Raw genomic sequence first — 192,329 nt, 5'->3', positions numbered from 1 at the left:
CGGACGTGTTCGCCGGGGGCGTGGCGTCCGTTGTAGAGGTTCCACAGTTCGGGCCGCTGGCGGCGGGGGTCCCACTGGGAGAACTCGTCGCGCAGCGAGAACACCCGTTCCTTCGCGCGGGCCTTCTCCTCGTCGCGGCGTCCGCCGCCGAAGACGGCGTCGAACTTCTCGCTCTGGATCTTCTCGGTGAGCGGGACGGTCTGGAGCGGGTTGCGGGTGCCGTCGGGGCGTTCCTTGAGGATGCCGCGGTCGATGTAGTCCTGGACGGAGGCGACGTGCAGGCGCAGTCCGTGCTTGTCGACGGTCCGGTCGCGGTACTCCAGTACCTCGGGGAAGTTGTGTCCGGTGTCGACGTGGAGGAGGGAGAAGGGGACCGGGGCGGGGGTGAAGGCTTTCAGCGCGAGGTGGAGCATGACGATGGAGTCCTTGCCGCCGGAGAAGAGGATCACCGGCCGTTCGAACTCGCCCGCGACCTCGCGGAAGATGTGCACCGCCTCGGACTCCAGCGCGTCCAGGTGCGAGAGGGCGAAGTCGTTCACACCAGCCCCCGCTCCGCCAGCACCGCGTACACGGTGTCGGCCGACTCCGCCGGAGTCTGCTCCTGCGTCCGCAGCACCAGCGCCGGGTCGGCCGGCGGCTCGTAGGGGTCGTCGACCCCGGTCAGCCCGGTCAGCTCACCCGCCGCCTGCTGGGCGTACAGCCCCTTCACATCGCGCTCGCTGCACACCTCGACCGGCGTGGCGACATGCACCTCGATGTACGGCGTCCCGCTCGCCTCGTGGCGCTTGCGGACCGCCTCCCGGCTGTCGGCGTACGGCGCGATCACGGGGACGACGGAGAGCACGCCGTTGCGGGCGAGGACCTCGGAGACCAGACCGATGCGCTGCACATTGGTGTTGCGGTCCTCCCGGGAGAAGCCGAGGCCCGCCGAGAGGAAGCGGCGGATCTCGTCGCCGTCGAGCACCTCCACCCGGCGTCCCTCCGCCTTCAGCCGGTCACCGAGCAGCCGGGCGATGGTCGTCTTGCCCGCGCTCGGCAGCCCGGTGAGCCAGACGGTGGCTCCCAGCGGTCTTGCCGTGGTGGTCATGCGCAACAGTCCTCTTCTCGTTCTCTGCCCCCGTGGACGACCTCACGGACGGTAGGTAAGAAACTTGAGAAGAGGCACAGAGAAACCTGAGGGTTGCGTGAGTGACGCGCGTTGTGCGTGAGGTCACAGGACCATGTGGCCAGGTCATAGGGTCATGTGGCCAGGTCACAGGACCATGTGGTCAGGTCACAGGTCCGCGAAGACCGCCCCCGCGTCCCGCAGCCGCGCGTGCAGCGCCCGGAACACGGCGGCCGAGCGGGCGCCCGGCCAGTCGTCCGGCAGCAGGCGCGCGGGCAGGCCGGGGTCGGCGTAGGGCAGGCGGCGCCAGGAGTCCAGGGCGAGCAGGTAGTCCCGGTAGGCGTCCTGGGGCGGGGTGTCCGGGCGTTCCTCCCAGTCGCGCAGTACGCGCGCGTGGCGGTCGAGGAACGCCTCGTGCTCCTTGGCGATCGCGGCCAGGTCCCACCAGCGGGCCACCGCCTCGGCGGTCGGCGCGAACCCGAGGTGCTCGCCGCGGAAGAAGTCCACATAGGTGTCCAGCCGCAGCCGGCCGAGGACGTGCCGGGTCTCCTCGTACAGCCGGGCCGGGGCGATCCACACCCCGGGGGCGGCGGTGCCGAAGCCGAGGGCGGCCAGGCGCGAGCGCAGTATGTGCCGCTTCTGCCGTTCCGACTCCGGCACCGAGAACACGGCGAGCACCCAGCCGTCGTCGGCCGGGGGATCGGTGGCGTAAATGCGCCGGTCGCCGTCGTCGAGCAACTGCCGGGCCTCGTCGGACAGTTCGTATCCGGCCGCGCCCCGGGCGGTGCGGGCGGGCAGCAGCAGGCCGCGCCGTTTGAGACGGGACACCGACGAGCGCACGGACGGCGCGTCCACCCCCACCGCCGCCAGGAGCCGGATCAGCTCGGCGACGGGGACCGGGCCCGGCGCGTAGCGGCCGTACGCGCCGTAGAGCGTGACGATCAGGGACCGTGGTGCATGCTGGTCGGACACGTTGATCATCTTAGGTCGTCGGCATCACTGCCGGTCACCCCCTGTTTCCCTGCCGGTCGGCGACTCCGCGTCCCCGCGGGCCGATGGTTCCGCGTACCCGTCGGCCGGCAGCCGGAACCGCTGGAGTTTGCCGGTCGCCGTGCGCGGCAGCGCGGTGCGGAACACGATCTCGCGCGGGCACTTGTACGGCGCCAGCTCCGCCCGTACGAAGGCGCGCAGCGCCTCGGCGTCCCGCTCGGCGCCGTCCTTCAGTACCGCGAAGGCGACCACGACCTGCCCGCGCCGCGCGTCCGGCCGCCCCACCACCGCCGCCTCGACCACGTCCGGGTGGCGCAAAAGCGCCTCCTCCACCTCCGGCCCGGCGATGTTGTACCCGGCCGAGACGATCATGTCGTCGGCGCGGGCGACGTACCGGAACCAGCCGTCGGGGTCGCGGACGTAGAGGTCCCCGGTGATGTTCCAGCCGCCGCGCACGTACTCCCGCTGCCGCGGATCGTCGAGATAACGGCACCCCACGGGCCCGCGCACCGCGAGCAGCCCGGGCTCCCCGTCCGGCACGGGGCGGCCGTGCGCGTCCTGCACCTCGGCCTGCCACCCCGGCACCGGCACACCGGTCGTGCCGGGCCGGATCAGCTCGTCGGCGGCGGAGACGAAGATGTGCAGCAGTTCGGTGGCGCCGATGCCGTTGATCAGGCGCAGCCCGGTGCGCTCGTACCAGGCCCGCCAGGTGGCGGCGGGCAGGTTCTCCCCGGCGGAGACACAGCGCCGCAGCGACGACAGGTCGTGCGGGCCCGGTGCGGCGAGCATCGCGCGGTACGCGGTCGGCGCGGTGAACAGCACCGACACCCGGTGCTCGGCGATCGCGGGCAGCAGCTCCCGGGGCCCGGCCCGCTCCAGCAGCAGGGAGCAGGCCCCGGCCCGCATCGGGAAGATCACCAGCCCGCCCAGGCCGAAGGTGAAGCCGAGCGGCGGACTGCCGGCGAAGAGGTCGTCCGCGCGGGGCCGCAGGACGTGCCGGGAGAAGGTGTCGGCGATCGCCAGCACGTCCCGGTGCAGGTGCACGCACCCCTTCGGGCGCCCGGTGGTCCCCGAGGTGAACGCGATCAGCGCCACGTCGTCGGCGGCGGTCTCCACGGCCGGGTACGGCGTCGAGGGCGCCGGACGGCGCAGCAGGTCGTCGGGGGAGTCACCGCCGTACGTCGTGATTCGCAGCCCCGGGACCCCGGCCTCGGCGAGGTCGCCCACGCACCGTATGTCGCACAGGGCGTGCCGTACGCGGGCGATCGCGCACATCCGGCTCAGCTCGGACGGCCGCTGCTGCGCGAGCACGGTCACCGCGATCGCGCCCGCCTTGAGCACCGCCAGCCAGCAGGCGGCCAGCCAGGGGGTGGTGGGGCCGCGCAGCAGCACCCGGTTGCCGGGGACCACGCCGAGGTCACGGGTGAGCAGGTGCGCGAGCCGGTCCACCCGGGCGCGCAGCTCGCCGTAGCTCCACACGTCACCGGACGGGGTGCGGAAGACCGGGCGGCCGGCACCGGCACCGCCTTCGAGCAGTTCGGTGGCGGCGTTCAGGCGGTCCGGGTAGCGCAGTTCCGGCAGGTCGAAGCGGAGGTCGGGCCACTGGTCGGGCGGTGGCAGCCGGTCGCGGGCGAAGGTGTCGACGTGGGCGGTGGCGGTGCTCCGGGGATTCATGACGGTGCGCCCCCTGCTCGTGGTGAGCTCGCGTCCGCGCAGCGTATCGCGTCCGTGACGGCGGTCAATACGCCGCGATAGCCTGGGAGTTGGGGCCCGGCAGGCAGAGCAGATAGAGCAGACGGAGCAGACGGAGCAGACGGAGCAGACAGACAGGGAGACCGTCGATGGGGGACCGCCGATGACGGCATTCGCGCTCACGCCGGAACAGTCCGCCTGGTGCGCCGAGTTGCGCGCCCTGGCCGCCGAACGGCTGCGCCCGCTCGCCGACCGGGGAACGCCCGGCCGGGTCAACCGCCCCCTGGTCGCCGCCCTCGGCTCCCTCGGCCTGCTCCCGCGCCTGTTCACCTCCCCGGCCCTCGACCTGTGCCTGATGCGCGAGTCCCTCGCGTACGCCTGCACGGAGGCCGAGACCGCCCTCGCCCTCCAGGGGCTGGGCGCCCATCCGGTGCACGCCCACGGCACCGAGGCCCAGCGCGCCCACTGGCTGCCGCGCGTCGCCGACGGCACGGCGGTGGCCGCCTTCGCCCTCACCGAACCGGGCGCCGGCTCGGACGCGGCGGCCCTGTCGCTGGCGGCCCACCGGGACGGCCCGGCCGGCTGGCGGCTGACCGGCGAGAAGTGCTGGATCTCCAACGCCCCCGAGGCCGACCTCTACACCGTCTTCGCCCGGACGACCCCCGGCGCCGGCGCCCGCGGCGTCACCGCGTTCCTGGTCCCCGCCGACCGCCCCGGCCTCACCGGCACCCCCCTGGAGATGCTCTCCCCGCACCCCATCGGCACCCTCGCCTTCGACGGCGTACCGGTGACGGAGGACGACGTGCTGGGCGAGCCGGACCACGGCTTCCGGGTGGCGATGGACACCCTGAACCGGTTCCGCCCCAGCGTCGGCGCCTTCGCCGTCGGCATGGCCCGGGCCGCCCTGGACGCCACCGTGGCCCACACCCGCGCCCGCGACGCCTTCGGCGGCCCGCTCAGCGCCCTCCAGGCCGTCTCCCACCAGGTCGCCGAGATGGCCGTGCGCACGGAGGCGGCCCGCCTGATGGTGTACGCGGCGGCGACGGCGTACGACGCGGGGGCGCCGGACGTCCGCGCACGCGCCGCGATGGCCAAACTGCTGGCCACGGAGACCGCGCAGTACGTCGTCGACCGCGCCGTCCAACTGCACGGCGCGCGCGCCCTGCGCCGCGGCCACCTCCTCGAACACCTCTACCGCGAGGTGCGCGCCCCCCGCGTCTACGAGGGCGCGAGCGAGGTCCAACGGGACATCATCGCCCGCGAGTCGTACACGCGAGCCGAGGGGGACGCATGAGCGCCGAGCGCGTGAACCCGCCCGCCCTCGCCCCGCCCGCGGGCTTCTCGCACGCCGTCGTCGCCACCGGCACCCGCGTCGTCTTCCTGGCCGGCCAGACCGCGCTGGACGCCGAGGGGAAGGTGACCGGACGGACCCTCCCCGAGCAGTTCGACACGGCACTCGCCAACCTGCTGACGGCCCTGCGCGCGACCGGCGGCACCCCCGCCGACCTGGCCCGGGTCACCGTCTACGCCACCGACGTCGCCGCCTACCGCGCCCAGGCCGCCGTACTGGGCCGGATCTGGCGCGAGCGGATGGGCCGCGCCTACCCGGCGATGGCCGTCGTCGAGGTCGTCCGGCTGTGGGACGAGACGGCGCTGGTCGAACTGGACGGGTTCGCGGTCCTGCCGTAGCACCGTACGGGCGTACGGGCATACGGGCATACGGGTGCACGGGTGTACGGGGTTCAGGCGGCGGCCGTCAGTCGGCCGGCGTGGACGCCGGTGCGGTCGCGGCGCGGGGACACGACCGGCACGGTCCGGCGACGCCGCCCCCCTCACGAGGGACGCGCCACCGAAGGGGTGACGGTCACACCGAGTGCCGCACCCGGCGGGTACCAGTGGAAACCCCACTCTTCAGGAGGTTCCCGTGTCCTTGAAGTCCGCGCTGGCGCGTCCCGCCCTGTGCGCCGCCCTGCTCCTGCTGACCGCCGCCCCCGTGGCCCAGGCCGCCCCCGCCGAGCAGACCGGCACCGTCCCGCCCGCCGTCGTCCCGTCCGGCAGTGGCACGGTGACGGTCGACCCGACCGGCCGCATCGCCCCCGACGGCACCGTCACCCTCGCCGGCACCTACCGCTGCGACGCCGCCCGGGGCCTCGCCTTCGTCAGCGCCTCGGTCAGCCAGGACGCCGGCACCGTACGGTACGGCCTGCGCGGCACCCGGGCGGTGTGCGACGGGCAGGTGCACCCCTGGGCCGGCTCGGGCAGACCCACGTCAGCGAACGCCGCACCGGCCCTGAAGCCGGGGCCCGCCCAGGTCGAGGCGACCGTGGTGGAACTGCGCCCCCTGATCCTCCCGCTGCCCACCATCCACGCCTGGCAGCGGCAGGACGTGACCCTGGTACAGGGCTGACGGAAGGCGGCCCCGGCCGGCGGGACCGTCGCCGCCGGCCGGACCGGTCAGCGCTCCCGCGCCACGAGGTCCCGCGCCGCCGGGTGCGGCAGGACGGTCGCCGCCGGGGCCCCGTAGATCTCCTGCCGCCACAGCGCGTCGCACAGCCGGGTGATGCCTCCGGTCAGGTGTCTGCGGTACGTGCTGAAGGGCAGTCCCAGTCGTTGGGCGACCACCTGCTGGGTGGGCATGCCCTTGGTGAGGTAGGTCCGGGACACCGCGCGGTAGTACTTCTCGCCGCCTGCTTCCGAGCGCAGGCCCTCGACCGCGTCCGCCAGGATCTGGGGGAGGGTGCGGCCGGTGCCCGCTGTCAGTCTGCTGCGGGTGAGCGGGTTCGCGGACCATTCCCGGGGGCGGAAGAACGTGCGGAGCGCGTCGCGCAGCGCGGCGTCGAACTCGGGGCGGGACAGGACGGTGAACTCCGCGTCCGGCGGCACCTCCTCGCCGCCCGTCCCGACGGTGCGCGACCCGTCCCGGACGTGGGACAGCATCAGCCGGGTCTTCTCCTCCGCCCAGGCCCACACCGGCTGGACCCGCCAGTCGATGGCGAACAGCGTGTAGGTCAGGGCGCCCACCCGGGGCCGCTCCGCGACGGGGCGCAGCCCGAGGCTGGTCATGTACGGCGTCCAGAACGTCCCCGTCCGTACGGCGACGTACATCCACGCCACCCGGCCCTCGGACTTCGCGGCCTCGGCCAGGGTCCGCCACTGGTGGAGGTTCTCGACCGGGGAGATCTTCGGGTACTCCGGCGCCGTCACCGAGAAGCGGGCCAGCGCCACGTGCTCGCCGTCGCGGAGCGGCCGGGTGGCCCGCGCGTGGTTCCAGGCCGCCTCGGCCACCGGGTCGTGGAACGCGCGCGGGGCCTCGTCGAGCCGCAGCCAGGCGGAGAAGCCGACCGCCTTGTTCTCACGCGCGGTGCGGCACATCCGGAACGCGTCCGGGCGGCGTTCCAGCCACGCCGCCGCCAGGGCGGCCGACTCCTCGCCCTCGACCTCGGTCACCAGTGCCTCGACCCGCCGCCGGTCCTCCGCCTCGTACGGGGTGAGCCGTACCTCGCCCGCCTCCCGCCAGCTGTTGAAGTCGGACATGTACCGGTCGTCGCGGTACAGGAAGAGGAAGGAGCGCACGGCGGACAGCGTCCCGTCCGCGGGTGTGGTGCGGATCTGCTCGAACAGGTGCCGGCCGAGCCGCCCGTGCAGTTCGGCGTAGCCGTCCGGGTCGCGCCAGCGCAGGTCCTCCTCCAGCGCCTGGCGGACCACGTCGTGCGGGAAGAGGCCGTCCTGCGCGGACTCGATGAACGGGAGCGTGCGCAGCCAGGCGAACAGGGCGGCGGCGTCGTCGCCGAGGACGACCCGCAGCAGTGTCTCCGTGGTCACGTGGACGCGGGCGCACACCTCCAGCGCCCGGCGGTGCAGCGGTGAGGGGACCTCGCCGACCAGCCGGGAGAGCAGGGTCGCCACGACATCCATGCTGGGTTTCCAACGGGTGGCGGTAGGGGCGGGTTCGCGCACCGCCACCGCGGCGGCCAGGGCCAGGGCGAGCGGATGCCCGCCGGTGAAGGCCAGCAGCCCGGCCTGGTCCCGCCGGGGTACTCCTCGGGCGCTGAGCAGGGCGGTGGCCTCGTCCGGGGACAGATTGCGCAGTGCCATGCGGTACAGCAGGTCCGCCCACCCCGGGTCGGAGGTCCACTCCGTGTCCGGTGCCTGCCGTCCGGCGATCACCGCCACCGCGCCGTCCGGCAGCCTGGGCAGGAACCTGTCCCGCAGCCAGCCCTCCAGCCCCTGGCAGCGTTCGAAGGTGTCGATGACCAGGACCGTGCCGTCTTCGGTGAGCGCCGCCCCGGCCTCCCGCTCGAACGCCTCCGGCGTCGGCTGGACCGTACGGCCGTCGATCTCCAGCACCGGCCGGCCGCCTGCCCGCGCCTCGGCCGCGAAGCGACGCAGCAGCATCGACTTGCCGATGCCCCCGGGCCCGTGCACGAAGAGCACGGCCGGGGCTCCCTCGTCACCGGCCAAGGCGGCGCGGAAGACGGCGAGTTCCGCTGTCCGCCCGGTGAACCCCCGGTCACGTCCGCGCCGCAGGCGGCCCGCTATGACGTGGGGAGCACTGCCGGTCACGTGGGTCTCCTCCTGCCGTCGCCGCTCGCTCACTGGTCGTCGGCGTTACTGACTTCGCATCATACACCGATCAGAGGGGTTACTTGTGAGGGGTAACTCGCGCAATGTCTATGGTGGTTGGCGCGCCTGGTGCAGGAATGAGCGTCTTGGACACCTCCTTAGTGGGTGTCCTGATCATGGTCAGGCGTTGTCCAGGGCCGCGAGGACCTCCTTCGCGGTGGTCGCGCTGGACTGCGGGTTCTGCCCGGTGATCAGGTTGCCGTCGACGACGACGGTGTCCGACCACGGCGCGCCCGCCCGGACGTGCGCGCCGCGCTCGCCGAGGCGGTCTTCGACGAGCCACGGAGCGGCGTCGCCGAGGCCGCCCTGCCGCTCCTCCTCGTTGGTGAAGCCGGTGAGGCCGCGGCCGGCGAACAGGAACGCCCCGGCGCTGTCGGTGGCGCTGAGCAGGGCGGCGACGCCGTGGCACAGCGCGGCGACGGTCCGGCCCCGCTGGTCGGCCTCGGTGAGCAGGGCGCCCAGCGCGGGGTCGTCCGCCAGGTCGGTCATCGGGGCGTGCCCGCCGGGCAGGTAGAGCGCGTCGTAGTCGGCGGCCTCGACCGTGCCCAGGTCGAGCGGCGCGTCGAGGTCGGCGGCGATGGAGTCCAGGTAGGCGCGGAACTCGGCCCCGTCGGCGGCCCGCACGCCGCCGCGCTCGTCCAGCGAGACGGGGTCCACGGTGGGGCGCGCTCCGGCGGGGGTGGCGATGTCCACCTGGTGGCCCGCCTCGACGAGCACCTTGTGGGACACGGCCACCTCCTCCGCCCAGTAGCCGGTGGGGTGGGCGCTGCCGTCGGCCAGCACCAGGGTGTCCGCGGCCGAGACGATCATCAGGATCTTCGCCATGACGGTTTCCTCCGGGTTCGGTTCGGGTTCGGTGGGTGTCGGAACGCCATCCACTTTCCATCAGGATCCCGTTGGCGTCAGAAGCCTTCCATAAGCCTTCTTATGTACGGTGCTTGCATGAGCGACCTCGATCTGCTGGCGAGCTTCCTGGAGATCTACCGCCGCGGATCACTGACCGCCGCTGCCGCCGCCCTCGGCGTCTCCCAGCCCGCCGTCAGCGGGCAACTGGCGCGCCTTGAGGAGCAGATGGGCACCGTGCTCTTCGAACGCTCCCGGCGCGGGGCCGTGCCGACGGCGCGTGCGCACGACCTCGCCCGGCGCGTCACCGCTCCCCTGGACCAGTTGCGCGGTGCCCTGGCCCAGGACGCCGACGGCCAGGCCCATCGGGGTACGGTCCGGCTCGGCGCGGCGGGGGAGCTGACCGCCTCCCGGTTGATACCGGCCCTGGCGCCGCTGGCCGGCGGCGGCCTGCACCTGGACATCACCCTCGGACTGGCCGAGGACCTGCTCACCGCCCTCGCCGACGGGGAACTGGACCTGGTGGTCTCCTCCGTCCGCCCCTCGGCCGGCCGGCGCGGACTCGCCGCCGTGCCGTTCGTCGACGAGGAGTTCGTTTTGGTGGCGACCCCCACGACGGCCCGCTCGGTGGATCAGGACTGGCTGGCCGAGGATCCCCTGGCCGCCCTGGCCCACCTGCCGATCGTGGCCTACAGCCGGGAACTGCCGATCGTCCGCCGGTACTGGCGCAGCGAGTTCGGCCACCGGCCGCCCAACCCGGTCTCGGTGATCGTGCCCGACCTGCGGGCCGTGCTGGCCGCCGTCGTCGCCGGCGCCGGGATCTCCGTGCTGCCCCGCTACCTGGCCGACCCCGCCCTGGCCGCCGGCTCGCTGGAACTGCTGCACCACACGCAGATCCAGCCGCTCAACACCCTCTATCTCGTCACGCGTTCCGGTCCCACGCCGGCGCCCGTGGTCCTGGTGCAGCGCCAGTTGCACCGGCAGGCCGAGACCTGGGGGCCCCTGTGAGGCGGACCGTCCGCCCCCGGTGACAGACCGGCCGACGCGGGCGCGCTCACCGGGTCAGGCGGCGCAGCTCGCCCTCGTACAACTCGGCCGGGTCGAAGCCCATGCCGGTGAAATGGCCCGCCAGTTCCAGGGAGAGGAGGCCGTGCAGGCGGGTCCAGAAGACCAGGGCGCGGCGCAGGGCGGCCGGTGGCGCCGGGTGGTCGGCGGCCCATTGCCGGTGCTCGGCCAGGTGGGCCTCCAGGCGGGCGTCGGGGCCGGTGTCGGAGCCGGGGCCGGAGCCGGGGCCGGGGCGGCCGTCGGCCGGGGTGCCCACGGCCGTGCCGGTCATGCGCTGGGCGGCGTCGAGGAGGGAGGCCATGATCTCCGCGGCGATCGCGGTGATGTCGTCGGGCGCGTGGTAGCCGGGGACCGGTGTGCCGTAGACGAGGAAGTAGCGCTGGGGGTCGTCCAGTGCCCAGGCGCGCAGCGCGTGTCCCAGTACGGCCAGATCCGAGCCCGGCGCGGCGGCGGCGGAGCGGACGGCGTCGGCGAGACTGCGGTACGCGTCGCGGATCAGCTCGGTGATCAGCTCGTCCCGGCCGGCGAAGTACCGGTAGAGCGCGGGGCCGCTCATGCCCATCTGCTTGGCGATGGCGTTCAGTGACAGCCCCGGCGCCCCCGCCGCGGCGATCTGCTCCCAGGCGCGCTCCTTGATCTCGGCCCGGAGCTGGGTCCGGTAGCGCTCGCGGGGGGTCTCCTTGCCGACGGCGGTCATGTGCTCGTCCCTTCCCTGTCGGATCACCGGCTCACCGGCTCCCGGGGCCGCACGAGCGGTTCGCACACGCTCATGGTTAGACCCTATTACGAAAGCTCTTGACCGTCACTCCGCGATGGAGTTATAACCTCTAGCGAAAGTACTAGCCGCTAACCGCCGCTGGTGAGGGGTCGATGGAGGTCGCCATGAACACTGGGGAAATGATCGAGGTCGTGCTGCCGGGCAAGGTCGAGCCGGAGGGACTTCAGGTGCGGCGGGGAGCCGTCCCGGCCCCCGGTCCGGGCCAGGTCGTCGTCCGCATGGAGGCGACCGGCGTCTCCTTCGCCGAGCAGCAGATGCGCCGCGGCCGCTACTACGACCAGCCGCCGTTCCCCTTCGTCCCCGGCTACGACATGGTCGGCACCGTCCTCACGGCCGGAGACGGGGTCGCGCCGAGCCTGGCCGGCACCCGGGTGGCCGCGCTGCTCAAGGTCGGCGGCTGGGCCAGCCACGTGGTCGTCGACGCCGCCGACGTGGTGCCGGTGCCGGACGGGATCGGCGCGGCAGAGGCGGAGACCCTGGTCGTCAACGGCATCACTGCCTGGCAGATGCTGCACCGTCAGGCCCGCGTCCGGGCCGGGCAGACCGTCCTGGTGCACGGCGCCAACGGGGGAGTCGGCTCGGCCCTGACCCAGCTCGCCCGGGCCGCGGGCGCCGACGTGATCGGCACCGCTTCCGCGCGCCACCACGACGCCCTGCGGGAAAGGGGAGTGACCCCGGTCGACTACCGCACCGAGGACATCCCCGCGCGCGTCCGCCAACTCGCCCCGGGCGGCGTGGACGCCGTCTTCGACCACGTCGGCGGCCGCGGCGTCGTCGACTCCTGGAGGCTGCTCGCGCCCGGCGGCACGCTCGTCTCCTACGGCACCGCCTCCACCCGCGACGACGAGGGCTCCAAGCAGTGGCCCGTGCTCAAGCTGCTGGGCCGGGTGTGGCTGTGGAACGCCCTGCCCAACCGCCGGCACGCCTACTTCTACAACGTCTGGGCCGGCCGCGCCCTGTCCAAGGACCGGTTCCGGGCCCGGCTGCGCGCCGACCTCACCGAGGTCTTCGAGGCGCTCCGGCGCGGCGACATCACCGCCCGGATCGCCGCGGAGCTGCCCCTCACCCAGGCCGCCGAGGCACTGCGGCTGGCCGAGTCCGGCACCGTCGCCGGCAAGGTCGTCCTGCGCGCCTGACGCCCCGACGCGCAGCACGGACCGGCACCGCGGACCCGTATCGCGGACCCGTATCGCGGACCCGTATCGCGGACCGGCACCGCGGACCCGCATGGCGGACCGGTACCGCGGACCCGTATCGCGGACCGGCACCGCGGACCCGTATCGCTGACCGGTACCGCGGACCCGAAGCGCGGACCGGAACTGCGGGCCCGCACAACGGACCGGCCCGGCACCGCGAACCGCACCGCGAACCGCACCGCGGACCGCACCGCGGACCGACCCCGAACGGTCAGCCCGCCGTCTGCCGGCGCCTGCGGTAGTTGGCCACCTTGTGCCGGTTGCCGCACTCGGCCATGCCGCACCAGCGCCGGTTGCCGGACCGCGACAGGTCCACGAAGAGACGGGTGCACTCCTCGTTGAGGCACTCCCGCACCCGGGCGAAGTCGGCGCCGCCCAGCAGATCCACGGTGTCCCGGGCCACCGCGCCCAGCACCTCGTCGACGCCCCCGGTACGGGCGAGGCGACCGTCCTCGTCGAGCTGGTGCCTCGGCAGCGGCAGCCGGGCCGCCTCGTTCACCTCGGCGAGCGCCTCCCGTACCTCGCCGTCCGCGGCCGGCGTCAGGGGCCACGCGCGGACCAGCGCGTACACGGCCTCTCGGAGGCGGCACGTCCTCGACAGGGCGCGTCCGTCCAGCGGACCGGGCGCGTCGAGCAGCCCGGCCTGCTGGATCCAGCGCCCCAGGTCGTCAGGCGAGCGCAGGAGTTCGATGCGCCGGCTCCGCCGCCACAGCAGGGTGCCCGCGAGGTCCAGGGACAGCCGCCCGCTGACAAAGACGAAGTCATCCACCCCCTCATGGTGCCAGGTGGCCCCCGGCACCGCCGTCACCCTCCCTCCCGCCCAGCGCCTCGACGACGCGGCCGAGGACCTCCTCCAGTACGTTCCGCGAGGTGGCGAAGTTCAGCCGGAGGAACCCGTCGGCGCCCGGCCCGAAGGGGGCGCCGCCGTCGAGCAGGACCCGGCCCTCCCGCAGGACCTTCTCCACCGGCGGCTCGTCCAGCCCGAGCGGCCGGGTGTCCAGCCACGCCAGGTACGTCGCCTCGGGCAGACGGTGGCGGACCAGGGGGAGCCGGTCGCGCACCACCTCGTGGACGCGCCGGCGATTGCGGTCCAGCACGGTCAGCAGCTCGCGCTGCCAGGCGTCGCCGTGCCGCCACGCGGCGAGGGTGGCGACGACACCGAGCGGGGAGACGGTGCCGTACAGGTCGGGCGGCTGCGCGTCGCGCAGCGCGAGGAGGCGGTCGGGGCCGTAGTGCGTGACGGCACAGCGGATGGCCGCCAGGTTGAACGCCTTGGTCGCGGAGGTCAGGGTCACCGTGCGGCGTGCGGTGGCGTCGGACAGGCTGGCGAAGGGGATGTGCCGGTGCGGGGCGTAGGTCAGCTCGGCGTGGATCTCGTCGCTGACGACGAGCAGGTCGTGCCGTCGCGCGATGGCCGCGATCTCGCCGAGTTCGTCCCGCGTCAGCACCCGGCCGGTGGGGTTGTGCGGGTTGACCAGGACCAGCGCGGTGCAGCCGGACCGCTTCACGGCGGTGTCCAGGGCGGCGAAGTCAATGCGCGGTCCGTCGTCCGTGTCCTCCATCGGCACGGGCACGATACGGCGGTTCATCGTCCGCAACGTCGCCAGGAACGGCGGGTAGTTGGGAACCTGCACCGCCACCGCGTCCCCGTCCGACGTCGCGAGGTGCAGGACGAGTTGCAGGCACTGGATCAGGTCGGTCTGCTCGCGCACCCGGTCCGCCGACGCGGCCCATCCGAACCGCCCGGCCATCCGCTCGGCGAAGGCCGTACGCAGCGGACTGCCGTCCGGCCAGTCCGGGTAACCGAGATCGCGGCCGTCGACCGCCTCGCGCAGCGCGGCCACCACCGGCGGCGGGGTGGGGAAGTCCATGTCGGCCACCCAGGCGGGCAGCACGTCCCGCTCCGGGCGGTGCCACTTCACGCTGCCGCGAGCGCGCAGCCAGTCCATGCCGAGGTCGTCGAAGCCGGGCACCGCCCGAGCCGGCGCGAGCTTCATGCCAGGGCTCCCGTCCGCAGCAGATCGCGGGTGATCTCCACCTGTCCGTGATGCTGGGCCAGTTCCTCCAGGACATGGAGCTGGACGCCCCGCACACTCAGGGGGCGCTCCGGCCCCTCGAAATCGGCGGGCGGTACGTTGCGCGGCGGCTGTGACGGCAACGCCTCGCGGAGGTCCGCGTCCAGCCGTACGAAGAGCGCGTCGACCTCCTTGCGCAGCTGTCGCGCGTTCCCCCTCGCGGTGAACTCGGAGGGCCGGTCACGATCGACCCTGCGCCCCGCGACCACGTGCCCCAGCCAGTAGTCGGCCACCGCGACGCAGTGGTGCGCGATGGCGTAGGGGGAGTTGGCGCCGGGCAGCGGCGGCGCGGTGTTGCCGAGGTCGTCGCCCAGTCGCTCCAACTCCTCCAGCGCGCCGAGCAGGCCGTCGAAGGCGCGGTGAAGGAAGTACAGGTACTCGTCGTGATCGTGCACGGTTGCCTCCTCATCGGTAGGAGCATCAGCATCATCACGACGAGGACACCGGTCAAGCTGGTGTTTGAAAGAAGGTGAAATGTTCAATATGAGGCATAAACAATGGAGAAGCGAAGATCCAAGGCGGTCTTCCGTAACCACTTAACCTGGTGTCTCCTCCCGAGGAGAACCGTGCCGTCCGTCGTGGTCAGCCGTACTCCGCCAGAACTCACGCAGGGCCAGGGCGAGTGCCTCGGGTACCTCTTCGGCGATGTGGTGTCCAGAGGAGATCGGGCCGCCGACCAGGCGGCCGTCCGCCCAGTCGCGCCAGATGCTCAGCACGTCACCGTAGAGGTCGGTCATGTCGTCGCGGTCGGCCCACAGCACGTGCAGCGGGCAGCCGATGCGGCGGCGGGCCCGGCGGTCGGCGTCGTCGTGCTCCCGGTCGATGCCGAGTCCGGCCCGGTAGTCCTCGCACATGGCGTGCACGGTGGCCGGGTCGTGGATCGCGCGCCGGTAGTCCTCGTACGCTTCAGCGCCCATCTGCTCGGGAGTTCCCTGGTACCAGGCGTCGGGGTCGGCGTCGATGACGCGCTCGGCGGGCTTGTCGGTCTGCCCGAGGAAGAACCAGTGCCACCAGCTCGCGGCGAACGTCGCGTCACAGCGCCGCAGTGCCTCTCCGATGGGAACGGCGTCCAGCACGCTGAGGGCGGACACGGCCCCCGGGTGGTCCAGGGCCAGTCGTGTGGCCACGTACGCGCCCCGGTCGTGCCCGACGACGGCGAACCGCTCGTGCCCGAGGCGGCGCATGACCGTCAGGCAGTCGCCGGCCATGGCGCGCTTGGAATACGGACTGTGCCGCTCGTCGGTCGGCGGCTTGTCGGACGCGCCGTAACCCCGCAGGTCCGGGCAGACCACCGTGTGCCCGGCCGCGGCCAGCAGCGGCGCGACGCGGTGCCAGGTCGCGTGCGTGCGCGGATGGCCGTGCAGGAGCAGCACCGCCGGGCCGCTGCCGCCATGACGCACCCGCAGGTGAACGCCGTCTCCCTCGCACCGCGTCAGCTCGAAGCCGTCGAACACGTAGCCTCCCGCGCCTCGGACATCGCGGCCCGTCTGCCCCGGAGCGCCCTTCGCACACGCCGAGGCCTGGGGTGGCGGGCCGGAGGCCGGCCGGAGCGGCGGGGGCCGGGGGCCCCGTACCCGCGCCGGGGCCCGGTGCCCGCGCCGGGACTCCGTTGCCGCGCCGGGCCGCAGGGCCCGTGCCAAAATGGGCATGCCGTCCGTTCCGCTGTCCATCGAGGTTTCCCCGTGCCCAAGCCCGTCGCCCGCGTTCCCCAGCGACGTAATGCGCGGTCCAACCGGGCGCGCATTCTGGCCACGGCGCGGCAGGAGCTGGGGCGCAACCCCGACATCACCCTCGAAGAACTGGCCCGGGCGTCCGGTGTCGTACGGCGCACCCTGTTCGGTCACTTCCCCGGCCGGGCGGCGCTGCTGGAGGCGCTGGCCGAGGAGGCGACCGAGAGCCTGCGCGACGCCATGGCGGCCGGTGTGCGACCGGCGGAGCGTGCCGAACTGGCCCTCGCGTACTTCACGTTGTCGCTGTGGCCCGTGGGGGACCGCTACCGGATGCTCCTGGCGCTGGCCCGCCGCGACCTGGGCGAAGAGCGTGTCGCCGAGATCCTCAGGCCGGCGCGGGAAGAGATCGCGGCCATCCTGGAACGCGGTCAGCGCGACGGTGTCTTCCACACGCATCTCCCGCCGGAGGCGCTGAGCGCCGGCCTGGAGGCGGTGACGGTCGCGCTGCTCGAAGCCGTCAACAAGGGGACGCTGGAGGACGACGGCACCCGGTCCACCACCGCCTCGCTGATCGCGGCCGGTGTGCCGGACCAGCAGGCGCGCGCGGTGGTCGACGAGGCCGTCTCCCTGATGGCCGCGCGGACCGCGGCCGAAGACTGAGCCGAACGGGCGGCGTCACCGCCCTGATTGTCATGGCCATGACCTCCATCCAGAGTGCCTGGCGGTGTTATTTGCGCACCGATGTGCAGACAACTACGCTGCTCATGAATGTGCAAATAACGTCCCCTCGGGAGTCTCCGTGCCTCTGCTGGCCAACACACCTGTCGACAGGACGGCAGGGCCGTACCCGCGGCGCTGGTGGGCGCTGGGCGTTCTGTGCCTGAGCCTGCTGATCGTGGTCATGGCCAATACGTCCCTGATCGTCGCCGCCCCCGACATGACCCGGGATCTGCGGCTGAGCAGCAGTGATCTGCAGTGGGTGATCGACGGCTACACCGTTCCGTACGCCGCGCTGATGCTCGTACTCGGGGCGATCGGCGACAAGTACAGCCGTCGCGGTGCCCTGGTGACGGGCCTGGTGGTCTTCGCCGGCGGTTCCGTGCTGGGCAGCGTGGTCGACGAGACCGGGCTGGTCATCGTCGCCCGCGCGATCATGGGGGTGGGGGCCGCGGTCGTCATGCCCGCCACGCTCTCCCTGCTGGTGGCCATGTTCCCCCAGGGTGAGCGGGCCAAGGCCATCACCGCCTGGACCGCGACCTCCGGTCTCGCCATAGCCGTCGGCCCCGTCGTGGCCGGCTGGCTGCTGGAGCGGCACGCCTGGGGCTCGACCTTCCTGATCAACGTGCCCATCGCGGTGGCCGCCGTCATCGGCGCCTTCGCCCTCGTACCGCCGTCGAAGGCGGAGGGCATGGGCCGGATCGACTACGTGGGCGGTCTGCTGTCGATCGTCTCCGTCGGCACGCTCGTCTACGCCATCATCGAGGGCCCGCACTTCGGGTGGGGCACCGGCCCGGTCGCCGCGGTTGTGGTCGCGGGCGCCGGCTTCGTCGCCTTCACCCTGTGGGAGCTGCGGCACCCGCACCCGATGCTGGACGTGCGGAAGTTCAGGCTGCGCGGCTTCAGCGGCTCGATGCTCGCGGTGCTGTTCTTCTTCTTCGGCACCTTCGGCTCGATCTACTACGCCACCCAGTTCCTGCAGTTCGTGCTCGGCTATGACGCGCTGGAGACCGGCGTCCGTCTGCTGCCGCTGGCCGGGGCCGTGTTCGCCGGTGCCGCGGCCACCGGGAAGCTGACCCCGAGGCTCGGGGTGAGGGCCGTGATCGTGCCCGGTATGGCGATCGGGACGGTGGCCGTGTTCCTGCTCACCCGGATCGACGCGGGCTCGACGTACGGCGACTTCCTGCCGTCGCTCCTGCTGCTGGGCTTCGCGATCGGCCTCAGCGTCTCCCCGGCCACCGACACGATCATGGGCTCCTTCCCCGAGTCCCAACTGGGCGTCGGCGGCGGTGCCAACGACACCTCGCTGGAACTGGGCGGTTCCCTCGGCATCGCCGTCCTCGGCTCCCTGCTGGCCACCGCGTACCAGGACGAGCTGGCCGACCTGGTCGGCGGCCGGCTGCCGGCCGCGGCACTGGAGGCGGCCCAGGACTCGGTGGGCAGCGGCCTGGCCGTCGCCGAACAGGTCGCCCAGGACCCGGCCGGCGGGGCCCAGCAGGCCCGGACGCTGGTGGGTGCCGTACACGAGGCGTTCGCCCACGGCGTCGCGCACACCAGCCTCATCGGCGGCATCATCATGGCCGCCGGAGCCATGATCGTCCTCGCGGTCCTGCCGGGCCGCCGGCCGCCTCGCGAGGAGACGCAGGAGATGCAGGAGACGCAGGAGACACCGGCGGCAGCCGCGGACGCGGTGGACACCGGGGCGGGGCTGCACCGCGCCGGGCGGTAGGGGGACGGGCCTGGCTTCAGGTGCCGCCGGTAGGCCACCGGGAGGGGGCGGACGCGACGTGGAGTACGTGGAGGTCTGGTCCTGGCTTGAAGCGGGGTCCCAGAGGAGCAGCCGTGCGTCTTCCAGGCCCGTCAGCCAAGAACGCCCGCATCCGTCCCCGCGCCGCACAAAGACGGGGAGCGCCCTTCGGCCGGGCCTTCCGGGATGCCGACGACCTCAACCGTCACTCCGCGCGCCGCCAGGGCCTTCGCGGTCTGGGCGATGGTGATCTGCGAAAACCCATAGACGGAGTCCGGTGTCAGGCTTCCGCGGTTCTTGAGGAGCACGGCGAGGACGATCCGCTTGGGCGTGTAGTCATCCGGAAGCAGAAACGCGCCTCCGCTCAGCCGGGCCGCCTTCGCCACGAGGTCCGCACGGACCTGGGCGGACTCCTGGAGCAGTTCCACCGCCACCCTGGCCTGGTTGAACAAGTGGCTCAGCGGACCAGAGCCGTCTGCACGCTTGACGAGGACCAGGGTGCCGTCAGGCATGAGCAGGTCGCAGATCTCGACCTGGTCCCGGCGGCGAAGTGGGTTGGCGATGTTCTTGGTGTCGAGGCAGAGCCAGCCAGGCCGGTCACCGGCCACCCTGTTGTTGTACGTGTTCTCCGACTCGCCGTCCCTCCAGACCGGAAAGGAAACGGTCGGGGCAGCAGGGAACAGCGTGCTCACGGTGGCCCGGCACTCGTCGACGTATGCGGCCCCGGCCTCGTACCACTCCCCGTCCATCAGGAAGAACCGCCTGGAGCCGAGTGAGACGCTGGTCTCCAGCCAGCCCAGCGCGCTGGTGACGGCGAGGGTGTCGACAACTCGTGCCCCGCGGTCCCTGGCCAGGGTCACCGTCCCCTCGCGCAGCACCCTGAGACGTCGGCCGGGAGATGCCAGTCGAGCCCGGGCGAGAACGTATCCGAGGTCGAAGTCATCGGAGCGCAAGGCGCCCCGGCTGTTGATCTGCGTCAGGTACGAGGTTGCCTTCGCGTGCACCTCGTGGTGTTCGGAGGGGACGGAGACGGAGATCAGTCCATCCGCGGGCCGGCCGAGACGGTCGTCCAGAGCCCGGTCGAGGTCGTCGAGGGTCTCCGTGTCGCTGACCGGCACGATGTGGTCGACGAACTCCAGTTCCTGGTGGGGGATGTCCTCGCGGCAGATCCTTGCGATGGTCCGCAGGTCGGAGAGCAGGGCCTCGGGCTCGACTCCGAGAGCGATCCGCAGCCCGCGTCCGCCCTGGGCGCTGACGGCCTTTCCGCGCCTGTACCGCGACCGGGTGAGCGGCAGGTCGTCGAGGTACCCGCCCAGGCTCCGCACGATGCGGGAGTGGTCACGAATGCCCAGCAGTGGAACCGGGGCGCCTTGCGGCACCAGGGAAATGTCGGTGCGTGCCTGTCCGAGGGACCTCGATACAGCTCCGCGGATCAGGTTCGGGTCCATCTGCCGGATGGCGAAGGAGAGCCCGAAGCGCTTGTCCTTGAGGTGGTCGGGGATCAGCCGGTACCCCTGGTCACACCCTATGGCGTACACCGTGGCGTCGACGGCCAGCAGGAGCAGGGCGGCGGTGCGGCGGACGCTCTCACTGACCGTGATGCCGGTGGTGCGTGACATGGGTTCGCACCAAGGGGCCTCGGTGCGTTCCATCGCGCAGGTGACGTACACGCCCGGGACCCTCAGCGCCTCGGGCTCGTGCAACTCGGCGCCGAGTCCGTCCAGCAGCTCGAGATCGAGGGCGCGGAGCATGCCCTCCGTAGTGGGAGAGACGCCGGACAGGCGGTAAACGGTGCGAACTTGTGTGAGCGATGCCAAGGGGAATGCCTCCACGGGCAGGCCGGGCCGCGACGCGTTGTGGTGAACACCGGTCAGCGAGGGGACTGTGTTCACATCAATGTCACCATCAATGTGTGTACGTTGTCAACGCGCGACCCTCTAGAGGATGAGTGATCGTCCGTATACGCTGGGGCTATGACAGACACTGCCGCTTCAACGGCCGGCCCCCTGGTCACCGGCGCCGAGATCGCTCGGCTGGCCGGAGTCACCCGGGCCGCTGTCTCCAACTGGCGTCGGCGCCATGACGACTTCCCCGCGCCGGCTGGAGGTGCCGCTAACAGTCCGCTCTATGCCCTCGCGGAAGTACAGGCGTGGCTGGACAGGCAACGCAAAGGCCAGGAGGTCTCACCCGAGGTCGAGTTGTGGCAGGCGCTGAGGGCTGTGTACGGCGAGCAGATGATCGCGGGCTTGGCGCAGGTCGCCAGGGTGCTGACCGGAGAGGCCGGGGCCGAGGTGCCGGACGACATCTCCTCCCGGGTGCGTGGCCTGGCCCGGACCGAATCGCCCGCCGACCTGGTGAACGGTCTGACCGAGCGGTTCGTGGACTCGGCCCGACGTGCCGGTTCCGATCAGGTGACGCCCGAACGCGTGGTGCGTGCCGTGTGTCACTTCGCTCCGCAACTGCGTCCCGGCGCCACGGTCTTCGACCCCGCCTGCGGGATCGGGGTGCTGCTCCTGTCCGTCGCCTCGGAGGCCGGGACGCGTTGCCGGGGACAGGAGATGGACGCCGACAGCGCCCGTTTCGCACAGCTCCGTGCCGATCTCCTGGGCCGCTCGGGCGTACGCGTCGTCGCGGGGGACTCACTGCGCGCGGACGAATGGCCGGACCTCAAGGCCGATCTGGTCGTCTGCGACCCCCCGGCCGGCGTGACCGAGTGGGGACGGGAGGAACTGCTGCTGGACTCCCGCTGGGACCTCGGCACCCCTTCGAAAGCCGAAGGCGAGCTCGCATGGCTTCAGCATGCCTACGCGCACACCGCGCCCGGCGGCCACGTGCTCATGGTCATGCCGGCCTCGGTCGCCTACCGCAAGGCGGGCCGGCGTATCCGGGCGGAGCTCGTACGCCGCGGCATCCTTCGTCAGGTCGTCGCCCTGCCGCCGGGTATGGCGACCTCGCACGCGCTGCCTGTCCATCTATGGTCTCTGCAGCGCCCCGAGAACGCGGCAGGCATGGACACGCACCGCACGGTGCGCATGGTCGACCTGACGGACAACCGTCCCGACGGGGATCTGGAACCGCGCCCGGACCAGGTCGCCGACGTATCGCCGATCGAACTCCTCGACGACACCGTCGATCTGACACCCGGGAGCCATCTCCGTCCCCGACACCGCGACCACCCGGGTGAGTACGCCGCTCTGCGCAGGGAACTGGAGGACCGGATCCGTCGACTGGCCGCCCTCCTGCCCGAGCTCGCCGCGGGCGGCGGGCCGGGCTCGCTGGACGGAGCCACCACCAGCGTCGCGGATCTCGCCCGCGCCGGGCTCGTGGCGTACGACGGCCAGGAGCCGGTCTCGGCCAGCGAGCAACTGGACACGGACTACCTGCGAGGGTTCCTGCGCAGCTCCGCCAACGCCCGCAGATCCACAAGCGCGAGCGGGACCTACCGCTTCGACGGCAGGGGTTCACGCATCCCGCGTATGGGCATCGACGATCAGCGCCGGTACGGCTCTGCCTTCCGGGCTCTGTCCGAGTTCGAGGAGGGGATGCGCGAGGTCGAGGAGCTGAGCCGGCAGCTCGCCGAGGTCGCCCGGGACGGACTCGCGACGGGCGGCCTGGCACCGGAGGAATGAGGACAGGGCGGGCGGCCGGTCAGGCCACGTGCGCGAGGAACGGGCTGGCCGGTCCGCTCCACGTCACGCTCAGGGTCTCGCGGGCACGGGTGCAGGCGACGAAGAGCAGACAGCGCTCACGGAGCAGGTCGGCCTCGTGCTGGAGCGGGTCCGCCTCACGCGGGGTGATCTCACGGGCGAACGGGACGGCGCCCTCGGCGGCGCCGAGCACGGACACCGCGCGGAACTCCAGCCCCTTCATCGCGTGCATCGTCGCCAGCCGTACACCCTCGGCTCCCCGCGCGACCTGGCCTTTGACCCGCAGTACTGGGATGCCGGCGGCGGCCAGCTTCTCCGCGGCCGTGTCCAGCGACAGGTTGAAGCGCGCGCACACCCCGATCTCGTGCGGGGCGAGGCCTTCGTCGAGCAACGACCGGACCCGCGCCACCAGGGCCTCGGTCTCCGCCTGCCGGGTGGCGTACCCCTGAGCCTGCGGCCGGCGGCCATGGAGCAGGGAGCGGTATCCGGCCAGCGAGTCCGTACCCTCGCCCTCAAGAGCATCGACGGTGACGGGTGCGAGGAGACGGGCGGACCAGGCGAGGATCTCCTCCGTGGAGCGGTAGTTGACACGCAGCCGGAAACTGCGGCCGGCCGTGGTGACGCCGAGGGAACCCAGCGACACCCGGGAGTCGTAAATACGCTGATGCGGGTCACCGGTGAGGAACAGGTCGTCGGGGCCTGGGGAGACGGCGGCTCGCAGCACACGCCACTGCGCGGGATGCAGGTCCTGTGCCTCGTCGACAACGACATGGGTGTACGGGCGCGGACGGCCGGTGAGGAGTTCCGCCGCACGGGCGCAGACGCGCAGGTGGGTGGTCTCCCCGCGGTCGCGCAAGATCTGTTCGAACCGTTCCACTCCTCTCCACACCTCCCGGCGGCGCGCGGGGCCGAGGCCGATGCCGCGGCCGCGGCGGCTCGCGCCGAGATACGCGTCGAGGTCGCGGAGGTCCTGGCCGAGGACGACGTGCCGGTACTCCTGCGCCAGGAACTGGGCGGTGAACGGCAGGCCGAGCTGCTTGACCGTCTTCTCCCACAACTGACGCTGTTCCCGGTCCCCGATCGGCTGGGGCGCGGCAGCCGAGTCGGCGCGCACGACACCGTTCGCGAAGGCGTCGACGGTCGTCACGTCCACCCGCGACAGCAGCTGCTCGTCCCCGTCGAGGAGCAGGCCGAGCATCTCGCGCAGTCCGGCGGCGAGCGCGTTCGTGTATGTGGTGAGCAGGACGCGGCCGTCCTCGGAGCGGCCGAGCAGATGCCTGACGCGATGCAGGGCGGCCACAGTCTTGCCCGTGCCGGGCCCACCGGTGACCTGGACGGGACCGCCGTACGAGGCCCGGTAGGCGACGCGACGCTGGGAGGGGTGGAGGAAGACCCGCCACGCCGCGAACGGCTTCTCCAAGACCTCCTCCAACTCCCGGGGGCCGGTGACCAGCCGGATCCGCGCCGGTGTGTTGGCGATGACCGTGGCCAGGTCCTCGACCGGTTCGGTGGGCGCGCCGGCCGGACGGCGGACGGCTACGACGTCCCGGTACACCTCCTCCGGGCCGAACCCCTCGGCGAGATACTGAAGCACCTCCAGCTGGTCCTCCGGCAGCAGGGTTGCGAAGGCGTCGAGCTGCGCCTTGTCCACCAGCGAACGGGCCGCGCGCAGTACCTGGTCGTCGATACCGAGTTCGCGCAGGGTGCCGTCGGAGACGTCCGCGAACAGCAACCGGGGAGCAGTGCGCGCGGCCGTCTCGTACAGCGGCGTCAGCTCGTCCAGAGCCACGGCGTCTCGTACCTCCAGGGCCCGCGTGGCGGAGTTCGCGCTGTACAGACGCTTCGCCGCCCAGGTGTAGGCATCGTCGTGCGGCAGGACGTTGACGAGGAGGAAGGTGTCACTGCCGTCATCGGGAGCGAGGACGACACCCCGCCAGAAGTCGGTGACGCGAATGGTGCGCATGCGTGGGTCGCGGGCCTTCTCCACGGACTCCAGGTGCAATCCCTTGTCGGCGTTGAGCCCGGCGACGCTCATGGCCTGGAACTTCGCCATGGCCTTGCGTACTCCGGCGCGGACCGGCTTCTCCAGGGTGTCGTAGCCGTCCCAGAAGCTCTGGGCGAAGGCGAGCCGGGGCATCAGTTCTCTTCCTTTCTTCCGGACGCCAGTCGTCCGGCGATCCTGCGGAAAGCTGTGAGGAGTTGTTCTGGTGCGCGGGAGAGATCGAGGCTGTGCTGGTGAATTCGCACTCCCCGTCCGTCCGGTCCCGCTGCCGTTCCGCGCACCTCGTGGCAGCGCTCAGGCTGCCGTCCGGCCGCGTACACCAGGTGTGCCTCGCGCAGCCCGAGCACGGTGGCGTACGCAAGCGCCTGGTACAGGTCGGCGTTGAGGAGCCCGTCGGCCTTCTCGATCTTGTACTTGGCGTCGACGACGGCGAGTGGGGTACGGCCGTCACCGGTGCGGACGACCAGGTCGGGGCGCATGCCCACGAGACGCGCGACGTCGAGGTGATGGGGGTCCTGGAGGCGCGCGGTCAGGCCGTGCTCCCTGAGTGCCTCGCGCAGGGCGACGGTCACGAAGTCCTCGAACAGCTTGTTCATGTCGAGGAGGAAGCCGTCCACGGTGAGCGGCTCGGTCCCGGCCGGCCGGTGCTCCGGCGAGGTGCCGCGCAGTACGGCTTCGGCGAGCCGCAGCGCGGGCTGGTAACGGGAGTTGAGCCGTGACGGCTGCCAGTGCGGCAGTTCCTGGCCCCGTATCAGCGGCAGCGCGTCGGCCAGCCGCACCCGCTGATGACCCAGGCGGCGCCGGACGGGACCGGGAACGCCCGGCAGCCGCAGCAGCCGCTCGACGGCGGCGCGCAGGATGCGGTTCTCGGCAGTGTCGGCGGTGTACGCGTCGTAGGCGATCTCCACGGGCGGCGTACGGCCGAAGTGCCGCCGGATCTGCTCCGCCTCACGCACCCTGCCGCGCACCACGAGCGCCGACTCCTCGACTTCCCGGTAGCCCTGCAGCACCCCCAGCCGCAGCGCGGCGTCGATCTGCCGCTCCACGGCGTGGGCGAGGGCGGGCACCACATCGTCGTACGCACCGGTGTCGACCGTCCCCGCTTCACTGTGACGCCAGGCGCGGGCCGGGTCGAGGCTGAATCCGAGGAGGAAGAACAGCCTGGTCACCGGCGTCTTCGGCATGATCCGTACAACCGGACCGCCGGGCACGCGCACGGCGCCGACCCGGCTGCCCGCGCGCAGCAGCCAGTGCCCGGCCCGGCCGATGTCGGGGGTCGCACTGCGGAGGATGCCTGAGGCGGCCAGTGCCCGCCCGGCTGCGGCGTCCAGTGGGACGGAAACGGCGGGTCCGTACTCGCGCAGCGACACCTCGGCTACGGGCTCGGTCGCGGGCACGGTCACGGGTGCTGCTCGCGCAGCGCGTCGAGGCCGTAGCGTGCGGTGACGTCGAGGCTCTCGCCGTAGTGGTGTTCCTCCAGCAGTGGCAGGATCTTCGTGCGCCAGGTCCGTTCGAGACCGCCGTCGCGGTACACGCCCGGTTTCATCAGGTACGACGGTCCGATGGCGAAGTCGGCGTCGTTGACACGGGCGTTGAGGGTCTCGAGAAGGCGGGCGGGCTCCACGTTCTTGCCCTCACGCTTCAGCCAGCGCGCGAGCAGACCGGCGGTCGGCTCCGTACGTGGGGACAGCTCCACGAAAGCGAACCGGCGCCGCATCGCCGCGTCCACCAGGGCGATCGACCGGTCGGCGGTGTTCATCGTGCCGATCACGAAGAGGTTGGGCGGCAGCGCGAAGTCGTCGCCGGAATAGGTGAGACGAACCGACTTCTTCCGGTACTCCAGGAGGAAGTACAGCTCGCCGAAGACCTTCGCCAGGTTGGCGCGGTTGATCTCGTCGATGATCAGGAAGTGCGGAACGTGCCGGTTGCCTTCGCGCAAGGCGAGATCGGCCAGCTCCCGCAGCGGCCCCGCCGTCAGCCGGAAGGCCACCTCTCTCGTCTCGGGGTCCTCCACGGGCCGGAACCCCTCGAAGAAGTCCTCGTAGGCGTACGAGGGATGGAACTGCACGATCTTGACCTGCTCCGGACCACCGCCGAAGTACTCGGCGAGCTTCATCGCCAGATAGGTCTTGCCGGTGCCCGGTGGACCGTAGAAAACCATCTGCCGCTCGTCGATGAGGAGCTCACGTATCTCCTCCAGCCAGGCACGGTCATGGACGAGCAGGTCGTCGGCGAGCGCCTCGGTGACGTGCGGCAGCGACAGCTCCCGCGGCGCCGGCCGCTCCGTGGCGGGTTCAGCACCGGGTGCCGCCGGAGCCGGGCCCTCGTCGCGCCCGGTGAGTCCGTCGAACACCTCCAGCACTCCGGTCAGGTCGACGACGTCGTGCTGGACGGACAGCTTCTGCTGTACTTCCTCCGGCAGGTCCTCGTACGCATGGCTGCGCGGCAACCACTCGGCGGTCCTGCGCACATTGGACAGCCCGTCCGGCGACGAGGTCTGTACGGCATCCCCGGTGACCCGCCCGATGTGCAGCCGTCCGTCGCTGATGGTGGCGACGGTGTCGCCGACGCGCATCTGAGTGAGGAAAGCGTGCAGTTCGTCGACGAGGCCGCGCTTCTGATTGTACGAAGCCGCTCCCTCGTACCCCTCCTCGACGTAACGGCGCAACGTGCTTTTGGTCGGGTCGGTCTCCTCCACAGGCGGCAGATGCGCGGCCGCGAGCGAGATGAAGCCCTCCTGCAGCCATAGGTGCCGCACCAGGTTGTGCCCGGAGACGTTGGAGCCGCGTACCAGCCACGCCTTGCGCGGAGGGCGCCAGCCGGTGGACAGGTAGTCGGCGAGCGGGTGGCCCTCAGCTGTACGCCACGACTCGGGGCCGGAAGCGTCGTAGCCGTACACGAGTGCGGCGGCGGCCGAGGAGGAGTTGCACTCGATGTCCCGAGTCGCCACCCAGCGCCGCTCCGCCTGTGCCAGGCCGGGACCAGTGGGAGCGTCGACCAGGTCACCGCTCGCCCGCAGATCCGTGCGGATGCGGCGGGCGTGGTCGCCGAGGCCGGGCCACGCGTCGGCGGCCACTACGGAACCTTCCCTCAGGAGGAACTTGTACGTTCCGTTGCCGCCGAACTGGGCGAGCAGATGTCCGTGCGCCTGGCCGCCGCCCTTGGGAAGCGTGATGCGGAAGTCGGGCGTGCCGGGGAGGCGGTCGGGCTGTGGCATGGGTGACCTTCCGGGCGGTGAGGCCGGCGGGAACGCCACGTACCTTACCTGTTGACGTTGTCAATTGGTGTTCGAACGCCGACAGTGAACCTGTTGACGACGTAAACGTGCCAGCCATAAGGTGCAGGTGTGTCCGGTTGGCCCTTCTGGTGTGACCGGGTGCTGGACGCTCAAGTGGGGGGGCGCTATGGGTGGGGAGCCGACGGCCGAGGCCAAACGGCGCACGATCGAGGCGGAGTTGCCGTCGGTCATCGAGGGGCTGAGGCGCTCCGCGTCTCGTTCGGGCCTCGTGGGTCATCGGCGTTCGCCCTCGGCCTGTGTGTGAAGCCCTCGCGGCGCAAAGGGCCGCGCATCTCCGCCGTGGAATGGGTCGCAGTGCCGGCTCCGCGGCTGTGGGGACCGTGTCGCCGCCGCAGAAACGGCCGAAAGTCGCCCCCGAACCCGCGCCCGTCCCCAGCGAAGCCGCCGGACGGCCGGCCCGCTATCCGACGCCGACGGCACGGTCGGCAAGCTCGCCCACGACGGCGCCGTACCGCTCCACGGGCTCAGTCCGTCTGAAAACGCGCCCCGCTGCGACCCCTTCAAAACGTGACGACCCAAGCATGACCACACGAGGAGTTCAAGGCATGTCAACAGGTGTTACTGACGAGCCGGAGCCGGCGGAGCCCGGGCGGGGGCAGCGAGTCCTCGCCTTGCTGGACAAGGCGATCGCCGTCCAGAGTCCGCTGGTGACCAAGAACATCGTCCGGGCCCGTCAGCGGAACCCGGAGGCGACACCGGCCCAGGTGATTCGCAACCTGGAGCGGATGTACGTCAGCGCCCTGACCGGAACGGGAGCAGCGGTCGGCGGAGCCGCAGCCGCGCCGGGCGTCGGTACCGGAGTGGCACTGGCCCTGTCGGCGGGCGAGACCCTCTCGTCCCTCGAACTGAGCGCCCTCTTCGCCCTCTCGCTCGCCGAAGTCCACGGTGTTCCCCTCGACGAGTTGGAGCGCCGCCGGACGATCGTGATGGGAGTCATGCTCGGCGGGTCCGGCTCCGCCACCATCGGCAAGGTCGCTGAGCGCACGGGGCAGCACTGGGGACGTCAGGTGGTCGCCAAAGTGCCTGTCGAGACGTTGCGTCAGATCAACGGGATCCTGGGGAAGAACTTCATCACCAAGTACGGGACCAAGCAGGGCATCCTCGTTCTCGGCCGAGTGGCACCGTTCGGCATCGGCGCCGTGATCGGCGGCGGTGGCAACGCCGCACTCGCCGCCTTGGCTGTGCGGGCCGGCCGTCGCGCGTTCGGCCCGCCACCGGCGTCATGGTCAGGGGCTGACGCGTAGCACACCCCGGCCCCGAGAGAGGGGCCACCGAAGGCGGTGCAGGACCGCATACGCCCTGCACCGCGCCACATGGGAGCCGCCGGTCAGCGCTTCGACGGCAGGACGCTCCCGGAGGCGGACGGAACACTCCCCTCCGCGAGCTGGCCACGGCCCCGTTCGGCGAGGCGTCCGAGACGTACGAGTTCGGTGTCCTGGGCGGACTGGTCCCCGCGTTCCACGGCGTGCCGCAGCGCGTCGCGGGCGGCCAGGACCTCCTTGCGGAGCGTCGCCGGGTAGGAGTCCTGCTCCGCCAGGCGGATGGTGACGAGCGAGGTGCGGACCGCCGGGTCGAGCCCGGTCCACAGATCCTCGGCCCGTTCCGTGGCGGCCCGCAGCCCGTCGAGGTCCATGGTTCGGCGCGCGTCCATGACCGCTTCTTTGGCCTTCCGCAGGTCCTCCACGAGCCCTTGCGGCAGCAGTCCGCGTCCGCTCCCGGCGACGACGCCCGCCCGGGCGGCGGCGTCCCGGGCACGGGAGCACAGGTCCAGGGTGTCGCGAGCCGTGTCCAGCAGTCCGTCCAGCGAGCGGCCCACGGTCTCTCCCCTGGTGAGGGCCGCCAGGTCCGCCTCGATCTCGGTGAGGACGTCCAGCTCGGCGGGAGTGACCTCCTTTTCCCAGTCCTTGAGGAACTTGCGGTACGCGGTGTGGAGCTCGGACGCCTTGCGGGTGATGGCGGCGGGGACGGTGGTGCGCCGCAGCCGGGCTTGCTCCCAGTCTCCGGAGCCGAGACGGTACCGCAGGTCGAGGGTCCGGTCGGGGTCGAGCCGCACCTCAAGGGTGAGCGGTACGTCGCCGCCGAGCCCGTCGGCACGCTCGTGGACGAAGCCGCCGCAGAACTCGTTGCGCTCCGCCGAGCGCAGGTGAGGGCCCTCCCAGAGGCGGAACCACACAGGGCCGTCGCCGTGGTCGCGGACCGCGAGGTCGTCCACCCGGTGCCACTCGGTCGGGTACGGCGTGCCGCCGGGGAAGAGCACGTGCACGGTGCCGTCCGTGAGCTGGAGCCCGAGGTGCTGCGCGGTGACCTGTTGGGGCACGGCGGTACCGAAGTGCCCGCCGCAGAACGAGCAGGAATCGAGACCGGCGGCGTTGGTCATGCCGCAGCCAGGGCACTTCAGCCCGTCCGGGGCCAGCGGCGCGTCGCAGTCGAGGCAGACCGCCGCTGAGGCGGGGTTGTCGTCCCGGCCGCACTCCCGGCACTCCGCGCGGCCGGCCACCGGAGCCGTCGCGCGCAGGCCGGACAGGTCCGTGGCGCACACGGGGCAGGCGACGGTCAGCTCGGGGGCGGGGACGTGGCAGACCGGGCAGTCCACGGTGGCCGCCCCGATGAGCGGAGTTGCGCAGGACGGGCAGGCGTCGGCGGCGACGGGGATGCCCTCGACGGTGCAGGTCTCGGAGGGACAGGTGAGGGTGCTCAGAAGCCCGGCCTCCACGGCGGCGCCCTGAGCGACGGCCGTCATGGGGTCCACCGCGTGCGACACCTTGTCCGCACCGAACAGTTCCTCCAGGCCGCGCCGCACGGCGGGGACGCGAGTGGAACCGCCCACCAGCAGCACATGCTTGATGTCCTCGGGCAGCGCGTCGCCGTCCTTCAGCACCGACTCGACCTCGCCCCGCATCCGGCGCAGGTGTGTGGTGAGGAGTTGCTCGAAATCCTCGCGGCGCACGCCCCCGGACCAGGACCCTCCTTGGCGCCCGAGCGGGGCGAGCGTCACCTCGGAGACGTCGCGCGCCGACAGTTCGATCTTCGCGCGCTCGGCGGCGGCCCGGATGCGGGAGGCGTCGCCCTCGCCACCGTGGTCCCGTCCGCCGAGCCGCTCGCGCAGGTGACGGTCGAGCAGCGCGTCGAAGTCGGTGCCGCCGAGGAGGTTGTCGCCGCCCAGCTTGCCCACCGTGAAGTAGCCCGGCCCCATCCACAGAAGTGACACGTCGAAGGTGCCACCGCCCAGGTCGAAGACGAGCACGGTGGCGTAGTCCTCGGTGCCCCCCGCACCGGGCATGACCCCGAAGGCGTGGGCGGCGGCGGTCGGTTCCTCCACGATCCGCGCGACGTGGAACCCGGCCAGCCGCCCGGCCTCCCGTACCGCGGCGAACTGCGGTTCGGCGAAGTACGCCGGAACGGTGATCACGGCACGGCCGAACGGGACGCCCGCGGCGCTCTCGGCGTCCTGCTTGAGCCGCCGCAGCAGGATGGCGGAGACCTGCACCGGGGAGAGGTAGTGCGCACCGAGCCGGATCTCCACCGCCCCTCCGGGGCCCTCCCGGACGGGCGGCGCGTCGGCGGGACGCGCCTTCAGCGCCTTCTGCACCGACTCGTCCTCCCAACGCCGTCCCATCAGCCGCTTGACCTCCGTGATCACGGACGCGGGCGCCGCGTCACGCCAGTTGAGGGCTTCCCGCCCGACCAGCAGGGCGTTGCGGGAACCGACCCCGAGGGCCGAGGGGGTGGCCTGTTCGCCATGTCGGTTGGGCAGGACGACGGGGACACCGTCGTGCAGCCAGGCCGTGACGGAGTTGGTGGTGCCGAGGTCGATGCCGAGGGTCCGGTGCATGGAGGGTGCTTCCCGATCGTCATGGGCGTGGGCGTGGGCGTGGTCATGGGACGGGCGAAACCGGCGCGGGTGCCGTCGCTGTGTCAGCCGCGCCGTGGGCGCCGCTTGCGGCGGGCGGAGGGCTTGCGGGGCAGACCCCGCCGGGAGCGCGGGGTACGGCGTGGCTGCGTCCGCTCGCCGCGGACGGGGCCGGGGGTCTCGGGTGCCGCCGGGTTCGGGCCGTCGGCCGCCACCGAGGTATCCAGCTCGGGCTCCGGTGCGGGGCCCGGGACCGCGACGACCACCTGTGCGGGCCGCAGGACCGAGGTGCCCAGGCGGAAACCGGTCGCCTTCTCCCTCAGCACGGTGCCGTCCGGGACGGTCGGGTGGGGCTCGGCGCCGACCACCCGCATCTGAGCCGGATCGGCCGCCCTGCCCACCACCTCCATCGGGACCACGTCGTGCCGGGCGAACTCGCTGCGCAGCATCATCTGCGCCGCGTCGATCTGCTCGCTCAGCGCCACGGCCACCGAGGCCGTCTCGCGGGCGGAGCGCGTCTCGTGCAGGCCGCCCGCCCGGCGCCGGGTGTCGGCGAGCAGGTCGTCCAGCGGCAGCAGGGACGTCAGCAGGGCGCGCAGCCGGTCCTCGGCCTCGACGCGTTTGCGGGACAGGGCCTCGACCCTGCGTCGCAGTCTCTCGAGTTCGGAGAGCGGACCGGCGGGGCTCGCCGGAGGGGCACCGTTCACGGGCGGTCCTCGGGGTCGGGGCGGGGCAGCGGAGGGGTGAGCATTTCGGCGACCAGGGCGGCGACAGCACCGTGCGAGGCCTGGTCGGCACGGCGGAGGCGGTCCTGCCGGACCGGATCGTGCCTGGCGGAGGTGATGGCCCGGGCCGCCGTGGTACGGATCGCCGAGGACCGCGCACCGGGGGCGAGGCCCGGGACGAGTTCGTACAGCGTGGGACCGAACCAGGGCAGCGGCGGCGATACGACTTCCTCGCCCCGCGGAGCGGACGCGCCGGGCGTGTCGGTGGTCAAAAGAGGGCTTCCTGTCCGGTGTCGTCGAAATCCTGCCACTCCGGGGCGGGGCCGAACAGCAGACCTTGGTCCGGGAGCCCGGCCCCGATCCGTTCCGCGCACGCGCGATCGTGCCGCGCCCCGCCGAGGTCCCCCGCTTCCTCCCGGGCCCGGGCGCGGTGCAGGTAGGCGGCTTCCACGGTCCGGTCGAAGCGCGCGCTCACACCGGTCCGCATCAGGTCCCGCAGGAACAGTGCGATGACGTCCGACGGGGACGCGGTGGCTTCCAGATGCTCCGCGAGTCGGAGGACCGCCGTGTCGAGTTCCTTCCTGGCCTCGTCGAGGACCGGGCCGGAGAACGTCAGGGCCACGCTCAGCAGATCGACGCGACGCTCCAGGCCGGCCCGGCCGTCCCCGGCGCCGGATCGCCTGGCCGCGTCGACCAGGAGGTCGACGAGCACCTGGTCGACGTACTCGTTGCCGTAGCAGTCCGTATAGCCGTCGTACAGGAGCAGCTTGTTCACGGCGGACCGTGCAGTGGAGGTATGCCCCCGGGACGCGGCGGACACGGCGCGTGTCATGTAGTAGTCGACGAGCCAGCTCCGGGCCGGTTCGCAGTCCGGGTGGCGTCTGAGCAGGCCCTGTACGTCGCTCACGCGCAGCTTCTCTCCCCGTCGCGTCCCGTCGAGCGCCCGGTCCAGGTCCGCCATCAGATGCTTGTCGAGACCTGACCGGGCGTCCCGGTCCCGGGGGGCCAGTTCCAGGGCGCGGCGGTAACGGTTCCGGCTCTCCTGGGGATTGCTGTCCAGGACTTTGGTGCCCTGCCTGACCAGCTCGGCGGTGAGTTCGGCGGTCAGCGATCGCTCCTCCGGCAACAGCGCGTGGGCCAGCTCCAGGCCCTGGATGCGCGTGACGGGGGAGTATCCGTACCCGTTGCGGCTCCGGCCGACATTGTTCGCCGCCTTGAGTACGTCCGCCCTCTCCCCGGCGCGCAGGGTGTGCCCGAGCCGTGCCGCCCGGTCGATGTCCGCGAGGGACTCGCTCCACTCGCCGGCCCGCACACGGGTGCTGCCCCGCTCGGCCAGGGCCCGGCCCAGCGCCTTGGCGCACGCGCGGTGCTCGGCGGAGTCGGCGGTCCAGGTGCCGGGGTCGGGGTGGCGTGCGGTGTAGGCGTGGAGAAGGGCGAGATGACGCCCCTGGACGGCGAGATGCCAGGCGGCGCGTTCGACCGGGAGCAGGCCGTCGGGCCCCGCGTCCACGGGATCGACCGCGGGGGCGACACACTCGGCTTCCCAGGCCGTCTCCCAGGCGGCGAGGACGTCCCGGCCGGCTCGGACGTCCAAGGCGTGCAGCAGAGCGGTGACGCGGCTGAGCAACTGCCGACGGGCGTCGTCCCAGAGCTCGTCGGCTACGGGGGTGCCGCGGCGTTCGGTGAGCACCGCGCGGAAGTCTCCCGGGTCCTCCTCGTCCAGGAGGTAGGCCCACAGCACGATCACCAGGGCCGCGGTCCCGGGCCCGGTGCCGCTTGCCTCCTCGCCGAGCGCACGCAGGGCGGCCAGCGCGAGGGCGTGCACGACTCCGGTCTCCGCCGCGTCCAGATCACCGAGGTCCGGACACTGCCGCACAGCCTCGCCCCAGTTCCCGGCCCGCGCGGCCAGCGCGGCGCGCAAAGCGCAGTACCGCACAGCGTCCCTGTGGACGGAGGGCATACCGAACTCGCCCTGCACACGCCGCAGAATCGGCCGTACGACGTCGAACTCGGCCCTCAGAAAGGCTTGCTCGGCAGTGGCCAGCAGGAGATCCGCCGTGACGGCCCGGCCGGTCGCGCCGGTGTCGTGCACCCGCACGGTCTGTCGTCTCCCCCCTGAGGACTGACGCTGCAACACCCACCGTAGAGAAGTCTGTTGGCGACGTCAACGCACGACAGGAATGCGGATGTGGCCACTGAGCTGAATACGGAGGGTAAGCATATTAATGCAAAGAGCGAGCGGCGTGGCAGGCGGTGCGTCACCCTGTGTGAGTAAGTGAGGGCTATCGGTGAAACTGCCGTGGCGAAGGACGGGCAAAGGGTGGCGTATGGACATCATCGACGGAGCCGGGGTCGAGGACGAGCGGGCGGTCGCGACGGGGGAGTGGGGGCGGGAGCCCCACCGGTCGGGCAGCCTGCGCACGTTCGGCGCGTTCCTCCAAGCCCTGCGCGAGTTCCAGGGGCTCAGCCGGGCCGAGTTGGGCGCCCTGACCCAGTACTCGAAGCACACCGTCGCCTCGGTGGAACTGGGCCGCCGGATGCCGGACGACATCTTCGTGGACCGCGCGGACACGGCACTCGGCAACACGGGCGCGCTGCGGAAGGCGGCCCGGCATCTCGGCCGGGGTGGCAAGGGGCTCGCGGAGTGGTTCCGGGAGTGGGCCCGGCTGGAGCGGGAGGCGGTCAGTCTGTGTACGTACGAGTGCCGGCTGGTGCCGGGGTTGTTGCAGTCGGAGGCGTATGCGCGGGCGGTGTTCGACAACAGCATTCCGCTGCTGACCGAGGAACAGACGGAGATCCAGCTCGCCGCCCGGCTGAAGCGACAGGCGATGATGCGGGAACGGTCGACCGTGCCGTTCAGTTTCATCGTGGAGGAGTCGGTGTTCCGGCGGCGACTCGGTGGCGCACAGGTGCAGTGCAGCATGCTCGACCTGGTGCTCGACATCACGGCGCCGCGCAATGTGACGCTTCAGGTCGTGCCGCTGGAGTTGGAGTTCCATGGGTGCTTGGACGGCCCTGTGCGGCTCTTGGAGACCAAGGAAGGGAAGCGGATCGCCTACTCCGAAGGGCAGCAGAACGGTCGGCTGATCTCCGACCCGAAAGAGGTGAGTCTGCTCTGTCGCCGCTATGACACACTGCGCTCGCAGGCCCTGAACCCCAAGGAATCCCGGGACCTGCTGGAGCGACTTCGAGGAGAGCTATGAGTAGCGGAACGACGGGACTCGCCTGGTTCAAGTCCAGCTACAGCGGCACCCAGGGAGACGACTGCGTAGAGATCGCCATCGCTGAACAGGCCGTGCACATACGGGACTCCAAGGACACGACCCGCGCGGCGTTCGCGGTGGGGCGCGAGGAGTGGGCGCCCTTCGTGCGGTTCGTGTCGGGTAGCTGAGCCTCTGGCGTGCCGCCCGGCGTGCCGGGCGGCACATCTTCCGGGTTGGCCTCAGGTGAGGGTGTTGCGCAGGTGCGGGCCGAGGTAGCCGACGTAGACCTTTCCGGAGCGAGGGCAGTCGTCGTAGAAGTGCAGGCGCGGGGCGATGGTGTTGCCTCCGCCGATTTTCAGGTGGGCCTGCATGAAGACCCGGCCGTCGGGATCCACCGCCTCCGGAACCGGGAGCATGCGCTCGGCGCGCAGTTTCGCTTTGCGGGCGACGGTGTCCGACTCGCGCATGGCCACCTTGGCCGCCGGGAACGGAAAGGTGCTGGAGGCGTCGGACTTGCACCAGCTCAGGAAGTCGCCGGAGGTCGCGCCGTCTGCGGAGGACCGGGCGAAGTGATCCAGAGCCAGTAGCCCGTCCCAGGCGACGTGCAGCCAGTTGTCCACCGACTGGCTGTCGAGGGACCGGGTGATTTTCGGGTTCCCGGTGAACGAGATGCCGGGCAGCTCGCCCAGCCCGTCGAGCAGCTCGGAGAACGTCGTCGGGTAGGTGATGTCCGCGGCGACGGCCGGCGTGTGCGCGTCGGTGAACTGCCCCGCCTCCTGGAGCCGGTCACGCAGGAAGCGTATGAGCCGCTGGGACTCCTGAACCTTGTCGTACAGTTCTTCGTTCTCGCCGCGCAGTTCGTTGCTGGCCTGGTCCGCCTTCGCGAGTTCCGCGTACAGGTCGTTGATCTCGTCGACCCGGATGGCTTCCGCAAGCTCCGCCTCGTCCACCAAGGCGGTCAGCACCGCGTTCTCGGAGCGGAGCTGAACGACGTCCGTGCCGTCCGCGGTCGAGCGGGGGCGAGTGCGGTGGCGCGGGATGCTGAGCAGCGCCGGGGGCAGTGGGTGCCGTGAGGACAGGCGTTGGGGGAGGGCCGCGAGTAGGGAGGCGGCACGGCGAGGGGCGGCCTCGATGGTGCGGCGCGACATGACGGGGTGACGTTGTGCGTCGGGTTTCCAGGCGGGATCGAGCCCCGGCAGGTAGGTGCGGACGCCACCTCCGAACACGGGGTGGTACTCCAGCGCGGCGTTGAACTTGGCCTGTGCTTCGGGTGTGAGCACGTACAGTACGGCCAGTCCGTGCAGATAGTGGAAGAGTGGTTCGACGACCGTCCGCGACCAGTCGTCGGGGTCCTTCCCGTACGGCACCGTGGCGATGACGACGGGCATCCGCCGGTTGCTGTCGCACAACTCCTCGATGGCGTCGTCGACGTCCTCGGCCTCGATGAAGGTGGGCGCGGCAGCGACGTCGGCGTGTGCGTCACGTGCCTCCAGCGCGTCCAGGAGAGAACGGACGATGTTCGGTGTGTTGGCGCGCTTGGGAACGACTCCTTCGCGGGCCGGCTGGTGCTCGATGTCGACCTGCACCCACGTACGGCCCGCGTCCTCCTCAAGACCGGAGCGCACGATGAGCGTGGACTGCCAGGTGCCCGAGGTCGCGGTGGGTGTTTCGCGCATGCGCCACCGGCTGTACGCGCCCTTGCGGCCGCCTTCCGAGTCACGGTCGAGAGTGGCGTGCGGGGCGATTTCGGTCCGCCCCTCGTCCAGCCCGGACGGGTCGTACCCCTTGCCGCGGATCCAGTCGAGCAGGTGCCGCTCCGCTATGCCGCATGCCTTGACGTAGTTGAGTTCGGTCGAGACCACCATGCGGTAGCCGCGTGGTTCCATGAGCGCTCCTCGCGGGGGTTGGGTTCGAGGCGGGCGAGCTTGACGTTGTCTCAGGCCTTGTCGGTCGGTTCGTAGCCGAGGGCCGCACGGCTGATGAAGCGGTCGCCAAGCTCGCGAACAGGGGCGGGTTTCGGCTTCTGCGTCGTGCGCTTCTTCACTTTTGTACGCCTGGCTGGTGCTGGCTTGGCTTGCTTGGCGTTCTTCGTTGCCGGGGTGTTGCGTGCCGCGTACTTCTTGCGGAGCGCCGAAAGGTGCTCGCGCTCCTGGACGGCCACGTTGCCGGGAAGGGCGTTGGCGAGGGCCCGGGCCCGGCTGAGCGCGTAACGCGCCTGGTGCCACCGCTTGTTGTTGATCGCCGTACGAGCGATTCCGATGGTCTGCTGCAATGCCTTGATCTTCGCTGGCTGACGCCGGGGGATCGGCGACTCGGCCCCACTGCTGCGCCGTTGCCCGGCCGCACGGGTACCCCAGTCCGCGCCCGAGGTCAGGACGACGACCGAGCGCGGGTTACTGGACTGACTTCTGCGGACCACCTTCGGTCGCCCTCCCTACCCGTGCCGGGGGCCCTGGCCGGGGGGCGGGGTGAGGGTGGAGCGGTAGGTGCCGGCGTTGCTTTCGGCGAGCGGCCTCTCCAGGGACAGACCGGCGTCGGCCATGCGGTCGTACTCGGCGAGGACGAGCCGCTTGGTGCGGTACTCGCCGAACTTGGCGATCTCGTTGTTCTTGAGGCCGCCGGTCGGTGACTGGAAGGACTCCAGGACGTAGTCGGTGTCCTCGCGGGAAATCCCGTAGAGGTGGAAGAAGTAGGCGTCCAGCTCGGCGCGCAGGTGGGCGCGGCGGGTCTCGTCCCAATGGAACGGTTCGCCTTCGTCGCCCAGGTCGCGGGCGAGGGGCGTCATGTCGTACGCCGTGTAGACGAGTTCGAGGACGCGGGGGAGGAGGAAGGGGAGGTGGGGTTCGAGGGTGGTGGGGGTGGGGACGGGGAGCTGCTTCCAGGTATATAGCTTCATGTGAGCGCCGTTGATTTTCTGACGGCTCACGAAGTCAAAAATCAGAGAGGACTGAGCGGCGATCAGCGCAGATACCAAGGATGGAGATACCTCAGGCAACATGAGCGGGAGCGTTTCGACCACCGCTGTCCTCGGAAGGAAAGCCGGGATGGCCGTTCGTTCATCCGTCGTGCGGCATACATCGCGCCAGCCGAGGAGCCACTCGTGTCGCCAGTGCATGTCAGCCAGACGTTCACCGACGGCGCGCTCCTCCGTAACCTTGCCCTTGCGCACTGTGGAGATGGGGCCGTTTTCAAGGACCCAGTACCGCGGATCAGCGTACGCCGCGGGATCGGATTTCTCGGAGCCGCCGATGCGACGGTGCTCCTCGTTGCCTGTACCGGTGTACGAGTTCCAGCGATGGTCGAAAAGATGGACCATCTTGCCCTCGTACAGCGGCAGCATCCGTTCCTTGCCCCGCTCGAAGACGTTACCCCGCAGCTCCCATCCCTCGGCCTCAAGCCGTTCTCGGCTTCGGAATAGGTCAGAGTCGTCTGTTGTATGGAAAAAGGTTGCTTTGAACGCCATGTTCCAAGGGTTTCCGTCTCTGCGCTTCTCGTTCCGCAGCACGGGAACACGCCGATACACGCCAGCCGTAATGTCTGCGTCGCGCTGAGTCCGAAACACTGGCAGTGTGCCCGTGTTGGGATTGATCCTGGCGAGATCGTCCGGGTCGAGAGCGAATACCCGGTTCGGGTTCTCCAGGTCCGTGACGTCGGACAGGAAGAAGCCGACGCGACTGGCGTCCGCCTGCGCGGCCCGGCCGGTGAGGGTGAGCAGGCAGAACTTGTAGCGGGAATCTACGCTCTCGAACCACTTGCCGCCCTTGGGCAGCACCGCTGACTTCGGTCGCCGGTTCTCGAAGTCGTAGAGCGAGGCCAGAACCCCCCGCCGCGTGAAGTCACCGAACAGATGCTGGGAACCCGCGCCCGTTGCGATTACCGTCGGCAGGATCACGCCGAACCGTCCCTCGGGCGCGACGACGGTGGCCATCCGCTCAGCGAACAGGGTGTCGGTCTGGATCATGGTGACCCCCTTGACCGTCAGCCCCTTCGCGCACAGCGGGAACACCCCCGAGTCCCCCGCGAAATGGAACGTCCCCTTGACCGCGCGCCGCGCCTCCCGGTATCGCTTCCCGGCCTCCGGGTGCTCCTGCTCCCACTCGGCGATACGCGTACGCCGGGCCGTGCCGGCGATCTCCGCGATGTCGGGGTTGACGACGCTGAAGTACTTCTTGTCCTCGAAGTCAACCTTGTCCCACGGCGGATTCCCCACCACGCAGGAGAACCCCCCGGCCCACCCCGTCACCGGATCGACCGCCCCCGTACCCGCCGACGCGTCGCCGTCCTCCGGGACCGTGAACACCTCGGGGAACTCCAGGTGCCAGTGGAAGAAGGCGTACTGGTCCCGCAGGCGCTCGATCTCGACGTGCGTCGACTTGGGCGCCGCGTCGCCCTCCGGGTCCTCCAGCCCCCGGAACATCTTGTGGGTGACGGCCGGCGGCGCGTCCTCCCGCTTGTGCCAGACGAAGGCCGCGCACCACGCGTTCGCGACGTGCAGGGCGTGCCGGTACTCGGCCGAGTCGGACCACTTGCGGAAGTCGGCCTCCTTGCGGCGGACGGCGGCGAGATCGCCGTCCGGTGCGGCGGTGATCCGGCGCAGTCCCTGGGCGAAGGACGCGTTGGCGACCTTGGTCTCCGTCTCGATCTCGAACAGGCCGCCCTGACCCCGGCGTTCCTCCGTGTTGCGGGCCATCAGCTGCCGGGCCCAGCCGTCGTCGTCACCCTCGGTCTTCTTGAACGCCCGGTCCGGGATGCCGTCCCGCATCAGGGCCGGGGTCGCCCCGATGAGGCCGTTGCCGTGCTTGATGTGGGAGTCGAGGAACCCGAGGGGGCGGCCGGCCTTCATGGCCTCCAGCCACAGGGACACCTTGGCCAGCTCGACGGCCATGGGGTTGAGGTCCACGCCGTACAGGCAGCGGGCGACGACCTCCCGGAGAGCGTCCGCCACCGCGTCCGCCGTGGGCTCGGGGTTGCGTTCGCGGACCGCCGCCACCCGCTTGGCGATCCGGCGGGCCGCCGCCACCAGGAAGTGGCCCGAGCCGCAGGCGGGGTCGCAGACCGTGAGGGAGAGGAGTTCCTCGACGATCGTGTCGGCGGGGTCGACGCGGCCCTCGGCGCTTGCGCGCTGCTCCCCGCGCTTGACGGCGTCGTCTATCACCGGGTTCAGCGTCGAGTCGAGGAGCGTCTCGGTGAGCGCGGTCGGGGTGTAGTAACTGCCGGTCTTCTTGCGGTCGTTGCCGATGCGGTCGACGAGTTCGAAGGTGCGGTCGGCGGCGCTGTGCTTGGGCACCAGCTCCAGCAGTGCCTCGTAGACCGAACCGAGTTCCTCGGCGCCCATGTGCAGGTAGTCGACGGGGCGCCAGCGGGCCGAGCCCGCGTCACGCACCCGGGCCAGGTGCTTGACAGCCTCGAACAGGTGGCGGTTGGCCAGCCGCGCCCCGCGCAGGGGCTCGTCCGCGGGGGTGTCGTTGAAGAGGCCGCCGAGTCCCTTCAGGCCCAGCTCGGGGCGGCCCTTCTCCGAGCCCAGCGCCTCGATGAGGAGCTCCAGGGCGCGATAGCGGTCGTCGTGGGCGGTGCCCAGGCGGCGCAGGGCGTGGCGGCGCAGCCGGGCGGTGGAGAAGTAGCGGGCGAAGCGGTCGCGGGTCAGGTCGTCCGCGTCGGGGTCGAGCAGGGCGTTCCGGTCCTCGGCGACGAAGAGGAAGATCATGCGGTAGACGAGCCGGAGGAGGGCCGTCTGGAAGGCGTGGACGTCGAGGTGTTCGCGGAGCCGGGCGTTCTGCGGGTGGCTCAGGAAGCCGGTGCCCAGCACGGTGAGGGCTGCCTGGACGCCGTCGCGGAAGTGGTCCAGCGCCCGGCTGCCGGACTCGATGGCGACCGTCCGCCACTTCTCCAGCCAGCACCCCGAGGGCGCCGCCCCCTCCGCCACCGCGAACCGCGACGCGTGCAGCACGCAGTACAGCAGTACGAACTCGCTGAACAGCTCCCCGTCGAAGATCGCCTCCAGGTCGAACTCGACGTACGCGGCGGTGGCGAAGGACGACGAGTCGCGCAGCAGGCGCAGGCTGCGGCCGTTGGTGAGGGCCGCCCAGAGGTGGGACTCCGTGCGGTTGAGGCAGTCCTGGAGCATGGACTGGGCCGGTACCTCGCCGGGGGAGGGGCGCTTGTCCAGCTCCTGGTTCCACGGGATGAGGTGGAGGAGGGCGGGGCCGTGGCGGTGGGAGACCGGGAAGCGCTTGTCCGGGTCGGAGTCGGCGGGGATGCCGGTCGGGTCGACCTCCGTCAGTGCGCCGAAGTCCAGCTTGCGGAAGAGCTGGGCGAGCCAGTCGGTGCCGGCCCGGCCGGTGGGGTCGGCGGCGGGGGCGCCGGTCTTCGGGTCGGAGGGCAGGGCGGTGCGCAGGTCGCGCCAGAGCGGCTTGAGGTACTCCCAGGCGCGCTCGGCCTCGTCGCGGACGGCGACGGAGGCGGGCAGGCCGTAGTCGGCGGATCTGGTGCCCGGCAGGTTCCGTGCCTCGGCGATGCGCAGCAGCATGTCGGGGGGCAGCAGACCGCCGACCGTGGTGACGGCGGTGAAGGTCAGGGCGGTGCGAGGGGCGGCGGACATCAGGCTTCGGCTCCGGAGGCGGTAGAGGCGGCGGGCGGCAGGTAGACGTAGACGCCGAGGACGTCGGCGGACTCCTGCGGGACGACTTTCAGGCCGCGGACGATCTCCTCGTTGGCCTTGCGGACCCGGCGGTGCGAGGCGTCCAGCTCGGCGGCCAACTGGGTGCCGTACTCGGTGAGGTGCGCGGACAGCTCCGGCAGGCCGGCCAGGGTGCGGCCGATCTGGTTGCGGACCCGCTGCTCGTGCGTGTTCGCGGTGGCCCGCGCCGACAGCAGCGCGTCCGCCGCGTCGTCGTCCAGCCAGCGGGCGCGGGCCGGCATGCCCTCGAAGGCGAGGAGCCGCGCGTCCTCGGCGACGATCTGCCGGTCCCCGCTCCGGGAGGGCAGCGTCAGATGGAAGCGGTAGCGGACCAGCAGGAGGGTCGTCAGTTTTGTCACCGCGTCCGTGGTCACCACACCGCAGCGGCGGGCCGGGCGCGGGCCGAGGGCGTTCGCGTCCAGCGCCGCGTCGAGGACGTACGAGGCGACGGCGCCGATCGCCGGGTCGGTGCGGACCAGCGCGACCTCGCCGCGGGCGATGGCCGGCGTGGTGCGGAACGGGATCGCGCGGTCCTCCTCGACGGGCCGGCTGCCCAGCGCGGCGGCGAGCGCGTCCCGCAGACCGGCCGGGGTGCCGCCGACCTGGGCGGTGAAGTCGCCGGTGCCGTCGCGGGGGTCGCGGACCACGGCGTCCAGGTCGCGCAGCGCCTCCAGGGCGAAGTCGCGGACCTCGTCGGCGCCACCCAGTGCGGCCCGTACGGCGGCCACCTCCCGGGCCACCTCCTCGGGGTGGATGGCCCGCTGGGCGTACTTGGAACGGGACGTCTTCTCCCGCTCGGCCGCCGAGGTCCACTCCCGCTCGATCCGGTCGAAGGACTCCTGCCGGGTGTCGAGGTCGAACAGGCTCTCCTGGCTGCCCTGCCGCCCGTGCAGCAGCAGCCACTCCACGACGGCGTCGGTGACCCCGGACGCGGTCTCGTCAGGAACGGAGACGGAGATGCCCAGGTCCTTCTTGATCTGCCGGTGCTTCTTGAACAGCACCTCCAGGACCTTGCCGTCGATGCCGTTGTCCTCGCCGTACATGGTGATGACCCGGACCTGGTCGCGCTTCTGGCCGTAGCGGTCGACGCGGCCCTCGCGCTGGTCGTGGCGGGTCGGGTTCCAGGCCAGGTCGTAGTGGACGACGGCGTCGAAGTGGTGCTGGAGGTTGACGCCCTCGGAGAGGCAGTCGGTGGCGATCAGCACCCGGCGTACGGCCGGGTCGCCGTCCTCCTCGGCGGCTTCGGCGGCCAGCTGCTCGATGCGCGCGAGGCGTTGCTGCGGCGACAGCGTGCCGGTGACGGCGGCGAGCTTCGTCTTCTTGCCGAGCTTGCCGTCGAGCTGCTCGGCGAGGTATTCGGCCGTGGGGATGTAGCGGCAGAAGACGATCGGGTGGTAGCCGTCGGCGATCAGGCTCTTCAGGTGCCGGGTCAGGGCCTTCAGCTTGGCGTCCTCGGCCGGACCGACGAGCGCCTCCGCCCGCTCGGCCAGCTCCAGCAGCCGGGCGCCCGCTTCCTCCGACTCGGCGGCGCCCGGGGCGACATCCATGCCCTCCAGCCGGTCGTTCTCCGCCGAGTCGGCCGCCACCGGAGCGCCCAGCACGTCCGCTTCGATCGCGGTGCGGGCGGCGGCCGACTCCGAGCGGGTCTTCAGGGTCTGCGCGGCGGCGGCCGGCGAGGACACCATCGAACGCAGCAGCGCGATCACCGACCACCAGGCGATACGGGCCTCCCGTTTGCCCTGCTCGTCCGCCGCCGCGACCCGGTCCCGAGCGTAGGCGATGGCGTCGTCGAGCAGCGCCCGGTAGGCGGGGGACAGCTTGTACGGCTCGTCCTTGGTCCAGCGGTCCGACGGGAAGGCGGTCCGCTCGGCCAGGGAGTCGTCGGCGAGGCCGTCCTCCTTGGTGAGGTAGTCGCGGACGTCGGCGCGCTTGCGGGCCACGAAGTGCTCGGCGAGCCTCGCCCGCCCGGCCGCCGTCTCCAGGTCCAGCGTCGCCAGTTCGGGCCGTACCAGGCCGAGCAGGTTGCGGAACGCGGACTCCTTGCCGGAGTGCGGAGTCGCCGTCAGCAGCAGCAGATGACGATCGGCGTCGGCGGAGATCCGGCGCAGCAGTTCGTACCGGAGCTGGTTCGAGGCCGACGACGTGCCCTGCTGCCCGGCTTCGTCGGCGGCCACGCACGCGTGGGCCTCGTCGACGATCACCAGGTCGGGGCAGTGCTTGACGAAGTCCTCACGGTGCCGGGTGGACTTGATGAAGTCCGTCGAGATGATCGTGAACGGGTGCTTGTCGAAGAGCGACTCGCCCAGCTGCAGCCCCCGCTCCAGACGCGACACCGTGGAGGCCAGGACCAGTTCGGCGTCGATGCCGAACTTCTCCCGCAGCTCGGACTGCCACTGCTCGGCGAGGGCCGGGGAGCACAGCACGGCCAGCCGGGCCGCCTCGCCCTGCGCGAGCAGCTCCTTGGCGATCAGACCCGCCTCGACCGTCTTGCCGATGCCCACGTCGTCCGAGATCAGCAGGCGCACCGTGCGCTGCCGCAACGCCATCAGCAGCGGCACCAGCTGGTAGGCGCGCGGCTCCACGGCGATCGACGCCAGGGAGCGGAACGGGCCCGCGCCCGACCGGAACCCGATGCGCAGCGCCGTGCGCAACAGGCCGGCGGCGCGCTGGTCGCCCAGGTCGGCCGGGCTCGGCGCCGCGAACTCGGCCGAGCGCACGTCCTCGAACGCGGGGAAGACGGCCGCGATGTCGTCCTCGCTGCCACCCAGCGGACGCAGCACCAGCATGTCGGTGCCGCTCTCGGGCAGGACGACCCATTCCCGGCCACGGGCGGCGACCAGCGAGCCGGCTGGGTAAGTGACGCTCATGAGATCTCTCGGTTCCTAGGTAGGGGTGATCGAGGGCGGCCGGCCGTCAGCGGAGGCGGAAGTAGGCCGCGTTGAGGTCGATGATGGCGTCCCAGTCCGCGTCCGCCGGGAAGCGCAGGACGTCCCATCCGGCCTCCTCCAGCCGGTAGCCCGCCTCGATGTCACGGGTGGAGTCGGCCGGGTGGCCGGGCAGGTCGACGAAGACGGCGAGGTCGGCGCCGTCCAGGTGGAAAACGAGGTCGGGGCAGGCCCCCGCCTCCGGGACGAGCACGCCCGCCTCGTCCGGCAGCCGGTACCCCTTCGCCCGCAGCCACCCGAGCAGGTCGCCCCGCGCCACAAGAGCGGCCAGGTCCGCCTCCACGGGGGTGGGCGAGGACGGCGACGTACCGGTGGACGCGCTTGCGGCCGCCGAGCCGCCGGCCGTGGCGGACGTGCTCGCCGGCGACGTACCGCCGGAGACCGCGGGCGCGTTCTCCACCGCCGGGGCCAGCCTGCGGAACCGCTCGCTGCGGGACTCGCCGCGGTCCTCCCGGACCGTCCGGGCACCGGCCAGCCGCAACAGCAGCGGGCGGGCGGCGTGCCGGCTCAGCTGACGGTGGTGGGTCTGGTTGGCGTAGGTCAGCAGACAGGCGTAGCAGCCGCGGGCACACCGCTCGTCCTCGGTCGGACCGCCCGTGTCCTCGCCCGTGTCCGGATCGAAGTGGCAGATCTCCAAGGCGGTCCGGGCGGCCTTGGCGAGGGCGTCCTTGTCATGCTGGATGCGGCGCAGCACCCCCGCGCCGCCCTCGGCGGCCTCCGTGAACAGCAGACGGCGGCGCGGGCCGTCGTCCGGGGGCAGCAGCTCCGCGGTCAGCTCGGAGTCCTCCAGCTCGAACGCCGCCTCGATGCCCCGCTCCAGCGCGTACAGGAACGAGAGCGCCACCGGCTCGGGCTGTGGCTCGTCCAGGGTGACCACGAGGATGTTGCGGCGGTCCTCGACGTAGGGCAGGACCCGCTTCTTGCGACGCTTCTCGTTGCCGTCCTCGTCGACCACCGGCATGCCGGTGCCCTCGATGGCGTCTGCGGCGGCCCGGTCGTTGAGCCAGCGGCCGTCGCCCAGGTCCAGCCAATAGCCGTCCGGCTCGCCCTCCTTGTCGCGGACGCGGCCGAGGTTGGTGATGCGAACGGTCGCCGAGTCGCCGTAGTCCAGGTCGAGTACGGGCGCGTCGTCGGCGTCGGTGACGTGCGAGGTGAGGCGGCCCTTGCGGACCCCGTGGTCCTGGAACGCGTACGACGTCTCCAGCCGGAAGCCGGCGCGGCGGCGCTCCTCCTCGTCGGAGGAGATCCGCTCGCGTGGCGTGGTGTACACGGTGTGCAGGTGGAGCAGGCCGGTGCGCTTGGTACGCAGTTCCTCCCCGCACATCGCGCACTTGTCGGAGCCGGGCTTCACTGCGTAGTGGTAACCGCAGCCGCCGCAGCGCCGGGCTTCCGCCGTCGCCAGTTCGCCCGAGGCGTCCGGCGGCAGCTGGACCCGGGTGACCTGGTAGCGGGCGCCCTCGTGGTAGATCAGCGCGCCGGGGCCGAACTCGCGGATCGCGAGGAAGCGGGGACGCTGCAGATAGTCGCCGTCGGCGTTGCGGCGGTTGCCGGAGCGCGGGATGTAGGCCGCCAGCGGCAGCCGCGGGAAGCTGTAGCCGGGCAGGAAGCCCTCGGAGGCCAGATAGCGGTACGGGTTGAAGTCACTCATCATCGACTTGCTGTCGACCGAGCGGTTCAGCAGCAGGTTCGTCTGTGTCTCGGCTTCCCGGCGGCGGGTACGCGCCCGGGTCTGCTCGCCCTGCGAGAGGGTGTGGTCGACGACGCGCCGGTTCTGTTCGTACTGGTCGATGACGGCCGCCCGGAACAGGTCCCGCCACCGGTCGAAGGCGGCGTCGAACTCGCCCGGGGCCCGCTCGACCCGGTCCTCGATCCACTCGTCGTACCACCAGGTGGTCGACTCGAAGTCCGCGATCAGCGGGGCGAGGACGGTACGGGCGGTGACGACCGCGCGGGCACGGGCGTCCTCGTCCCAGCACCTGTCGCTGATGTGGGAAAGGAGAGGCAGCGGCATCCGCGGGTCGGGCCGGTCGCCGCCGTCCGGGTCGTAGGCGACGTCGATGACCTCCGGGATCGCCTTGCCGAGCTTCATACCGGTCGCCGCCAGCCAGATGCCCTGCAGGTGGGAGCGGACCAGGTCCTCGTTGGCGAGGTCCAGGCGCGGCGGGGCCACCTGCCCCGACACCATGTCCTTGGACTTGCGGAAGTAGTACTGGTCGTGGCTGTTGCCCGTTGCGCAGTACGTGGTGACCAGCGCGGGCTGACCGGAACGGCCGGCCCGGCCCGAGCGCTGCGCGTAGTTCGCCGGGGTCGGCGGCACGTTGCGCATCATGACGGCGTTGAGCGAGGAGATGTCCACGCCCAGCTCCATGGTCGGCGAGCAGTACAGCAAAGGGAGTTCGGCTTTGCTGAACTGCTGCTCCCGCTCCCGCCGGTCCTCCGGAAGGACCTGCGCGGTGTGCTCCCGCGCGTACAGGCCGGCCAGTTCCGCGGCGGCGGTGCGGTACAGGTCGCGGAAGAACGGGTTGACGCGCGGGCCTTCGCCGCTGCTGTAGGTGCGCGCCAGCGGATCGACCGCGCCCCGCTCACCGGTTCCGGCCCGCCAGACCAGGGCGGCGGCCGACACCCGGTAGCCGGTGCGCTTCTGCCCCGCACGGCGGCGGAAGGCCGGACCGGAGTGCTCCGGAGCCGCGTCCACCTCACGTACCAGCTCCGCGTCGCGCAGCACCTTGAGCAGATCGTCGATGACGGCCTGGACGTCCTCCAGGGAACCCTTGGGCTCGCGCAGTTCGGGCATGTTCCGGCGCAGGTACTTGCCGAACTTGCCGCGGGCCGACAGGAACAGCGCGGAGCGCTCCATGCCGGGCCGGGAACCGTACGGGTAGGCGGTGCCGACGGCCGGCCGGTCGCTCTCACCCAGCACCCACGGTCCGGCCAGACGCTCCTCGCTGGCCCGCTGGAGGGTGTCGAAATCGTCGCGGAAGTACTGCACGTCGATGGCGAGTGCGCGCCGCATGAAGTCGAGCAGCGTACGGGAGACCTCCGCGCGCAGAGCCGGGTCGGCGTCTCGCAGCACGGCGTGCGCCGCCTGCCAGCGCCCGTCCTGGGCGGCGATCCAGTCCAGGTCCTCGTAGTCGATCCGCAACAGCCCCGTCTGCTCCAGGTTCGGCATCGTGACGCGCCAGCCGCGCTCCAGGTCGCGGTAGAGGCGGTAGCCGACGACGTCCCGGAACACCTTCAGAGCCCTGCGCTCCAAGGACGGCGGCAGATCCGTACCGAGTGCGTACTCACGGGGCGTCAGGCCCATCACCGTGGTGACGGCCTCGGCGAGGTCGTCGTGCCGCAGGCCCTCCTCACCGGCGTCCGCCGCGGCCCGGTACAGCGCGCCGCGCAACTGGGTCACCTGGGCGAAGTCGTTGAAGTGCCCGGCCTGCAGCGAGGCGTCCTGCCGGTTGTCGACGAAGGTGAGGAGCTTGCGCGCCTCCTTGCCCAGGCTCTCCTTCGGCACCGCCCGCAGGGACTTCACGATCGACGCGGAGATCAGCGAGGTCGCCGACGAGCGGCCCTCCTGGTCCAGCGTGGCCAGCTTGGCGAAGTCCCGGCCGCGGGTCTGCTCGTAGGAGACCTGGCAGTGCAGACAGAAGAGGAAGGGCGCCGGGACGAACGCCGCCACCAGGCCCTCGCCCGACTCGTCCCCACGGGCGTCCACGACGACGCGCTTGGGTACCCGCGGCCGGTAGGACTTCTTGACGACCGTCAGACCCTGGGCGTCCTGCTCCAGCCACGACTCGGGCAGCCGCCGGTCGTCCACCGCGATCTGCGGATCGGCCGGCCACTCGTAGTCCTCCCCGGGCACGCCCACGTACAAGTACCCCTCGCCCGCCCGCCCGCCGGACGCGGAGGTGTCCCGGCGCGGCTCGTACCGGAACGTGCCGCCCTCCTCGGTGCGCCAGACGGTCAGATACTCCTGGCCGCACTCACGGCAGAACGCCAACGGGAACAGCGGCTTGCCGTCACTGTCCGGCTGCTCCAGCTGGTAGACGCGGGTGAGCGGCCTGGCGAGCGGATCCTCAAGGGTCGTGTACACGGTGTCACCCTTGGAGAGGAACTGGTGCAGGCGGAACGCGAACAACGGCCGCTCCGTCACCGGATGCTTGGCCTGCGCACCCGCCTCCAGGGTCGTGCGGATCGCCTCCCGCACGCTGTCCTCGGCCACCCCGGACTCGGCGGCCAGCTCGGTGGCCGCCTTCTCGATGGTGTCCGGCGCACAGCGGCGCAGCCGTCCTGTGCCCTTCTCGCGCTCCAGCCCGAACCGGGATTCCACCCAGCGGGCCAGCGGGTCCTTCGTCAGCGCCTCGTACGAGCGGGGCGCCGCCGGCACCCGCAGCCGCTCGGCGGGCACGGTCTCGGGTGCCTCCCCGGTCGCCCGCACCAGGGTCTCGCCGATGATCCGCTTCGGCAGCACCGTCGTACCGAACAGCCGGCCGGCGACCCTGGCCACCTCGCGCCGCTGGTCCTCCCAGGAGCCCTCGGTGGACATGGTCGCCGAGGTGCCGATGCATTGCAGGGTCGCCGAGGCCCGGCACGCCTCCCGGACCCGGCGGATCAGGAACGCCACATCCGCGCCCTGCCGGCCCCGGTAGGTGTGCAGCTCGTCGAAGACGAGGAACTGCAGCCCCTCGGCCATGTGGATCAGGCTGTCCCGGTCGTCCGGCCGGGTCAGCATCAGCTCCAGCATCACGTAGTTGGTCAGCAGGATGTCCGGCGGGTCCTTGCGCAGCTTCTTGCGGTCCTCCTCGGACTCCTGGCCGGTGTACCGGGCGAAGGTGACCGGCTCACGGCCCGCCCCGAACCCGTACCGCAGGTACTTCTCCAGCTCACCCAGCTGCGAGTTGGCCAGCGCGTTCATGGGGTAGACGACGATCGCCCGCACCCGGCCGCCCGCGTCCGGCCCCGCTGCCTGACGCTCCCTCAGTACCCGGTCGACGATCGGGACGATGTACGACAGGGATTTGCCGGAGCCGGTGCCGGTGGTGAGGACGTAGGAGTCGCCGGCCTGTGCGGCCTCGATCGCCTGCCGCTGGTGGAGGTGGAAGGTCAGGGGGCGGCCGTCCGGGCGCGGTGATGTCTCCTCCTTGCCGGCCTGGAAGATCTCCGCGCATCTGGGATGCAGTACCCCGTCCCGCACGAGGTCGGTGACCTGGCCGCCGTCGGCGAAGAACGGGTTCAGCGACAGCCACGGGTCGGGCCACTGGGACTTCGCAGCCAGGTCGTCCTCGACGAAGCCGGCGATACGCGCGTCCCGGATGACCGTCGCGCTTTTGGTGAAGCTCTCGTACTCACCGATCAGGTCGGCATGGATACCGAAGACGTCCATCGCCTCGGGCAGCCGCGGCTCCCTGCGTGGCACGGGCGCGGGTGCCGCCGCGGTGGGCGGGGGGACCAGGGCGCGCAGCCGTGCCACCGGGTCCGTCACCTGCCAGTGCGGGGCCAGCAGGGCCGGCGTGTCGTCCGGCGCCGACGCGAGCGGGAGCAGTGCCTCACGGACGAGGGAGGCATGCTCGGGGCGGTGTTCGGCGTCCTTCTCCAGGAGCCGGTTCACCAGCCGGACCAGCTCGGCAGGCAGGTCCGGGCGGACCAGGCTCAGCTGCGGAGGCTTCTCGTGCTGGTGCTGTTCGGACAGTTCGTAGGGGGTCCGGGCGGAAAACGGCGGACGGCCGATCAGCAACTCGTACAGGATGCAGCCGAGCGCGTAGAGGTCCGCGGAGGCCGAGATCCGTTCGGCGCGGAACTGCTCGGGCGCCATGTAACGGGCCGTGCCGACGCTGACGCCCGTGCTCGTCAGCCGCGTCTGGTCGGGGTCGTCCACGACCGAGCCCATGCCGAAGTCCAGGATCTTGACGGTGCCGTCGCCGGTCAGCATCACGTTCGCCGGCTTCAGGTCGCGGTGGACGACCCCGGCGGTGTGCGCGGCCGTGAGCCCGGCGGCGATCTGCGCCCCGATGGCGGCGACCCAGGAGACCGGCAGTTGCGGTTCCTCGTCGATGAGGTCCGCGAGCGGATGACCGTCCAGCAGTTCCATGGCCAGATAGGGCAGGCCGCTGCCGCCCGGCGCCGGGTCCACGCCGCCGTCGATCAGCAGGGTGAGGTTCGGGTGGCCCTGGGAGAGCATCCGCATGATCCGCACTTCGCGGCGGAAGCGGTCGATCTCCTTGCCGGACCCGGAAGCGGCGACGGCGACACCCGTCCGGCCGCGCAGCACCGTCTTGAGCGCGACCTCCCGGTGAGGGGAGTCCGGAGCGGCGCGGAGGTCTTCGGCCCGGTGCACCTCGCCCATGTTTCCGCGCCCCAGGATCCCCACGATCCGGAACCGTCCGTCGACCGTGTCCAGCCCCACCGGCCCTCCCCCTTCACCCGTCGTATACCTGGCAGGTACATCCCGTAGGGAGCGTATACCGTCGCCAGTCGACGAGGATGGCAGGTGTCCGTTGACGTTGTCAACGCATGCAATATCGAGGTCCGATTAGCGGCAGGCTCCCGACGAAGCGGGAGGGCTACGATCGATCCATGACGACCTCGGACATCCCAGAGCCGCCGAAGATCACGGAGGAGCACTTCCTCGACACGGGTACCGGAGTCGAGGCGGAGACCGAGGCGGACGACGCGCCACCGGAGATCGACCGGCCGTGGGACCCGGAGCAGATCAGGGTCAACACCAAGCAGTTCTCCCTGCGCAACGCCCTGGACATGATCGAGGACGGGTCGCTGGAACTCGCCCCGGACTTCCAGCGCGGGCGGGTGTGGAAGCCGGTGCAGAAGTCCCGTCTCATCGAGTCCGTGCTGCTGCAGATCCCGCTGCCTGCCTTCTACTTCGCCGAGGACACCGACGGGCTCATGCGTGTGGTCGACGGGTTGCAGCGCCTGTCGACCATCCATGACTTCGTGCGTGGGGGAGACGAGCGAGGATTCACGCTGCAGCGCCTGGAGTACTTGCAGAGCGCGGTGGAGGGAAAGCGCTTCGAAGACCTCCCCGCCCCGTGGAAGCGGCGCATCTACAACACCCAGATCGTCACGAATGTGATCGACCCGACGACTCCCGCGGATGTCATGTACGACATCTTCAAGCGCATCAACACGGGCGGTACGCCACTGAACGCGCAGGAGATCCGACACTGCATGAGCAAGAAGAGCAGCCGGACCATCCTGCGGATGATGACCACCACGGTGGAGTTCAACGCGGCGACCAATCACATGGGTGGCCACATCCGGATGAACGACCGGGAGATGGCCCTGCGTTTCGCCGCGTTCTGGCTGATGGGAGCCGAGGGGTACGCGAAGTACGCCGCGATGGACTCCTTCCTTCAGCGCACCACCACCGTGCTGGACAGTGTCGAGCACACGGACGCCAGGATCGACGCGCTCCTGTCCGCTTTCCGCAAGGCCATGGAGAACGCGCGGCTGGTCTTCGGCGACCAGGCGTTCCGCAAATGGCCGCTGTACGCGATCGGCCGGAACCCTATCAACCGGGCCCTCTTCGAGACCTGGTCCATCACCCTCGCCGAGTACGAGGCCGCGGACCTGGAGCGGCGTCGCGAGGCGATCGTCGCGGCCGCCCGTGAATTGATGACCAACGATTACCGCTACCTGGAGGCCATCACCTCCTCCACGGGCGACGTCAGCCGGGTGAGGTACCGGTTCGAGGCGACCGCCCGCGCAGCCGAGGCCGGCAAGTGATCACCTCCCTGCGCGTCCGGCATTTCAAGCGTTTCACTGACGCCTCCTTCTCGCTGCGCCCTCTCACCGTGCTCACGGGTCTCAACGGCACGGGGAAGAGCACCACCATCCAGAGCCTGCTCCTGACCCGCCAGCTCGTGGACGCACCGATCGGCGGAGTGGTCCAGCTCAACGGTCCTTACGGACTCGCCCTGGGGGAAGCACACGAGGTACTGCACCCGGATGCCCCGGACTCGACCATCGTGGTGGAAGTCGGCGGCGACGACGGTGGGCCGCCGAGCACGCACCGATTCACCGTCCCCGACGAGCAGGCGCTCTATCTGGAAGCCGCCGACGAAGTCAGTGCGCTGCCACCGGGCGGACTGCGGGGCCTGGGAAGCGCGTTCACCTATCTGTGTGCCGAACGGCTGGGACCGCGCGATCAGCTGGGAGTCTCAGCGGACCACCCCGCCTTACTCGGAGTCGGGGTGCAGGGTGAATACACCGCCCAGGTACTGGCCCTGCACGACACCCGGGCCGTGCGTGAACCACTGCTCCACCCCGCGACCCGGTCTACGCACAACGTCACCACTATGCGGACACAGGTGGAGACCTGGGCCTCCGACATCATCCGGCCTATCAAGATCACCGCGCAGTGGCCGCCCGGCATTACGGCCAGCACCATCCGCTTCCACGAACCGGGGCTGCTGGGCGAGCCCATGCGCCCGGCCAACATGGGATTCGGGTTCTCCTATGCCCTGCCCGTGATCGTGGCCGGTCTTCTCACTGCTCCCGGGGACCTGCTGATCGTCGAGAACCCGGAGGCACACCTCCATCCCGGCGGTCAGTCGAAACTGGGCCGGTTCTTGGCCCGGGTGGCCGGTGCCGGAGCCCAGGTGATCGTCGAGACGCACAGTGATCATGTGCTCAATGGAGTCAGGCTGGCCGTGGCAGAGGAACGGGTCCTGCGACCCGAGGACGCGATCGTGCACTACTTCGGTGCGGAAGAGGCCGGTTCCGTACCCATCGAGTTCACCATGAAGGGTGAACTGACTGAGTGGCCGCAAGGATTCTTCGATCAGATCGAGCAGGACCTGGGGAGGCTGGCACGTGCCAGGCGCAGGGGGCGGTGAACCGTACCGGGTCGTCGTGGACGAATCGTCCTTCGACTTCAGGGGGCTGACGGAGGAGCGGTTGACGGATCTGCTCGACGACTTCAGCGATGCGCTGGAGACAGTGTCGGAACAGCAGACGGTGGCTGCATCACCGTTCTGGATGGAGGTGGATTGCGCCGACGACCGGGAGCTGTACGACGTACTGTACGAAGGCCGGACGCCGCGCGCCGGACGTGACGCACGGCTGAGAATGATCCGCCTCATGGACCGCTGCCCCGCCTGGGACGCGGATGTCCCTGGCCTGCCCGACCAGGTCGAGGTGGCGGGGACTGCGGAGGAACTTGCCTGGTCCCTCTGCTACGCCTGGTCGTGGGCACGGCAGGGCCGACACGTTGCGTGCCTCGGTTTCCCGGCCAGGGACCGGCGCGGCTGGCTCCTCGTGTCCGCGGCCGACGGGACGACGGGTGAGCCGGTCGGCCTGGAGGTCTTCCACCTCGTCGATGCCTCTGCCCTCTGCGAGTTCTGGCGTGACCTCTTCGCGCGGGAGGACATCGCGGAGCCGGACTTCCTGGCCCGTGCCCGCCAAGCTTTCCCGCACCTGGTCTTCGCCGACTCCCTCACCTTCCGTAAGTTCGACGGCACGTACTCCGAAATGCGTGACTGGGTTGTACGGGTCCTGTGCGTGGTGCACGACCATTTCGCCGATGCTCTGGTACGGCACTCCGGGCAGCCGCACCAGGTGCAGGCGGAACTGGGACGCTTCGGCCTGGACCTGTCTCCCGAGAGTCCCAACACCAGAGCCAAACCGTCGGTCATGAGGCAGCGGGATGTCGACCACGAGGGGGAGACCTATCGCTGCGAGTGGCACGGCAAGAAGGAGCGGCACCGCAATCGCGTCCACTTCAGCCTGCCCGACACGCGCCTCGGCGGTCGCGTCCTCATCGGCATCTTCGCGGATCATCTGGACACCTGAATGCTTCGCGGGCTCCGCCGGCCCGAGGGACTGACGCTTTCCCAAGCCCTGCTGCCGGTGGGCAAGGTCAACGGAGGTTGCGGGGAGGACTTGGCCGCTCGGTCGGGCTACGAGGTCCTCACCGAGCCGTCCGGCTGGATGTGCAAGGTAGGCGGGCGCGACGCTTCCGAGAAGGAGCCCTCGCTCGCCGCCACCTCGACCTGAGTCTGCATCGCGGCGTGGACGCGGGCCACAGAGCACCCCTCGACCGTCAGCCACATGGTCTTCCCGGCATCCAGCGTCGCGGTGACGCCGTCGCTGTCCGCGGCTCCGCACGGTGCGAGTTGCTGGATGCGCACATATCCGAGACGTAGCCGCAGTGCCTGGCGTCCACCGGCAGTGCGCGCCATGACACCGAACTGGACCGAGCCCTCGGTGACGCGTGCGCAGGGAGTCCACTCCACGGACCCCTACGGCCTGCACACGCGTGGCGCAGTGAGATCGGGGTTGGACGGCAGAGAGGCCGAGTCGGTGACTGCTCCCGGCCGCCTGCTCACGGGCGTCTCGACGATCGGCTGTCCGGCGATGTCGGAGGGACGATCCTGGTCGTCGCCGAACCAGCCCGTGGCCCAGGTCCCGACTACGCCGGAGACGATGCCGGGAACCAGCAGGACCACTGCTTTGTGCCACCACGACGACCCTTGCGGGACGGGCTCTGGGCGATCGGCCGCCCAATAATCTCCTCGTGGACGTCCTCTTGGCGTTCCTCCCCGTGGCTGGGCGGACACGGGAAAGCGGGCGGATAGCCGAGCTTCTCCAGCACGTGTTCCTCCCAGCTGAGGACTTCTGCGCCGACTCGGGGGACGGCGGCGACGCCGACCACGGTCGCGGGTTCTCGGTGGAGACGTCGAGGTTCTGGCTGAAGTGGTTCACGAGTCGGTGCGCTGCACGGCGTATCCACCGGAGAAAGCCAGTGGATACGGGGAACTGAGCGTGATCGCATCCGCCAGGCTCCAGCGATTGCCGCCGGGAGGCTTCGCCCGGCAAGTCCGGCCGTTGGACGAACCAGCCGCCTGATTCCTTGCGCTCAGTGGTGCGACCACGCGACTTCTCTTGCTGCACTGCCCTGGGATCGCCCCCGTGTGCCCGATGAGCCGCTCGATTTCACACAACGCCTGTGTACATAGGCCCACTTGGCATGCCAGATGACGGTAGCGGTGTTCTGAGCGACCGGGATGACACCAGTGCTGCCAAACCCAGACTGCCGCCACACCCGCCCTGACCCCCTCATGTACGCAGGGCAGGCCGGATGCGGCAGCAGCAGCCCTCAGATATCCCGGAAGATCTCGATCTGCGCCCCGATCGAGTTCAACCGCTCCGCCAGATCCTCGTAACCCCGGTTGATGACATACACGTTCCGCAGCACCGACGTCCCCTCCGCCGCCATCATCGCCAGCAGGACCACCACCGCCGGGCGCAGGGCCGGCGGGCACATCATCTCGGCGGCGCGCCAGCGGGTCGGGCCCTCTACCAGGACGCGGTGGGGGTCGAGGAGTTGGAGGCGACCGCCCAACCGGTTCAGGTCCGTCAGGTAGATCGCGCGGTTGTCGTAGACCCAGTCGTGGATGAGGGTCTTGCCCTGGGCGGAGGCGGCGATCGCCGCGAAGAACGGGACGTTGTCGATGTTCAGGCCCGGGAAGGGCATGGGGTGGATCTTGTCGATCGGCGCCTCCAGTTTGGAGGGGCGGACCGTGAGGTCGACCAGGCGGGTGCGGCCGTTGTCGGCGAAGTACTCCGGGGTGCGGTCGTGGTCGAGGCCCATCTCCTCCAGGACCGCCAGCTCGATCTCCAGGAACTCGATGGGGACGCGACGGACCGTCAGTTCCGACTCCGTGACGACCGCCGCGGCCAGCAGGCTCATCGCCTCGACCGGGTCCTCGGAGGGGGAGTAGTCGACGTCCACGTCGATGACCGGGACGCCGTGCACGGTGAGGGTCGTGGTGCCGATGCCCTCGACCCGCACGCCCAGTGCCTCCAGGAAGAAGCAGAGGTCCTGGACCATGTAGTTGGAGGAGGCGTTGCGGATGACGGTGACGCCGTCGTGGCGGGCGGCCGCGAGGAGGGCGTTCTCCGTGACCGTGTCGCCGCGTTCGGTCAGGACGATGGGGCGGCCGGGGCGGACGCCGCGGTCGACCACCGCGTGGTACTGGCCCTCCGTGGCGGCGACGTCCAGGCCGAAGCGGCGCAGCGCGATCATGTGCGGCTCGATGGTGCGGGTGCCGAGGTCGCAGCCGCCGGCGTAGGGCAGCTTGAAGCGGTCCATGCGGTGCAGCAGCGGGCCCAGGAACATGATGATGGAGCGGGTGCGCACCGCCGCCTCGGCGTCGATGGCGTCCATGTCGAACTCGGCCGGCGGCACGATCTCCAGGTCCACGCCGTCGTTGATCCAGCGGGTGCGCACGCCGATGGAGTTCAGCACCTCCAGGAGGCGGTAGACCTCCTCGATGCGCGCGACCCGGCGCAGTACCGTGCGGCCCTTGTTGAGCAGCGAGCCGCACAGCAGCGCCACACACGCGTTCTTGCTCGTCTTGACGTCGATGGCGCCGGAGAGGCGCCGGCCGCCGACCACCCGCAGGTGCATCGGTCCCGCGTAGCCCAGAGAGACGATCTCGCTGTCCAGCGCCTCGCCGATCCGGGCGATCATCTCAAGGCTGATGTTCTGGTTGCCGCGTTCGATCCGGTTGACCGCGCTCTGACTGGTGCCGAGCGCCTCCGCGAGCTGTGACTGCGTCCAGCCGCGGTGCTGCCGGGCGTCGCGGATGAGCTTGCCGATGCGTACGAGGTAGTCGTCTGCCATGAGGTTGAGGCTATCTCAGATATGAGATGGCGCCTCTTGGGGGGTCTGTTCGGGTGGCGAACGTGGGATCGGCGAGGTGACGGTCGGTCAGCGGCGCCCGGTGGTGCGGGTGCGGCGCCAGCCGAACGGTCCGGGCAGATCCATCGACGTCGTACGGCGTCCCGTGCTGCTGTGGGTGTGGCGGGGGCCGTTCCGGCCGCCGGTGGTGATGGACCAGGACCGCTTGTTGATGTTCAGGCGCACTCCGGGAAGTATCCGGAAACTCTTGCGGAACGTGAGGGGCATCGTGCCTCCTTCCGAGTCGCGCCGGGGGACCCCGGCACAAGTCGGTTACCCCCGTTCGGCGTACTGATGGCCCCGTGGGTCACCCGGGCAGGGGTGGGTGTGGGGCGCACGCCACACCGGGTCCGGGCATGACCGTTCCGCCCCCATGTACTAGAGTTATCTCGACATCGAGATATCTGCCGAGGCGTACTGCGGTCGCCGCCCCGGACCCGCTCCAGTAAGGGTTACCTAACTTAGCCTTACCTTAGCGGATCCGCCAGGGCGGCGTGGCGGCAGGATGCGGTGGTACGCGCACATGAATGAAGGAGACTGTCGTGTCGGCGAACAGCTTCGACGCCCGCAGCACGCTGCAGGTGGGCGACGAGTCGTACGAGATCTTCCGGCTGGACAAGGTCGAGGGCTCCGCGCGCCTTCCCTACAGCCTGAAGGTGCTGCTGGAGAACCTGCTCCGCACCGAGGACGGCGCGAACATCACCGCCGACCACATCCGCGCCCTCGGCGGCTGGGACTCGCAGGCCCAGCCGTCCGAAGAGATCCAGTTCACGCCCGCCCGTGTGATCATGCAGGACTTCACCGGCGTCCCCTGCGTCGTGGACCTCGCCACCATGCGTGAGGCCGTCAAGGAGCTGGGCGGCGACCCGAACAAGATCAACCCGCTCTCCCCGGCCGAGATGGTCATCGACCACTCCGTCATCGCCGACAAGTTCGGCACCCCCGACGCCTTCAAGCAGAACGTCGACCTGGAGTACGGCCGCAACCGCGAGCGCTACCAGTTCCTGCGCTGGGGCCAGACCGCCTTCGACGACTTCAAGGTCGTCCCGCCGGGCACCGGCATCGTCCACCAGGTGAACATCGAGAAGCTCGCCCGCGTGGTGATGGTCCGCGATGGCAAGGCGTACCCGGACACGCTGGTCGGCACCGACTCGCACACCACCATGGTCAACGGCCTCGGCGTCCTCGGCTGGGGCGTCGGCGGCATCGAGGCCGAGGCCGCGATGCTCGGCCAGCCGGTCTCCATGCTCATCCCGCGCGTCGTCGGCTTCAAGCTGACCGGTGAGCTCAAGCCCGGCACCACCGCCACCGACCTGGTGCTCACCATCACCGAGATGCTGCGCAAGCACGGTGTCGTCGGCAAGTTCGTCGAGTTCTACGGCGAGGGCGTGGCGGCCACGAGCCTCGCCAACCGCGCCACCATCGGCAACATGTCGCCGGAGTTCGGCTCCACCGCCGCGATCTTCCCGATCGACGACGAGACCCTGAACTACCTGCGTCTGACCGGCCGCAGCGACCAGCAGGTCGCCCTGGTCGAGGCGTACGCCAAGGAGCAGGGCCTCTGGCTGGACCCGGCCGCCGAGCCCGACTTCTCCGAGAAGCTGGAGCTGGACCTGTCGACGGTCGTCCCGTCGATCGCCGGCCCGAAGCGCCCGCAGGACCGCATCGTCCTGGCGAACGCGGCCGAGCAGTTCAAGCAGGACGTCCGCAACTACGTCGACAGCGTGGACGAGGCGGGCCAGGAGTCCTTCCCGGCCTCCGACGCCCCCGCCGTCACCAACGGCGTGCCGTCCAACCCGGTCCAGGTGACCGCCCCCGACGGCACCACCTACGAGCTGGACCACGGTGCGGTGACGGTCGCGGCCATCACCTCCTGCACCAACACCTCCAACCCGTACGTCATGGTCGCCGCCGCGCTGGTCGCGAAGAAGGCCGTGGAGAAGGGCCTGACCCGCAAGCCGTGGGTCAAGACCACCCTGGCCCCGGGCTCCAAGGTCGTCACCGACTACTTCGAGAAGGCGGGCCTGACCCCCTACCTCGACAAGGTCGGCTTCAACCTCGTCGGCTACGGCTGCACCACCTGCATCGGCAACTCCGGCCCGCTGCCGGAGGAGGTCTCCAAGGCGGTCAACGACCACGACCTCGCCGTCACCTCGGTCCTCTCCGGCAACCGGAACTTCGAGGGCCGTATCAACCCCGACGTCAAGATGAACTACCTGGCCTCCCCGCCGCTGGTCGTCGCCTACGCGATCGCCGGTTCCATGAAGGTGGACATCACCAAGGACGCCCTGGGCACCGACCAGGACGGCAACCCGGTCTTCCTCAAGGACATCTGGCCGTCCGAGGCGGAGGTCGAGGAGGTCGTGGCCGGCGCCATCGGCGAGGACATGTTCTCCAAGTCCTACTCCGACGTCTTCGCCGGTGACGCCCAGTGGCAGGCGCTGTCCATCCCCACCGGCAACACCTTCGAGTGGGACAGCGAGTCCACCTACGTCCGCAAGCCCCCGTACTTCGAGGGCATGACGATGGAGACCACCCCGGTCTCGGACATCTCCGGCGCCCGCGTCCTGGCCAAGCTCGGCGACTCGGTGACCACGGACCACATCTCGCCCGCCGGCGCCATCAAGGCCGACACCCCGGCCGGCAAGTACCTCACGGAGCACGGCGTCGAGCGCCGCGACTTCAACAGCTACGGCGCCCGCCGCGGCAACCACGAGGTCATGATCCGCGGCACGTTCGCCAACATCCGCCTGCGCAACCAGATCGCGCCGGGCACCGAGGGCGGCTACACCCGCGACTTCACCCAGCCCGACGCCCCGGTGTCGTTCATCTACGACGCCTCGCGCAACTACATCGAGCAGGGCATCCCGCTCGTCATCCTGGGCGGCAAGGAGTACGGCTCCGGCTCGTCCCGCGACTGGGCCGCCAAGGGCACCGCGCTGCTCGGCGTCAAGGCCGTCATCACCGAGTCGTACGAGCGCATCCACCGCTCCAACCTCATCGGCATGGGCGTCCTGCCGCTCCAGTTCCCCGAGGGCCAGTCCGCCGACTCCCTCGGCCTGACCGGTGAGGAGACCTTCTCCATCTCCGGCGTCACCGAGCTGAACAACGGCACCACCCCGCGCACGGTGAAGGTCACCACCGACACCGGCGTCGAGTTCGACGCGGTCGTCCGCATCGACACTCCCGGCGAGGCGGACTACTACCGCAACGGCGGCATCATGCAGTACGTGCTGCGCAGCCTGATCCGCAAGTAAGCGGTCGGGCAGCGCGGCCGAGGGCCGTGTCCTCCGGTGCCGCCGGAGGACACGGCCCGTCGTGTGCGACACCCCCCACCCTCAGGAACGGCGCGATGAACCGACGTATCCGCCTGGCACTCGTCCTGGCGCTGGGCGCACTGCTCAGCGGATGCGGCACCGCCCCGGCGGACCCCTCCTCCGCCCCGGACGCCGAAACCCCTTTCTGGCAGGCCGAGTTCGACGGGGCGAAGGGCGCCCGGCCGGCGGCGGCGTCCTGGAACACCGAGACCGGGAACCAGGAAGCCGAAGGGTGGGGCAACAACGAACTGCAGTACTACACCGACGACGCGGCCAACTCCGCCCTCGACGGCACCGGCCACCTCCTGATCTCGGCCCGGCCCGCCCCCGACGGCTCCGAACTGCCCTGTCACACGCAGCGGTTCTGCCCCTGGACGTCGGCCCGCCTGACCACCGAGGGCAAGGTCGCGCTCAGCCGAGGACGCGTCGAGGTCCGCGCGAAGATACCCACCGGCACGGGGCTGCTCCCGGCGATCTGGATGCTGGGCGACAACGGAGTCGAGTGGCCCGGACAGGGCGAGATCGACATCTGCGAGGTGGTCGGCGGCGAACCGCGGACGGTGTACGGCACCGCGCACGGGCCGACGTACTACAACGAGAACGGCATCGGCGGCTCCACCACCCTCCCGGCCGACGCCTCGGAGGCGTTCCACACCTACGCCGTCGACAAGGAGCCGCACCGGATCACCTGGTCCGTCGACGGAGACCCCTACCTCACGCTGACCCCGTCGAAGCTGCCCGACCCCGACGACTGGGTCTTCGAGCAGGACATGCACCTGCTGCTCAACGTCGCCGTCGGCGGCGACTGGCCCGGCGACCCCGACGACTCGACACCCGCCCCGGCGACGATGACGGTCGACTACGTGCGCTTCTACGGCGAGGGCCACGCCTGACTCCGCGACCTGCGCGGACGGCCCGCCCGGTCGCACCGGAAGGGCCCGCCCGGCCGCCGCCGGGCGGGCCCTCCTGTCCGCCGCCCGGACTCAGGCGAGCAGCTCGATCTCCGCGACCGTCGGCTCACCCGTGAAGACCAGCCGGTACTTCGCGTACGTCCCCGGCGACTTGACCGAGAAGACCCGCGTCTGCCGGTCCCAGGCGAAGGACTCCCCGGACCGTTCGTCCAGGGTCTGCCACGCCGTTCCGTCGGCCGAGCCCTCCAGCTTCCAGCCGGCCGGAGCCGACGTGCGGTCCTTCGGGGACGTCAGCGTGTACTGGACCGCCTTCGTCCCCTCGGCGACCGGCAGGTCCACCGCCGAGGTCACCGCCGCCTCCGTCGCCGACGTGTCGTCGAACAGGGCGCCGTCACCGGAGACGGCGTCCGCGCGCGGCGTCGGTACCTCGTCACCGGTCGTGATCGAGACCGGCGCGGCGTTCTTGCCGGTGCCCCACGAGGACGGCCGCGACCCCATGTCGAACTCCAGGACGCCGCCCTTGGCGAGCACGGAGTGGGGCAGGGACGTGGAGTTCCAGGAGCGCCCGTTGACCTTCAGCCCCCGCACGTAGACGTTCTTCGCGTTGTTCTTCGGGGCCTTGACCACCAGCTCGCGCCCGTTCTCCAGGTGGACGGTCGCCTTGGTGAACAGCGGGGAGCCGATGGCGTACTCGCCGCTGCCCATCACCAGCGGGTAGAAGCCGAGCGCGGAGAAGAGGAACCAGGCCGACTGCTCGCCGTTGTCCTCGTCGCCGTGGTAGCCCTGGCCGATCTCGCTGCCGGTGTAGAGGCGGGAGAGCACCTCGCGGACGTTCTTCTGCGTCTTGTACGGCTGCCCGGCCGCGTCGTACATGTACAGGGCGTGGTGGGCGACCTGGTTGGAGTGCCCGTACATGCCCATCCGGACGTCGCGCGCCTCGACCATCTCGTGGATGACCCCGTTGTAGGAACCCTTCAGCTCGGGCGAGGCGGTCTCCGGGGTGGAGAGGTACTCGTCGAGCTTGTCGGCGAGGCCGGAGCGTCCGCCGTAGAGGTTGGCCAGGCCCCGGCTGTCCTGCGGGGCGGTGAAGGCGTAGCCCCAGCCGTTGGTCTCGGTGTAGTCGTAGCCCCACACGCGCGGGTCGTACTTCTCCGAGTCCACGCGCCACTTGCCCGAGGTGTCCTTGCCCTGGAAGAAGCCGGCCTGCTCGTCGAACAGGTTGACGTAGTCCTGGGCGCGGTCGAGGAAGTAGGCGGACTCCTCCTTGTAGCGCTTCTCGCCGGTCTCCTGGTAGAGCTTGGCGCCCATCCGTGAGATGCCGTAGTCGTTGAGGTAGCCCTCCAGCGCCCAGGACAGGCCCTCGTGCGTCTCGCTGGGGGTGTAGCCGAGGAAGGGGGAGGTCTCCATGCCCTTGCGGCCCACGCCCGAGGACGGCGGCACCACGGTGGCGTTCTTCAGCGCCGCCTCGTACGCCGCCTCCGCGTCGAAGTCGACGCCCTTGACGTACGCGTCGGCGAAGGCGACGTCGCTGGAGGTGCCGGTCATCAGGTCCGCGTAGCCGGGGGAGGACCAGCGCGAGGTCCAGCCGCCGTCCTTGTAGTGCTGAACGAACCCGTCGACCAGCTCACCGGCGTGCTGCGGGGTGAGGAAGGAGTACGCCGGCCAGGTCGTCCGGTACGTGTCCCAGAAGCCGTTGTTGACGTACACCTTGCCGTCGACGATCTTCGCGCCGGTGTGGGTCGGGGTGTCCGGCTCGGGCATCCGCTGGAACGGGGAGGCGTACTTGTACTCCCCGTCGACCTTCTCGAAGCCCGAGTTCGGGTACAGGTACAGCCGGTAGAGGCTGGAGTACAGCGTGGTCAGCTGGTCCTGCGTGGCGCCCTCGACCTCGACCTTGCCGAGGATCCGGTCCCACTGCGCGCGGGCGTCCTTCTTCACCTTCTCGAAGGAGGTGCGCGCGCCGATCTCCTGGCGCAGGTTGTCCTTCGCCTGGTCGACGCTGATGAGGGAGGTGGCCAGGCGCAGGGTGACCGTGCGGTCGTCGCCCGCGTCGAAGGTCAGGCTGCCCTTGACGCCGCTGGAGCCGCCGCCGGTGACCTTCTTGTCGAACTCGCCGTAGACGAAGAGCCGGGTCGCGCCCGCCGAGCCGCCGGACTTCACGTCCGAGTAGCCGGTGAAGGTCCCGTTCTCCTCGTCCAGGGTCAGGCCCGCCTCGTCGGTGGCGTTGTCGAAGACGACGCTCGCGTCGTCGCCGGGGTAGGTGAAGCGGAGCATCGCCGCGTGGTCGGTCGGCGCCATCTCGGCCCGCAGGCCGTTCTCGAACGTGACGCCGTAGTAGTACGGCCGCGCGGTCTCGTTCTCGTGCCGGAACGGCAGCTCGCGGGCCTCCCGGCCGGTGGCCGGGGTGCCGGACGCCGCCGACGGCATCACCTGGAACGTCTGCCGGTCCCCCATCCACGGGCTCGGCTCGTGGCTGGCGCTGAACGCCTGGATCGTCGGCAGGTTGTCGTCGTTGTTGTCGCGCGCGTACTCGTACAGCCAGCTCAGCGACCCCGCGTTGGTCACCGGCGTCCAGAAGTTGAAGCCGTGCGGGACGGCCGTCGCGGGGAAGTTGTTGCCGCGCGAGAAGCTGCCGCTGGAGTTGGTGCCGCGCGTCGTCAGCGCGTAGTCGGAGAGGTGGGCCTTGGGCCTCTCGGGCTCGGCCCGCTCGATCGACACGTCGTCCAGCCAGCCCCGGAACTTCGCCGGGCCCTTGGGGGAGTCGTACGCCACCAGGATCCGGTCGACCGTCTTGCCGGCCGCGACCGACCCGATGCCCGACTGCACCGCGTTCCACTGGTTGACGTAGAGGATCTTCGCGTCGCCCTGTCCGCGCGGGGTGAGCGGGAAGCCGTGGGCGTCGGTGGCACCGAGGCCGCTGAGGTAGGTGCCGTCGGTGAAGGCGAGGTCGACGGAGACGTTGGTGGCGTCGTAGTCGAGGGCGCCGTCGGCCATCGCCGGGAAGATCTTGTAGGAGAGTTCGCTGCGCCGGTCGACCTTGACGTTCACGTCGAAGACCTTGTTGTACGAGTACGCCCGGCCGTCGGCCGTGTGCCGGCCGGCGTAGCGCAGGGCCCGCTCGCCGGTGAAGCCCGCGCGCGCCTTGGCCGTCGGGGAGCCGGTCGGGCCCTCGTCGACGAGGGAGAGCATGTCCTCGGGGGCGGGTACCTCGCTGCCGCCCGTGGACAGCTGGACGTCCGCCAGCTGGAGGGCGTCGCCGGCTCCGTTGTTCTTGGTGAACTCCACCCGGAAGTGCTGGTATTCGGCCGTCTCGGCCAGGTCGTACGTCTTGGTCTGGTACCGCTCGGGGAAGGACTCGCCCGAGCGGGTGTCCAGCGTCGTCCACTGCTCGCCGTCCGCCGACCCCTTGAGCGTCCAGTCCACCGGGTCGCGTTCTTCGTGGTCGTTGGCGGAGGTGAGCGCGTACCGGGTGATCGGGGCCGGTGCCTTCAGGTCGAACTCCACCCAGCCGGTGGGCGCGAAGGTCAGCCACTTGGTGGAGGGCTCGGTGTCGGCCAGGTTCTCCTTCACCTCGCCGCCGCCCGTGTTCTCCCCGCTGGCCCGCACGCCCGTGACGTCACCGCTCACGTTGCCGGGGATGCCGGTGCTGTACCCGCCGTCCACGCCCGCGGCGCGCTTCTCGCCGTCCGGGCCGGTGTCGACGGTGTTCAGCCAGTCCGGAGCCGGGTCGTCCGCCTCGAACGAGGACGTGAACTCCCGGTCCGGCGCGGCGGCCGCCCGCGGCAGCGCGACCGCCGCGCCCTGCGAGCCCACCGCCAGTGCGAAAGCGGTCGTCACCACGACCGCCGGACCCCATCTGTGCCGAGTTCTGCGCTGCATCTCCCAGGACCCTCCCTGCACGCCGGACAACGTTGTCAAATCGTGTGCGCAGGGTCCAGTAGTGGGTCAAGTGGCAAGTGATGTCAAGGGTGTTGGTAGCGGCGTTCGTGGTTTATGTCGCGGATTTTTCCGGCAAGCTGCTCACAGGCCTCTCACATGTCCGCCAGATCTCAACTCGGAAAAGACCCGTGGCCAACCTTGCGTTCGATCTTGCCCCGGCGACGGGAAGTGGACTATACCTGTCGGCCACCGGAGCGTTGTGAAGACGCGAGATCCGCACGGCCTGCACGACCCAGCGAGACCGAACGCGGTGCCGGGAGGATCCGGTTCACCGCCTGAGTCCTGGAGAAGGCGAGGACTTGAGCAATGGGATCCACTTCCGCCGAGAACACCGGTACCACCGCCGAGAACGCCACTGCGCCCGCCGACGGCGCCGGTACCCGCGCGGGCACCGGCCGCCGCGACCTGATCAAGAGGGCCACCGCGCTCGGTCTGCTCGCCGTCCCCACGATGAGTTTCCTGTCCGCCTGTGCCAGCGGTGGCGGCGGTGACGACCAGGACAAGGCGGAGGCGGGCGAGAAGACCGCCGAGAACCCGCTCGGCGTGAACAACAGCGCCCAGCTGGAATTCGTCCTCTTCGACGGTGGATTCGGCAAGGAGTACGCCGAGGACGCGGTGCAGGTCTACGAGAAGAACTTCCCCGACGCGACCGTGAAGTTCTCCGCCACCCAGAAGATCCAGTCCACCCTCCAGCCCCGTTTCAACCAGGGCACCCCGCCCGACCTCATCGACAACTCCGGCGCCGAACAGATGGACATGGGCGTCCTGGTCGGAAAGAAGCAGCTCGCCGACCTCACCCCCCTGCTCGACGCCCCCTCCTACGACGACCCGGACAAGAAGGTCCGCGACACCCTGCGCCCCGGCATCGTGGAAATGGGCCAGTTCGACGGGGACCAGGTCTGGATCTTCTATTACGCCTACACCGTCTACGGCGTCTGGTATTCGCAGAAGGCACTGGACTCGCTGGACGCCGCATACCCGAAGACCTGGGACGAGATGCTCGCCCTCTGCGCCAAGGCCAAGAAGAAGGGCATGGCGGGCTGGACGTACGCGGGCAAGTACCCGTACTACCTCCCCTTCTCGCTCTACCCGATGATCGCCAAGGTCGGCGGCGTGGAGGTGCTGGACGCCATCGACAACCTGGAGCCGAACGCCTGGAAGCACCCGGCGGTCAAGGCGTGCTTCGAGGCGTACTACGAGCTGTACAAGAAGGGGTACGTCCTCCGGGGCACCCCGGGTCTGGACCACATCCAGTCGCAGACCGCCTGGGCCAAGGGCGACGCCCTGTTCCTGCCCAACGGCTCCTGGGTGGAGAACGAGTCGGCCAAGGTCATCCCCGACGGCTTCGAGGTGACCGTATCCGCCCCCTCCGGGCTGGACTCCTCCGACAAGCTGCCCTTCGGCACCCTCTGGGCCTCCGGCGGCGAGCCGTTCATCGTCCCCGCCAAGGCGAAGAACGGCACCGGCGGCATGGAGCAGCTGCGCATCATGCTCAGCGAGGCCTCCTCGAAGAACTTCACCTCCAAGGTCAAGTCGCTCTCCGCCTACAACGGCGGCACCGACGGCATCGAGCTGACCCCCGGCCTCAAGTCCGGCGTCGCGGCCCTCGAACTGGCCGGCGACAACGTGGTCAACCCCCGCCTCCAGGACTGGTACGTGAAGCTCCAGAAGGAGCAGATCGGCGTCGGCGGCCTGGGCGAGATGATGGCCGGCCGGCTCACCCCCGCCGAGGCCGTCAAGAAGATCCAGGGCTACGCCGACGACGCGGCCAAGGACTCGTCGATCAAGCACTACAAGCATCGGTAGGGACGCCGGATCGGGGTCGGTTGGCAATGCAGCACGGCAAGTACCGGTTCATCGCGGGGTTCCTGGCGCTGCCGCTGGGGATCTACGCCCTCTTCGTCGTCTGGCCGTTCGTCCAGTCCATCTACTACTCGTTCACCGACTGGACGGGGCTGAGTCCCGAGTTCGAGATGGTCGGCTTCGACAACTACGCGCGGATGCTCGACGACGACGTCTTCTGGAAGTCGCTGTGGCACAGCGTGCTCTTCGCGCTGCTCGTCCCCCTGGTGACGCTCGGCCTGGCGCTCTTCCTCTCCTTCATGATCAACGTCGGCGGCCGGAGGCGGAAGGGCGGCCCGGTGGTCTCCGGGGTCCGCGGCTCCGCCTTCTACAAGATCGTCTACTTCTTCCCGCAGGTGCTGTCGATCGCCATCGTCGCCCTGCTGTTCCAGTTCGCGTACAACCCGGACAGCGGCGCGGTCAACTCCCTGCTGCGCGGGATCGGCCTGGACTCCGTCCAGCCGCTGTGGCTGGGGGACCCGAACCTCGCCCTGTGGTGTGTCATGGCGGTCCTCGTCTGGTCCACGGTCGGCTTCTTCGTGGTCCTCTTCTCCGCCGGCATGGCCTCCGTCCCGGCGGAGCTGTACGAGGCCGCGCTGCTGGACGGGGCGACCCGCTTCACCACGTTCTTCCGGGTCACCCTGCCGCTGCTGTGGGACACCGTGCAGTCCGGCTGGGTCTACATGGGCATCCTCGCGCTCGGCGCCGAGTCCTTCGCGGTCGTCCAGATCATGACCGTCGGCCCCGGCGGACCGGACTACTCGACCACCGTCATGGTCCTGTACGTGTACCAGAAGGCGTTCCGGGACGGTCAGGCCGCCTACGCCACCACCATCGGCGTCGCCCTGCTCGTGGTCACCCTGGCCTTCGCGGCCGTCGTGATGCGGCTGGGCCGGCGCGAGCGGCTGGAGTACTGAACCGATGAAGACGACCGACACCCCCGCCGAGCCGACACCGAAGAACGAGCCGACACCGAAGAACGAGCCGAAACCGAGGAAGGAGCCGGAACCGAGGAAGGAGGGCGGCGCCCTCGACGTCTTCTCCCACGGCGTCCTCGTCATCTGGGCGATCATGGTGGTGCTGCCGCTGGTGTGGGCGGTGATGACGTCCTTCAAGGACGACGCCTCGATCTTCGGCTCGCCCTGGTCGCTGCCGGACACCCTGCACTTCGACAACTGGTCCAGGGCCTGGACCCAGGCCCACATGAGCGACTACTTCCTCAACACCGTCCTGGTGGTGGGCGGCTCGCTCGCCGGCACCCTGGTGCTGGGCTCGATGGCCGCCTACGTCCTGGCCCGGTTCGACTTCCCCGGCAACCGGTTCGTCTACTTCCTGTTCGTCGGCGGCATGAGCTTCCCGATCATGCTCGCGCTGGTGCCCCTGTTCTACGTGGTGGACAACCTGGGGCTGCTGAACACCGTCCACGGGCTGATCCTCGTATACATCGCCTACTCGCTGCCCTTCACGGTGTTCTTCCTGACCGCGTTCTTCCGCACCCTGCCGACCTCGGTGGCGGAGGCCGCGTTCGTCGACGGGGCCTCGCACACCCGGACGTTCTTCCAGGTCATGCTGCCGATGGCCAAGCCGGGGCTGATCAGCGTGGGGATCTTCAACTTCCTGGGGCAGTGGAACCAGTACATGCTGCCGACCGTGCTGAACACCGACCCCGACCAGCACGTCCTCACCCAGGGCCTGGTGCAGCTCGCGGTCAGCCAGGGGTACAAGGGCGACTGGTCGGGACTGTTCGCGGGCCTGGTGATGGCGATGCTGCCGGTGCTGGCGGCGTACATCCTCTTCCAGCGGCAGGTGGTGCAGGGACTGACCGCCGGTGCCCTGAAGTGACGGCCGCGCGGAGGGCGCGGGCACCCGGATGCGGTTCAACCTCTTGACGGGAGGCGACCCGAACGGCTCAGCTTAGAGTTCACTAGTTGGACATGGACGGGGCCTCGTCGACGCGGCCCCGGCGCAGGAGGTCGTCGTGGAGACTCCGGGGTCGCAGTCGTCGCTGCACCGAGCCAACCTGGAGAGGGTCGTACGCGCCGTACGGCTGGCCGGGTCGCTCACGCAGGCGGAGATCGCGAGGACGACGGGGCTGTCCGCGGCGACCGTCTCCAACATCGTCCGGGAGCTGAAGGACGGCGGGACCGTCGAGGTCACGCCCACCTCGGCGGGCGGCCGGCGGGCCCGCAGCGTCTCGCTCAGCGGGGACGCCGGGATCGTGATCGGTGTGGACTTCGGCCACACCCACCTGCGCGTGGCGGTCGGCAACCTCGCCCACCAGGTGCTGGCCGAGGAGTCCGAGCCGCTGGACGTGGACGCCTCCTCGGCCCAGGGCTTCGACCGGGCGGAACAGCTGGTCAGCCGGCTGATCGAGGCGACCGGCGTCGACCGGTCCAAGATCGCCGGGGTGGGCCTCGGCGTGCCCGGCCCGATCGACGTGGAGTCCGGCACGCTGGGGTCCACCGCGATCCTGCCCGGCTGGAGCGGCACCCGGCCCGCCGAGGAGCTGCGGGGGCGGCTCGGCGTGCCCGTGCACGTCGACAACGACGCCAACCTCGGCGCCCTCGGCGAGCTGGTCTGGGGCAGCGGCCGGGGGGTGCGGGACCTGGCGTACATCAAGGTCGCCAGCGGCGTCGGAGCCGGGCTGGTGATCAACGGCAAGATCTACCGGGGACCCGGCGGCACGGCGGGCGAGATCGGGCACATCACCCTCGACGAGGCCGGCCCGGTCTGCCGCTGCGGCAACCGCGGCTGCCTGGAGACCTTCACCGCCGCGCGGTACGTGCTGCCGCTGCTCAGGTCGAGTCACGGCACCGGTCTGACGATGGAGGGCGTGGTGCGGATGGCCCGGGACGGCGACCCGGGCTGCCGCCGGGTCGTCGCCGACGTCGGCCGGCACATCGGCAGCGGCGTCGCCAACCTCTGCAACCTGCTCAACCCCAGCCGGGTCGTCCTCGGCGGCGACCTCGCCGAGGCCGGCGAGCTGGTCCTCGGCCCCATCCGGGAGTCCGTGGGCCGCTACGCCATCCCCAGCGCCGGACGCCAACTCTCCGTGCTTCCTGGGGCACTTGGCGGCCGTGCCGAGGTGCTCGGCGCGCTCGCCCTCGCCCTGAGCGAGATGGGCGATTCGACCCTGCTGGACGGCAGCGCGGCCGGCGGTCTGCCCACCGCGGCCCCCGTCTTCACTTAGAGAACGGATGGCACCGTTGCCATCTCGTTAAGGATTTACTTCTTGACGTCGCACGTGTGGCCGAGTTGACTTCCAGCCACCTCGGCCGCAACGACGCGGCCTCGTCAGGGAGGTTTCTGAAGTGAACACGCGTATGCGTCGTGCCGCCGTTGCCGTAGCCGCCACCGCGATGGCCGTCTCACTCGCCGCCTGTGGCAGCGCCAAGGAGTCCGGAGACAACGCCGACTCGTCGGACGACTCCGCCAAGAAGGGCGACGCGATCAAGGTCGGCCTGCTCCTTCCCGAGAACCAGACCGCTCGCTACGAGAAGTTCGACAAGCCCTTGATCGAGAAGAAGGTCAAGGAGCTGACGAACAACAAGGGCGAGGTCATCTACGCCAACGCCAAGCAGGACGCCAGCCAGCAGGCGCAGCAGGTCGACACGATGGTGACCAACAAGGTCGACGTGCTGATCGTGGACGCGGTCGACTCCAAGGCCATCGCCGGCTCGATCAAGAAGGCCAAGGACCAGGGCATCCCGGTCGTCGCCTACGACCGCCTGGCCGAGGGCCCGATCGACGCCTACACCTCGTTCGACAACGTGACCGTCGGCAAGACGCAGGGCGAGGCGCTCCTGGAGGCGCTGGGCGACAAGGCCAAGGACGGCCAGATCGTCATGATGAACGGTTCCTCCACTGACCCGAACGCCGCCCAGTTCAAGGAGGGCGCGCTCTCCGTCCTCAAGGGCAAGGTGAACATCGGCCGCTCCTACGACACCAAGGAGTGGAAGCCGGAGAACGCCAACGCCAACATGGAGGGCGCCATCTCCGCCCTGGGCAAGGACAAGATCATCGGCGTCTACTCGGCCAACGACGGCATGGCGGGCGGCATCATCACCGCCCTGAAGGCCGCCGGGATCGACGACATCCCGGTCACCGGCCAGGACGCCGAGCTCAACGGCGTGCAGCGCATCCTCACCGGCGAGCAGTACATGAGCGTGTACAAGTCCTACCCGCAGGAGGCGGCCACCGCGGGTGAGATGGCCGTCGCCCTCGCCAAGGGCGAGTCGCTCGACTCCCTCGCCACCAGCGAGTCCGACAGCGCCACCACCAAGGGCATCCCGACCGTCCTGGTCCCGGTCGTCTCCCTGACCAAGGACAACATCAAGGACACCGTGGTGAAGGAAGGCTTCTACACGGTGGACGAGATCTGCGCCGGCAAGTACGCCTCCGCCTGCTCCAAGGCCGGCCTCAGCTAAGCAGCCCCGCCCCTGAGCAGCTCCGTCTCCCGCGGCGCGCGACACGCGCCCGGGACCGGCTGCCCCAGTTCCTCCGGCGCCCCGCACACACCAGCCCCGCGAGCTAGGCGGGGCGCCGGACGGACCACCCCCCAAACTTCTGCACAACCTCCCGCCGGGTCAGGCGGCGAAGGAGTTGGTTCACGTGTCCGCTACGCCCGTGCTGGCGTTGCGCGGGGTCTCCAAGCGGTTCGGTGCCGTCCAGGCGCTCACCGACGTAGAGCTTGAGGTCCACGCCGGTGAAGTGGTCGCCCTGGTGGGCGACAACGGTGCCGGAAAGTCCACGCTGGTCAAGACGATCGCCGGCGTCCACCCCATCGACGAAGGCGCCATCGAGTGGGACGGCAGGGCCGTCACCATCAACAAGCCGCACGACGCCCAGAACCTGGGCATCGCGACCGTCTACCAGGACCTCGCGCTGTGCGACAACATCGACGTCGTCGGCAACCTCTACCTGGGCCGGGAGATCCGCAAGCGCGGCGTCCTGGACGAGGTGGAGATGGAGCGCCGCAGCCGCGAGCTGCTGGACACGCTCTCCATCCGCATCCCCAGCGTCCGCATCCCGATCGCCTCGCTCTCCGGCGGTCAGCGCCAGGTCGTGGCGATCGCCCGCTCCATGCTCGGCGAGCCCAAGCTGGTCATCCTCGACGAGCCCACCGCCGCCCTCGGCGTCGAGCAGACCGCCCAGGTCCTCGACCTGGTCGAGCGGCTGCGCGAGCGCGGCCACGCCGTCATCCTCATCAGCCACAACATGGCCGATGTGAAGGCGGTCGCCGACAAGGTCGCCGTGCTGCGGCTCGGCCGCAACAACGGCATCTTCGAGGTCAAGTCGACCTCCCAGGAAGAGATCATCTCCGCCATCACCGGCGCCACGGACAACGCCGTGACCCGTCGTGCGGCGCGCACCAATGGGGAGATCCAGAAGTGAGCATCGACAAGACCTCCGCCGCCGCCACCGAGCCGGCGGAGAAGACCGCCGCCGCGGCGGTCCCCGCGGTCGACCCCCGCCTGCTGGTGCGCGAACAGGGCTTCGCGGGCTACTGGAGCGAGTTCAAGCGCAAGATGAAGGCCGGCGACCTCGGGTCCCTCCCGGTCGTCGTGGGCCTGCTGGTCATCTGGGCCATCTTCACCAGCCTGAACTCCAACTTCCTCACCGCCGGCAACTTCTCCGACATGTCGGTCGCCATGGTCGGCACCGGCCTGATCGCCGTCGGCATCGTCTTCGTCCTGCTGCTCGGCGAGATCGACCTGTCGGTCGGCTCGGTCAGCGGTGTCGCGGGCGCCACCTTCGCGGTGCTGAACATCACGCACGGGATGAACGAGATCCTGGCCCTGGTGCTGGCGGTCCTCACCGGCACCGTGGCGGGCGCCATCCACGGCTTCGTCTTCGCCCGCATCGGCGTCCCGGCCTTCGCCGTCACCCTGGCCGGCCTGCTGTTCTGGCAGGGCTTCATGCTCCGGATACTCGGCGACAACGGCACCATCAACCTGGACGCCGACGGCATCGTCGTCAACCTGACCAGCTACTACTTCAGCGACGTGGCCGCCGCCTACGGCCTGGCGGTCGTCGTGACCGCGGGCTACTTCCTCTCCGCGTACTTCGGCAACCGCCGCCGCGAGGCCGCCGGGGTGCCCTCCCGGCCGCTGAGCGAGATCGTCGTCCGTACGGTGCTGCTGGCGGTGCTCGCCTTCGTCGTGGCGTTCGTCTTCAACCAGTACAAGGGCCTGCCGCTGGCCGTGGTGATCTTCCTGGCGTTCCTGCTGCTCACCGACTTCGTGCTGCGCCGCACCGCCTACGGCCGCAAGGTGTTCGCGCTCGGCGGCAGCGTCGAGGCGTCCCGCCGGGCCGGCATCAACGTGGAGCTGGTGCGGATCTCGGTCTTCGCGATCGCCGGCACCTTCGCCGCGATCGGCGGCCTGTTCGTCGCGTCGAAGATCGCCTCCGCCAACCAGGGCGCGGGCACCGGTGAGTTCCTGATGAACGTCATCGCCGCGGCCGTCATCGGCGGCACCTCCCTCTTCGGCGGGCGGGGCCGCACCTGGGACGCGCTGCTCGGTGTGATGGTCATCGTCTCCATCCAGTACGGCCTGGCCCTGGAGGGCATCGCCTCCCCGGTCCAGTACATGATCACGGGTGGCGTGCTGCTGGCCACGGTCGTCATCGACGCGGTCACCCGCAAGACCCAGAAGACGGCCGGCCGCGCCTAGCGCCGCCGCTTCTGAACCGACCTGTGCCCGGTACCAACGGCGGTACCGGGCACAGCCGTGTCACAGCTCCTGCCATACCCGGGGCCCGTGGTGGGTACAGCCGAACGCGTGACGTACGACGCACCGCCCGGACACCGACCACCGGAGCGGAACATTAGACTCGACAGGCCCGGCAACAGCTCTACTGCAAGGAGGCACGGGTGCCGCTGCTGACCCGCATCACGGGACCGCGCGATCTGGACCGGCTCAGCCTGGAGGAGCTGGACCAGCTGGCCCAGGAGATCCGGACCTTCCTCGTCGAGGCCGTGTCCAAGACCGGCGGCCACCTCGGCCCCAACCTCGGCGTGGTGGAGCTCACCATCGCCCTGCACCGCGTCTTCGACTCACCGAAGGACAAGGTGCTCTTCGACACCGGCCACCAGTCCTACGTGCACAAGCTGCTCACCGGCCGGCAGGACTTCTCCAAGCTGAAGATGAAGGGCGGCCTGTCCGGCTACCCCGCGCAGGCCGAGTCCGAGCACGACGTCATCGAGAACAGCCACGCCTCCACCGTGCTGGGCTGGGCCGACGGCATCGCCAAGGCCAACGAGATCCTGAAACAGGACCGGCACGTCGCCGCCGTCATCGGCGACGGCGCGCTCACCGGCGGCATGGCCTGGGAGGCGCTGAACAACATCGCCGCCGCCAAGGACCGCCCCCTGGTCATCGTCGTCAACGACAACGAGCGCTCCTACGCCCCCACCATCGGCGGCCTCGCCAACCACCTGGCCACCCTGCGCACCACCGACGGCTACGAGCGCTTCCTGGCCCGCGGCAAGGACCTCCTGGAGCGCACCCCGGTCGTCGGCCGCCCGCTCTACGACACCCTGCACGGCGCCAAGAAGGGCCTGAAGGACTTCATCGCCCCGCAGGGCATGTTCGAGGACCTCGGCCTGAAGTACGTCGGCCCGATCGACGGCCACGACATCGAGGCGCTGGAGTCCGCGCTGACCCGCGCCAAGCGGTTCGGCGGCCCGGTCATCGTGCACTGCCTCACCGAGAAGGGCCGCGGCTACCAGCCCGCCCTGGCCGACGAGGCCGACCGCTTCCACGCCGTCGGCAAGATCCACCCCGACACCGGTCTGCCGATCTCCACCTCCGGCGCCGACTGGACCTCCGTCTTCGGCGAGGAGATGGTGAAGCTCGGCACCGAGCGCGAGGACATCGTCGCCATCACCGCCGCGATGCTCCAGCCGGTCGGCCTCGACAAGTTCGCCAAGCGCTTCCCCGACCGCGTGTACGACGTCGGTATCGCGGAGCAGCACGGCGCCGTCTCCGCGGCCGGCCTCGCCCACGGCGGCCTGCACCCGGTCTTCGCCGTCTACGCCACCTTCCTCAACCGCGCCTTCGACCAGGTCCTGATGGACGTGGCCCTGCACAAGTGCGGCGTGACGTTCGTCCTGGACCGGGCCGGCATCACCGGCACCGACGGCGCCTCCCACAACGGCATGTGGGACATGTCGATCCTCCAGGTCGTGCCCGGCCTCAGGCTCGCCGCCCCGCGCGACGCCGACCAGGTCCGCGCCCAGCTCCGCGAGGCCGTCGCCGTCGACGACGCGCCGACCGTGGTCCGCTTCTCCAAGGGCGCCGTCGGCCCCGCCGTGCCGGCCGTCGGCCGCGTCGGCGGCATGGACGTCCTGCGCGAGCCGGGCACCGAGCACCCCGACGTCCTCCTGGTCTCCGTCGGCGCCCTCGCCCCGATGTGCCTGGAGATCGCGGACTTGCTCGACAAGCAGGGCATCACCACCACCGTCGTCGACCCGCGCTGGGTCAAGCCGGTGGACGAGGCGATGGCCCCGCTGGCCGAGCGGCACCGCGTCGTCGTCACCGTCGAGGACAACTCCCGCGTCGGCGGGGTCGGCTCCGCCGTCGCCCAGGCCCTGCGCGACGCGGGCGTCGACGTACCGCTGCGGGACTTCGGCATCCCGCCGCGCTTCCTCGACCACGCCTCCCGCGCCGAGGTGCTCGCCGAGATCGGGCTGACCGCCCCGGACATCGCCCGCCAGGTCACCGGACTGGTCGCCAAGCTCGACGGCCGGTACGAGCGGGCCGGCGCCGAAGCGGTGGAGGCCACCCGCGACTGACGCGCGGCGGCTCCGACGGGCCGGTCCCGCCACCCGATGCGGTGGCGGGACCGGCCCGTCCGCGTGAATCCCCGCCCGCCGGGGCATACGTACCGCGCCCCCTTCGATCATGCCGAGGGCGACCAGCGTGGGAGGTCCCGTGAGCAGCACCCTCTTCCGGACGAAGAAGATCGAGCAGTCCATCCAGGACACCGAGGAGCCCGAGCACGCCCTCAAGAAATCCCTGTCCGCGCTCGATCTGACCGTCTTCGGCGTCGGCGTCGTCATCGGCACCGGCATCTTCGTGCTGACCGGCACGGTCGCCAAGAACAACGCGGGACCCGCCACCGCCCTCGCCTTCGTCGTCGCCGGCGTGGTCTGCGCGCTGGCCGCCCTCTGCTATGCAGAGTTCGCCTCCACGGTCCCGGTGGCCGGGTCGGCGTACACCTTCTCCTACGCCTCGCTGGGCGAGCTGCCGGCCTGGATCATCGGCTGGGACCTGGTCCTGGAGTTCGCGCTCGGCACGGCGGTGGTGGCCGTCGGCTGGTCGGGGTACATCCGCTCGCTGCTGGACAACGCGGGCTGGCAGTTCCCGGACTACCTCGGTGGCCGGGACGGCGCCGACGGCTTCGGCTTCGACATCCTCTCCGCCGCCCTCGTCCTCGTCCTGACCGCCATCCTCGTCCTCGGCATGAAGCTCTCGGCCCGGATCACCTCGGTCGTCGTCGCCATCAAGGTGGCGGTCGTCCTCATCGTCATCATCGCCGGGGCCTTCTTCGTCAAGGGCGCCAACTACGACCCGTTCATCCCGAAGTCCCAGGAGGTCGAGGCGGGCAGCGGTCTGCACTCGCCCCTGATCCAGCTGCTGTTCGGATGGGCGCCCGCCAACTTCGGCGTGATGGGCATCTTCACCGCCGCCTCCATCGTCTTCTTCGCCTTCATCGGCTTCGACATCGTCGCCACGGCCGCCGAGGAGACCAAGAACCCGCAGCGCGACATGCCCCGCGGCATCCTCGGCTCCCTGTTCATCTGCACGATCCTGTACGTCGCCGTGTCCATCGTGGTCACCGGCATGCAGCACTACAGCGAGCTGTCGGTGGACGCCCCGCTCGCCGACGCCTTCAAGGCCACCGGGCACCCCTTCTTCGCCGGCGTCATCAGCTTCGGCGCGGCGGTCGGCCTGACCACCGTCTGCATGATCCTGCTGCTCGGCCAGACCCGGGTCTTCTTCGCCATGAGCCGCGACGGACTGCTGCCCCGCTTCTTCTCCCGGGTCCACCCGAAGTTCAAGACCCCCTACCGCCCGACCATCCTCCTCGGCGTCGTCATCGCGATCGTCGCGGGCTTCACCTCCCTGAGCGAACTGGCCGAGCTGGTCAACATCGGCACCCTCTTCGCCTTCGTGATCGTCGCCTTCAGCGTGATCATCCTGCGCCGCACCCGCCCCGACCTGCCCCGCGCCTTCCGCACCCCGCTGGTGCCCGTCCTGCCGATCGTGTCCGTGGCCGCCTCGCTGTGGCTGATGCTCAACCTGCCCGCCGAGACCTGGCTGCGGTTCGGGATCTGGATGGCGATCGGCATCGTCGTCTACTTCCTCTACGGCCGCGGCCACAGCCGGCTGGGCCGCGGCGAGACGGAGAGCGGCAACAGCCGGTGACCGCGCGAGGCCGCTAACGTGCGGATGTGCCGCTCTCCCCGTCACCCTCCGTGTCCGCTTCGCGGACGCGGAGCGGCTACTGGACCCGCCTGCTGCCCCTGCTCGCGCTCCTGGCCTGCCTCACCCGCCTCCCCTCCTTCGCCCGCCCGCTGTGGAACCCCGACGAGGGCTATCTCGCCGTACAGGCCCGCCTGCTCGCGGACGGCGGCCGGCTCTACGAGACGGTCGTCGACCGCAAGCCGCCGCTGGTGCCGTGGCTCTACGAGGGCGCGTTCGCGCTGACCGGCTCGGAGTCGCTGGCGCCGGTACGCGTGCTGGCCGTCCTCGCCCAGCTCACCACGGCCGCCCTCCTCGCCTCGCTGGCCCGCCGCCGCTGGGACGACGGACCCGGGCGCACCGCCGGGGTGCTGTACCTGCTGGTCTCCGTCGGCCTCAACCCCGAGGACGCCCAGGCCGCCACGTTCGAGGTGTTCATACTGCCGGGCACGGCCGCCGCCCTGTGGTGCGCCGACCGCCGCCGCTGGAGCGCCGCCGGGGCCGCCGTCGCCTGTGCCTTCCTGGCCAAGCAGACCGGCGCGGCGGTCCTGCTGCCGGTGCTGTGGCTCAGCGGGTTCCGGCGCGGCCCCCTGCTGCGGCTGGCGGCGGGCGCCGCACCTCCCGTCCTGGGCGCCGCCCTCGCCACCGACCCGTCCGGCTTCCTGTTCTGGACGGTCACCGGCTCCGGCTCCTACGCCTCCTTCTCCGGCTCCTGGACGCATGCCCTGGCCCGCGCCCTGGGCAACGCGGCGGTTCTCGCCGTCGGCTGCGCCGCGCTGCTGCCGCCGCTGGTCCGCCGGGCGCCCGGCCGGACCGGCCTGTGGGTGTGGCTCGCCGCGTCGGCCGGGGCGGTCCTCACCGGCCTGCACTTCTTCGGCCACTACTACCTCCAGCTGCTGCCGCCGCTGACCCTGCTGGCGACCGCCGCGCTGCACGCCCTGCCCCGCGAGCGCACCGCCCGCGCGGTCCTCGTCGCGGCCTGCTGCTGCACGCTGTTCCTCACCTGGGGCCTGTTCGCCCCGCGCACCGAACTGGACCACGCGCGGCGGCTGGCCGACGCCGCCGCCCGGGCCACCGGCCCCGACGAGCGCGTCCTCGTGTGGGGCATACACCCGGAGACGTACTGGCTCGCCGACCGCGCCCCCGCCACCCGCTACCTCACCGCCGGCCTGCTCACCAACCACAGCGGCGGCCGCTCCGGCGCCCGGGTCGGCGAACGGCAGGCCGTCGCGGGCGCCTGGGACGTCTTCCGCCGCGAGACCACGGCCCGCCCACCGGCCCTGATCGTCGACGACTCGCGCGGCGCCCCGTACGCCCCGGAACACCTGCCGACCCTGCGACGCCTCCTCGCGGCCCGCTACGAGGAGGCGGGGACGGTCGACGGGGCGGTGCTGTACGTGCGGACGCGGGGCCGCTGAGCGGGGCCGTGGGGCGGCTCATGCCCGCGGCACCGCTGAGCGGACCCGCGTATCGGACGGCTCAGCCCTCCGGCGCCAGTGAGCGGGCCCGCGTCGGACGGCTCAGCCCTCCGGCGCCGCTGAGCAGGGCCGCGTCGGACGGCTCAGTCCTCCGGTGCCGCTGAGCAGGCCCGCGCCGGGCGGTTCAGCCCTTCGGTGCCGCTGAGCAGGCCCGCGCCGGGCGGTTCAGCCCTTCGGCCGCACCGTCCGGGGTCCCGCGACCTCTGCCCCCGACTCCGTGACCCTGCGCCGCAGTTCCCGGTCGGCGGTCACCACCAGTACGTCCCGCCCGCGGGCCCGCCCGACCAGGTCGACCATGTGGTCGTCCCCGCTGCCGGGCGCGTCCTCCACCCGTACGCCGGGCACGGACGCCACCCCGCGGGCCGCGCCCTCGACGACCAGCACGATCTCCACGGGCCCGGCGTGCCCCGGCACCCCGTCCGCCGCCAGCCGGTCCCGCAGCCGCTCGGCGGCGCCGCGCCGGTCCCGCCACCAGCCGTCGGGCACCGACCCGACCACGTTGGCGGCGTCGACGATCACGAGCAGCGGGGCGTTGTCCTCCATACCGTCAGGGTCCCACGGCCGGGCCGGCCCGATCCCACCCGACCGGTGCCGACCGGGCCGCGCCGCTTAGAGTGAACCGGTGAACGGCGACTGGCTCCTACGCGGCCGCGACGGCCGCCTCTGCGTCTATCTGCCGTCGGGCGACGCGATCCTGTGCCGTGCCGAGCTGGGGCCCGACGGCCCCTGGGAGGCCCCCCGCCGGATCGGCGGCGACCAGAAGCTGCGCCCCGGCCTCGCGGTCGGCGTCGGCGCGGACAGGTACGCCCATCTGGTCGCGTGGCGGCCCACGGGCCGGGGACAGTCCGGGCTGGTGCACTCCACGCACTTCCGGCCCCGGCTCGCCCCGCTGGACTGGAGCCCGGTCGGCCACCCGGACAAGAAGGGCGCCCGCACCGGCACGCCCGCCGTGGCCGTCGACGCGCAGGGCCGCGCCCATGTCTTCGTCCGGAACGCGGGCGGCGGGATGAGCCTGCTGGCGCAGAAGGAGAAGGGCGGCTGGGAGCCCTGGCAGGACCTCGGGGGAGCGGACGTCCAGGAGGAACCCGCCGCCGTCACGGGGGAGTCCGGCCTCGTCGAGCTGTACGCCGCCGCCGACGGCGTACTGCTGCACTGGCGGCAGGAGAAGCCCGGCGCGCGGCCGGTCCTGGACGCGCGGGCCGACGCGACCGTCCGCCCCGGCACCCTCCGGGCGCTGGCCACCTCGGCCGAGCACACCACCCTGTTCTTCACCGACGGCTCCGGGACCCTGTGCGCCTGGCGTCCCGGCGGCGCGCCCGTTCCGCTGGTCGCCGCCGCGGGCCCCGGTCCGGCCGTCGCCGTGCGCTGCGCCATGGAGGGGCACGACTGCACGCTGCTGGGCCAGCGGTCGGCCGGCGGCCGGGTGGCCTTCGCGGCCTACCCGACCGAGCAGGAGGAGGCGGGCGCCTGGTGGACCGAGTCCGGCCCCGCGCTCGCCGACGACACGGAACTGGCTCTCGCCGTGGACGAGACGGACCGGGTGGTCGCGGTGACCCTCTCCCCGTCGACCGGCCGCCTGCTGCTGACCCGCCGCAAGGACGAGCCCGGCCTGGCGCTGCGGGCCTGGCAGGAGGTCTGAGCGAGGACCCGGACCGGGGCGGTGGGGAAACGGAGAGGGGGCGGGCCGCGTTCGGCCCGCCCCCTGGCGTTGCGCCTACGCCGGGACGCTCGCCACGCCCGGCTCCAGGAACCGCTTGCCGTTCACCCGCTCGGCGACGCCCGACCGGTCCAGGTACGGCGTGACACCGCCCAGGTGGAAGGGCCAGCCGGCACCGGTGATCAGGCACAGGTCGATGTCCTGGGCCTCGGCGACGACGCCCTCGTCGAGCATCAGCCCGATCTCCTGCGCCACCGCGTCCAGCACCCGGTCGCGGACCTGCTCCTCGGTCAGGACGGTGTCGCCCTGCTTCAGCAGCGCGGCGACCTCCGGGTCCAGCTCGGGCTTCCCGCTGTCGTAGACGTAGAAGCCGCGCTTGCCCGCCTCGACGACCGCCTTGAGGTTGGGGGAGACGGTGAAGCGGTCCGGGAACGCCTTGTTGAGCGTCTCGGAGACGTGCAGGCCGATCGCCGGGCCGACCAGTTCGAGGAGGACCAGCGGGGACATGGGCAGGCCGAGCGGCTCGACCGCCTTCTCCGCCACGGCCACCGGGGTGCCCTCGTCGATGACGTTCTGGATCTCGCCCATGAAGCGGGTCAGGATGCGGTTCACGACGAACGCCGGGGCGTCCTTGACCAGGACGGCCGTCTTCTTCAGCTTCTTGGCCACCGCGAACGCGGTCGCCAGCGACGCGTTGTCGGTCTGCTCGCCGCGCACGATCTCCAGGAGCGGCAGCACGGCGACGGGGTTGAAGAAGTGGAAGCCGACGACCCGCTCGGGGTGCTTCAGCTTCGACGCCATCTCGGTCACGGAGAGCGAGGAGGTGTTGGTGGCGAGGATCGCGTGCGCCGGGGCGACCGCCTCGACCTCCGCGAACACCTGCTGCTTGACGCCGATCTCCTCGAACACGGCCTCGATCACGAAGTCGGCGTCCGCGAAGCCCTCGGCCTTGTCCAGCACGCCGGTCACCAGGGCCTTGAGCCGGTTGGCCTTGTCCTGGTTGATCCGGCCCTTGCCGAGCAGCTTGTCGATCTCGGCGTGGACGTGCCCCACGCCCTTGTCGACCCGCTCCTGGTCGATGTCGGTCAGCACGACCGGCACCTCCAGGCGGCGCAGGAACAGCAGCGCGAGCTGGCTGGCCATCAGACCGGCGCCGACGACACCGACCTTGGTGACCGGACGGGCCAGGCTCTTGTCGGGAGCACCGGCCGGGCGCTTGGCGCGCTTCTGGACGAGGTTGAACGCGTAGAGACCGGCGCGCAGTTCGCCGCTCATGATGAGGTCGGCCAGGGCCTGGTCCTCGGCGTCGTAGCCGGCCTGGAGGTCGCCGTCCTTGGCGGCGGCGATGATGTCCAGGGCGCGGTAGGCGGCCGGGGCGGCGCCGTGCACCTTGGAGTCGGCGATGAACCGGCCGCGCGCGACGGCCTGGTCCCAGCCCTCACCGCGGTCGATCGCCGGGCGCTCGACGGCGATCTCGCCCTTGAGGACGGCCGCCGTCCAGGTCAGCGACTGCTCCAGGAAGTCGGCGCCCTCGAAGATCGCGTCAGCGATGCCGAGTTCGTGGACCTGCGCGCCCTTGAGCTGCTTGTTCTGGTTGAGGCTGTTCTCGATGATGACCGAGACGGCCTTGTCGGCGCCGATCAGGTTCGGCAGCAGCGTGCAGCCGCCCCAGCCGGGGACCAGGCCGAGGAAGACCTCGGGGAGCGAGAACGCGGGGACGGCCGACGACACCGTGCGGTACGCGCAGTGCAGGCCGATCTCGACGCCGCCGCCCATGGCCGCGCCGTTGTAGTACGCGAAGGTCGGCACGGCCAGCTTCGACAGCCGCTTGAAGACGTCGTGGCCGCCCTTGCCGATGGCGACCGCGTCCTCGTGCCTCTTCAGCAGCTCGACGCCCTTGAGGTCGGCGCCGACCGCGAAGACGAACGGCTTGCCGGTGACGCCGACGCCGACGATGTCGCCGTCCGCGGCCTCCTTCTCGACCTGGTCGATGGCGGCGTCGATGTTGGCCAGCGACTGCGGGCCGAGGGTGGTCGGCTTGGTGTGGTCGTGACCGTTGTCCAGGGTGATCAGCGCGAAGCGCCCGGCACCGAGGGGGAGGTCGAAATGACGTACGTGTGCCTGCGTGACGACCTCGCCGGGGAACAGCTCGGCCGCACCCTTCAGCAGCTCAGCGGTGGTGCTCACTTGTCCCCCTCGAAGTGCGGGTTCTCCCAGACGACCGTCGCGCCCATGCCGAAGCCGACGCACATGGTGGTCAGGCCGTAGCGGACGTGCGGCTGCTCCTCGAACTGACGGGCCAGCTGGGTCATCAGCCGGACGCCGGAGGAGGCGAGCGGGTGACCGAAGGCGATGGCGCCGCCGTACTGGTTGACGCGCGCGTCGTCGTCCGCGATGCCGTAGTGCTCCAGGAAGGCGAGCACCTGCACGGCGAACGCCTCGTTGATCTCGAACAGGCCGATGTCGTCGATGGACAGCCCGGCCTGGGCGAGGGCCTTCTCCGTCGCCGGGATCGGGCCGTAGCCCATCACCTCGGGCTCGACGCCCGCGAAGGCGTAGGAGACCAGCCGCATCTTGACCGGCAGGCCGTTCTCCCGGGCGAACTCCTCGCTCGCGATGATCGAGGCGGTGGCGCCGTCGTTCAGACCGGCCGCGTTGCCCGCGGTGACCCGGCCGTGCACCCGGAACGGCGTCTTGAGGTTCGCCAGGTTCTCCAGCGTGGTCCCCGGCCGCATCGGCTCGTCGGCGGTGACCAGGCCCCAGCCCGTCTCACCGACGTCCGAGTTGGTACGACGTACGGACACCGGCACCAGGTCGGCCTGGATCTTGCCGTTGGCGTACGCCTTGGCGGCCTTCTCCTGGGAGCGCACCGCGTACTCGTCGGCCCGCCGCTTGGTGATGCTCGGGTAGCGGTCGTGCAGGTTCTCCGCGGTCATGCCCATGAACAGGGCGGACTCGTCGACCAGCTTCTCGGAGACGAACCGCGGGTTGGGGTCCGCGCCCTCGCCCATCGGGTGCCGCCCCATGTGCTCGACACCGCCGGCGATGGCGACGTCGTACGCCCCGAAGGCGACCGATCCGGCCACGGTGGTGACGGCGGTCAGCGCGCCCGCGCACATCCGGTCGATGGCGTAACCGGGCACCGACTGCGGCAGGCCCGCGAGGATGCCGGCCATGCGGCCGATGGTCAGTCCCTGGTCACCGACCTGCGTGGTGGCGGCGACGGCGACCTCGTCGACCTTCTTGGGGTCGAGGCCCGGGTTGCGGCGCAGCAGCTCCCGGATCGCCTTGACGACCAGGTCGTCGGCACGGGTCTCGTGGTAAATGCCCTTCGGGCCCGCCTTGCCGAACGGGGTGCGGACGCCGTCGACGAAGACGACGTCCCTGACGGTACGAGGCACGATGGCTCTCCTCCAGGGTGCGGGACGCTGAGCGCTTGCTCAAGCCATGCTACTTACCAGTAACGTAGCTGCCCAGTCCCAGGGGGTACAGCGGCGCAGGTCACACCTTTTCGGGGGGAGCGGTTGAGCCGCGCGGAGTCAGCACCGGCGTCGGCACCGGGTGCGACTCGGCGCCCTTCCCCGCGGTGACCTCGAACAGCGTCCGGGCCACCTCCGCCCCGAACCCGTGCACGTCATGACTCATCGCCGACAGCGTCGGATGCGTCAGCCGGCACAGCTGCGAGTCGTCCCAGGCCAGCAGCGACACGTCCCCCGGCACCCGCAGCCCCATCTCCGCGGCCACCGACAGCCCCGCCACCGCCATGATGTCGTTGTCGTACACCACCGCCGTCGGCCGGTCCGCCGGCGGTGCCGTCAGCAGTGACCGGGTGGCCCGCGCCCCCGCGTCCCCCGAGAAGTCCGTGGCGACCTGCCGGGCCCCGGTCAGCCCCAGCGCCCGCGCCGCCGCGTCGAAGGCGGCCGTACGGATCGCGGTGTGCCCGAGCGCCGCCGCGCCGCCCACCCGGGCGATCCGCCGGTGCCCGAGCGCCGCGAGGTACCGCACCGCCTCGGTCACCGCACAGGCGTCGTCGGTCCACACGGAGGTGAGCGATCCGGTCAGCGAGGGGTGCCCGACCGCGACCGCCGGTATGCCGAGCCGCTCCACCGGCTCCACCCGGGGGTCGCCGTCCCGGAAGTCGACCAGGATCGCCCCGCCGATCCGCCGCCCCCGCCACCAGGACTCCAGCAGCCCCGCCTCCTCCTCCGCGCCGCGCACCAGCCGCAGCAGCAGCGAGCAGGAGTGCTCCGTCAGGACGCTCTCCACGCCGGAGACGAACTCCATGTAGAACGGTTCCAGACCGAGCAGCCGGGCGGGCCGGCAGATCGCCAGCCCCACCACGTCCACCCGCGATCCCGCCAGCGTCCGGGCGGTGGAGTCCGGCGCCCAGCCCAGCTCCCGCGCGGCCCGGAAGATCCGGTCCCGCGTCGCCTCCGAGAGACCCGGCTTCCGGTTGAAGGCGAGGGACACGGCCCCCTTGGACACGCCGGCGCGGGCGGCGACGTCCTTGATGGTGACGCGGGGGCTGGTCATCGAGAGGGCTCCAGGCAGTACAGGGCCGACCGGGCGGCGTGCGCGTCGGGAGTCCGCCAGCCGCGCACGCCGATGGTCACACTTTCACCGGGCAGCAGGGTGACCAGCCCCCGGTCGGCGCGGGCGGCCGCGTCCAGCCGGTCGGCCTGGAGGAGCAGGTCCCGGACCAGGGTGCGGGCGGTCACCGTGACGCCGCCGGGCGCGAGGGCGACGTCGAACTCCGGGCGTACGTAGGGGATGTCACGGTCGGGGGCGGGGAAGCGCAGGGCACGCAGCCCGTCGGCGTCGGCGACCAGGAACTCCTTCGGCCCGTCGGGCTCCAGCCCCGCGGGGACCGCGACCCGCCCCACCGCCCGCCGCCCCACCGCGAACCCCACCTGAGCCTGCCCCAGCACCGCGCCCTCGACGGACATCCGCCGCAGTACCGCCGTCCCGGCCCACTCCTCGGCCCCCTGGTTCACCACGGACAGCAGGCCCTCCCGCAGGACCAGCAACCGGTCCGCGTACAGCCGCCGCAGCTCGTGGTAGAGCGGCTTCTCCCGGCCGTCGCCGTCGATCGCGGCCCAGCTGGTCACCGGCCAGCAGTCGTTGAGCTGCCAGACGACCGTGCCCGCGCACACCGGCCAGTGCGACCGCCAGTGCTCGATCCCGGCGGCGACCGCGCGGGCCTGGTTGACCTGGGTGAGGTAGTGCCAGCGGTCGAAGTCGCCGTCGTCCGGCAGTACGAAGTGCCGCTCCAGACCGCGTGCCAGCTTGCCGTTGCCGTCCTCCGCCTTCTGGTGGTGCAGCATTCCGGGGGAGTCCGGCGCGAGCGCCTCACCGGGCAGCGCGCGCCGCAGCGTGGCGTACGCGGGCGGCGCCTGCCAGCCGAACTCGGCCACGAACCGCGGCACGCTCGCCCCGTACGCCGCGTAGTCCTCCCGGTTCCACACCTCCCAGGAGTGGTGCGTGCCGTGCGCCGGGTCGTTGGGGTGGTGGTCCCAGGACCCGGACCAGGGGCTGCCCGCCGTGTAGGGCCGCGTCGGGTCCAGTTCCGCGACCACGCGCGGCAGCAGTCCCAGGTAGTACCCCTCGCCCCACGACTCCCCGGCCAGCCGCGGTTCCCACCCCCAGTCCCGGAACCCCCACAGGTTCTCGTTGTTGCCGTTCCACAGCACCAGCGAGGGGTGCGGCATCAGCCGTACGACGTTCTCCCGCGCCTCGGCCTCCACCTCGCCCCGCAGCGGCTGCTCCTCGGGGTAGGCGGCGCAGGCGAACGGGAAGTCCTGCCAGACCAGCAGCCCCAGTTCGTCGCAGGCGTCGTAGAAGTCCTCGCTCTCGTAGATCCCGCCGCCCCAGACCCGCACCAGGTCCACCCCGGCCCCGGCCGCCTGCGCCAGCCGCTCCCGGTAGCGCGCGCGGGTGACGCGGGAGGGGAAGACGTCGTCGGGGATCCAGTTGACGCCCCGCGCGAACAGCCGCTCCCCGTTGACGACCAGGGTGAAGCCGGTGCCGTGCGCGTCGGCGGAGGTGTCCAGCTCCACCGTCCGGAACCCGACACGCCGCCGCCACGCGTCCAACGGCACGTCCTCGTGCAGCAGCGTCAACTCGACGTCGTACAGCGGCTGTTCGCCGTACCCACGCGGCCACCACAGCTCCGCGTCCGGCACCCGCAGCCGTACGGTGCCGTGGGTGCCGTCCAGTTGGGCGCGGGCGGTGACCCCGGCGACGCGCGCCTCGACGGTCAGCGGCGCCTCCACGCGGGCGCGCTCGACGTCGACGCGGAGTTCGACGACGCCGGTGCCGTCCTCGACGGTGACCAGCGGGCGGACCCGGGCGAGGCGGGCCGTCGACCAGTGCTCCAGGCGGACCGGCCGCCAGATCCCGGCGGTCACCAGGGTCGGCCCCCAGTCCCAGCCGAAGGAGCAGGCCATCTTGCGCACGTACTGGTAGGGCTCGGCGTACGCGGCCGGACGCTCGCCCACCTTCCCCCGTACCGCCTCGGCCTCGGCGTACGCGGAGGCGAACCGTACGGTCAGCCGCCCGCTCAGTCCGGTGACGTCGAAGCGGTGGGAGCGGTGCATGTTCCGGGTCCGCCCCAGCGGCCGGCCGTCCAGCAGGATCTCGGCGACGGTGTCCAGGCCGTCGAAGACCAGGTCGCTCTGCTCGTGCCCGGAGCCCGCGTCGAGACGGCGCTCGTACGTCCACTCCCGGCGGCCCACCCACGCCACCTCGGTCTCGTCGCGGCCCAGGAACGGGTCCGGGATCAGTCCCGCCGCCAGCAGATCGGTGTGCACACAGCCCGGCACCGTGGCCGGCAGCGTGCCGCCGGCGCCGTCGGGGTGTCGCAGGGTCCATCCCTCGGTGAGCGGTGTCGCCTGAAGCATGCACACTCCCTTAACCGGTTCACAGCGACGGTCGTATGGACGGTATGGACGCTCACATGTTCTGAGCAGTGTTGGCGGAAACGAGACTTTACCGGTTCAGTACGCGCTGTCAGAGTGCGGAACCGGCCAACCACATGCGTGCTCGTCCGCCCGAAACGGAGCTGATGCACATGAACCGCCGCCACTTCACCGCCGGAGCACTCGCCGTCCTCGCCCTGCTGGCCTCGGCCTGCACGGGCACCGGGTCGAGCTCCGAGGGAGCGGACGCCGAGGCGCCCGGCGACCCGGCGAACGTCTCCGGGACCATCACGGTCCTCACCCACCGGACCGACCTGGTGCAGGACGGGACGATGAAGAAGTACGCAGCCGAGTTCAACAGGACCTACCCGAAGGTGAAGGTCGAGTTCGACGGCCTCACCGACTACGAGGGCGAGGTCAAGATCCGCATGAACACGGAGGACTACGGCGACGTCCTGATGATCCCGGCGGTGGTGCAGAAGAAGGACTACCCGCGCTTCTTCGCCTCCCTGGGCAGCCAGGACGAGCTGTCGCAGAAATACCGCTTCACCGGCTACTCCACCGTCGACGGCAAGGTCTACGGGCAGAGCCCGATCGGTGTCGTCCCGGGCATGGTCTACAACAAGCGGGTCTGGAAGCAGGCCGGCGTCACCGACTGGCCCACCACCCCGGCCGAGTTCCTCGCCGACCTCAAGGCCGTCGAGGCGAAGACCGACGCCGTGCCGTACTACACCAACTTCAAGGACATGTGGCCGCTGACCCAGTGGACCAACGTCAACGGCTCGGTCGGCTGCGACACCGGGGCCACCAGCAGGCTCGCCGAGGGCGACCCGTGGGCCGAGGGCGCGGATCTGCGGGTGGGCGACACGCTGCTGCACGACATCGTCAGCGCCGGGCTGATCGAGAAGGACCCGACCACCACCAACTGGGAGGGCTCCAAGCCGAAGCTGGCCAAGGGCGAGATCGCCACCATGTGGCTCGGCTCCTGGGCCGTGATCCAGATGCGCCAGGCGGCCGAGCAGGCGGGCACCGATCCGGACGACATCGGGTTCATGCCGTTCCCGGCGCAGCAGGACGGCACGTTCTGCGCGGTGACCTCGCCCGACTACCAGCAGGCCGTCAACGTGCACTCCGAGCACAAGGAGGCCGCCCGCGCCTGGATCGACTGGTTCACCGACAAGTCCGGCTACGCGGCGGCCAACCTGGCGCTCTCTCCGCTCAAGGACGCCCCGCTGCCCGGCCTGCTCAAGCCCTACCAGGAGGCGGGCGTCAAGCTCATCGACCTCGACGACAGCAAGGGCGCCGAGGTGAAGGCCATCGACAACGCCTCCGAGGTCGGCATCTACCAGCCCGACTACCGCCAGGACCTCGTCGACCTGGCCCGGGGCGCGGCCGACGGCGACCTGGAGAGCTTCTTCGGGCGGCTCAGCGAGAAGTGGAACGAGGCCCGGAAGACGGCGGGTTCCTGATGACGGACATCACCGAGCGGGCGCCGGTTCCCGTCTCCGTCCCGCGTCCCCGAGGGCGCCGGTGGACCCCTACCCCCTGGCTGTTCCTGCTCGCCCCCCTCACCCTCCTGATCGTCTTCACCTACGCGCCCATCGCCAACATGGTCGCGTACAGCTTCACCGACTGGGACGGCGTCAGCCCCGAGCTGCACTTCACCGGCGCCGGCAACTACGCCGAAATCTTCACCCGCGAAGACCTCTTCCGCGTCTTCTTCGTCAGCGGCTACTACCTCGCCGCCTCCGTCGTCCAGATCGCCGCCGCGCTGTACTTCGCCACGGTGCTGAGCTTCGACGTGCGCTTCCGGAACTTCTTCAAGGGCGTGCTGTTCTTCCCGTACCTGATCAACGGCGTCGCCATCGGCTTCGTCTTCCTGTACTTCTTCCAGGACGGCGGCACCCTCGACTCGGTACTGAGCCTCTTCGGCTACGACGGCGACCGCGCCTGGCTCGGGACGTCGACGTCGGCCAACGTCTCGCTCGCCGGGGTGTCGGTCTGGCGCTACACGGGCCTGAACTTCGTGCTCTTCCTGGGCGCCATCCAGTCCATCCCGGGGGAGCTGTACGAGGCGGCCGAACTGGACGGGGCGAACCGGTGGCAGCAGTTCCGGTACATCATCGCGCCGAGCATCCGGCCGGTGATCGGACTGACCGTGATCCTGTCCGTCTCCGGTTCCCTGTCGGTCTTCGAGATCCCGTACATCATGACCGGCGGGGCGACCGGCACCGAGACCTTCGTGATCCAGACGGTGAAGCTGGCGTTCCAGTTCAACAAGACGGGGCTCGCCTCGGCGGCGGCCGTGGTGCTGCTGCTGATCGTGCTCGCGGTGACCTGGGTGCAGCGGCGGCTGGTGCCGGACGACCCCGACGAGAAGTCCGAGCGGAAGGCGGAGCCGGTATGACCCGCCGCGCCGTGGCCCGTGCCCTGGTGTACCTGTCGCTGGCGGGCGCCGCACTGGTGGTGCTGCTGCCGCTGACCGTCGTCCTGCTGACCTCGCTCAAGACGTCCGGGGAGATGGCCGACGGCTCGGGCGCGCTGGACCTGCCCGACGACCCGCTCAACCTCGCCAACTACGTGACCGCCTTCCAGGACGGCCGGATGCTGCCGGCCTTCGGCAACACCGCCTTCGTCCTGCTGTTCGCCATCGGCGGGACGGTGCTGATCGGGTCGATGGCCGCGTACGCGATCGACCGCTTCGCCTTCCGCATGAAGAAGGCGGTGCTGGCGCTGTTCCTGGTGGCCGCGCTGGTCCCGGGGGTCACCACCCAGGTGGCGACCTTCCAGATCGTCAACAGCCTCGGCATGTTCGACAGCCTGTGGGCGCCGGTCCTGCTCTACATGGGCACGGACATCGTGTCGATCTACATCTTCCTGCAGTTCGTCCGGTCCATCCCCGTCTCCCTGGACGAGGCGGCCCGGGTGGAGGGCGCCAACGCCTTCACGATCTACCGGAAGATCATCTTCCCGCTGCTGAGGCCCGCGATCGCGACCGTCGTCATCGTCAAGGGGATCACCGTCTACAACGACTTCTACATCCCCTTCCTCTACCTCCCCTCCGAGGATCTTGGCGTGATCTCGACGTCGCTGTTCCGTTTCAAGGGGCCCTTCGGGGCGCACTGGGAGACGATCTCGGCAGGAGCCGTGCTGGTCATCCTGCCGACGCTGATCGTCTTCCTCTTCCTCCAGCGGTTCATCTACAACGGCTTCACGCGCGGGGCGACGAAGTGACGGCGCTCAGGACTCCTTCGCCAGCGCCGCCACCAGTACGGGCGTCACCTGCTCCACCTGCCAGGGCCGGGCACCGTGCGCGGCCAGCGCCGCGGCCACCGACCCGGCGTCGGCCGGCGCCGGGGGCTCCCAGCAGACCCGGCGCACGGTGTCCGGGGTGATCAGGTTCTCCTGCGGCATGTTCAGCTCCTCGGCCAGGGCCGTGATCGCGGCCCGCGCCGCGGAGAGCCGGGCCGCGGCGGCCGGATCCTTGTCGGCCCACGCACGCGGCGGCGGGGGACCGGTCACCGGCTGCCCCGGCTGCGGCAGCTGGGACTCCGACAGCTCCCTCGCCCGGTCGACCGCCGCCTGCCACTGCTCCAGCTGCCGGCGGTTGACCCGCCCGAAGCCGCTCAGCTGGGCCAGCGCGTGCACGTTGGGCGGCAGCGCGAGGGCCGCCTCGACGATGGCCGCGTCCCCGATCACCTTGCCCGGCGAAACGTCCCGCCGCTGGGCGATGCGGTCCCGGGTCTGCCACAGCTCCCGGACGACGGCGAGCTGCCGGCGCCGGCGCACCTTGTGCATGCCCGACGTACGGCGCCAGGGGTCCTTGCGGGGCTCGGCCGGCGGCGCGGAGGCGATGGCGTCGAACTCCTGCCGGGCCCACTCCAGCTTGCCCTGCCGGTCCAGCTCCTTCTCCAGCGCGTCCCGCAGGTCGACCAGCAGCTCCACGTCGAGGGCGGCGTAGCGCAGCCAGGGCTCGGGCAGCGGACGGGTGGACCAGTCGACGGCGGAGTGGCCCTTCTCCAGGACGAAGCCGAGGACGCTCTCGACCATCGCGCCGAGGCCGACCCGCGGGAACCCGGCGAGCCGCCCGGCCAGCTCGGTGTCGAACAGCCGCGTCGGCACCATCCCTATCTCCCGCAGGCAGGGCAGGTCCTGGGTGGCGGCGTGCAGCACCCACTCGGCGTCCTTCAGCGCGTCGCCGAGCCCGGACAGATCGGGGCAGGCCACCGGGTCGATCAGCGCGCTCCCGGCGCCCTCGCGGCGCAGCTGCACCAGGTAAGCGCGCTGGCCGTAGCGGTAGCCGGAGGCGCGCTCGGCGTCGACGGCGACGGGCCCGGACCCGGCGGCGAAGGCGGCGGTCACCTCGGCGAGCGCCTCCGCGTCGGCGATCACCGGCGGAATGCCCTCCCGTGGCTCCAGCAAGGGGATCGGCGCCTCCGTAGCAGAAGTTCCGGTCTCGTCCGGAGGGGCGCCTCCGGTGGTGTGCGGTGCACGGTCTGCTGCGGTTTCGTGGGCGTCGGTCACCTGTCAAGGGTATCTGCCCCGGACGCTCTGCTGACCTGCGGTTTCGGTCGAAAGTTCGGCTGACCTGCGAAAACGACTTCTCGGTACTTGTCGCCGCTATGGGGTGATTCTCGCCCCCGCGAGCCCAGCGGGAGGCCGGTGGCGGGCGTCGGCGGACACCTCCCCGTTCCCGTCGGGCGCGCCGGTCCTCGCCGGCGATCCTGCCGACCAGCGTGTCGACGAGATCGTCGGCGCGGATGCCGCCCCACTTCTCATGCGGCGGCCGGCCGCTCGCCTCCGGGCCGGCGCCGGCCCCGAGGAACTCGGTCCGACCGCGCTCGGCCGCACCCGACCGGATCCGGCCGGGCCGCGGCGGGGCGGCACGCGTGACGGGCCGGTCCAAGTCCGCCGGCCGCCCCCGGCCGCCGGCCCTAGGAGGCGGGGGCGGCCGGGCGGAGGGCGGAGACGAAGGTCTGGAAGTCCTCCAGGACGTCCCCGAGCTGGCTCGTCCTCGCCGTCAGCGCGATCTCGATCTCGACGCGTTCACCGCGCTTCCGCTTGTTCTCCAGCACCAGCAGGAACTGGCTCTGCGCGAGTTCCATCGGCTGCCCGTCGACGGTGGCCTGGATACGCACGTTCTGCACGATCCCGGGGGCGTCGATCAGGCCCGGCGCCGGTGAGGTGCCCACCTCGGTGCGCTTGACGACATCGACGGCACCGACGTTCTCGCGCAGCCGCCGCACCGACTCCTCGGCGAGGCCGTGCAGGCTCACCGAGCCCTGGAGGGTGTGGCCGGTGACCGTGATGTTCGGCATGAAGCCCTGGCCCCGGGAGGCCGTGTGCAGGGCGACGAAGGCGGCCTGCGGGGCGCCGACCTCGTCCGGGGGCGCCGAGTGCCAGCCCGGCGGAAGCTCGATCTCGAGCGGCACCGGAAGTGTGCCCGGCATGGTGGATCAACTCCTTGCGGTACGGGTGTCCGACGGTACGGGAAGGGGGCGGGTGAGGCGGACGGGGCTTCCCCGCGACAGGTCAGTCGCCCCAGTCCCCGATGGCGTCCCAGGCGTCGCCGAGTGTGTCGGTGATCTTGCCCGGGTCGATCTCCACCTGGGCACCGAGCTTGCCGCCGACGCCGAGACCGACTCCCAGGTCGCCGCCGATGACGAACTTGCCGTCCTTCATCCCGGCGTCCAGGTGTGCCTCGGCACCGGCACCGGCCCATGCTTCCGCCGTGCCGCCGACGCCGACACCGGCGACGGAGGCGTGTCCCTCCGCGGTGGCCTTGGCGCCGGCGAAGGCCTCGCCGCCGACGTGGACGCCGTCCGTGCCGACGGAACCCTTGACACCTGCCTCGGCGCCTCCGAACACCTCGGCCTTGCCGGACGTCGCGAACAGACCGGCCTCGTACTTGCCCTCGGCAGTGGCCTGGGCCAGGTACGCCTTGCCGGACGCCTGCGCGGTGGCGTTCCCGTCGAGGAGGCCGACCCCGGCGGAACCTTCGACGCCGAGGAGGCTGACACCGGCCGTACCGGAGACGTCACCGCCCGCGAACGCGCCGTGGCCCTTGGCCTCGGCGCCCCAGACCTTGGCGTTGCCCGAGGCGGAGGGGCCGGCCACGGCGATGCCCGGTCCCTTGTGCTCGCGCAACGCGTCCCGCTGCTCTTGCGTCAGGTTCCTCTGGTTGCCCCAGGCCCCCAGATCGCGCGGCTCGGGTGCCCTTTCCAGCTCGGCGAACTGCCGAGTGGTCAGACCCGAGTCGTCCTGCGCCGCTTCGGACGCGAAGAAGAGCCAGTCAGGTGCGTCGTCGCTTCCACCGCCCTGCGCCTTGAACTTCCCCGCGGCCGTGTCACCCGCCGACTCGACACGGCCACGCGCCGTCTCCAGCAGTCGCTCGCTGCCGTCCTCGTCGCCCGCCTCGTACAGCAGGATGGCCTGTTCGGCCTGCCCCTGAGCCCACTCCAGTACCCCGGCGTAGTCACGCAGAGCCCGCGCGGCCGCGCCCAGCGCGTCCGCGCTGCGGTACCACTTCGTCTTCTGGCCGGAGAAGTCCTCCCAGAATGCCTCGCTGGCCTGTCCTTGCCATCCGGGGACGCGGACGGAGCCCAGCTCATCCCCGATGCCGTCCAGGGTCGTCGCGTGTCCGTCGAGCCGGTCGGCGTCGCCGCTGAGCTTCGACGGGTTGCCCGGGATCAGTTCGCGCGGGTCCCGGGTCTCGCCAAGTCGTGCCGCCATCATTCCCCGTCAGTGGATGCCGGGGCCGACGATCGCGGGCCCGGTGAAGTTGTTCTGGGACAGTCGCTCGGCCTGCTCGTAGGAGGCGGCGTTGGCGTCAAGCTTGTCCGCTGAGTTGTCCGCGTCCTCCTTCATCGGGCTCTTGATGGCTTCCGTCCAGGTTGCCATCAGCAGACCGAACTCCTCCGCCGCGTCACCGTGGCCGAAGTCGTCGCTGGACTTCCCGAGTTCGGCGAGCTTGACGCCGTCGCTACGGGCTGCGGCGTCCCTGATCTTTTCGGCGGCTGACCGCAGTTCGGACGGCTCGACATCGAACTGGCCCATCCATTTCCCCCTTTTTTTGAGCGCGTTGACGATAACGCAGGCGCACTACGGCGCCTGCGCGGGGCGGCCGGGCGCCCTGATCCCCATGACGTTGGCGGCGTCGACGAGATAGTCCAGAGGATCGATGAGAGTCTCGGAGCTCAGTGCGGTCCGCTCGCGCCAGGCGAACAGGCGGCCGTCGGACAGGTGGAGCTGTAGTTCGGGAGCACGACGGTCGGACATCAGGAACTCCGCCAGGCCACCGAGCAGTACGGCACGGGCGCGCTCCTCATCGCGGGAGACGATGTGGAAGTCCTTGTCGAGTTTCGGGATGCCCACCTTCATGGCGCGTCCGTGCTCCAGCGTGTCGAGCAAGCCGTCGCGGTGGACGCGCAGGTCCGGAACGTCTGTACCTAGCTCCAGGCACCAGCAGGAATGGACGCTGACTGTCTTGACGGTGTCGTCCATGTCGTTGTGGTTCTGATGGACTTCGTAGGCCCGGAAGTCGAAGCCGAGGTGGGTCCCACTGACGACGTTGTTGCCCTGAACGCCTGTGGTCCGGTGCCACCACCGCCCGCCTCCGACGAGGCGCTCCACCACTTCCTCGTAACTCCAGCCCCGTCCCTCGGCGAAGGTCCGCAGCTCCTCGTGGGAGTCCCGTGCCTCCCGCTTCTTGCGGGCCTTGCGCCGGGACACCCACACGACGAGAGTCGCGACACCAGCCCACCACACCAGCATGACGACTGCTTCGATTCCACTCATGCGATCAGCTTCCCCCATGCCCTCTCGCGGAGCCCGTCCGGTCCCGTTCAGGAAACCGTCTCGTCGGCCTGGATGTCGTACTTGATCGTGTCGCCGTCGACGGAGGTGACCTCGACGGTCACGCCGAGGCTGGTGCCGTCGGTCGCGGTGAGCTCGCAGCGCATCGTGGTGCCGACCTTGCCGGCCAGGTCCTCGGGGCAGGTGACGTCCGGCTTCGGCTGGCCCGTCGCCGCGGCGAGCTTCTCGGCCACCTGGTCCGCCACCTCGTCCTTGGACAGCTTGGCCTCCGACCCGACTGTCACCTCCGCCGAGCAGCCCGCCAGCAGTGCGACGGCGGCCGCGGCGGCAAGGCCCCAGGAAGTCGAGACGGACAAGGGCTTGGGCACGACGGCTCCGTTCGAGGGGGAGGGGGAGGCAGCGCGAGGGCCGTGAGGTGACGCTCGCCGATGCGCATTTCTATCAGGGCGCGCGGCCGGTCCGACGGGTTTTCACGTCCTCCCGTGCCCGCCTGCCAATGATCTTCACGTCGTGACATGCCTGGTGCCCGCCGACGGAACGTTCCGTCGACGGGCACCAGGTGGGTCGGGGGCGGGTCGGGTCAGTGGATGATGCCGGTGCGCAGGGCGACGGCGACCATGCCGGCGCGGTCGCCCGTGCCGAGTTTGCGGGCGATGCGGGCGAGGTGGCTCTTGACGGTCAGGGCGGACAGGCCCATCGAGACGCCGATCGCCTTGTTGGACTGGCCCTCCGCGACCAGTCGCAGCACCTCGACCTCGCGGCCGGACAGTTCGCGGTAGCCGCCCGGGTGGCTCGGGGCACCCGGGGGGCGGCGGTGGAGGCGGGCGGCGGCGGCGCCGATGGGGGCGGCACCGGGTCGGGTGGGGAGCCCGACGTTGGTGCGGGTGCCGGTGACGACGTAGCCCTTGACGCCGCCGGCGAGGGCGTTGCGCACGGCGCCGATGTCGTCGGCGGCGGAGAGGGCGAGCCCGTTGGGCCAGCCCGCGGCTCGGGTCTCCGACAGCAGGGTCAGGCCGGAGCCGTCGGGGAGGTGGACGTCGGCGACGCAGATGTCGCGGGGGTTGCCGATGCGGGGACGAGCCTCCGCGACGGACGAGGCCTCGATGACGTCGCGCACACCGAGCGCCCACAGATGACGGGTGACGGTGGAACGGACGCGGGGGTCGGCCACGACCACCATGGCGGTCGGCTTGTTCGGGCGGTAGGCGACCAGGCTTGCGGGCTGCTCAAGAAGAACGGACACCAGGCCTCCTGGGTGCGGGGACGGGGCCGGCTCATGGGGAAGAAGCCGGGACGAACCGTGCTTTCAAGGTCACAGTCGTCTTCGGCATCAAACCTGTCGTCCTTTAGAGAATGATCACGATCTGGTGAGTAACAATCCGAGCAATTCGGACAGGCGATCGATCATTCGAAGACCGAACGGTTTCGGTCTGCGTCGTTACGCGCCCGGAAGTGGCCGTATCGACAAAGTGACCTGACCTGTTCGAGGGAAAAGAAGGGAAAAAGGAACGGAGGGTACGGCGCAAGCCGTACCCTCCGTTCCTCTGCCTCCGGCTAGCGGGACTGCGGCCCCCGGCGCTGCGGCAGCGTCACCACCGACGCGTCGCCCGGACCGGCCGGCGGCAGTCCGCCGACCTGGGCCAGCAGATCGCACCAGGCGCCCAGGTGCGCGGCCGTGTCCGGCACCCCGCCCAGGCCCTCGCGCGGGGTCCAGGAGGCGCGGATCTCGATCTGCGAGGCGGCGGGGCGCGCGGACAGGCCGCCGAAGTAGTGCGAGCTGGCGCGCGTCACCGTGCCGCCGGCCTCGCCGTAGGACAGCCCGCGTCCCTGGAGGGCGCCGGTGAGCCAGGTCCAGCACACCTCCGGCAGCAGCGGGTCGGTGGCCAGCTCCGGTTCCAGCTCCGCGCGCACCAGCGTCACCAGCCGGAAGGCGCCCTGCCAGGCGTCGTGCCCGGCCGGGTCGTACAACAGCACCAGACGCCCGTCCGCCAGGTCCTCGTCGCCGTCGACGACCGCGGCCTCCAGCGCGTACGCGTACGGCGCCAGCCGCTGCGGCGGGCGGGTCGCCTCCACCTCGACCTGCGGGCGCAGCCGCGTCGCCCGCAACGCGTCGACGGCGGCCCGGAACGGCAGCGGAGCCGTACTGTCCGGATATCCGACGCCGTCCGCACCGTCCTTGTCGTCCTTGGGTTCGTCCATTCCGCCCGTGCCGTCCGACAGTCGTCCCTGAGCCGCAGCCATGCGGGGAAGATTAAGCGGAACGCGGCCCCGGCGCAGGGAGGACACCCGCGACAGGACGCGATGTCCGGATCACGCGGCGCACGGACGGAGAGGGCGGCGCACGGCCCGGCGCGGCACCAGGGCCGCCCGCCCCGGTGCGCCCCGCGGTCCGGGACGGTGGCCGGGGCGTGCGAGACTTTCCGTCGTGAGTGCCAACCAGAGCCCCGACCAGAGCCCCGCGGGCCAGCCGCCGACCGCCACGTACGACTCCGCCTTCCTCAAGGCGTGCAGGCGTGAGCCGGTGCCGCACACGCCCGTGTGGTTCATGCGCCAGGCCGGACGCTCGCTGCCGGAGTACCGCAAGGTGCGCGAGGGCATCCCCATGCTGGAGTCCTGCATGCGGCCCGAGCTGGTCACCGAGATCACCCTCCAGCCGGTCCGCCGGCACGGAGTGGACGCGGCGATCTACTTCAGCGACATCGTCGTCCCGCTCAAGGCCATCGGCGTCGACCTCGACATCAAGCCCGGCGTCGGCCCGGTCGTCGAGAACCCGGTCCGCACCCGCGCCGACCTGGCCCGGCTGCGCGACCTGACCCCCGAGGACGTCTCCTACGTCACCGAGGCGTTCGGCCTGCTCACCGCCGAACTCGGCGCGACCCCCCTGATCGGCTTCGCGGGCGCCCCCTTCACCCTCGCCAGCTACCTCGTGGAGGGCGGCCCGTCCCGCAACCACGAGCACACCAAGGCGATGATGTACGGCGACCCGCAGCTGTGGGCCGACCTGCTCGACCGGCTCGCCGAGATCACCGCCGCCTTCCTGAAGGTGCAGATCGAGGCGGGCGCCAGCGCCGTCCAGCTCTTCGACTCCTGGGTCGGCGCCCTCGCCCCGGCCGACTACCGCCGCTCGGTGCTGCCCGCCTCCGCCAAGGTCTTCGACGCCGTCGCCGGCTACGGCGTCCCGCGCATCCACTTCGGCGTCGGCACCGGTGAGCTGCTCGGTCTCATGGGCGAGGCAGGCGCGGACGTGGTCGGCGTCGACTGGCGGGTCCCGCTGGACGAGGCCGCCCGCCGCGTCGGCCCCGGCAAGGCGCTCCAGGGCAACCTCGACCCGGCCGTCCTCTTCTCCTCCCGCGAGGCCGTCGAGACCAAGACCGACGAGATCCTCGCCGCCGCCGAGGGGCTGGAGGGCCACGTCTTCAACCTCGGCCACGGCGTCCTGCCGACCACCGACCCGGACGCCCTGACCCGCCTCGTGGAGTACGTGCACACGCGCACCGCGCGCTGACGTCCCCGCGCCCGCGGACCGCCCCGGCCGCGTCGCCTGCCCGACAGCAGGTGACGCGGCCGGAGTGTTTCCGGGTGCCCTCGCGTTCTCACACCGCCCGCCACCGGCGCGCCCGCCTCCCGAAGAGGATGCCGGGCGGGTCCGGCGGCGGGGGAGTGCCGGGCTTGAGGGGCCAGGCCAGCAGCAGACCGGCCACGAAGCCGACGACGTGGGCCACGTAGGCCACGGTGCCGGCGTCGGAGAGGCCCTGGCCGGCGGAGTAGAACGCCTGGAGGACGAACCACAGGCCCAGGACGATCCAGGCGGGCAGCCGCAGCGGCAGGAAGATCAGGAACGGGACGAGGACCCAGACGCGGGCCCTCGGATAGAGGAGCAGGTACGCGCCGAGGACGCCGGCGATCGCCCCCGACGCGCCGATCAGCGGGGCGCCCGAGCCGGCGTTCAGCAGGGCGAAGCCGTAGGTCGCCGCGTAGCCGCAGACGCCGTAGAAGAGGAGGAACCGCAGGTGGCCCATGCGGTCCTCGATGTTGTTGCCGAAGATGTACAGGAACAGCATGTTGCCCAGCAGGTGCGGCCAGCCGCCGTGCAGGAACATCGCCGTCAGGACGCTCAGCTCCGGGGACTTGTCGTAGTCCGGCGGGGCGATCACACAGCCCGGCCCCTGGGTGCCGACGCCCACGTCGCCGGTGGGCACGAGCCGGGGCAGCCGGTGGTGGATCAGCTCCTGGGGGACGGCCGCCCAGTGGTCCAGGTACGCCTGGAGATGGCACTGCTGGACCAGGCCGCCGGCGCCGGTGAGCGAGTCGGCCATGCCGGGCATGGACAGGAACACCGCGAGGTTCGCGGCGATGAGCGCGTAGGTGACCCACGGGGTGCTGCGCACCGGGTTCACGTCATGGACGGGGATGACCACGGATGACTACTGCCCCGGGCGGCGCCGGCGAAGCAGCCGCTGGGCTGAACGCCGCCGCCCGGTGACGCGTATGACTCACCGACCGGCCGCGGCACGGCGCAGGCGTGCCGCGCGGACGAGGTGAGGAGCAGGCGATGGACGACCGAGTGACCCCCGCACCGCGGGCCCTGCCCGACGGCGAGGCGGAGATCGCGCTGGTACTGCGGCTGCCCTGGGAGGACGTCGCCCGGCTCGGCCAGGAGGCCGGGCGGCTGGCCGCGCAACGGCAGCGGCCGGTCACCCTGGACGAGGCCGCGAGCCACCGGCTGCGCTCCGCGCGGGCCGCCGCCCACGCCCGGCAGGCCGGGGAGCAGCCGCCCCCGGTCGCCCAGCCGGCGCCGGCCCCCGTGTCGTCGCTGCCGGCCCGGCCGCCGGAGCAGGCGCGGCAGGTCATCGACCGGATCAACGGCACGGCGTGAGGCGTCAGTCCGCCTGCTCGACCGCCCGCGCCGCCTTGCGGGCCGCCACCAGCACCGGGTCCCACACCGGCGAGAACGGCGGGGCGTAGCCCAGGTCCAGCCCGGTCATCTGCTCCACCGTCATGCCCGCCGTGAGGGCCACCGCCGCGACGTCGACCCGCTTGCCCGCGCCCTCCCGGCCGACGATCTGCACGCCCAGCAGCTTGCCGGTGCGGCGCTCGGCGAGCATCTTCACCGTCATGGGGGAGGCGTCCGGGTAGTAGCCCGCGCGGCTGGTCGACTCGATGGTGACCGCGACGAACTCCAGGCCCACCCGGCGGGCGTCCTTCTCGCGCAGCCCCGTCCGGGCGATCTCCAGGTCGCAGACCTTGCTGACGGCCGTGCCGACCACGCCCGGGAAGGTGGCGTACCCGCCGCCCGCGTTGGTGCCGATGACCTGGCCGTGCTTGTTGGCGTGGGTGCCGAGCGCTATGTGCCGCGACTGCCCGGACACCAGGTCCAGGACCTCCACGCAGTCGCCGCCCGCCCAGATGTCGGTGTGCCCCCGCACCCGCATCGCCCGGTCCGTCAGCAGACCGCCGTGGCCGCCCAGGGGGAGCCCGGCGGCCCGGGCGAGCGAGGTCTCCGGGGTGACGCCGATGCCGAGCACCACCACGTCCGCCGGGTGCACCGCGTCGCCGGCGACCACCGCGCTCACCCGCCCGTCCTCGCCGGTGCGCACTTCGGTGACCTCGGTGTCGTTCACCATGGTGATGCCGAGGCCCTCCATGGCGTCGTGCACCAGGCGGCCCATGTCGGGATCGAGGGTGGACATCGGCTCCCGGCCGCGGTTGACGACCGTCACCTCGTAGCCGCGGTTGATCAGCGCCTCGGCCATCTCCACGCCGATGTACCCGGCGCCGACGACCACCGCGCGCCGGCCACGCGCGCGTGCCAGCGTGTCCAGCAGCGCCTGCCCGTCGTCCAGCGTCTGCACGCCGTGCACCCCGGGGGCGTCCGCGCCGGGCAGGTCGGGCCGGACCGGCCGCGCGCCGGTGGCGATGACGAGCTTGTCGTACGCCGTCCAGGACTCGGCGCCGGAATCGACGTCACGCGCGCGTACCCGCCGGCCTGTCACGTCGATCTCCGTGACCTCGGTGCGCATGCGCAGGTCGATGTGGCGGGCGCGGTGCTCCTCGGGGGTGCGGGCGATCAGCCGGTCCCGGTCGTCCACCTCGCCGCCGACCCAGTACGGGATGCCGCACGCCGAGTAGGAGGAGAAGTGGCCGCGTTCGAACGCCACGATCTCCAGCTCGTCGGGGCCCCTCAGCCGGCGTGCCTGCGACGCCGCGGACATCCCCGCGGCGTCGCCGCCGATCACCACCAGCCGCTCACGTCCACCCGTCGCACCGTTCATGTCCATGCGGACACGCTACGGGGGCGGGGCGTCCGGGTCCCGCTCAGTCCTCCTCCCGCTCCTCCGTCCGCGCCTCCTCTGCAGGCCTCTCCGGCGAGCGAGCCGGCCGCGGCGCAGGGCGGGCCGTCGGCAGCGGGCCCAGGGCGGTCGTCGCGGGCGCGGGTGCCGGGCGGCGCGGCAGCCGGGGCCGTACCAGCCGCACCCACAGCAGCACGACGAGCGCCGTCACCGCCGCGAACGGCAGCACCGCGCCGAACACCACCGCCAGCCAGCGCAGCATCGCCACGAACGCGTCCCAGCCGCCCGCGAGGGCGTCGGTGAACCCGGGGTCGTCGTCCGTGCCGTCAAGGCGGGGCGGCGTCTCGGTGAGGGAGAGGGTGATGGTCGCCAGGGCGGCGCGTTCCTTCAGGGACGCCTGCCGGGCGAGCAGCGACTCCAGCTCGGCCTGACGGGTGCTCAGCTCGCCCTCCAGCGTCACCACGTCGCTCAGCCGCTCCGCCCGGTCCATCAGCTCGCGGATCCGGGCCACGCTGGCGCGCTGCGAGGTGATGCGGCTCTCCACGTCCACCACCTGGTCGGTGACGTCCCGCGCCTTCGTGTTCCGTTCCAGGAGCGTGCCGGTGCCCGCGAGGCCGGTGAGGACCCGGTCGTAGGCGTCGGCGGGCACCCGCAGCACGACCTCGGTGTGCTCGTCGCCGTCCTCGTCGCGGCCGGTGGTCTCCTCGCCGACGTAGCCGCCCGCGTCCTCGGTGACGGTACGGGCCTCGGCGAGCGCCTTGGGTACGTCCCCGACCCGCACGGTCAGGGAGGCGGTACGGATGATGTGCTGCGCGGGGAGCTTCGCCGGGGCGGTCGCCTCGGAGCCCTTCGCGGCCCCGGCACCGGCACCGGCGCCCTGCCGGGCGCCCTGCTCCTGGCCGGCCGCCTTGTCGGCGCTGCTGCTTCCGGCGGAGTCGTCACCGCCGGCGCTGCATCCGGTGAGCGCGAGGGCGGCGGCCAGCAGAAGCCCGGCCAGGGCCGGAACGGGTCGTGCGGAACGGTGTGCGCGCATGCGGGTCTCCCCCGGGGACGTGACGACTGACGCTCCTTCGACGCCGGGGCGGGCCGGAACGTTGGCGTGCGCGGATCCCGATGCGGTCACGGTCCGGACGCGCGCCGGACAACGGGGGGCGCGGGTACCGGGCATCCGGGGTCCACGGGCATCCGGGGTCCACGGGCACCCGGGGTCCACGGGCACCCGGGGCCCACGGGCACCCGGGGCCCACGGGCACCCGGGGTCCGCGGGTGCCCGGCACGGGCGTGCGCCGGATGCCGGGCGCAGGGGTTTTCGCGCCGCCGGATGCGCCCGCGAGTCGGGGCGGCCGGCGCGCGCGGGACACCGGGGCGGCCGGCGCGCGCGGGACACCGGGGCGGCGCCGCCCGTGCCGGACACCGGGCCCCTTCGGCCCCTGTCAGTGGGGTCTGAGAAGGTGGGAACATGTGCGCAAGTCGGACCCGTGCGGGCACGGGGCATGTCGTCGTCGTCGGAGCCGGGATCGCCGGTCTGGCCGCCGCCCACCGGCTGTCGGAGCGGGGCGCGCGGGTGACCGTGCTGGAGGCGTCGGACCGCGTCGGCGGCAAGCTGCTGCCCGGCGAGATCGCGGGCGTGCGCGTCGACCTGGGCGCCGAGTCGATGCTGGCCCGCCGCCCCGAAGCGGTCGGCCTGGCCCGTGCGGTGGGCCTCGGCGACCGCCTCCGGCCGCCGGCCACCGCGACCGCCTCGCTGTGGACCCGCGGCGCCCTGCGGCCCATGCCCAAGGGCCACGTCATGGGCGTCCCCGGCACCGCCGCCGCCCTGTCCGGCGTGCTGTCGGACGAGGGGCTCGCCCGCGTCGAGCGCGACGCCGAACTGCCCCCCACCGAGGTCGGCGATGACGTGGCGGTCGGTGCGTACGTGGCGGCGCGGGTCGGCCGCGAGGTGGTCGACCGCCTGGTGGAGCCCCTGCTGGGCGGGGTGTACGCGGGTGACGCGTACCGCATCTCGATGCGCTCGGCCGTACCCCAGCTGTTCGACGCCGTCCGCGCGCACACGTCGCTCACCGAGGCGGTCCGCGCCATCCAGGGCCGTACGGCCGCCGCCCCGGGCCCCGGCGGCCCCGTCTTCATGGGCATCGAGGGCGGCATCGGCACCCTGCCCCCGGCCGTCGCCGACGCCGTCCGCGCCCGCGGCAGCGAGATCCTGCTGAACAGCCCCGTGACCGAGCTGCGCCGCACCGCGCCCGCCGGGTGGCGCGTCGTCGCCGGCGACCGGGTGCTGGCCGCCGACGCGGTGATCGTCGCCGTACCCGCCCCGGCCGCCGCCGCGCTGCTGGGCGCCGAGGCGCCCGCCGCCGCGGCCGAGCTGGCCGCCGTGGAATACGCCTCCATGGCGCTGATCACCCTCGCCTACCGCCGCGCCGACGCCGCCGCGCTGCCCGAGGGCAGCGGCTTCCTGGTGCCGCCGGTCGACGGACGCACCATCAAGGCGTCCACCTTCGCCTCCCGCAAGTGGGGCTGGATCGACCGCGAGGACCCGGACCTGGTCGTGCTGCGCACCTCCGTCGGCCGCTACGGCGAGACGGAGATCCTCGGCCGCGACGACGCCGGACTCGTCGCCGTCTCCCGGCACGACCTGGAGCGGGCCACCGGCCTGACCGCCGCGCCCGTCGCCACCCGCGTCACCCGCTGGCAGGACGGCCTGCCCCAGTACCCCGTCGGCCACCACGCGCGCGTGGCCCGCGTCCGCGAACACCTCGCCGGGCTTCCCGGCCTCGCCGTGTGCGGCGCGGCGTACGACGGCGTCGGCGTCCCGGCCTCCATCGCCAGTGCCCGGGCCGCCGCCGACCAGGTCCACGACGGCCTCGGGGGTGTGGAGGAACTCACCACCGACCCGGTGCGGAGCCCACAGAATGGAGCGGGAGAATAAGGTCATGAGTGACGACGCCTCCACCCCCGCGGCCGAGCGCATCCCCAACAAGGGCAAGCTGGCCAAGGACCTCAACGAGGTCATCCGCTACACCCTCTGGTCCGTCTTCAAGCTGAAGGACGCGCTCCCCGAGGACCGCGCCGGGTACGCCGACGAGGTCCAGGAGCTGTTCGACCAGCTCGCCGCCAAGGACGTGACCGTGCGCGGCACCTACGACGTCTCCGGGCTGCGCGCCGACGCCGACGTGATGATCTGGTGGCACGCCGAGACCAGCGACCAGCTCCAGGAGGCGTACAACCTCTTCCGCCGCACCAGGCTGGGCCGCGCCCTGGAGCCGGTCTGGTCGAACATGGCGCTGCACCGCCCCGCCGAGTTCAACCGCTCGCACATCCCGGCGTTCCTCGCCGACGAGACGCCGCGGAACTACATCAGCGTCTACCCCTTCGTGCGCTCCTACGACTGGTACCTGCTGCCCGACGAGGACCGCCGCCGCATGCTCGCCGACCACGGCAAGATGGCCCGCGGCTACCCCGACGTGCGCGCCAACACGGTCGCCTCCTTCTCGCTGGGCGACTACGAGTGGATCCTCGCCTTCGAGGCCGACGAGCTGTACCGCATCGTCGACCTCATGCGCCACCTGCGCGGCTCCGAGGCCCGGCTGCACGTCCGCGAGGAGGTCCCGTTCTACACGGGCCGCCGCAAGGACCTGCCGGAGCTGGTGGCCGGGCTGGCCTGACCAGCAGCCGGAATCAGAGGCCCGGTCAGCTCTCCGGCGCGGGCACCGGGGCCGGGCGCGGGGCGCAGGACGCGTCCCGCGCCGGGAGGCGGCCGTCGAGCAGATACGCCTCCAGGTGCGCGTTGACGCACGCGTTCGGGCCGCCAGCGATGCCGTGGGAGCCGGCGTCCCGCTCGGTGACCAGCACCGAGCCCGACAGCCGGCGCCGCAGCTCCAGCGCCCCGGCGTAGGGCGTGGCCGCGTCCCGCTCGGCCGCCAGGATCAGCACCGGCGGCAGCTCGCCCGGCGCGGTGCGCACGTCCAGGGGCCGCTGCCGGGGCGCCTGCCAGAAGGCGCACGGCAGGTTGGTCCACGCGTTCTCCCAGGTCTCGAAGGGCGCCCGCCGCGCCAGCCGCGTGTTGTCCCGGTCCCAGACCGTGAGATCCGTCGGCCAGGGCGCGTCGTTGCACTCCACGGCCGTGTACACGGCGCCGGCGTTCTCCGTCTCCGCGGCCGTCTCCGGAAGCGGCCCCGCCAGCTCCACCAGCGGCCCCGGGTTCCCCTTCAGATAGGCCGACAGGGCCCGCGCCCGGTGCGGCCAGTGGTCGTCGTAGTACCCGGCGCGCAGGAACGACTTCTGCAGCTGCGCCGGTCCGACCGTGCCGCCCGCCGGGCGCGCCGCCAGCGACCGGCTGGCCCGCTCGTAGCTGTCCCGCACCGCGCTCGGCGTGCTGCCGAGCCCGTACACGTCGTCGTGCGCGGCGATCCACGTCCGGAAATCCCGCCAGCGCCGCTCGAACGCCGCCGACTGGGCGAGGTTGTTGCGGTACCAGATCCCCGCCGGGTCCGGGTTCACCACCGAGTCGAACACCATCCGCCGCACCCGCCCCGGGAACAGCTCCGCGTACAGCGCCCCGAAGTAGGTCCCGTACGAGGCGCCCATGAAGGTCAGTCTCTCCTCACCCAGCGCGGCCCGGATCACCTCCAGGTCCCGGGCGTTGTTGAGGGAGTGGTAGTGGCGCAGCGCGTCGCCCGCCCGCTCGGCGCAGCCGCGCGCGTACGCCGCGGCCTCGGCGGCACGTTCCTTCTTGTACGCCGCGGAGGGCCGCGTCGGGGACGGCCGGGGGCCCTGGACGGAGCGTTCCGGGTCCTGGCAGCTCAGCGGGGCGGAGGGGGCGACGCCGCGCGGCGCGTAGCCGACCAGGTCGTACGCCGCCGCCAGGCGCTTCCACTCGGGCACCATGCCGATGAGGGGGAAGTGCAGCCCGGAGGCGCCCGGCCCGCCCGGGTTGTAGACGAGGGCGCCCTGCCGGGGCACCGCCCGCCCGCTGCCCTTCGGGTCCTTGCCGGTGGCCCGGACCCGGCCGACGGTCAGCTCGATCCGCTTGCCGTCGGGGCGCGCGTAGTCGAGCGGGACGGTGACCGTGCCGCAGCGCATGCTGCCCGGCAGTTCGTCGGCGTCCGGGCAGTCGCCGAACCCGACGCCGGCCGCCGCGGCCCGTGCGGCGGCCACCTCGGTGCCCCGCCGCTCGGCCGTATCCGTACGCGTACCCCGGTCCTCCGGGGCACCGTCGGCGCCGTCGGCGGGGGCGGCGGTGAGGGCGGCCAGGAGCAAGGAGCCGACGGCCGAGTAGAGGGCGGCTGCTCTCATCGCGTGTCCCTTCGGTGCGCAAAGTGCGACAAAAGGGATGTTTCGTTCGGAGGTCGGGGAAGGCAAGCACCCCGGCGGGTGTCGGCGCCGCGTCTTTCCGGGGAGTGGCCGGGCGCGGCCCCGACGGGTCAGTCCCGCAGGCCCTCGTACTCCTCGCGGTGCGCGAAGGCCGCGCGCAGGTCCGGTTCACCGATCGCCCGGACGCCGCGGACGGCGACCGAGGTGAGATCCGCGGCGTCCCCGGGCCGGCCGGCCCGCCGGGCGAACGCGTACAGCAGCCGCTGTCCGGCCGGTGACGCCCACGCCGAGTACGGGTGGACCTCGATGCGGGCTATCGCCAGGCAGCTCAGCGTCAGGGCGAGCGGCAGCGCGAACCACAGGGCGATCAGGTAGCGCGGCACGTCGCCGGAGGCGGGCAGGGCCAGCGCCGCCGCGCCCAGCGCGCACACCGCCAGCGCGGCGAGCCGCACCCGGCGGACCGCGGCGGCGACCGTGCGGACGCCGTCCGGTACCGCCAGGCCCGCGCCGACCAGCCGCTCGGCCAGCCCCCGCACCGCGTCCGCCGCCGCGGCCGAGGCCCGTACCGGCGCGATCCGGGACTGTCCGCCGGGACCTATGGCCCCGATCACGGAGCGCTCCATCTCGTCCTGCCCGCGCGGGTCGACGACGGTCGCCCAGCCGGTGTGCGCGAGCAGGAGCCGGCGCTGGCGGGCCATGGACACCATCGTCAGGTCGGCGACCCGCGCGGGGCCGCCCGACAGGAAGGCGGCCTCGTAGAGGTCGAGTTCACGCCCGCGGACCGCGTCCGCGCCGCCGTCCGCCGCGCGGGCGGCGGCCAGACACAGTCGCGTGCACGCCGTACCGGCGACGGCCCAGGCCGGCAGCAGGAGGAGGACCCAGAACATGCCGTTTTTCTATGCCAAGGAGAAGGGCCCACGCCACGCTCTGTTCAGCATCCGGACCCAGTGTTGCCGGTATGTGACGTTCCGTTCCGGGAAGTTCAGCGCCCCAGCAACACCCGTCGCGTGGCCCGCACCAGTCGCACCGCCGGACGCCGCGAAGGGGGCACCGGTCCCGACCGCTCCCGCCACCACCGCCGTACCTCCCGCCGGACCCGGGCGTCCGCCACGGTCCCGCTCCGCACCAGGTGCGCGGCGAAGTCCAGGGCGTCCCGGCGGTAGCCCCCGGTCATCGGCCTCTCCCGGGCGTACGCGAGGAAGGCCGGACGGTACGCCGGGCCCAGCAGCCGCGGCAGTTCGGGCGCGACCTTCGCCACCACGCCGGCCCGCTTCCCGGCCAGCGCCCGGGCCTGCACCTCCAGCCGCGCCCGGTCGAACCCCTCGGGCGCGGGCGTCCCCGCGACCAGCGAGGAGAGCAGGGCGGTCTGGGCGAGGGCGAGCCGCCTGCGGGTGCCTTCGCCCGCAGCCGCAGTCCGCGCCCCGATGTGCGCCGCCCCGCTGCCTGCCGCCGCGCTGCCCGCCGCCCCGCCCGGCAGCCGTACGGTCTCCCGGCCCCCGGCCGCCCGCCCCTTCTCCACCGCCGCCCCGATCGCGGCCAGTTCCCCTTCCAGCTCGGCCGGCTCGGGAAAGTCCTCGTCCCGCTCCAGCAGCACCCCCGGCGGCGCGACCCGCGAGGCGAGGTCGGTCAGCACGTCGAGCACCGGCTGGGTCACGGGGTGGGCGTGGCTGTCGTGCCAGACGCCGTCGCGTTCGAAACCGCCCGCGACATGGACGTAGGCGAGCGCCTCCAGCGGCAGCGCGGCGAGCGCCTCGGCCGGATCCTCGCCGCGGTTGACGTGGTTGGTGTGCAGGTTGGCCACGTCGATCAGCAGCCGTACGCCGGTCCGGTCGGCCAGTTCGTACAGGAACTGCCCCTCCGTCATCTCCTCGCCGGGCCAGGAGAAGAGCGCGGCGATGTTCTCCACGGCCAGCGGCACGGGCAGCGCGTCCTGCGCGATGCGGACGTTCTCGCACAGCACGTCCAGGGCGTCCCGGGTACGCGGCACGGGCAGCAGGTGCCCCGCCTCCAGACGCGGTGAGAAGGTCCCGGGGCCGCCCGCGCGGACGAACGCGATGTGCTCGGTGACCAGCGGTGACCCGAGTACCTCGGCCCGCTCGGCCAGCGCCGCGAGCCGCCCCGCGTCGGGCCGGTCCGCGCCGCCGAGGCCGAGGGAGACACCGTGCGGCACCACGGTGACGCCCCGCTCGCGCAGCCGCAGCAGCGAGGCCGGGAGGTGTCCGGGGCACACGTTCTCGGCCACCACCTCGACCCAGTCGATGCCCGGCATCGCCTCGACGGCGTCCGCGATCTCCGGGCGCCATCCGATACCGGTTCCCAGTCGGTGCACGGCCTCCACCCCCTCTCCTGCGTACATGCCGGGGGTATCGCCGCCGCGAGCGGGGCCGAACCATGGAACGCGGGCGTTCAGAGCAAGATTTGAGGTTCGGCGCGCGCCATCACGTCACCCGCACCGCGTCACCGCAGCTCCGGGTGGTCCGCCACCACCGTGCACGACCCCGGCGCGATCTCCGTGTACCCGGCGTCGCGGACCACCGGCAGGCCGCCCGCGGTGAGGCGGGGCCAGTCGGCTGGGGACGCGGTGCGGACGGCGAGCGGGAAGCCCGCGTCACGCCAGGCGGCGCGCTGCTCGCCGGTCAGTTCCCACCAGGCGAGCTGGGCGCCGTGCCCGGCCTGCGCCATCGCCTTGCCCGCCGACATCTCGACCTCGGGACTCATCCACAGCACCGGCCCGGACCGGTCGGCGTCGCCCGGCGGTTCGGGGTCGTCGAGTTCGGTGCCGGAGACCTGGAGCTTGGCCAGCTCCTTGGGCCAGCCGTCCAGCGGGACCGGCGGGAAGACCCGCACCTCAGCCGACTTGCCGGTGACCGTGATGCCGGGCAGCCCCTCGGCCCGCCGCCACTCGGCGCCGCGCGCCCGCCGCACCACCTTGCGGATGCGGGCGTCCTGCCAGTCCCGCATCGCCCGCGCCCATTCCCCCTCGCCCACCGACCGCTCGTCGGCGAGCATCACCAGCACCGCCCGGGCGGCGGTCTCCAGCGCGTCGGTACGGGCCGGCGGCGCCGCGCGCTCGATGCGGACCACCAGCGGCAGCACGAACTGCGGGGCGAGGTCCCGGTCCCCGGGTCCGGCGCGGAACGGGCTGTCGGCGGCGGGGCCGCCGGGTGCGGAGCTGTCGGGAACGGGTGTCGCGTCGTTGTTCACGCGCCCAGTCTGCCAAGCCGCCGCGGACCCGGGAGAACACGGGCCATGCGACGTGAGCCACGGCCGACGGGGTGGGCCGTCGCTACGGCGATGGGCCGGTTCACCCTGGACACGCGGTCCGCTGCGCCTCCAGCCACTCGCAGGCCGGGCAGAGGGTGACGCCCTTGTACGACTCCGGGTACTCCGTCGGCTCCCGGCACAGGAAACTCCCCCGCTCTCGGCTTCGCTCGAGCGGGAGGGACCCCCATCGCGTACGGCGGCCCCTCCGCCTTCGGCGGCCTGCCCGCGTCGTCGATCAGGCAGTAGTCGTTGTCGCTCAAGTCTCCGGCGTAGAACCGTCAGGTCCGCCCGTTCGCGGCGCCGACCAGCTCGGAGACCTTGACGAAGCGGTAGCCCTGCCGACGGAGTTCGGGCACGATCGTCCGCACCGCCCGCTCGGTGACGGGGGCGGCGCTGCGGGTGCAGTGCAGGACCACCACCGACCCCGGCCGGACCCCGTCCAGCACCTGCCGGGCCACCGCGTCCGCGTCGGTCGCGAAGGCGTCGCCGCTCACCACGTCCCACTGCACGGCGGTGACTCCGGCGGCCGTCAGCTCCTTCAGCGCCGCCGGGTCGTGGCACCCGCCCGGGAAGCGGAAGTACGGCATCGGGTCCTGGACCCCGGCCTTCCGGAACGCCGCGTACGCCCGTTCCACGTCCGCCCGCATCCGGTCGCGGGACACGGCCGGCAGGCCGTAGCAGTCGTCGGTGAAGGCGTAGTGGCTGTAGGAGTGGTTGGCGACCTCGAAGAGCCGGTCCCGGCCGATCGAGCGGGCCTGGTCCGGGTACTCCTCGGCCCACCGCCCGGTCATGAACACCGTCGCCGGCACCTTCAGCTCCCGCAGCGCGGCGATCAGCTCCGGGTTGTCGAACCGCTCGCCCGCCGCCGCCCGCGGCCCCTGGTCGGCGGTCATGTCGGCGTCGAAGGTCAGCGCCACGGTCCGCTCGCCGGCGCGCGGACCGTGCGAGAAGACCGGGGTGAGCCCGGCCGGACCGGGCGCGAGAGTCGGAACGGACGGCGCCGGAGCAGAGGAAGAGGAGGAGGCGGCCGGGCGCCGCGGTGCCTCGGCGGTGCCGCAGGCGGCGAGGGCGGCGCCCAGGAGAGAGACCAGGACCGCACGACGTACGAGAGTGATCATCGTACGAACGTATGGGTGGCTTCGTCGGTTTCCCCGCCGCCGGGCGCCGACCCGGCCGTACGGTCACCCGGCCGGGCGGCCGGTCAGATCTCCCGCCGCTCCAGCGGCTTCGTCGCCGGGCCCTCGATGACCTTGCCGTCCGTGTCGAAGCGGGAGCCGTGGCAGGGGCACTCCCAGGCGCGCTCGGCGGCGTTGAAGCCGACCAGGCAGCCCAGGTGGGTGCAGCGCGGGGAGACGGCGTGCAGGGCGCCGGCCTCGTCGCGGTAGACGGCGACGCGGTCGCCGCCCGCCCGGACGACCGCGCCCTCGCCGGGCGGCAGGGCGTCCACGGGGGGCGCGGGCCTGAGCCGGTCGCCGACGAAGTGCCGGGCCACCTCGGCCTGCGTCTGGAGGAACTGCGGCGCCTCACGGACCTGGGTGCGCAGCCGGCGCGGGTCGTACAGCTCGCTCCACGGGCTGCCGGCGCCCGTGATCTGCGCGGTGAGCAGCAGGCCCGCCATCATGCCGCCGCTCATCCCCCAGCCGCCGAAGCCGGTGGCGACGTAGGTGTGGTGCGCGCCCGGGTGCAGCGGGCCCACCATCGGCACGGTGTCGGTGGGGTCGATGTCCTGGGTGGCCCAGGCGTGGGTGAGGGTGACGCCGGGGAAGTGGCCGCGGGCCCAGCCGGACAGGCGCTCGAACCGCTCCCGGGTGTCGCCCGTGCCGGGGGTGAAGTGCTCCCCGGTGACGATGAGCAGACGCCGGCCCGTGTCGTCGAGGGGCGCCGTGCGGGCCGAGCGGGTGCCCTCGTCCGGGGTGATGTACATGCCGTCGATGTCCTGGCCGGCGTCGAGGGGACCGGCCACGACCAGCTCGCGGCGCGGGGAGAGCCGGGTGAACAGCAGCGCCCGGTCGAAGATCGGGTAATGGGTCGCCACCACCACGTCCCGGGCCCGCACCGTCGCTCCCGTGTCCGTCGACAGCCGGCAGGGCTCGCCCTCGTCCAGCCCGTGCACGACGGTGTTCTCGAAGATCAGGCCGCCGCGCGCCAGCAGGTCCCCGGCGAGGGCCAGCAGGTACTTGCGCGGGTGGAACTGGGCGCCGCCCGCGACCCGCACGGCGCCCGCGACCGGGAACGGCAGCCCCGTCTCCGTCACGAACTCGGCCGGCAGCCCCGCCTCCTTCGCCGCAGCGGCCTCCGCCCGCACCTCGTCCACCCGGCCCGCGTCGCAGACGTAGGTGTACGCGCTCCTGGGCTCCCAGTCGCAGTCGATGCCCAGCTCGTCCACCAGCGCCGCGGCGCGCGTGATCGCCTCGGTCTGGGAGCGGGCGTACAGCCGGGCGCCCTCGGGGCCCCGGGTGCGGCGCAATTTGTCGTAGACCAGGGTGTGCTGGGCGGTGAGCTTGGCGGTGGTGTGGCCGGTGACGCTCGCGGCGATCCGCCCGGCCTCCAGCACCGCCACGCTCCGCCCGGCCCGCGTCAGCTCGTACGCCGCGCTCAGTCCCGCGACGCCGCCGCCGATCACGGCGACGTCGACGTCGAGATCCTCCGTCAGCGCGGGGTGGGGTTCACCCGGTGCCGTCTCCAACCAGTACGAGCCGCTGGGCCGCGCGTTCTCCGTCATGCGGCTCCGGGTACCCCGCGCCGCGCCGCGTTCACCCGGTGGCCGCCCGCCAGGGTCCCGTCACCGCGAACGTCGTCCCCGGCGTGTAGCAGTTGACGTACATCGTCCCGCCGTCGGGGGAGAACGTCACCCCGGCGAACTCGCCCCACTCCGGTTCCCCGGCCGTCCCGATGTTCTGCCGGCCGCGGGCCATCGCGTACACCTCGCCCTTGCGCGTCACCCCGAAGACGTGCTGGGCGCCGCCCCCGTCCTCGCAGACCATCAGGCCGCCGGAGGGCGCCAGGCAGATGTTGTCCGGGGACTCGCCGGGCAGCCGTACGTCGGTGTCCGGGCCGAAGACGATCACCAGGGTGAGCCGGCGCCGCTCGGGGTCGTAGCGCCAGATCTGGCCGTGGTGGTCGGCCGCCGAGCCGTCCGCGCCGCGGGCGAAGGACGACACGAAGTACACGCAGCGCCCGCCCCAGTAGCAGCCCTCCAGCTTCTGGGCGTGGGTGATGCCGCCGCGGCCGAAGTCCTGGAAGCGGATCGGCGTCCCGGCGGCCAGAGGATCGGGGACGTCCACCCACGCGATGCCGTCGAACGTCGCGCCCGTCTCCTGGATCGTGGACAGGTCGGGTACGCCCGGCACCCGCATCGCCTGGAGCCGGCCGCCCGCGCGCAGCGACCCGGTGCCGCCGAGCGGTTTGTCGGGCAGGAAGCGGTAGAAGAGGCCGAAGGGGTGCTCGAAGGCGTCCTCGGTCTCGTAGACCACGCCCCGCCCCGGGTCCACGGCGACCGCCTCGTGCTGGAAGCGGCCCATCGCGGTCAGCGGTACCGCGCCGGTGCGGTGCGGGTCGGCGGGGTCGACCTCGAAGACGAAGCCGTGGTCCTTGGTGTAGCCGTCGGTGCCTGCCTTGTCCTCGGTCTCCTCGCAGGTCAGCCAGGTGTGCCAGGGGGTGGGCCCGCCCGCGCAGTTCACGGCCGTACCGGCGATCGCGACCCGCTCGGACAGCACCCGGTTGCCGGAGTCCAGGGTCAGCGCCGTGCAGCCGCCCTGGCCGGCCGGGTCGTAGGTGAGGCCCTCGACGGCGGGGACGGGGACGCGGCCGTCGGCGCGGTTCTCGTGGTTGCGGACCAGATGGACGCGGCCCCGGGCGGCGGGGAAGGCGGACATGCCGTCGTGGTTCGAGGGGACCGGCCCTTCGCCCGACCGCAGGGGCTCGCCCTCCCGGGACAGCACGCGGTAACGGAAGTCGGCGGGCAGGTCGAGCAGCCCGTCGGGGTCGGGGACCAGCGGGCCGTATCCGGTGTGGCCCAGGGACTGCGCGGCGGCGGTGCCGGTGAAGAGTTCGGTCAGGGCGCCGGAGAAGACGATGCCCGCTCCCAGGGCACCGGAGCGGGCGAGTACGTCACGTCGGGACGCCGGGCGAGGGTTCGCCGGACGCGGGGACACGGACATGGGGAAACCTTCCTGCTGGCGGACAGGACTGTGACCCGCTGTGTTTATCACTTCACAGAAGACCCGGGAACCACGTGCGGCGCAGGTGGCAGGTCCGGGCACCCCACGGGGGCGCGTGGAGTGCCCGGACGTCTCAGCCGGGCGTCAGCCCGCCGGTTCGGTCACCCCGGCCGGTTCCTTCACCTGGGCCTGTGCCCCCACCTGCGCCGGTTCCGTCACCTTCACCGGGTCCGTGCCGGTGGCGCTGTGCCGCTCGGCCCAGTTCTCCAGGGCGGTACGGCAGGCGTGGTCCAGGTGGTGCAGTCCGGACAGGTCCAGCTCGATGGGCCGGTCCTGCGGGAGCGACTCCAGGCTGTCGAGGATCTTCGGCAGCCGCAGGAAGGTGGCGTTCCCCGACAGGTACACCTGGATGGGACCGGCACCCTTGTCGACGATCTCCGTCTTCAGGTGCGAGGCCTCCCAGGCGGTCTTGACCACCGACAGGGCCAGACCGATCAGCACGCCCTCGAACATGTTGACGGCGACGATGGACAGGGCCGTGACGATCAGGATCAGCGCCTCGCCCCGGTGCGTCCGCCACAGCGTCACCAGCGGACGGAACGGGATCAGCTTCCAGCCCGCGTGCACCAGGATGCCGGCCAGCGCGGGCAGCGGGATGTAGGCCAGCGCGGCCGGGAGCAGCGCCGCGAACAGCAGCAGCCACACACCGTGCATGACCCGGGACGCCTTGGTCTTGGCGCCCGCGTTCACATTGGCCGAGCTGCGCACGATGACCGCGGTCATCGGCAGCGCGCCGAGCACTCCGCAGATCGCGTTGCCCGCGCCCTGCGCCATCAGTTCCTTGTTGTACTCGGTGCGCGGACCGTTGTGCAGCCGGTCCACCGCGGCGGCGCTGAACAGGCTCTCGGCGGAGGCGATCAGGGTGAAGGCGATGATCGTGCCGATGATGCCGACGCTCGCCAGTTCGCCGAAGGCGTCGGCGCCGGGCGGCTGGATGGAGTCGAACAGGCCGTTGACCTCGACCGTGGCGACCGGCAGCCCGAAGGCGAGGACGGCGAGCGTGGCCAGGACGACCGCGGCGAGCGCGCCCGGCACGGTCTGGGCCTGCTTGGGCAGCTTCTTCCAGCCGACCATCACCGCGATGGTGCCCGCGCCGATCGCCAGCGAGGCCAGCGCGTCGGTGGAGCCGAACGCGTCGGCCGCCGCCCCCGGCAGCCCGGCGATCTTGCCGAGTCCGGAGGCGGGCGCCTCCAGGCCCGCCGCCGCGTAGAGCTGGCCCGCGATGATGACGAGCCCGATGCCGGCCAGCATGCCCTCGACCACCGACAGCGAGATGGCCCGGAACCAGCGCCCCAGCTTCAGGGCGCCCATGCCGAGCTGGAGCAGCCCGGCCGCCAGCACGATCACGCCGAGCGCGGGCAGGCCGTAGGTGTCGACGGCCTCGTAGACCAGGACGGTCAGTCCGGCCGCGGGGCCGGACACCTGGAGGCTGCTGCCGGGCAGCAGACCGGTGACGATGCCGCCCACGATGCCGGTGATCAGGCCGAGTTCGGCCGGGACGCCGGAGGCGACGGCCACGCCCACGCACAGCGGCAGGGCGACCAGGAACACGACGAGGGAGGCGGCGAAGTCCTGCCGCAGGAACGGGTACTTGGATATTCGGGACACGGCGGCGCTCACAGGACGTCGAACGTGTCGGTGTCCGCCTGGTGTGCGTGCACGGTGCCGGTGTGCACCTCGTAGTACCAGCCGTGCAGCCGGAGGCTGCCCTCGGCCAGACGCCGCTCGATGCACGGGTAGGAGCGCAGTCGCAGCAGCTGGGCCAGTACGTGGTTCTGCACGGGCTCGGCGACCGCCGGGTCGGCCGGGTCGGAGCACTTCGGCTGGTCCGCGCCGTAGCTGAGCCAGTCGCGTACGGCCGGTACGGCGTTCAGGTCGTCGCCGCGGACCATCGCGCCGACGGCCCCGCAGTGCGAGTGGCCGCAGACCACGATGTCGTCGACGCCGAGCACCTGCACGGCGTACTCGATGGTGGCCGCCTCGCCGGTGGGGCGCTCCGCGGTGTACGGCGGGACGACGTTGCCCGCGGTGCGCAGCTCGAAGAGCTGGCCGGGCCGGGCGCCCGTGATCAGCGCGGGTACGACCCGCGAGTCGGAGCAGGTGATGAACAGGACGTCGGGGGACTGGCCTTCGGCGTACCTGGCGAACTCCTCAGGGCGCTGTCCGTACGTGCGGGCGTGGTCGATGAGGGGTTGCATGAGGGTGTTTTCCTCCTGGCGCGCGTGGGGGCGCGTCGGACGGTCGATGACAGAGGTGGGGCTGCTGCTCCGGACTGTCAGCAGCGGAACACCTGGAGTGCCGCGGGGGAACGGTCCGCCGGGGATCTCGGCGGCCGTGAGTGCCCGATGCCGGACTGGACCTGCTCGAAGACGGCCGGGATGCGCTGCCTCAGGAGCGGTCGCTCGGCCGACCGGGGTTCCGGGGCGGTGGCGGTGCGGTGCCGGTCGCGGACCCGCGGGGGACCGGTCGGGTCCCCGGGCCGGCCGGCGTCGTGGCACGTGACGGTCTCGATGCGCGCCACCCATCCGGAAGGGATGGTTCCGGACTGGGTGTCGGCCACGACATCACGGCTCGTGTGCGCGGTTGCGAAGGACGCGCTGGGTGCGAACAGCTGGAAGGTGAGCAGGGCGGCGGCGAGGAGTGAGATCACGGTTCTGGCCGTCGTACCTCGTGGCATATGCCCCCCTTCGCTCACCTCGAACGTTTTACAAGAACCAACACTTGGTCAATGGCTGGTCAAGAAAGACGTTAACCCGGCACAGTCCTTTGCAGGGTTAATTCGGTGTTTCGTGTCTGAGGAGAGCCTGAAAAGAGTGGGCGCCTGGCGTGAACGCCCTCTTGACTTCAGGGGGTTGGGGCGCGGCCCGCCGCTCAGCGGGTGTCGGCCAGGCGTGCCGCGTCGCGCGCCAGTGCGGTCAGCCGGGAGATCGCCCGGAAGTACTTCTTGCGGTAGCCGCCCTTGAGCATGTCCTCGCTGAACAGCCGGTCGAAGGGCAGCCCGGAGGCGAGCACCGGCACCTCCCGGTCGTACAGCCGGTCCGCGAGCACCACCAGCCGCAGCGCCGTCGACTGGTCCGGCACCGGACGCACCCCGGTCAGGCACACCGCCGCGAGGCCGTCGGTCAGCGCGCCGTAGCGGCTGGGGTGGACCCGGGCCAGGTGGTCCAGCAGGTCGGGGAAGGCGTCCAGGGAGGCGCCCGCGGTGGCGTGCGCGGCCCGGGTGACCTGCTCGTCGGAGTACGGCGCCGGGGCCTCGGGCAGGCCGCGGTGGCGGTAGTCCTCGCCGTCGATGCGCAGGGTGCGGAAGTGCGCCGACAGGCCCTGGATCTCGCGCAGGAAGTCGGCCGCCGCGAACCGGCCCTCGCCGAGCTTGCCGGGCAGCGTGTTGGAGGTGGCGGCCAGCGCCACGCCCGCCTCCACCAGCCGGGAGAGCAGGCTGGAGACCAGGACGGTGTCGCCCGGGTCGTCCAGTTCGAACTCGTCGATGCACAGCAGCCGGTGCCCGGACAGCGTCCGCACGGTCTGCTGGAAGCCGAGGGCGCCGACCAGGTTGGTCAGCTCCACGAAGGTGCCGAACGCCTTGCGGGACGGCTCGGCGTCGGTGGCGTGCCAGAGGGAGGCCAGCAGATGGGTCTTGCCGACGCCGTAGCCGCCGTCGAGGTAGACGCCGCGGGGGCCGGCCGGGGTCTTCGGCGCCTTGCTCCGCCCGAGACCGAACAGGCCGCGCCTGCCGCCGCCCGCCGGTGCCGCCTGGCCGAGCCCGGCCGCGAAGCCCTCCAGCACCCGTACCGCCTCGCTCTGGCTGGGCTGGTTCGGGTCCGGTACGTAGGTGTCGAACCGGACCGAGTCGAACCGCGGCGGGGGCACCATCTCGGCCACCAGCCGGTCGGCGGGGACGTGCGGCTCACGGGAGCACAGGGACAGCGGGGCGGTGCCCGCGGTGCCCGCTATGGGTGCGGAGCCGGAGGCGGCGGGGCCGGAGGCGGGGGAGGGAGACGACACGGTTCATCATGGTAGATGGCGTGGAACACTGCACCGCATGCGACGCCTGTTCCCTGTGACCGACCAGACAGCAGCGGCAGAGACCACCGAGGGGGCCCCGGGAGGGGGCGACCGGGGTGACCGGGAGTGGAGCCTGGCGGAGCTGGCCGCCGCGTACGCCTATCCGGAGCCGGAGCCGGAGCCGGAGCCGGAGCCGGAGCCGGAGCCGGGTTCGGGTTCGGGGTCGGGGTCGGGTTCGGGTTCGGGGCCGGATCGCGGTTCCGGGGGCGGCGGGCCGGGCGTGTGGCTGCGGGCCAACATGGTCTCCACGCTCGACGGGGCCGCCCAGCACGACGGCCGCTCCCAGCCCATCTCCAGCGCCGCCGACATGCGGATCTTCGGCACGCTGCGGGCGCTCGCGGACGTGATCGTCGTCGGCGCCGAGACCGTACGCCAGGAGGGGTACCGGCCGGCACGCGCGCGTGCCGAGTTCGCGGCGGCCCGGCAGGCCGCCGGGCAGGGCCCGGTGCCCGCGATCGCGGTGGTCAGCGCCGGCCTCGGCCTGGACTTCTCCCTCCCGCTGTTCACCTCGCCCCTGGTCCCCACGCTGGTCCTGACCGGCGCCGCGGCGCCCGCCGACCGCGTCGCCGCCGCCGAGCGGGCGGGCGCCCGGGTGGTGGTCGCCGGGGACGGGCCCGGCGTGGATCCCGCGCGTGCCGTGGAGGCCCTCGCGGCCCTGGGCCACCGGCGGCTGCTGACCGAGGGCGGGCCGCGGCTGCTCGGGCAGTTCGTCGCGGCCGGGGTGCTGGACGAGCTGTGCCTGACCGTCTCCCCGCTGCTGACGGCGGGGGACGCGCAGCGGATCGCCGGGGGGCCGTCCGTCCCGGTGCCGCGGCGGTTCGAGCTGGCCTCCCTGCTGGAGGAGGAGGGCTTCCTCTTCAGCCGGTACCGGAGGGTCTGACGCGCCGTGTGTACGGGGCGCGGCAATACTCGGAATATTCCGTTCCGCTTGGCTGGGGACGGGCACACTGATTCCGGCAGTACCTGCGCGATCACGGGGCAGGATGGTTTCGGCAGGGCCGGACACGGCTCACGGAGGGTTTGGGGCCCGCGGGCCCGCGAGGGAGAAGGGGCGCCTGGTGTTCACAAGCGTTTTGATGATCGAGAAGGCCCTGACGTCCGCCGACGTGGAGTTCGTCACCACCTTGCACGGGGACGAGGCCGTCTCCTTCTACGTGCTGCTCCAGCCGCGCGGCGACCAGGCGGACCGGCTGCTGCGCGCCATCGACGACATCGCGCTCGGCGAACTGGACGAGGCCGTCCGCGAGGGGGAGACGCCCGAGGGCGAGGAGGCGCTGACCACGGGACAGCGGGCCCTGGAGGTGTCCCTCACCGCGCTGCGCGCCTCGGGCCACGAGGCGGTGGGCCGGCTGATCGACGAGCACCCGCTGGACGCGCTGAAGACCCTGGTGGAGGAGATCGGCGCCGACGAGGTGATCGTGCTGACCGACCCGCACTACGTGGAGGAGTTCTTCCACCGGGACTGGGCCTCCCGGGCCCGGCACAAGGTCGGCGTCCCGGTGCTGAAGCTGTTCTCGCACAGCAAGGCGTGAGCCCTCCGGCCGGTCGGCGGGTGCGCGGGGAGCCGCGCACGGCTGCGCGGCGTGCCCCGGCCAGGTCGGCGACGGCGCCCGGCACCGCATAGGCTGACCGGCGCAGACAGGCACGTACAGAACCGCACGCACAGAACCGCACGCACAGGGAGACAACATGGCACCCGGCCTCCCCACCGCCATGGACCGACCGCACTTCATCGGCATCGGCGGCGCCGGAATGTCGGGGATCGCCAAGATCCTCGCGCAGCGCGGAGCCAAGGTGGCCGGCAGCGACGCGAAGGACTCCGCGACGGCGCAGGCGCTGCGCGCGCTGGGCGCCACGGTCCACATCGGGCACGCCGCCGGGCACCTCGCCGACGACGCGAGCTGTGTGGTGGTCTCCTCCGCGATCCGCGCCGACAACCCGGAGCTGGCCCGCGCCGCCGAACTGGGCGTCCCGGTCGTCCACCGCTCGGATGCCCTCGCCGCCCTGATGGACGGCCTGCGTCCGCTCGCGGTGGCCGGCACCCACGGCAAGACGACCACCACCTCCATGCTGGCGGTCGCCCTGTCCCACCTGGGCCTGGACCCCTCGTACGCGATCGGCGGCGACCTGGACGCGCCCGGCTCCAACGCCCTGCACGGCGACGGCGAGATCTTCGTCGCCGAGGCGGACGAAAGCGACCGCAGCTTCCACAAGTACGCCCCCGAGGTCGCCATCGTCCTCAACGTCGAACTCGACCACCACGCCAACTACGCCTCGATGGACGAGATCTACGAGTCCTTCGAGACGTTCGCCGGCCGGATCGTGCCCGGCGGCACGCTGGTGGTCTCCGCCGACCACGAGGGCGCCCGCGAACTGACCCGCCGCCTGGCCGGCTCGGTGCGCACGGTGACGTACGGCGAGGCGGCCGACGCCGACGTCCGCATCCTCTCCGTCGTCCCCCAGGGCCTGAAGAGCGAGGTCACCGTCGCCCTCGACGGCACGGAACTGACCTTCACCGTCTCCGTCCCCGGCCGCCACTACGCCTCCAACGCGGTCGCCGCCCTGGCCGCGGGCGCCGCCCTCGGCATCCCGGCCGCCGAACTGGCCCCCGCCCTCGCCGCCTACACCGGCGTGAAGCGGCGGCTCCAGCTCAAGGGCGAGGCGGCCGGCGTCCAGGTCATCGACTCCTACGCGCACCACCCCACCGAGATGACCGCCGACCTGGAGGCGATGCGCGCGGCGGCCGGCGACGCGCGCATCCTCGTCGTCTTCCAGCCGCACCTGTTCTCCCGCACCCAGGAGCTGGCCAAGGAGATGGGCCAGTCCCTCGCCCTCGCCGACGCCTCCCTGGTCCTCGACATCTACCCGGCCCGCGAGGACCCGATCCCCGGCGTCACCAGCGACCTGATCGTCGAGGCCGCCCGCGCGGCCGGCGCCGACGTCACCCCGCTGCACGAGGCGGCCGGGGTACCGGAGGCGGTCGCGGGAATGGCACGGTCCGGTGATCTCGTTCTCACCATGGGCGCGGGCGACGTCACCGACCTCGGCCCGCTGATCCTGGACCGTCTCAAGCAGCAGCAGAAGCAGCAGAAGCAGTAGAAGAAGAAGCAGGGGAGCTGAGCACTCATGGCGTACGACGTCGAGAAGCCGGACGAGCAGTGGCGCGCGGAGCTGTCGCCGGCCGAGTACGCCGTCCTGCGGCAGGCCGGCACGGAGCCCGCGTTCACGGGTGAGTACACCGACACCAAGACGACGGGCGTCTACTCCTGCCGCGCCTGCGGAGCGGAACTGTTCACCTCGACCACGAAGTTCGAGTCGCACTGCGGCTGGCCGTCCTTCTACGACCCGAAGGACTCCGCCGCGGTCGAGCTGATCGAGGACCGCTCCCACGGCATGGTCCGCACGGAGGTCCGCTGCGCCCGCTGCGGCTCCCACCTCGGCCACGTCTTCGAGGGCGAGGGCTACCCGACCCCGACCGACCAGCGGTACTGCATCAACTCGATCTCGCTGCGGCTGGAGCCGGCCGAGAACGCGGGCTGATGCGGACCCGGTCTCTGCGGCTCGGTCTCTACGGCGACGCGGAGGGACTGGCGTGGGCCGGCGGTGTCGTCGACGAGGCCGTGGCCGTCCGAGGCGCCCGCGTCGTCGAGCGGACCGTCGTGACAGCCCTCCCGGAGGACTACGACCACCTGGTGGAGCAGTGGGCCTGGGAGCACCCGGGGGAAGACCCCGGGCGCCGGAAGGTGGTCGAGCTGTACGTCCGCCTGCGGTGCTCCCTGCGCGTGTGGCGGGCGGTCCGCAAGGCGGTACTCCGGGGACTCTGTCCGGAGGGCGACCGGCCGCACGTGTGCCGGGTGCCCTGGTCCGCCTGAGTCAGTACGGCCGGAGGGCGAGGCAGGCCCACACCGTCTTGCCGGACGGCGGGTACGGGGCCGTGCCCCAGCGGTCGGCCAGCGCCGCCACCAGGAACAGGCCCCGGCCCGATTCCGCGGTGGCGTCGAGGCTGGTGCCGAGGGGCGGGAGCGGACGGTCGCCGCGCGGGTCCGCCACCTCGACGCGGAGCGTTTCCGGCACGTCCACCGTGAGGGAGAGCCGGAAACAGCGGCCCTCCAGGCGTGCGTGCGTCACCGCGTTGGCGGCCAGCTCGGCGACGACCAGGGCGGCGTCCTCGCTGACCGGGCAGGAAGGCGGCCAGCCCCACTCGCTCAGTTGCTGCGTGGTCAGCAGCCGGGCGAGACGGGCACCCCGGGGCGTGGCGCTGAGGAGCTGGGTGAACTTTCGGGTGGAGATCTGCGACTTCACCTCACCGAGCGTGGCCGCACCGCTCTACCCTGACCAGGAATTCCTTCGGTACGGAGGGTTTGCGTACCGGTGCGGAGCGTGAGCGGTACCGGTGCGTCGGTCGTCACACGACGGGGCACGGGACATGTCCGACGAGGGTGAGCTGAGCGCCGACTTCATGCGGGCGATCGGCAAGCAGGTGAAACTGCTGCGGGAGCGGGCCGGGCTGACGCAGAAGGAGTTGGGGGACCGGCTGGGATACAGCGAGGACCTCGTCTCCTCGATCGAGCGGGGGAGACGGACGCCGCAGCCGGACTTCCTGAAGGCGGCGGACGAACTGCTCGACGCGGGCGGCCTGTTGAAGGCCGTCATCGAGGACATCGAGAAGGCCAAGGCGAAGGCGCGGGTGCGGCATCCGGCGTGGTTCAAGGACTACGCGCGGATCGAGCGAGAAGCCGTTGAGATCAACTTCTACAACAACCACGACGTCCCTGGCCTGTTGCAGACCGAGCGACGGATTCGGGCGCTGTACGAGATGCGCAAGCCGCTGCTGGACGACGCGACCATCGAGCAGAGGGTGGCGTCTCGGATGAGTCGCCAGGAGATCCTGACTGGTTGGCCACCGCCGATGATCACCGCTGTCGTCGAAGAGACGGTGATCCGGCGACCGCTCGGCGGGCCGGAGGCCCACAAGGAGCAGCTGCAACAGCTGCTCACGCTTGGAGAGTTGCGCAACGTCGAATTGCAGGTGATGCCGACCGAGCGCGCCGAGCACGCGGGAATGGGCGGCTCGTTCGTCCTGCTGACGCCCAAAGGCAAAGGTCAGTTGGGGTACACCGAGGTCCAGAGTTCCAGTCGGCTCATCACGGACCCGGAGGAAGTACGTATCCTGGCCGCACGTTTCGGCAGCATCAGGGCGCAGGCGCTCACCATGCGCGAGTCCCTCACCCTGATCGAGAACTCGCTGGGGGAATGATGACCGACCTCACGTGGATCAAGAGCAGCTACAGCGGTAACGAGGGCGGCGAGTGCCTGGAGGTAGCCACAGAACCCGGCACCGTCCACGTGCGCGACTCCAAGGCCCCGACCCGCGCGCAGTTGGCCCTCAGCGCCTCGGAGTGGTCCGTTTTCATACGGTCCGTAGCATGCGAGATTCCCTCATCCTGACCGAAACGCGCGCTGGGAGAACGATGAGCAACCTCACCTGGGTCAAGAGCAGCTACAGCGGCAACGAGGGTGGAGCCTGCCTGGAGATCGCCACCACACCTGGCACCGTCCACGTGCGCGACTCCAAGGCCCCCGCCCGCGCCCGTCTGGCCTTCCGCCCCACGGAGTGGTCCGCGTTCATACGGTTCACCGTCAGGGATTCAGCGGCAGCGTCACGCTGAACACCGTCGCCCCCGGCTCGCTGTCCAGTTCCACCGTGCCGCCGTGGGCGAGGACCAGGGAGCGGACCACGGCCAGGCCCAGCCCGCTGCCGCCGCGGTCGCGGGTGCGGGCCTTGTCGACGCGGTAGAAGCGGTCGAAGACCCGTGCCCGGTCGGCGGGCGGGATGCCCGGGCCCGCGTCGGCCACCTCGACCCGGGCCGTCTGCGTGTCGTGCGTGACGCGCAGGGTCACCTCCGTGCCGGGCGGGGTGTGCACGGCCGCGTTGGTGAGGAGGTTGTCCAGTACTTGGCGGATGCGTTGCGGGTCGAGCCGCAGCCGTACCGGCTCGGCGGGAGCCGTCAGGGTCAGCGGACGCCCCGGATGCGAGGCGCGGAACGCGTCGGCGGCCTGGCGGGCCAGGTCGGTCAGGTCGGTGTCGGCCATCCGCAGCGGGGTCTCCACCTCGGCCGCGTCCAGCCGGGCGAGGAGCAGCAGGTCGTCCAGGAGCACGCCCATCCGGGCCGCCTCGGCGCGCAGCCGGGCCAGGTGCTTCTCCCGTTCGCCGGGTTCGTTGGCCGCCGCGTACTGGAAGAGGTCGGCGTAGCCCCGTACCGACATCAGCGGGGTGCGCAGTTCGTGCGAGGCGTCGGCGACGAACCGGCGCAGCCGCCGCTCCGCCTCGGCGCGTACCGCCAGGGAGTCGTCGATGTGCTCCAGCATCGCGTTGAACGCGGTGCGCAGCTCCGCCACCTCGCGCCCGCCGTCCCTGCCGGAGTCCCGCAGCGGCAGCCGGGCCGCGGACTCGGTCAGGTCGTGCGAGGCGATGCCGTGCGCGGTGTGCGCCATGTCGCTCAGCGGCTGCAGCCCGCGCCGCAGCATCCGCCGCCCGAACACCACCAGCGCCAGCAGCGCGAGGCCGAAGGCGACGACCTGTACGGCGATCAGATGGTCCATGGTGTTCTCGACGTCGCCCAGCGGCGCGGCGCTGACCAGCACCACCCCCGGCTCCACCTCGCAGGCCCGCAACAGGTACGGGCCCCGCCCGTCGATCCGGACGGTGCGCGTGATGTCCTCGTCCGCGTCGGCCATCTCCTCGGCCAGCGCGGTCAGCGCCCCCGGGTCCGAGGGCACCTCGGCGGGCTTGCGCAGGTCGGCCGAGGAGCCGGAGACGTCGTAGACGGCCGTGTACCAGCCGTAGTACGGCTTGCGCTGCACCGTGCCGTGCTCGGCCGCGTCCTTGGTCTGCACCACCTGCGCCAGCTTCATCTGGTCGACGAGCCGCGCCTCCAGGTAGTCCCGCATGTACGTGGTCAGCGCCGTGCCGACCACGGCGAACGCCAGCAGTGACAGCGCGCCCAGGCCGAGGGCGAGACGGGTGCCGAGCCGCGAGCCGTGGTAGGCCCGCCACAGCCGCCGTACCGGCCGGGCCGGCCGTATCACGGGGCCGCCCGGCGCAGCGCGTACCCGAAGCCGCGCACCGTGTGGATCAGCTGCCCGCCGCCGCCCGCCTCGTCCAGCTTGCGGCGCAGCCGGCTGACGACCAGCTCGACGACGTTGGACCGGCCGCCGAAGCCGTACTCCCACACGTGGTCCAGGATCTGCGCCTTGGTCAGCACGGTCGGGGACTTGCGCATCAGGTAGCGCAGCACCTCGTACTCGGTGGGGGTGAGGGACAGCAGGGTCTCGCCGCGCCGCACCTGGCGGGTGTCCTCGTCCATCGTCAGGTCGGCCACGCTCAGTACGGAACGCTGGAAGCCGGGTCCGGCGCTGCGCCGCAGCACGGTGCGCAGCCGGGCCATCAGCTCCTCCACCGCGAACGGCTTGACCAGGTAGTCGTCACCGCCCCGGGTCAGCCCCGCCACCCGGTCGGCGACCTGGTCGCGGGCGGTGAGGAACACCACCGGCACCTGGGTCCCCGAGCGGCGCAGCCGGTCCAGGACGCCGAAGCCGTCGAGGTCCGGCAGCATCAGGTCGAGCACCACGATGTCCGGACGGAACGCGGCGGCGGTGCGCAGCGCCTCCTCGCCGGAGTGGGCGGTGACCGCCTCCCAGCCCTCGTACCGGGCGACCGTGGCGACCAGGTCGGCGATGGGCGGGTCGTCGTCCACGACCAGGAGTCGTACTTTTTCCACCCGCCCATAGTGCGTCACCCGGGACGCACAGCCGAGTCCCAGGTCATCGCCGTACCAGGATCGATAACCAGTCGAAAGCCGTCCGACAGGAAAACGACAGGGCGCACGGGTCAAGCTCAGGGGCGTGACCACTGCCCCGCGCGCTCCCCGTGTCGTCCAGCCGCCCCCCGCTCCGGCTCTCCGCCCCCGGGTGGTGGCCCGTACCGGCCTGTACGCGCTGCTCGCCGCCAACGCGGCCGTCGTGGCCGTCCTCTTCGTCCAGGGCGGCTTCGCCTCCAACGCGCTGATCGTGCTGGGCCGGCTGGCCGGGCTGTACGGCGCCCTGTTCATGGCGTTCCAGCTGCTGCTGGTCGCCCGGCTGCCCTGGCTGGACCGGCGGATCGGCATGGACCGGCTGACGTCCTGGCACCGCTGGACCGGCTTCGGCGTGCTGTGGACGCTGCTGGCCCACGTCGTGCTCATCACCTTCGGGTACGCGCAGGCGTCCTCGCTGGACCCGCTGAACCAGCTCGTCGACCTCGCCGAGACCGTCGAGGGCGTGCTGCGGGCGGTGGTCGCCTTCGCGCTGCTGCTGGTGATCGGCGGTGCCTCGGCCCGTGCCGCACGGCGCCGGATGGCGTACGAGACCTGGCACTTCCTCCACCTGTACACCTACGTCGCGGTGGTGCTCGCCTTCACCCACCAGGTCGCCGCCGGGACCAGCTTCGCGTCCTCGTCGTGGGGGACGGCGTACTGGTACGTCCTGTGGGGCGGCGCGCTGGGCGCGGTCTTCGCCGGCCGGCTGGCGCTGCCGCTGTGGCGCAACGGGCGGCATCGGCTGCGGGTGACGGCCGTCGTGCCGGAGAACGACCAGGTGGTGTCCGTGTACGTCACCGGGCGGGACCTGGAGCGGCTGCCCGCGCGGGCGGGGCAGTTCTTCCTGTGGCGGTTCCTGACCCGGGACCGTTGGTGGCAGGCGAACCCCTTCTCGCTGTCCGCCGCGCCCGACGGCCGCGCCCTCCGGCTCACCGTCAAGACGGCCGGGGACGGGACGGCGGCGCTACGGCACCTCAAGCCCGGCACCCGGGTCTTCGCGGAGGGTCCCTACGGCGCCTTCACCGCGCTGCACCGCACCCGGCCGGACGCCGTGCTGATCGCGGGCGGCGTCGGCGTCACGCCGATCCGGGCACTGCTGGAGGAGCTGGACGGGCACGCCGTCGTCGTCTACCGGGTCACCGCCGACCGGGACGCGGTCCTGTACGACGAACTCCGCGACCTCGCCGCCGCCAAGGGCGCCGAACTGCACCTGGTGACCGGGCCGCCGGTGCCCGACCGGCTGGCCCCGGCGGAGCTGGCCCGGCTGGTCCCCGACCTCACCGGCCGCGACGTCTTCCTGTGCGGACCGCCGCCCATGATGAACGCCGTACTGGGCAGCCTGCGCGAGCTGGGCGTGCCCGGGCCGCAGATCCACTTCGAGCGCTTCAGCCTGGCCGGCTGAGGCGGCGACGACAGACGAGAGACGAGAGCGCGCTGTGAAACGAGCCATCCCTGTTCTGGTCCTCAGCATCGCGGGGCTGATTCCCGTGTGGCGGTACGCGCCGTCGACCGAGACGGCGACCACGACGACCACGACCACCGAGGCCGCTCCCGCCCCGACACCCACGGTGTCCTCCTCAGGCGGTACCACCGAGCGGACCGTCGCCGGTTCGACCGTGAACACCGAGAAGGGTCCCGTCCAGGTCCAGGTGACCTTCGAGGGCGAGCGGATCACCGCCGTCACCATGCTCCAGCAGCCGAACCACCCGCAGACCACGGCCGCCGTGCCGCAGCTCGTCGAGGAGACGCTCCAGGCGCAGAGCGCCGACATCGACACCGTCTCCGGCGCCACCGTCACCAGCGACGGCTACCGCGAGTCCCTCCAGGCCGCCCTCGACGCCGGCGGCGCCTGAGATGCGGCGCGTCGAGCACGTCATGGGGTTCCCGGTCTCCCTGCGGGTGGACGACGAGGACGTGCCCGAGCGGGCCGCCGACGCCGTCTTCGCCTGGCTGCGCGAGGCCGACGCCCGGTTCAGTCCCTTCCGGGCCGACAGCGAGGTGTGCCGGCTGGACCGGGGCGAGCCGTTCCGGACGAGCGACGACCTGCGGGAGGTGCTCGCGCTGTGCGAGGAGTACCGGGCGGCCACCGGCGGCGCGTTCGACGCCCGGCTGCCGGGGCGGGGGCTCGACCCCTGCGCGGTGGTGAAGGGCTGGTCGGTGCAGCGGGCGGCCCAGATGCTGACGGCGGCCGGGGCACGCCGCTTCTGCCTCAACGCCGGCGGTGACGTGGTCGCCGTCGGCGGTCCCTGGCGGGTGGGGATACGGCACCCCGAGCATGCCGACCGGCTGTGCGCGGTGCTCGACATCACCGACGCGGCGGTCGCGACCTCCGCCCGCTACGAGCGCGGCGACCACATCATCGACGGGCGTACCGGGGCACCGGCGACCGGCCTGCTCAGCCTGACGGTGGTGGCCCCGACCCTCACCGAGGCCGACCCGGTCGCCACCGCCGCCTTCGCGCTCGGCCCCGAGGGCGTCACCTGGGCCGCGGCACGGGCGGGCTGCGAGGTGTTCGCGGTGGACGCGGACCGCCGGGTACTGCGCTCGCCGGGACTGCCGGTGGCGGAAACCGGCCGGGGGGCGGCGGCGTGACGGGCCGGCAGCCGGTCGGCCGGGAGCGGCGCGGGGCAACGGGCGTGAGGGCGGCGGCGTAACGGTCCGCAAGCCGGGGCAGGTGAGCGAGGCGGCCGCGTCTAGACTCACCCGGCAGCCGCGCACGCGACTGCCCGTACGACCTCTGGCCGGCACTTCCCGGAATGTCCGCCCCACCCGAAGGGTATTCGGCGCTTTGATACGGATGGAATCAGTCACCAAGCGGTATCCGGACGGCACGGTGGCGGTGGACCGGCTGTCGCTGGAGATACCCGACCGCTCGATCACGGTCCTCGTCGGTCCCTCGGGCTGCGGCAAGACCACGACCCTGCGGATGATCAACAGGATGGTCGAGCCCAGCGAGGGCACCATCCTCCTCGACGGCGAGGACGTCACGCGGCAGCCCGTCACCACCCTGCGCCGCTCCATGGGGTACGTCATCCAGAACGCCGGTCTCTTCCAGCACCGGACGATCGTCGACAACATCGCCACCGTGCCCCGGATGCTCGGCTGGAGCAAGCAGAAGGCCCGCGACCGGGCGGCGGAGCTGATGGAGCGGGTCGGCCTCGACTCCTCCCTCGCCAAGCGCTACCCGTACCAGCTCTCCGGCGGCCAGCAGCAGCGCGTCGGTGTCGCCCGGGCGCTGGCCGCCGATCCGCCGGTGCTGCTGATGGACGAGCCGTTCTCCGCCGTCGATCCCGTGGTCCGCAAGGGCCTCCAGGACGAACTCCTGCGCATCCAGGAGGAACTGGGCAAGACCATCGTCTTCGTCACCCATGACATCGACGAGGCCATCAAACTCGGCACGATGGTCGCGGTGATGCGCGAGGGCGGTCACCTCGCCCAGTACGCGCCCCCGGCCGAACTGCTCTCCGGCCCCGCCGACGCCTTCGTCGAGGACTTCCTCGGCGCCGACCGGGGCGTGCGGCGGCTGTCCTTCTTCCCCTCCGCCGGCCTGGAGCTGACGACCGTCCCGGTGGTGCCGGTGGACGCCACCGCCAAGCGGCTCGGCGCCGCCGCCAAGTCCCCGTACGTGCTGGTCACCGACGCCGACGGACGGCCGCTCGGCTGGAGCGAGCCGCGCGGACTCACCCCGGGCGACATCGACCCGGCGCGGCTGCTGCCGTACGGGCGGCCGTTCACGCCCGGCACCGACTCGCTGCGGGCCGCCCTCGACTGCGCGGTGCTGTCACCGACCGGCTGGGCCGTCGCCGTGGACGCCGACGGCAAGGTCACCGGCGTCGTCTCGCAGACGGTCATCGGCGACGCGATCCGCGCCGCGCACGCGGAACACACCGCGGCTGCCGCCGGGGCCGTGTCGTGAACGGCTTCTTCGACATCCCCAGCGACCTGCAGAACACCTGGCCCGGACTGATCGGCCTGCACCTGCGCGAGGCCCTGCTGCCGGTCCTGGCGGGGCTGGTCCTCGCCCTGCCGCTGGCCCAGCTCTGCGTCCGCTTCCGCTGGCTGTACCCGCCGGTGCTCGGCGTGACGACGGTCCTCTACGCGATCCCGTCCCTGGCCTTCTTCGTCGTCCTCATCGACTACACCGGCCAGACCGAGCTGACCGTGATGATCCCGCTGGCCGTCTACAGCCTGGTCGTCCTCGTCCCGGCCATCGTCGACGGCGTCCGCTCGGTCCCGCAGGAGACCCTGGCCGCCGCGACGGCGATGGGCTTCGGGCCCGTACGGCGCTACGCGCAGGTGCAGTTGCCGATCGCCGTGCCCGCGATCGTGGCCGGCCTGAGGGTCGCGGTCGTCTCCAGCATCTCGCTGGTCAGCGTCGGCGCCCTCATCGGCAACCAGGGCGCCCTCGGCAACCTGCTGGCCGCCGCGCAGAAGTACGACCGGCCCGAACTGGCCGCCAACTCCGTCATCACCACGGCCCTCCTGGCGATCGCCTGCGACGCGGTCCTGGTCGGGCTGCGCGCCCTGCTGACCCCGTGGATGCCGCGCGGCACCCGCACCCGCCGCCCGGCGGTGGTGGCCGAGTGAACGTCCTGGACTTCGTCAACGCCTTCTTCAGCGACAGCGCCCACTGGCACGGCTACGACGGCATCCCGCAACGCCTGCTGGAACACGTCCAGTACTCGCTGCTGGCCCTCGGCCTCGCCGCCCTGATCGGCCTGCCGGTCGGCCTGGTCACCGGGCACACCGGGCGGGGCGGCAACGCGCTGGCCCTCGTCGCCACCGCCGCCCGCGCGCTGCCCAGCTTCGGACTGCTGGTGCTGATCGTCATCATGATGGGCTTCGGCCTGCTGCCGGTGATGATCCCGCTGGTCGTCCTCGCCGTCCCGCCGATCCTGGTCACCACCTACGAGGCGGTCCGCTCCGTCGACCCGGCCCCGGTGGACGCCGCCCGCGGCATGGGCATGCGCGAGTCCCGCGTCCTGCTCCAGGTCGAACTGCCGGTCGCCCTGCCGCTGATCCTCAGCGGACTGCGCTCGGCGGCCATCCAGATCGTCTCGACGGCCACCATCGCCGCGTACGTCAGTCTGGGCGGCCTCGGCCGGTACATCGTCGACGGGCTCTACCAGCGCGACTACGAGAAGGTGGTGGGCGGCGCCACGCTGGTGGCCGTCCTGGCCCTGGTCACGCTGGCCCTGTTCTGGGCGGCCGGCCGGCTGGCGGTGTCACCGGGGGTCCGCAGGCGCTGAGTCGGCCGAGGGGGCCGCCGAGGGGGCTGCCGAGGGGGCTGCCGCCTCGTCCGGCAGCAGGTGGGCGACGAGGGCGCGGGCCCACTCGGTGGTGAGCGGCAGGCCGGTGAAGACGGCGCGGTAGTACAGGGGCGCGAGGATGGCGTCCGTGGTGTGTTCGAGGCTCGGGGCGGTGCCGCCCCGGGCCTCTTCCCGTTCCAGGATCGCTTCGAGCTGGCGCCGGCGGTCCGCGGAGCAGGCGGCGGCGCCCTGCTCCCCGCCGGTGCCGAGGGTGGCGCGGACCAGGGCGAGGGTGTCCGGGTCGCCGAGGTCCTTGGCCAGGTCGGACGCGTACCGCTCCAGGTCGCCGCGGAGGCAGCCGGTGTCCGGCACCACGATGTCGCCGGAGAAGCGGCTGGTCATGACGTCGGAGAGCAGCTCGCCGACGGTGCCCCAGCGGCGGTAGACCGTGGTGGCGTGCACTCCGGCGCGGGCGGCGACGACGGGGATCGTCGGGGGCTCGGCGGCGTCGTCGGCGACCAGTTCCTTGACGGCCCGGTGGACCGCCGCGCGGACGCGGGCGGAACGGCCTCCTGGCCGGCTCCCGGACTGCGGGGCGGGGGAAGCGGTGGTGGACATCAGGCCAGTATCGCACTGATCACTGCGCTAGCGGGTTCGGCGGACTGAGCTGCGCGGGTTCGGCGGACTGAGCTGCGCGGGTTCGGCGGGGCTGAGCTGCGCGCGTTCGGTGGCGCAGTGATCGTTGCATTAATAATGCAGCGATCGGTGCGTTTGTGCTAGCGTGCGACCACTAACGCACAGATCGTTGCGAGGCTTTCATGTCCGTCGACACCGCTGTATCCGATCCGTCCGCGACGCCGTCCGGCACGGCCCGGCGCCGCGTGGCACGCGGGGGCGCCTTCCTCGCCGTGGCCGCCGTCTTCGTCGCCTTCCTGGCGGCGTCCGCCGTGCCGTCCCCGCTCTACTCCGTCTACCAGGGGCAATGGCACTTCTCGGCCTGGGTGCTGACCGTCGTCTTCGCCCTGTACGTGGCCGGTCTGCTGGGCTCGCTGCTCGTCGTCGGCGCGCTCTCGGACCACGTCGGCCGCCGGCCGGTGCTCGCCGCGTCGATCGCGCTGGAGGCGGTCGCGCTCGTCCTGTTCCTCACCGCCGGGAACGTGTACGTCCTGGCCGCCGCCCGGATCCTCCAGGGCGTCGCCACCGGGGCGGCGAGCACCACCCTGAGCGCCGCCCTCGTCGACCTCGAACCGTCGCACGCCCGGGGACGCGCCGGCGTCGTCACCTCGGTCGCGCCGCTGGCCGGGCTCGCCCTCGGCGCCCTCGGCTCCGGCGTCCTGGTCGAGTTCGGCCCCGCCCCGACCCGGCTGGTCTACGCCGTGCTGCTCGGCGTCATGGCGGTGGCGGCGCTGGTCACCGCCGTCCTGCCGGAGACCTCACCACGCCGGCCCGGTGCCGTCGCCTCCCTGCGCCCCCGGGCCGCGCTGCCCGCGCACCTGCGCGCGGACATCGTCCCGGTGGTGCCGGTGATGATCGCCGGCTGGGCCCTGGCCGGGCTGTTCCTCTCCCTCGGCCCGTCCGTCGCCGCCCAACTGCTGGGGCTGCACAGCCGGCTGTCCGGCGGCATCGTCGTGACCCTGCTGACCGGCACCGGGGCGCTCGCGGTCGCCGTCCTGCGGTCCCGTTCCGCCGCCTCGCTGCTGGCCCCGTCGTCCGCCCTGCTCGGCGTCGGCGTCCTGGCCGCGCTCGTCGGCACCATGGCGGACCTCGTCGGGCTCGCCGCCGCCGGCACGGTCGTCGCGGGCGTCGGGGTCGGCGCCTCGGCGCTGGCCACGATCGGCACCTTCGCCCGGATCGCCAGGCCGCACGAGCGCAGCGCGGTCTTCGCCTCCGCCAACATCATCAACTACCTCGGCAACAGCGTGCCCGCCGTGCTCGGAGGCATCGCCGTCACCGCACTGGGCCTGCGCACCGCGACCGAGATCTACGCACTGACGATCGTGCTGGTCGTCCTCGCCGCCCTTCTCCTCCACTTCCGCCAGTTCCGGACGCGGCGCCGGGCCGCCTGACCCGCCCGCGGCCGCCCTCACGCCGGCCCACCCCGGCGACACTCACAGGAGCCACCATGACCACGCACGTACGCACCAGGCACCACCTCCAGGTGCGGCGATCGGACCACACGACGATCCACTACACGGCGAGCGGCCCGGCCGACGGCCCGGTCCTCGTCCTCGTCCACGGCTGGGCGTGCCGCCGCGAGGACTTCGACGCGGTGACCGCCCATCTGCCCGCACACCTGCGCGTCCTCGCGGTCGACCTCGCCGAGCACGGCGCCTCGCGGTCGACGCGGGACGTGTGGACCATCACGGAGTTCGCCCGTGACGTGGCGGCGGTCCTGGAGGCCGAGACTGCGGACACGGCCGTCGTGGCGGGGCACTCCCTCGGCGGGGCGGTCGCCGTGGAGGTGGGCCGGCTGCTCCCCGGCACGGTCACGCACGTGGTCGCCCTCGACTCGCTGGTCTACCTGTCCCTGTTCCCGGCACAGAGCCTGGAGCGGACCGAGGCGATGGTACGGCTGTTCCGCGACGACTTCCCGGGCGCGGTGCGCGGTCTGGTCGAGGCGGGCTCACCGGCCGGGTTCGACCCGGCCCGCAAGGAGGCCTACGTCACGAAGATGGCCGCCGTACGGCAGCCCGCCGGCGTACGTGCCATCGAGGGCCTGGTGCGCTGGGACATGGACGCGGCACTGCGCGACACCCGGCAGCCGGTCACCGTGTTCGCGGTCCGCGACCTCACGGCGCCGGAGGCGATCGAGCGCTACGGCGACCGCCTCGACATCGTCCTCGTCGACCTGGGCAGCCACCACTTCCCGGTGGAGGCGCCCGAGGCCACCGCCGGGCTCCTGGCCGGGGTGATGTCCGGCACCCGGAGCGTCAGGAAACCGTAATCAGACCGCTCTTGACTGACCGAGAAGCGGCGGGATGGGATCGGTGAATGACTTCTACGGCACGAAGCAGCAGGTCCAGGACGAGGCACACCGGTGCGGCGGCCGTCGCACTCACGGCCGCGGCGGCGCTGCTCGTGGGCTGTTCCTCCGGTGACGACGGCGGCGACAACCCCCTGGACGGGGAGAAGGCGGAGGCCGGCACGGTCGTCGTCGGCTCGAACAACTTCGCCGAGAGCACCCTGCTCGCCGACATCTACGGCGAGGCGCTCAAGGCCAAGGGCATCGAGGTCACCTACAAGCACAACATCGGCAGCCGCGAGACGACGTACGGGCTGATGAAGAACGGTTCCGTCACCGTCCTGCCCGAGTACAACGGCTCGCTGCTCGCCTACCTCGACGCCGACGCCGAGCAGACCTCCGCCGAGGCGGTGAACACGGCGGCCAAGGCCGCGCTCGACAAGAGCCTGACGCTGCTGGAGCCCTCGCCGGCCGAGGACAAGGACTCGGTGAGCGTCAACGCCGCGACGGCGAAGAAGTACAAGCTCACCTCGGACTCGACCCTCGCCGACCTGAAGGACATCGCCCCGGAGCTGGTGATCGGCGGCTCGCCGGAGTTCCAGACCCGGCAGCAGGGGCTGAAGGGCCTGGAGTCGGAGTACGGGCTGAAGTTCAAGTCGTTCAAGGCGCTGGACGCGGGCGGTCCGCTGACCCAGGCGGCGCTGACCAAGAACACCGTCCAGGCGGCGGACATCTTCACCACGGACCCGACCATCGTGAAGGAGAAGTTCGTCGTCCTGAAGGACCCGGACAACTTCTTCGGCTTCGCCAACGTCACCCCGCTGGTCAACAAGGAGGGGCTCTCCGAGGAGGGTGTCGCCGCCCTGAACGCGGTCTCCGCCGCGCTGGACACCGAGACGCTGCTCGACCTCGACGCCCAGGTGCAGCTGGAGAAGAAGGACCCGCTGGACGTGGCCAAGAGCTGGCTGGCGTCGGTGGAACTGGGCTGACCCCGGTCAGCCGTCCGCCGCGGCGATCAACTCGTCCACCAGGGCGATCAGTACGTCCCGTGAGGAGGTCCGCTCGCGCGCGTCGCACAGCAGCACCCGGACGTGGTCCGGCAGCGCCAGCGCGTCGCGGATCTCCTCCGGTGGATACGGGTGTTCCCCGTGGAAGCCGTTGACCCCGACGACGAACGGGATGCCCCGCCGTTCGAAGAAGTCGATGGCGGCGAAACTCGACTCGGGTCTGCGCACGTCCAGCAGGACCACCGCGCCCAGGGCCCCGATCGCCAGGTCGTTCCACATGAACCAGAACCGCTGCTGCCCCGGCGTACCGAACAGGTACAGCACGAGGTCGTCGCCGACGGTGATCCGGCCGAAGTCCAGCGCCACCGTGGTGGACCGTTTCTCCTCGATGCCGGCGAGGTCGTCGACGCCGAGGCCCGTCATGGTGAGCGGTTCCTCCGTGCGCAGCGGGGCGATCTCGCTGACCGACCCGACCATGGTGGTCTTGCCGACGCCGAAGCCGCCGGCGATGAGGATCTTCACCGCGTCGGGGGCGGCGGGCGCTGTCTTCACGGGGTGGTCAGAGCCGGCCAAGGCCTTCCCTCACTTTCCGTAGCAGGTCCAGGTCGGCGGTGGTGTGCGACACCGCGTGCGGCGCCCGTGCGGTGATCCGGCCGTCCTCCAGCAGGTCGCAGAGCAGGATGACCACCACGCTCACCGGCAGGTCGAGCAGGGCCGCCAGCTCCGCCACGGCGACGGGCTCGGCGCACAGCCGCAGGATGCGGGCGTGCTCCGGCTGGCCCCGCGCCGCCCGCTCGGGCGGCGGGTGCACCGCGGTCACCGTCGTGATGAGGGTGAAGTCGGCGCGGCTGGGCCGGGTGCGCCCGCCGGTCAGGGCGAACGGCCGGACGAGCCGGCCCTCCGCGTCGCCTTCCCTCATGTCACTCGCCGACGGCCGTGCCGGACCGGGGGGCCGCGCTGAGGTGCTCGCCGATCTTCTTCACCAGCATGTTCATCTGGTACGCCACCACACCGACGTCCGCGTTCGGACCGGTGAGCACCACGAGGTGGGCGCCGGGACCGGCGGAGGTGAGGATCAGGTAGCTGTTGGCCATCTCGATCAGCGCCTGGCGGACCGGGCCGCCCCGGAAGTCCATGCTGACGCCCTTGCTCAGGCTCATCAGGCCCGAGGCGGTCGCCGCGAGCCGTTCCGCGTCGTCGCGCAGGAAGCCGGTGGACTTGCTGACGACCAGGCCGTCCTCGGAGAGCACGACGGCCTGGTTCACGTCGGCGACCCGCTCCACGAGTCCGGTGAGCAACTGGTCCAGCTGGGTGTGGGTGGCGGGTGTGGGGCGTGTCATGGCGTGTCCTTCGTGAGCGGGTGGCGGGCGGAGTCCGGGAAGCGGCCGTCCCGCTCCTCGGGCTCCTCGTCACGTGCCTGGAGCGTGCCGCGCTGGAAACCGGCGAGGGAGGCGGCGGCGCGCTCGGCGGTGAAGTCGGGGTAGCTGTCGGAGTCCTCGGGCGCGGGGGCGGGTCCGCCGGGTCCGGCGGTTCCGGCGGTTTCGCCGGCTCCGCCGGGGGCGCCGGGCGGTGCCTCGCGCAGTTCGGCGGCGAGACTCGTCTGCGGGACGCGGCGGGGGAGGGGGGCGGGGGAGCCGTTCGCGGGGCGGGGGGCGGCGGGGGCCGGCGCGGGGTGCGGCGCTTGTGCGGGTGCGGGTGCGGGTGCGGCTGCGGGTGCCGGGGCGGCTGCGGACGAGGGCGCCGGGGGTGTCGCGGTGTCGGCGGGAGGGACGGGCGGGGCGGGAGTGGCCGACGGGGCGGGAGTGGCGGAGGGGGCGAGGCTGGCGGAGGGGGCGAGGCCGGCGGGCAGTTCCCGCACCACTATCTCGTGCGGCACCAGCACGATCGCCGTCGTGCCGCCGTACGGCGACGGGCGCAGGGTGACCGTGATGCCGTGCCGGTGGGCGAGCCGGGCGACCACGAACATGCCCAGCCGCAGGTCGCCGGCGAGGGCCACCACGTCGAACTGCGGCTCCACCGACAGCTGCTCGTTGAACGAGGTGTAGTCCTCCTCGGACAGCCCCAGCCCCCGGTCCTCGATCTCGACGGCCAGACCCTTGGCCACCATCGACGCCCGCACCCCGACCGGAGCGGGCGCCGGCGAGTAGGCGGTGGCGTTGTCGATCAGCTCGGCCAGCAGATGGATCACGTCGGCGACCGCGGGCGGCGCCAGGTACACCTCCTCGTCGCTCCCCTCGGTGTACTCGGTGGACACCTCCACCCGCTGGTACTCGGCGACCTCGCCGACCGCGCCGCGCAGGATGTCGATCAGCGCGACCGGCTCCCGCCAGCTGCGCCGCGGCTGCTCACCGCTGATGATGACGAGGTTCTCCTCGTAGCGGCGCAACTGGCTTGCCACGGAGTCCAGTTCGTACAGTCCCTTGAGGACCTCGGGGTCGGTGTGCCGGCGCTCCAGCGCGTCGAGCTTGCCGAGCTGCATGTTGACCAGGTTCTGGCTCTGCCGGGCGATGCCGAGGATCACCTTCTGGAAGCCGCGCCGGGTGTCGGCGAGTTCCACGGCGGTGTGCACGGCGGTGCGCTGCGCGGCGTTGAACGCCTGGGCGACCTGGCCGAGTTCGTCCCGTCCGTAGTCCAGCGGCGGGGTCGCCGACTCCACGTCGACCGTCTCGCCCCGCTCCAGCCGGGCCACCACGTCGGGCAGCCGCTCCTCGGCCAGGCTCAGGGTGGCCCGCCGCAGACCGGTGAGCCGCCGGGACAGCGAGCGGGTGATCCGCCAGGAGACCACCACGCACAGCAGCAGGGCGAGCAGCCCGCCCGCGCTCAGCCAGCCCGCCGTGAACAGCAGCCCGCGCGCCTCCTCGGCGCTGCGGTCGAGCAGTCCCGTCGTCTGCCCCTGGATCAGTGCCGCGTACCGCAGGGAGACCTCGTCGAAGGCGGCGGTCCACCGCTCGCGCGCGTCCGGCAGCCGGATCGTGTCCTCGCCGTCCGCGGAACGGGCCCCGAGCACCTGGTCCTCGACCGCCTCCAGGGTCTTCCACGCGTCACCGGCCAGGATGGCCTCGACCTGCGTCCTCGCCGAGCCGCGCAGCGAGGACATGATCTGGTCCTGGACCAGCCAGCGACGGGTGTGCACCGCCTCGGAGAACGCCGCCCACTCCGCCTCGTCGAGCTGCCCGGAGGGCCAGGCCAGGGTGAGCAGGGCGTCCTCCTGGGAGGTCAGTTCCGCCGCGTGCTCCAGCGCGACCAGCGGGCCGGCCTGCGAGGTGAGGTCGCCGTCGTCGACCTGGGACAGCTCCTGGAAGGCGTGTATCTGCTCGTCGACGATCGAGGAGTACTGGTCGAGCGCCTGCTCGGGGGTGATGTCGGTGGGGTCGTCGACCTGGTCGCGGTAGTACTCCAGGCTGCCCAGTGAGCCGAGCACCGCGTACAGCCGCTCCGAGACACGGGCGGACGCCTGCCGGATGGTGTCGGTCTGCCCGACCAGCTCGGCCACCGCGGCGTCCGTCTCCTTGCGCCGCGCCTCCAGTTCCGCCCGGGAGCCGCCCGGCGTGGCCAGCCAGGCCGCCGAGACGCCGCGCTCGCGCTGGAGGGCGAGGGCGGCCTCGGTGCCCATCGCCCCGGTGGCCTGGCTCAGCCGGGTCTGCGACCGCAGCTCCAGGCCCTCGGAGAGCATCCGGTTCGTCGTCACGCCCCACATCACGGCCAGCGTGACGCTCGGGACGAGCGCCAGGAGGATGAGGGAGAGACGTATCGAGCCGAGGCGGCCGAGGCGGCGCGGGGCACCTGTCCGTGCAGACATCGTCGTCCTAGGCGATCGGGGAGAACGGGCGGCGGGGAGCGGACGCGAGGGGCGAGGGGCGGACCACAGGGCGGCTCACGCGGTGGCTCACGCGGCGGCTCAGGCGGTGGTTGACGCGGTGGCTCAGGCGGTGGTTCACGCGGTGGTTCACGGGCGGTTCACCGGGTGCCGTTCGCGGCGAAGCGCCCGACCGCGTCCGCGTTGGCCTTGGTGACGAACGCGGGCCCGGTGAGCACGGGTTCGGTGCCGCCGCCGCTGACGTTGCCGTTGGTGCGGTACAGCCAGAGCGCGTCGACCGCGAGGTAACCCTGGAGGTAGGGCTGCTGGTCGACCGCGAACTGCACGTCCCCGCGCTTGACGGCGGCGACCAGGTCCTCGTCGAGGTCGAAGGTGGAGACCTTGGCGCTGCTGCCCGCGTCGCGGACCGACTTGACGGCGGTCAGGGCGTACCGCGCGCCGTTCATGACGACCTCGTCGATGCGGGTGTCCTGCCGCAGCCGGGCGGCGACGGCGTCCCGCACCGCCTCCATGTCCGTGCCCTCGACGTAGAGCATCTCGGTCAGGCCGCCGAAGGTCTTCTTCACCCCGGCGCAGCGGGCCTCCAGCGCGACGTTGCCCCGTTCGTGGATGACGCACAGGGTGTGCTCGGCCTTGAGGGCGTCGAGCTTGTCGCCGACGGAGCGGCCGGCCACGCCCTCGTCCTGTCCGAAGTACGACAGCACGCCCGCGGAACGCCAGGCGTCCATGCCGGAGTTGAGCCCGACGACGGGTATGCCGGCCTTCCGCGCCTCGGTGACCGGGCCCTTCATCGCCCCCGGCTTGGCCAGGGTCACGGCGATGCCGTCGACCCGGTCGCCGATCGCGTCCCGGACCAGTTCGGCCTGGCCCGCCGTGTCGGCGTCGCCGGCGTACGTCAGGTCGATGCCGTCCTTGGCCGCCGCCGCCTCGGCGCCCTCGCGCACCAGATCCCAGAAGGCGTCGCCCTCGTCGCCGTGGGTGATCAGGGCGATCCTCGTCCGGCCGCTGCCCGGCCCGGCGCTGTGCGAGGCGGCCTCGCCGTCCACGCCGGTGCCGGAGCAGCCCGCCGCGAGCAGGCAGACCGCGGCCGTCAGGGCGGCGAGACGCGCCCGCGCGGACGGAGCGAACGGCGGGGGAGCAGTGTTCATGGGGGTGCGGCACCTCGCTGAGCGGCCGAGCAGGAGGAACAGGGCGAGGGGCCACCGTCGTGGGACGACCTGTGCGCCAACTGGGTGTGTCTCGCTGGCCGGAGCCAATCGCGTGTGACCACCGGTAGTCAAGTGACCAACGATGCGCTGGGGCTTGTCACTACCGCATCGTGACCATTCGGACGCCGTCCGGTCGCCGTCCGGTCGCTGTCGGCCTGCTGTCCGCTCGCCGACCGCTCGTCGAACGCTCGTCGACCGCTCGCCGTCCGCTCGTCGACCGACGGGGCCTGAAGGGGCCGCGTCAGCCGCAACGGTGGGTTCTGAACGGGCCCCGTCGGCGGAACGGCGCGGGATCCCGTCGGCGAGAAACGCCTCGGGATCCCGTCGCCGCGGACCGGCTCGGACCGGCTCGGACCGCCGCGGACCGCCGCGGACCGGCTCGGACCCGCTCGGACCCGCTCGGCCGGCTCAGGCCGTCTCGCCCGCCCCCCGCTCGAAGGGGCGCGGGACGGCCTCGGACCGGACGGCCCGCTTCCGGCGGCGCCGGCGGCGCGGTTCCTGGTCGGGCAGCCAGCCGAAGGCGAGACAGCTCCCGACGACACCGAGCAGCAGCCCGATGACGAACCCGCCGAGGTTGGAGGTGAGCCACGTACCCAGGGAGACCAGGACGCCGATGATCGAGTAGAAGAGGCGCTGGGCCGGGTTGACGAGGAGCAGCAGCCCGCACAGCAGCATCACCGTCGGGAGCAGGTAGCCGGCCACGCCCTGCGGTCCGATGTGCAGCACCACCTTCAGCGACGCCTTCATGGTGAACCACACCTCCGCCCCGCCCAGCAGGAGCAGCAGCCCGCCCCAGAAGGGACGCCGGGACCGCCAGCGGCGGAAGGCGGCCCGTGCTCCCGTACGCCGGTCGTCCGTCATCAGCAGCCCGACTCGCTGAACCGCAGCTTCAGGCCGGGCAGCTTGAACACGGCGGCGGTGGTGGCGTAGTTGGTCTGGCGCAGTTTGTCGATGTGCACGGTGTCGGCCTGCTGACTGAACACGCCGATCGGACCACGGCCCTTGGATCCGGCCTTGTCCAGGGTGCTGGCGTCGTTGCCGATCTCGATGTTGTTGAACGAGGCGTCGCCCGACAGGAACGTGGAGTCGGTGGTCAGGTCGCTCGCGGACACCCGGGTGCCGCTGTCGCCCGCCGTGATCAGCAGGTTGGTGCCGCCCAGGTCGACGCTCTGGCACAGCTTGGTGAGCTTCGCGTCCTTGATCACGGAGGTGACGACCAGCACCTCGCCGCCGGTGTCCCCGGCGTTCGGGCTGCCCTCGGCCATGTGGTCGAGGCCCCCGAACTGGGCGAAGCCGGTGCCGTCCAGCTCCGTGGCGGTGACGGTGAAGGGCATGCCGGAGATGGCGAACTGCACCCCCAGCGCGCCCTGGGCGGTGAGAACGGCCAGCGTGGCGGTGACCGCGGCGGCCGGCACCGCCATCACCGCGGCCCGGCGCAGCCGGACCCGGCCGCGTCTCGGCCCCGGACTGTCGGGGGTCTGGTCGGCGGTCGGGGTGGCTTCCGAGGACGGGGCCATGTCTGCTCCAGAGGCATAGTCGATGCGGATAGGGCTGAGACGGCACGTTGTCCTGGCGCGGACAGCGCTGGTGCGAGAACCTCCGCCCAACTCCCGGCGGCCGTGCGGATTTTCGGGTTACGCACCAGTAACCGATCGGGAAGTTACCGGTGGTTACGTCCGGCGGTCAAGCACGTTGTGGGTAAAGAGTGGGGGTTGTGTGCCCGTCGGCGCCGTCGGCCCTCACCGGTTCGGGCCAAATCGCCGTTCCGAACGTCAACTGGTGCACGACGTATTGACGTTGGCTACTCGTCGGTTCTAGAACTTCCCCTGTTTCCCGGATCCGTGGCGCCGGATCCGTTCCCGCGGCACCCGTCCGCGTTCCCGGACAGCCCGGCTCATCGCGAGGCACCGCCCCACGCCCCGTCGTGCCGTCGCGGCTGCTCCCGCACGAGCGGCCCGCCCCGCCCCCGTGGCGCGGCGCGGTCGCCCGCCTCTCGGTCCGTCACGTACGGAGAAGGCGTCACGGACCGATGACGGCGGCGGGACGCTCCACGCGCGTCCCGCCGTCCCGCTCCACGCGCCCCGGCACGTGCTCGGCACCCGCTCCACAACGCGCTCACTCGCTCCACCACGCGCACCGGCACACGCACCGGCGCGCTCTCCGACACGTGCTCTCGCGGACGGTCCAGGCATGACGCACGCCGCACCACCGCACTACCGCACCACCGCGCGATGCACCACCGCACGACGCACGACGCACCACGGCACGCCGCACCACGCACCACCCCACGACGCACCACGCACAGCCGCACCACGTACCACGCACCACGCACCACCGCACGATGCGCCACCGCACCTCCCCACCCAGGTCACGACGTTCCCCCGATCCGGAGAAAGAGGTACCCGCATGCGTAAGCGCACCCTCCTGGCCCTCACCGCGGCCGTCGCCGCGCTGTCCGTTCCCACGGCCTTCACCGCCGTCGCCGCCGACACCACCGGCGCGGCCGCGGCCTCCGTGCTCACCACCGGTTCCGTCGGCGGTACGGCCGTCGCGGTGGGGGAGACCCTCACCGCCCCGCTGGCGAGCGGCACCAACGCCACCTTCTACTCCAGCGCCACCGGCACATCCGGCCTCTCCTGCACGTCCTCGCAGTTCGCCGCCACCGTCACCGGCAACCCGACCGCCCCCGGCACGGCCACCGAGTCGGTCACCGCCCACACCTTCGCCGCCGCCAGCTGCACCACCAACGTCACCGGTGTGCTCGGCGTCAACCAGATCAGCCTCGGCAACCTGCCCTACACCGCCACCGTCGCCTCCGACGGCACCCTCACCGTGACCCCGCCGAGCGGCTCCACCATCCGGGCCACGGTCGCCCTGCGCACCCTGCTGGGCACCATCAACTGCGTCTACGAGGCACCCTCCCTGTCCGGCACCGCGAGCAACGGCGACAACGGCATCCACTTCAACGACCAGCACTTCACCAAGGTCTCCGGCTCGGCGCTCTGCTTCGCCAACGGCTACTTCACGGCCGACTACGCCCCGGTGACGACGTCCGGCGGCGGGACGGTCTTCGTCAACTGACCCGACCCGTCCGAGCACGGTCACGCGGCACGCGCGCGTGCGGGCCGGCCGGCGGCGCCGGAGTCCTTCCCCGGGGCACCGGCCGGCCCGCGACCTCGCCAAACAGGCTGATGACAAGGTGAGTTATTGTCTGCTGCGGGTCAGAACACACGGCATGGCCCGTTCGGTTCCAGCCCAGGAGTGTTCCACCGATGGCGAGGCAGTTACGCGCCGAGCAGACCCGCGCGACGATCATCGCGGCCGCCGCCGACCTGTTCGACCGCCAGGGCTACGAGTCGACCAGCCTGAGCGACATCGTGCAGCACGCGCGCGTGACCAAAGGCGCGCTGTACTTCCACTTCGCGGCCAAGGACGACCTCGCCCAGGCCATCATGGAGTTACAGTCCAGGACCTCGCGCCGGATGGCCCGGGAGATGGACGGCCGGGGCTACTCCTCCCTCGAAGCCCTGATGCGGCTGACCTTCGGCGTCACCCGGCTCTCCGTCGAGGGCCCGGTGCTGCGGGCCGGACTGCGGCTCGCCACCGCGGGCGTGCCGGTACGCCCGCCCCTGCGGCACCCCTTCACCGAGTGGCTGGAGCTGGCCTCCACGCGGCTGGTCGGCGCGGTCGAGGAGTCCGACCTCCACCCGGACATCGATGTCGAGGCCGTCGCCCACAGCTTCGTCTGCTCCTTCGTCGGCACCCGCGTCGTGGGCCGCACCCTGGAACCCGTCACCCGCCAGCCCCGCCGGGTCGCCGAGATGTGGCGCCTGCTGATCCGGGCGCTGGTGCCGGTGACCCGCCGCCCGCATTACGCCCGCCTCGCGGTACGCCTGGAGCGGGAGCCGAGCCCCCTGTGACCGCCGCGCTACGGTGAGCCGCATGCCCGACACCCCGTCGCCGTCGCCGTCGCCTTCGCCTTCGCCTTCGCCTTCCCCGTCCGCCCCGCCGCCTGTGTTGCTCGCCGACGAACCCGGCTCCTTCCCGCACTCCGTGCTGGCCGAGCGGCACCCCGCGATCATCCGGCAGGTGCGCGAGAACCTCCCCTACGGCCCCGACCGCCGCCGCGCGCTCGACGCCCTGCTGGACAACTGCCTGCGGGGCGGCATCGAACCCCCGGACGCCGGCACCGACGCCGACGACCACGACCGGTGGGCGGCCTGGGGGCTGGGGGAGTACACCGGCCGCTCCTGGTTCCAGGTGCCGTGGCTGTGGTCGGAGAGCTACTTCTACCGCCGGCTCCTCGACGCGACCGGCTGGTTCGGTCCCGGTCCCTGGCGCGGCGTCGACCCCTTCCGCCCGGTCAAGCTCGCCGAACTCGGCGCCCCGGAGACGGACGAGGAACTCGCCGCGCTCGACGGCCTCACCGGGCTCCCGGCGCAGCGGCGGGCCGACGCCCTGCTGCACGGCTCCCTCTGGGGCAACCGCGCCGACCTGGGCTTCCGCCTCTCCGCCCCGGCGACGGGGTCCGGCGCCGACGCCCCGCCCCTGGTCGCCGACGACAGCGCGCGCCTGTGGGCCCTGCTGCCGCCCTCCGCCCCCGGAGCGGGCGGTGCCTCCGCGGCGGGCGGCACCGGCACCCTGTGCCTGGTCGCCGACAACGCCGGCCGGGAACTCGTCCCCGACCTCCTCCTCATCGACCACCTCCTCACCCACGGCCACGTCACCCGCGCGGTGCTCCACGTGAAGCCGTACCCGTACTACGTCTCCGACGCCACGCCCGCCGACGTGCTGGACGCGGTACGGCGGCTGACCGGCGCGCGGGGCGCCGCCGCCGGGTACGGACGCCGGCTGTGGGACGCGCTGACCGACGGCCGCCTCACCGTCCGCGCCCACCCCTTCTCCTGCGCCCCGCTGCCGTACTCCGACATGCCCGACGACCTGCGCGCCGAGTTCGCCGCCGCGACGCTCACCGTCTTCAAGGGCGACCTGAACTACCGGCGGCTGGTCGGCGACCGGCGGTGGCCGCCGACCACGCCGTTCGCCGACGTCACCGCGTACTTCCCCGGCCCGGTGGCCGCGCTGCGCACCCTGAAGTCCGACGTGATCACCGGCCTGGCCCCCGAGACGGAGGCCGCGCTCGTCGCCGCGGAGGGGCAACGGTGGCGCACGAGCGGGACGCATGCGCTGATCCAGGTGTCGACGGTCACTACTGGACCGTGAGCGGCCGGAGTTCCGTGATCCGCCGTGATTCACGCGATGGTGTGATCATGTGCCACCCCGAGGATGCCCCCGAAAGGCCGTGGGTAGGGCCCGGCCATGACGCAGCAGCCCTTCGAACTCCCGCACTTCTACCTGCCGCATCCCGCACGGCTGAACCGCCATGTCGACGAGGCGCGCGCCCACTCGACGCGGTGGGCGCGCGACATGGGCATGCTGGAAGGCTCCGGAGTCTGGGACCAGGCCGACCTGGAAGCCCATGACTACGGCCTGCTCTGCGCCTACACGCACCCCGACTGCGACGGACCCGCCCTCTCCCTGATCACCGACTGGTACGTGTGGGTGTTCTTCTTCGACGACCACTTCCTGGAGAAGTACAAGCGCACCCAGGACCGCGTCGCCGGCAAGGCCCACCTGGACCGGCTCCCGCTGTTCATGCCGCTCGACCTCGCCGCCGAGGTCCCCGAGCCGGAGAACCCGGTCGAGGCCGGTCTCATCGACCTGTGGCGGCGCACGGTGCCCGCGATGTCGGCCGACTGGCGCCGCCGCTTCGCCGTCGCCACCGAGCACCTGCTGAACGAGTCGCTGTGGGAGCTGTCCAACATCAACGAGGGGCGGATCGCCAACCCCGTCGAGTACATCGAGATGCGCCGCAAGGTGGGCGGCGCCCCCTGGTCGGCCGGACTGGTGGAGTACGCCACCGCCGAGGTGCCGCCCGCGGTCGCCGGGACCAGGCCGCTCAGGGTGCTGATGGAGACCTTCTCCGACGGCGTCCACCTGCGCAACGACCTCTTCTCCTACCAGCGCGAGGTCGAGGACGAGGGTGAACTGAGCAACGGCGTCCTGGTCCTGGAGACCTTCTTCGGCTGCACCACCCAGGAGGCCGCCGACATCGTCAACGACGTCCTCACCTCCCGGCTGCACCAGTTCGAGCACACCGCGTTCACGGAAGTCCCGGCGGTGGCCCTGGAACAGGGCCTCACCCCGCCCGAGGTCGCCGCCGTCGCCGCCTACACCAAGGGACTCCAGGACTGGCAGTCCGGCGGCCACGAGTGGCACATGCGCTCCAGCCGCTACATGAACGAGAACGCCCGGGCCACCACCGCCCCCTGGGCGTCCCCGACCGGCCCCGGCACCTCCGCCGCCGACGTCGCCGCCCTGCTCGCCGCCGCCGGGGCCGAGCGCATGCGGCCCCACACGCACGTGCCGTTCCAGCGGGTCGGCCCGTCCCGCATCCCCGACATCTACATGCCCTTCCCGCTCACCCTCAGCCCCGCCCTGGACGGCTCCCGGCGCCATCTGTCCGAGTGGACGCTGCGGATGGGCATGCTCAGCGAGGGCGTGTGGGACGAGGACAAGCTGCTGAGCTGCGACCTGCCCCTGTGCGCCGCGGGCCTCGACCCGGACGCCACCCAGGACCAGCTCGACCTGGCCTCCGGCTGGCTGGCGTTCGGTACCTACGGCGACGACTACTACCCGCTGGTCTACGGGCACCGCCGCGACCTGGCCGCCGCCCGGCTGACCACGGCCCGCCTGTCGGCGTGCATGCCGCTGGACGGCGAGCCGGTCCCGCCGCCCGCCAACGCCATGGAGCGCTCGCTGATCGACCTGTGGGCGCGCACCACGGCCGGCATGACCCCGCGGCAGCGGCGCCCCCTGAGGGAGGCCATCGACAAGATGACCGCCGCCTGGGTGTGGGAGCTGACCAACCAGATCCACCACCGCGTCCCCGACCCTGTGGACTACCTGGAGATGCGGCGCGACACCTTCGGGTCCGACCTCACGCTCGGCCTGTGCCGGGCCGGCCACGGGCCCGCCGTACCGCCGGAGGTCTACCGCAGCGGCCCGGTCCGCTCCCTGGAGAACGCGGCGATGGACTACGCCTGCCTGCTCAACGACATCTTCTCGTACCAGAAGGAGATCGAGTACGAGGGCGAGATGCACAACGCCATCCTCGTCGTGCAGAACTTCTTCGGCATCGACTACCCGACCGCGCTCCACGTCGTCCACGACCTGATGACCCAGCGCATGCGCCAGTTCGAGCACGTGGTCGCGCACGAACTCCCCATCGTCTACGACGACTTCCAGCTCTCCGAAGAGGCACGCGAGATCATGCGCGGCTATGTCACCGACCTGCAGAACTGGATGGCGGGCATCCTCAACTGGCACCAGCAGGTCCCCCGTTACAAAGCCGAGTACCTGGCCGGACGCAGCCACCTCTTCCTCCCGGACCGGGCCCCGGCGGTGCCCGTGCTCCATTGATCCACATCTTTCCGTGCAGAACGGGTCTTTCCGGGAACTCCGGGGCCGCGTCGGGCGTCTTCCTCAGTGAGGTACACGGGCAACACGAGGTGAACAGAGAGCAGAACACGGGGGTGTTCGACCTTGTCCGAAATCACCACGGTCACCACGGTCACCACGACCGACGCGATCACCGAGAACACCGAGAGGGCGACCGAACTGACGCCGTACGCGGCGCCGTTGACCGTCCCGCCCGTCCTGCGCCCGGCGTCCGGTGACGTCCTGCGCGAGACGGAGATCGCCCTGCGCCCGACCTGGGTGCGCCTGCACCCGCAACTGCCGCCGACCCTGATGTGGGGGTACGACGGACAGGTGCCGGGCCCGACCATCGAGGTGCGGCGCGGACAGCGCGTCCGCATCGCGTGGACCAACCGCGTCCCGAAGGAGAGCGAGTACCCGGTCACCTCCGTCGAGGTGCCGGTACGCGCCCCGGGCATGCCGCCCGCCACCACCGAGCCCGGCCGCGAGGGCGTGGAGCCCGACAAGGACGTCGCGGCCCTCCCGGCCTGGTCGGTGACCCATCTGCACGGCGCCCAGACCGGCGGCGGCAACGACGGCTGGGCGGACAACGCCGTGGGCTTCGGCGACGCCCAGCTCTCCGAATACCCGAACGACCACCAGGCGGTGCAGTGGTGGTACCACGACCACGCCATGAACATCACGCGGTGGAACGTGATGACGGGCCTGTACGGCACCTACCTCGTCCGTGACGACGAGGAGGACGCCCTCCGCCTTCCCCGCGGCGAGCGGGAGATCCCGCTGCTGCTGGCCGACCGGAACCTGGACACCGACGAGGACGGCCGCCTCAACGGACGGCTGCTGCACAAGACGGTGATCGTCCAGCAGAGCAACCCGGAGACGGGCAAGCCGGTCACCATCCCCTTCACCGGCCCGTACACCACGGTCAACGGCCGCATCTGGCCGTACGCCGAGGTGGACGACGGCTGGTACCGGTTCCGGCTGGTCAACGCGTCCAACGCCCGCATCTACGACCTCGTCCTGATCGACGAGGACGACCGTCCGGTGCCGGGCATCGTCCATCAGATCGGCAGCGACGGCGGCTTGCTGCCGCGCCCCGTCCCGGTCTTCGGCGAGGAACTGCCGACGCTGGTCGCGGCCCCGGCCGAGCGGTTCGACCTGCTCGTCGACTTCCGCGGACTGGCCGGCCGCAGGCTCCGCCTGGTCAACAAGGGGCCGAACCAGCCGGCGGGCGTACCCGACCCGGAGGGTGACGTGCGGTACCCGGCGGTCATGGAGTTCCGCGTCGGCAAGGGCGCCGAGCCCGACACCTTCGAGGTTCCCGAGGTGCTCTCCGGTTCCTTCCGGCGGCTCACCCACGCCATCGGCCACGGCCACCGGCTGGTCGTGCTCACCCCGCCCGGCACCAAGGGCTCCGGCGGACACCCGGAGATGTGGGAGATGACGGAGGTGAAGGACCCGGGCGGCATCCAGGTCCCCACCGAGGGCGTCATCCAGATCATCGGCCCGGACGACACCACGCCCCGCACCTACCGGCGCACGGCCCGGACGTTCAACGACGCCCTCGGCTACACCATCGCCGAGGGCAGCCACGAACAGTGGAGCTTCCTCAACCTGGCGCCGATCGTCCACCCCATGCACATCCACCTGGCCGACTTCCAGCTCCTGGGCCGGGACGCCTACGACGTCTCCGGCTTCGACCCGGCCATCGGCGGCACCCGCACCCCGATCCGGTACGACGCGGGCACGACGATCGTGCCCGCGCCCAACGAACTGGGCCACAAGGACACCTACCGGGTGCCCGGCGACCAGATGCTGCGGATCATGGGCCGGTTCGACGGGGCCTACGGCCGGTTCATGTACCACTGCCATCTGCTGGAGCACGAGGACATGGGCATGATGCGGCCCTTCGTCGTGATGCCGCCCGAGGCGCTGAAGTTCGACCACGGCGGCGCCCACGGCGGTCATGGAGAGGGGGCCACGGGCTGAGCCCCGCCCCGGACCACGGGGCCTACCGCTTCTGACCGCCGGTCAGTCTCACTCGTTCGTGGCTCGTCGCCCGACGGGGGCCCGGGTAGAGCTCCTGTCGGAGGCGATCGATGGAACAGACAGTGTTGCGTCCCAAGCCGATGCCGGGCCGGGACCCCGGAGCCGCTGCCGAGCAGGCTCCCGCCCGGCCCCCGCAGCCGCCGCGCCGGCGTCGGCGCCGGCTGGTCACCGTGGTGTGCGGTGCGCTGGCCGGGGCGGTGCTGGTGCTGGCCGGGGCGGGGATCGGGGCGATGGGCACCACGGTGGCGGGCATGAGCGAGTTCGCCGAACTGCGGCAGCGGGGCGGGAGCCCGGACGCGGTGACCCTCCGGGGCGGCCCGCCCTCGGCCCACCCCCGGTCCGCCGCGCCGTCCACCCCGGCGTCCGCCACCTCGCCGTCCGCCGCCCCGCCGACCGCCGGTGCGACGCTCGGCGTGGCCGCGGTGGACGACGACGGGCCCGGTGCCCTGGTCGTCGACGTCCAGACACCCGGCCCGGGACACGCGGCCGGCCTGGTCCGCGGCGACCTCCTGCTGGTCTTCGGCACGACCCGGGTCGACTCCGCCGCCGACCTGGCCCGAGCCGTCGCCCGCGCCCGGCCCGGCGTGCGGGTGAAGGTGACGGTCCGTCGGGTGAGCGGCGGCTACGAGCAGCTGACCGTGGTGCCGGGCGTCGTGACCTGACCACCGGGCCGGTTGCCCGGCAGGGGACGGCGGCTGAGAACCGTTCGCCGGTCCGCGAGGGCGGCGTGCGGGAGGGGCGGGCCGCGGCCCCCGTAACCGGCTCGCGCCGCCCTTCCGCTCCGGGCAGGATGCTGCCGTGGCCCCTTCGCCCGCACAGGGAGGTCGGATGACCGGCAGTACGCCCGTTCCGTTCACCACAGGCGACTACCGGGCGCGCCTGGAGCGCGCCGCGCGGGCGGCGGCCGACGCCGGTCTGGCGGGGCTGCTGGTGGCGCCCGGACCGGACCTCGTCTGGCTCACCGGCTACACGCCCACCGCGATCACCGAGCGGCTCACCCTGCTGGTGCTCGCCCCCGGGCAGGACCCCGTCCTCGTCGTCCCGACGCTGGAGGCCGCCGACGCGCGCAAGGCACCCGGCGCGCCCGCCCTGACCCTGCGCGACTGGACCGACGGAACGGACCCCTACGCCGTCACCGCCGCCCTCCTGGACGGTTCGGGACGGTTCGGCGTCAGCGACAACGCCTGGGCCATGCACCTCCTGGGGCTCCAGCGCACCCTGCCCGGCACCTCCTACGCCGCCCTCACCGAGGCGCTGCCGATGCTGCGCGCCGTCAAGGACACGGCGGAACTGGACCTGCTCGCCGCCGCCGGCGCGGCGGCCGACGCCACGTTCGAGGAGATCCGCGGCGTCCCCTTCCGAGGCCGCCGGGAGGCGGACGTGGCCGCGGACCTCGACAGGCTGCTCCGCGAGCACGGGCACACGGTGGTGGACTTCACCATCGTCGCCTCCGGGCCCAACGGAGCCGACCCGCACCACGAGGCTGGCGAGCGGATCATCGAGGACGGCGACATGGTCGTCCTCGACTTCGGCGGCCTGCTGGGCGGCTACGGCTCCGACACCTCCCGCACGGTCCACGTCGGCCCGCCCACGGACGAGGAACGCCGGATCCACGACATCGTGCGCGAGGCCCAGGAGGCGGGGTTCCGCGCGGTGCGGCCCGGGGTCGCCTGCCAGGAGGTCGACCGGGCCGCCCGCGCGGTGATCGAGAAGGCCGGTTACGGCGCGTACTTCATCCACCGCACCGGGCACGGCATCGGCGTCACCACGCACGAACCGCCGTACATGATCGAAGGCGAACGGCAGCACCTCGTGCCCGGGATGTGCTTCTCCGTCGAACCGGGCATCTATCTCCCCGGCCGTTTCGGGGTACGCATCGAGGACATCGTGACGGTGACGGAGGAGGGCGGCCGGCGCCTGAACGACACCGAGCGGGGGCTGGTCATCGTGGACTGACCGGCCCCCACCGGCCCCACTGTCCCCGCACGTCTCCGGAAGACAACGGCGCGACCATGACCCAGGCACCCAGTCCCACCGCGGAGACCGTCCGCCCACTGGCCCGTTCCCTGCTCGGTGAGGGCCGGGCCGGGCCGGCGGACGGGCCCGACGTCCGGCCGGTCGACCCGGGCACCGGCACGGGAACGGCCTGGTGGGTCGGCACCCGCCATGTGCTGCGGCTCGCGCCCGACCGCGAGGCCGCCGTCCGTCGGCACCGTGAGCTGCGGCTGCGGGACCTGGTCCGGCCGCACGTCCCCGTCGCCGTACCGGTGAGCGTGGCGCGGGGGGAGTGGGCGCCGGGACTGCCCTGCACGCTGGACACCAGGGTGCCCGGCGGCACGGCCGACGAGCACGAGGTGTCCGCGGTCGGCGAGACCGACCTGGCGGGGCTGCTCGGCGGGCTGCGCGAGGTGCCCGTCCGCCGGGCGGAGAGCGTCGGTGTGCCGCGGACCTCCCCGCGCTCGCTGGAGGCGCTGCGCCGGGCCGCCGAGCGTGCCGCCGCCCGCCTGGCCGAGGCCGGCGAGTTCGATGCCGCCCGCCTGGCCCAGCTCACCCCGGCGGCCACCGCGCAGCTCGCCGCCCAGTCCGGCGCCGCGGTCCTGGTCCACCGCCGGCTCACCGCCGACCACCTCGTCGTCGGCGCCGACGGCCGGGTGCGCGGGGTGCTGGGCTGGACCGGCGTGGCCGTCGGCGACCCCGCCGAGGACATCGCCTCGCTCGCGCTCGCCGTGGGTTCGCCCGCCGCCGTCCGCGCGGCCACCCTGGCCGGCTACGGCGCCCGTCCCTGTCTGCGCGGCCTGTGGCTGGCCCGCTGCGACGGCGTCCTGCACTGCGCCGAGGCCCTCACCGGCCCCGCCGCCGAGCCACCGCTGCTCCTCACCGACCGCCTGCACCGCGCCTGGGAGCCGATCCTCCTGGAGCGCGTCACTGAACTCCGCGAGGACACCACCACCGACGGCCCGGACACGGACGCCACCGGGCCCTGACGCCCTGACGCCCTGACGTCCTGCCGCCCTGGACACGGACGCCACCAGCCCCCGAGCCCCGGACACCGATCGCCCGCGCTACGTGGCGTTACTACGCGCTACCACGCGCTACTACGCACTGCCTCGCGCGACCGACGCGCTGCCTCGCGCGACCGACGCGCTACCTCGCGCGACCGACGCGCGCCGTTCCCCTCCCCGGAGCCGGTCGCCCCTACTCCTGCACCAGCACCACCGCCGACTCCCCGGGCACCCGGAGCACCCCCTCCGCCCCCGGCGCCTCGACCGGCTCCCAGGCGGCCAGCACCCGCGCCGGACGGCCGCCCAGCGGGATCGCCGCCTCCTCGGCGCCGAGGTTGACGGCGACCCGGATGTCCCCGCGCCGGAACGCGAGCCAGCGCGCCCCGCCGTCGTAGGCGACCTTCGTGCCGGTGAGGGCGGGGTCGGTGAGGTCGGGACGTTCCCGGCGCAGGGCGATGAGCCGGCGGTACCAGTCCAGTACGCGCGCGTGCGGCTCGCGTTCCGGCTCCGACCAGTCGAGGCAGGAGCGGTCGCGGGTGGCCGGGTCCTGCGGATCCGGAACGTCCTCCTCCTTCCAGCCGTGCGCGGCGAACTCCCGCCGCCTGCCCCGCCGTACCGCCTCCGCCAGCTCGGGATCGGTGTGGTCGGTGAAGTACTGCCAGGGCGTCCCCGCCGCCCACTCCTCGCCCATGAACAGCATCGGGGTGAACGGCCCGGTCAGCGTCAGCGTCGCCGCGCAGGCCAGCAGGCCGGGGGAGACCAGGGCGGCGAGGCGGTCGCCCTGGGCGCGGTTGCCGACCTGGTCGTGGGTCTGGGCGTAGGACAGCAGCCGGTGCGCGGCGATCCGGGAGCGGTCCAGCCGGCGCCCATGGTGCCGGCCGCGGAAGCTGGAGTACGTGCCGTCGTGGAAGTAGCCGCCGGTCAGTGTCTTGGCGACGGCGGCGAGGGGGTCGCGCGCGAAGTCGGCGTAGTACCCCTGCGACTCGCCGGTCAGCGCGGCGTGCAGGGCGTGGTGGAAGTCGTCGTTCCACTGGGCGTGGACGCCCAGGCCGCCCGCCGCGCGCGGGGTGACGATCCGCGGGTCGTTGAGGTCGGTCTCGGCGATCAGGAACAGCGGCCGGCCGGTCTCCCCGGCCAGCGCGTCCACAGCCGTCGACAACTCCTCCAGGAAGTGGCACGCGCGCGTGTCGACCAGCGCGTGCACCGCGTCCAGGCGCAGCCCGTCGATCCGGTAGTCGCGCAGCCACGCCAGCGCGCTCCGGACGAAATAGTCCCGGACCTCGTCCGAGCCGGGCGCGTCCAGGTTCACGGCGACGCCCCAAGGAGTGTGGTGACGGTCGGTGAAGTACGGGCCGAAGGCGGGGAGGTGGTTGCCGGAGGGGCCCAGGTGGTTGTGGACCACGTCCAGGACGACGCCGAGACCCAGCCCGTGGGCCCGGTCGACAAACCGTTTCAGCGCCTCGGGGCCGCCGTACGGCTCGTGCACCGCCCACGGCGCGACCCCGTCGTACCCCCAGCCGCGCCGCCCCGGGAAGGGGCACAGCGGCATCAGCTCCACGTGGGTGACCCCGAGCCGCACCAAGTGGTCCAGCCGCTCGGCGGCGGCGTCGAGCGTGCCCTCGCGGGTGTACGTGCCCACGTGCAGCTCGTACAGGACGGCACCGGGCAGCGCGCGCCCGGACCAGTCGGCGCGCCACGCGTACCGCGCGTGGTCGACGACCGCGCTCAGCCCGTCCGGGCCGTCCGGCTGGCGCCGGGAGCGCGGATCGGGGAGCACGGGGCCGTCGTCCAGCGCGAAGCCGTACCGCGAGCCGTCCCGTGCCCGCGCCTCCCCCCGCCACCACCCCGCGCGCTCCGGATCGCGCTCCATCCCTCGCGCGACCCCGTCGCAGTGGAGCGTCACACGGTCGGCCTCAGGTGCCCACACCTCGAACTGCACGGACGGTTCCCCTTCGTCTGCTCACAGTGACGTAGCCCGTCCCATGGTCCTGCAAAGACGGCCGATCCGCCGTCGAACAGGCCGTTTCCACCGCAACCGCCGTCCGCTGTCGCCCCCCGCGGTCCGTCGTCGTCCGTCGGGACCGGTCGCGCGCGGACGGCGCACCGCCATTTCCTGGACACCCCGCGCGCGCTGACCGACAATCAGCTTCGTGACGTCGTCCTTCGAGTTCCCCACGCACCCCGCGCGGTTGTCCGACGCGGAGCGCGACAAGGCGCTGCGGTTGCTCCGCGACGGGGTCGCGATGGGGCGGCTGTCGCACGACACGTTCGTCCACCGCATGGAGCTCGCGCTCGCCGCCCGCCGCTCCGAGGAACTGGCCGCGCTCACCGCCGACCTGCACACGGAGGGCCGGGTGGCGCGCCTGGTGTTCGGCTCGGTGGAGGCGGTCTCCGGTTTCGGCGTACGGCTGCGGCGGGCCTGGCGGGCCGAGCGGCTGCCCAAGCTGTTGCTGCCCCACCCGGTCACCGGTCATCCGCTGCGCATAGGACGCGACCCGGGCAGCGGGCTGCGCCTGAACCACGAGACGGTCTCCCGGGTGCACGCCGAGCTGAGCCGCCAGGGCGGCATGTGGGTGCTGCGCGACCTGGGTTCGACCAACGGCACGAACGTGAACGGGCGGCGGGTCGTCGGCGCCGCCGTGGTCCGCGAGGGCGACCAGGTCGAGTTCGGCCGGATGGCGTTCCGGCTCTCCGCGCACTGAGCCGAGCGCGCCCCGGCCCGCGCGACCCGCGCGCCGTGTGCCATATGTCGCATGCCACGCCGTACGTCACGTCGTATGCCATGCCGTACGTCACGCCGTACGTCACGTCGTATGCCACGCCGTACGCACGCCGTGCGGCGGGGGCGCACGGCGCCGTTCCACCGCGCCCGAGGCGGTGTTGACGTACCCCGCGACTCGTGACTGACTGTGCGTACGCCGCACACGTCCGTGAACCGGCGGCACCCCATCGTGGAGGTGTGTGCCCTGCCGCCCCTCCCGCGCTACCCGACCGTCGACGAGCTGCGTGCCGGGGCCGCGGCGCTCGCCGCCCGGCACCCCGGCCGGGCCCGGCTGCGCCGCGTCGGCACCTCCCGCGCGGGGCAGCCGCTGTGGCTGCTCTCCCTCGGGCACGGTGACCGCCAGGCCCTCGTCGTCGCCGGACCGCACGCCAACGAGCCCGTCGGCGGCGCCACCGTCCTGCGCCTGGCCGCCCGGATACTCGGCGACGCCCGGCTCACCGAGGGCGCCGACGCCACCTGGAACCTGCTGCTCTGCCTCGACCCCGACGGCCTGCGCCGCAACGAGGGCTGGCTGTCCGGGCCGTACACCCTGGGCCGTTACGTCCGGCACTTCTTCCGGCCGTCCTTCATGGAACAGCCCGAGTGGCTGCCCGACGGCGCGGACCGCGCCGCGCTCCCCGAGACCCGCGCCCTGCTCGCCCTCCAGGACGAACTGCGGCCCTTCCTCCAGTGCTCCCTGCACGGCGCCGACGTCGGCGGCGGCTTCGCCGAGCTGACCCACGACCTGCCCGGCCTCGCCCGCCGCCTGGCCCACGCCGCGGTCCGCCTCGGCATACCCCGCGAACTGGGCTCCTACGACGCCCTGTACTGGCCGGTGCTGGGCCCGGCCGTCTACCGGATACCGCCGCCGCGCCGGGGCAGTCTGACCGCGGCGATCACCGAGGCCGCCGTCGACTCGACCTGGACCCACCCGCGGCGGTACGGCACCGTCACGGCCGTCGTCGAGGCACCGATGTGGGCGGTGGACGCCGTGGCCGACGGCTCGCCGCCCGCCGACCGGGACGCGGTGCTGCGCGCCGTCAGCGGCACCCTGCGCCGCGACACCCGGCTCCTGCACCGCCTGGTCGCCCGGCTCCGCCCGCACCTGCCCGCGACCGCGGACACCGCCCGCCTGCTGGCGCCGGTCGACGACTACCTGCTGGTCTGCCCCCGGCTCGCCGACGCCTGGGACCCCCAGGCCGACGACGGTTCGGGACGTGAGCTGCCGCCGCTGAGCACCGCGCACCTGGCCGCCCTGCGCATCGCCGGCCGGCGGCTCGCCCTGCGCACGGCCGGGCTGCTGCACCAGGCGGTGACGGTGTCCGGGCGCGACCCGGCCGATGTGCTGCCGGAGCTGGAACGGCTCGTCGACCGGTGGAGCGACGACTACCGGGACTGCTGCGCGGCGCGCTGGGTGCCGGTCGCGCGGCAGGCGGAGTTCCAGTCGCGGGTGGTGCTCGCCGCGTTCGACCTGGCGGGACGGCACATGTCCGCCGCCTCCCGTCCGGACGGTCCGGGCGACCCGGGCAGGGGGTCGCAGGCCGCCGTTCCGCTGCACCGGGAATGACGCGGACCACGGCAGGCACCGCAGCGACGTCCCGGCCCGCGCGGAACGGACGCGGCGCGTTGCGGGGCGGCGCGGGGCACAGGGCAGGGCGGCGCGGCGCGGTACGTTGCGGGGACGACTGGCGCCGTACGCGGAGACCTTCCGGCGCCTGCACGCCTGCACGCCTGCACGTCGGCCTCCGGACGGCACCCTCTGCACGTCGGCGGACGCGCGGGTGTGAGCCGCCCCCCGCGCCCGGTTACCGCTCCCCGCTCCCAAACCGGTCGCCGGCCGCACCCACCCGCTCCAGCAGCGCCACCGGCAGCCGCTCGAAGAGTTCCGCCACGCGCGCGTGCCCGCTGAACTCCCGCCCGGCGGTCAGCACGTCCGCCCACCGGCCGGGCGGCAGCGGCAGGCTCGTGTCCCGCCAGCCGCCCGCCTCGGCCAGCCGCAGGGACAGCCGGGTCACCGCGGTCAGCACCTCGCCGGAGCGGACGTACGCGGTGCAGTGGGCCGCCGCCGGCCCCTCGGCGGTGAGCGGCTCGTACGTCGCCGTGCCGCCGAAGGCACCGGGCCGCCGGACCCGCAGCGCCAGCGCGGCCCGGGTCACCGCCTCCTTCGCACCGAAGTCCCCGGAGTCCCCGGAGCCCCCGGAGCCCCCGCCCGGAAAGGCGACCGGCCGGCGGTTGTCCGGGTCCACCAGGGCCCGGTACTCGCGCTCGGTGCCCTGGTAGAGGTCCGGCACGCCCGGCATGGTCAGGTGCACCAGGGCGGTGCCGAGGACGTTGGCCAGGACGTGCGGTTCCAGCGCGTCGCGGAAGGCGGCGACCCGTTCGCCGGGCGCCCCGCACGGCCCGGCCGTGACGAACCGCGCCACCGCCTCCTCGTACGGCGGCTCCCGCTCGGTCCAGCTGGTGTACATGCCCGCCTCGCGCACGTGCTTCAGCAGCGCCTCCCGGACCCGCTCCCCGTCCGCCGGCCCGCCCAGCCCGAACACCGTCTGCCAGGCCGCCCACGCGAGCTGCCCGTCCGGCACCTCCTCGACGCCGTTCGCGGCCTGGTCCAGCACCTCCGCCCACCGCCCGGGACACTCGGTCAGCACGGCCAGCGCCGCCCGTACGTCGGCGCTGCGCTTGGTGTCGTGGGTGGAGACCACCGTGCCGGTCAGCGGCCAGTCGCGCTGCACGCGCGCGCAGTACGCGTGGAACACCCCGGGCGGCACCGCCGGCTGCCCGGGGTCGCCGCCGACCTCGTTCGCCGACAGCAGCGGCACATAGCGGTAGAAGGCGGTGTCCTCCACCGACTTGGCCCGCAGCGCCGAGGCGGTCTGCGCGAACCGCGTCCGCAGCTCCACCGCGTCCGGTCCGTCACCCGCCCGGCCGAGCAGCAGGTCCCGTACGACGTCGACCGCGCCGGCCTCCTCGGGCACCGCGAACGCCGACCGGGCCTCGGCCGCCGCCTCCTCGGTGACGACCCGCGCCGGGTCGGTCGAGGTGTAGGGGCGGTAGACCTCCATGCGGACCAGCAGCTCCTGGAGGGCCAGCCGCAGCGCCCAGGGCGCGCGGTCGCGCAGCGCGGGGTCGGGCGACGCCTCGCACACCCGGTGCGCCACGCGCGTGAGCCGGTTCATCTCGGTGGCCAGTTCGTGCGTGAGCACCTTGTACGCCGCCCGCCGCACGGTCGCCGCCCACTCGCCGCCCCGGTCGGTCTGCGGGGCCGCGAACCTCCGGTACGCGGCGACGAGTTCCCCATGCCCCGCCGGGTCCGTGAACAGCCCGTCCACGTGCCGCAGGGCGTCGTACCCGGTCGTCCCCGCCACCGGCCAGGCGTCCGGCAGGGGTTCCCCGTCGGCCAGGATCTTCTCCACGACCGTCCACCGTCCGCCGGTCGCCTCGTGCAGCCGCTCCAGGTAGGCGTCGGGGTCGGCGAGCCCGTCGGGGTGGTCGACGCGCAGCCCGTCCACCACGCCCTCGTGCAGCAGCCGCAGCACCGTGGCGTGCGTGGCCTCGAAGACCTCCGGGTCCTCCACGCGTACGCCGATCAGCTCGGAGATGCTGAAGAAGCGCCGGTAGTTCAGCTCGGTCCGGGCCAGCCGCCACCACACCGGGCGGTACCACTGGGCGTCCAGCAGTTGCGGCAGCGGCAGGCGGGCGGTGCCCTCCCGCAGCGGGAAGGCGTGGTCGTGGTAGCGCAGCACGTCGCCGTCGACCCGCAGCTGGTCCAGGACCTCGCCGACGGGAGCGCCCAGCACCGGGACCAGCACCTGTCCCCCCTGCGCCTCCCAGTCGATGTCGAACCACCGCGCGTACGGCGATTCCGGCCCCTCCCGCAGCACCTCCCACAGGGCGCGGTTGTGCCGCGGGGACATCGCCATGTGGTTCGGCACGATGTCCACCACCAGGCCCAGACCGTGCTCCCGCGCGGTGCGCGCGAGCTCCCGCAGCCCCTGCTCGCCGCCGAGTTCCTCGCGCACGCGCGCGTGGTCGACGACGTCGTACCCGTGCGCCGACCCCGGTACGGCCTCCAGGACCGGGGACAGGTGCAGATGGGATACGCCGAGCGAGGCCAGGTACGGCACGGCCGCCGCCGCGGCGCCGAACGGGAACGAGGGCTGGAGCTGGAGCCGGTACGTGGCCGTGGGGGCCCGGTCGGGTCGCTCAGGTGTCATGCAGAGCTACGTACCCGCCCCGCCGCCTTTCGTGTCACCGGCCCCCCACACAGGCGTACGCGTCCCTCACACGGGCCTCCTCAGCACCGCCAGGCTCCGGTCCACCAGGGACAGCCGGTCTCCGGCCTGCACCTTGCGGGCCTCGCCCGCGGACACCCCGTCCGGCAGGGCGGTGTCGACCACCACCTCCCACTGCCGGCCGTGGTCCACCGGAACGACGAAGTCCAGCCGCTTCGGCGAGGCGTTGAACATCAGCAGGAACGAGTCGTCCCCGATGCGCTCCCCGCGCGCCCCCGGCTCCGAGATCGCGTTGCCGTTCAGGAACACCGTCAGCGCCGAGGCCTGCGCCGAGTTCCAGTCCCGCTGGGTCATCTCCCGGCCCTCGGGGGTGAACCAGGCGATGTCCGACAGGTCGTCGTGGGTGCCCTCCACCGGGCGGCCGTGGAAGAAGCGGCGGCGCCGGAAGACCGGGTGGTCCTTGCGCAGCCACACCATCGCGCGCGTGAAGCGCAGCAGGTCGGGGTCCTCGTCGGGCCAGTCCACCCAGGCCAGCTCGTTGTCCTGGCAGTAGGCGTTGTTGTTGCCCCGCTGCGTGCGGGCGAACTCGTCGCCGTGGCTGATCATGGGCACGCCCTGGGAGAGCAGCAGCGTGGCGATGAAGTTCCGCATCTGCCGCTGCCGCAGCTCCCGCACCGCCGGGTCGTCGGTCTCGCCCTCGGCGCCGCAGTTCCAGGACCGGTTGTGGCTCTCGCCGTCCCGGTTGTCCTCGCCGTTGGCGTGGTTGTGCTTCTCGTTGTAGGCGACCAGGTCGTGCAGGGTGAAACCGTCGTGGCAGGTCACGAAGTTGATCGAGGCGAGGGGGCGGCGGCCGTCGTCCTGGTAGAGATCGGAGGAACCGGTCAGCCGGGACGCGAACTCCGCCAGGGTGCGCGGCTCGCCGCGCCACAGGTCCCGCACGGTGTCCCGGTACTTGCCGTTCCACTCGGTCCACAGCGGCGGGAAGTTGCCCACCTGGTAGCCGCCCTCGCCCACGTCCCACGGCTCGGCGATCAGCTTCACCTGGGAGACCACCGGGTCCTGCTGCACCAGGTCGAAGAAGGACGACAGCCGGTCCACCTCGTGGAACTGCCGCGCCAGGGTGGCCGCCAGGTCGAAGCGGAACCCGTCGACGTGCATCTCGGTGACCCAGTACCGCAGCGAGTCCATGATCATCTGGAGTACGTGCGGAGACCGCATGAGCAGGGAGTTCCCGGTGCCCGTGGTGTCCATGTAGTAGCGGGGGTCGTCGGTCAGCCGGTAGTACGACGGGTTGTCGATGCCCTTGAAGGAGAGCGTCGGACCCAGGTGGTTGCCCTCGGCGGTGTGGTTGTAGACGACGTCCAGGATCACCTCGATCCCGGCCTCGTGCAGCGCCTTGACCGCCGACTTGAACTCCAGCACCTGCTGGCCCCGGTCGCCCCAGGAGGCGTAGGCGTTGTGCGGGGCGAAGAAGCCGATCGTGTTGTAGCCCCAGTAGTTGTTCAGCCCCATGTCGACCAGGCGGTGGTCGTTGACGAACTGGTGCACCGGCATCAGCTCCAGCGCGGTGACGCCCAGTTCGGTGAGGTGTTCGATGATCGCCGGGTGCGCCAGGGCCGCGTAGGTGCCGCGCAGCTCCTCGGGCAGCCCCGGGTGGCGCATCGTCAGGCCCTTGACATGGGCCTCGTAGATCACCGTGTGGTGGTACTCCGTGCGCGGACGCCGGTCGTCGCCCCAGTCGAAGTACGGATTGACCACGACCGACGTCATCGTGTGCGGCGCCGAGTCCAGGTCGTTGCGCCGGTCCGGTTCGTCGAAGTGGTAGCCGTACACCTCCTCGCCCCACCGGACCGCGCCGCTGATCGCGCGCGCGTACGGGTCGAGGAGCAGTTTCGCGGAGTTGCAGCGCAGCCCGCGCTCCGGGGCGTACGGGCCGTGCACGCGGTAGCCGTACCGCTGCCCGGGCATCACGCCCGGCAGGTACGCGTGCCGCACGAACGCGTCGCTCTCCCGCAGTTCGACCGCCGTCTCCGAACCGTCGTCGTGCAGCAGACACAGCTCTACTCGGTCGGCGGCCTCCGAGAAGACCGCGAAGTTGGTGCCCGCGCCGTCGTACGTGGCACCGAGTGGATACGCCTCTCCAGGCCAGACCTGCATGGACACGACTCTTTCAGGTGTACGGCGCCGGTGGGGGCGCCTTGGCTCCGAGTCTCCCCGAAAGTGAGGAAAGCACTCAGGATCCGTGGCCGACTTTCCCTGGACCACAGGGGTTCCCTGGTCCGGCCGCCTGTCACGGCTATGAATCCGCTCACTCGGGCACCGCCGGACGCGCGGAACGAGCGGGGACGGGCGTCCAGTTGGTGAACGAGCCTGTGCATCAGGCTGCACCGCGCACCGCTCGCGGAGTACCCTTCCTTGATCGTTGAGACGGGCAGGTCGGGGGAGCGGAAGGCGGTGCGCGGGTGGGCTCGGGAGGGCTGGAGCTGCCCCCTGGTGACGAGGGTCACGAGGGTCACGAGGGGAGCTCCACGGACGTCCCGGCCGGTGCGGTGTCCCTGGCGCGGCCGATGAACGCGGGCGCGATCGGTCCGGAGCTGGAGTGGGACGCCGACGCCTGGCACGAGGTGCGCACCCGCGCCCAGCGGGCCGGCCGCGCCTACATCTGGCTGAACCTCGTCGAACAGCGGCTGAGGTCCGTCGTGGCCGCCGTACTGCGGCCGGTCTACGAACCGGTCCACGGCGGCGACGAATGGGTGGTCGCGGCCGCCGGACCGGCCGGCCAGGAGTGGGTGCAGCGCGCGGTCGCCGTCCGCGAGGTCAGCCGCCGCAAGGGCTATCTGCTCGACCCGGCCGACGACAACGTGCTCAGCTTCCTGACCCTGCCCCAGCTGCGCGAACTGATGGTCCAGCACTGGCCCTGCTTCGAGCCGTACCTGGACGACCGCCGGGACGTGGAGCTGGCCCTGGACGAGCTGGAGGTCACCCGCAACGTCGTCTCCCGCAACCGGGCGCTGTCCGAGGCGGTCCTGAACCAGGCCGAGCGGGCCGCGGCCCGGCTCCTGGAGATGCTCGGCGCGGGCGGCGACGTGCCCTCCGCCCGCCGCATGCCGGTGGACGCGGTCGAGGACCTGGTCGGCGACCGGTACGCCGACGTGGTCGCCGTGCACCCGGACCGGGTCCGGCTGCTGCGCCAGTTCCCGGCGGAGGACTTCTTCGGCGGCGCCCGCCGCCTCGACGCCATCGGCATCGGCCTCAACCTGCTCGTGCAGAACTTCTCCGGCCGCCGGCTGGTCCGCCTGGCCGAGGCGGGCGGCCGGGTGCGGCTGCTGTTCCTCAACCCGGCCTCCAGCGCCCTCAAGCGGCGCGAGCGCGAACTGGGCGTCAAGCGCGGCGAGCTGGGCCGGGCCGTGGAGACCAACATCCTGCACATGCGCCGGGTCCGCTCCCGGCTGCGCGACCCGGGGGCCTTCGAGATCCAGGTCTTCGACGAGACGCCCCGCTTCACCGCCTACCTCGTCGACGGCGACGGCGCCGACGGCGTCGCCGTCGTGCAGTCCTACCTGCGCCGCACCCGGGGGATGGAAGCTCCGGTCCTGGTCCTGCGGAACGGGCGGAACGGCGGCAAAGTCGTCAAGTCGGACCTCGCGGAAGAAGGCGGGCTTTTCCCCACCTATCGCGAGGAGTTCGAGCTGATGTGGGCGGATTCGCGGCCGGTTTCCTGACCCCTCCGCGGCCGCCGTCCCGGGCGCTGGCCGCCGGATTGTCAGTGGCCCGTGCGAAGGTGGAGGCCACTGGGGGAACGCACCGAGAAGGGGGGCCACCCATGGGCTGGCACCAGGAGTTGCTGGTCGGTTTCGACCTGGAGACGACCGGCACCGATCCGCGCGAGGCCCGCATCGTCACGGGCGCCGTGATCGAGGTCAGAGCCGGAGAGCCGCTGGGGCACCGGGAATGGCTGGCCGATCCCGGCATCGAGATCCCGGCGGGCGCGGTGGCCGTGCACGGCATCAGCACCGAGCGCGCCGCCGCCGAGGGCCGGCCCGCCGACCAGGTCGCGGACGCCATCGCGGACGTCCTCGTCGCCTACTGGAAGACGGGCGTCCCGGTCGTCGCCTACAACGCGGCCTTCGACCTCACCCTGCTCACCGCCGAACTGCGGCGCCACGCCCTGCCGTCCCTGCGCGACCGCCTCGGCGGCCCGGACCCCGCCCCCGTCATCGACCCGTACACCATCGACCGCTCCGTCGACCGCTACCGCCGCGGCAAGCGCAACCTGGAGGCGGTCTGCGCCGAGTACGGGGTGCCGCTCGACACCGCCCACGACGCCTCGGCCGACGCCCTCGCCGCGGCCCGCCTCGCCCGCGCGATAGCCGGCCGCCACCCCAAGGTCGCGGCCCTGACGCCGGCCGAGCTGCACCACCGGCAGATCGAGTGGTACGCCGAATGGGCGGCGGACTTCCAGAGCTTCCTGCGCCGCAAGGGCGACGCCACGGCCGTCATAGACGGCACGTGGCCGGTACGGGAGCCGGTGGACGAGCGGGTCTGAGCGCCGCGCGCCGTCGTCCGGACGCTGGCGGGCGCGGGGCAGCGCGCAAAGGGCCTCAGAAGGGATACCACCGCACCGTCGGGTCCCCGTCCCGCAGCGACGCCACCCGGCGTTCGAACTCGGCCAGCGCCTTCGGATTGCTCGGCGCCTGCTGCGCCACCCAGGCGCAACTGGCCGTCTCCCGGGCCCCGCGCAGCACCGCGCAGCCGTCCCAGTCGCGCACGTCCCAGCCGTAGGCGCCGGTGAACGCGTCGTACGCCTCGGCGGGCAGGCCGTAGCGGTCGCGGCTGAGGGCGAGCACCACCAGGTCGTGCTCGCGCAGGTCGCTGGAGAAGGTCTCCAGATCGACCAGGACGGGACCGTCCGGGCCGACGTGCACATTGCGGGGCAGCGCGTCACCGTGGATCGGGCCGGGCTCCAGCGCCGGGACGAGCGCGGCGGCGGCCGCCGCGAAGCCGTCGCGGCGCGCGCGCAGGAACTCCGCGTCGGCGGGGTCGATCGTGTCGCCCGCCAGCCGCAGCCAGCGTTCCACACCGCCCAGCAGCTCGCGGGGCGGCAGTCCGAAGGAAGGGGAAGGCAGTGCGTGCACGACCCGCAGCAGCGGAGCCAGGTCCCGGGGTTCGGCGGGCCGCACCGGTTCGGGCAGCCGGTGCCACACGGTCACCGGATGGCCCTCGACCGACAGCGCCTCGGGCACGGCGGCCCGGACCGCCGGCACCCCGGCCTCGGCCAGCCACAGCGCGACGGCCAGCTCCCGGCGCGCCCGGTCGAGCAGCCCGGCGTCGCGGCCCACCTTGACCACCAGAGGGCCGGCGGCGAACACGGCGTTCTCGCCCAGCGTGAGCAGCCGCGCGCCGGCCGCCGCGCCGGGCAGCACTCCCGCCGCGTCCAGTACCTCCCGCGCCCGTGCCTCGTCCATCGTCCGCCTCCGTGCTCCGAATCCCGCCCCAGTGTCGCATTCGCACAGGTCGGGGCGGTGTGCGAGGTCCCTTGACGGGACGCGTCGCCTTCACGACCATGACCAGGCCCCCTCAGGGTGAACAAAACGGCAGATCGGGGTGGAAAACGTGACGAGAACGGCCGTGGCCGAGACGGCCGGGACGGCCGGGGCGGTGACCGGACCAGCGCGCCGCGCACCCGGCCCCGGCGCCTGGTTCCTGGTGCTGCCCGCCCTGATCCCCATCCTGGTGCTCAGCGTCGGCCCGCTGCTCTACGGCGTCCTGCTGGCCTTCACCGACGCCCAGTCGGGCCGCACCCAGCCGACCCAGTGGATCGGCGCCCTCAACTTCCGGGACCTGCTGCACGACACGCTGTTCTGGGAGTCGTTCCGCATCGGCCTGCTGTGGGCGATCGGCGTGACCGTGCCGCAGTTCCTGCTCGCCCTCGGCCTCGCCCTGCTGCTCTCCCAGGACCTGAGGCTCCGCTGGCCGGCCCGCGCCCTGGCGATCATCCCCTGGGCCATGCCCGAGGTCGTCGTCGGCATCATGTGGCGCCTCGTGTACAACACGGACGCCGGCGTCCTCAACGAGACCCTGCGCGACCTCGGCCTCGGCGACGGCCGGGACTGGCTCAGCGGCCTGGGCACCGCGCTGCCCGCCGTCATCGTCGTCGGCGTCTGGGCGGGCATGCCGCAGACCACGGTCACCTTGCTCGCCGGGCTCCAGAACACCCCGCGCGAACTGCACGAGGCCGCCGCGGTCGACGGCGCGGGCGCCTGGCGCCGGTTCCGCACGGTGACCTGGCCGGCCCTCAGACCGGTCGCCCTCGCCATCACCGCGCTCAACCTCATCTGGAACTTCAACTCCTTCGCCCTGGTCTACGTGCTGACCGGCGGAGGCCCCGGCGGGCGCACCCGGCTGCCGATGCTCTTCGCCTACGAAGAGGCGTTCCGCTACGGGCAGTTCGGCTACGCGGCGGCGATGGGGTGCGTGATGGTCGCCGTGATCTCGGTCCTGCTGGCCGTCTTCCTCGTGGGCCGGCTGAAGGGAGGCGAGGACGCGTGAAGACCTCGAACCGGGCCCGCGCGGGCCAGTACACCGCACTCCTCGCCTACCTGGTCTTCCTGGCCTTCCCGTTCCTCTGGCTGATCTCCACCGCGTTCAAACCACCGCGCGAACTGGCGAGCCCGCACCCCACCTGGATCCCCCGCGACCCCACCCTCGCCAACTTCCGTCAGGCCTTCGACGAACAGCCGCTGCTGCGCGCCGGACTCAACTCCCTGCTGGCCGCGCTCGCCGCCGCGCTGATCGCCGTGGTGATCGCGACGCCGATGGCCTACGTCATGACCCGGCACCGCTCCCGGCTCACCAAGGCGGTCACGGGGTGGGTGGTGGTCAGCCAGGCGTTCCCGTTCGTGCTGCTGATCATTCCGCTGTTCCTGGTGCTGAAGAACCTGCGGCTGATCGACTCGGTGCCGGGACTGGTGCTCGTGTACGTGGTGTGGTCGCTGCCGTTCGCGCTGTGGATGCTGGCCGGGTACGTGCGCGCCGTGCCGGCCGAGCTGGAGGAGGCGGCGGCGGTCGACGGGGCCGGGCGGCTGCGCACCCTGGTGTCGGTGACCGCGCCGCTGCTCGCGCCCGGGATCGTGGCGACGGCGCTGTTCGCGTTCATCACCGCCTGGAACGAGTTCTTCTTCGCGCTGGTGCTGCTGAAGACCCCGGAGAAACAGACCCTGCCGGTCGTCCTCACCCACTTCCTCGGCGCCGAGGGCGTGGCCGACCTCGGCCCGCTCGCCGCGGCGGCCTTCCTGGCGACGCTGCCCTCGCTGGTGGTCTTCGCCCTCATCCAGCGACGGATCACGGGCGGCATGCTCGCCGGGGCGGTGAAGAGCTGATGCGTACGAGGATCGCGGCCCTGACCGCCGTACTGTTCCTGCTCCTCGCGGGCTGCGCCGGAGGCGGGGACGGCGCGGACGACGGCCGGATCACCCTCCGCTTCCAGTCGCTGGCCTGGCAGCGGGAGTCCGTGGCCGCCAACAAAGAACTGGTGGCGGAGTGGAACGCCGCCCATCCGGACATCCACGTCGAGTACGTCCAGGGCAGCTGGGACAGCGTCCACGACCAGCTCCTCACCTCCTTCGAGGGCGGCGAGGCACCGGACATCATCCACGACGCCTCCGACGACCTCGCGGACTTCGCCTACGGCGGCTACCTGGCCGACCTCGGCGACCTGCTGCCCGAGCGGCTGCGCGCGGACATCCCGGCGAGCAGCTGGGAGACGGTCACCTTCGGCGACGGGATCTACGGGGTGCCGTTCCTCCAGGAGCCACGGGTGCTGATCGCGAACGCGAGGCGGCTGGCGGAGGCGGACGTCCGGACACCGACGGTCGAACGGCCGTGGAGCTGGGCGGAGTTCCGGGAGGTGACCAAGCGGCTGAGCGGATCCGGGCGGTACGGGGTGGCGTGGCCGCTGAAGGAGCCCGTGTCGGCCTCGCTCAACCTCTCCCTCTCGGCGGGCGGGCAGCTCTTCCACCGCGGGGCGGACGGCAAGGTGACCGTCCGCGTCGAGGCGGGCGACGAGGTGGTGCCGCGCACCATCCACGACCAGGTCAACACCGACCGCAGCGCCTCACCGACGACCCTGGGCAGCGGCGGTTCCGACACGCTGCCCGGGTTCTTCGGCGGCACGTACGCGATGGTGCCGCTCGGCTTCTCCTACCGCCAGCAGATCGAGCAGCAGGCGCCCGAGGGCTTCGAGTGGCGCGTGCTGCCCGCACCGGCCGGGGCGGACGGGCTCACCCAGGGGGTCAGTCCGCAGACGCTGTCCGTCGCGCGGGACAGCGCGCACAAGGAGGAGGCGGTGGCCTTCCTCGACTTCCTGCTCCAGCCCCGGAACATGGTGCGGCTCGCCCTCGGCGACTGGATGCTGCCGACGGGGCAGACGGCGCTGCGGGACCCCGCGCTGCGTACGGAGGAGGACGGGTGGGCCGTCGGGACGGCGCTGGCGGGACATCTGCGGTCGGCGCCCGCGCAGTCGGTGCGGGGGTATGCCGAGTGGAAGGACAAGGTGGCCACGCCCGCGTTCCAGGAGTACTACAGCGGGGCCATCGGGGCGGGGGAGTTGCGGGAGCGGCTGGAGGAGGACGGGAACCTGGTGCTTGCCCGGTATCAGCGGTGAGTCCTTTCGGTGCCGGGTGCCGGGTGCCGGGTGCGGGTCCGGGTGCGGGGTGCGGCGGGTCCGGGTGCGGACGCGGGTCCGGGTGCGGACGCGGGTCCGGTCGCGGGTGCCGGCGCGTCGTGGCGTGTCGCGCCCATGCCGCGGAGCCGCACCTGGCACAGCGCCGCACCTGGCACAGCACCGCGCCCCTGGCGGGGCGCTCGCAAAACCCGTTGCCCGGGAAGCGGCCGTCGCCTAGCGTCGTCCCCGTGGCAGCGTTCAACGCGATCTTCGACTCCGGTCTCGGCCGGGGCTGCACGTACTCCATCCGGATGCGTGGCGGCCTCGGTGCCCTGACCGGCCCGGGCCGCGTGCCCGTAGCTCCGTAGCGCCGCGCGCTCTCCACGCAGCGCTCTCCACGCCTTCGTCTTCCGGTCAGGGCCTTCGGCTGCCCTTTCTCGCCTTTCACGGAAGACAAGGACCGCTGGCCATGGCCCGCCCCTCTTCGCGTGCCCGCACGCTCTCGCAGAACTTCCTCGCCGACCGCGCCGCCGCCGAGCGCCTCGCGCGGCTCGCCGTCCCCGACCCCCGCACCGCGCCCCTCGTCCTCGAAGTCGGCGCGGGCAAGGGCGCGCTGACCGAACCGCTCGCCCGCCGCGCCCGGGAACTGACCGCCTACGAGATCGACCCCCGGTTCGTCGCCGGGCTGCGCGCCCGTTTCGCCCGCGCGCCGCACGTCCGCGTCGTCGGCGGTGACTTCCTGGCCGCACGCCCCCCGCGCACGCCGTACTCCGTCGCCGGGAACGTGCCGTTCTCCCGTACCGCGGACATCGTCGACTGGTGCCTCACCGCACCCGGCCTCACCGACGCCACCCTCCTCACCCAACTGGAATACGCCCGCAAACGCACCGGCGACTACGGCCGCTGGACCCTGCTGACGGTCACGACCTGGCCGCGTCACGAGTGGCGTCTGGCGGGGCGGGTGAGCCGGTACGGCTTCCGGCCCGCGCCGCGCGTCGACGCCGGGATCATCCGCATCGAACGCCGGCCCGCCCCGCTCCTCGACGCCCGCGCGTACCGCGACTGGCGACGCCTGGTCGAGCTGGGCTTCTCCGGCGTCGGCGGCTCGCTGCACGCCTCCCTGCGGCGCGAGCACCCCGGGCGCCGGGTGGACGCGGCCTTCCGCGCCGCGCGCCTGGACCCGGGCGTGCTCGTCGGCGAGGTGGCGCCGGCGCGCTGGCTGCGGCTGTACGAGGTGCTGGCACCGTGACGGTAAAAAGCTTGCACGAGACGTCTCGTCTCGTTACGGTCGTCGGTATGACCAGTCGCTCCCACATCGCCATGTTCTCCATCGCCGCCCACGGCCACGTGAATCCCAGCCTGGAGGTGATCCGCGAGCTGGTGGCGCGGGGGCACCGGGTGACGTACGCGATCCCGCCCGCACTCGCGGAGAAGGTCGCCGGGACCGGCGCCGAACCCAAGCTGTGGCACAGCACGCTCCCCGGCCCCGACGCCGACCCGGCGGACTGGGGCAGCACCCTGCTGGACAACGTGGAGCCGTTCCTGGACGACGCGATCCAGGCGCTTCCGCAGCTCATCGAGGCGTACGAGGGCGACGAGCCGGACCTCGTCCTGCACGACATCACCTCGTACCCGGCCCGGGTCCTCGCCCACCGCTGGGGCGTGCCCGCGATCTCCCTCTCACCGAACCTCGTCGCCTGGGACGGGTACGAGAAGGAGGTCGGCGAGCCGATGTGGGAGGAGCCGCTGAAGACCGAGCGCGGTCAAGCGTACTACGCCCGGTTCCACGCCTGGCTGGAGGAGAACGGGATCACCGAGCACCCGGACCCGTTCGTCGGCCGCCCCGCCCGTTCCCTGGTGCTGATCCCCAAGGCGCTCCAGCCCAATGCCGACCGGGTCGACGAGTCGGCGCACACGTTCGTCGGCGCCTGCCAGGGCGACCGGAGTGCCGAGGGCGGCTGGGAGCGGCCGGCCGGTGCCGAGAAGGTCGTGCTCGTGTCGCTCGGCTCGTCCTTCACCAAGCAGCCGGCCTTCTACCGGGAGTGCGTGCGGGCGTTCGGCGGGCTGCCGGGCTGGCACCTGGTGCTCCAGGTCGGCCGGCACGTCGACCGGGCCGAGCTGGGGGACCTCCCCGGGAACGTGGAGGTGCGCTCCTGGGTCCCGCAGCTGGCGATCCTCAGGCAGGCGGACCTGTTCGTCACGCACGCCGGGGCCGGCGGCAGCCAGGAGGGGCTGGCCACGGCCACCCCGATGATCGCCGTACCGCAGGCCGTGGACCAGTTCGGGAACGCGGACATGCTCCAGGCGCTCGGTGTCGCCCGCAAGCTGCTCACCGAGGAGGCCACCGCCGAGGCGCTGCGCACGGCCGCGCTCGCCCTGGTCGACGACCCGGAGGCGGCCCGGCGGCTGACGGAGATCCAGGCGGAGATGGCCGAGGAGGGCGGTACGCGACGGGCGGCCGACCTGATCGAGGCCGAACTGGCCGCCGTCCGGGGAGAGTAGCGACGAGGGCCCGTCGGCCGTGCGCACGGCCGACGGGCCCTCGTCGCTCCGACGAACCCTCACACCCCGACCGACCCGTTCCCCGCGCCGTCCCGGGCCGGCGGCGTGACCGCCGCGGGCGTCTCGTCGTGGGCGAGGCCGCCGGGACACCGGAGGCCGGCCGTCGCGGGAGCGGCGGGCAGCGGCTACAGTTCGCGGAGTCCGCCGGTGCGGACCGCGGCCGTCGCGCCCGCCCCCACGGGGCACGACGGTCGCTTTATCGTGTGCGCATGACGACGACGTACGCGGCGCTGCTGCGCGGGATCAACGTGGGCGGCAAGAAGAAGGTCCCGATGGCCGACCTGCGGGCCCTCATGGCGGACCTGGGCCACACCGCCGTACGCACCCATCTGCAGAGCGGCCAGGCCGTGTTCACCGCGGAGCACGGCACCGAGGAGGAGCTGGCGGCCGGGCTGGCGGACGCGATCGAGGGGCGGTTCGGGTTCGCCGTCGACGTGATCGTGCGCGACCACGCCTATCTGCGGGCGGTCATGGAGCGGTGCCCCTTCCCGGCCGCCGGCCTGGCGCCCAAGCAGCTCCACGTCACCTACTTCTCCGAGCAGGCCGGCGCCGAACGGTTCGCGGAGATCGACCGGGCGGCCTGTCTCCCCGAGGAGTTCCGCCTCGGCGACCGCGCCCTCTACCTCTACGCGCCGGACGGCCTGGGCCGCTCCCGGCTCGCCGAACTCCTGTCCAGGCCCCGCGTCACCAAGGGCCTCGTCGCCACCACCCGCAACTGGAACACCGTCGTCAAGCTGGTGGAGCTGACGGCACCCTGACTCCCTGGCTAAGGTGGGCCGGGAGTACGGGGGAAGGGCGTGTCACCGTGGGGGGAAGGGCGCTGCCGGCGCTGCCGCAGTACCGCAAGGACGGGGTCACCCGCCGACTGTGCGCCTCGGTCCACCTGGACGAGGAACTCGCCCGCTGGACGGACCGGGAACTCACCGGCGACCGGCTGACCTCGCCCGGCCTGACCCTCGGCATCAACTTCGTCGCCCTCGCCCGGCACGCCCGCGCCGCCGTCCTGCGCCGCGACGCGCTGGACAGGCAGCTCACCTGGCTCGCCGCCGCCCTGGCCGGCGCCGTCCTGGTGGGCCTGTGGGGACTGACCGGCGGCCACGGCACGGTCGCCGCGGTCGGGATCTACGGACCGCTCGCCGTCCTCGGCGCCTCCTGGTGGCTGATCCACCGCGCCGAGTCGCAGGCCCGCGACGCGGCCCGCGCGGTGTTCGTGGGCACCGAGAGGGCCGAGAAGCTCGCCCCGCCCGTGGAACCCGAGGCGGAGGCGTGGCTGCACGAACTCAAACGGGCCAACGCGCTGCCCTACGCCGACGCGGCGGCCCTGACCACCCCCTTCGTCGGCAGCGGCACGAAGATCAAGGAGGTGGTCTGGCAGCCCGTCGACGTCAGCCGGCCGGCCGAGGCACCCGGCGGCGGCACGCTCCCGCTGCTCCCCTTCGACGCCGTCGACCTGCACACCTACGTGGCCCGGCAGATGGAGTCCATCGCCGGCCTGGAGGGCCTGCGCGCCAGGAACCGGCTCTACGTCCTCGGCAGCCACGCCCACCTGCTGCCCGAGCTGGTCCCCGACCGCACCGCGCGCCCCCGCGCCCAGGTCCCCAAACAGCTCGTGCAGGCGGGCCTGCACACCCCCGGCGCGGGCATGCGCACCCACCTGTGCCTGGAGCGGGTCGGGGAGGGCGGCCGGATCGTCGTCTGCATGTATCTGCGGGCGATCCTGCACCGGCCCCACCTCACCTGGGAGGTGGCCGCCTATGTGATCCCGCCGCTCGGCGCGCGCTTCGACCGGGTGGACCGGCTGCCGGTGGCCCCGTTCGACCGGTGGTGGAGCCTGGTCGCGTACGCCGGCTCGCACCTCTTTCCCGACCTGCGCCGGGCGCCGGGACGCCGGCGCGCACGCCGGCGCCGGGCGCGGCAGGAGGCGCGGGGGCTGGCCAGGCGGCGGCGGGAGATCACCGACCAGCACCTGCTCGTCGACCACGGCGCCGACGACAGCGTGCGGGCCCGGCTGAGCGACTGGGCGGAGGCGGGGTACGCCGAGCGGATCGACGCGCAGGACTACCTCTTCCGGCTCCAGCAGGGCGGGCTGGTGGCCACCGAGCGCTTCCTGAAGGACCACAACGTCGACACCAGTTCCTTCGACCGGGCGCAGCAGGTCATCAGCACCCAGACCTACAACATCTCCGGTGACATCACCGGGCCCAGCAACATCGGCACCGGCGGTCAGATCACCGTCAACGGCGGGCCGCAGGGCCAGGGAGGCCCGGCGGCGGCGCCGGGGCAGCAGGGAGGACCCACACCATGAGCACGTACAACTTCCACGGGAACATCAGCGGGCCGTCCAACTTCGGCGACCACGGACACATCGAGATCAACAACGGGGCGGACCCGGCCGCGGTGCTGGCGCTCGCGGACCGGCTGGTCGAGCGGCTGCGCGGCGAACACCCCGCGCTGGCGCCCGAGGCCGAGGCCGTCCAGGGCGAGCTGGTGCGCGCCGGGCAGGAGGGGCGGGCCGTCGACCGGGGCCGGATCCGGACGGCCCTGGAGACCATCGGCGTCGGTGTCGCGGCGGGCAGCGGCAGCCTCGCCCTGGCTCAGGAGATCCAGCGGGCACTGGGGCTGTGACGGTCCCTCACCTGGCGTGCACCACCGCCCGCGCCCCCTCCCCGAGGTCCAGTTCCAGACCGGCCCGCAGCGGCACCGTCTGACCGGGCGCGATCCGCTGGAGGGTGCCGTCGGAGCGGTTGCCCGTCCAGGTGCGCTCGGAGCGGTTGGCGATGCCGAACCGGCCCGGCTTCGAGGGGTGTTCCACCAGCTCCGCGACGAGCGCCGCGTCCGAGCAGTCGTGCCGCTCCGGCTCCGGCGCCAGATGGTGGGCCTGCACCCGGGCCGCCCGCCCCAGCCGGATGTGGTGCCCGGCGCGCGGCGGCGGCGTGGTCACCACCAGCCGGGGCGGCAGCACCACCTGGGCCCCGCACCCCCAGCAGTTCCTGGGCGGCGGGTTCTCGCCCGGCTCCGTCATGTTCTGCCGCCCGCACGAGGCGCACTCCACCACCGCGTCCAGCACCGCCCGCAGCGCGTCCCGCCACTCCGACTCGCGCACCCGCGCCGCCGGATCGCGCAGGCCCGTCGTGAAGACCCGGCGGAACAGCTCCCGCAGCCGCTCCGCCGTCGCCTCCCAGGTGGCCAGCACCGTGGTGTGCTCCATGGGGTCGGGGGCGTTGGCGTCGTCGGCCGGATCGAAGACGAACAGCGGGTCACGGCCGTACAGCTTGCGCTCGGCCGCGTCGTCCAGGCAGTGGATGCCCAGCTCGCGGCGGCCCTCGAAGGGGTGGTGGTTCATCAGCAGCATGAACAGCAGCACGGCCAGGGAGTGCAGGTCGGACTGGGTACCGGGCCGGGCGCCCGGGTCGCCGCGCACCAGCTCCGGGGCCATGAACTTCATGGTGCCGGAGATGCCGCTGACGTCGCCCTCCACCACCGCGTTGTCGTTGTCGCAGACCAGCACCTCACCGGTGGCCGGGTCGAAGAAGATGTTGCCCCAGGAGATGTCCCGGTAGGCGACGCCCCGCATGTGCAGCGCCTGGTAGGCCTCCACCGTGTAGAGACAGGCCCGCAGCAGGGCCCGGGTGTTGGTGCGCAGCCGGCGGCGGAACAGCTCGGGCAGCCCCTTGAACCGTTCGGGGCGCAGGTCCATCAGGTAGCCGAAGGAGCCGCGGTACGGACCCACGTGGGCCTCGGGCCACAGGAAGCGGTCGTCGTGGAAGTCGCGGTGCACCAGCTCCCGGACGATCGCCTCCTGCTGGGGCGTCGCCGAGGTCGGGTAGTACCACTTCAGGGCCTTCTCCCCGGTCCAGGTCGCGACCCGGTACACCTCCCCCTGCCCGCCGGCCCCCAGCAGGGCGAGGATCTCGACCTCGTCCCCGTTCTCGGTGGCCAGCCGCGTGCCGCCGTCCAGCATGCCGCTCATCTCTCAGCTCTCCGTCTTCCGTTCCAGTTCCGCCTCGACGCCCGGGTCCGGGGGCCGCAGCGCCGCGGTGAGGGTCGTGTCGTCCCCCGAGTGGCGGGCGGCGTGCGCCAGCCACTCGGGGAGCAGGTGCCGTACCCCCGCGCTGCCGTCCACGGCCAGCCGGCCCTGGAGGTCCTCGACGAACGTCCGGTACCCGTCGGCCGACGCGAAGCTCTTCGACAGCCCGTCCGTCGACAGCACCACCAGCCGCGGCAGCCGGGCCTGCTCGAACACCGGCGCCCAGTGCGTCCGCACCTGACGCCAGGCCCGCGGCCCGCACAGCGAGTCCGTCTCGTCCCCGAGCGCCTCCTCGGCCGGCGCCAACGGCCGCTCCAGCGTGCCGTCGTGCGCCACCACCGCGAGGTCACCGTCCCCGATCTGCCAGGCCACCAGCAGCCAGGGCGTGAGCACCGCGCCGATCAGCGTGGTGCCGTACAGCCGCAGCTTCTCGTCGTCCCCCGGCTCCGGCGCCCCGTCGTCGGCGACCGGCCGGTGCCGGTCCCAGTGCCCGAGCGCCGCCGCGCGCCACTCCCGCACCAGGGCGCGCGGGAAGTCGTCGCGGGCGTACGTCATCAGCCGGGCCGGCCGCCCCGGCCCGTGCGGGTCGCGGGCCGCGCGGCCGAACTCGGCGGCCAGCACCGTGAAACGGTCCACGGCGAACCGCGCGCCCAGCTCGCTGCGGGCGTACGCGGGCGAGCCGTGCCCGTCCGCCACCGCCAGCACCAGCGGGTCGTCCGCGCTGCCCGTCCCCTCGCAGACGTACCAGTCCTGGTTGCACCGCTTGCCGATGCCCCGCACGCTCTCGCCGAGCGTCTCCCAGGGCCGTACCCGTAGCGTCACCACACGTCGTCGTCATCGTCGTCGTCGAGGACCGGCGGGGCGAACGGCTGCTTGACCGTCGGGTCCTCCTGGCCCGCCATCGGCTGCGAGGCCGCCTTCACCGCCGCCGTCGACGCCCACCGGATGGCCGCGGCCAGCTGCTTGCCGTTGTGCGCCTCCAGCGGCTTGAACTCGGGGTTGCCGATGAACTCCTGGAGCACGCCCTTGTCCGCGTCGTGGCCGATCGCGATGGCGATCCGGACCGCCTTGCGGCCCCAGGGCGTCGCGTCGACCGCCGCGAGCCCCGCCCGCCAGTCGTCGGTGGGCACACCGTCCGACACCAGCGCCAGGACCGGCTTCAGCGCGCGCTGCGGCATCGGCGGGGTCTGCAGTTCGCGGGCGGCCAGGGTCAGCGCCTCGCCCAGGTTGGTCATGCCGTCCACCTCGACGTCCTGCCAGGTGAAGTCGTCGACCGGGACCGGCGCCTGGTGCAGCCACTGGGCCGTGGTGGAGAAGGTGATGGTGCGCAGCAGCAACTGCGCCGCCGGGTTGTCGGCCGCCACCGCCCGCATCTCCGGGAGGGCCTCCCGGATCGCGTAGTTCAGCTTGGCGATCTTGTCGCCCTGCATGGAGTACGAGCAGTCCAGCAGCCAGATGAAGTGGACCGGCCGGTTCGCCATGGGCCCGCCGGGGATGTCGCTCACGTGGTTGTCGCCTTTCCGGTAGTCGCGTGGAGGGGAAGGGGTGCGCGCGGGCCCGTCACAGCAGCCACCACACCAGCGCGGCCACCGCTACGGGGGTCAGTGCCAGGGAGGCGATGAACAGCGCCGCCACCAGCCGCCGCCCGCGTCCGATGGATGGGGTCACCCGGGTCATGCCGTCGTGTACGTCCTCTCCGCCGCGCCCCGGGTACGCAGCCCCGAGGCGGCGAGCAGCCACAGCACCGGTTCGGCCGCCCTCAGCTGCTCGCTCTCCAACGGGCCCGCGCAGGTGGCGGCGTGGGCGCTCACCGTCCAGTAGCGCGCCGACCGGAAGTCGTGCCCGAGGGCGCGCACCAGGGGGCCGAGCCCGATCTCGGTGAGCCACTCGTCGATCCGCGCACCGGGCACCGGCAGGGAGGCGAGCCCGTCGATGACGTCCCGCTTGGTGACCACCGCGGCCACCGGCAGCCGGGACCGCCGCCCGGTCAGCGCCGCCAGCTCCCCGGTCAGCCGCTGGTACGTCTCCCAGGGCCCCTGCGCCGACGGGCGGGCGTCCGTCACCAGCCGGGCCTCCTCGGGCGAGAGCAGGCCGCGCACCTTGGGGTCGGCCAGCACGTCGGCGACCAGCACCACCCCGTCCGCGTGCGCCAAGTACCCCTGGCCGCGCACCCGTTCGGCCTCGCTCACCGACTCGCCCATCGGGTCGTACAGGTACAGCAGCCGGCGCCGCCGGCCCCGGCGGACCAGCAGCATCAGGGCGCGCGGCTGCCCGCCGGTCGTGGCGTGCGCCCAGCCGGTGCGCCGTACCTCCTGGGCCAGGCCGGTGGCGGTGCGCCGGTCGTCGTCCGAGGCGTACTCCACCGACAGCCCGCCGCGTCGCGCCCACGCCTGGAGTCCCTCCGTCATGGCCGTCATCAGCATTGTCTTGCCGGACGAGGTGCCGCCGATCAGCGGCGCGTGCACCACGCGGGTGGTGGCGGCGGCCTCGGGCAGCCACCGCTCGCAGTACGGGCAGTACGCCGTGAGCCCGCCGCCGCCCGCGAGCCGGCCGGTGGGCAGCCGGTGCCCGCAGTCGCAGACGTGCCACAGGGCGCCGTACCGGCCGGGCCGCAGCGCACGGTGCTCGGCGCGGCAGTTCGGGCAGTGGTGCAGGGCCAGCGGCACGGGGCGGTAGCAGCCGGGGTGCGGGCACTTGACGCGGATGCCGCGCAGCAGCCGCCGGCCCCGCTCCAGCCCGCGCAGCGCCGGTACGGACGCCGCCCAGCCCAGCCAGACCAGCCCGAGCAGCAGGGCGAACACCGTGAGTACGGCGGTCAGGGCGGCGCAGGCCAGCACGGCGCCGAGGGCCGCGCCGGCGGCGGTGCCGGGGGCGACGAACACCGCCAGCAGGAACCGGTTGACCGGGATGTCCACCCGGCGCCCGTCCGGCCGCCGTCCGGTGAACAGGTTGCGGGCGGTCCGCCGCAGCCACCGGTCGACGAGGTTCCGCCAGACGGTCCGCAGGCCGTGCCGGGCGGCGGTCGACGCGTCAACCCACATCTGCCGCCACCAGTAGGCGAGCTGCGCGGGCTCGGGCTGCTTCGCCGTCCGCAGCCGCCCGTCGCCGTCCCCCGTTCGCCACGGCCCGAGCCGCCGCCAGACGGCACCCAGCCCGGCCGCCGCCAGCTCCCACACCGTCCGGCCGGCGCACACGCCCACGGCGATCAGGGCGGTCCAGCCGCCGAGGAGGAGGAGCGGGGCGAGGTCGGAGGTCATGGGGTTCCCCCGTCGCGCTTCGGCGGTGTCGCGGGCGTCACGGGCGGCCCTCCTCGGCCGGCGGCTCGATGTCGCCGTGCCGCACGGGCGGGCGTTCGGCGCGGCGGTTGCGGCCGGAGAAGCGGCCCGCCAGGCGGCCGAGGGTGCCCGGCCGGTTCCAGGAGCGGAACGCGTCGAGCCTGCCGCCGCCCGCCTGGCCGAGGGCGTCCTCGATCCCGGCCAGGTCCGCCGCGGGCAGCGCCCGCACCACCGGACGCAGCACCTTGGTCAGCAGGGCGGTGCGCGTCTCGTCCCAGGCCGGGTGGGTGCCGGGGCAGGCGCTCCAGGCGCAGAAGCAGGCGGCGGCGTACGCCGGTGACGTCCGCAGCCGGTCCCGTACCCGCTCCGAGCGCCCCGCCCGTTCGTACGCCGCCAGCAGCCGGGGCTCGCCCGACCGGGCCAGCCCGTACAGCTCGCTGTCCGGCGCCGGGCCGTCCACCAGCCGCCGGGCCAGCGCGGCACAGACCCGCTCCGTCACGGTGTCCGGCACCGGCTCGGCGGCCCCGTCGCGCAGGTCGAGCGCCCGGCCGACCCACTCCTCGCCCTCGCCCTCGGTGCCCAGCAGCCCCGTGAACTCCAGCAGGAGCAGCGCCGCCCGCTGTCCCGGCCGCAGCTCCGTCGGGAAGCAGCGCAGCAGGTCGGCGGCGAGGACGGGGACGTCCGGGTCGTCCGGGGGCGCGGCGAGGGCGGCGTCGACCAGGACGTCGCGGGTGCCGGCCGCGCGGTGGATGTCCGAGCCCAGCTGGTTCAGCAGCAGACTGGCCTCCTGGGCGGTCGGCAGCTCGCCCGGCCACACCAGGTGCAGGGCGGTTCCCAGGACGGCCGGTTCGGCGTGCGGCGAGACCGCGGCGGCACGCAGCACCCCGTGGAACCGGGTGAGCCGGTCGCCCGGCTCCCGCGCCTCGGGCGGCAGCACGCACATCCGCAGGTGCGGAAAGCCCGGCTGCAACGCGACGGGCAGCCGCGAGCCGGCGAGCCGCCGGGAGACGGCGACCGGGTCGGCGGCGGCCAGCGCGTCCAGGGCGCCGAACAGGGCGATGCGCAGGGCGGGATGCCCCTCGACGGCGTCGAGCAGGGCGGGCGGACAGCCGTCGGACTCCCCGGCGGGGTCGGCGGCGTCGCGCGCGGCGCCGGGCCGGAGGGCGTCGGGGGCGGGGTCCGTGGTCCGGTACGCGGTGCCGTACGCCGTGCCGTGCGGGGCAGCACGCCAGGCGCCTTCCGCGTCGGTCCCGGCGGTGCCGTACGCCGTGCCGTGCGGGGCAGCACGCCGGGCGCCTTCCGCGCCGGTCCCGGCGGTGCGGTAGGTGCTGGTCCCGGCGGTGTCGTACGCACCGGTCCCCGCGCTGCCGTAGACGCCGGAGCCCGCGCCGCCCTGCCCACCGGCCCCCGCGCCGCCCTCCCCGCCGGACCCGGCGGCGGAGCCGTCCGGCCCCGCCACCAGTGCCCGCGACAGCCGCCCCGCCAGCTCCGGCAGCAGGTCCTGGCAGTCGACGTCGAGGAGGTCGGCGGTGCCCAGCAGGAGCAGGGGCCGGCCGACGGCGGGCTCGCGCGGGTCCGCGATGCCGGACCGCAGCGGCGCGGCCAGCGTCCGGGCCAGCTCGTCCCGGACCACCGGCGTCAGCGACCCGGCGCGCAGCGCGGGCACCGGCCCGCCGCCGAGCACCGCCGAGGTCAGCACCCGCCCGGCCAGCGGTGCCGTCACGGCGGTCGGCAGCCGTCCCTCGACCCGGTCCAGCAGCGCGGCCAGCGCGGCCCGTTCGGCACCGGCGTCCTGCGAGGACGTACCGGACGTACCCCCTTCGTCGCCGCCGGACGCGCTCAGCACGCCGATCAGCGCCGTCAGCGTCGCCTCGGGCAGCGACCCGACCCGCTCCCCGGCCCAGCGGGCGGCGGCGGCCCGGGCGTCGGCGCGCAGCCCGACCCCGGCGGCCAGCGCCGACGCGGCGAGGCACCCGAGGTCCAGCGAGGCGTCCCGGAACAGCTCCGGACGCGCCGCGCACCACACCCGCGCGCAGGTGTCGGCCCACGCGTCCGGGACCGTACCGGCCGAACCGCTCGCGGGCCGGGTGCAGTCGTGGACCCGCAGCCGGTGCCCCGGCGCGCACGGCTCGGACGACGGCAGCGCGCCGACGATCTGCTGGCGGGCCTGCTGCGGCCGGCGCGTGTACGTCGTGAAGGTCAGCCGGTGCGCCACCTCCCGGGGCAGCACCGCGCAGGCCAGCGCGATCCACTGGGCCACGGCCGCGCTGTCGTGCTCCACCAGCACCACCTGGCAGGCGTCGGGGTCCTCGGCCAGCACCCGCAGGTCGGCGAAGAACGCGGCGAGCCGGTCCGCGCGGGACGCGGCGAAGGCGACCAGGGCGTCCCGGCGCAGCAGCCCCGACGGCTCCAGCCGGTCCACCGGCACGGGCCGCCGGTCGGCGGGCGTGGCGTCGGCCCAGCGCGGCGACTCCCACGCCGTGATGGGCAGCGCCCCGTCCGGCAGCCGCGTCCCCGGCGGCAGGTACAGGGCGTGCGCGTGGAAGTTGCCCCAGCGCCCGCTGTAGTCGGCGCCGGTGTAGACGGTACGGCTCAGCAGCCGTCCCCCGTCGGAGAGTTCGTGGAAGCCCAGCGCCTTCGGGAAGTCCCGCAGCTGCGCCGCGTCCGGCCGGGCCGGCAGGTCGCGCGGCGGCTCGTACCCGATGAGCTGCTCGGCCTCCCGCAGCAGCCCCTGCGGTACGCCGGGACTGACCGCGGTGAACCGGAACCCCGAGCCGTCGGGCCCGGGCGGCGCGGACGTGTAGTGCAACTGGGCGAGGCTCACTCGGTCCGTCCCTTCCCGGCGCCGCGCACCCGCAGCAGCCCCCGGCGGCTCAGCAGCCACAGCAGCGGATCCTCCACCCGTACCGGCCGCGGCCCCGACTTCGGGGCGTCCGCCGGGGCGTCGGCCGGGGGCGGGGCGCCCAGCGCCGACAGGCCGAACAGGGACACCTCGGCGAAGTCCAGCTCCAGCCGCCGCAGCAGCGTCCCCGAGTCCCAGTCGGCCAGCAGCGACCGCATCTCCTCGTGCACGGCCAGCCGGTCCACGTCGTCGTAGACGCCCTCCCGGTGCGGGGCGTTGGACAGCAGCGGCGAGTGCGGGTCGAGCAGCGCCCCGAGCATGTCCGTCTTGGTGACGGCCACCGCGATCGGCGTGCCGACCCGGCCCCGGGCCCCGCGCCGGCCGTGCGCGCGCAACTGGGTCGCCAGATCGGCGGCGATCTGCTCCGGCGGGGCCTCCACCGCGGGCAGCGGCGGACCGTCGTGCACTGGCAACCGGTCCCGTACGGAACCCAGTTGCAGCGGATCGACCAGCATGATGATGCCGTCGGCGGCGCTGAGGTAGCGGGTGTAGCGGTCCATCGCCTCCGCGTCCGCGAGGTCCTCGCCCGCCGCGTCGAAGAAGACCAGCGTGGTGTGCCGGGTGCCGCCGCCCGGCCGGCCGCGCCGGGGCAGGCTCAGCCGGTACAGCAGCGGGTCGCTGAAGCCGAGCGCCGCCGGGCGGGTGGCGTCCGGCAGCCGCAGCCGCTCGTAGAGGTCCTCGGCCATCTCCTTGTCGCGCCGCTGCGTACTCGCGCCCATCGCGGCCAGCGAGGCGTGGTACGCCTGCCCGACGCGCTGGTTCAACTCGTTGACCAGGACGGATACGTACGTGCTCTTGCCCGACGCCTTCGCGCCGACCAGCGCGATGATGCGGCTGTCCTGGTCGCAGTATTCGCTGGGCAGGTCGTTGTGGCAGGTCCCGCAGACCCGGACCGTCGTGCCGACCCCGCACTTGGGGCAGGGCACGTTGCCGGCCGAGCGGCCGAGCGCCCGGCTCACGCTGCGCGGCGCGTGGAAGACGGGGCCGCGCATCCGGGCCGCCGGGGGAGCGGCGGGCCCGGTGAACCCCGCCCACACGTCGTCGCGCACCGGACCGCAGGGCGCGCCCCGCACGCCGCTCGGCATCATCTGGCAGCGGTAGGGCAGCCGGGCCGCCGAGGCGCGGGTGAAGCAGTAGGGACAGGTGACGGTCGTCATGGCTCAGCGCACCACCAGGCTCGTGGGGGAGGGTTCTTCGAGGCGTACGGCCGTGGCGTGCTCGCCGAGCAGGAAGCCGCGCAGGGTGTAGGGGGCGGGGACGGGCGCGGCCGGCAGCTCCTGCTCGACCGTGCCGCCGTGCCGGGTGAGGTCGCGGCCGGCGATCCGCAGCACGGTGGTGCCGTCGCTCGCGTCCCGGGGGCGCAGGGTGCCGCCGCGCACCACGCACACGAACTCGGGCAGGTCCGCGCCGGCCGGGTCCGGGCCCAGCAGGGTGACCCGCAGCAGGGCCCGGCGGCGGCTCCGGGGCAGGAACCGGCCCGGCGAGCGCACCAGTTGGTAGCCGATGGCGGTGTCCGCGGCGAGCAGGACCTCGGCGGTCGCGGCGGGCAGCACCACCGCCTCCGGTACCTGGGAGGCGACCGAGGCGCGCAGGCGCACCGCGTGCGGGCCGACGGGCAGCCGCAGGCCACCGCGCCGGTACGCGTGCGCGGTGACCGTCCGCTCGCCGCCCTCGTCGGCGCCGGCGGTCTCCGGACCCGGCAGGGGCTCCCAGGCGACGGTGACCTGTCCGGTGCCCTCGGGCCAGTCCAGGGTGACGGCGGCCTCCCCGTCCGGCAGCCGGCGGGCGGCGAGGGCGGTGACGGGACGCAGGACCTCGACGTCGACGACGGGCCCGGCCAGGGCCCGGTCGCCCCGTACGGCCACGGCGGCGACGCGCAGGTGCCCGCCCCGGCGGGGGCGTACGGTCCGGGAGGGCTCGGGTGCGGGTCCGTCCGGGTCCGGGTGCGCCGTCCCGGACGGTTCGGGCCCGGGTTCGTCCAGGCGGGGCGGCAGTTCGTCGGTGCGCAGTTCGGTGCCGGGCGCCGGCGCGTCGCCGGGCCACTCCACCAGCCGGACGTCGGCGCCCGACGCCCCGGTCCAGCCGAACCGCAGCGCGTCGCCGTCGGGTTCGGCGGTGAGCGTGCCGACCGGCTCCGGCCAGGGGTGGACGGTACGGGTGAGCAGGCGGCCCGGCGAGGCGACGGACGTGCCGTCGGGGGCCCGGTAGTGGCAGCTGACCCGGAACGCGTGGGCGCCGACGGCCAGCCCCGTCGCGGTGAGCCCGTCGGAACGGGCGTCCAGCCGCTCGGCCGCGCTCCGCGGCCCCGTGTGCTCCACCGTCACACTGGTGGCGCCGGGCGGGCACGTCCACGCGCACGTCACCCGCCCCGGCCCGTCGGTCACGGCCGGGTCGCCCACCTCCGGGGTGACCGGCAGCCGGTGCGACACGAGGGGCGGCCCGGCCACCTGGCCGTCGCGCAGCGGCAGGGCGGCGTAGCGGACCGTGGTGCCGGGCACGACCTTCGTGTCCCGGGCGGTACCGGCCAGGGCGGGCACCTCGCGGTGTCCGGTGGCGCCCCGCTCGTCCTTCAGCAGACACAGCAGCCGCCAGGAACCGGTGCCCGCGTCGTTCTCGACGGGCCACGCCAACGCGACGTGGCCGAGGGCGAGTTCGGTACGCAGGGGAGCGGGGCGGCCGGGTTCGGGCCGGTGGACGCGGATCAGCCCGTGCAGCGCCCGCCGGTCGTCCGCGGCCTGGCCCAGCGCCCGCAGATACTGCTCCGTGGCCGCCTCGGTGTCCCCGCGCCGTACGGCACGCCGGGCCGCCTCCAGCGCCGACTCCAGGGCGGCGAGCCGGCCGGCCAGCTCCGTCCGCAGCGCCCGCAGCGCCGGGTCGTCGCCCTGCGGCAGCCGCTCCAGCAACATGCGGGCCCGGTACAGGCGGCGCTCCTCCCAGGCGTCGGCGAGCGACTCCGCGGCGGCCCGCTGGCCCCGGTCGAGGACGGGCCGCACCCGGGCCGCCGCCAGCAGCCCGGCCGCCTCACCGGCGTGGATGCCCGACTCGGCGATGGCCTGCTGCCACTGGTCCGGCGCGCGGTCCTGCACCAGGCCGATCAGCTGGTAGAGCACGATCCGGCGCAGCGCCAGCGGGTCGCGCCGGTGCGCCACGGCCAGCAGCCGCGCCAGCTCCGCCGCCGGACCGGCGCCGCGGGCGACGCGGTCCAGCAGCGCGCCGTCCACCCGTCGGTGGCCGCGCGGGCCGGACGGCACGGCCAGCCCGTCCAGGACCCGCAGCCCGCCGCCGGACGGTAAGAGGATCTCGGCCGCGTGCCGGGCGCCCGCCGCGTGCTGGGCGGCGGCGAGTTCGGCGTAACCCGGGACGAGCGGACTCAGCGGCAGCCCCGACAGCGCACCCGGCAGCCCCAGATGATGCCCGAATACCCGACCTGCCCCCACCTGTGCTGTTTCCCCCCGCGCTCGTTCTGCGAAGAACCATCCCAGCAGATCGGTGACCGGGGAGGGAAGACTTTTCCGTAACCCGCGCACGCCGGACCCGAGACCCGCGCATCCGCACTCCCCGAACTCCGCCCCCGCGCCCCGCGCACACCACCTGCTCCCCCGCCCTCGGCTCCCGCCGGGAGCCGAGGGCGGGGGAGCAGATCGTCACGCCGGCGGCCGGGTGAGCCTGGCGGCCACGGCGTCAAGGACCCACTCCAGGCCGGTGGCGAAGGCGGTCCCGGCGTCCACGTGCGTGCCGTCGTGCACGGCCCTGGACAGTGCCGGGAAGCGGCCGGTGGCCAGCGTCCTCGTCACGTGCGGGCCACGGGCGCGCTGCCAGTCGCCCTTGGACAGGCCCGTGGCACGCTCGGCCCGCAGGTCGGCGGCCTCGCGCCGGATTGCGCCGGTGAAGTAGGCGCTGACGGTCTCCACGGCACGCAGGACGGTGTCGATGTCGGCGAGGCCGTCGAGCGCGGACAGCGTGGCCTCGGACACGGCGAGGCCGTTCGGCCCCAGGGCCGGGCGCCCGCCGAGCAGGTCGGCCAGCCACAGGTGCCGCAGAGCGGCCCGCCTGGTGCGGTGGGCGAGCACGCGCAGCGCCTCCCGCCAGTCACCGGGCCGCTCCTCGGGGAGGATCTCGGCGTACACCTCGTCCACCATCAGGTCGAACAGCTCCTGCTTGGTGGAGATGAATCCGTACAGCCGCATCGGGCCCGCGTTCAGCCGGGCGGCGACCTTGCGCAGCGACACCGCCTCCAGCCCGCCCTCGTCGGCCAGTTCGATGGCGGCGGCGACGATCCGCGCCCGGTCGAGCGGCACGGGGCGGGGCGGCGGCTCCGGCCGGTCCCAGACAGTCATGGTCACGCCGTTCCGTTGTGAGCGTCACAGGGTGCCGATACGGTGTATCAGGAGACAGCGTATAGCCGTGGTCGGGGGTGGCCCCGCCGGCCTCACCTTCGCCCGTGTCCTGCACCGCCACGGCCACCCCGTCACCGTCCTCGAACGCGATGCCGCCCCCGACGCCCGCCCCCCGGGCGGCACCCTCGACCTGCGCGAAGGGCAGGGCCAGCGCGCGCTGGAAAGGGCGGGGCTGCTCGCGGAGTTCCAGGCGCTGTCCCGTCCCGAGGGGCAGGCCATGCGCATCCTGGACACGGACGGGACCGTCCTGCGCGACTGGCGGCCGGCTCCGGACGAGCGGGCCAACCCCGAGATCGACCGCGGCCAACTCCGTGACCTGCTGCTCGGCCCCCTCGACGTCCAGTGGGGCCGGGGCGTGGCGAAGGTGGTGCCCGGGGGCCCGGACGGCGTGCGGGTCCACTTCGAGGACGGGCGGCAGGAGACGTACGACCTCGTGGTCGGCGCGGACGGTGCCCGGTCCCGGGTCCGCCCGGCCGTCTCGCCGGTGACGCCGCACTACACCGGCGTCACCACCGTCGAGACCTCCCTCGACGGCGTCGACACCCGCCACCCCGGCCTCGCCCGGCTGATCGGCGACGGTTCCGTGGCCGTGTACGGCGTGAACCGCGCCCTCGTCGCCCAGCGCAACAGCGGCGGCCACGTCAAGGTGTACGCCCAGTACCGCGCCCCGCTGGACCGGCGCCCGGCCCCGGAGCGGGACCCGGACCCGGCCGACGCCGAGGCCGACGCCGAGGCCGTACGGTCGGCCCTGCTGGCCCTGTTCGACGGCTGGGCCGCCCCCGTCCTCGACCTCCTCCGCCACGGCAGCGCGTTCGTCCGCCGCCCCCTGTACGCCCTGCCCGTGGCCCACACCTGGACCCACGTCCCCGGGGTGACGCTGCTCGGCGACGCCGCCCATCTGATGCCGCCGCTGGGGGCGGGCGCCAACCTCGCGATGCTGGACGGCGCCGAACTCGCCGAGTCCCTCGCCACCGGGCCCGACGATCCGGACGGCACCGTCCGCGCCTTCGAGGAACGGATGTGGGCCCGGGCCGCCCGGTGGGCGGAGATCACCACGGCCGGACTGGAACGCCTGGTGAGCCCGGACCCCGCCGCGGCCCTCGCCCTCTTCGAGCAGGTCCAGCAGGTCCAGCAGGGCTGACGGCAGGGCCCGGCAGCGGCGGCGAGGGCCGGCGTCACGCCCCGACGGCCACCCGCGCGGACGCTCCCACGGCCCCCCGCCCGGACGCCCCCACGGCCACCCGCGCCGCCTCGTACCGCTCCACCAGCAGCCGGGCCACCTCGGGCGCCGGACCGAGCACGTCCGCCAGCACGTCGGCCTCGGCCGCGCCGCGCGCGATGCGGTCCGGCAGGCGGCCGGGGGCCAGGACGTACGGGGCGACGGCGATCCGCGCGCAGCCGAGGTCGCGCAGTTCGCGCACCGCCTGTTCGGTGCGCGGCAGGGATGCGGAGGCGAACGCGGGCCGCACGGCGCACCAACCGGTGTGCCGCCACTCCCGCGCGATGTCTGCGATCACCGCGATCGCCTCCGGGTCGGTGGACCCCGCCGAGGCCAGTACGACCCCGGTCGAGGACTTGTCGGCGGGCGTCAGGCCCGCCTCGTACAGCCGCCGCTCCAGCGCGGCCAGCAGCAGCGGGGACGGTCCCAGCACCTCGGCCTGCCGGATCCGCAGCCGGGGCGGCGCGTCCGCGAGGACCGCCGGGATGTCCGCCTTGGCGTGGAAGGCGCGGGTCAGCAGCAGCGGAAGGGCCACGACGTCCCGGACGCCCTCCGTCGCCAGGGACTCCAGCACCCCCGGCACCGAGGGCACGTTGAAGTCCAGGAACCCGGTCTCCACCCGGACGTCCGGGCGCAGCGAACGGACCCGGCGGACCAGGGCGTGCACGGTCGCGGCGTGCCGCGGATCGCGGCTGCCGTGGGCGATGACGAGCAGGACCGGTCGGGACATGACGCGTTCAGCTCCTCACCAGCAGGCCGCGGCCGCGCAGCACCCACCGCTCCAGCGGGCTGAAGACCAGCAGGTCGACGGCGATGCCGACGACCAGGATCAGCCCGATCGCCTCGAACACCATGGCCATGTCGCTGGCGTTGCGGCCGTTCTCCAGCAACTGCCCGAGCCCGACGCCCAGGTCGGGGAAGGACGCGATGATCTCGGCGGCCATCAGCGACCGCCAGGAGAACGCCCACCCCTGCTTCAGGCCGGCCACATAGCCGGGCAGCGCGGCCGGCAGCGTGATGTGCCAGGTGCCCTTCAGCCCCGTCGCGCCCAGCGTGCGCCCGGCCCGCAGGAAGACCGGGGGGACCTGGTCGACGCCGGAGACCAGCCCGTTGGCGATGGACGGGACCGCGCCGAGCAGGATCACGGCGTACATCATCGAGTTGTTCAGCCCCAGCCAGATCACGGCCGGCGGCACCCAGGCCACCGACGGCAGCGACTGGAGGCCGGACAGGATCGGGCCGATCGCCGCCCGCACCCACCGCACCCGCGCCACCAGCAGCCCCAGCGGCGTGCCGATCAGCAGGGCCAGCAGGAAGCCGGACAGGCCGCGTGAGACGCTGGTCCAGATGTAGCCGAGCAGGGTGCCTTCGAGCCAGGCCTGGTGCACCACGTGCCACACGTCGGCGGGCGCGGGCAGCTTGGTCGGGTCGTCGACGATCCCGAAGGAGATCAGCGCCTGCCACCCGGCCAGCACCAGCAGTACGGCGACGACCGGCGGCAGCACCTTCTGGGTGAGCGTCTGCCGGAAGGACGCGGTACGCCCCGGCTGCCGGGTCTCCAGCGCGTCGAGGCCCGCCTCCAGACCGGCGAGGTCGCCCGTGTCCTGCTTCACCGGCGTCGTGCCGGTGCCCGGTGTCGTGTCAGTGCCGGCCATGACGACGGATCTCTCCCCGCAGTTCTTCGGTGATCTCGACGGACAGTTCCGCCACCGCCGCGTCCTCGATGCGGCGCGGGTGCGGGAGGTCCACCGTCCACTCCCGGGCGACCCGGCCGGGGCGGGAGGACAGCAGCACGACCCGCTCGGCGAGCCGGACGGCCTCGCGCACGTTGTGCGTGACGAACAGGACGGACAGTTTCGTCTCGCGCCAGATCCGGGTCAGTTCGTCGTGCAGCACGTCACGGGTGATCGCGTCCAGCGCGGCGAACGGCTCGTCCATCAGCAGCAGCCGGCTCTCCTGGGCGAGCGCGCGGGCCATGGCGACCCGCTGGCGCATCCCGCCGGACAGCTCGTGCACCCGCTTGCCGTACGCGCCGCCGAGCCGGACCAGCGTGAGCAGTTCCTCCGCCTTGTCCCGGCGCTCGGACTTCGGTACGCCGCGCAGCTTCAGGGCGAGTTCGACGTTCTTGCCCGCGGTCAGCCACGGGAACAGGGCGTGCTCCTGGAACATCAGCGCCGGGCGCCCGTCCGTGTCGATCGTCCCGGCGCTGGGCCGGTCCAGGCCCGCCACCAGGTTCAGCAGCGTGGACTTGCCGCAGCCCGAGGCGCCGAGGAGGGTGACGAACTCGCCGGGCGCGACGTCGAGGCTGACGTCGTCCAGGACGAGCTGCTGCCCGGCCGGGCCCGCGAAGGACTTCGAGACGTGCGTGATCCGGGCGGCGTGGGTGGCCGCCTCGGTGCCGTCGGCGGCCTGGGCGAGGGTCGTGGCCATGGTCGTCACCTCCTGGGACGGGTAGGGGAAGGGGCGGGAACGGAGCTACTCGACGCCGAGCCCGGCGTCGTCCACCGCGGGCTCGCCCTCGGCCGCCAGGACCTTGTCGAGCAGCGTGAGGTCGTAGATGCCCTTGAGGTCGGTGTCCTCCAGCAGCCCGGCCCGTACGGCGTGCCGGGCCTGGACGTCGAGGGTGGCGGCCAGCGGGTCGTCGGTCACGTGCAGCGACTCCCAGGCCGGGTCGAGGACGCCGGCGGGCAGCGCCTTGCCGGAGTCGGCCGCCAGCTGCTCGTTGGCCGCGGCCTTCGCCGCCTCGGGGTGGGCCTCGATCCAGCGGTTGGTCTGCACCGAAGCCCTCAGCACCGTCTCGACGGCCTTCGGATGCTCCTTCAGGAACTCCTGCGACACCACGATGTTGGTGATCACGAACTTCTTGTCCGGCCACAGGTCGGCCTCGTCGACCAGCACCTTGCCGCCCTCGGCGACCAGCCGGGACGCGGTCGGCTCCGGCACCCAGGCGCCGTCCACCGAACCGGTCCGGAAGGCGTCCGGGGTGACCTTGTTGTCGCTGCGTACGACGGTGACGTCACCCCGGCCGCTCTGCGCGTCGACCTGCCAGCCCTGCTCAGCGGCCCAGTGGAGGAACGCCACGTCCTGGGTGTTGCCGAGCTGCGGGGTGGCGATCCGCTTGCCCTCGACGTCCGCGACCGACGTGATCCTCTCGGGGTTCACCACCAGCTTCACCCCGCCGGAGGCCGAACCGCCGACGATCCGCAGGTTCTTCCCGCCCGACCGGACGTACCCGTTGACCGCCGGGGACGGCCCGATCCAGCCGATGTCGATCGACCCCGAGTTCAACGCCTCGATCTCGGAGGGACCCGCGTTGAAGACCGCGTACCTGGCCTCCGTGCCGCCCAGCGCCTTCTGGAAGAAGCCCTTGCGGTTGCCGACCAGGGCGGTGGCGTGGGTGACGTTGCCGAAGTAGCCGATCCGGACCGCGTCCAGACCGTCGGTCTTCGGCGCCCCCGCGACCACCTTGACGGTGTCGTCCACCGTGGCCTGCGACCCGTAGCCGCAGGCGGCCAGGGCGAGCAGGGGCAGGACGGCGACGACCGTCAGAGCGCGACGCGCGGCGGAGACCATGGTCAGAAGTCCCACCCGTCGTCGTCCGCCTCGGCCGTGACCGGCTCCGGGGACGCGAAGGACTCGCCGACCATGCCCGCGGTGAGCGTGGTGCCGTCGGCCGGGTCGATCAGGATGAACGAGCCCGTGCGCCGGGAGTCGGCGTAGGAGTCGGCGGGCAGCGGCTCGGCGGTGCGGATCTTCACCCGGCCGATGTCGTTGGCGACGAGCTGCCCCGGGTGCGGGTGCAGGGACAGGTCGTCGAGGGTGAGCCGGGCCGGGATGTCCTTGACGATCGCCTTCACCGTGCGCGTGCCGTGCTTGAGCAGCACCCGGTGGCCGACGGTCAGCGGCTGGTCGGCGACGTGGCAGACGGTCGCCTCGACGTCCTGCGTGGTGGCCGGCGCGTCCTGGGCGGGCACGATCAGGTCGCCCCGCGAGACGTCGATGTCGTCCTCCAGGAGCAGCGTCACCGACTGCGGCGTCCACGCCACGTCGACCGGCTCGCCGAGCAGGTCGATCCCGCTGACCTTGGTCGTCCGCCCCGACGGCAGCACGGTGACCGGGTCGCCGACGCGGAAGGAACCGGCGGCGATCTGACCGGCGTACCCCCGGTAGTCGGGGTGCTCGGCGGTCTGCGGCCGGATCACGTACTGCACGGGCAGCCGGGCGTGGCAGTGCGCCAGGTCGTGGCTGACCGGCACGGTCTCCAGGTGCTCCAGGACGGTCGGGCCGCCGTACCAGTTCATGTGCGCGGACGGCTCCACCACGTTGTCCCCGACCAGCGCCGAGATCGGGATCGCGGTGACCTCGGGGACGCCCAGCTCGGTCGCGTAGGCCGTGAACTCCTCGGCGATGGCGGCGAACACGGACTCCTCGTAGCCGACCAGGTCCATCTTGTTGACGGCGAGGACGGCGTGCGGGACGCGCAGCAGGGCGGCGATGGCGGCGTGCCGGCGGGTCTGTTCGACGACGCCGTTGCGGGCGTCGACGAGGATGACCGTCAGCTCGGCGGTGGAGGCGCCGGTGACCATGTTGCGGGTGTACTGCACGTGCCCGGG

The 192,329-nt window shown here is 72.4% G+C and carries 156 protein-coding genes and 1 pseudogene; 73 read left to right on the top strand and 84 right to left on the bottom strand.

Annotated features, from left to right (window positions below):
• The 4 genes from cysD to ACIQR3_RS27165 form a co-directional block, all read right to left on the bottom strand.
• The coding region (gene cysD / locus ACIQR3_RS27180) for a sulfate adenylyltransferase subunit CysD (RefSeq protein ID WP_403543256.1) at positions 1-539 on the bottom strand (539 nt) is incomplete at its 3' end.
• Positions 536-1,087: an adenylyl-sulfate kinase gene (gene cysC / locus ACIQR3_RS27175; RefSeq protein ID WP_403543255.1), complete on the bottom strand. Its 552-nt coding sequence runs from the start codon at positions 1,085-1,087 to the stop codon at positions 536-538. The genes cysD and cysC, both read right to left, overlap by 4 nt.
• Before the next feature lie 186 nt (positions 1,088-1,273).
• Positions 1,274-2,086, bottom strand: a complete 813-nt coding sequence (locus tag ACIQR3_RS27170; protein WP_403543254.1) for a PaaX family transcriptional regulator C-terminal domain-containing protein — start codon at positions 2,084-2,086, stop codon at positions 1,274-1,276.
• A gap of 15 nt (positions 2,087-2,101) precedes the next feature.
• A complete protein-coding gene (locus tag ACIQR3_RS27165) occupies positions 2,102-3,769 on the bottom strand; it encodes an AMP-binding protein (protein WP_403543253.1) in 1,668 nt (555 codons plus the stop codon).
• Positions 3,770-3,950: 181 nt separating this feature from the next.
• On the opposite strand from ACIQR3_RS27165, the gene ACIQR3_RS27160 reads away from it, so the two are divergent.
• From ACIQR3_RS27160 to ACIQR3_RS27150, 3 genes are all read left to right on the top strand, one after another.
• The gene (locus tag ACIQR3_RS27160; protein WP_403543252.1) at positions 3,951-5,081 is read left to right on the top strand and encodes an acyl-CoA dehydrogenase family protein; all 1,131 of its coding nucleotides are present in this window, start codon (positions 3,951-3,953) and stop codon (positions 5,079-5,081) included.
• Positions 5,078-5,476, top strand: coding sequence for a RidA family protein (locus ACIQR3_RS27155; RefSeq protein ID WP_403543251.1), 399 nt, complete (start codon positions 5,078-5,080; stop codon positions 5,474-5,476). Before ACIQR3_RS27160 ends, ACIQR3_RS27155 begins: the two co-directional genes overlap by 4 nt.
• Before the next feature lie 235 nt (positions 5,477-5,711).
• The gene (locus ACIQR3_RS27150) at positions 5,712-6,194 is read left to right on the top strand and encodes a DUF6299 family protein (protein WP_403543250.1); all 483 of its coding nucleotides are present in this window, start codon (positions 5,712-5,714) and stop codon (positions 6,192-6,194) included.
• A 47-nt stretch (positions 6,195-6,241) separates the two neighbouring features.
• Here ACIQR3_RS27150 and ACIQR3_RS27145 read toward each other — a convergent pair whose 3' ends face one another.
• Positions 6,242-8,350, bottom strand: a complete 2,109-nt coding sequence (locus tag ACIQR3_RS27145; RefSeq protein WP_403543249.1) for an ATP-binding protein — start codon at positions 8,348-8,350, stop codon at positions 6,242-6,244.
• A 180-nt stretch (positions 8,351-8,530) separates the two neighbouring features.
• Positions 8,531-9,235, bottom strand: coding sequence for a type 1 glutamine amidotransferase domain-containing protein (locus tag ACIQR3_RS27140; RefSeq protein WP_403543248.1), 705 nt, complete (start codon positions 9,233-9,235; stop codon positions 8,531-8,533).
• 117 nt (positions 9,236-9,352) lie between these two features.
• On the opposite strand from ACIQR3_RS27140, the gene ACIQR3_RS27135 reads away from it, so the two are divergent.
• Positions 9,353-10,261, top strand: a complete 909-nt coding sequence (locus ACIQR3_RS27135; RefSeq protein WP_403543247.1) for a LysR family transcriptional regulator — start codon at positions 9,353-9,355, stop codon at positions 10,259-10,261.
• 46 nt (positions 10,262-10,307) lie between these two features.
• On the opposite strand, the gene ACIQR3_RS27130 is transcribed toward ACIQR3_RS27135, so the two are convergent.
• Positions 10,308-11,015 (bottom strand): TetR/AcrR family transcriptional regulator, encoded by a 708-nt coding sequence (locus tag ACIQR3_RS27130; protein ID WP_403543246.1) that lies wholly within the window; start codon positions 11,013-11,015, stop codon positions 10,308-10,310.
• A 185-nt stretch (positions 11,016-11,200) separates the two neighbouring features.
• Between ACIQR3_RS27130 and ACIQR3_RS27125 the strand changes: the two genes are divergently transcribed.
• On the top strand, positions 11,201-12,232 hold the full coding sequence (locus ACIQR3_RS27125) for a medium chain dehydrogenase/reductase family protein (RefSeq protein WP_403543245.1): 1,032 nt from the start codon (positions 11,201-11,203) through the stop codon (positions 12,230-12,232).
• Positions 12,233-12,503: 271 nt separating this feature from the next.
• Here the strand turns inward: ACIQR3_RS27125 and ACIQR3_RS27120 are convergent, their stop codons facing one another.
• From ACIQR3_RS27120 to ACIQR3_RS27105, 4 genes are all read right to left on the bottom strand, one after another.
• Positions 12,504-13,061, bottom strand: a complete 558-nt coding sequence (locus ACIQR3_RS27120) for a CGNR zinc finger domain-containing protein (RefSeq protein ID WP_403543244.1) — start codon at positions 13,059-13,061, stop codon at positions 12,504-12,506.
• Between the two features lie 4 nt (positions 13,062-13,065).
• The gene (locus ACIQR3_RS27115; RefSeq protein WP_403543243.1) at positions 13,066-14,289 is read right to left on the bottom strand and encodes a MalY/PatB family protein; all 1,224 of its coding nucleotides are present in this window, start codon (positions 14,287-14,289) and stop codon (positions 13,066-13,068) included.
• Entirely contained in the window at positions 14,286-14,762 is a 477-nt protein-coding gene (locus ACIQR3_RS27110) for a DinB family protein (RefSeq protein ID WP_403543242.1), read from the bottom strand. Before ACIQR3_RS27110 ends, ACIQR3_RS27115 begins: the two co-directional genes overlap by 4 nt.
• Positions 14,763-14,903: 141 nt before the next feature.
• Complete coding sequence (locus tag ACIQR3_RS27105; protein WP_403543241.1) at positions 14,904-15,821, bottom strand: alpha/beta fold hydrolase; 918 nt, start codon at positions 15,819-15,821, stop codon at positions 14,904-14,906.
• 228 nt (positions 15,822-16,049) lie between these two features.
• Here ACIQR3_RS27105 and ACIQR3_RS27100 point away from each other — a divergent pair, with 228 nt between their 5' ends.
• Together ACIQR3_RS27100 and ACIQR3_RS27095 are read left to right on the top strand one after the other, a co-directional pair.
• Positions 16,050-16,697 carry a TetR/AcrR family transcriptional regulator gene (locus ACIQR3_RS27100; protein WP_403543240.1) on the top strand — a complete coding sequence of 216 codons (648 nt, stop codon included), beginning with the start codon at positions 16,050-16,052 and terminating at the stop codon, positions 16,695-16,697.
• A 139-nt stretch (positions 16,698-16,836) separates the two neighbouring features.
• Complete coding sequence (locus ACIQR3_RS27095) at positions 16,837-18,483, top strand: MFS transporter (RefSeq protein ID WP_403543239.1); 1,647 nt, start codon at positions 16,837-16,839, stop codon at positions 18,481-18,483.
• Between the two features lie 131 nt (positions 18,484-18,614).
• Here ACIQR3_RS27095 and ACIQR3_RS27090 read toward each other — a convergent pair whose 3' ends face one another.
• Entirely contained in the window at positions 18,615-20,333 is a 1,719-nt protein-coding gene (locus tag ACIQR3_RS27090; protein WP_403543263.1) for a TIGR04141 family sporadically distributed protein, read from the bottom strand.
• Positions 20,334-20,474: 141 nt separating this feature from the next.
• Here ACIQR3_RS27090 and ACIQR3_RS27085 point away from each other — a divergent pair, with 141 nt between their 5' ends.
• Positions 20,475-22,130 carry an N-6 DNA methylase gene (locus ACIQR3_RS27085; RefSeq protein ID WP_403543238.1) on the top strand — a complete coding sequence of 552 codons (1,656 nt, stop codon included), beginning with the start codon at positions 20,475-20,477 and terminating at the stop codon, positions 22,128-22,130.
• Between the two features lie 19 nt (positions 22,131-22,149).
• On the opposite strand, the gene ACIQR3_RS27080 is transcribed toward ACIQR3_RS27085, so the two are convergent.
• The 3 genes from ACIQR3_RS27080 to ACIQR3_RS27070 are packed head-to-tail and all read right to left on the bottom strand — an operon-like array spanning position 22,150 to position 27,367.
• The gene (locus tag ACIQR3_RS27080; RefSeq protein WP_403543237.1) at positions 22,150-24,285 is read right to left on the bottom strand and encodes a UvrD-helicase domain-containing protein; all 2,136 of its coding nucleotides are present in this window, start codon (positions 24,283-24,285) and stop codon (positions 22,150-22,152) included.
• Complete coding sequence (locus ACIQR3_RS27075; RefSeq protein WP_403543236.1) at positions 24,285-25,553, bottom strand: McrC family protein; 1,269 nt, start codon at positions 25,551-25,553, stop codon at positions 24,285-24,287. The genes ACIQR3_RS27080 and ACIQR3_RS27075 overlap by 1 nt, the downstream gene beginning before the upstream one ends.
• Complete coding sequence (locus ACIQR3_RS27070; RefSeq protein WP_403543235.1) at positions 25,550-27,367, bottom strand: DUF4357 domain-containing protein; 1,818 nt, start codon at positions 27,365-27,367, stop codon at positions 25,550-25,552. The genes ACIQR3_RS27075 and ACIQR3_RS27070 overlap by 4 nt, the downstream gene beginning before the upstream one ends.
• A gap of 728 nt (positions 27,368-28,095) precedes the next feature.
• Here ACIQR3_RS27070 and ACIQR3_RS27065 point away from each other — a divergent pair.
• Positions 28,096-28,692 (top strand): hypothetical protein, encoded by a 597-nt coding sequence (locus ACIQR3_RS27065; RefSeq protein ID WP_403543234.1) that lies wholly within the window; start codon positions 28,096-28,098, stop codon positions 28,690-28,692.
• 83 nt (positions 28,693-28,775) lie between these two features.
• Here ACIQR3_RS27065 and ACIQR3_RS27060 read toward each other — a convergent pair whose 3' ends face one another.
• The 4 genes from ACIQR3_RS27060 to ACIQR3_RS27045 all read right to left on the bottom strand — a co-directional run bounded on the left by ACIQR3_RS27060 (position 28,776) and on the right by ACIQR3_RS27045 (position 34,121).
• Positions 28,776-31,280 (bottom strand): Hsp70 family protein, encoded by a 2,505-nt coding sequence (locus ACIQR3_RS27060; RefSeq protein ID WP_403543233.1) that lies wholly within the window; start codon positions 31,278-31,280, stop codon positions 28,776-28,778.
• Between the two features lie 83 nt (positions 31,281-31,363).
• Positions 31,364-32,005 (bottom strand): nucleotide exchange factor GrpE, encoded by a 642-nt coding sequence (locus ACIQR3_RS27055; protein WP_403543232.1) that lies wholly within the window; start codon positions 32,003-32,005, stop codon positions 31,364-31,366.
• Positions 32,002-32,295 (bottom strand): hypothetical protein, encoded by a 294-nt coding sequence (locus ACIQR3_RS27050; RefSeq protein ID WP_403543231.1) that lies wholly within the window; start codon positions 32,293-32,295, stop codon positions 32,002-32,004. Before ACIQR3_RS27050 ends, ACIQR3_RS27055 begins: the two co-directional genes overlap by 4 nt.
• On the bottom strand, positions 32,292-34,121 hold the full coding sequence (locus ACIQR3_RS27045; protein ID WP_403543230.1) for a hypothetical protein: 1,830 nt from the start codon (positions 34,119-34,121) through the stop codon (positions 32,292-32,294). Before ACIQR3_RS27045 ends, ACIQR3_RS27050 begins: the two co-directional genes overlap by 4 nt.
• Before the next feature lie 229 nt (positions 34,122-34,350).
• Here ACIQR3_RS27045 and ACIQR3_RS27040 point away from each other — a divergent pair, with 229 nt between their 5' ends.
• Positions 34,351-35,226 (top strand): helix-turn-helix domain-containing protein, encoded by an 876-nt coding sequence (locus ACIQR3_RS27040; protein WP_403543229.1) that lies wholly within the window; start codon positions 34,351-34,353, stop codon positions 35,224-35,226.
• Entirely contained in the window at positions 35,223-35,414 is a 192-nt protein-coding gene (locus tag ACIQR3_RS27035) for a DUF397 domain-containing protein (protein WP_403543228.1), read from the top strand. Before ACIQR3_RS27040 ends, ACIQR3_RS27035 begins: the two co-directional genes overlap by 4 nt.
• Positions 35,415-35,465: 51 nt before the next feature.
• Here the strand turns inward: ACIQR3_RS27035 and ACIQR3_RS27030 are convergent, their stop codons facing one another.
• Genes ACIQR3_RS27030 through ACIQR3_RS27010 form a run of 5 tightly spaced genes read right to left on the bottom strand, consistent with a single transcriptional unit; the run spans position 35,466 to position 51,241 of the window.
• The gene (locus ACIQR3_RS27030; protein WP_403543227.1) at positions 35,466-37,112 is read right to left on the bottom strand and encodes a hypothetical protein; all 1,647 of its coding nucleotides are present in this window, start codon (positions 37,110-37,112) and stop codon (positions 35,466-35,468) included.
• Positions 37,113-37,162: 50 nt separating this feature from the next.
• Positions 37,163-37,645 (bottom strand): hypothetical protein, encoded by a 483-nt coding sequence (locus tag ACIQR3_RS27025; RefSeq protein ID WP_403543226.1) that lies wholly within the window; start codon positions 37,643-37,645, stop codon positions 37,163-37,165.
• A gap of 15 nt (positions 37,646-37,660) precedes the next feature.
• Positions 37,661-41,824, bottom strand: coding sequence for an Eco57I restriction-modification methylase domain-containing protein (locus ACIQR3_RS27020; RefSeq protein ID WP_403543225.1), 4,164 nt, complete (start codon positions 41,822-41,824; stop codon positions 37,661-37,663).
• Complete coding sequence (locus ACIQR3_RS27015; RefSeq protein WP_403543224.1) at positions 41,824-44,769, bottom strand: DEAD/DEAH box helicase; 2,946 nt, start codon at positions 44,767-44,769, stop codon at positions 41,824-41,826. The genes ACIQR3_RS27020 and ACIQR3_RS27015 overlap by 1 nt, the downstream gene beginning before the upstream one ends.
• A gap of 46 nt (positions 44,770-44,815) precedes the next feature.
• Positions 44,816-51,241 (bottom strand): protein kinase, encoded by a 6,426-nt coding sequence (locus ACIQR3_RS27010; protein WP_403543223.1) that lies wholly within the window; start codon positions 51,239-51,241, stop codon positions 44,816-44,818.
• Positions 51,242-51,411: 170 nt separating this feature from the next.
• Between ACIQR3_RS27010 and ACIQR3_RS27005 the strand changes: the two genes are divergently transcribed.
• Genes ACIQR3_RS27005 through ACIQR3_RS26995 form a run of 3 tightly spaced genes read left to right on the top strand, consistent with a single transcriptional unit; the run spans position 51,412 to position 54,645 of the window.
• Positions 51,412-52,578 carry a DUF262 domain-containing protein gene (locus ACIQR3_RS27005; protein WP_403543222.1) on the top strand — a complete coding sequence of 389 codons (1,167 nt, stop codon included), beginning with the start codon at positions 51,412-51,414 and terminating at the stop codon, positions 52,576-52,578.
• Positions 52,575-53,690, top strand: coding sequence for a DUF3696 domain-containing protein (locus tag ACIQR3_RS27000; RefSeq protein ID WP_403543221.1), 1,116 nt, complete (start codon positions 52,575-52,577; stop codon positions 53,688-53,690). Before ACIQR3_RS27005 ends, ACIQR3_RS27000 begins: the two co-directional genes overlap by 4 nt.
• Positions 53,691-53,706: 16 nt before the next feature.
• Positions 53,707-54,645, top strand: a complete 939-nt coding sequence (locus tag ACIQR3_RS26995; protein WP_403543220.1) for a hypothetical protein — start codon at positions 53,707-53,709, stop codon at positions 54,643-54,645.
• 107 nt (positions 54,646-54,752) lie between these two features.
• Here the strand turns inward: ACIQR3_RS26995 and ACIQR3_RS26990 are convergent, their stop codons facing one another.
• On the bottom strand, positions 54,753-55,034 hold the full coding sequence (locus ACIQR3_RS26990; protein WP_403543219.1) for a hypothetical protein: 282 nt from the start codon (positions 55,032-55,034) through the stop codon (positions 54,753-54,755).
• A 335-nt stretch (positions 55,035-55,369) separates the two neighbouring features.
• Here ACIQR3_RS26990 and ACIQR3_RS26985 point away from each other — a divergent pair, with 335 nt between their 5' ends.
• Entirely contained in the window at positions 55,370-55,615 is a 246-nt protein-coding gene (locus tag ACIQR3_RS26985; protein WP_403543218.1) for a hypothetical protein, read from the top strand.
• Positions 55,616-55,951: 336 nt separating this feature from the next.
• On the opposite strand, the gene ACIQR3_RS26980 is transcribed toward ACIQR3_RS26985, so the two are convergent.
• Both ACIQR3_RS26980 and ACIQR3_RS26975 read right to left on the bottom strand, forming a co-directional pair.
• A complete protein-coding gene (locus ACIQR3_RS26980; protein ID WP_403543217.1) occupies positions 55,952-57,481 on the bottom strand; it encodes a helix-turn-helix domain-containing protein in 1,530 nt (509 codons plus the stop codon).
• A gap of 87 nt (positions 57,482-57,568) precedes the next feature.
• On the bottom strand, positions 57,569-57,766 hold the full coding sequence (locus ACIQR3_RS26975) for a DUF4236 domain-containing protein (RefSeq protein ID WP_403543216.1): 198 nt from the start codon (positions 57,764-57,766) through the stop codon (positions 57,569-57,571).
• Between the two features lie 314 nt (positions 57,767-58,080).
• On the opposite strand from ACIQR3_RS26975, the gene acnA reads away from it, so the two are divergent.
• Both acnA and ACIQR3_RS26965 read left to right on the top strand, forming a co-directional pair.
• Entirely contained in the window at positions 58,081-60,795 is a 2,715-nt protein-coding gene (gene acnA, locus ACIQR3_RS26970) for an aconitate hydratase AcnA (protein WP_403543215.1), read from the top strand.
• A gap of 95 nt (positions 60,796-60,890) precedes the next feature.
• Positions 60,891-61,748, top strand: coding sequence for a family 16 glycosylhydrolase (locus ACIQR3_RS26965; protein ID WP_403543214.1), 858 nt, complete (start codon positions 60,891-60,893; stop codon positions 61,746-61,748).
• 90 nt (positions 61,749-61,838) lie between these two features.
• Here the strand turns inward: ACIQR3_RS26965 and ACIQR3_RS26960 are convergent, their stop codons facing one another.
• Entirely contained in the window at positions 61,839-65,645 is a 3,807-nt protein-coding gene (locus ACIQR3_RS26960) for a GH92 family glycosyl hydrolase (RefSeq protein WP_403543213.1), read from the bottom strand.
• Between the two features lie 366 nt (positions 65,646-66,011).
• Here ACIQR3_RS26960 and ngcE point away from each other — a divergent pair, with 366 nt between their 5' ends.
• From ngcE to ACIQR3_RS26910, 10 genes are all read left to right on the top strand, one after another.
• A complete protein-coding gene (gene ngcE / locus ACIQR3_RS26955) occupies positions 66,012-67,511 on the top strand; it encodes an N-acetylglucosamine/diacetylchitobiose ABC transporter substrate-binding protein (protein ID WP_403543212.1) in 1,500 nt (499 codons plus the stop codon).
• A 26-nt stretch (positions 67,512-67,537) separates the two neighbouring features.
• Positions 67,538-68,464 (top strand): carbohydrate ABC transporter permease, encoded by a 927-nt coding sequence (locus ACIQR3_RS26950; RefSeq protein ID WP_403543211.1) that lies wholly within the window; start codon positions 67,538-67,540, stop codon positions 68,462-68,464.
• Positions 68,465-68,468: 4 nt separating this feature from the next.
• Positions 68,469-69,389, top strand: coding sequence for a carbohydrate ABC transporter permease (locus ACIQR3_RS26945; protein ID WP_403543210.1), 921 nt, complete (start codon positions 68,469-68,471; stop codon positions 69,387-69,389).
• Between the two features lie 136 nt (positions 69,390-69,525).
• A complete protein-coding gene (locus tag ACIQR3_RS26940) occupies positions 69,526-70,737 on the top strand; it encodes an ROK family transcriptional regulator (RefSeq protein WP_403543209.1) in 1,212 nt (403 codons plus the stop codon).
• Positions 70,738-70,870: 133 nt separating this feature from the next.
• Positions 70,871-71,974, top strand: a complete 1,104-nt coding sequence (locus ACIQR3_RS26935) for a sugar ABC transporter substrate-binding protein (RefSeq protein ID WP_215171226.1) — start codon at positions 70,871-70,873, stop codon at positions 71,972-71,974.
• A gap of 175 nt (positions 71,975-72,149) precedes the next feature.
• Positions 72,150-72,941, top strand: coding sequence for an ATP-binding cassette domain-containing protein (locus tag ACIQR3_RS26930; RefSeq protein ID WP_403543208.1), 792 nt, complete (start codon positions 72,150-72,152; stop codon positions 72,939-72,941).
• On the top strand, positions 72,938-74,221 hold the full coding sequence (locus ACIQR3_RS26925; protein ID WP_215171169.1) for a sugar ABC transporter permease: 1,284 nt from the start codon (positions 72,938-72,940) through the stop codon (positions 74,219-74,221). The genes ACIQR3_RS26930 and ACIQR3_RS26925 overlap by 4 nt, the downstream gene beginning before the upstream one ends.
• A 200-nt stretch (positions 74,222-74,421) precedes the next feature.
• Positions 74,422-76,344, top strand: coding sequence for a 1-deoxy-D-xylulose-5-phosphate synthase (gene dxs, locus ACIQR3_RS26920; RefSeq protein ID WP_403543207.1), 1,923 nt, complete (start codon positions 74,422-74,424; stop codon positions 76,342-76,344).
• A 139-nt stretch (positions 76,345-76,483) separates the two neighbouring features.
• Positions 76,484-77,980, top strand: coding sequence for an amino acid permease (locus ACIQR3_RS26915; protein WP_403543206.1), 1,497 nt, complete (start codon positions 76,484-76,486; stop codon positions 77,978-77,980).
• A gap of 26 nt (positions 77,981-78,006) precedes the next feature.
• Positions 78,007-79,434: an ArnT family glycosyltransferase gene (locus ACIQR3_RS26910; RefSeq protein WP_403543205.1), complete on the top strand. Its 1,428-nt coding sequence runs from the start codon at positions 78,007-78,009 to the stop codon at positions 79,432-79,434.
• A 225-nt stretch (positions 79,435-79,659) separates the two neighbouring features.
• Here the strand turns inward: ACIQR3_RS26910 and ACIQR3_RS26905 are convergent, their stop codons facing one another.
• Positions 79,660-80,037, bottom strand: coding sequence for an NTP pyrophosphohydrolase (locus ACIQR3_RS26905; RefSeq protein ID WP_403543204.1), 378 nt, complete (start codon positions 80,035-80,037; stop codon positions 79,660-79,662).
• A 79-nt stretch (positions 80,038-80,116) separates the two neighbouring features.
• On the opposite strand from ACIQR3_RS26905, the gene ACIQR3_RS26900 reads away from it, so the two are divergent.
• Positions 80,117-81,133, top strand: a complete 1,017-nt coding sequence (locus ACIQR3_RS26900; RefSeq protein ID WP_403543203.1) for a hypothetical protein — start codon at positions 80,117-80,119, stop codon at positions 81,131-81,133.
• A gap of 75 nt (positions 81,134-81,208) precedes the next feature.
• Here the strand turns inward: ACIQR3_RS26900 and ACIQR3_RS26895 are convergent, their stop codons facing one another.
• The 4 genes from ACIQR3_RS26895 to ACIQR3_RS26880 form a co-directional block, all read right to left on the bottom strand.
• A complete protein-coding gene (locus tag ACIQR3_RS26895) occupies positions 81,209-83,338 on the bottom strand; it encodes a 3-hydroxyacyl-CoA dehydrogenase NAD-binding domain-containing protein (protein ID WP_403543202.1) in 2,130 nt (709 codons plus the stop codon).
• A complete protein-coding gene (locus tag ACIQR3_RS26890; RefSeq protein WP_403543201.1) occupies positions 83,335-84,552 on the bottom strand; it encodes a thiolase family protein in 1,218 nt (405 codons plus the stop codon). Before ACIQR3_RS26890 ends, ACIQR3_RS26895 begins: the two co-directional genes overlap by 4 nt.
• A 100-nt stretch (positions 84,553-84,652) precedes the next feature.
• Positions 84,653-85,684, bottom strand: coding sequence for a LacI family DNA-binding transcriptional regulator (locus ACIQR3_RS26885; RefSeq protein ID WP_403543200.1), 1,032 nt, complete (start codon positions 85,682-85,684; stop codon positions 84,653-84,655).
• Positions 85,681-88,050 carry a glycoside hydrolase family 2 protein gene (locus ACIQR3_RS26880; RefSeq protein ID WP_403543199.1) on the bottom strand — a complete coding sequence of 790 codons (2,370 nt, stop codon included), beginning with the start codon at positions 88,048-88,050 and terminating at the stop codon, positions 85,681-85,683. Before ACIQR3_RS26880 ends, ACIQR3_RS26885 begins: the two co-directional genes overlap by 4 nt.
• Positions 88,051-88,220: 170 nt before the next feature.
• Here ACIQR3_RS26880 and ACIQR3_RS26875 point away from each other — a divergent pair, with 170 nt between their 5' ends.
• Genes ACIQR3_RS26875 through ACIQR3_RS26865 form a run of 3 tightly spaced genes read left to right on the top strand, consistent with a single transcriptional unit; the run spans position 88,221 to position 91,302 of the window.
• Complete coding sequence (locus tag ACIQR3_RS26875) at positions 88,221-89,537, top strand: ABC transporter substrate-binding protein (RefSeq protein WP_403543198.1); 1,317 nt, start codon at positions 88,221-88,223, stop codon at positions 89,535-89,537.
• Positions 89,537-90,475, top strand: a complete 939-nt coding sequence (locus ACIQR3_RS26870; RefSeq protein WP_403543197.1) for a carbohydrate ABC transporter permease — start codon at positions 89,537-89,539, stop codon at positions 90,473-90,475. Before ACIQR3_RS26875 ends, ACIQR3_RS26870 begins: the two co-directional genes overlap by 1 nt.
• Positions 90,472-91,302, top strand: coding sequence for a carbohydrate ABC transporter permease (locus ACIQR3_RS26865; RefSeq protein ID WP_403543196.1), 831 nt, complete (start codon positions 90,472-90,474; stop codon positions 91,300-91,302). The genes ACIQR3_RS26870 and ACIQR3_RS26865 overlap by 4 nt, the downstream gene beginning before the upstream one ends.
• Positions 91,303-91,308: 6 nt before the next feature.
• On the opposite strand, the gene ACIQR3_RS26860 is transcribed toward ACIQR3_RS26865, so the two are convergent.
• The 8 genes from ACIQR3_RS26860 to ACIQR3_RS26825 form a co-directional block, all read right to left on the bottom strand.
• Positions 91,309-92,592, bottom strand: coding sequence for an HRDC domain-containing protein (locus tag ACIQR3_RS26860; protein ID WP_403543195.1), 1,284 nt, complete (start codon positions 92,590-92,592; stop codon positions 91,309-91,311).
• 410 nt (positions 92,593-93,002) lie between these two features.
• Positions 93,003-93,518, bottom strand: a complete 516-nt coding sequence (locus ACIQR3_RS26855) for a hypothetical protein (protein WP_403543194.1) — start codon at positions 93,516-93,518, stop codon at positions 93,003-93,005.
• Positions 93,519-93,600: 82 nt separating this feature from the next.
• On the bottom strand, positions 93,601-94,800 hold the full coding sequence (locus tag ACIQR3_RS26850) for a putative T7SS-secreted protein (RefSeq protein ID WP_403543193.1): 1,200 nt from the start codon (positions 94,798-94,800) through the stop codon (positions 93,601-93,603).
• Positions 94,801-94,809: 9 nt separating this feature from the next.
• Positions 94,810-95,124, bottom strand: coding sequence for a WXG100 family type VII secretion target (locus ACIQR3_RS26845; protein WP_215171140.1), 315 nt, complete (start codon positions 95,122-95,124; stop codon positions 94,810-94,812).
• Positions 95,125-95,169: 45 nt separating this feature from the next.
• Positions 95,170-95,865, bottom strand: coding sequence for a hypothetical protein (locus tag ACIQR3_RS26840; RefSeq protein WP_403543192.1), 696 nt, complete (start codon positions 95,863-95,865; stop codon positions 95,170-95,172).
• A 47-nt stretch (positions 95,866-95,912) separates the two neighbouring features.
• Positions 95,913-96,251, bottom strand: coding sequence for a DUF4333 domain-containing protein (locus ACIQR3_RS26835; RefSeq protein WP_403543191.1), 339 nt, complete (start codon positions 96,249-96,251; stop codon positions 95,913-95,915).
• 212 nt (positions 96,252-96,463) lie between these two features.
• Entirely contained in the window at positions 96,464-97,126 is a 663-nt protein-coding gene (locus tag ACIQR3_RS26830; protein ID WP_003972894.1) for a response regulator transcription factor, read from the bottom strand.
• 311 nt (positions 97,127-97,437) lie between these two features.
• A complete protein-coding gene (locus tag ACIQR3_RS26825; RefSeq protein ID WP_215171134.1) occupies positions 97,438-98,124 on the bottom strand; it encodes a DUF3000 domain-containing protein in 687 nt (228 codons plus the stop codon).
• A gap of 184 nt (positions 98,125-98,308) precedes the next feature.
• Between ACIQR3_RS26825 and hemE the strand changes: the two genes are divergently transcribed.
• Positions 98,309-99,388, top strand: coding sequence for a uroporphyrinogen decarboxylase (hemE, locus tag ACIQR3_RS26820; protein WP_403543190.1), 1,080 nt, complete (start codon positions 98,309-98,311; stop codon positions 99,386-99,388).
• 88 nt (positions 99,389-99,476) lie between these two features.
• Here hemE and ACIQR3_RS26815 read toward each other — a convergent pair whose 3' ends face one another.
• Complete coding sequence (locus ACIQR3_RS26815; RefSeq protein ID WP_403543189.1) at positions 99,477-100,301, bottom strand: rhomboid family intramembrane serine protease; 825 nt, start codon at positions 100,299-100,301, stop codon at positions 99,477-99,479.
• 134 nt (positions 100,302-100,435) lie between these two features.
• On the opposite strand from ACIQR3_RS26815, the gene ACIQR3_RS26810 reads away from it, so the two are divergent.
• On the top strand, positions 100,436-100,759 hold the full coding sequence (locus ACIQR3_RS26810; RefSeq protein WP_403543188.1) for a hypothetical protein: 324 nt from the start codon (positions 100,436-100,438) through the stop codon (positions 100,757-100,759).
• Positions 100,760-100,763: 4 nt separating this feature from the next.
• On the opposite strand, the gene ACIQR3_RS26805 is transcribed toward ACIQR3_RS26810, so the two are convergent.
• Both ACIQR3_RS26805 and ACIQR3_RS26800 read right to left on the bottom strand, forming a co-directional pair.
• Positions 100,764-102,161 carry an FAD-dependent oxidoreductase gene (locus tag ACIQR3_RS26805; RefSeq protein WP_403543187.1) on the bottom strand — a complete coding sequence of 466 codons (1,398 nt, stop codon included), beginning with the start codon at positions 102,159-102,161 and terminating at the stop codon, positions 100,764-100,766.
• A gap of 37 nt (positions 102,162-102,198) precedes the next feature.
• On the bottom strand, positions 102,199-103,206 hold the full coding sequence (locus tag ACIQR3_RS26800; protein ID WP_403543186.1) for a DUF4349 domain-containing protein: 1,008 nt from the start codon (positions 103,204-103,206) through the stop codon (positions 102,199-102,201).
• 426 nt (positions 103,207-103,632) lie between these two features.
• On the opposite strand from ACIQR3_RS26800, the gene hemG reads away from it, so the two are divergent.
• A complete protein-coding gene (gene hemG / locus ACIQR3_RS26795) occupies positions 103,633-105,099 on the top strand; it encodes a protoporphyrinogen oxidase (RefSeq protein ID WP_403543185.1) in 1,467 nt (488 codons plus the stop codon).
• 4 nt (positions 105,100-105,103) lie between these two features.
• Positions 105,104-105,835, top strand: coding sequence for a hydrogen peroxide-dependent heme synthase (hemQ, locus tag ACIQR3_RS26790; protein WP_215171120.1), 732 nt, complete (start codon positions 105,104-105,106; stop codon positions 105,833-105,835).
• Between the two features lie 25 nt (positions 105,836-105,860).
• Here hemQ and ACIQR3_RS26785 read toward each other — a convergent pair whose 3' ends face one another.
• The 12 genes and pseudogenes from ACIQR3_RS26785 to zapE all read right to left on the bottom strand — a co-directional run bounded on the left by ACIQR3_RS26785 (position 105,861) and on the right by zapE (position 118,969).
• Entirely contained in the window at positions 105,861-107,465 is a 1,605-nt protein-coding gene (locus ACIQR3_RS26785; protein ID WP_403543184.1) for an alpha/beta hydrolase, read from the bottom strand.
• Between the two features lie 128 nt (positions 107,466-107,593).
• Complete coding sequence (locus ACIQR3_RS26780) at positions 107,594-108,370, bottom strand: TIGR04222 domain-containing membrane protein (protein WP_403543183.1); 777 nt, start codon at positions 108,368-108,370, stop codon at positions 107,594-107,596.
• Positions 108,371-108,465: 95 nt separating this feature from the next.
• Positions 108,466-109,839 carry a DUF692 domain-containing protein gene (locus ACIQR3_RS26775; RefSeq protein WP_403543182.1) on the bottom strand — a complete coding sequence of 458 codons (1,374 nt, stop codon included), beginning with the start codon at positions 109,837-109,839 and terminating at the stop codon, positions 108,466-108,468.
• A 101-nt stretch (positions 109,840-109,940) separates the two neighbouring features.
• The gene (locus ACIQR3_RS26770) at positions 109,941-110,687 is read right to left on the bottom strand and encodes a peptidyl-tRNA hydrolase (RefSeq protein ID WP_403543181.1); all 747 of its coding nucleotides are present in this window, start codon (positions 110,685-110,687) and stop codon (positions 109,941-109,943) included.
• A gap of 100 nt (positions 110,688-110,787) precedes the next feature.
• Positions 110,788-111,007: pseudogene (locus ACIQR3_RS26765) on the bottom strand (hypothetical protein).
• Between the two features lie 18 nt (positions 111,008-111,025).
• The gene (locus tag ACIQR3_RS26760; protein ID WP_403543180.1) at positions 111,026-111,865 is read right to left on the bottom strand and encodes a polysaccharide deacetylase family protein; all 840 of its coding nucleotides are present in this window, start codon (positions 111,863-111,865) and stop codon (positions 111,026-111,028) included.
• A gap of 83 nt (positions 111,866-111,948) precedes the next feature.
• Entirely contained in the window at positions 111,949-113,469 is a 1,521-nt protein-coding gene (locus ACIQR3_RS26755) for an FAD-dependent oxidoreductase (protein ID WP_403543179.1), read from the bottom strand.
• A gap of 31 nt (positions 113,470-113,500) precedes the next feature.
• On the bottom strand, positions 113,501-114,907 hold the full coding sequence (locus ACIQR3_RS26750; protein ID WP_403543178.1) for an alkaline phosphatase PhoX: 1,407 nt from the start codon (positions 114,905-114,907) through the stop codon (positions 113,501-113,503).
• Positions 114,908-115,051: 144 nt separating this feature from the next.
• Positions 115,052-116,566, bottom strand: coding sequence for a SulP family inorganic anion transporter (locus ACIQR3_RS26745; RefSeq protein ID WP_403543262.1), 1,515 nt, complete (start codon positions 116,564-116,566; stop codon positions 115,052-115,054).
• A 17-nt stretch (positions 116,567-116,583) separates the two neighbouring features.
• Positions 116,584-117,165: a carbonic anhydrase gene (locus ACIQR3_RS26740; protein ID WP_403543177.1), complete on the bottom strand. Its 582-nt coding sequence runs from the start codon at positions 117,163-117,165 to the stop codon at positions 116,584-116,586.
• Positions 117,166-117,242: 77 nt separating this feature from the next.
• Entirely contained in the window at positions 117,243-117,617 is a 375-nt protein-coding gene (locus ACIQR3_RS26735; protein ID WP_403543176.1) for a hypothetical protein, read from the bottom strand.
• 221 nt (positions 117,618-117,838) lie between these two features.
• On the bottom strand, positions 117,839-118,969 hold the full coding sequence (zapE, locus tag ACIQR3_RS26730) for a cell division protein ZapE (RefSeq protein WP_403543175.1): 1,131 nt from the start codon (positions 118,967-118,969) through the stop codon (positions 117,839-117,841).
• Between the two features lie 37 nt (positions 118,970-119,006).
• Between zapE and ACIQR3_RS26725 the strand changes: the two genes are divergently transcribed.
• The 5 genes from ACIQR3_RS26725 to ACIQR3_RS26705 all read left to right on the top strand — a co-directional run bounded on the left by ACIQR3_RS26725 (position 119,007) and on the right by ACIQR3_RS26705 (position 122,901).
• Complete coding sequence (locus ACIQR3_RS26725) at positions 119,007-119,909, top strand: pyrimidine reductase family protein (protein WP_403543174.1); 903 nt, start codon at positions 119,007-119,009, stop codon at positions 119,907-119,909.
• A 178-nt stretch (positions 119,910-120,087) separates the two neighbouring features.
• Positions 120,088-120,561, top strand: a complete 474-nt coding sequence (locus ACIQR3_RS26720) for an indole-3-glycerol phosphate synthase (RefSeq protein ID WP_403543173.1) — start codon at positions 120,088-120,090, stop codon at positions 120,559-120,561.
• A gap of 157 nt (positions 120,562-120,718) precedes the next feature.
• Positions 120,719-122,128 (top strand): UDP-N-acetylmuramate--L-alanine ligase, encoded by a 1,410-nt coding sequence (murC, locus tag ACIQR3_RS26715; RefSeq protein ID WP_403543172.1) that lies wholly within the window; start codon positions 120,719-120,721, stop codon positions 122,126-122,128.
• A 27-nt stretch (positions 122,129-122,155) separates the two neighbouring features.
• Positions 122,156-122,569, top strand: coding sequence for a peptide-methionine (R)-S-oxide reductase MsrB (gene msrB, locus ACIQR3_RS26710; protein ID WP_403543170.1), 414 nt, complete (start codon positions 122,156-122,158; stop codon positions 122,567-122,569).
• A complete protein-coding gene (locus ACIQR3_RS26705) occupies positions 122,569-122,901 on the top strand; it encodes a hypothetical protein (RefSeq protein ID WP_403543168.1) in 333 nt (110 codons plus the stop codon). Before msrB ends, ACIQR3_RS26705 begins: the two co-directional genes overlap by 1 nt.
• Position 122,902: 1 nt before the next feature.
• Here the strand turns inward: ACIQR3_RS26705 and ACIQR3_RS26700 are convergent, their stop codons facing one another.
• The gene (locus ACIQR3_RS26700) at positions 122,903-123,331 is read right to left on the bottom strand and encodes an ATP-binding protein (RefSeq protein WP_403543166.1); all 429 of its coding nucleotides are present in this window, start codon (positions 123,329-123,331) and stop codon (positions 122,903-122,905) included.
• Positions 123,332-123,455: 124 nt separating this feature from the next.
• Here ACIQR3_RS26700 and ACIQR3_RS26695 point away from each other — a divergent pair, with 124 nt between their 5' ends.
• Genes ACIQR3_RS26695 through ACIQR3_RS26685 form a run of 3 tightly spaced genes read left to right on the top strand, consistent with a single transcriptional unit; the run spans position 123,456 to position 124,698 of the window.
• Entirely contained in the window at positions 123,456-124,286 is an 831-nt protein-coding gene (locus ACIQR3_RS26695; protein WP_403543164.1) for a Scr1 family TA system antitoxin-like transcriptional regulator, read from the top strand.
• Positions 124,283-124,477 carry a DUF397 domain-containing protein gene (locus tag ACIQR3_RS26690; protein WP_403543162.1) on the top strand — a complete coding sequence of 65 codons (195 nt, stop codon included), beginning with the start codon at positions 124,283-124,285 and terminating at the stop codon, positions 124,475-124,477. The genes ACIQR3_RS26695 and ACIQR3_RS26690 overlap by 4 nt, the downstream gene beginning before the upstream one ends.
• 23 nt (positions 124,478-124,500) lie before the next feature.
• Entirely contained in the window at positions 124,501-124,698 is a 198-nt protein-coding gene (locus ACIQR3_RS26685) for a DUF397 domain-containing protein (RefSeq protein ID WP_403543160.1), read from the top strand.
• Here the strand turns inward: ACIQR3_RS26685 and ACIQR3_RS26680 are convergent.
• Both ACIQR3_RS26680 and ACIQR3_RS26675 read right to left on the bottom strand, forming a co-directional pair.
• Positions 124,670-126,118 (bottom strand): ATP-binding protein, encoded by a 1,449-nt coding sequence (locus tag ACIQR3_RS26680; RefSeq protein ID WP_403543158.1) that lies wholly within the window; start codon positions 126,116-126,118, stop codon positions 124,670-124,672. The two genes, ACIQR3_RS26685 and ACIQR3_RS26680, sit on opposite strands and share 29 nt — an antisense overlap.
• A complete protein-coding gene (locus tag ACIQR3_RS26675) occupies positions 126,115-126,810 on the bottom strand; it encodes a response regulator transcription factor (RefSeq protein WP_403543156.1) in 696 nt (231 codons plus the stop codon). The genes ACIQR3_RS26680 and ACIQR3_RS26675 overlap by 4 nt, the downstream gene beginning before the upstream one ends.
• Before the next feature lie 124 nt (positions 126,811-126,934).
• Between ACIQR3_RS26675 and ACIQR3_RS26670 the strand changes: the two genes are divergently transcribed.
• The 6 genes from ACIQR3_RS26670 to ACIQR3_RS26645 all read left to right on the top strand — a co-directional run bounded on the left by ACIQR3_RS26670 (position 126,935) and on the right by ACIQR3_RS26645 (position 132,134).
• Positions 126,935-128,287, top strand: coding sequence for a ferric reductase-like transmembrane domain-containing protein (locus tag ACIQR3_RS26670; protein ID WP_403543154.1), 1,353 nt, complete (start codon positions 126,935-126,937; stop codon positions 128,285-128,287).
• Between the two features lie 34 nt (positions 128,288-128,321).
• Positions 128,322-128,738, top strand: a complete 417-nt coding sequence (locus ACIQR3_RS26665) for an FMN-binding protein (protein ID WP_403543152.1) — start codon at positions 128,322-128,324, stop codon at positions 128,736-128,738.
• Between the two features lies 1 nt (position 128,739).
• Positions 128,740-129,477 (top strand): FAD:protein FMN transferase, encoded by a 738-nt coding sequence (locus ACIQR3_RS26660; RefSeq protein ID WP_403543150.1) that lies wholly within the window; start codon positions 128,740-128,742, stop codon positions 129,475-129,477.
• A gap of 196 nt (positions 129,478-129,673) precedes the next feature.
• Positions 129,674-130,801 (top strand): ABC transporter ATP-binding protein, encoded by a 1,128-nt coding sequence (locus ACIQR3_RS26655; protein WP_403543148.1) that lies wholly within the window; start codon positions 129,674-129,676, stop codon positions 130,799-130,801.
• Positions 130,798-131,472 carry an ABC transporter permease gene (locus ACIQR3_RS26650; RefSeq protein ID WP_403543146.1) on the top strand — a complete coding sequence of 225 codons (675 nt, stop codon included), beginning with the start codon at positions 130,798-130,800 and terminating at the stop codon, positions 131,470-131,472. The genes ACIQR3_RS26655 and ACIQR3_RS26650 overlap by 4 nt, the downstream gene beginning before the upstream one ends.
• On the top strand, positions 131,469-132,134 hold the full coding sequence (locus ACIQR3_RS26645) for an ABC transporter permease (RefSeq protein WP_403543144.1): 666 nt from the start codon (positions 131,469-131,471) through the stop codon (positions 132,132-132,134). The genes ACIQR3_RS26650 and ACIQR3_RS26645 overlap by 4 nt, the downstream gene beginning before the upstream one ends.
• Here the strand turns inward: ACIQR3_RS26645 and ACIQR3_RS26640 are convergent.
• Positions 132,111-132,752, bottom strand: a complete 642-nt coding sequence (locus ACIQR3_RS26640) for a TetR-like C-terminal domain-containing protein (protein WP_403543142.1) — start codon at positions 132,750-132,752, stop codon at positions 132,111-132,113. The two genes, ACIQR3_RS26645 and ACIQR3_RS26640, sit on opposite strands and share 24 nt — an antisense overlap.
• A gap of 200 nt (positions 132,753-132,952) precedes the next feature.
• On the opposite strand from ACIQR3_RS26640, the gene ACIQR3_RS26635 reads away from it, so the two are divergent.
• The 3 genes from ACIQR3_RS26635 to ACIQR3_RS26625 are packed head-to-tail and all read left to right on the top strand — an operon-like array spanning position 132,953 to position 136,085.
• Positions 132,953-134,200: an MFS transporter gene (locus tag ACIQR3_RS26635; RefSeq protein ID WP_403543140.1), complete on the top strand. Its 1,248-nt coding sequence runs from the start codon at positions 132,953-132,955 to the stop codon at positions 134,198-134,200.
• 56 nt (positions 134,201-134,256) lie between these two features.
• Positions 134,257-135,078 carry an alpha/beta fold hydrolase gene (locus ACIQR3_RS26630; RefSeq protein ID WP_403543139.1) on the top strand — a complete coding sequence of 274 codons (822 nt, stop codon included), beginning with the start codon at positions 134,257-134,259 and terminating at the stop codon, positions 135,076-135,078.
• 47 nt (positions 135,079-135,125) lie between these two features.
• On the top strand, positions 135,126-136,085 hold the full coding sequence (locus ACIQR3_RS26625; RefSeq protein WP_403543137.1) for an ABC transporter substrate-binding protein: 960 nt from the start codon (positions 135,126-135,128) through the stop codon (positions 136,083-136,085).
• Positions 136,086-136,091: 6 nt separating this feature from the next.
• Here ACIQR3_RS26625 and ACIQR3_RS26620 read toward each other — a convergent pair whose 3' ends face one another.
• The 7 genes from ACIQR3_RS26620 to ACIQR3_RS26590 form a co-directional block, all read right to left on the bottom strand.
• Positions 136,092-136,676 (bottom strand): ATP/GTP-binding protein, encoded by a 585-nt coding sequence (locus tag ACIQR3_RS26620; RefSeq protein WP_215171064.1) that lies wholly within the window; start codon positions 136,674-136,676, stop codon positions 136,092-136,094.
• Entirely contained in the window at positions 136,663-137,022 is a 360-nt protein-coding gene (locus tag ACIQR3_RS26615; protein WP_215171062.1) for a DUF742 domain-containing protein, read from the bottom strand. Before ACIQR3_RS26615 ends, ACIQR3_RS26620 begins: the two co-directional genes overlap by 14 nt.
• 1 nt (position 137,023) lies before the next feature.
• Positions 137,024-137,443 (bottom strand): roadblock/LC7 domain-containing protein, encoded by a 420-nt coding sequence (locus ACIQR3_RS26610; RefSeq protein WP_215171060.1) that lies wholly within the window; start codon positions 137,441-137,443, stop codon positions 137,024-137,026.
• Positions 137,440-139,902: a nitrate- and nitrite sensing domain-containing protein gene (locus ACIQR3_RS26605; protein WP_403543134.1), complete on the bottom strand. Its 2,463-nt coding sequence runs from the start codon at positions 139,900-139,902 to the stop codon at positions 137,440-137,442. Before ACIQR3_RS26605 ends, ACIQR3_RS26610 begins: the two co-directional genes overlap by 4 nt.
• Before the next feature lie 158 nt (positions 139,903-140,060).
• Positions 140,061-141,068: a substrate-binding domain-containing protein gene (locus tag ACIQR3_RS26600; RefSeq protein ID WP_403543132.1), complete on the bottom strand. Its 1,008-nt coding sequence runs from the start codon at positions 141,066-141,068 to the stop codon at positions 140,061-140,063.
• Positions 141,069-141,536: 468 nt separating this feature from the next.
• Positions 141,537-141,989, bottom strand: a complete 453-nt coding sequence (locus tag ACIQR3_RS26595; protein ID WP_403543130.1) for a DUF6114 domain-containing protein — start codon at positions 141,987-141,989, stop codon at positions 141,537-141,539.
• Positions 141,989-142,645, bottom strand: coding sequence for a DUF6230 family protein (locus ACIQR3_RS26590; protein ID WP_403543129.1), 657 nt, complete (start codon positions 142,643-142,645; stop codon positions 141,989-141,991). Before ACIQR3_RS26590 ends, ACIQR3_RS26595 begins: the two co-directional genes overlap by 1 nt.
• Before the next feature lie 889 nt (positions 142,646-143,534).
• Here ACIQR3_RS26590 and ACIQR3_RS26585 point away from each other — a divergent pair.
• From ACIQR3_RS26585 to ACIQR3_RS26550, 8 genes are all read left to right on the top strand, one after another.
• Positions 143,535-144,209 carry a Tat pathway signal sequence domain protein gene (locus ACIQR3_RS26585; RefSeq protein ID WP_403543127.1) on the top strand — a complete coding sequence of 225 codons (675 nt, stop codon included), beginning with the start codon at positions 143,535-143,537 and terminating at the stop codon, positions 144,207-144,209.
• A gap of 191 nt (positions 144,210-144,400) precedes the next feature.
• Entirely contained in the window at positions 144,401-145,048 is a 648-nt protein-coding gene (locus ACIQR3_RS26580) for a ScbR family autoregulator-binding transcription factor (protein ID WP_403543125.1), read from the top strand.
• A gap of 22 nt (positions 145,049-145,070) precedes the next feature.
• Positions 145,071-146,351 carry a damage-control phosphatase ARMT1 family protein gene (locus ACIQR3_RS26575; RefSeq protein WP_403543123.1) on the top strand — a complete coding sequence of 427 codons (1,281 nt, stop codon included), beginning with the start codon at positions 145,071-145,073 and terminating at the stop codon, positions 146,349-146,351.
• Between the two features lie 96 nt (positions 146,352-146,447).
• Entirely contained in the window at positions 146,448-148,610 is a 2,163-nt protein-coding gene (gene cyc2 / locus ACIQR3_RS26570; protein ID WP_403543122.1) for a germacradienol/geosmin synthase Cyc2, read from the top strand.
• Positions 148,611-148,742: 132 nt separating this feature from the next.
• Positions 148,743-150,617 carry an O-aminophenol oxidase PhsA gene (gene phsA / locus ACIQR3_RS26565; RefSeq protein ID WP_403543261.1) on the top strand — a complete coding sequence of 625 codons (1,875 nt, stop codon included), beginning with the start codon at positions 148,743-148,745 and terminating at the stop codon, positions 150,615-150,617.
• A 110-nt stretch (positions 150,618-150,727) separates the two neighbouring features.
• Positions 150,728-151,339, top strand: a complete 612-nt coding sequence (locus ACIQR3_RS26560) for a PDZ domain-containing protein (protein ID WP_403543120.1) — start codon at positions 150,728-150,730, stop codon at positions 151,337-151,339.
• Positions 151,340-151,505: 166 nt separating this feature from the next.
• Positions 151,506-152,633, top strand: coding sequence for an aminopeptidase P family protein (locus tag ACIQR3_RS26555; RefSeq protein ID WP_403543119.1), 1,128 nt, complete (start codon positions 151,506-151,508; stop codon positions 152,631-152,633).
• Between the two features lie 56 nt (positions 152,634-152,689).
• The gene (locus ACIQR3_RS26550) at positions 152,690-153,661 is read left to right on the top strand and encodes an aminoglycoside phosphotransferase family protein (protein ID WP_403543117.1); all 972 of its coding nucleotides are present in this window, start codon (positions 152,690-152,692) and stop codon (positions 153,659-153,661) included.
• 211 nt (positions 153,662-153,872) lie between these two features.
• Here ACIQR3_RS26550 and treZ read toward each other — a convergent pair whose 3' ends face one another.
• A complete protein-coding gene (gene treZ, locus ACIQR3_RS26545; RefSeq protein WP_403543115.1) occupies positions 153,873-155,618 on the bottom strand; it encodes a malto-oligosyltrehalose trehalohydrolase in 1,746 nt (581 codons plus the stop codon).
• Between the two features lie 211 nt (positions 155,619-155,829).
• Between treZ and ACIQR3_RS26540 the strand changes: the two genes are divergently transcribed.
• Positions 155,830-156,381: an FHA domain-containing protein gene (locus ACIQR3_RS26540; RefSeq protein WP_403543113.1), complete on the top strand. Its 552-nt coding sequence runs from the start codon at positions 155,830-155,832 to the stop codon at positions 156,379-156,381.
• A 249-nt stretch (positions 156,382-156,630) separates the two neighbouring features.
• Positions 156,631-158,007, top strand: coding sequence for a M14 family zinc carboxypeptidase (locus tag ACIQR3_RS26535; protein WP_403543260.1), 1,377 nt, complete (start codon positions 156,631-156,633; stop codon positions 158,005-158,007).
• A gap of 238 nt (positions 158,008-158,245) precedes the next feature.
• On the opposite strand, the gene treY is transcribed toward ACIQR3_RS26535, so the two are convergent.
• Both treY and glgX read right to left on the bottom strand, forming a co-directional pair.
• Positions 158,246-160,654 (bottom strand): malto-oligosyltrehalose synthase, encoded by a 2,409-nt coding sequence (treY, locus tag ACIQR3_RS26530; RefSeq protein ID WP_403543111.1) that lies wholly within the window; start codon positions 160,652-160,654, stop codon positions 158,246-158,248.
• 66 nt (positions 160,655-160,720) lie between these two features.
• Positions 160,721-162,829, bottom strand: a complete 2,109-nt coding sequence (glgX, locus tag ACIQR3_RS26525; protein ID WP_403543109.1) for a glycogen debranching protein GlgX — start codon at positions 162,827-162,829, stop codon at positions 160,721-160,723.
• Between the two features lie 305 nt (positions 162,830-163,134).
• On the opposite strand from glgX, the gene ACIQR3_RS26520 reads away from it, so the two are divergent.
• Positions 163,135-164,394 carry an SAV2148 family HEPN domain-containing protein gene (locus ACIQR3_RS26520; protein WP_403543107.1) on the top strand — a complete coding sequence of 420 codons (1,260 nt, stop codon included), beginning with the start codon at positions 163,135-163,137 and terminating at the stop codon, positions 164,392-164,394.
• Positions 164,395-164,495: 101 nt separating this feature from the next.
• A complete protein-coding gene (locus tag ACIQR3_RS26515; RefSeq protein ID WP_403543105.1) occupies positions 164,496-165,218 on the top strand; it encodes a 3'-5' exonuclease in 723 nt (240 codons plus the stop codon).
• A 55-nt stretch (positions 165,219-165,273) separates the two neighbouring features.
• On the opposite strand, the gene ACIQR3_RS26510 is transcribed toward ACIQR3_RS26515, so the two are convergent.
• Entirely contained in the window at positions 165,274-166,137 is an 864-nt protein-coding gene (locus ACIQR3_RS26510; protein WP_403543103.1) for a phosphotransferase enzyme family protein, read from the bottom strand.
• Positions 166,138-166,300: 163 nt separating this feature from the next.
• Between ACIQR3_RS26510 and ACIQR3_RS26505 the strand changes: the two genes are divergently transcribed.
• The 8 genes from ACIQR3_RS26505 to ACIQR3_RS26470 all read left to right on the top strand — a co-directional run bounded on the left by ACIQR3_RS26505 (position 166,301) and on the right by ACIQR3_RS26470 (position 174,521).
• Entirely contained in the window at positions 166,301-167,221 is a 921-nt protein-coding gene (locus ACIQR3_RS26505; RefSeq protein ID WP_403543259.1) for a carbohydrate ABC transporter permease, read from the top strand.
• The gene (locus ACIQR3_RS26500; RefSeq protein WP_403543101.1) at positions 167,218-168,051 is read left to right on the top strand and encodes a carbohydrate ABC transporter permease; all 834 of its coding nucleotides are present in this window, start codon (positions 167,218-167,220) and stop codon (positions 168,049-168,051) included. The genes ACIQR3_RS26505 and ACIQR3_RS26500 overlap by 4 nt, the downstream gene beginning before the upstream one ends.
• Entirely contained in the window at positions 168,051-169,334 is a 1,284-nt protein-coding gene (locus tag ACIQR3_RS26495) for an ABC transporter substrate-binding protein (protein WP_403543100.1), read from the top strand. Before ACIQR3_RS26500 ends, ACIQR3_RS26495 begins: the two co-directional genes overlap by 1 nt.
• 469 nt (positions 169,335-169,803) lie before the next feature.
• Entirely contained in the window at positions 169,804-170,583 is a 780-nt protein-coding gene (gene erm(O), locus ACIQR3_RS26490) for a 23S rRNA (adenine(2058)-N(6))-methyltransferase Erm(O) (RefSeq protein ID WP_403543099.1), read from the top strand.
• Entirely contained in the window at positions 170,580-171,836 is a 1,257-nt protein-coding gene (locus tag ACIQR3_RS26485) for a glycosyltransferase (protein WP_403543098.1), read from the top strand. Before erm(O) ends, ACIQR3_RS26485 begins: the two co-directional genes overlap by 4 nt.
• 269 nt (positions 171,837-172,105) lie before the next feature.
• Entirely contained in the window at positions 172,106-172,654 is a 549-nt protein-coding gene (locus tag ACIQR3_RS26480) for a DUF1697 domain-containing protein (protein ID WP_403543096.1), read from the top strand.
• A 47-nt stretch (positions 172,655-172,701) separates the two neighbouring features.
• Positions 172,702-174,201, top strand: a complete 1,500-nt coding sequence (locus ACIQR3_RS26475; protein ID WP_403543094.1) for a hypothetical protein — start codon at positions 172,702-172,704, stop codon at positions 174,199-174,201.
• Positions 174,198-174,521 carry a hypothetical protein gene (locus ACIQR3_RS26470; RefSeq protein ID WP_403543093.1) on the top strand — a complete coding sequence of 108 codons (324 nt, stop codon included), beginning with the start codon at positions 174,198-174,200 and terminating at the stop codon, positions 174,519-174,521. The genes ACIQR3_RS26475 and ACIQR3_RS26470 overlap by 4 nt, the downstream gene beginning before the upstream one ends.
• A gap of 7 nt (positions 174,522-174,528) precedes the next feature.
• On the opposite strand, the gene ACIQR3_RS26465 is transcribed toward ACIQR3_RS26470, so the two are convergent.
• From ACIQR3_RS26465 to ACIQR3_RS26430, 8 genes are all read right to left on the bottom strand, one after another.
• A complete protein-coding gene (locus ACIQR3_RS26465; protein ID WP_403543091.1) occupies positions 174,529-175,866 on the bottom strand; it encodes a protein kinase in 1,338 nt (445 codons plus the stop codon).
• A gap of 3 nt (positions 175,867-175,869) precedes the next feature.
• Positions 175,870-176,748: a protein phosphatase 2C domain-containing protein gene (locus ACIQR3_RS26460; RefSeq protein WP_403543090.1), complete on the bottom strand. Its 879-nt coding sequence runs from the start codon at positions 176,746-176,748 to the stop codon at positions 175,870-175,872.
• A complete protein-coding gene (locus ACIQR3_RS26455; protein ID WP_403543258.1) occupies positions 176,742-177,404 on the bottom strand; it encodes a tellurium resistance protein in 663 nt (220 codons plus the stop codon). The genes ACIQR3_RS26460 and ACIQR3_RS26455 overlap by 7 nt, the downstream gene beginning before the upstream one ends.
• A 192-nt stretch (positions 177,405-177,596) precedes the next feature.
• On the bottom strand, positions 177,597-179,180 hold the full coding sequence (locus ACIQR3_RS26450) for a hypothetical protein (protein ID WP_403543088.1): 1,584 nt from the start codon (positions 179,178-179,180) through the stop codon (positions 177,597-177,599).
• A gap of 37 nt (positions 179,181-179,217) precedes the next feature.
• A complete protein-coding gene (locus ACIQR3_RS26445) occupies positions 179,218-182,022 on the bottom strand; it encodes a GTPase-associated protein 1-related protein (protein WP_403543087.1) in 2,805 nt (934 codons plus the stop codon).
• Positions 182,019-183,257, bottom strand: coding sequence for a hypothetical protein (locus ACIQR3_RS26440; protein ID WP_403543085.1), 1,239 nt, complete (start codon positions 183,255-183,257; stop codon positions 182,019-182,021). Before ACIQR3_RS26440 ends, ACIQR3_RS26445 begins: the two co-directional genes overlap by 4 nt.
• A gap of 3 nt (positions 183,258-183,260) precedes the next feature.
• Positions 183,261-185,537: a hypothetical protein gene (locus ACIQR3_RS26435; protein WP_403543083.1), complete on the bottom strand. Its 2,277-nt coding sequence runs from the start codon at positions 185,535-185,537 to the stop codon at positions 183,261-183,263.
• Between the two features lie 207 nt (positions 185,538-185,744).
• The gene (locus ACIQR3_RS26430) at positions 185,745-186,437 is read right to left on the bottom strand and encodes a TetR/AcrR family transcriptional regulator (protein WP_403543081.1); all 693 of its coding nucleotides are present in this window, start codon (positions 186,435-186,437) and stop codon (positions 185,745-185,747) included.
• Positions 186,438-186,504: 67 nt separating this feature from the next.
• On the opposite strand from ACIQR3_RS26430, the gene ACIQR3_RS26425 reads away from it, so the two are divergent.
• Complete coding sequence (locus tag ACIQR3_RS26425; protein ID WP_403543079.1) at positions 186,505-187,638, top strand: FAD-dependent oxidoreductase; 1,134 nt, start codon at positions 186,505-186,507, stop codon at positions 187,636-187,638.
• Positions 187,639-187,672: 34 nt separating this feature from the next.
• Here the strand turns inward: ACIQR3_RS26425 and ACIQR3_RS26420 are convergent, their stop codons facing one another.
• The 5 genes from ACIQR3_RS26420 to ACIQR3_RS26400 all read right to left on the bottom strand — a co-directional run.
• Positions 187,673-188,446 (bottom strand): sirohydrochlorin chelatase, encoded by a 774-nt coding sequence (locus ACIQR3_RS26420; RefSeq protein ID WP_403543078.1) that lies wholly within the window; start codon positions 188,444-188,446, stop codon positions 187,673-187,675.
• Between the two features lie 7 nt (positions 188,447-188,453).
• The gene (locus tag ACIQR3_RS26415) at positions 188,454-189,371 is read right to left on the bottom strand and encodes an ABC transporter permease (protein ID WP_403543076.1); all 918 of its coding nucleotides are present in this window, start codon (positions 189,369-189,371) and stop codon (positions 188,454-188,456) included.
• Complete coding sequence (locus ACIQR3_RS26410) at positions 189,358-190,146, bottom strand: ABC transporter ATP-binding protein (protein WP_403543074.1); 789 nt, start codon at positions 190,144-190,146, stop codon at positions 189,358-189,360. The genes ACIQR3_RS26415 and ACIQR3_RS26410 overlap by 14 nt, the downstream gene beginning before the upstream one ends.
• A 45-nt stretch (positions 190,147-190,191) precedes the next feature.
• On the bottom strand, positions 190,192-191,289 hold the full coding sequence (locus ACIQR3_RS26405) for an aliphatic sulfonate ABC transporter substrate-binding protein (RefSeq protein ID WP_403543257.1): 1,098 nt from the start codon (positions 191,287-191,289) through the stop codon (positions 190,192-190,194).
• 2 nt (positions 191,290-191,291) lie between these two features.
• On the bottom strand, positions 191,292-192,329 hold a 1,038-nt coding region (locus ACIQR3_RS26400), incomplete at its 5' end, for a sulfate adenylyltransferase subunit 1 (protein WP_403543073.1).

This window comes from Streptomyces sp. NPDC090994 (assembly GCF_044768905.1).
Taxonomy (GTDB): Bacteria; Actinomycetota; Actinomycetes; order Streptomycetales; family Streptomycetaceae; genus Streptomyces.
This window is presented reverse-complemented; position numbering and strand designations above follow the sequence as displayed.

Bases quoted from the DNA above. Each gene is read 5' to 3' on its own strand.
- ACIQR3_RS26725 (WP_403543174.1), top strand. From the start codon at position 119,007: ATGCGACGCCTGTTCCCTGTGACCGACCAGACAGCAGCGGCAGAGACC.
- ACIQR3_RS26775 (WP_403543182.1), bottom strand. From the start codon at position 109,839: ATGTACGCAGGAGAGGGGGTGGAGGCCGTGCACCGACTGGGAACCGGT.
- ngcE (WP_403543212.1), top strand. From the start codon at position 66,012: ATGGGATCCACTTCCGCCGAGAACACCGGTACCACCGCCGAGAACGCC.
- ACIQR3_RS27070 (WP_403543235.1), bottom strand. From the start codon at position 27,367: ATGCCACAGCCCGACCGCCTCCCCGGCACGCCCGACTTCCGCATCACG.
- ACIQR3_RS26740 (WP_403543177.1), bottom strand. From the start codon at position 117,165: ATGCAACCCCTCATCGACCACGCCCGCACGTACGGACAGCGCCCTGAG.
- ACIQR3_RS26845 (WP_215171140.1), bottom strand. From the start codon at position 95,124: ATGGGCCAGTTCGATGTCGAGCCGTCCGAACTGCGGTCAGCCGCCGAA.
- ACIQR3_RS26640 (WP_403543142.1), bottom strand. From the start codon at position 132,752: ATGTCCACCACCGCTTCCCCCGCCCCGCAGTCCGGGAGCCGGCCAGGA.
- ACIQR3_RS26905 (WP_403543204.1), bottom strand. From the start codon at position 80,037: ATGGAGGACAACGCCCCGCTGCTCGTGATCGTCGACGCCGCCAACGTG.
- ACIQR3_RS26990 (WP_403543219.1), bottom strand. From the start codon at position 55,034: ATGGCGCGCACTGCCGGTGGACGCCAGGCACTGCGGCTACGTCTCGGA.
- cyc2 (WP_403543122.1), top strand. From the start codon at position 146,448: ATGACGCAGCAGCCCTTCGAACTCCCGCACTTCTACCTGCCGCATCCC.
- ACIQR3_RS27060 (WP_403543233.1), bottom strand. From the start codon at position 31,280: ATGCACCGGACCCTCGGCATCGACCTCGGCACCACCAACTCCGTCACG.
- hemQ (WP_215171120.1), top strand. From the start codon at position 105,104: ATGAGTGACGACGCCTCCACCCCCGCGGCCGAGCGCATCCCCAACAAG.
- ACIQR3_RS26430 (WP_403543081.1), bottom strand. From the start codon at position 186,437: ATGACTGTCTGGGACCGGCCGGAGCCGCCGCCCCGCCCCGTGCCGCTC.
- ACIQR3_RS27170 (WP_403543254.1), bottom strand. From the start codon at position 2,086: ATGATCAACGTGTCCGACCAGCATGCACCACGGTCCCTGATCGTCACG.
- ACIQR3_RS26875 (WP_403543198.1), top strand. From the start codon at position 88,221: ATGAACCGCCGCCACTTCACCGCCGGAGCACTCGCCGTCCTCGCCCTG.
- ACIQR3_RS26410 (WP_403543074.1), bottom strand. From the start codon at position 190,146: ATGGCCACGACCCTCGCCCAGGCCGCCGACGGCACCGAGGCGGCCACC.
- glgX (WP_403543109.1), bottom strand. From the start codon at position 162,829: ATGCAGGTCTGGCCTGGAGAGGCGTATCCACTCGGTGCCACGTACGAC.
- ACIQR3_RS27030 (WP_403543227.1), bottom strand. From the start codon at position 37,112: ATGGAACCACGCGGCTACCGCATGGTGGTCTCGACCGAACTCAACTAC.
- ACIQR3_RS26600 (WP_403543132.1), bottom strand. From the start codon at position 141,068: ATGAACACTGCTCCCCCGCCGTTCGCTCCGTCCGCGCGGGCGCGTCTC.
- ACIQR3_RS27080 (WP_403543237.1), bottom strand. From the start codon at position 24,285: ATGCCCCGGCTCGCCTTCGCCCAGAGCTTCTGGGACGGCTACGACACC.
- ACIQR3_RS26855 (WP_403543194.1), bottom strand. From the start codon at position 93,518: ATGCCGGGCACACTTCCGGTGCCGCTCGAGATCGAGCTTCCGCCGGGC.
- ACIQR3_RS26480 (WP_403543096.1), top strand. From the start codon at position 172,106: ATGACGACGACGTACGCGGCGCTGCTGCGCGGGATCAACGTGGGCGGC.
- ACIQR3_RS26625 (WP_403543137.1), top strand. From the start codon at position 135,126: ATGACTTCTACGGCACGAAGCAGCAGGTCCAGGACGAGGCACACCGGT.
- ACIQR3_RS26420 (WP_403543078.1), bottom strand. From the start codon at position 188,446: ATGTCCCGACCGGTCCTGCTCGTCATCGCCCACGGCAGCCGCGATCCG.
- ACIQR3_RS26550 (WP_403543117.1), top strand. From the start codon at position 152,690: ATGACCCAGGCACCCAGTCCCACCGCGGAGACCGTCCGCCCACTGGCC.
- ACIQR3_RS26870 (WP_403543197.1), top strand. From the start codon at position 89,537: ATGACGGACATCACCGAGCGGGCGCCGGTTCCCGTCTCCGTCCCGCGT.
- ACIQR3_RS26980 (WP_403543217.1), bottom strand. From the start codon at position 57,481: ATGGCAGACGACTACCTCGTACGCATCGGCAAGCTCATCCGCGACGCC.
- ACIQR3_RS26805 (WP_403543187.1), bottom strand. From the start codon at position 102,161: ATGGACATGAACGGTGCGACGGGTGGACGTGAGCGGCTGGTGGTGATC.
- ACIQR3_RS26755 (WP_403543179.1), bottom strand. From the start codon at position 113,469: ATGACGGAGAACGCGCGGCCCAGCGGCTCGTACTGGTTGGAGACGGCA.
- ACIQR3_RS27040 (WP_403543229.1), top strand. From the start codon at position 34,351: ATGGACATCATCGACGGAGCCGGGGTCGAGGACGAGCGGGCGGTCGCG.
- ACIQR3_RS26560 (WP_403543120.1), top strand. From the start codon at position 150,728: ATGGAACAGACAGTGTTGCGTCCCAAGCCGATGCCGGGCCGGGACCCC.
- ACIQR3_RS26440 (WP_403543085.1), bottom strand. From the start codon at position 183,257: ATGACGACCGTCACCTGTCCCTACTGCTTCACCCGCGCCTCGGCGGCC.
- ACIQR3_RS26615 (WP_215171062.1), bottom strand. From the start codon at position 137,022: ATGAGGGAAGGCGACGCGGAGGGCCGGCTCGTCCGGCCGTTCGCCCTG.
- ACIQR3_RS26405 (WP_403543257.1), bottom strand. From the start codon at position 191,289: ATGGTCTCCGCCGCGCGTCGCGCTCTGACGGTCGTCGCCGTCCTGCCC.
- treY (WP_403543111.1), bottom strand. From the start codon at position 160,654: ATGACACCTGAGCGACCCGACCGGGCCCCCACGGCCACGTACCGGCTC.
- ACIQR3_RS26585 (WP_403543127.1), top strand. From the start codon at position 143,535: ATGCGTAAGCGCACCCTCCTGGCCCTCACCGCGGCCGTCGCCGCGCTG.
- ACIQR3_RS27155 (WP_403543251.1), top strand. From the start codon at position 5,078: ATGAGCGCCGAGCGCGTGAACCCGCCCGCCCTCGCCCCGCCCGCGGGC.
- ACIQR3_RS26780 (WP_403543183.1), bottom strand. From the start codon at position 108,370: ATGTTCTGGGTCCTCCTCCTGCTGCCGGCCTGGGCCGTCGCCGGTACG.
- ACIQR3_RS27085 (WP_403543238.1), top strand. From the start codon at position 20,475: ATGACAGACACTGCCGCTTCAACGGCCGGCCCCCTGGTCACCGGCGCC.
- ACIQR3_RS26810 (WP_403543188.1), top strand. From the start codon at position 100,436: ATGGACGACCGAGTGACCCCCGCACCGCGGGCCCTGCCCGACGGCGAG.
- ACIQR3_RS26455 (WP_403543258.1), bottom strand. From the start codon at position 177,404: ATGGCGAACCGGCCGGTCCACTTCATCTGGCTGCTGGACTGCTCGTAC.
- ACIQR3_RS26415 (WP_403543076.1), bottom strand. From the start codon at position 189,371: ATGGCCGGCACTGACACGACACCGGGCACCGGCACGACGCCGGTGAAG.
- ACIQR3_RS26950 (WP_403543211.1), top strand. From the start codon at position 67,538: ATGCAGCACGGCAAGTACCGGTTCATCGCGGGGTTCCTGGCGCTGCCG.
- ACIQR3_RS27160 (WP_403543252.1), top strand. From the start codon at position 3,951: ATGACGGCATTCGCGCTCACGCCGGAACAGTCCGCCTGGTGCGCCGAG.
- ACIQR3_RS26470 (WP_403543093.1), top strand. From the start codon at position 174,198: ATGAGCACGTACAACTTCCACGGGAACATCAGCGGGCCGTCCAACTTC.
- ACIQR3_RS26850 (WP_403543193.1), bottom strand. From the start codon at position 94,800: ATGGCGGCACGACTTGGCGAGACCCGGGACCCGCGCGAACTGATCCCG.
- ACIQR3_RS26865 (WP_403543196.1), top strand. From the start codon at position 90,472: ATGACCCGCCGCGCCGTGGCCCGTGCCCTGGTGTACCTGTCGCTGGCG.
- ACIQR3_RS26975 (WP_403543216.1), bottom strand. From the start codon at position 57,766: ATGCCCCTCACGTTCCGCAAGAGTTTCCGGATACTTCCCGGAGTGCGC.
- ACIQR3_RS26800 (WP_403543186.1), bottom strand. From the start codon at position 103,206: ATGCGCGCACACCGTTCCGCACGACCCGTTCCGGCCCTGGCCGGGCTT.
- cysC (WP_403543255.1), bottom strand. From the start codon at position 1,087: ATGACCACCACGGCAAGACCGCTGGGAGCCACCGTCTGGCTCACCGGG.
- ACIQR3_RS26575 (WP_403543123.1), top strand. From the start codon at position 145,071: ATGCCCGACACCCCGTCGCCGTCGCCGTCGCCTTCGCCTTCGCCTTCG.
- murC (WP_403543172.1), top strand. From the start codon at position 120,719: ATGGCACCCGGCCTCCCCACCGCCATGGACCGACCGCACTTCATCGGC.
- ACIQR3_RS26450 (WP_403543088.1), bottom strand. From the start codon at position 179,180: ATGACCTCCGACCTCGCCCCGCTCCTCCTCCTCGGCGGCTGGACCGCC.
- ACIQR3_RS26880 (WP_403543199.1), bottom strand. From the start codon at position 88,050: ATGCTTCAGGCGACACCGCTCACCGAGGGATGGACCCTGCGACACCCC.
- ACIQR3_RS26660 (WP_403543150.1), top strand. From the start codon at position 128,740: ATGCGGCGCGTCGAGCACGTCATGGGGTTCCCGGTCTCCCTGCGGGTG.
- ACIQR3_RS26610 (WP_215171060.1), bottom strand. From the start codon at position 137,443: ATGACACGCCCCACACCCGCCACCCACACCCAGCTGGACCAGTTGCTC.
- ACIQR3_RS26465 (WP_403543091.1), bottom strand. From the start codon at position 175,866: ATGAGCGGCATGCTGGACGGCGGCACGCGGCTGGCCACCGAGAACGGG.
- ACIQR3_RS26750 (WP_403543178.1), bottom strand. From the start codon at position 114,907: ATGTCCGTGTCCCCGCGTCCGGCGAACCCTCGCCCGGCGTCCCGACGT.
- ACIQR3_RS26590 (WP_403543129.1), bottom strand. From the start codon at position 142,645: ATGGCCCCGTCCTCGGAAGCCACCCCGACCGCCGACCAGACCCCCGAC.
- ACIQR3_RS26760 (WP_403543180.1), bottom strand. From the start codon at position 111,865: ATGATCACTCTCGTACGTCGTGCGGTCCTGGTCTCTCTCCTGGGCGCC.
- ACIQR3_RS26945 (WP_403543210.1), top strand. From the start codon at position 68,469: ATGAAGACGACCGACACCCCCGCCGAGCCGACACCGAAGAACGAGCCG.
- ACIQR3_RS26515 (WP_403543105.1), top strand. From the start codon at position 164,496: ATGGGCTGGCACCAGGAGTTGCTGGTCGGTTTCGACCTGGAGACGACC.
- ACIQR3_RS27035 (WP_403543228.1), top strand. From the start codon at position 35,223: ATGAGTAGCGGAACGACGGGACTCGCCTGGTTCAAGTCCAGCTACAGC.
- ACIQR3_RS26705 (WP_403543168.1), top strand. From the start codon at position 122,569: ATGCGGACCCGGTCTCTGCGGCTCGGTCTCTACGGCGACGCGGAGGGA.
- ACIQR3_RS26960 (WP_403543213.1), bottom strand. From the start codon at position 65,645: ATGCAGCGCAGAACTCGGCACAGATGGGGTCCGGCGGTCGTGGTGACG.
- ACIQR3_RS27130 (WP_403543246.1), bottom strand. From the start codon at position 11,015: ATGACCGCCGTCGGCAAGGAGACCCCCCGCGAGCGCTACCGGACCCAG.
- ACIQR3_RS26635 (WP_403543140.1), top strand. From the start codon at position 132,953: ATGTCCGTCGACACCGCTGTATCCGATCCGTCCGCGACGCCGTCCGGC.
- ACIQR3_RS27140 (WP_403543248.1), bottom strand. From the start codon at position 9,235: ATGGCGAAGATCCTGATGATCGTCTCGGCCGCGGACACCCTGGTGCTG.
- ACIQR3_RS26695 (WP_403543164.1), top strand. From the start codon at position 123,456: ATGTCCGACGAGGGTGAGCTGAGCGCCGACTTCATGCGGGCGATCGGC.
- ACIQR3_RS27125 (WP_403543245.1), top strand. From the start codon at position 11,201: ATGAACACTGGGGAAATGATCGAGGTCGTGCTGCCGGGCAAGGTCGAG.
- ACIQR3_RS26555 (WP_403543119.1), top strand. From the start codon at position 151,506: ATGACCGGCAGTACGCCCGTTCCGTTCACCACAGGCGACTACCGGGCG.
- ACIQR3_RS26685 (WP_403543160.1), top strand. From the start codon at position 124,501: ATGAGCAACCTCACCTGGGTCAAGAGCAGCTACAGCGGCAACGAGGGT.
- ACIQR3_RS26825 (WP_215171134.1), bottom strand. From the start codon at position 98,124: ATGGCTGCGGCTCAGGGACGACTGTCGGACGGCACGGGCGGAATGGAC.
- ACIQR3_RS26935 (WP_215171226.1), top strand. From the start codon at position 70,871: ATGCGTCGTGCCGCCGTTGCCGTAGCCGCCACCGCGATGGCCGTCTCA.
- ACIQR3_RS26510 (WP_403543103.1), bottom strand. From the start codon at position 166,137: ATGGACGAGGCACGGGCGCGGGAGGTACTGGACGCGGCGGGAGTGCTG.
- ACIQR3_RS26690 (WP_403543162.1), top strand. From the start codon at position 124,283: ATGATGACCGACCTCACGTGGATCAAGAGCAGCTACAGCGGTAACGAG.
- ACIQR3_RS27020 (WP_403543225.1), bottom strand. From the start codon at position 41,824: ATGTCCGCCGCCCCTCGCACCGCCCTGACCTTCACCGCCGTCACCACG.
- ACIQR3_RS26630 (WP_403543139.1), top strand. From the start codon at position 134,257: ATGACCACGCACGTACGCACCAGGCACCACCTCCAGGTGCGGCGATCG.
- hemG (WP_403543185.1), top strand. From the start codon at position 103,633: ATGTGCGCAAGTCGGACCCGTGCGGGCACGGGGCATGTCGTCGTCGTC.
- msrB (WP_403543170.1), top strand. From the start codon at position 122,156: ATGGCGTACGACGTCGAGAAGCCGGACGAGCAGTGGCGCGCGGAGCTG.
- ACIQR3_RS26495 (WP_403543100.1), top strand. From the start codon at position 168,051: ATGCGTACGAGGATCGCGGCCCTGACCGCCGTACTGTTCCTGCTCCTC.
- ACIQR3_RS26965 (WP_403543214.1), top strand. From the start codon at position 60,891: ATGAACCGACGTATCCGCCTGGCACTCGTCCTGGCGCTGGGCGCACTG.
- ACIQR3_RS26580 (WP_403543125.1), top strand. From the start codon at position 144,401: ATGGCGAGGCAGTTACGCGCCGAGCAGACCCGCGCGACGATCATCGCG.
- ACIQR3_RS27015 (WP_403543224.1), bottom strand. From the start codon at position 44,769: ATGAGCGTCACTTACCCAGCCGGCTCGCTGGTCGCCGCCCGTGGCCGG.
- ACIQR3_RS27165 (WP_403543253.1), bottom strand. From the start codon at position 3,769: ATGAATCCCCGGAGCACCGCCACCGCCCACGTCGACACCTTCGCCCGC.
- ACIQR3_RS26595 (WP_403543130.1), bottom strand. From the start codon at position 141,989: ATGACGGACGACCGGCGTACGGGAGCACGGGCCGCCTTCCGCCGCTGG.
- ACIQR3_RS27115 (WP_403543243.1), bottom strand. From the start codon at position 14,289: ATGAAGCTCGCGCCGGCTCGGGCGGTGCCCGGCTTCGACGACCTCGGC.
- ACIQR3_RS27135 (WP_403543247.1), top strand. From the start codon at position 9,353: ATGAGCGACCTCGATCTGCTGGCGAGCTTCCTGGAGATCTACCGCCGC.
- ACIQR3_RS26785 (WP_403543184.1), bottom strand. From the start codon at position 107,465: ATGAGAGCAGCCGCCCTCTACTCGGCCGTCGGCTCCTTGCTCCTGGCC.
- ACIQR3_RS26605 (WP_403543134.1), bottom strand. From the start codon at position 139,902: ATGTCTGCACGGACAGGTGCCCCGCGCCGCCTCGGCCGCCTCGGCTCG.
- ACIQR3_RS26885 (WP_403543200.1), bottom strand. From the start codon at position 85,684: ATGACCAGCCCCCGCGTCACCATCAAGGACGTCGCCGCCCGCGCCGGC.
- ACIQR3_RS27005 (WP_403543222.1), top strand. From the start codon at position 51,412: ATGACGACCTCGGACATCCCAGAGCCGCCGAAGATCACGGAGGAGCAC.
- ACIQR3_RS26840 (WP_403543192.1), bottom strand. From the start codon at position 95,865: ATGAGTGGAATCGAAGCAGTCGTCATGCTGGTGTGGTGGGCTGGTGTC.